Genomic DNA, 230,686 nt, shown 5'->3' on the forward strand with positions numbered 1-230,686 from the left:
TCTGACTGTTTGTTTTTTTATGGAAAGGTAAGAAAGTATAGCTTTTTTTAACAAGTACAGATGTCTAGCTTCAGCGCCCAGCCCCTCGAGGTCATAAGCCAATCACTTCGGAAGGCAAAAAGCGCCTTCTGTCAGCGCTTGTCTTATGCTTGTCGGGGCTGACCAGGGCGCTTACGCTTTTCTAATGCGGACTCTTTTAAGGGCTATCAGCCTTAAACTTTCTTTAATTTAAAAGGGCTGATCATCAAAAGTGATAGCACAATCATCATGAAAATAAAAAGTACCGGCGCCATATATGGGATTGCGAGGAAGCTTAATGTAGCCAGGCAGCCGGCTGCAGTGATAGGGAGTCCCGTGAAATATCCATTGCTTTCCGTTATATTGAATTTTGCAAGACGAAACGCCCCGCAGCCAATATAGAAAACGGTAAAAAAAGTCCCAGGTGCGCCAAATTCAAACAGAATGCCCTGATAAATCAGTAAAGCTGGCGCAACACCGAATGAAATAATATCACTCATTGAATCAAGCTGTTTACCGAGCTCTGATTCACAATTGAATCTTCTGGCGACCATACCATCAAAACGGTCGGCAAGAGCAGCAAGAAATATAAGCAGCAGGCTTAAATTCAATTGGCCGTTTATTCCTGCGATTATAGCAAATCCGCCGAGGGATAAATTAAAAAGGGTTATTACATTCGCTGTCTGAGCTTTAAGCTTCTTAATGGTTTGATCCAGTACATCAGATAAAAACAATTCTCTTTTCACCCCTTTTAGGACTGGATATGAATTTTCTTAACATTTATTATATAATAATATTTTATCCTCTTCGTTTTATGCAAGGGGGGAAATGGATTATTTTCGTGCAGGTTTAAATGGTATAGCCCTTCCGCTAAAATAATATTCAATGATGGACCTTCCGCAGTTCAGTGCGGGAAAGCTTGCCTATAATCGTAATTAAAACCGCTGCACTATAATAAGGAGGAAATTCATTGCTTCAGCCATTTTACCGAATTTTGATTGAACTTACGAATGGAAGACTTATGTCGGGGACTCTGAAAAGATTTGCCCAGTCAAAGTGGAGCCGTCCGTTAATAGCTCCGTTCAGCAAGTTCTACAATATAAAAGTTGAAGAAATTGAAGGAAACCTGACACAATTCGGAACACTTCACGATTTGTTTACCAGAAGGCTAAAAGAAGGCATGCGAATCGTCAGTGAAGATGCACTGTCTGTAGTAAGTCCTGTAGATGGGGTTTTAGAGGATAGTGGTGAAATACTGGAAGAAAAGCATATTATAGTGAAAGGAAAAGTGTATTCAATCGAAGAAATGCTCGGTGATCATGACATTTTACGGAAATATATTGGCGGCACATATATGGTTCTATATTTAAGCCCAAGCCATTATCACCGGATACATGCTCCTGTTTCAGGAAAAGTTACGAAGCGCTGGCTGCTTGGCCGCAAATCCTATCCTGTAAACAAGCTTGGAATGAAGTATGGCCGTGCCCCGTTATCAAAAAACTACCGGGTGCTGACAGAAATAAATCATGGCAATGGCCATATCGCTGTTGTAAAAGTTGGAGCCATGTTTGTCAATTCAATCATTTTGACAGACGAATCGGATGAAACAATTAAAGGAAAGGAAATGGCCTATTTCAGCTTTGGTTCTACAGTAGTGCTGCTATATGAAAAAAATACATTTGCAGCTGCTAACGAACGCCGGCTTCCTTCAGAAGTAAAGGTAGGAGAGGTTTTAGGGTACATAATCGATGACCGGGTAAACTAGGGAAATAATTGCTGCGAGGGAATGGAAATGAGGAGGACCAAAAACGCCATATTTTCTCCAAGCAAAAAGCCCTGGATTTCCAGGGCTATAACAGTTAAGAGGATACTTTAATTATATGTGTCAAGGAACGTCTATGGATTTCTGTTTCAATTAGGCGGATGAATTCTTTGCTCAATTTCAAGTTTCGTGCTTTGAAATAGGATTCAATTAATAGTTCGTCTGAGAGTTTATTCATAGGAGCAGCCCTTAAGGCAATTCACCTCCGTTTTATTTACTTGCAGGAATAAAAATAAAATTATCTGCATAAAATGGTATGTTCGTGATGTACTCTTACTTTATCAGAAATAAACTTAGAGAACAACCGTTCTGTTATCCACAAGTATTGGTGGATAAGTTGTGGTTAAATTGTTTATAACTTATTACTTTATACTTCTATCAATGCGTATAGTGTGCATAAGTTTATCCACAGTAGAATGGTTAATCAATTATTGTCGAAAATTATTTAAATTAACACTGTTTTTATGCTGATTTTTCATCTTTCTTTTGAAAGGAGAAGAAAAATTCGTTATGATTGAAACGGTAAATTCATGAAAAATATAGAGGTGCAGCCACTGTGTTAAAAAAATTTTTGCCAAGTCAACATGTGAAAAGCATTTTTGATATAACGCCGGAAAGCTTAAAAAAGCAGGGAATAAAGGGCATAATCACCGATTTGGATAATACCCTTGTTGAATGGGATAGGCCAAGTGCAACACCTCAGCTGATTAAATGGTTTGATGAAATGCGTGAACATGGCATTTTAGTGACGATCGTATCAAATAATATTGAGAGAAGAGTAAAATCCTTTGCAGATCCTTTACAGATTCCGTTTATTTTTCAGGCGAGAAAGCCGATGGGAAAGGCATTCCGAAAAGCGCTCAGGGATATGGGATTGAAGAAAAGTGAGGTAGTGGTTATCGGGGATCAGCTATTGACCGATGTACTCGGGGGAAACCTGAATGGGTTTCATACGATTCTTGTGGTGCCCGTTGCCCAAACGGATGGCTTCATAACAAAGTTCAACCGTAAAATTGAACGTAAAATTCTCAACTGGTTCAGACGTAAAGGAAAGTTAGATTGGGAGGACAAAAATTGAACGAACAACAAGACATTATATGTATTGGATGTGGCGTTTCGGTTCAGACTGAACGTCCAAACGACCTCGGGTATGCTCCGAAATCTTCTTTGGAAAAAGAGCAAATCATTTGCCAGCGCTGCTTCAGGCTGAAGCATTATAACGAAGTCCAGGATGTATCTTTAACAGACGATGATTTTTTGAAAATTTTAAATGAAGTCGGCAGGCAGGATGCGCTAATTGTTAAGATTGTCGACATTTTCGACTTTAATGGCAGCTGGCTGCCTGGACTCCACCGTTTTGTGGGCGGAAATGAAGTATTATTAATAGGAAATAAAGTGGATCTTTTGCCGAAATCGGTCAAACATAATAAGCTTGTAAACTGGATGAAGGATTCTGCAAGGGAGCTGGGCTTAAAACCGATAGATGTTTTATTGGTGAGCGCTTCAAAAGGAACATATGTCCAGGAAGCGGCACAATTAATCGATGAATACCGCCGCGGCAAAGATGTGTATGTAGTAGGCTGCACAAATGTTGGTAAGTCCACCTTTATCAACAGGCTGATAAAAGAAGTAAGCGGAGAGGGAGATATTATTACTACCTCACATTTTCCAGGTACGACACTTGATATGATCGAAATTCCTCTTGACGATGATAAAGCCTTAATAGACACTCCTGGAATCATTAACCATCATCAAATGGCCCATTTTGTGGACAAGCGGGATCTGAAAGTTATTACACCAAAGAAAGAAATAAAGCCGAAGATTTATCAGCTCAATGAAGGGCAAACACTATTCTTTGGCGGGCTTGCCCGGTTCGATTATATTTCGGGCGGCCGCAAGTCATTTACTTGCTATATTTCAAATGAGCTTGAAATTCACCGTACAAAGCTGGAAAACGCTGAAGAATTATACAAAAATCATGCTGGAGGCATGCTGGCTCCACCAAGGCCTGAGCAGCTTGGGGAATTTCCCGAATTGCAGCCGCATGAATTTTCGATAAAAGACGGAAAAATGGATGTTGTCTTTTCTGGGCTGGGCTGGGTAACCATTAACGAGCCTGGAGTAAAAGTGGTGGCTCATGTGCCAAAAGGTGTTAATGTACTATTGAGAAAATCATTAATTTAATCCGGGTGGGGTATATGAAAAAGATATACGGAGTCATGGGTGATCCAATCAAGCATTCGATGAGTCCTGACATTCATAATGACGCTTTTGCAAGAAACGGTATTGACGCCTGCTACCACCACTTCCATGTAAAAGCCGAACAGCTTGACGAAGCTGTGAAGGGCATGAAAGCCATCGGGGTAGCAGGGTTTAATGTTACGGTGCCGCATAAAACGGCCATATTGCCATTATTGGATGAAGTCGATGAGATGGCGCACGCAATGGGTGCTGTTAATACCGTTAAAAACGTTAATGGGCGATATATAGGGTATAATACAGATGGGGCAGGATTTGTAACAGCATTAAAGGAGAGGTTTAGAGGGGAATTAGCTTCCCTTAAAACCTTAATGGTTGGTGCTGGCGGGGCAGCCCGGGGCATTTACTACGCTCTCTCCCGGGAAGGGGCGGCCAATATTGATATTTGTAACCGAACCCTTGAAAATGCTAAACGCTTAATAGAAGATTGCCCTTACCGTAATGAATCCAAAGCTCTTTCTATTCAAGAGGCGGAACAAAGGGTGCGGAGTTATGATTTGATTATCCAGACCACATCAATCGGCATGAGCCCGGATGTGAATTCAGTCCCATTGAACCTGGATCTGATAAGTGAACATGCATTTGTGAGTGATATCATATATAATCCGCTGGAAACAAAGCTGATGAAAACAGCAAGAGAGAAGGGTGCTGCAGTTCAAAACGGTGTAGATATGTTTGTATGCCAGGCTGCACTTGCCTTCGAGATTTGGACTGGAGTTTTTCCTGACACCGGCAAAATGAGAGAAATTGTATTGGACAAACTAGGAGGAAGCTAATGTTAACAGGTAAGCAAAAAAGATTTTTACGATCCAAGGCGCATCATCTCAACCCGATTTTCCAGGTTGGAAAAGGCGGGGTCAATGAGAACATGATCAAGCAGGTAGCTGATGCATTGGAAGCAAGGGAACTGATGAAAATCAGTGTGCTGCAAAATTGCGAGGACGACCGTGACACAGTTGCCGGGGAGCTCTCAAAGGGAGCAAGGGCGGAAGTTGTCCAAGTTATCGGGAACACAATTGTTTTATATAAGGAGTCACGCGAAAATAAACAAATCCAGCTTCCATAAGGGGTACTAGCCATGAAAAAAGCTGCGATACTTGGGGGTACCTTCAGTCCTCCACATTTAGGTCATCTATTGATTGCAAATGAAGTTCTTTATGCGTTAGACCTTGATGAAGTGAGATTTATGCCAAATCATATTCCGCCTCACAAAGTTCAGCCATTGGGTGTATCCGACAAAGATAGGGTCAGGATGCTGGAACTGTCGATTGAAGGAAACAGCTGCTTTTCAATTGAAGGGGTGGAACTGGAGCGGGAGGGGCCGTCCTATACTTATGATACGGTAAGGATCCTTCAAGAAATGGAACCTGATACAGAGTTTTATTTTATTATCGGGGCAGACATGATTGAATATCTTCCCAAGTGGCACCGGATTGATGAGCTGATGAATCTCATCCAATTTGTTGGGGTGAAACGGCCTCAATATAAAGAAGAGACAGATTACCCAATTATAATGGTGGAAAGCCCGCAGCTTTTGTTATCCTCTTCGCTGATTCGGCAGAGGATTGAGGATGGCATTACGATAAAATATTTAGTCGATGATAAAGTAAGACGGTATATTGAGGAGAATAAGTTGTATGGATCGAGATGAGGCATTAAGACTCACCAAAGCACAAATGACTGAGCATCGGTACCAGCACACCCTTGGTGTTATGGAAACCGCTGTAAGCCTTGCCGGCAAATATGGTGCAGATCAGAAAAAAGCTGAATTGGCAGCTATCTTTCATGACTATGCTAAGTTCCGCCCAAAGGATGAGATGAAGGAAATCATCCGGAGGGAAGGTATGAAACCTGATCTGCTAGACCATAATCCTGAATTATGGCACGCGCCGGTGGGGGCGTTTCTTGTCCGCAAAGAAGCGGGAATCAGCGATCAGGAAATTCTCGATGCCATCGCTTACCACACTTCAGGCAGGGTTGATATGCCACTTCTGGATAAAATTATTTTCCTTGCCGACTATATTGAACCGGGAAGGAATTTCCCCGGTGTGGACGGGGTTAGGGAAACTGCAAAGAATAGTCTGGAAGCTGCCGTTATTATGGCGCTCCGCAATACAATTCTATTCCTGATGAAGAAAAATCAGCCCGTATATCCGGAAACTTTTTACGCATACAATGATCTTATAATGAAAACTAAGGAGCAGATGCAATGAATGAACGCGAACTACTAGTCACAGCCGCAAAAGCTGCAGATGATAAAAGAGCAGAAGATATGATTGTCCTGAACATGAAAGGAATTTCGCTGGTGGCTGATTATTTCCTGATTTGCCATGGCAATTCTGATAAGCAGGTACAAGCGATTGCAAGGGAAATGAAGGACAAAGCAGAGGAAAATGGTTACGATGTAAATCGAATGGAAGGCTTTGATGAAGCCAAATGGGTCCTCGTGGATATGGGTGATGTGGTTGCTCATGTATTTCATCGCGATGAAAGAGGCTATTACAATCTTGAACGCTTATGGGGCGATGCTCCAATTGAAAATGTGGAAAGCGAAATTCAGTAATGGCATACGATAGATTCGCCTATGTCTACGACGAATTGATGAAGGAAGCCCCTTATGATAAGTGGCTTTCTTTATTGCTTTCAAGAATGGCTGCTTACCAAGTCCGGGGTAATGAGATTCTTGACCTTGCCTGCGGTACTGGGGAATTCACTATAGAACTTGCCCGGCATGGTTTTTCCGTAAAAGGAGTCGATCTGTCAGCAGATATGCTTTCAGTGGCCCAGGAAAAGGCGATACGGCACGGTTTTAGCATTCCCTTCTTTCAGCAGAATATGGCTGAACTTCAAGGGTTAGGTGAAAGTGATTGTGTAACCATCTTTTGCGACTCCTTGAATTACCTGCAGGATGAAAGCGATATAATAGAAACATTTTTCAAGGTGCATCAGCAGCTTAAAGAAAATGGTCTGTTTATGTTTGATGTGCATTCCATACACAAAATGGAAAACATTTTTAAAGATAATACATTTACATTAAATGAAGAAGAAGTAGCTTATATTTGGAATTCCTATGGCGGAGAAAAGCCATTTAGTGTGGAACATGAGCTTACCTTCTTTGTTCATGATGAAGTCACGGGACTATATGAGCGTTTTGATGAAGTGCATTATCAGCGTACCTATCATGTGGAAGTATATGAAAAATGGCTTAAAGAGTCTGGCTTTGAAGTACTGGAAGTTTTGTCTGATCTTGAAGAAGAACCAGTTCATAGCAATACTGAAAGGGTTTTATTTGTTGCCCGGAAAATAACTCTGTAACGTTGGGAAGTCCTGTTCATTACCGTGTAATGCCCAGAATAACCTGGGGAAGGCGGAACGGAATCCTCCATCTCTAAGGGGACTTCTGAATATTATGATTGTCATAAGAAAATCCGCTTGGCTTCAAGCGGATTTTTTGAAAAATAAGCAGGAAAATGAAAAGATACACCGAATTATTTAAATGCACCAAATTGTTTTTCTACCTTCACGATTTCCTCCAGAAATTTCTCATGCGTTGCCTGAAATAGCTTCTCGAACATTTCTTCTGTTTCCGCTGATTCCATCACTTTTATTCCCTCACCTGTAATACCGCCCTTAACACAAACTTTTTCCTGTAAAGCCGGAAGTGTATAAACACCTTTTTTTAGCAAATCGCCTAGCCCTATCAGCATAGATTCGGTAAGCAGTGTAGCTGTTTTCCTATCAATTGGCGTAGCTTTGCATGCGGCATCAATAAAAGACTGTGCGAGAAAACTGAAAAATGCTGGTCCGCAGCTGACTATATCTGAGGCTGCTCTCGTAATATTATTTTCTATAGAAACAGGTGTAGATATCTTGCCTGCAAGCTGATGCAGCTTTTCCTGCCAGTTTTGTGAACAGCCATCCCCGAAGGTAAGCAGGGTAACGCCTGATAGTGCTCGATTTGTAATGCTTGGAATAAATCTTGCACAAGAACAAGGCATCTGCGACTCCAGCTGCTTTACAGATATCGGGCTGGTGATTGACACAATACAATTGCCCGAATGGATAAAAGGCTTTATATCTATAAGTACATTTAAGAAATCCCCAGGTTTTACACAAATAAATAATAAATCCGCATGCTGGGCTGCTTCCGCGGCCGTGGCCGTCACGGTAATCTCGGGATATGTCTCTTGAAGCCTGACTGCCTTTGAGAGGGTCCGGTTCGTAACAGTCAGGCAATCAGGTGATACTGCTTCAGCTGCAATAAGTGCCTCTATTAGGATCGTTCCCATATTTCCTGTTCCAATCACACCGATTTTCAATTTTTCCACCCCTTCCAAGGCTGTACTCTTTAGCACAAGCCAAAATTCCAACCATTAATATATCTCCCCTAGTTAAAAACCTATGATGTGCAGTTCGTTATTATGACTTTTCAATTACAAGGAGTGTGTACTTTTATGAGCTTTGCCGTGAAAAATAAAAAAGTTTTGATAGGAATCTTGGCAGTCTTGCTCCTGTTTGCTGGTTTTTATTTTTATCAAGGGAAGGAAGAGCCGAAAGGAGAGCTGCCAGAAGAGGATTTCCCATTGACGGCCCAGCCGGCTGAGGAAGAGGGAAAAACAGGAGCAAATAATAAAGAGGAAATCCCTGCAGTCATTAAAGTAGATGTAAAAGGAGCGGTCCATTCCCCGGGTGTTTATACGGCAGCTGCTGGAGATAGGGTAATCGACCTGATAGCTGATGCAGGCAATTTTACAGCAAAGGCGGATAAGGACAAGGTAAATCTTGCCCAGTCTGTTGTAGACCAAATGGTGATTTATGTACCTGAGACAGGGGAGCAAATACCCCAGGTTACTGCTATTCCTGAGGGATCAGCTGAAACGGTAAAAGGTGCCGGTCCGGCCTCAGGAAAGGAAAAGGTCAATCTGAATACTGCTGAACTGGCGGATCTGGAAACCCTGCCCGGAATCGGCCCTGCAAAGGCAGCGGTAATCATAGAATACCGGAACCAAACCGGATTTAAAACGATTGAGGACCTTAAAAATATTTCTGGCATTGGAGATAAGACCTTTGAGAAATTGAAGGATTTCATAATCGTTCAGTAGCCTGCCATAAGTAATTCTACACAAATATAGTAATTGCTTGTAAAATACAGTCATACCAATTCGAACTTAAAAGGAGCAGATTATGGAAAGAATAAGCTGGAATCAATATTTTATGGCCCAAAGCCATATCCTTGCACTTAGAAGCACTTGTACAAGGCTTGCGGTTGGCGCCACGATTGTAAGGGATAAACGTATAATAGCCGGTGGATATAATGGCTCTATTGCCGGTGATGAGCACTGTATTGATAACGGCTGTTATGTGGTTGAAAATCACTGTATCCGTACAATTCACGCTGAGATGAATGCGATTTTGCAGTGTGCCAAGTTTGGAGTTCCTACCGAAGGAGCAGAAATCTATGTAACCCATTTTCCTTGCCTTCAATGCTGTAAATCTTTGATACAGGCCGGTATCAAAAAAGTATTTTATGCATGCGATTATAAAAACCACCCGTACGCTGTGGATTTATTTAAAAAGGCAGGGGTTCAAACTGAGAAGGTCGAATCCGAGCCCATCATGGTTGAGGCAAACGGTAAGGAAAAGCTGCAGTTTGTCAGAGACCTGATCGGAGAATTAAAAAATAACGACGGAGAACCAGAAAAAATTCAGGCGCTGCAAGAGAAGGCTGAAATGCTTTTTGGCTTGAAGCTGTCCTAGGTCTAAAAGAATGAATATTCAATTGCTGCTTATAGCCGTTTCGGCATTACTAGGCGTCACGGCTTTTTACTTATTTAACTGGAGAATCTTTGCCTGCATTATATTATACTATTGCTATTTGCATTACCGCTGCAGACAGCCACACCGGCTTATTCAATTATTTGTGATTCTGCTTTTCTTCGTTGTTGCTGCCATTTCAAACACCGCACATAAAACCTCTCTTACCGGGAATGAACAATATTTCAAGATTCAATTCTCTGATATCCCGGATTTCAACGGCAACTTGCTAAGCGCTCAAGTAAAGATTTCTAATGGAGAAAACCTTCAGCTTCGGTATAAGATTTCGGCAGAGTCTGAATTATTAAGATTAAAGTCCATTATTAAACCGGGAGTGTCATGCCGGATTCAAGCTTCGCTGACACATCCTGAACCTAACCGAAATGAAAATGGCTTTAATTATATGGAATTTTTAGCCTCTCAAAACATCTCCTGGATCCTGCTTCCAAGCAAAATAGATACCGGAAGCTGTGCTGAAATAGGTAAAAGTCTATTGTTATCCATTAAGCTTTATCGAATGGCAGGGATACAATATATAGATAATCACTTTCCTGATGCTTCAAAAGGGTTTGTTTCTGCACTTATTTTTGGGGACCGCAGGGGCATAAACGAGGAGGATATAGCTGCTTATCAAAGGCTTGGCCTTGTCCATTTGCTTGCCATATCTGGACTTCATATAGCAGCCCTAACCGGCTTTGTTTACTATTTGGGAATAAGATTCGGAATAACAAAAGAAAATATGAAGCTTGCTCTGTTGATTGTCCTGCCGGTATATGGGGTTTTGGCTGGGGGGAGCTCTTCTGTGCTAAGGTCAGTATATATGGCAATGGGCTATTTCGCCTTGTCATTTTTTAGAATAAAGCTGTCCGCATTAGGCTCCATTTGTGCCATATTTCTTCTCCTGCTTTTAATCAATCCTCTGCACCTGTTCAACGTAGGCTTTCAGCTTTCATTCGCCGTAGTCTTCTCGCTCGCTATGTCAAAGGATCTTCTTAAACGCTGTAAAAATAGGCTGATAGAAATGTTATTGATTAGTGTTGTATGCCAGCTGGGAGCTGTCCCTATTTTACTGTTTCATTTTTATGAGATATCGGTTCTCGGCATTCTATTGAACATCATTTTTGTACCTCTTTATTCATACCTTCTGCTTCCTCTTTCAATCCTTTCTTTTTTTGCATCTTTTTCTTTTCATAAACTAGCTGCTTTGCTGGTGGTGATTTTGGACAAAGTTTTTACGGTGTGCAATAAATTTGCACTGGCAGCGGAAAATATTCCTTTTGCTTATCTTACATTCGGCAAGCCATCCTTTGCTTTGCTGGTGTGCCTATCAGCCGCACTTATTTACTTCTTTACCGTATGGGATGCTTTTTCATATCGAAAGAGCTGGAGGCCTATGTTAGCTGCTGGAATACTACTTTTAGCGCAATATCATTTTAATGTACTTAATCCATACGGAGAAATTGTATTTATTGATGTTGGACAAGGTGATTCCATACTTATTAAGCTGCCTTTTGGAAAAGGGAATTACTTGATTGATACCGGTGGTCAAATATCCTTTCATCAGGAGAAATGGAAGAAGAGGCGAACTAGCTTTGATACCGGTGAGGATATTGTTGTGCCGCTGCTTAAAAGCAAAGGAATCCGCCAGCTGGATAAGCTGATTTTAACGCATCCGGATGCAGACCATGCCGCAGGTGCTGCAGGAATAATAAAAGGGCTTAAAGTTAAACAGATTATGATTGGCGAAGGAAGTGCAGGAGAGTTTATTGACAAAGGATTGCTGCAAGCCAATTTGGTTAAGAATATTCCTGTGGTTTTTGTGAAAAGAGGTAACAGCTGGAAGTCAGGCGAGTCGGCTTTTTATGTTTTAAATCCTTATAACAAGGCAAGCGATACAAATGAATCTTCCATTGTCTTGCTGGTAAAAGCCGGATCGCTGAATTGGCTTTTTACGGGTGATGCCGGAATTGAAACAGAAGAAGAACTGATAGCGGCTTTTCCTCAACTGAAAACAGATGTGATAAAAGCAGGGCATCATGGCAGTAAAACATCTTCTTCGGAAGAATTCATTGATACAATTAGTCCAAGAGCAGCCGTCATCTCTGCAGGGAAGAAAAACCGTTATGGACACCCGCATAAGGAGGTATTAGATAGACTGCGTTCAGAAGGAACAGTCATTCTGAGGACAGATATGAATGGAGAAATAAAGTACAGGTTTACTGATAGACGATCAGGAACCTTTTCTACAGTGCTGCCATAGTATGTAAGCATCAAGATAATAGCGAAGAAAGGTGAGACCTTAAGCAGCTCTTCAGCTAATCGCTGCCCCCTTTTGAGGCATCACTTTCTTTCCCTGTCTGAAAGATATGCAAAAAAACCGCCCCTGGGGGCAGTCTCTCCGCTGTGAAGCCAGTTTAAGCACTGTCAAGCAAATGCTGGCTTGTAAGACCTATGTATGGCTCTAATTAGGATCCAATGAATTGGATGACAGTAGCAATGATAAACATCGTTGCAAAGAAGCCAAAAGAAACAATAAATCCTACTCCAGAGTCAATTGCGTCATTACCCTTATATTGTACGGATTTTTCAAAATCGTTCACTTCTACCCCTCCTATTTCTTTATTAGTATAAGCGATTACATTAAAAAAATCTATAGTTGACGTCTATCGCAGAGACAGGAATAGTACAGATTTTTGAACATTTACAGGTGTACAGTTATGATTCATACCATGCCCTTTGCAAGGATGCTTCGTCAGCAGCAAATCTCATTAAATAAAGCGATTCCTTAATAATGGACTATGTACAATGGCCTTTTTCGCAGAAGGGATAATATTTACAGTTCCCCTGTCCAATATTGCAACCGCTTTTCTGTTTCCTATACTGACAAGAGTTGTCACAAATACTTTGGATTTGCAAGCGCAAAATATATGTACAAAGAGGCGGTACCCACAACCGCACTCCCCGCTGCGAAGTAAGTAACCCGGGCCTTGCTTTGACAGCGTTCATATAGATCGGGAATTGGCAAAAAAATTGCCAGTTCCCTTTTATAACTTGTCAAATAGTCCAGGCAACTATACCATTAAGTAAAGAAATACATAAGATTGAGGCGAAGAAAGTGGTATTGGATGTCTGGAAAAGTATCCGCAAAAAACAATTTGCGCCAGTATACTTATTATATGGAACGGAAGCTTTTTTAATAAATGAAACTAAACAGCTCCTGCTCGAGCATGTGCTTCAAGAGGAGGAGCTGGATTTTAACCTGTCTGCGATTGACATGGAGGAAACTCCGGTAGATATAGCACTTGAAGAGGTAGAAACTCTCCCGTTTATGGGGGAAAAGCGGTTAGTCTTTCTCCAAAATGCGGCTTTTCTTACTTCTGAAAAGCAGAAACAAAAAGTTGACCACAATGTTAAGAAACTTGAGGAGTATTTGGCTAATCCGGCACCCTATTCTATAGTTGTAATAACTGCGCCATATGAAAAGCTGGATGAACGAAAAAAAATCACGAAGGAATTGAAACGGAAAGCTGTTGTGGTGGAAGCAAAAAAGCTGAATGATCAGGAGTTAAAGGTATGGATCAGGGAACGGGCTGCCGCTTCGCATGTTCAGATAGATGAAGATGCAATTGATTTAATGATTGGAATGGCCGGTACTAATTTAATGCTTCTGACTAATGAGATTGATAAAATTGCCCTTTATGCAGAGGAAAGCAAGCGGATAACAACGGATATCATTGAAAAGCTAGTGGCAAAATCGTTTGAACAAAATGTTTTTACATTGGTTGATAAGGTACTGCAGCGTAATGTTGCAGAGTCGATCCGAATATATCATGAATTGTTAAGGCAAAATGAGGAGCCGATAAAGATTCTGGGATTGATGGCAAGCCAGGTCCGGACATTATATCAAGTAAAGGAATTTATCAGGCTGGGATACGGACAGCAAAAAATTGCAGCAGCTTTAAAAATTCATCCCTACCGTGTGAAATTGGCCAGCGAAAAAGCGGGAAAATTTAACGAACAGGAATTACTAGGCCTGATTCATGATTTTGCCGAAGCAGATTATCGCATGAAAACAGGACAGGCAGACAAAGCGATTACACTTGAATTGCTGCTGTTAAAATTTAATCGTGCCCAATAGTTTTAGACAAGTAAGCCCCTGCTGAATTTCTGGCAGGGGCTTACTTATTTTAATTTCTCAGCGTATTTTGGCTTAATCCGAAGAATTTCCGCTTAATTTCCGATGTTATTACACCAAACTTATACTGACAAACCTGAAATATTTTAATAAAACGAAAAAACGATCCTAAAAGGATCGTTGAGTCATTCATTAAGCGTTTAAAGAGTTAAGCTGTTTCGTTAAACGTGATTTTTTACGGGCTGCCGCATTTTTGTGGATTAATCCTTTAGATGCAGCTTTGTCTAACTTTTTAGCAGCTGTTAAAAGAGCTTCTTTTGCAGCAGCTGGATCGTTGCTAGCTAGTGTAGCTTCAACGTTTTTCACAGCAGTACGCATTGAAGATTTAACAGTTGCGTTGTGAGCGCGGTGCTCGTCGCTTGTTTTAACGCGTTTAATAGCAGATTTAATGTTTGGCATGCCGTTCACCTCCTACCAAGAAATCGAGAATATATAAACTCGATTTTCAATTCCATACCAAATGGCAACATAGGATATTTTATCAGACTGTATCAAAGAAAGCAATACTTGAAATGAGAATCAGTAAACTATCTACATTTATACGCCATTACATGTTATTGTATCAAATTCGTGAATAAGAAAAAAGAAAAATCATCAGAATGATATGGAAGGGTTAGAAATTCTGCCAATTGGCGAGCCTTATAAAGGGCAGGATTACTAGTCTGAGCGGGTGCGTAATGATGATTAAAGAGTTTAAAAAACTGATTTCTAATGCGGGATTAAAGCAGTTAGTTTTATTACATATACGTAAAATTATATTTTTCGATCCTTAAAAAATAGAATGAACCGGAGGCTACTATGAACAAGAAATTGGATTTAAGCAGCTATTCAATTCGGACTGACCTGGCTATCGAGGCTAGTGAAATGGCATTAGCGGAAAAAAGTGTTTCTTCAGGAAAAAATATATCCAACATCGAGGGAGTAATTATAAAAGAAAAAGAGATTGATGATATTAAGGTTTCACTTGTAGAGGTGACTGGCAAAGGTGCCGAGGCGATCGGAAAAAAAGGGGGAAGCTACCTTACGATTGAAGTCCAAGGCATCAGGCAGCAGGATACGGAAACGCAAAGAAAGACAGAAAAAATTTTCGCAAATGAACTGTCCTATTATTTTAAAAAGCTGAAAATATCAAAAACAGCTAGCTGTCTGGTAGTGGGACTTGGAAACTGGAATGTGACCCCCGACGCATTAGGTCCGGGAGTTGTGGAAAATCTGGTGATCACCCGGCATTTATTTGAACTGCAGCCTGAGAGTGTGGAAGAAGGATATCGCCCTGTAAGCGCCATTGCTCCGGGTGTCATGGGAATAACCGGAATTGAAACCAGCGATACAATAATGGGCGTGATAAATAAAACAAAGCCTGACTTTGTTATCGCCATAGACGCGCTTGCTGCGAGATCCATTGAGAGAGTAAATTCAACCATTCAGATTTCGGATACCGGTATCCACCCAGGTTCAGGGGTTGGCAATAAACGAAAAGAACTGAGCGAAGAAACGCTTGGGATACCGGTAATCGCAATCGGAGTACCTACAGTTGTAGATGCAGTATCGATTACCAGTGATACAATCGACTTTATTTTAAAGCATTTCGGAAAAGAGATGAGAGAAGGTAACAGACCTTCCCGCGCTCTTGCGCCAGCCGGTTTCAATTTTGGCAAAAAGAAAAAGCTGACAGAAGAGGATTTGCCGGAGCCGGAACAGCGGCAGACTTTTCTTGGAATTGTCGGTACACTGCCTGATGAAGAGAAACGCCAGCTGATCCATGAGGTACTTTCTCCACTCGGCCATAATTTAATGGTAACGCCAAAGGAAGTCGATGTATTTATCGAAGACATGGCCAATTTGATAGCAAATGGATTGAATGCTGCCTTGCATGAGGCCATCAATCAGGATAATACCGGCTACTATACCAGATAGAAGTAAACTTCACGTTCTACTTTTTCTAGCAAAGTCATAGAAATTAATAGACGAGCTTAGGAAAGGGTGGAAATATGAGGAGAAACCGAAATGCTGGAATCGTTGCTGTAGTCCGTGGCTCTACTATCATAAAAGGATTGCTATCAATTTTTATACTCCTTCTCTTTATTTTTTCAGTAAGTGGCATTATGACATCATTAAAGCCGGAATACCGGATTGCCTCCCAGTCAGTCAATACGGTGGCAAATCAATTTTCAGGCAAGGTTTTATTTTCATTGCTGGCAAATGAAAATCACCATTTTTTTCAGGCACTGCCGGAGGGGAAGAATTCACCTGATATTTCCGGAAAAATGCTGAAGCTTTCAGCAAATATTTCGCTGGATGATCCGCGAAGCCTGCTAGGCAGGGAGCTTCCCGGTTTTTCCATCTTTGATAGTGAAATTCTTGTAGCGGGTGAAGGGACAAACTATACCAATATGCCGTATGAGTCTGCTCCGCCTGTTGATGTATTGAAAGCTGAGCGGGAGGCGGCACTTCAAAACCTTGAACAGTTAGAAGAACCGCAAAAGACTGAACAGCCAGTACCTGCCCCGGCGAATTCGACCAATGGAAGAAAGGTTGTCCATATTTACCATTCACACAACCGAGAATCCTTTTTGCCTTATTTAAAGGGAGTAACTGATCCAAATCGCGCTTCCCACTCTAAGGTGAATATTACACGCCTAGGTGACAGGCTTGCAGCGGATCTTATGGAAAGAGGCATTGGTGCTTCTGTTGACAAAACCGACATTCAGGGCAACTTAAATAAAAAAGGCCTAAAGTACTCTAAGTCATATCAAGAGTCCAGGGGCCTTGTACAGGCAGCTATGGCAGCTAATAAGGATCTTGATTACTTTATTGACATCCACCGTGACTCACATCGAAAGGATAAGACGACAATCAAAATAAATGGCAGGACTTATGCAAAAATAGCCTTTGTCATAGGAGGAAAGAATGCGCAGTACCAAAAGAATTTCGCCCTTGCAAAGAAGCTTCATACTGCTATTGAAAACAAATATCCTGGCCTTTCAAGAGGGATTATAAAACATAACAAAACCGGCTATAACAGCGTCTACAATCAGGATTTATCCGAAAAAGCAATGCTCGTGGAAGTTGGCGGCGTAGATAATACGTTTGAAGAAATGTATGTAACCCTGGATGCCTTTGCTGAAGTGTTCAGTGAATATTATTGGGATGCCAAGGCAGTATCGGCCCCGGCAGCAGGAAAAGAAGCTCAGTAAGGAAGGAGAATACCCGACTATGATTCGTTTCTATTTAAAATGCCTTTTATTAATGGCTATGCTGTTTTTGGCAGTAATTTTCGGAATGCAGCATGCGAATCAGGGTATGAAAAAAATGAAAGGGTATAATGATCCTTCCTTAAACAGTGCCTTCACAGTAGAGGAATCCAGCCAAGGCGAAATGCAAGCTTCTTTTCTCGGACAAAAAGTGACTTCGCATGATCTTGAAGAAAAAAAGAAGAGCCTTGAGGAAATGAAGGCTTATAACTTCTTTTCTGATATAGGTAAAAAACTTTCGAATGCCGTTACCGGCGGAATCCGTAAAATGCTGGATATGATGGATTCCTAATTAATTAAAGCATGTCTTAGCCTTTGCTAATTTTACAGCAAAGGTTTTTATCTTTAGCGGGGGCTTTAAAGACAGAATCGTGGAATCTGGATTTTAATTGAATCTTGGATTCTCTACTGATATAATCAAAAATAGTGTATTTGTGGACTAGTAGGAGTGAACGTTATGAATAGAGAAGAGAAACTGAACAGGCAGTCAAGAATTCGTAACTTTTCCATTATCGCTCATATTGACCATGGGAAATCTACGCTGGCGGATCGTATCCTTGAAAAAACGAACGCCCTGGCCCAGCGTGAAATGAAGAGCCAGCTCCTGGATTCCATGGATCTTGAACGCGAACGTGGTATTACGATTAAATTGAATGCTGTTCAATTGAAATATAAAGCTAAAGATGGAGAAGAGTACATTTTCCATCTGATTGATACACCGGGACATGTCGATTTCACCTATGAAGTATCAAGGAGTCTTGCGGCGTGTGAGGGTGCTATCCTTGTTGTCGATGCGGCCCAGGGAATTGAAGCACAAACACTCGCCAACGTGTATCTTGCGCTTGACAATAACCTCGAAATCCTTCCGATAATCAATAAGATTGATTTGCCTAGTGCAGATCCTGAGAGGGTCAGAAACGAAATCGAAGAAGTGATCGGACTTGATGCGTCTGAAGCTGTATTGGCTTCTGCCAAGGCAGGAATAGGTATTGAAGAGATCCTTGAACAGGTTGTCGAATTGGTGCCTCCGCCTGAGGGCGACCCTGATGCACCTTTAAAGGCGCTGATTTTTGACTCGCTTTATGATGCATACCGCGGTGTGGTTGCTTATATACGCGTAGTTGAAGGTTCAGTCAAGCCTGGGGATAAGATTAAGATGATGGCTACCGGAAAAGAATTCGAAGTAATCGAGGTTGGAGTTTTTAACCCGAAAACGGTATTATGTGATGAATTAACCGTCGGTGATGTTGGATTCCTGACAGCCGCGATTAAAAATGTCGGCGATACCCGTGTGGGTGATACGATAACAAACGCAAAAAATGGTGCTACAGAAGCTCTGCCTGGTTACCGAAAGCTTAACCCGATGGTATATTGCGGACTGTATCCAATTGATGCTTCTAAATTTAACGATCTTCGTGATGCCCTTGAGAAGCTGGAGCTTAATGATTCCGCGCTTCAGTTTGAGCCTGAAACTTCCCAGGCCCTTGGGTTTGGCTTCCGCTGCGGATTCCTTGGATTGCTTCATATGGAAATTATTCAGGAACGGATTGAACGTGAATTTAAAATCGACCTGATCACTACGGCTCCAAGTGTTATATACGATGTAATTTTAACGGATGGCTCTGCAGTAAAGGTGGACAATCCGTCGAACATGCCTGACCCGCAAAAAATTGACCGTATTGAAGAACCTTATGTTAAAGCTACCATGATGGCTCCCAATGAGTTCGTTGGAGCGATTATGGAACTTTGCCAGGAAAAGCGCGGTATCTTTATTGATATGCAGTATATGGATGAAACGCGGGTAAGCATTGTATATGAAATTCCGCTGTCCGAAATTGTATATGATTTCTTTGACCAGCTAAAATCCAATACAAAAGGATATGCTTCCTTTGATTACGAGCTGATTGGCTATAAGGAATCAAAACTTGTTAAGATGGATATCCTCCTTAACGCTGAAACGGTTGATGCTCTGAGTTTCATCGTCCACCGCGATTTCGCTTATGAACGCGGAAAGGTAATTGTTGAAAAGCTGAAGAAATTAATACCGCGCCAGCAATTTGAAGTGCCAATCCAGGCAGCGATCGGACAGAAAATCATTGCCAGATCCACGATCAGTGCAATGCGCAAAAACGTTCTTGCCAAATGCTATGGCGGAGATATCTCCCGTAAACGTAAACTTCTTGAAAAGCAAAAAGAAGGTAAAAAACGCATGAAGCAGGTTGGTTCCGTTGAAGTGCCCCAGGAAGCTTTTATGGCAGTACTTAAAATGGACGACACAACACCTAAAAAATAAATTTTCAAAGAGGTTAGAAGGATTCAAATCCCCATCTAGCCTCTTTTTCTATACGTTAAAGGACGTGAGATGCATGATTAAAAGCGCCTATATTCATATCCCGTTTTGTGAACACATTTGCCATTATTGTGATTTTAATAAGGTTTACCTGCACGGACAGCCAGTGGAGGAGTACCTTTCCATGTTAAAAAAGGAATTTCAATTATCACTGAGGGAATATCCGGTGGACAGTCTAAAAACCATTTTTGTCGGTGGCGGAACGCCCACTTCCCTGGACGAAAAGCAGCTTTCTTTTTTTGTTGACTCTATTCAGAATGAATTGCCCTATGACCGCAATGCTGTAGAGTTCACGTTTGAGGCTAATCCGGGAGACCTGTCGGAAGAAAAATTAGCCATTCTGCATCAGGCAGGTGTTAATCGGCTCAGCTTTGGCGTCCAGAGCTTTAATGAGGAACTGCTCAAAAAAATTGGCCGGACCCACAGGGTAGAAGATATTTATGCTTCGATTGAAAAAGCAAAAAAGGTAGGGTTCCAAAATATCAGTATTGATTTAATATACGGGCTTCCGGGGCAGACAATGGAAGATTTTGAGGATACTCTGGCTAAAGCACTGGAACTTGAATTGGAGCATTACTCCAGTTATTCGTTAATCGTTGAGCCAAAAACTGTTTTTTATAATTTGATGCAAAAGGGGAGGCTGTCATTGCCACCTCAGGAAATCGAAGCAAGAATGTATGAACGTGTAATGGATGAGATGGTGAAGCACGGCTATATTCAGTACGAAATCAGTAATTATGCAAAGCCTGGTTATGAAAGCAAGCATAATTTGACATATTGGAATAACGAGGAATACTTCGGATTTGGAGCGGGGGCGCACGGGTATACAGGCGGAAAGCGAAAAGCCAATTACGGACCGCTCAAAAAATACATCTCTCCTCTTCAGGAGGGCCGCTTGCCTTTAATAGAGACTCACGAAGTTTCAAAGCAAGAAAAGATGGAAGAAGAAATGTTTTTAGGATTAAGGAAAATGGAAGGTGTAAGTTCAACCAGCTTTAAAGAAAAATTCGGATCTCCGCTTTCCGACATTTTTGGACAACAGCTTATAGAACTACAGAAAAGGGGCCTGCTTGAGGAAAGGTCTGGGACATATTTGCTTACCCGTAACGGCAAGCTTCTAGGGAATGAAGTTTTCCAATCCTTTATCGCTGTTTAAAACACTCTTACTTTTGGAGTTAAACCGTTGACATCATTGGCCGCATTTGTTAATTTATTATTAGTATTAGCACTCGATAACAAAGAGTGCTAACAGGGGTGATACTACATGTTAACTGAGCGTCAATTACTAATATTGCAGGTCATTATTGATGACTTTATTAGATTTGCACAGCCGGTTGGTTCAAGAAGCCTGTCGAAAAAAGAAGAAATCACCTTTAGTTCTGCCACGATACGCAACGAAATGGCAGACTTGGAAGAGCTTGGATTTATTGAAAAAACCCATACCTCTTCCGGAAGGGTTCCCTCTGAAAAAGGATACAGGTACTATGTCGACCATTTGCTGTCTCCCCAGGCACTAAAACAGAACGACTTACAGCTTGTAAAATCCATTTTTGCTGAAAGGATTTATGAACTGGAAAAACTTGTGCAAAAGTCGGCGAAGATACTTTCTGAATTGACGAATTACACAGCCATTGCATTAGGTCCTAAAGTAAAGGACAATAAATTGCGCAAGATACAAATTGTTCCTTTAAACAAGGAAACGGCTATTGCAATTATTGTTACCGATACGGGCCACGTGCAAAATAAGATGATTCAGCTTCCGGCTTCTTTTGATGTAAACGAGCTCGAAAAAATGGCTAATATTTTGAATGAACGGCTTGCCGGTGTTCCGTTAACTGATCTAAAAGATAAAATATATAAAGAAGTCGCTACACTTTTGGGACAGCATATCCGCAATTATGATGTGATAACCGCCTCACTGGCAGAATCATTAAATAATTTTTCAAGAAATGAAAAGCTGTTTTACGGCGGTAAAACAAACATGCTAAGCCAGCCGGAATTTCATGATATTGATAAGGTTCGGTCCCTGCTCTCGGTTATCGAACATGAGCCGGATATGTACAAAATGATGAGGCAAAACCCAGCCGGTATTACTGTCAAAATAGGCAGGGAAAACAATAATTCCGCACTGGAAGATTGCAGCTTCATTACTGCCACATACTCAATCGGCTTGGAACAGGTAGGGACCATTGCCATTCTTGGACCGACCAGGATGGAGTATTCAAGAGTCATCTCACTGCTTGATATGTTTTCTCATGATTTAACAGCACTTCTCACAAGGCTGTATCAAAATAAGTAGCACTGGCAATATTGGTAGGGTGATGGAAGCATTGCTTTCCATCCTCTTTTCATGGCATTTCTCGTGTTCAAATCAATTATATATATGGCTGCACCATTGATTTCTGCCATTTGGCAGTTTATTGGTCCAGCAGAATTACCGCTTTTCTTTTAGGGAGGTGAAAATAGTGACAGAAGAACAAAAGAATGAAAGAAATGAAAGCATGCAGGCTGAAGAAACAGAGGCAAATGCAGAAACTACTTTTGCTGAAGAGGCTCCGGTAAACGGAGAAGGCGAATCCGTTGAACAATCCCAGGAAGAAACCGGGGATGCTGTCGCGAAGATTTCAGAACTGGAAGAAAAATTAGCAGAGATGGAAAATCGCTACCTGCGTTTACATGCTGACTTTGAAAACTCAAGGCGCCGTGCAAAATTGGATTTGGAAGCGGCACAAAAATATAGAGCTCAGGGCCTCGCCGGCGATCTGCTGCAGGCACTCGATAACTTTGAAAGAGCTACAAAGATAGAGGCTGAGAACGAGCAAACGAAAACCTTGCTGCAAGGCATGGACATGGTTTATAAAAGTATTTTAGAAGCGCTGAAAAAGGAAGGCGTGGAACCGATCGAAGCGGTTGGGAAAGAATTTGATCCGCATTTGCATCAGGCAGTTATGCAGGTTGAGGATCAGAACTTCGCTTCCAATTCGGTAGTGGAAGAATTCCAAAAAGGTTATATGCTGAAAGACAGAGTCCTTCGCCCGGCGATGGTAAAAGTGAATCAGTGAGCACCTACATATAATTAGGAGGGAAATCATACAATGAGCAAGATTATTGGTATCGACTTGGGAACAACAAACTCTTGTGTATCTATTCTTGAAGGCGGGGAGCCAAAGGTTATTCCAAACCCGGAAGGCAACCGTACAACTCCTTCTGTTGTAGCTTTTAAAAATGGCGAACGCCAGGTTGGGGAAGTAGCGAAGCGCCAGGCAATCACAAATCCTAATACTATTATTTCTATCAAGCGCCATATGGGTACTGGCCATAAGGTAGAAGTTGAAGGAAAAGAATATTCACCTCAGGAAGTTTCAGCCATTATCCTTCAGCACTTAAAATCATATGCTGAAGAATATCTTGGCGAAAAAGTTACAAAAGCGGTAATTACAGTACCTGCCTACTTTAATGATGCTGAGCGCCAGGCAACAAAGGATGCAGGACAAATTGCAGGTTTGGAAGTTGAACGTATCATCAACGAACCGACAGCTGCAGCTCTTGCTTACGGTCTTGACAAAACAGAAGAAGACCAGACGATCCTTGTATTTGACCTTGGAGGCGGTACTTTTGACGTATCAATCATGGAACTTGGAGACGGTGTTTTTGAAGTAAAAGCTACAGCCGGTGACAACAGATTGGGCGGGGACGACTTTGACCAAGTAATTATTGACTATCTTGTAGCAGAATTCAAAAAAGAAAATGGCATTGATCTTGGAAAAGATAAAATGGCGCTTCAGCGTTTGAAGGATGCAGCGGAAAAGGCGAAGAAAGACCTTTCAGGTGTAACTTCTACACAAATTTCTTTACCGTTCATCACAGCTGGGGAAGCTGGTCCGCTTCACCTTGATGTAACATTAACGCGTGCTAAATTTGATGAGATTTCTGCCGGCCTTGTTGAACGCACAATGGGTCCTACTCGCCAGGCTCTTAAAGATGCAGGACTATCTCCTTCAGAGATTGATAAAGTAATCTTAGTCGGCGGATCAACTCGTATTCCGGCTGTTCAGGAAGCGATTCGCAAGGAAATTGGCCAGGAGCCTCATAAAGGTGTTAACCCTGATGAAGTAGTTGCAATGGGTGCAGCAATTCAGGGCGGAGTTTTAACAGGAGACGTTAAAGATGTTGTTCTTTTGGATGTAACTCCACTATCTTTAGGTATTGAAACTATGGGCGGCGTATTCACAAAGCTGATTGACCGGAATACTACAATCCCAACAAGCAAATCTCAAGTATTTTCAACAGCTGCTGACAGCCAGACAGCGGTGGATATCCATGTTCTTCAAGGGGAACGCCCAATGGCTGCGGACAATAAAACACTTGGCCGCTTCCAGTTGTCAGACATTCCGCCAGCACCGCGCGGAATTCCGCAAATTGAGGTTTCCTTCGATATCGATAAAAACGGTATTGTAAGTGTTCGTGCAAAAGATCTTGGCACAAACAAAGAACAGGCAATCACGATCAAATCTTCTTCAGGCCTTTCAGATGAAGAAGTAGAACGCATGGTACGTGAAGCAGAAGAAAACGCTGAAGCTGACAAACAGCGCAAAGAAGAAGTAGAACTGCGCAATGAAGCTGATCAGCTTGTATTCTCTACTGAAAAAACGCTTAAAGATCTTGAAGGCAAAGTGGATGAAGCAGAAGTTGCCAAAGCTAATGAGGCAAAAGATGCTTTAAAGGCTGCCATCGAGAAAAACGATCTTGCTGAGATCCGCGAAAAGAAAGATGCCCTTCAGGAAATCGTGACTAACCTGACAATGAAGCTTTACGAAGAAGCTCAAAAAGCTCAGCAGGCAGCACAGGGCGGGGCAGAAGGTTCTGCAGAAAAGAAAGACGATAACGTAGTTGATGCAGAATTTACAGAAGTAAATGACGACAAATAAATAGTAAGCATGCAGATGACCCGGAATCACTATGCTTTCCGCGTATCTAAAAAGGAGTCAAAGCCAGGGTTTCTTGGCTTTGGCTTTTTTTAAGGGATTGGAAATTAGTATCTGGAAGTTTCCTGCATTTTATGGTTTTATGCTTATAAATTAAGCTGAAAATGAAGTGCCCTTTCCGAGCATGATGCAGGCTTGGAAAAGCTTTTCTTATTGCACTTCGACTTGTAAAAGTGATAAAATTGTCTTTATGTGAAACGGATCGGGAGTGAAGAAACCATGAGTAAACGCGATTATTATGAAGTGCTTGGAGTTGCTAAAACTGCCTCAAAGGATGAAGTCAAGAAGGCATATCGAAAGCTCTCGAAGCAGTACCACCCTGATATCAACAAAGCACCGGATGCAGCAGATAAATTTAAGGAAATTAAAGAAGCTTATGAAGTGCTAAGTGATGATCAGAAGAAAGCGCACTATGACCAGTTTGGACATACAGATCCTAACCAGGGCTTCGGCGGCGGAGGAGACTTCGGCGGCTTTGGCGGCTTTGAAGATATTTTCAGCACCTTCTTCGGAGGAGGTGGAGGCGGCAGAAGGAGAGATCCGAATGCACCTCGCCAGGGAGCAGATCTTCAATATACAATGACCTTGAAATTTGAGGAAGCAGTTTTTGGGAAAGAAACAGAAATTGAAATACCCCGTGAAGAAAATTGTGACACCTGTGATGGATCAGGGGCCAAGCCAGGAACAAAGTCTGAAACATGTTCTCACTGTCATGGTTCAGGCCAGCTGAATGTAGAGCAAAACACTCCGTTTGGAAGAATTGTCAACAGACGTGTTTGTCACCATTGTAATGGAACAGGAAAATACATTCCTAACAAATGCTCCACTTGCGGAGGGACTGGCAAGGTTAAGAAACGCCGGAAAATCTCTGTTAAAATACCAGCCGGTATCGATGATGGACAGCAGCTTCGGGTATCAGGCCAGGGTGAACCAGGAATAAACGGCGGCCCTTCAGGTGATTTATATGTTGTATTCCGGGTACGCGATCATGAATTTTTCGAGCGTGAAGGAGACGATATTTATTGTGAGATGCCGGTTACTTTTGCACAGGCAGCACTTGGAGATGAAATTGAAGTGCCTACCCTGCATGGCAAAGTAAAGCTTAAGGTTCCAGCAGGTACACAAACAGGGACCCGGTTCCGCCTGAAAGGAAAGGGCGTTTCGAACGTTCGCGGTTATGGTCAGGGAGATCAGCATATTGTGATTCTGGTTGTAACTCCAACGAATATTTCAGATAAACAAAAGCAGCTTCTTAGGGAATTTGCCGACATTAGCGGTCAGGCTGCGCCAAATGAGCAGGAAGAAAGCTTTTTCTCTAAAGTAAAACGAGCTTTTAAAGGTGACTAAAAGGAGCTGTCAGCGATGAAATGGTCTGAAATTGCCATCCATACAACAAACGAGGCGGTTGAACCGGTATCAAACATCCTGCATGAGGCAGGGGCCAGCGGGGTTGTTATCGAAGATCCAAGCGATTTGATTAAAGAGCGGGAAAATGTCTTTGGTGAAATCTATAATCTTAACCCGGCTGATTATCCTGACGAAGGTGTTATCATTAAGGCCTATTTGCCAGTCAATAGCTTCCTTGGCGAAACAGTTGAAGGAATTAAGGAAGCTATCAACACTTTGCTTATATATGATATTGACCTTGGCCGGAATGCAGTTTCCATTAGTGAAGTGCATGAGGAAGAATGGGCTACAGCCTGGAAAAAATACTACAATCCTGTAAAAATTTCCGAAAGATTTACAATCGTTCCTACCTGGGAGAATTACGAGCCTGTAAGCAGCGATGAACTGATTATCGAGCTTGATCCCGGCATGGCTTTCGGAACCGGTACGCATCCAACTACAGTTATGTGCATCCAGGCCCTGGAAAGGACCGTCAAGCCCGGGGATTCAGTTGTGGATATCGGGACTGGTTCAGGTGTCCTGAGTATCGCTGCTGCCCTTTTAGAGGCCGAAAAAGTCCATGCACTTGATCTTGATGAGGTGGCTGTTGCATCCGCAAAACTGAATGTGAAGCTGAATAAAGTTCAGCATTTGGTCTTAGTTACTCAAAACAATCTTCTGGATGGCATAGATGACACCGTTGATGTAGCAGTAGCCAATATCCTTGCAGAAGTAATCATCCGTTTTACAGATGATGTTGCCAAAGCAGTTAAGCCAGGCGGTTATTTCATTGCCTCCGGAATCATCCAGCAAAAGAAACAGGATGTGAAGGAAGCCATTGAAGCATCCGGATTCACTATTGAAGAAACGGTGTTAATGGAAGACTGGGTAGCAATCATTGCAAAAAGAAACCTATAGTATTTTAGGCGCCGATGAGTTCCACAAAGTTTAGCTAAGTGGCCGGCGCCATTTTTAAAAAAATGAGTAAGCAGGTGTAAATGTGCAGCGTTACTTTTTATCAGATGATGGTTTAAATGGAGCAGAGGTTAAGGTATCTGGTGAGGACTTTCATCATATTGTCCGTGTTATGCGCATGAGTGAAGGGGATCGGATCATCTGTGTTGCCAGGGATGGAAGGACGGCGCTTACCGAAATCACAGAAGTTTCCAATGAAATGATAAGGGGAACCGTTATAGAATGGTATTTTGAAGAGAAGGAACTGCCTGTTAAAGTGGCCATCGCGAGCGGTCTGCCTAAAGGGGATAAATTGGAGTATATAATTCAAAAAGGGACAGAGCTTGGCGCCCATGAGTTTATCCCTTTTATTGCGGCTCGTTCAGTAGTAAAGTGGGACAGCAAAAAGTCTGTAAAAAAGACGGAGCGTCTCCAGAAGATTGCCAAAGAGGCGGCAGAACAGTCGCATCGCAATACCCTTCCTTCCGTCAATGAACCTATGTCACTGAAAGAATTAATTGCTGCTTCGGCTGCTTATGATTATAAACTTGCTGCTTTTGAAGAATCGGCAAAACAGGGGGAATCATCCGTTCTTGCTGCAGTTCTAAAAAATGCCGAGCCTGGGCAGTCAATCTTATTTGTTTTCGGACCAGAAGGCGGGCTTGCTTCTGGGGAAGTGGATCAGCTAATCCAAGCTGGATTCTCTCCTTGCGGGCTAGGCCCGAGAATACTACGGACTGAAACAGCTCCGCTTTATGCGCTTGCAGCTGTTTCCTACCAATTAGAATTAACGAGGTGATGACAATGGCAACTGTAGCTTTTCATACGTTAGGCTGTAAAGTAAATCATTACGAAACAGAAGCCATTTGGCAGCTTTTCAAAGCAGATGGCTACGAGCGTGCTGATTTCGAATCAACTGCAGATGTTTATGTAATAAATACATGTACTGTTACAAATACCGGGGATAAGAAAAGCCGCCAGGTAATCCGTCGTGCCGTCCGCAAAAATCCGGATGCCGTCATTGCGGTTACTGGATGCTACGCTCAAACTTCCCCAGCAGAGATTATGGCTATTCCTGGAGTTGACATCGTTGTCGGCACACAGGACCGTACGAAGATGCTGGGTTATATTGAACAATTTAAACAAGAGCGTCAGCCAATCAATGGCGTTGGAAATATTATGAAAACCCGTGTCTATGAAGAGCTTGATGTTCCTGCCTTCACGGATCGGACCCGGGCTTCTCTGAAAATTCAGGAAGGCTGCAATAATTTCTGCACATTCTGTATCATTCCATGGGCACGCGGCCTTATGCGTTCACGGGACCCTCAAGAGGTTATCCGCCAGGCACAGCAGCTTGTTGAGGCTGGCTATAAGGAGATCGTTTTGACAGGTATCCACACTGGAGGATACGGAGAGGATATGAAGGATTACAATCTTGCTATGCTTTTGCGTGAACTTGATGAAAAGGTAGCAGGCCTAAAGAGAATCCGGATTTCTTCCATTGAAGCGAGCCAGATTACTGACGAAGTTATCCAGGTGCTAAATGATTCAGACAAGATTGTAAGGCATCTTCACATTCCGCTTCAATCAGGCTCCAATACGGTCCTTAAGCGGATGAGACGGAAATATACTATGGAGTTCTTTGCAGAACGCCTGCAAAAGTTAAAACAAGCATTGCCAGGACTGGCTGTAACATCCGACGTAATCGTAGGGTTCCCGGGCGAGACGGAAGAAGAGTTCATGGAAACTTATAATTTTATTAAAGAGCACCAATTTTCAGAGCTTCATGTTTTTCCATATTCTAAACGTACAGGCACACCTGCTGCCAGAATGGAAGACCAGATTGATGAGGAAGTCAAAAATGACCGTGTCCATCGCCTGATCAGCCTATCTGACCAGCTTGCTAAGGAATACGCATCACGTTTCGAAAATGAAATCCTCGAAGTTATTCCAGAAGAACGCTTTAATGGGGATGAAGAAAGCAATCTTTATGTCGGATATACTGACAACTATTTAAAAGTTGTTTTCCCATCATCCGAAGAGAGGATCGGAAAGATTGTCAAAGTAAAAATTACTAAAGCTGGCTACCCTTACAACGAAGGCCAATTCGTACGCGTTGTCGAAGATGCCCCGTTAGAGGTACAAGCAATTTAATAACAAGCAATCTGCCTTTTTGGCAGATTGCTTTTTTGAATTGTGGATGGATAGTGATAAAAAAAGAAGAAACAGTTTTTCATGGAATTGTGCACCGCTTCAGGGAAAAAATTTTTACGGAAATACGGTAATTCACACGGTATTATATTTTTAATATATATTAAACCTATACTAAATGAGATACTAACCATTGTATCTGAAAGGCTTTTTTATGTTTTGTAGAGAAGTGCTCGTAAATTGTTGAGGGATTATGCTAATATACAGTTGTACGGACAACTTCAAATTGTACGAAGGAGATGTAATGATGGTACAAAATGTAGCAGGGATTATTGATCATACATTATTAAAGGCTGAGGCAACAAGCGACCAGATCAGAACTCTATGTGAGGAAGCTAAGGAATATCATTTTGCATCTGTTTGTGTCAACCCAACTTGGGTTAAATTGGCCGCTGAGCTATTACATGGTACTGATGTAAAGGTTTGTACAGTTATCGGATTCCCGTTAGGAGCCAATACACCTGAAACAAAAGCATTTGAGACAGCCAACGCAATTGAAAATGGAGCACAGGAAGTCGATATGGTCATCAATATCGGTGCTTTAAAAGAAAAAAATGATGAGCTTGTTGAAAGAGATATTCGTGCTGTAGTGGATGCTGCCAAGGGCAAGGCGCTCACAAAAGTTATTATTGAAACTTCCTTATTAACGGATGAAGAAAAAGAAAGGGCTTCCCAGCTTTCCGTAAAAGCGGGTACTGACTTTGTCAAAACTTCCACAGGTTTCTCAACAGGCGGCGCCACAGTTGAGGATGTTAAGTTAATGCGAAAGACTGTTGGCCCGGATATTGGAGTTAAAGCGTCAGGAGGAGTCCGTAACACGGAGGATGCCAGAAAAATTATAGAAGCCGGAGCAACACGGATTGGCGCCAGTGCCGGGGTAGCAATCATCAAAGGCCTTACTGCAGATTCTGATTACTGATTAACTGTGAAAACCCTGACAAGTGCAGGGTTTTTGCTTGTTTCATTTCTTCCCTCGGTGGACATACAAAATAAAACGGGCAAAGGCACCTGCAAACGGCAACGCTGCGAGTGAGGTCACTGCGTTAAACATAACGCTGGAATGTGCCAGCTGTACGTCAGGCTGCCCGGCAAGCATTGCGGCTATCCGGGCAAGATCATCGATAAAAGGGTAAAATAGCGCTACTCCTGCAATATTGAGCCAAATATGGGCATAGGCAGTGAAACGGGCTTCATCTCCAGATCCAATACTTGCGAGATAGCCAGTGATGCATGTCCCGATATTTGCCCCAAGCATAACTGCAATGGCAGCTGGAATAGTAAGCTCGCCACTTGCAAGAAAGCTCATCGCTATCCCTATCATCGCGCTGCTCGAGTGGATGATAGCTGTTATAATTAAACCTGTGAGCAGGGCGATTAGCATGTGGCTGTCCATTTTTCCAAGAAGCGTCTGTACGGCCGGGTATTCAGCAAGGGGTACAGCAAGTGATTTAAACCCGCCCATTGCAGCAAATATGGCGAACAACCCAATCAAGGAGAAGCCGATGCTCTTGTAAACTGCTTTAGGCATAAAGCAAAGCAGAGAGCCAAGGATCACGCCGGGAATGATATATTTTTCTACTGAAAAAGTCATGAATACCGCCGTAAAAGTTGTCCCGATATTAGAGCCCAGGATGACCCCGATTGTTTGCGGAAAAGTTATGACCCTTGCTGAAACCAGCCCGATAGTCATCACCATCACCGCGGAGCTGCTCTGCAGTAATCCTGTTATACCTATGCCGGCAATAAATCCCTTCCACGGTGAACCGATTACCTTTGCTAGTGCAGTTTTTAGCTTCTTGCCGGATAAATTGAATAATCCGATCCTGAGAAGAGACATTCCGCCCATGAATACCGCCAGAAACAATGAAAATAATAACAGTTCATACATATGCTTCACCTCTGTTCCATTCTATGGACAGGGTATGAAATACATGCTTTTTCATTAAAATTCCTTCAGCAGCTCCATAAAAATTTCCAGGATGGTTGTATGACAAATTACGATAGATAGTTGACCTTAAATAGTGCTTATATTATAATGGCTTAGTACATGTAAAATCATGTTGCACTAAGAGTTAGTGTGTTGTTTTCGGAGGGAGGGAAAGAGATGTCTAAAACCGTCGTTCGTAAAAACGAATCGCTTGAAGATGCTCTTCGTCGTTTCAAACGTACTGTATCTAAAGCAGGATCGCTTCAGGAAGCTAGGAAGCGTGAATTTTATGAAAAGCCAAGCGTAAAACGTAAGAAAAAGTCTGAAGCTGCTAGAAAACGTAAATTCTAAGAGTAGGTGGAAGTATGAGTCTTCTCGAGCGTTTAAATAATGATATGAAACAAGCGATGAGGAACAAGGAAAAGGACAAACTCTCTGTAATTCGTATGCTGAAAGCATCACTTCAAAACGAAGGGATTAAGCTTGGAAAGCAGGAGTTATCAGAAGAGGAAGAACTGACTATCCTTTCTCGCGAATTAAAACAACGCAAAGACTCCCTCCAAGAGTTTGAAAACGCAGGCCGTTCTGACCTCGTTGACAAAATCAGAACCGAAATCACTTACGTTGAGGCTTATATGCCAGAGCAACTTTCTGAGGAAGATCTTTCTTTAATTGTGAAACAAACGATTGATGATATAAATGCATCATCGAAAGCTGATATGGGAAGAGTTATGGCAGCTTTAATGCCCAAAGTTAGAGGCAAAGCTGACGGCTCTCTTGTTAACAAATTAGTACAACAACATTTATCTTAAACTCGCATCAAACCGCAGGCCTTGTGCCTGCGGTTTTTTGATGCATAAAAATCTATCTTGGACTTGATACCTCAAGAGAATAAGCGGAAATCAGCGCTACATATCCTCCCTAAGGGCCAGTTTCATTAACTGAACAGATTAGCATGGTTTTTTAATCTGGCCTGCTATCTCAAATAAAACATGAAACTTTTTTCATTTACATACGTATGTAACAGGTAAGCAATGATAGAAAAAAGGAAGGGAGGCGGAGTATGCGCAAATGTATTTTGTTCCTTTTCCTTGGCTTGGGGCTTATATCCTTTTTGCCGCAAATTTCGGCTAAGCAGCAGATGGTTTATGTCGTGCCTATTGAAGATACCGTCGAAAAAGGGTTAAATGCTTTTCTTTCACGGGCGATTAATACGGCAGAAGACGAAGGAGCCGACATGATTATTTTTGATGTGAATACACCGGGAGGCGCGGTGGAGGCAGCGGGCAAAATTGCAAAGTCCATATCAGGAACAAAGCTTCACACCGTTGCTTTTGTAAACAATCAGGCACTGTCTGCGGGAGCCTATATTTCTTTAAGCGCTGATGAAATATATATGGTGCCCGGTGCAACAATGGGTGCAGCAGCGGTGATTGATTCTTCCGGAAATGCGGCTGATAAAAAAGCACAGTCCTATTGGCTCGCTGCTATGAAAACGGCTGCTGAACAAAATGGGCGAGACCCAATTTATGCCCAGGCAATGGCAGATGAAGACATAGACCTTCCGGAATATGGAGCGGAAAAAGGAAGACTGCTGACGTTTACTGCCGAACTGGCGGAGAAAGCGGGCTACAGTGAAGGGACAGTGGCCGGCCGTTCAGAACTGTACAGCAAGCTGGGAATTGAGAACGCCGATATCCGGCAGCTTGACGAAAGCTTTGCTGAAAAGTTAGCACGTTTAATTACCCATCCTTTGGTTGTCCCGATCTTACTGACGCTGGCCAGCATTGGGCTAGTGATGGAGCTGTATACACCAGGTTTTGGTCTGCCAGGCTTTACCGGGCTGCTATCCCTGCTTCTATTCTTTTATGGACACATGGTGGCCGGCCTTGCAGGCTACGAGTCGCTGCTATTATTTGTAGCTGGAGTTATTCTAATCGTCCTGGAGGTTTTTGTTCCCGGCGGTCTTGTTGGTGTTTTGGGATTAGCTGGTGTAGTCGGGAGTCTTTTTTTGGCTTCGGACAATGTTTCACATATGGCTGCTTCACTGCTGATTGCTTGTGCTGCCGCCATCATTCTTTCGATTATATTAGTAAAGGTGTTTGGGAGAAAAATGAAATTTTTTAAAAAAATTATTCTTACTGACTCAACCAGCACGGAAAACGGATATATCTCAAACCGCAGCCGTGTGGAGCTAATTGGAAAGATAGGGCTGGCAGCTACCGATTTAAGGCCGTCCGGAACCGTTATCATTGAAGACGAAAGGATTGATGTCGTCACAGAAGGCAGCTTTATAACAAAGGGTACGGCCGTAAAAGTTATAATAACAGAAGGTTCAAGGATTGTCGTAAGGGAAGCAGGGCAATTAAAAGACTAATAGAAAACGGGTGAAATATATGGAATTGACTTCTGGAACAATATTGCTTTTATTGGTAATTGCAGCGGCGATTATCGTTCTCGCCATATTGCTGACGTTTGTACCGGTGATGCTCTGGATTTCTGCTTTGGCAGCAGGTGTACGGGTCAGCATTTTTACACTTATCGGGATGAGGCTCCGCCGGGTTATTCCAAATCGGGTCATTAATCCGCTTATCAAAGCCCATAAAGCGGGGCTTGGAGTTACGACCAATCAGCTAGAAAGCCATTATCTTGCGGGAGGTAACGTCGACAGGGTAGTAAATGCACTGATCGCTGCGCAAAGAGCTAATATCGATTTACCCTTTGAAAGAGGTGCAGCTATTGATCTTGCGGGACGTGATGTACTTGAGGCCGTGCAGATGAGCGTTAATCCAAAAGTTATTGAAACACCGTTTATTTCCGGTGTGGCTATGGATGGTATCGAGGTTAAGGCCAAGGCAAGAATAACAGTCCGGGCAAACATCGACCGCTTAGTCGGCGGTGCGGGTGAGGAAACAATTGTCGCTCGTGTCGGGGAAGGCATCGTATCAACAATCGGTTCAGCTGAAAATCATAAAAAAGTACTCGAAAATCCTGATATGATTTCCAGAACGGTCCTTACGAAGGGACTTGATTCAGGAACAGCTTTTGAAATTCTCTCGATCGATATAGCTGATGTAGATATCGGCAAAAATATCGGTGCACATCTGCAAACGGAACAGGCTGAGGCTGATAAAAAAATAGCGCAGGCAAAAGCGGAAGAGCGACGCGCCATGGCTGTAGCCCAGGAACAGGAAATGAAGGCACGTGTCGTCGAAATGAAGGCCAAGGTAGTAGAAGCGGAAGCGGAAGTGCCGCTTGCCATGTCTGAAGCCTTAAAGTCAGGCAATATTGGTGTATACGACTATATGAATATACAAAACATTTCGGCGGATACTGATATGCGTGATTCTATCGGTAAATTGTCAAAGGATCCGAAAGACGGAGATAAATAACCGGGGAAAATAAGGGCGTATTAAGTCATCATAAACTAGCTCTTCCGAAATGACGCAGAAGAGAGGAGGCCAGCAAATGGACACGATAATTGACTTTCTATTAAGCAATATTTTTGTGCTGCTCATTATTGCAGGCTTTATATCCTCAATTATTAAAAGGGCTAAAAAGGCTGTGAATGATCAGAATCGAAAGCCGGTTCGATTGCCCAAGGAAAGCAGTAAACCGCTGCCGGAACCGAAAGGCATGGCATCTTCAAAGCCTGAACCAGTGAACGCAGCATTAAATTATACAGCCATAAAAACTGAATTTCCAGCAGAAACAAAAGGTGAAACTTTAGAAGAATGGATTGCCGGCGCGTCCCTTCCACCCGAAAATACGCACCCTGAAGAAGAAAGCAGCTCTTTTCAAGGCAGCACCATTAATTTGGATAATAAAAGTATAATTGAGGGCATCATCCTCGCAGAAGTATTAGGGCCGCCCCGGGCTAAGAGGCCTGTTTTTGTAAGGAGATAATTGTATTTCTGCCAAGAATTAAATACCGTCAGGCAAGGAAAATGGTCTAGAACCCCCTTTCATTTCATACATTTGAGATGAAAGGGGGTTCTTTTTTATGGCGCGTAAATGGGGGCAGAAATTTAAACAGCTTATGGTGAAAACAATGGACCTTCCACAGGATGTCATGATGGACCTGCCGAGAATCACCATAATTGGACAGCTTCATATTTACATTGAAAATCACCGCGGACTGCTTGCATTTGCGGATAATGAAGTCAGGCTGATGCTGAAAAAGGGCCAGCTATTAATAAAGGGTGAGTCTTTTGTAATTAAAACGATACTTCCGGAGGAAATCATGCTGGAAGGAAAGATCGATAAAGTATTTTTTCTCGATGGATAAGTGTGAAGGAGGAGAACCGCCCGTGAAAAATCAATGGACAAACTTTTATACAGGGTTTGTTAAAGTCAAAGCAATGGGTATAGGAGGAGAACGGCTAATCAACGGGCTCCTCAAGCAAAAAATTTCTGTATGGGATGTAAAGCGCAGCGGTACGGATACCGTTTCATTTTGCATAGAACTGAAAGATATATCCAAACTGAGAGCGGTTGTCAGAAACAGCGACTGCAAGGTTTCCTTCATAGAAGGAAGGGGTATTCCATTTATAACAAAAAGGGCCTCGAAATACAGCGGCTTTTTAATAGGCCTGCTCTCCTTTTATATGCTCATCTTCATGCTTTCCAATATGGTTTGGGGTATTGAAATTAAGGGAGCAAATCCTGAGACGGAGCATGCAATCCGCAAAGAATTGGACAAGATTGGGGTTGAAGTCGGCAAGGTACAATTCTTGATCGATGATGTAGAAACAATCCAAAGAAAACTCTCAGATAATATAAAGGCTGTTACATGGATTGGAGTGGAGTTAAAAGGGACAACCTTCCATTTTCAGGTGGTAGAAAAAGAACAGCCAGAAGAGGCAGAGAAATTATCCCCGCGCAATCTGGTGGCCAGGAAAAAAGCCGTTATAGTAGGCATGTTTGTGGAAAAGGGACAAAAGCAGGTAGAAATAAGTGATTACGTCCATAAAGGCCAATTGCTAGTATCTGGAATCATTGGAAACGAAACAAATCAGCGTTTAGTAGCGGCCAAGGGCAAAGTCATGGGAGAGACATGGTATAAATCTACAGCCGAAGTTCCGTTAAAAACAAAATTTTCGGTGTTTAATGGGGACGAAACGGTGAAACATTATATAAATATAAGCGGTTTTTCCTTACCGGTCTGGGGTTTTAAGAATCCGCGATATAAACAGTATGAAGTTGACAGTACAACCAAGCCCTTTAGGTTTTGGAAATGGGAGCTGCCGATATCTTACCAGTCGGAAACATACCGCAGCAAAGAGGAAATTACCCGTGTATATACGAAAGCACAAGCCATGGCTGAGGCAAAAAAAATGGCCAAAAAGGATTTGGAAAAAAAGCTGCCTGAAGGTGCCGAGATTATCGGGGAAAAAATTTTGCATGCTGGAATGGACAATGGTAAAGTAAAACTATCGATTCATTACCAGGTTTTAGAAGATATCGCTGTCGGTATACCAATCATTCAAGGAGACTAACGGATGCCAGAAGATGCAAAAGTCGTAAAACTACAATTAGAATCGCCTAATGAAGCTATGGCATTATTAGGCATATCAGACTCAAACTTAAAAGTTCTGGAAGAAGAGCTTAATGTAAATGTTATTACCCGTGGTGAGGCGATAACCGTTTCCGGGGAAGAAGAAAATGCTGAAAAAGCGGAAAATATTATCAAGGCACTGCTTTCCGTAATTCGCAAAGGCATTAATATCAGCTCCCGCGATGTTATTTATGCAGCTGAACTTGCTAAAAAAGGGACACTTGAATATTTCCGCGATTTATATGACGAGGAAATTGCCAGGACGGCCAAGGGAAAAGTGATCCGGGTTAAGACCTTGGGCCAGAGGCATTATATTTCAGCTATGAAAAAGGCAGATTTAGTTTTTGGGATCGGGCCTGCCGGTACAGGAAAAACGTATCTGGCAGTAGTAATGGCCATCAATGCGTTAAAGAACGGCCAGGTGAAAAAAATCATTCTTACAAGGCCGGCGGTGGAAGCTGGCGAGAGCCTCGGATTCCTTCCGGGAGATCTGAAGGAAAAGGTTGATCCTTATTTAAGGCCATTGTATGATGCTCTTCATGACCTGCTGGGAACAGAACAAACCGAGAGAATGATTGAGCGGGGAACTATTGAGATCGCTCCGCTTGCTTACATGAGAGGCCGGACCCTTGATGATGCGTATGTCATCCTCGATGAAGCCCAAAACACAACTCAGGCTCAAATGAAAATGTTCCTGACACGGCTGGGCTTTGGATCGCGTATGGTCATCACGGGGGACCGCTCTCAGATTGACCTGCCTAAAGGGGTTAAATCCGGGCTGCTTACAGCAGAAGACTTACTAAAAAATGTTTCAGGCATGGCTTTCATTTATCTTGAACAAAGCGATGTAGTCCGGCATCCCCTTGTTGCGAAGATCATTGATGCATATGAAAAGGCTAATCAATAAGACTGAATAAAAAATCCTTGCTTTCAACACCGGCAAGGATTTTTTTAATAGCTGTCCGGCTATCCGCAGTAAATGAATGAGGACAAAGCTTTAATCCCAGGAACACAGGAACTTAGATTGATCATTAATTGCCTCCTGCCGTTTTCGCTTTTTTGGTTCCCTGTTTAACAAGGTAGGTGAAAGTTGTCTTAAAAACTGTTATCATTTTACATAGTGATACTTACATAGCAGGAAATTGCGGTAATAGCATGAAATTTTCCGGACAAGCAGAATTAAAGGCAATACACTTTTTAAAAAATGGGTTCTTTATAATTAGATTATTGTGCTGGTGTCGGCGTTTGACACAGGACGGAAGGCTGTAATGGTTTTTGATTACAGCCCTGCCAGGCCTTTTGTCAACGTTCCATTGTCAGGGTGCTTGAGCCTTTAACCGTTCTTTATTCATCAGGGTGCTTGCGCTTTTCGCAAGGAGGGGGAAGTTTGAATAAGTTAAATGCCTATTTAACGAAAGTGAAGGACTTGTTGGGAATTAAGGTTTTTCAAATTGTCCTTCTCCTGTTTCTGGGAGTTTTCTCATATGCTGTCATGTATTCTAATGTCAAGCCCGAAAAGGTGTCTGTCGAGCTGTTCAAACCTGCGGATCAAACGATTATCGCAGGAAAAACAGTAGAGGATACATTTAAAACGGAACAGGAAAAGAATGATATCGTCAAACAGGTTTCTGACGTTTATTCCGTAAAAAAAGAATATGCACAAAATAAGGTTGATTTGGTGGCATCCATTTTCGATTCCGCAATCGAGGTAAAAAGTGAAACAGCCCCGCCTCTTCAGGGGACAGGGAAACCCGAAAAACCGGAAGCCCCTCTTCCGATGGAGAAAAAGGTCCAGCTTCTTAAGGGAAAACTGACGGATGAGGTGAATAAAGACCTTCCAAACCAGGTATTCACCGCTTTGGTTGGAGCTTCAGAAAGCGATATTCAAATCGCTAAAGACTCGACAATTACAGTTGTAAATAACGTAATGAGCACTAGAATTCCCGCAGATGAAGTCGAGAATGCTAAAAAAAGGGCAGAAGAGGAACTGCGGTTTTCAAGTCTAAATTCAGAATTAAAAGCGGCTTCGATTGCTTTGGCCAGGTATGTAATCATCCAGAATGTTTTTTTTGACAGGGAAAAAACAGAGGAGCAGCGCCAGAAAGCTCTGGAAAGTGTAGAACCGGTTAAAATTCTGCAAGGGCAGATTATTGTTGTGGAAGGGCAGCTTGTGGACCGGGAAATCTACCGCAAACTTGAACTGACAGGAGTTTTGGGAGAGGATAACACGAGCCAGCCTTTTGTAGGTCTTGGAATCATCATTATTCTGACTGTTGCGGCTCTTTACTATTTTTTCAATTCAACGGAGGAAAGTAAGGATTTCAAAACAAATCATTTAATTATTTTTATAATTGTTTTTTTGGTAGCCTTGTCATTCATGAAAACAATCAGCCTTTTCTCGGGAAACAGGTATCCTAATCTCGGATATTTCTTTCCCGCAGCCATGGCCTCCATGCTCATTAAGAATCTTTTAAATGAACGGTATGCCGCAGCGGCTACCATTCTGCTTGCCGGGTTCGGAACGATTATTTTTAACGAAGGCAGTACGGGGATTCTGGATATTCCGATTGGACTTTATATCCTTTTCAGCGGTATGGCGGGCATTATCATTCTTACAAGCCGTAATTTTAAGTCGAGAATATTGTCTGCGGGGCTTGCCCTGTCACTTGTGAATTATGCTCTCATTCTTTCTTTGCTTTTCATTGCAGACGGACACTATTCAAAAATAGAGTTTTTGTACTATTTTGCAGCTGCACTTGTTTCGGGGCTGCTTTCTTCGATTCTGACCATTGGCCTGCTGCCATTCTTTGAAGCTGGCTTTGGCGTGCTGTCGACGATGAAGCTCATCGAACTTTCTAATCCTAACCATCCGCTTCTCAGAAAAATACTTACAGAAGCACCGGGAACTTACCATCACAGCATAATGGTTGCCAATCTTGCTGAATCAGCCTGTGAAGCAATTGGAGCTAATGGGCTGCTGGCAAGAGTAGGATGCTACTATCACGATATCGGGAAAACAAAACGTCCGCAGTTTTTTATTGAAAATCAAATGAATATTGATAATCCTCACGACCGTCTGCCTCCAGCCACAAGCAGGGATATTATTATTGCCCATGCAACAGACGGAGGGGAAATATTGCGGAAACATAAATTGCCAAAGGAAATTGTGGATATTGCCGAACAGCATCACGGAACGACACTGCTTAAGTATTTTTATCATAAAGCTTCCCAACTGGGAGAAGATGTTAAAGAAGAGGACTATCGTTACCCGGGTCCTAAAGCGCAAACGAAGGAAATTGCAGTGATTGGAATTGCAGACAGCGTGGAAGCGGCTGTCCGGTCAATGGCACAGCCGACCGCAGAAAAAATTGAAAGCCTCGTTGTCAGCATCATCAGCGACCGTCTGCATGATCACCAATTTAATGAATGCGATATAACTATGCGGGAGCTTCAAATTGTGAAAACATCGCTATGCGAAACATTAAATGGGATATTCCATTCCAGGATTGAATATCCTGAATTTCAAAAAACGGAACAGAAGGTGAAGGCATGATATTTGATATCGATTTTATTGATGAAACGAATGAGGTATCGGAACAAGAAACTTCCATGATTGAAAAGCTGCTCCAATTTGCTGCCGCCAGGGAAGGAATAGAGGAGGATTGCGAGCTTTCTGTTACTTTTACAGACAACAATCGGATCCGGCAAATTAATAAGGAATATCGGGACAAGGATGCAGCAACCGATGTCATTTCTTTTGCACTGGAGGAAATGGGTGAAGAGGAAGTGGGAATTGTCGGTGCTGATATGCCGCGGATGCTAGGAGACATTATCATATCTGTAGAGAGGACTAAGGAGCAGGCTGAAGAATATGGCCATAGCTTTGAACGGGAGCTAGGGTTTCTCGCCCTTCATGGTTTTCTGCATCTCCTAGGCTATGACCATATGGAGGAACAGGATGAAAAAGTAATGTTTACAAAACAAAAGGTTATTTTAACAGAGTATGGGCTTACAAGGGAACAGTAACCGCAAGCACTCATTGTTAAAAAGTTTTGGATTTGCTTTTTTTGGAATTTATACGGCTGCACGTACAGAAAGAAATGTTAAAATTCACTTAGGCATTTCAATAATTGCTTTGCTCTTTGGCTGGCAGCTGGGGATATCTCCGCTTGAATGGCTATTTGTATTAACTGCCATCGCTGGTACTGTCGCCTTGGAAATGGTTAATTCGGCTATTGAAAGAACAGTGGACTTGATTACGGCGGAGCGCCATCCATTGGCAAAGCAGGCAAAGGATATCGCAGCAGGAGCAGTATTGGTTTATAGTCTGTTTTCAGTCTTAGTTGGAGCAGTCATCTTTTTACCCAAGATATTTTAATGGTGTCTATACATATCGTGTTTATATTGTTAGAAAATTCTAACATTTATATTACATTTTGAAAAAAGCATATATAAGACAGGGATTTTCGAGGTAAAATAAAGAAAAATCCCTTTCTGAAAATAATTGATAAATGGAACGGCTTAGAAGGGAAGATCCGCAATGGAAATAGAAGCATTAATTCAAGAAGCTAACATAGCAAGGGATAAAGCCTATGTACCGTATTCAAAATTCAAGGTAGGGGCTGCACTGCTTACTGAGGACGGGAAGGTATACCATGGCTGTAATATTGAAAATGCTGCTTACAGCATGACTAATTGTGCAGAGAGGACAGCGCTTTTTAAGGCTTTATCGGAGGGTGACCGCAGGTTTACGATGATCGCCGTAGTTGCGGACACAGAAAGACCGGTTCCGCCATGCGGGGCATGCAGACAGGTAATTGCCGAATTGTGCCCAAAGGAAATGAAAGTTGTTTTAACCAACCTAAAAGGGGATATTAAAGAATTAACAGTTGATGAGCTGCTGCCAGGAGCATTTTCACCGGAGGATTTACATGACTAAACTATTTGATTCAGAAACGAACAATCATAAATCAGGTTTCATTTCAATTATTGGCAGGCCAAATGTAGGAAAAAGCACTTTCCTGAATAGGGTTATCGGCCAGAAAATTGCCATTATGAGCGATAAGCCACAGACTACACGCAACAAGATCCAGGGAGTATTAACGCTGGATGATTCACAAATGATCTTTATCGATACACCCGGTATCCATAAGCCAAAGCATAAACTGGGCGATTTTATGATGAAGGTCGCAACAAACACCCTGAGGGAAGTTGACTTAATCCTGTTTATGATCAATGCTCAGGAAGGAATTGGGCGCGGCGATGAATTCATAATTGAAAAGCTGAAGGGTGTCAAAACACCCGTATTCCTGGTAGTAAATAAGATTGACCAAGTCCATCCGGATGAACTTCTGCCATTAATTGAAACTTATAAGGATTTACATCCGTTTGAGTCGATTGTTCCGATTTCAGCTCTTGAAGGAAACAATGTAGAGACGCTGCTTGCACAAATTAAGGAGCATTTGCCGGAAGGACCACAGTTTTATCCTGCAGACCAGGTGACAGATCATCCCGAGCGGTTCATCATTTCTGAACTGATACGTGAAAAGGTCCTTCACCTAACGAGAGAAGAAATACCTCATAGCATTGCCGTCGTGATTGATACCATTAAAAAAATGGATAACAGTGAAACAATTAATGTAATGGCAACCATAATTGTAGAGCGTGATTCGCAAAAAGGAATCGTTATCGGCAAACAAGGGAAGCTGTTAAAGGAAGTGGGCCAGAGAGCAAGGCTAGATATCGAGAATCTGCTGGGTTCAAAGGTATTCCTCGAGTTATGGGTCAAGGTTCAAAAGGATTGGCGCAACCGGGCCACACATTTACGGGATTATGGTTTCAGGGAAGACGAGTATTGATAAATTATTAGTAAATTTTGCTTCACATCATTATTAAACGAACGGTCAAGCTAATCTTATGGCAGGAATTTAAAAATGCTAGTAAAACGGAAAGGTGGGCTTTATATGTTGGATTTTACCTGGAAAGTATTCAGTCAGACAGGTAATGTGGACACTTATCTGCTTTTTAAAGAGCTTGAAGTGGAAAGACACGAAAGACCCGAAAGAATGGAAGAAGAACTAGCAGAAATTGACTTTCCAGTCTCATAGTTAAACGGCTTGGGTAAATAAGCTGTTACGTCTTTCGCAACAGCAAATTGTTCCTTTGTCGCCAGTGAATAATTATGATGTGGGCCAGGTCAGTACCTATTTATAGGTATGCTCTAGCAGCATAGAAGATTCTGTAATCTGGCAATTATTATGGATTTGTCTTGTGTTCGCAAACAGGTGGTGGCCTATTTTGTTTCAAAAGTGTGAAGGCATTGTGATTCGCCGGACAAATTACGGAGAAAATAATAAAATAATTACTTTATATACCCGTGAGTGGGGTAAAACAGGAGTGATGGCAAGAGGGGCAAGTAAGCCAAACAGCAGGCTCTCGGCTGTCACTCAGCTTTTTTATTACGGGTATTTTCTCGTTCAGCCCTCAACTGGCCTGGGAACCCTTCAGCAAGGGGAAACAATCAACAGCCTTCGTTCTATAAGGGAGGATATTTTTGCGACCGCGTATGCCTCCTATATTATCGAATTGCTGGATAAAAGCGTGGAGGACAAGAAAGCGAACCCGTTCTTATTCGAACTCGTTCTCCAAACCCTTATGTACATAGATGAGGGGTACGACGCAGAAATTCTTAAATTCATTTTCGAGATGAAAATGCTCCCGGTGCTGGGATTGACACCGACTCTGGATCACTGTGCCAATTGCGGTAACACAGAAGGGGAATTTTCTTTTTCATTAAGAGAGGGCGGGTTTCTTTGCCACCGATGCTATGAAAAAGATCCTTACCGGATAAAAATTTCACCTGCTTCATTGAAGCTGCTGCGATTATTTTACTATTTCGATCTTACAAGGCTGGGAAACGTTTCAGTAAAGCAGGAAACGAAAAAAGAGCTGGAGCGCGTTATTGATACGTACTATGAAGAGTTTTCCGGCCTGCAGCTGAAATCAAAAAAATTCTTAAAGCAAATGGACAATTTAAAGGACTTGCTTTAATATTTTTCTAATTGCCAGCGTTAAGTCATAAAATGCCGCTGTCAGATTTCTATCGAGTTGAATTTGGTCTTATCAGTATTTGACATTCCGGAGCCACTCGGATAAAATCTATTCATAATATTTCGTTGCTTTGATGGAAAGGAGTACCTATAGCACTCTGTATTAGCGAACCTGGGATAGTGGGAGCCGGGGTATGGAAGCTTTAGGGAAGGCAGTCCGGAGCAATTATTCTGCAAAGTGCAGAAAAAAGAGGCCGATTTGTTCGGCAAGTAGGGTGGAACCGCGGGTAACTCTCGTCCCTATGCTAATCAGGCATAGGAACGGGAGTTTTTTGTTTTTTACATAAAACGGCGTGCCCGGACAGAAAAGCGCAAGCGCCCTGATGAAGCGCTGACAGAAGGTGCTTTTTGCCTTCCGAAGCGATTGGCTTAGACCAAGGGTGTAACGGTACTTGGTTACGCACTCGGGGGACTGGGTGCTGGGGCTAGACATCTGTACTTGTTAAAAAAGTATACTTTCTTATCTTAGAACTAAAATTTTTGGAGGTGCACGATGAATATTCAAAACATGATACTTACTTTGCAAAAGCATTGGTCAGACCAGGGCTGCATTTTAATGCAGGCCTATGATGTAGAAAAAGGTGCAGGAACGATGAGCCCCTACACATTCCTGCGGGCTATCGGGCCTGAACCGTGGAACGTAGCCTATGTAGAACCTTCAAGGCGACCGGCTGACGGACGTTATGGTGAAAATCCGAATCGCTTATATCAGCACCACCAGTTTCAGGTGATCATGAAGCCTTCGCCGGATAATATCCAGGAACTTTATTTGGATTCATTAAAGGCTTTAGGGATAAATCCGCTTGAGCACGACATCCGGTTTGTAGAAGACAACTGGGAAAACCCATCCCTTGGATGTGCAGGCCTTGGCTGGGAAGTATGGCTTGATGGGATGGAAATCACGCAATTTACCTATTTTCAGCAGGTAGGAGGATTAGAGTGCAAGCCGGTTTCTGTGGAAATCACTTATGGAATCGAGCGTCTGGCCTCGTATATTCAGGACAAAGAAAATGTGTTCGATTTGGAGTGGACAGAAGGTTTTACAGTCCGGGATATCTTCATGCAGCCGGAATATGAACATTCAAAATACACCTTTGAGACTTCTGATGCAGATATGCTGTTCCAGCTGTTTTCCATGTATGAAAAGGAAGCACAGCGCCAGATGGAAGAAGGTCTGGTTCATCCTGCTTATGATTATGTCCTGAAATGCTCTCACGTTTTTAACCTGCTAGATGCAAGAGGTGCCATTTCAGTTACCGAGCGTACGGGCTATATTGGCCGCTGCCGCAATATGGCACGAAAAATTGCCAGAACATTTTATGATGAAAGGGAAAAGCTAGGGTTCCCAATTCTGAAACAGAAGGGAGAATTCATCAATGAGTAAGCGTGATTTGCTGCTTGAAGTAGGACTCGAAGAATTGCCGGCACGCTTTGTTACGTCTTCAATGGAACAGCTTTCTGAAAGACTTCAGAAATGGCTGCAGGAAAAGGCGATTGAGTTTGGAAGCGTTGTTGCGTATTCCACACCGCGGAGGCTTGCAGTACTTATAAAGGATGTTTCAGAATCTCAAAAGGATATTAATGAGGAAGCTAAAGGGCCGGCGAAAAAAATTGCTCTTGATGCTGAAGGAAATTGGTCAAAAGCTGCTATTGGTTTTACCCGGGGACAGGGTGTGACTGTGGATGATATCTTCTTTAAAGAAATAGCTGGCGTTGAATATGTCCATGTGAAAAAATTCATAAAGGGCCAGCCAACGGCCAATCTTTTAAGCGAGCTTGGCCAAATTATTACATCAATGACTTTCCCGAAAAATATGAGATGGGCAAACCAGGAATTGCGTTTTGCCCGCCCTATTAAATGGATCGCTGCTTTATTTGGGGAAGAGGTTATTCCCTTTAGTGTGGCGGATGTGGAGAGCGAACGGAAAACAAAGGGGCACCGTTTCTTAGGAGAAGAGATTTCGCTTTCTAATGCTTCTTCATATGAATCCGAGCTTAAAAACCAACTTGTCATTGCTGATCCCTCAGCGAGAAAAGCGCTCATTCTCAAACAGCTGAAACAGCTTGAACATGAGAATAAATGGCAGATTCCCGTTGATGGAGATCTGCTGGAAGAGGTAACGAATCTAGTAGAATTCCCAACCGCTTTATTTGGCGGATTTGAACAGGAGTACCTGGAGCTTCCGGAAAAAGTCCTAATTACATCCATGAAAGAACATCAGCGCTATTTTCCTGTCAGGAACGCGTCAGGTGAATTGCTCCCTTACTTTGTAACTGTCAGAAATGGGGATTCGAAAAACATCGAGACCGTCTCTAAAGGAAATGAAAAAGTATTAAGGGCCCGTTTGGCTGATGCCTCTTTCTTTTATAATGAAGATCAAAAGATTGAAATTGAAGCTTCGCAAAAAAAGCTCGAATCCATTGTTTATCATGAAGAACTTGGAACATTGGCCGAAAAGGTTGGCCGTGTGAAACAGCTTGCCCTATCTCTTGCTGAGGCTTTAGGTGTAACTTCTGAGGAGAAAGAGCTTACAGCACGCGCTGCTGAAATCAGCAAATTTGACCTTGTAACAAACATGGTATACGAATTCCCTGAACTTCAAGGATATATGGGTGAACGGTATGCTCGTATTAAAGGAGAAAACGAGGCTGTTGCAGCAGCTATTAATGAGCATTATATGCCAAGGCATGCAGAGGATAACGTACCTCCGTCGCTGATCGGTGCTGTGCTTAGTGTTGCCGAGAAGATGGACACAATTGCCGCTTTCTTTTCGATCGGAATTATACCTTCTGGCTCCCAGGATCCATATGCGCTAAGAAGGCAAGCGAGCGGAATCGTAAATATTTTAACCGCAAAGAAATGGGAACTTACCGTTGAAGAAATCGTTGATATGGCGCTGGATTCTCTTCAAAAGGCTTCAAAAGGCTCAAGAGATGCTGCAGAAGTGAAGAGTGAAGTCCTGCAATTCTTAAAAGCGCGTGTGAAACACCTGCTGTCTGAAGAGGGAATTCGCTATGATATTGCAGACGCTGTTCTGGAAAATCAGCTTGATATCCTTTCTTCCCTTGTGGAACGGGCACAGGTACTTGAATCCCGAAAGGAGGACCCTGACTTTAAGGGGAATCTGGAAGCGTTAAGCAGGGTTATTAATCTGGCATCAAAGGCTGAAGATAATGGCCAAATCAATGAAGCAAATTTCGAAAATGACTCTGAACGGGCGTTGTACAATAAATTCCTGTCTGTTCGGGACAGCTACAGCTCACTCACAAGTGAGGCAGAAAAATTTGATAGTTTAGTGTCATTAAAGCCAGAGATTGAAGATTTCTTCGACAATACGATGGTAATGGCGGAAGACCCTGCATTAAGGGAGAACAGGCTGGCACTTCTAAAAACAATTAGCTTTTATATACGCCAGTTTGCAGAGATGAATAAAATCATTGCTTCATAATCCGGCTGAGAAACAACTTTTAAATTGTAAGACCTGCTTGAAACTTGGCAGGTCTTTGCATTTTGGCAAATATTCTCCGTTATTAAGGTTCCTTTATCTTTTCATTTGTAGAGGATAGTATATAATTTATATAAATAATCCATTAAGAGCGGCGGGCGGTGAGGAAAATAGAACTGAACAAAAGGCAGGAACGGATACTGCAAATCGTGAAGGAAAACGGCCCCATTACAGGAGAGCATATCGCAGACCAGCTGAATTTGACGCGTGCAACCCTGAGGCCCGATCTTGCTATTCTTACAATGGCCGGATATCTGGATGCAAGGCCGAGGGTGGGATATTTCTACACAGGAAAGACAACAACCCAGCTGTTGACCGACAATCTGAATAAACTGTATGTTAAAGATTTTCAATCTATACCTGTTGTCGTAGGTGAAAGTATTTCCGTCTATGATGCGATTGTTATGATGTTCCTGGAAGATGTTGGGACACTGTTTGTCGTCGACAAAGAATCGGTTTTAGTTGGAGTTCTGTCTAGGAAAGACCTGCTCCGGGCCAGCATAGGTAAGCAGGAGCTAAACACAGTTCCCGTTAACATTATTATGACAAGGATGCCTAATATCACAGTGTGCAAGAAAGATGACCTGCTGATAGATGTTGCCAAAAAATTGATTGAAAAGCAAATAGACGCGCTCCCGATCGTAAAAGAGACGGAGAGGGGTTTTGAGGTAACCGGGAGAATAACGAAAACCAATATCACCAAGGCTTTTCTGTCTCTTGCAGCCGATGATTTGTAGAAGGGGGATACTTAGTGAATTCGATTATATATGTTGTTTCAGACTCTGTCGGCGAAACTGCTGACCTTGTTGCGAAGGCCGCAATCAGCCAGTTTGCTGGCACAAATTTCACATTAAAACGCATTCCATATGTTGAGGACGAACAAATTATCGACGAAGTGATATCGCTTGCGAAGCTTAACCAGGCCATTATTGTTTATACACTTGTAAGGCCGGAAATCCGGGCTTATCTGCAGGATCAGGCCAGCAAGGAAGATGTTCTGGCGTACGATATTATTGGTCCGCTTATGGATATTCTGCAAAAAAAATCCAATTCAGATCCATTGAACGAGCCGGGCATGGTAAGGAAGCTGGACGAGGACTATTTCAAAAGAGTGGAAGCAATTGAATTTGCTGTCAAATACGATGATGGACGCGATCCGCGCGGAATTCTGCGGGCGGATATTGTCCTGGTTGGCGTTTCGAGGACATCCAAAACCCCGCTTTCCCAATATCTTGCCCATAAACGGTACAGGGTTGCCAATGTTCCTCTGGTGCCAGAGGTGGAGCCGCCGGAGGAGCTATTCCTCGTTTCACCTGAGAAATGCTTCGGTTTAAAGATCAGTCCGGAAAAATTAAACCATATTCGAAAAGAAAGGCTTAAGTCGCTGGGGCTGAACGATCATGCCATCTATGCGAATGTCGAGCGCATTAAGGAAGAATTAAAATACTTCGAAGGTATTGTTTCCCGGCTGAATTGCCCAATTATAGATGTGACGAATAAAGCAGTGGAAGAAACAGCTAATTCAATTATTAATATTATTCAAAACCGAAATTGATAGTCTATCTGGCCAAAGATTGATTGCGGGTGCTGGAGCTGATGAACGATGTGGCTTAAAAGCTGATGAGCTTTTGCCGAAGGGACTCACTCTGAACCCGCTATTTTATGTGGTAAATACCGGGTATTTTGTTACTGAACATTCACTATTCCTGCGGATCCATATTAAATTGCGGCCAGTAAAGTTTTTTATTAGAATTTTTGATACATGTATACTATAATAAAAAATTGTGATAAAAATAAATTCTCAAGGTTTAGACTTGACTAAATAGGAATAAACTATTAACGGTGAGTTGTCAAGGTTTCAAGTATAATATAATTCGACAAATCCTCCTCCGTAAAACATTTGTAAAGGAGAAAAAGGATAATTGAAAAAAGTGTAGAATTAAAAGATATGATAAAGAACCTTAAAGTTTTTGTGGATGCAGACGCCTGTCCTGTGAAAAAGGAAGTCATTGAATGTGCGGATGTGCACAAGCTTCCTGTTTGCTTTGTCGCTTCGATCAAAAATATGATGAATGAGCCGGCTGCTGGAGATTGGGTCCATGTTGATGCAGATAAAGAAGCTGCCGACTTATATATCATCAATGCATCTAAGCGAGGAGATATTGTTATCACTGCAGACATCGGTCTTGCGGCTACAGCACTTGCCAAAGGTGTTTATGCGCTTTCCCCCAGGGGAAAGGAATACAATGATGACAATATTCAGACGTTGCTGGATATGAGATTTTACTCCGCAAAGCTTAGAAGGCAAGGGAAGCATACTAAAGGGCCAAAACCCTTTACATCGGCTGACCGCCTTAGGTTTAAAGAATCCTTTGCGGAAATATTGTCGAACCTTGAAGGATTTTGCGATTGAAATCTAGAATTATGTTTATCACCGCGAAAAAAGGTGAGCGTATATGACTAATGCCCGGATTGATGATGAAACAATTAACCAGATTCGAGATGCTGTCGATATCGTCGATGTTATTGGTGAATATGTACAGTTAAAAAAACAAGGGCGAAATTACTTCGGCCTTTGTCCGTTTCACGGTGAAAGCACCCCTTCTTTTTCGGTATCACCCGACAAACAGATTTTTCATTGTTTTGGGTGCGGTGCAGGCGGAAATTCATTTACGTTCCTGATGGATATAGAAGGGTACAGTTTTCTTGAAGCCGCTAAAAACCTCGCGGAAAAAGGGAATATTACGCTGAATATTGAAATCGGATCTCAATCATCAAAGCCTGACCTTCCAGAAGGCGTAAAACAAATAATGGAGGCGCATGAGCTTCTTAAAAAGTTTTACCATCATCTGTTATTGAATACCAAGGAAGGACAGGATGCTTTAGAATATTTGCTGGACAGGGGATTCACCGAAGAAACGATTAAAAAATTCCAGATTGGATATTCCTTGGATTCCTGGGACTTTGTCTATAAGTTTCTGACCAAACGGGGATATTCCAGTGAAACTCTGGAGGATGCGGGCCTCATAATCATGAGGGAAAGAGACGGCACCTATTTCGACCGCTTCAGAAACCGCATCATGTTTCCGATTGCCGACCATCAGGGTAATACGATTGCTTTTTCAGGCAGAGCGATGGGGGACAATGAGCCTAAATATTTGAACAGCCCTGAAACAGCAATCTTTAATAAAAGCAAAATTTTATATAATTTTCATTCAGCAAGACCGCAAATCCGAAAAAAGGAACAGGTTGTGCTTTTTGAGGGTTTTGCAGATTGTATCTCCGCTGTAGCAGCTGGTGTTGACCAATCAGTTGCGACTATGGGAACATCTCTTACTCCACAGCATATTGAGCTGATAAAACGGAATACTTCCAGTGTTTTGATATGCTATGACTCTGATTCTGCAGGTATTACAGCTGCAGACAGGGCCTCAACAATGCTTCAGGAGGCCGGATTGTCGATTAAGGTAGCACTTATGCCGGATAACCTGGATCCCGATGATTATATAAAGAAATATGGGGCTAAGAGCTTTGTAACAGATGTCATCGGCGGGAGTTTAACTGCAACAGGATTCAGGCTTCAATTTTTGCGCCGGGGGAAAAACCTGAATCATGAAGGTGACCGCATTCAATATATTGAAGCGGCTCTGCGAGAAATATCCCGGCTGGGCAACGCGGTAGAAAGAGACCATTATCTCAGGCAGCTTTCTGCTGAATTCACGCTTTCACTCGATGCATTGGAACAGCAGCAGAGGCAGATCTTTTATGCTGAAAAAAAGAAAGGCCAAATGCCTGGTCCAAGCACGGTACAGCCACTGGTCAGGCTGCAATATGAACAAAAGCTGCGTCCTGTTTATCAGAACGCAGAAATTCAGCTGATTTTCCATATGCTAAAAAGCAGGGAAACCGCTCAAAAAGTCCAGGAGATGATGGGCACCACTACATTTAATGTGGATGACCATCAAGCTATTATTACGTATCTTTATGCTTTTTATGAGGACGGACACGAGCCTGATTCCAGTTTTTTTATGACTTATCTGCCCGATCCAAACCTGAGAAGGATTGTATCTGAAATAGAAATGCTGTCCATAAATGAGGAAGTTTCTGATAAGGAGCTATCCGATTGTTTAAAACAAGTGTTGAAATATGAAAAATTGTTAAAGATAAAAGAAAAAGATGAAGAAAGAAAAGAAGCGGAACGCCTTGGCGATACTATGAGGGCTTCACAAATCGGGATGGAAATCATTAAATTACGAAGGCAGTTATAAATAGGCAGGCAATGGTGTAAGTTTTGGAAGGAGGGGAACACATGGCTGATAAATCAGCGCGTTCCAAAGAGGTTGATAACGACTTGAATATAGATCAGGTAAAAGATCTATTAGTTGAGCAGGGTAAAAAGAGAGGTAATCTGACATTTGAAACAATCACTGAACGGATGGCCAGTTTTGAAATGGATTCCGATCAGATGGATGAGTTTTATGAGTATCTCAGTGATCAGGGAATTGATGTAGTAGCCAAAAGTGATCTGGAAGACGACGATGACGAGGATAATCCGGATATCCAGGAGCTCGAAAAAGAAGAGGAATTCGATTTGAATGACCTTAGCGTTCCTCCTGGGGTAAAGATTAATGATCCAGTCCGGATGTACCTTAAGGAAATCGGCCGGGTCGATCTGTTATCAGGCGAGGAAGAAATAAAGCTGGCTACCCGGATTGAGGAAGGCGATGAAGAAGCGAAACGCCGTCTTGCTGAAGCCAACCTTCGTCTGGTAGTCAGTATCGCAAAAAGATATGTAGGCCGCGGCATGCTATTCCTGGATCTAATCCAGGAAGGAAATATGGGCCTCATTAAAGCGGTTGAAAAATTTGATTACCGGAAGGGTTTTAAATTCAGTACGTATGCTACATGGTGGATTCGCCAGGCGATTACCCGCGCAATTGCTGATCAGGCACGGACAATCCGCATACCGGTGCATATGGTTGAGACCATCAATAAGTTAATCCGTGTCCAGCGCCAGCTTCTGCAGGATTTAGGCCGTGAACCTTCGCCTGAAGAAATTGCCGAAGATATGGATTTGACACCAGAAAAGGTCCGGGAAATTCTTAAAATCGCTCAGGAGCCTGTGTCTCTTGAAACACCAATTGGTGAGGAAGATGATTCCCATCTGGGAGACTTTATTGAAGATCAGGATGCAACTTCTCCTTCTGAACATGCTGCATATGAGCTACTAAAAGAGCAGCTCGAGGACGTCCTTGATACACTGACGGACCGTGAAGAAAATGTCCTGCGTCTGCGCTTTGGGCTGGATGATGGCCGCACCCGAACACTTGAAGAGGTCGGCAAGGTTTTTGGCGTAACCAGGGAACGGATTCGCCAAATTGAAGCAAAAGCGCTTCGTAAGCTTCGCCATCCTAGCCGGAGCAAAAGGCTTAAGGATTTTCTGGAATAAAATAAAGGCTTAGCTTTAAAACAGCTTGCTCCTTCTTGGACGGGCTGTTTTTTTTTGTTTGTAATGGCTGCTTTCGCATTTATTGTTGTTTCGTATCCAGACCATCCATTTTTTAAATACCCCTAAAAATGCATTAAAAGCAGCAAAGTTTACAAAAAGAACCATTGTAAATGATATAGAATTTCAACACCGAGATGTATTTCGCTGCTAAAGTCATATTCTATGCAAAATATTGAAAACCTTTTCCATTTTTCCGATATAATGAAGTGACGATATTATTTTTAGGAAGTGCGTCCATGAATGAAACACGGAAGAAAATAATCATCAATGAAATACTATACTGGAAAAAAGCCCGTATGCTCCCAGAGCAATACTGCGATTATCTGCTCGCTCTCTATAGTGAGGGAGAAGATTTTGATACAGAAAAAGAAGATGGAAATGGCAGATTTTTGCGGATGCTGCCGTATTTAGCAATTGCTTTTATTACAATTAGTGCCATATGTTTGACTAATTTTACTCAATTACCATTTAAATTGCAAATCGTCATTTCAACAGCTGCTGTGATCATTCTTTTAGGTTTTGCATTCTTATTTTCCAGAAGAAGACCCCTCTTGCAGGTATGCTTGATTGGGGCTTCTCTTATGCTTTTGGGTGTTACATTAGATATAGTAGAGGCATTTGCCCCTAGGAGCAACTCTGTCCTTTATATATCATTATTGGCAAATTGTCTGCTATGGTGGGGATCCGGAAGAAAATTATCTTTGCCTTATTTTACAATTGCAGGCATTCTTGGCACAGGGGTTATTTGTTTCTTTATGGCAAGACTGATTTTTGGTTTATGAAATTTGAAAGTTTTTCCAAAATAATAGAGAAAAATTTGTCTAAATTACGAATTTATTTTTTCGCTATCATTTTAGGTCTTTCCCTTATTAGTTTTTTACAGTAAAATATAAGTTGTTTGTATATAATTTATTTTGTAGACAGAAAAGGTTATACATAGGGGAGGTAAATCTATGAATCGCAATCCGATTATCCCATTCGTCCTAATTATGGCGTTAGGTATTGGTCTCATGTTCTTTCTTTCATTTAAAGGCTTAGGAGATTCCAAGGATCTTGTAGCTGAGCATGAAAACGGCGGAAAGAAAACAGAAGAAAAAACTGCATCTGCTGATCCAGAAGGACTGGTAAAGCAAAGCTGTGTAAGCTGCCACGGAGCAGATTTAAGCGGCAGTGTAGGTCCGGCATTAAAAGGTGTTGGCGACAGGAAATCACAGGATGAAATTAAGGAAATCATAAAGAACGGTACTGGCGGCGGAATGCCTGGCGGCTTAGTTCCTGATGACCAGATTGACGGCGTGGCTAAATATCTGGCCGAGCTTAAATAATCAGATTTTTTTTGAAACTATGGCAGTCCTTTGCATATGCAAAGGACTTTTTTTATACTAAGGGGAGTACTGGCCAAATTGTAATTAAGAGAGTGGAGATAAACATGAATCACGAACAATTATCAAAACGGTTGGAAAGAGTTGCTTCATACATACCTGCAGGAAGTGTACTTGCGGATATTGGATCCGACCACGCTTATTTGCCTTGCTACAGCATTTTGAACAATCAGGCTTCAAAGGCAATAGCCGGTGAAGTGAGCGATGGCCCATTTAATTCAGCGAGGCAGCAGGTACGGCAAACTGGCCTTGACCAATCCATTTCTGTCCGGAAGGGGGATGGGCTTGAAGTCCTGGCACCTGGGGAAGCAACCTGCGTCACCATTGCCGGCATGGGCGGAACTTTAATTGCTTCAATTTTAGAAAATGGAAAAGAGAAGCTTCGTTCTGTAGAAAGGCTAATTCTTCAGCCGAATGTTGGCGCTATAAATGTGCGTCTATGGCTTATGGAAAATAAATGGGAGCTTATAAATGAAGAAATACTGGAAGAAGACGGGAAAATCTATGAAATCATAATTGCTGAAAAAGGAGAGTCTCTGCAGCCATACCAGAAAGAAAAGGAAGCAGGTTTGCTTTTTGGTCCATTTCTGATGAAACAGAAAAATGAGGTATTCAGAAAAAAGTGGAGTATGGAGCAGGAACATTGGAGAAAAATACTTCAGCAGATAGAAGAAAGCGGCCAAGGAGATTCCGTACTGGAGAAGCGAAAAGAATTGGCTGCTAGAATTGCAATGGCAGAGGAGGCTTTAAAGGATTGAAAACGCCAAATGGATTTGAAATAATAGAGCTTTTTGAGCAATGGTCTCCTAAAGCGTTCTCGATGGAAGGTGACCCAATCGGACTGCAAATTGGAAGCCTTAATAAACCCATAACAAAAGTGATGACCGCTCTGGATGTTTTGGACGAAGTGGTAGATGAAGCAATTGAGAAAGGCGTACAGCTGATCATTGCCCATCATCCGCTGATTTTTAGGCCATTGAAAAATATCAATACCGATCAGTATAGCGGACGGATGATTGAAAAGCTGATTAAGCACGATATTGCCGTGTATGCGGCTCATACCAACCTTGACGTCGCCCGGGGCGGAGTTAATGATTTGCTTGCTGAGGCGCTTGGATTGGAAAGCACAAAGGTATTAATCCCAACATACAGCCAAACGATGAAAAAGTTAGCAGTTTTCTGTCCGGAGGATGTTCAGGATAGCATGCGGACGGCTTTAGGGGATGCAGGGGCAGGAATGATTGGCAATTATAGCAGCTGCTCCTTTACTTCAGAGGGAACTGGCCGCTTCCTCCCGGGGGAAAATAGCAATCCGGCGATTGGTAAGCAGGGTGTACTGGAAGAAGTAAAAGAAGTCAAAATTGAAGTTATCTATCCGGCTGAAAGAGAACGTAAAATTCTGTCAGCAATGTATAAGACGCATCCATATGAAGAGCCGGCCTTCGATATTATTTCACTAGATAATCAGGGAGAAAAGCTTGGACTCGGTCGCATCGGGAAGCTGAGGGAGAAGATGACACTCACAGAATTTGCCGGATTTGTGAAAACAGCGCTAGGCGTTCAGGGAGTCCGTGTTGTCGGTGACCCGGATGCGGCAATAATGAAAGTTGCCGTTCTTGGCGGAGATGGCAACAAATACATTACCCAGGCTAAATTCAGCGGAGCCGACGTTTATGTTACAGGTGATTTATACTATCATGTTGCCCATGATGCCATGGCACTGGGGCTCAATATTGTAGACCCTGGACATAATGTTGAAAAAGTCATGAAGCTTGGCGTTAAGAATAAAATGGAAAAATTATGCGGTGAGAAAGGCTTCAAAGTGGATTGGATTGCTTCAGAGGTTCACACAGATCCATTTACCTTCTTATAGTTAGGGGAGCCGTTCTTACATAATAGAGCTTGCTATACGAAAAATAAACGGATTAACAGCAAAAAACCTTGTCGGTTCTGAAGACAAGGTTTTTGCTGTTCATTATGTTAGACAATTTTGGGTAATCCTTAAGTCGGAAGTTACAGCGTTGCCAATTAAAAATTTATTGTTTTATCACATGGAAAGGATTTTTTGCCTGTTTTATAAGTTTGTTTTAACCTTTGGCAAAATCTTTTTGAGCGGCACTTTCCGTTCTCTGGCCCATGTAGTTTCATCTGCTGGATCATAGGCCTGAAGGAAGGAGACCACTTCCTTTGTAATAGGAGTAGGGGTTGATGCCCCTGATGTAACAGCAACCGTTTCGGCTCCTTTTAACCAATCAAGGTTAATTTCAGAGACATCGGCCACCCTATAAGCCTTTGTACCGGCAATTTCCTCTGATACCTGTGCCAGCCGGTTTGAATTATTGCTTTTAGGATCGCCAACCACTATTAAAACATCCGCCTCTCCAGCCTGCTGTGCGACAGCTTCCTGGCGCACCTGTGTAGCAAGGCAGATTTCTTTATGGACTTCGGCGTGAGGATATTTTTCTTTTACAATCTCCATGATATCAGCTACATCCCATTGACTCATGGTTGTCTGATTCGTTACGATTAGCCGCTCACTCTCTAGGTGAAGATTTTTTACATCCTGTGCTGTTTCTACCAGATGAACGATTTCAGGAGCCACTCCAACAGCCCCTTCGGGTTCCGGATGTCCTTTTTTGCCGATATAAATAATTTGATAGCCAAGTTCTTTTTTTTCTCGAATTAAATCATGTGTGGCCGTTACGTCCGGACAAGTTGCATCGATTGTAATCAATCCCTTTTCTGACGCAAGCTGGCGAACCTCGGGAGAAACCCCGTGAGCAGTAAAGATAACTGTACCGCCATTCACCTTTTCCAGGATCTCTTTTCGGTTTTTTCCGTCTAATGTTATGATGCCTTCCTCTTCAAAAGCATCTGTAACATGTTTATTGTGGACAATCATGCCCAATATATAAATAGGGCGCGGCAAGCTTTTATCCAAAGCTGCGTTTCGGGCTATGACCATTGCATCTACTACACCGTAACAGTAGCCGCGCGGCGAAATTTTAATAACATTCATTTTGCTTCCTCCTCGAAAAACGAAGCAGCCTGACTTTTTGGCATGCTGTTCTACCATACTATTATATAAGAGGAAGAGCGGGATTACAAAGGTTGCTATCTGCAGGATACCGCATAAATGAATAAAGGAGATTGGCTGCCGCAGTAAACTTTAAAAGAATAGTCTTGGTGCTGAATACTTTTTTTCATGGTTCTTTGCAGGTTTGGAAGATGTACTATCATTGAGCTTTATTTCTTCCTGATCAGAGTCATCATAGTCCTCTAGTTTTTCATCCTCCAGCTCGGTTGTGTGCAGGCTGTCTTTGTAGTCTTCGGATTCAGGATCTTCCACAGAGCCTGTGTCGGATTCCTTGAGCCCCTTATACAGCTTCCACAAGGCAGGGAAATTTTTCACAAGCGGACCGTATTGCTGGATCATCGGTCCAACTGATTCAGCTGCCTGCAGCACCTTTTGCGTATTGGATAAAAAAGAGTTTAGGCTACCCGGATTTTTCAGGCTAGCTAACAGCCCTCCGGTTTCAGGCTTTGAAGCAGTAGGCAAAGAAAACATCGATATAGGTTTAGGCTGAACGGGCTGGCCTTTGCCCAACAGCTTAGATAGAAGTCCGCCTCTTGCCTGCTGCTGTCCAAATGAGCGGCCCTGGTGCTGCTGATTAAACATCCCTTGCTGTGGGGGGACGCGGTTAAATAATCCTTGCTGAACCGCTCGCTGCTGGGAAGGACCACGGCTAAACATCCCTTGCTGAGCCAGGCGCTGCTGCTGAGGAATTTGGTTAAACATCCCTTGCCGGGCCGGTTGCTGTTGAAAAGGACCACGGAACCCTTGCTGAAACGGACGCTGCTGAGAAGGTGAGCTGCCATTCATCCCATGCGTGTAGGGCTGTTTTTGTTCAAAAAAACCTGAACTGTTACGGGAACCCTGCTGGGTTGATGGCCGATATCTAAATTCGTTGCCCGGGTGCTGATTTCTTTGCTGATACATTCTTTATCCCTCCTTTAAAAAAACATGGGTTTCGTCATAATAAAATATGCAAATATCATAAAAAGGTTTTATCTGCTTCCGCTATTTGTTATGGCACCCTATGTAGGGTATGATATAAGTGGTTTTCTGCAGAAAAAACAATTATAATAACTAGACATGTCTAAATAATGTGCGGACTTGAACTGCGATAAGGAGTAAATATATGACACAAAACCATTTTGAAAAATTTCAGCTGCAGCCCTATATAGCTGCTGCTGTTGAATCCCTCAAGTTTGACAGGCCAACTGAAATACAGGAGCGGGTGATTCCTTCCGCGCTTAAAGGGACAAGCCTTATCGGCCAATCCCAGACAGGGACAGGAAAAACACATGCATATTTGCTGCCGGTTATGAATAAGATTGATCCTTACAAAGAAGAGGTACAGGCTATTATTACTGCGCCAACAAGAGAGCTGGCGAATCAAATCTATCAGGAGGCTTTAAAAATTGCCGGCCACTTTCCTGAAGATGCCTCCATGCAGGTCCGTTTATATATTGGCGGGACCGATAAGCAAAGGACTGTAGATAAGCTCAAAACCCAGCCTCAGCTTGTTATTGGTACCCCTGGCCGGATCAAGGATTTAGTTGAAGAACAGGCGCTGCAGGTTTTTACAGCAGATATGCTTGTAGTTGATGAAGCTGATTTGATTCTTGATATGGGATTTATTGAAGATGTAGATAAGTTTGCGGTAAGGATGGCAGAAAAATTACAAATGCTTGTTTTCTCGGCAACCATTCCTGAAAAATTAAAGCCATTTCTAAAGAAATATATGGAAAATCCAAAGCATGTTCATGTAGCCCCTAAGCAGGCAGCGGCTGTAAATATTAAGCATGTTTTGATTCCCCGCCGTCACAGGGATAAAAATAGTTTATTGTACGATATTCTTATTCAATACAACCCATATATGGCTATTGTGTTTACAAATACGAAGAAAATGGCTGACCATGTCGCCAATTCTCTAATTGAAAAAGGGCTGCGGGTTGGCCGGATTCATGGAGATTTATCGCCTCGTGAACGCAAAAAAATGATGAAGCAGATCAATGAATTGGAATATCAATATATCGTTGCAACGGATTTGGCAGCAAGAGGAATTGATATTGAGGGCATCAGCCATGTTATCAATTATGAGCTTCCTTCTGATTTAGATTTCTATATCCACAGAACAGGCAGAACAGCGCGGGCTAACTTCTCAGGAATTGCAGCAACTATTTATGAGACCTCTGATGAAGATGCACTGAACAAGCTGGAGAAAATGGGAATCGAATTTGAAAATACAGATATCCAAAAAGGTGAATGGGTAAAGATAGAGGACAGAAATAAACGGTCAAAACGCAAAAAGCAGGAAACCGATTCAGATGCAACGGCTAGGCTAATCACAAAAAAACCTGCAAAAGTTAAGCCGGGCTATAAAAAGAAAATCCAAAGGGAAGTTGAAACCTATAAAAAACGCCAGCGCCGTCTAAATAAGAAGAAATAATTTTGGTGCGGAGTAAGGGAGAGGAGATGAAAAAATGGTAAAAATCGGATCGCATGTATCGATGAGCGGAAAGAAAATGCTTCTTGCCGCGAGCGAAGAGGCCGTTTCCTATGGTGCATCCACATTCATGATCTACACGGGTGCCCCTCAGAATACAAGGCGCAAAAAGATAGAGGATTTAAACATCGAAGCCGGCAGAAGGCATATGGAGATGCATGGAATTAAAGATATTGTTGTGCATGCACCATATATCATCAACATCGGAAATACAGTTAATGCTGATACATTTGATTTAGGTGTCAGATTTTTACGGACCGAAATCGAACGTACGGAAGCGATCGGAGCAACCCAGATTGTTCTTCATCCCGGGGCCCATGTAGGCGAGGGGACAGAAGCCGGAATCAAGAAGATTATTGAAGGGCTTAATGAAGTGCTGACCCCGGAACATAATGTCCAAATTGCGCTGGAAACGATGGCAGGGAAGGGATCAGAGTGCGGAAAAAACTTTGAAGAGCTGGCAATGATTATCGATGGAGTCAACTTAAGCGATAAACTTTCCGTGTGCTTTGATACTTGCCATACCCATGATGCGGGCTATAATATTGTTGAGGATTTTGATGGGGTACTAAATGAATTTGATAAAATTATAGGTATTGACCGTCTTCAGGTGCTTCATATTAATGACAGCAAAAATGCGATTGGGATGAGAAAGGACCGTCATGAAAATATCGGCTTTGGCCATATTGGCTTTAAAGCGCTTAATTATATCGTCCATCATCCGCAATTGACAGAGGTTCCAAAAATTCTTGAGACACCTTTCGTAGGGGAAGACAAGAAAAATAAAAAACCGCCTTATAAACGGGAAATTGAGAGTTTTATGAAACAGGAATTCGATGCAGACCTTCTGGATAAAATAATGGCAGATTAAAACCCGCTTTAGCCATTTTGCTCACGTTAAGTATTTAAAACAGGCCGGAATCATATTCCGGCCTGTTTTTCATGTATTGGTTAATGAAAGGAAGATACTTTCAATTTGGGCTGCGGTTTCATTTCCAAGGATTATAGAAACCTGTTTGATGACCCCATCCCTTTGTCTTTTATCGAATATATTAATATTTTTCCCATTAAGGATCTTGCTTATTTTTTCAGCCTGGCTATATTCTATTGAGATTCCGTACTGCCTCGCAATTTCCTTTAGCTCACCTGCCTGTATCCGGTTAAGCTTATGGTTAATCATCATTTCGTAAAGCTTCATTCTATCCCTCCTCTTTTTTAACATATGAGAAAGTTGCTTGGCCGTGAACTGAAACAATAAGAAATTGGGGAATGGAAAACTGCCAAGGCCGGTTTCTTTACAAAAAGGCAAAAATCACTTATAATTTTCGAAGTAAATCGGAATGATTCTTAAAAAAACTTCCTTGATGGAATTAACATTTGTTTCAATTGAAAAGGGTGATGAATTTGAAGGGTCCATCAAATCGTTTGATTATCAAGGTTGATAATCTTTCATATAAATACGAAAAAGACAATGTTCTAGAACATGTTTCAATGGAAATTCCTTATGGAGCATTTCTTGGCCTTGTAGGCCCTAATGGCTCCGGGAAATCAACATTGCTTAAGCTGCTGCTTGGGCTTCTCCGTCCGCAGCAGGGGGAAATCGAGTTATTTGGCACCGATATCCGCAGCTTTAAAGCTTGGGACAAAATCGGTTTTATTTCCCAAAAGGCAAACTCCTTTAATAGCGGTTTCCCTGCGACAGTTTTTGAGGTTGTTTCGTCCGGCTTAACAAAAAAAATTGGTTTGTTCAAATTTCTTCGCGCTGAACATCGGAAAAAAGTGATGACGGCATTGGACTCCGTGGACATGGCTTCTTTCGCCGGCAGGAATATCGGTGAACTTTCAGGAGGACAGCAGCAGCGGGTTTTCATCGCCAGGGCGCTTGTCAGCGATCCGGAGCTGCTCATTCTCGATGAACCAACCGTTGGTGTTGACGCCCAGCATGTCAGCCAATTTTATGAACTGCTTTATATGCTTAACAGGGAGCTGAACATTACACTCTTGATGGTCACGCATGACGTAGGCACTATTACGGATAAAATTACGCATGTTGCCTGTTTAAATAAGTTCTTGCATTTTCATGGCGATGCAGAAGAATATAGGGAAATGGATGATAACCAGCTTTCATCAATTTACGGACATGGCGTGCAATTAATTAGCCATAACCATTAAAATGTTACTGCTATAACTGCCATGATAGGAGATGTCATATGTTATCAGGTTTATTGCAATATGAATTTTTACAAAACGCGTTTCTGACAGGTATCATCATCGGAGTTCTTGCTCCGGTGCTTGGTGTTTTCGTTGTAGTGCGCAGAATGTCCCTGATTGCGGATGCCCTCAGCCATGTTACACTGGCTGGAATTGCTTTCTCGCTGCTGCTGGAAAAGACCTTCATAGTTATGGCTGGACTGAGTCCATTATATATGGGAATGCTGTTTTCTGTTGTCGGGTCGCTTTTCATTGAGCGGCTCCGGAGTGTTTATAAGCATTATCAAGAGCTTGCCATCCCTATTATTCTTTCTGGGGGAATCGGCCTTGGGGTGATCTTTATTTCCCTTGCAGACGGCTTCAATACAGACCTCTATGGATACCTTTTTGGAAGTGTGAGTGCCGTCAGCTCACTTGATTTACGGGTAATTGCCGGAATTAGCATAGCTGTTGTACTAACGGTTATTTTTCTTTATAAGGAATTATTTTTATTATCTTTTGATGAAGAGCATGCAAAGGCTTCAGGGATTCCTGCCAAGCTCATTCATTTTATTTTTATTATCATGGTGGCCCTTGTGATTGCGGCTTCCATGAGAATTGTCGGCATCCTGCTTGTTTCTTCGCTTATGACACTTCCTGTTGCTGCAAGTATCAGGATTGCGAAGGGCTTTAAGCAAACCATTGTTTTTTCGATTATTTTTGGAGAGATTTCAGTTATCGGCGGCCTGTTTTTATCTTATTATTTAGACCTTGCTCCAGGAGGAACCATTGTGGTAATCGCGGTAACCATTCTTATACTTTCGATTTTGGCCAAAAACGTCAGGACTCGGCTGACGTAACCGGGGTGATAGCATGAATGTAGGAACAGCAATGCTGTTGTTGAAGGAAAAGGGATTTAAGCATACTGGAAAACGAGAAGAAATGCTGCAGCTATTTTCTTCGAACAATAAATATTTAACCGCAAAAGAAGTGCTCGAGTTCATGAAAGAGGATTATCCAGGGTTAAGTTTCGATACAATTTACAGAAACCTCTCGCTTTTTGCAGAGATGGGTATTCTGGAGATGACGGAGCTATCAGGTGAAAAGCATTTCCGGTTTACCTGCAGCCATAAACAGCATCATCATCATTTTATTTGCATGGACTGCGGTACGACCAAGGAAATTGAAACGTGCCCGATGAACGAATTGAAGGAAAACCTTAAGGAATATGATATTTCGGGACATAAGTTTGAGATATACGGCAAATGTCCACAATGTCGTTAACTTTTAAGGAAAATAAAAAGGGTGATTCCAAAAAATCTTTGGAACACCCTTTTCATATGGAATAAGCCAGCAGATTGCCGGAAAAACTTTAAAGCTATATAGGATTTTTTACCCTGTTATTGTTGTAGTATGCAGCCAGCTGTCAACCCACTTTTTAGCTTCTTCCCAATCATTGACACGGATAACTCCATCCGGAATGGGATCCTGATTGTAGGGAGTATTAAATAAAATAACCGGGATACCGCATTCCTCAGCAATATCAACTGCGTTATCATGCTTATCCTCGAAAAAAATGTCAACTTTAAGTTTTTTTGCCGTTTCAACTTTATCGTGAGACCCAATTAGTTCAATGTGATGATACTTCAATTCATTCTCTGTAAACCATTTTTCGGTAATCGAATGCAATCGGCTGTTCCTGGCACTGATAAAAAATAAATCTGCAGCATTAACCCAGTGATGCAGCGCCTCTCTTGCTCCCTCCGCAACCTGTGATTCAGCGTAAATAGCTGATTCATTATCCAGGAACCATTTTGCAAAGGTCTCCTTTGGTACATTTACAAAAGGGGTAAAGTCATATTGAGTGATATCATTTAGTGTTAAATTGAGCTGGAATGCTTTATTTAGGTACGGAATAAATGTATCTGGCCGGGTTACGGTCCCATCAATATCAATGCCAAAACGTCTTTTCATGACAACAGCTCCTATATTTGCTCTCTTGTTTTTTAAATAAGTTTTTTAGAACTCCGCTGATTACCTAGGGTATTGGCACTGGTTTTCCATAGTTTTCAAGGGAACCTTTTGCTATTCAGTGTACCATAAAATGCAGTTTAAAAAGACAAAAAATGAACGGGCTCTCAAGTCCCAATCCAGTATTAGAACCATTTCCCAGAAAATTTTTACGTGAACTTACAAACAATATAAATGCTCCTATCATCGAAAGCGAGGGTTGTCTAATGGATGAAAAACGCAGCGAGTCGAATGATGGACTGAATTCAAAGTACAATAACCAGGGAGACAACGAAGGGAAAACTGCGAATGAACGCAGAAGGAAAAGCTATTACGAAGAAACTGCTGCTGAGTTTAGCGCCCCGGTAATGGGACGAAGAGCAGGCCGCGGAGAAGCTGCTGGGAACGAAGACAGAGAAGCTGGAAGAGCATTTGGATTATCCGCGTTGGCTTTATCGATCCTTGCGATGTTCATCCTTCCTCTGTTGTTTGGTGCCGCCGGAATTGTTTTAGGTTTCCTGGCAAGGCGCAGAGGAGCCGATTCCCTTGGAGCATGGGCAATTGGGCTTGGAATTGTTGCGATCGTAATTGGACTGATTATTGCCCCGTTTTTTTGATAAGAACTGAAAAAAGAAGAGCCGATTATTTTTCGGCTCTTCTCTTTTTCAGTTTATTACTGGACCTGTTCCAGTGCTTTTTTTGCAAAATATTCTTCTGCAATCTTATCTATTTCCTTCTTTAATTCCTCAACCATGGTCTCTTCTGGAACCTTGCGGACAATCTGGCCTTTGCGGAAAAGCAATCCTTCACCGCGGGCACCGGCAATACCGATATCAGCCTCCCTTGCTTCTCCGGGGCCGTTCACAGCACAGCCGAGTACTGCCACCTTTATCGGTGCTTTGATCGTCTGAATATATTCCTCTACCTCATTGGCGATGGAAATCAAGTCGATTTCGATTCTTCCGCAGGTCGGGCATGAAATCAGCGTCGCTGCATTTGAAGACAGACCAAACGATTTTAACAGCTCGCGTGCTACCTTCACTTCTTCAACTGGATCGGCACTTAGTGAGATACGAAGCGTATTTCCGATTCCTTTGCTGAGTATTGCTCCAAGTCCTGCAGCGCTTTTAACTGTTCCCGCAAATAGTGTGCCTGACTCTGTGATGCCAAGGTGCAGCGGATAATCAAAGGCTTTTGCTGCCTTTTCATATGCCTCAATAGCGAGGTTAACGTCAGAAGCCTTCATTGATACGATAATATCGTGAAAATCAAGGTCTTCTAGAATTTTAATATGGTGAAGGGCGCTTTCTACCATTCCGTCAGCAGTTGGGTAACCGTACTTTTCCAGGATTTTTCTCTCCAGGGAACCTGCGTTAACTCCAATACGGATCGGAATCCCTTTTTCTTTTGCAGCCTTAACGACTGCCTCTACCTTTTCCCGGCGTCCAATGTTGCCCGGATTTATCCGAATTTTATCCGCTCCGCCCTCTATAGCTTTAAGAGCAAGTTTGTAATCGAAATGGATGTCGACCACAAGAGGGATATTAATCCGTTTCTTGATTTCAGGAATTGCATTAGCAGCGCGTTCGTCCGGACATGCAACACGGACAATCTGGCATCCTGCTTCCTCCAGGCGTTTGATTTCAGCAACCGTTGCTTCCACATCATGTGTCTTTGTAGTGCACATGCTTTGGATAACTAATTCATTATTTCCGCCGATAGTCAGGTTTCCTACCTTAACCGGCCTTGTTTTCGTGCGATGTATAATTTCACTCAAGCGGGATTCTCTCCTTTAGGAAAAAAACAATTTAGTTTCAGTTATTCATGTATTACAAAAATATTGTATCAATCATACGGAAAGGTGACAAGAAATGAATATCTTCCATACCTAACGGCCCTGACCAAAGACAGTATTCTTCCTTGCCCTATATAATACACTATGCTTTACATAGGTCTCCCTCAAAAAGGCTATGGTGTCACACCAAATTTATATAAAAATGAATAACCTTAACGATAGCTAGGCACCTTGTACGTACTTCCGCTTTTCATATCCTCAGGCTTTAGGCCCCCGTTTAATGACTGAAAATCCTTAATAATAGTTTGTATATCAATTGACGAACCATTCTTGTCTTTTTCAACTAATGATAAAAGTGTATCTCCCGGCTGGACCTTTACTTCTTTGTAGGAGATCTCCTCATGCTGGCCAGCCTTTGAAGTTTTTGTATTCACTGCTTCAATTGCGGCCGTTTCAGTGGCTGCACCTGGCAGAGTGCCTTTTGTAATATCGATATAAATAATATATGAAATAAAAACGATGGTGAGTAACAGTGCGAGCCTCTTCATAAGATCCTCTCCTGTGGCTTGTCTTTAATCTATTTATATGAAGTGGCACACTGAATATGCCGAAAAACCGGCAATCTTCTAAAAAATTTTTCTAAAATTGAATATAGCTGGATTTCTGACAAAACAAAAAGCCTTGCGCAGCGGTTATAGTCGCACAAGGCTTTTTCAAAAAAAGCGATTTAGTCGTTTCTCTGCTGCGGAGTTTCCTTGATCGCCAGGAAGAGCACGAGGAGGGCCGCAAACCAGTCAACAAGATGTCCGCCCCTGACTGGGGTATTAAGGGATCCCATAATTGTAAAAAAGACTGTAGGGAGGGTAATGCTGTATGCGGTCATTTTCCATATCATACCGTAAGGCAGGTTTCTCCCAAGAAGGGTTTTCACTAACATTCCAAAGAATGCAAGCAATGTAACTTCAATGAATTGAACAGCAGCCGAAATCCCAAAAAGAACAAGCAGGAAGATTGGTACGATAATAACAAGCATGCTGTTAAAGGAATCAAGCATTTCCGCTAATGTTTTATTGGTTATCTCCATACCATTTAACATGGAGTAGGGATAGGACTGAAGACCTCCGGGACCATAGAACACAAATTCAGTTCTCAAAAGCCCAATACCGCTGGTGGACTTAGCTTGAATATCTTCCTTTGACACTTTTCCCGTGTCATCTACAAAGATAGTAAGGCCATCCTTTGTAATAATGGCAGGTTCCTCACTCTGTGAATCAAGTATACCTTCTTTTATTTCAAAAGCTGGCATCTCAGTTGTCACTTTCTCCCGTATGGTTTCTGCACCTTCCGTCAAAGCTGTGGTAAAATGATAGGCAGATGGAAGAATGGCAATCAATGTCAGGAAAAATATATACAAGACTGTCTTGCCCATCCCTTGAAAACGGAAACCTGCGATATCTTTTGGAGAATAGAGGCTTCTTAAAAATTGCTTGAAAATATTCATGCACAACAGCACCTTTAATTAAAAATACTTTACCATGTTTCATTTTATCGCTCAATCATTTATAAAACAATATGAAAGGAAGATTACAGGATGGAAACGATCTACTGGGTAATTATATCTGTTGTATTCCTTGTTGGTTTCGCAGGATTGGTTTTTCCAATAATTCCAAGCGTTTTATTCATTATTGGCGGGATGCTGCTGTATGGTGTCCTTTTCACTTTCGAGCCATTTAACTGGCTTTTCTGGTCAGTGCAGATAATCTTTGTTCTTTTGCTATTTGCTGCAGATTATGTAGCAAATATGATCGGGGTGAAAAAGCACGGGGGATCGAAAGCGGCTATCTGGGGAAGCACGGTCGGCATACTTGTCGGCCCGTTTATCATTCCGGTGGTCGGACTCCTAATCGGACCCTTTGTGGGAGCAATATTAGCGGAACTGATCGTTCATAAAAAGGATTTTAACACCTCAGTAAAAATAGGTCTTGGTTCGGTTTTAGGATTTATAAGCAGTGTCGCTGCAAAAGCGTTTATCCAGCTTCTTATGGTCGGCTATTTTCTGTTAGAGGTTTTCTGATAAGTCGGTTGTATAAAGGCTAAATATGTATATAATAGAGAAATGAAATAAAACTAATGTTTTCTAGGGTTCCGCGGCTTATTGCCGGTCTGGTCCGAGAGAGAACTCACAGCCGTTTATGCTGTGCCACGGAAGGATAAAAGCCTGGGAGATTATGACTCTCCGAGGCTTTTTTTTGGCGGCGCAATACGTTAAAAGGCTGTACAATTCCATTTGCTGGTAAGGAGTATGCTAACCTAATAAGGGGGATTACATTGAATCTGGATTGGTTAAAGGTGTTAATCGCTGCTGTTTTTGAAGTTTGCTGGGTAATAGGCTTAAAGTATGCCGATGATATTCTGACCTGGACTGGCACAATCATCTCAATTGCCATTAGTTTTTATGGTCTAATTATGGCTGGGCGAAAACTGCCAGTCGGAACGGTGTACGCTGTTTTTACAGGGCTCGGTACGGCTGGAACCGTAATAATGGAGATTCTTTTGTTTGGAGAATCCTTTAAACTCGATAAAATTCTTCTGATTGGGTTGTTATTGGCTGGTGTGGCTGGTTTAAAAATGGTGACAGAAGCAAAGGAAGGGGAGGAAGCTTAATGGCCTGGCTTTATCTAGTTATTGCCGGGCTTTGTGAAATGTCTGGAGTAATCATGATTAATAAATTCCATAAGGATAGAAATTGGCAGTCGCTTGCTTTATTAATATCAGGTTTCGGTGCAAGCTTTCTGTTTCTTTCCCTGGCAATGAAGACTTTGCCGATGGCGACCGCGTATGCTATCTGGACGGGAATTGGAGCCTGTGGGGGAGCGTTCTTAGGAATGTACTTCTATGGCGAATCGAAGGATTGGAAGCGGCTGCTTTTCATCTTTATGGTGCTCGTGGCTGCGATCGGATTAAAGCTAATTGAATAATCTTTACATCAAACAATGATAATTGCATACAATAGGTTGGTGAAAAAGAGACATTTAATAAGCATAAAATTTGAATCATTTACTAACTTTTGTTAATCTAAAAACAACAGACTGCTGCTGTAATCGTTTTCTGCTGAATATGAATCACCTGCAGTCCTGAAAACTTTTTGTACATAGGGAGGATTTTTAAAATGGCATTTGAACTTCCACAGCTTCCATACGCATATGATGCGTTAGAACCGAACATTGACAAAGAAACAATGAACATTCACCACACAAAGCATCACAACACGTATGTAACAAACCTTAACAACGCGTTGCAAGGAAACGAAGAGCTTCTTAGCAAAACTGTTGAAGAAGTTATTTCAAACCTAGATGCTGTTCCGGAATCTGTACGTACTGCAGTGCGTAACAATGGCGGCGGACACGCTAACCACACTCTTTTCTGGCAAATTCTTTCTCCAAATGGCGGAGGAGAGCCAACAGGTGAATTAGCTGATGCAATTACTTCTAAATTCGGCAGCTTTGAAAACTTCAAGGAAGAGTTTGCGAAAGCTGCAACAACTCGTTTCGGCTCTGGCTGGGCTTGGCTTGCTGTAAACAATGGTGAGCTTGAAGTAACAAGCACTCCAAACCAGGACTCTCCATTAATGGAAGGCAAAACACCAATCCTGGGCCTTGATGTTTGGGAGCATGCTTACTACCTGAAATTCCAAAACCGCCGTCCAGAATACATCAGCACATTCTGGAATGTTGTTAATTGGGATGAAGTTTCCAAGCGTTTCAGCTCTGCAAAATAATTATCACTAAATTTACTTAAAACCTGTCCTGAATTTAGGGCAGGTTTTTTTGCTGTGACAAGTAAGTATCCACAAGTAGGTAATCTGAACCAATCATACTGTTTTTACATAATTGCCATTGTTTATTCAAAAACTATCTCAGACGTTAAAGGAGAGGTAAACAATGCGCATATTTAAAAAGTGGACTGGGGAATCAGAAGTAAAGAAAAATTTATACCTGCTGCTAATCATTGGTGGATTGTATAGCTTGAGCGTCGCTTTATCCAGTACCTTTGTGAATGTTTACTTATGGAAACAGTCTGGGAGGTTCCTTGACATCGGCATTTTTAATTTATCGATAGTGGTCCTTCAGCCGCTCACATTCATCCTGGCAGGCCGCCTTGCTAAAAAGGTGGATCGGATTATTGTACTGAGGCTAGGGGTTATATTTCTTTCTTTATTTTATATGTGCGTGCTGGCAGTGGGTTCACAGGCGGAGGATTATCTTATCCTTTTAGGCAGTCTTCTGGGAATTGGATATGGATTCTATTGGCTTGCCTTTAATGTTCTGACATTTGAAATTACCGAACCTGATACCAGGGATTATTTCAACGGTTTTATGGGAATTCTCTCATCTTCAGGAGGGATGATCGGTCCCGTTCTGGCCGGCTTTATCATTTCAAGATTTGCGAAATACACTGGGTATTCCATTGTATTTGGACTATCCCTTTCTCTTTTTATGATTGCGGTACTTCTGAGCCTTTCGATTCGAAGAAGGCCGGCGGAAGGGAAGTATTCATTTGGGCGCATCTGGCAGGAACGCAGGAATGATTTGAATTGGCGGCTTATTACATATGCAAACTTTTTTCAAGGTCTTAGAGAGGGAACGTTTTCATTTATTATTTCCGTGTTCGTTTTCTTGTCGACTGGCAGTGAAATGGCTCTGGGCAAATTCGGGCTGATTAATTCAGGCATTTCGTTTATTGCGTATTATTGTGCCTCGAAATTTATCAAGCCTGCCATGAAAAAGAAGTCGATACTTATTGGGGGCCTGTTGCTTTATGCATCCGTGTTTTTAATTGTTCACGAACCCACTTATCTAAAACTGCTGATGTATGCAGCGGTAATTGCGATTGCTTATCCTGTATTGCTTGTCCCCTACGTTTCTCTTACATTTGACACCATAGGCAGTGCTTGGAAGGCTGCTGAAATGCGCGTGGAGTATATTGTCGTCAGGGAAGTGTTCACTAATATGGGCAGAGTAATATCTGTACTATCCTTTATACTGGCTATAACCCTATTTAACGAAAAAATTAGCATACCTGTTCTATTGCTGATTTTAGGAGCGGGCCATTCCTGTATTTACTTCTTTGTCAGGAAGATTCAGCTGCCATCAGCTAAAGCCAATTAAAGATGTTATGTTGATGTGGTGGAACCTGTCTGGTAAACAGACGGGTTTTTTTAAAGGCAAGAAAGTATTTAATAAGTACAGATGTCTAGCTTCAGCGCCCAGCAACTTTTTTTCCGCAGGAAAATAAACAGACGCACAGGACAAGGAAAGCTTCGTCAGCGACACATCGCACGAAACAAAGCGGCAGCTTTGTGAGGACGTGCCGACGTTCCTTTTGTCAGGGCGCTTGCACTTTTCTAATTCCATCATTTACCTATAAGAAAGAATGAAATTTCTAAGAGTTTTGTTATACTCTGTACTAGAAAAATCGCTTTGCATTCTATAGAATAATGAAAGAGGAAGATGTTTTTATTTTAATAAAGGATGTGTGGCTTAGTTTTGCAAAAAAAGAAGAAAAAAAAGACGCATGTTCCTGTAAGGTTGAATTTGCTGTTTTTTGTGGTGTTTCTATTATTTTCAGTTTTAGTATTAAGGCTTGGTGTAGTCCAGATCGTTTATGGGGAAGACTATCGCCGTGAAATAGAAAGAACAGAAGATATAACTGTTAACAATCCGGTTCCGCGCGGGAAAATGTTTGAACGAAACGGGAAAATTATCGTTGATAACGTTCCGCTTGATGCGATTACCTATACAAGGTATCAAGGGACTAAAGCAAAAGAAATGCTCGAGACAGCCGAAAAGCTGGCAAAATTCATCGAGAAGGATACAGAAAAAATCACGGAACGGGATAAACAGGATTTTTGGATTTTAAAGAATCCTAAGCGTGCCGAAGCGAAAATTACGAAAAAAGAATTGAATATGGTAGCCCAAGAGAAGCTAACTCAAAAAGACCTTTATAAACTCCAAAGAGACCGGATAACGGAAGCGGAGTTAAATGAATTTTCACCCCAGGAGCTTGAGGTGCTGGCCATTTTCAGGGAGTTAAACAGCAGTAAGGCTCTAACCCCTAAAATAATAAAAAATAAAAATGTAACACGGGAAGAATTTGCGGTCGTAAGCGAGCATCTTGAAGAATTGCCCGGAATTGATATCACGACCGATTGGGACCGGAAGTATACCTTTGGCGAGACCTTAAAATCTGTACTTGGAAAGGTATCTACTTCTGAGGAAGGACTTCCAAATGAACAGCTTGATTATTTCCTTGCACGGGATTACAGCCGTAATGATCGGGTAGGCAAGAGTTATATTGAAATGCAGTATGAAGATGTACTCCATGGCCAAAAGGCAAAAGTGAAAAACAGGACTGATAAAGCCGGAAACATCATTGAGTCCATCCCAATATCGGATGGGGAGCGCGGAAAGGATATTGTCCTCACGGTTGATATGGATCTTCAGCTGGCTGTAGAGGATATTATCGAAAAGCAATTGAAACAGAAAAAAGCGCAGGGCAATACTGGTTTTCTTGAATATGCCTATGTGACAATGATGAATCCGACTACTGGCGAAATTCTCGCAATGGCTGGAAAAAGATATCATAAGGACGAAAACGGAAAATGGGTAATGGAAGACAATGCCCTTGGTAATTTAGCTTCTTCTTATACAGTTGGCTCAACCGTTAAGGGAGCAACTGTATTAACCGGTTACAAAACAGGAGCGACTAAGCCTGGACAAATCCGGTGGGATAGAACACTAAGTATTAAAGGTACCCCAGATAAAGGTTCTTATAAAGATTTGGGAAGTATTAGTGATACCGAGGCACTAAAGCTGTCATCAAACGTATACATGTTCCTTACTGCTATCGATATTGCACAATCCCGATATGTTGCAGGCCAGCCCTTGCGTATACCTAGGCCGAGGCTTGAAAAAACTTATTCAATTATGCGTAATTCCTTCAGCCAGTTTGGGCTTGGAACAAGAACTGGAATAGACCTTCCAAATGAAATGGCAGGATTTAAAGGGCCGGTTGACGGAGGTAAGCTGCTTGACTTAGCCATAGGACAATATGACACATACACGCCGCTTCAGCTTGCACAATATGTTTCAACCATTGCAAATGGAGGAAATAGAATGAAGCCGCATATCGTTAAGGAAATACGCCAGCCAATCGATGATAAGGATACATTAGGTCCAGTCATCCAGGAAATGCCCCCTGTTGTATTAAATCGCCTGGATATGAAGCAAGAATGGATTAAACGAGTACAGACAGGCTTCAAAAGGGTTACCCAGGAAAAGGGCGGTACTGCCAATAGATGGTTTGGAGATAAGCCTTACAGTCCTGCTGGAAAAACAGGAACGGCTGAATCATTTTATGATGGTCCAAAGCGTAAGAATTATGAGGAGCCTCCGGAAACGATTAATTTGAGTTTCGTGGCCTATGCTCCATCAGATGCACCTGAAGTTGCCTTATCTGTTGTAGTCCCTTGGGCTTATCAAGGAAAACCGGCTCATAATATGAACAAGGAAATAGGAGCAGCTGCTATGGATGCATACTTTAATCTAAAAAAGCAGCGGGCGCAGCAGCAGCAAAGCACTCAATCTACAGAAGAAACAGTAAAAGGTCCTGACTCCGTATTGAAGGTAAAAGTGGAAAACGAGAGTACAACAGCTGGCGAAGGATCACAAAACTATTAAAAACCTGCTAAACAGCTTGCCATAAATAAAGCGGCTGCGGCTGAATACATGCTCAATAGGGACGTCCCTTAAGTCAAATACTGACTTAAGGGACGTCCTTTTTTTTGTTAAGAACTTTGTATCGAGTACAATAATCAGCCAATTTTTTCACTAAGAATGAATGATATTTACAATTTCTCCATTCATATTTACATAACCTTTACACTCCATTAAAACCACTTTAAAAGTTCCACAGTATCCTTAGTCTTGTAGGACAAACAAAAACCACAAAATTTCGTAGGGGGAATTAAGGGTATGAAAAGCTTTAGAAAATTAAGTCTGCTTATGTTAATAGCAGCGGTTATGGTATTCACAGCCGCTTGCGGAGGCGGAAATAAAGATGAAGCAAATGGAAACAATGATAATAAAAATGCTGAAGAAACAGCTGAATTAGAAGGCAGTGTAGTAATTGACGGTTCTGGTACTGTATTTCCATTTATGGCTAAAATGGCTGAAAATTATATGACTAATGAACAGGAAGGCGTTTCTGTTGAGGTTAGCCGTGCGGGTACATCTGCCGGGTTCAAAAAATTCCTGGCAAAAGACGGCACTGACTTTAATGATGCTTCCCGTCAAATAAAAGACGAAGAAAAAGCAGAAGCTGAAAAGCTTGGAATTGAAGTCCAGGAAATGAAGGTAGCTTTGGATGGTTTGACTTTTGTCATCAACAAAGACAATGACTGGGCTAAAGAACTGACTCAACAAGAAATCATCGACATTTTCCTAGCTGAAAAAGGAAAGAAAAAATGGTCTGATGTTCGCCCGGACTTCCCGGCAGAAGAAATCAAAACATATGGTCCTAACGAAAACCACGGAACTTATGAGTTCATGTTTGAAAACATTCTTGAAGAAAAACCAATGGTTGAAGGAATCAATTTACAGCAGGATTACTCTACTCTTGTTGATCTAGTATCCAAAGACAAAAACGCTATCGCATTCTTCGGCTATGGTTACTATGAAAGCAATAAAGATAAGCTCGCTGCAGTAAAGGTAGACTTCGGAAAAGGTCCGGTTGAGCCAACACTTGATACAATCGCAGAAGACGGGGATTATGCTCCATTCACTCGTCCAGTATTCACATACCTGAACACAAATCATGCAAAAGATAAGCCGGAAGTATTGGATTATGCGATCTATACTATGGAAAACGCACAAGACGTAGCGAAGGAAACTGGCTTTGCCCCATTATCGGATGAAGACAAGCAATCATCCCTCGACGCTTTAAAAGGACTGAAGTAAGCCTTTAAAAAGCAAGCGGGTTGAATTCCTGGAAGATGAGAAGTGTGCCTTCTCATCTTCTTATGCTTGTGATTTAAGGTTTCTCTAATTCTCCCTTGGATTATAAATTGGATGAAAGGGGTTTTTATTTTGGCAAAAGCGGCAGCTGAAGACAAAAATAAGCTAAATATCCGCAAAATGATTGAAGAAAAGAAAAGTTCAACTAGTATCAGTAATTATACTGAAAAATTTATACCTGGCATATTGTTTGCTATTGCAGCTATTTCTGTTTTAACGACTATCGGTATTGTGGCGACTTTATTAACTGAAACTATTATGTTCTTTAAACAGGTTCCCTTATTAGACTTCTTTACAGGCACTAAGTTAAAACCTTTAGGAGACGATGCTGTCTTTGGTGTACTGCCATTGCTGACAGGCACCTTAATTTCCACTGCAATTGCGATGCTGGTTGCTATTCCAATTGGGGTAATGACAGCTGTTTTCCTAAGTGAATATGCTTCTGAAAAATTGAGGCGGACACTTAAACCGATTCTGGAAATTCTCGCGGGAATACCAACGATTGTTTATGGCTTTTTCGCTTTTACATTTGTTACACCATTATTAAGATCCTTTATTCCGGGCTTAGAACCTACGAATATCCTTAGCCCTGGTATCGTAATGGGCATCATGATTATTCCGATGGTTGCTTCTTTATCAGAGGATGCAATGAGCGCTGTCCCTAACGCTATGCGCGAGGGAGCATTGGCACTTGGTGCAACAAAACTTGAGGTTGCCTGGAAAGTGGTTATTCCAGCGGCTATGTCGGGTATTATCGCCTCATTTGTACTGGGGATTTCACGTGCGATTGGGGAAACAATGATTGTAACGATTGCAAGCGGAAGTTCGAAAAACTTCACATTCGATATAACTCAGTCCATGCAGACCATGACAGCCTATATTGTGGAAGTAACTGGCGGGGAGGCCGCTGCAGGGACTACATTATATTACAGCTTGTATGCTGTTGCCATGACATTATTTGTCTTCACATTAGTAATGAACCTAGTCGCCCAATATATTTCGCGCAAATTCAGGGAGGAATACTAATATGAAATATGTTGACGCCCAGCAGGTGCAAAAGAGAATGGGTTCCAGACTGTTGGCAAACAATTTTGCAAAGGGGTTATTCCTATCTGCCACATTATTTGGGCTCGTTGTATTAGTCATTCTTATATACAGGGTTGTTTCCCAGAGCATTGGCTGGATAGATTCTGATTTTCTCATGAATAAGCTATCTACCGCCCCTGAAAGAGCAGGCATTATGGGTGCCATCATGGGAACTTTATGGCTAATGCTCGTAGTGGCCCCGGTCACAATGGTCTTAGGAGTAGGAACTGCTATTTATTTGGAGGAATACGCAAAAAAAGGCAGGCTCCAATCATTTATCCAAACGAATATTTCAAATTTGGCAGGTGTTCCTTCTGTTGTATTTGGTATTCTTGGTCTCACTGTTTTTGTAAGGACAATGGATTTAGGGTCCGTTGTTCTGGCGGGCGGATTGACGATGGCGTTATTGGTTCTGCCTGTTGTTGTTGTCGCAAGCCAGGAAGCGATTCGGGCTGTACCCCAATTTTTAAGAGAGGCATCTTATGGAATGGGAGCGACCAAATGGCAAACGATAAAAAATGTTGTGCTGCCTGCTTCTATACCTGGAATTTTGACCGGAGTTATCTTAGCCCTTTCCCGGGCAATTGGTGAAACGGCACCGCTTGTTGTAATTGGTATACCGGCATTGCTTATCCCACTTCCGGATGGAATCCTTGACAGATTTACTATATTGCCTGTGCAAATATACTATTGGACTATAGATTCGGCGCTAGTAGCTGAATATGCTAATCTGGCGGCAGCGACAATTGTAATTCTCTTAATTGTTTTATTTTTGATGAACTCGATTGCAATTATCATTAGAAATAAATTTCAAAAAAGATATTAGTCCAGGAGGCTATTAATATGATGGCAACATTTGCCCGCGAGAAGAAAATTGCTGAAATCCATTCAAAAAGAGAGGTTTCCGAGATGGCAAAGGCTTCTAAGAATATCGTTTACAATACAAAAGACCTTAACCTTTGGTATGGGGAAGGCCATGCCTTAAAAAATATTAATCTGGCAATTCGTGAAAATGAAGTAACAGCAATCATTGGACCATCCGGCTGCGGTAAATCAACCTACATTAAAACACTGAACAGAATGGTAGAAATGGTTCCTTCAGTTCGAATTTCCGGTGAGATTTTGTACAGAGAAAGAAATATACTGGACAAGAATTTCAGGGTTGAAGATTTAAGAACCCGTGTGGGGATGGTATTCCAAAAACCAAACCCATTCCCTAAGTCCATTTACGACAACATTGCGTACGGTCCTAAGATCCATGGTATTCGAAGCAAAAAGGTTCTAGATGAGATTGTCGAGAAAAGTCTTCGCGGAGCAGCGATTTGGGATGAAGTAAAGGATCGGCTTAACGAAAATGCCTATGGTCTTTCCGGCGGACAGCAGCAGCGAATTTGTATTGCCCGATGTCTCGCTATTGAGCCGGATGTAATCCTAATGGACGAACCAACTTCAGCTCTCGATCCCATTTCTACATTAAAGGTAGAAGAACTTGTCCAGGAATTAAAAAAAGATTTTAGCATTATCATCGTGACTCATAATATGCAGCAGGCAGCCCGTATTTCTGACAAAACGGCATTCTTCTTAAATGGAGAAGTTATTGAATATAAGGATACGGATATCATCTTCTCAACTCCAACTGATAAGAGAACGGAAGACTATATTACAGGGCGCTTCGGATAAGCCGGAAAGGAAGAAACGGTCATGGTAGTACGCGAAAAGTTCGAATCGGAGCTAAAACAGCTAAAGGATATGGTAATCGAGTTAGGGGAATTGGCAAAGCAATCGCTGGAGGAATCTTTCTCGGCTTTAGAAAACCAGGATCTTGAAAAAGCATTAGAGGTAATTGAGGATGATAACAAAGCAGACTTGCTGGAAAATGAAATCAATGAGCAAGCGATCCTGCTGATTGCCAAGCAGCAGCCTGTTGCCATTGATCTTCGGCGCATCATTGCAGCGATAAAGATTGCTTCCGATATCGAAAGAATGGCTGATTTTGGAGTAAATGTCGCCAAATCAACCATTCGGATCGGCAACCAGCCATTTATTACCCCGATTACTCATTTAAAAGATATGCAGATAATAACTCTGGAAATGATCGAGCTGTCCCTAAAAGCATTCGAAACAGAGGATGTCCTGCTCGCCCGAAAAATTGCGGAAATGGATGACAAGGTAGATGATTTATACGGTGAAAGCATTCGAGACCTGCTTCAGCTGACAAGCACCAATCTCCAGCAGGTAACCCAGCTTTCCTTTATTGCCAGATATTTGGAACGAACAGCTGACCATGCGACAAATATTGCAGAAAGCATCTACTATTTAGTCCGTGGAAGACAGCTTGATTTAAATGAATAGCAAAAGTAAAAGCAGCCTGAAGGGCTGCTTTTTACTGTTAAAGGAAGATTATTTCCTTGCAATTGTGTTGGCAAGCTGTGCTACAGACATATTTGAAGTGACGACAAATTCCCCGACCTGAATTCTGGAGTGTAGATTATTTTCCGCCAGGTATTCCTCAAAAGGTTTCCCGTTTTCTAAGATTCCTTGGCTGACCAAAATGTCAGAGATATCGTCAGGAGTCATCCCGGACTCGATTGTAATTGTGTAGGTTCTTGCCGATTTCCCAGCTTCAGCAGCCTCTTCCTTAGTTTTATCTTCTTTATTGTTAGTCTTGCTTTCACTCTTGTTAGCATCAGGCTGGCTTTCCGGAACTACCGCTTTTATTTCTTCCTGTTTTACTTCCCTTTTCTGATCTTGCTGTGCCGATTGCTTCGTTTGTACCTTTGCATATGAATTTTCAGGTTTGCCAGTTCCAGCATTCTGGTCTGCCTTTTTGCTGACTGTAAATCCATGTTCAGTGAGCAATTCTTTAGCTTCAGTAACAGTAGGTTCTGAATCAGAAGGCACGAAGTAACGCACTCCCGCCAGGCAGGCAACTGAAAGGATAATACCAGCTGAAAATGCTCTCAATGAAGATCGGTTCATGATGTGAACCCCCGCGATTGTTGATCTTCGATAACCATCAGTATTTCATTCATAGAAAGAGCGGATTGCTTTTCAATCTGTTCCAAAGGTAGCCCCTGCTGGTAGAGGGATAGTACCTGGCTTTTCAAAATCTCATTAATGGCCGGTTTTTTTGCGGAAACAGGTGCCGCAGCTGGTCTAAAACCTTTCCCATTACCGGTAGGCACATCCTGGATAAGCAATTCTTCCTCAAGTACTTTTATTTTTCTTTTTAACTGATATATATCCTGCATATGATTGAGCGTCATTTGCTCCATTTCTTCTTCTAGCTTTGTAATGCGGTCTTTTTTGAAGAAAGAAAATAATAGCAAAATTACCGCAAATACGAGTAAACATATTATTGCAAAATCCATTATTTCACCTCAAAGATTTGATTATATCTCTATTCTACACATTTTTTTGCCGAGTGGATTAATTTTGCTGGGCATTCTGTCTCCAATAATAAAAATATCGGGAATAATGTCAGGTTTTCCCTGGGATTATTGTCGAAAAACAACATAACAAAGCTAAACCATGTCTGAAAGGGTGTAATGAAAATTTTTTTTCTTTGCCGCTTCTGGATTTGCAAAAAGTCGACAAATTGTGTTTATTGTTCGTCTAACCTATAAATGCTACGATTAATTTACATAAATCAGGAATATTATGCAGCTTGAGTACATATAGATAGTAAGTTTTTGAGGGTGGGGTGATACCGTTGATAGATAAAATTATGCTTTTGCGGAATGAAGGACTTTCCTTCAGGAAAATTGCAGAAAGGCTGGACACGACAGTTGGAAAGGTCCAGTATCAATGGACGAAATATCAGAAGGAAGAAGAATCGGTTCGAGTGAATAAAAGAAAATCTAAACCTATTACTGTGAAAAAAGATCTAATTCCTATGCAGGCTTCGCCAGCCGGCAAGAACGTGAAAAAAACAGATAATAATATGAGAAATAGAAATGCTATGTCAGCTGCAAAGGACAGGCTTACAGTCATCCTGCTGAGCAGTGATAGTGCCTTGGCTACTTGGAATCTTTCTTCTGCAACATTGAAAGCAGGGGAGATTTTTTGGAAATACGCGGGCTTTTACCAGCTAGCTATTAGAATGCAGGATATTACCGGCATCCATTACAGCGGGAATAATGCCCATTACTCTGTCGACCTTATCACGCCTAAGCGCGATACTTATATGCAAATAAGCGGCCTAAAGCCCAACAGATCTTATTTAGCGGAAATGGGAATGCTGTTTGAGAACGGCACTTTTGTTCCGCTAATGAAATCTTTTCCATTGCAAATGCCCCGATTGGACACCGCTCAATGCGGTTATCTGGCGCCAGATGTAGAAAGATGGAAGCACGGTAAGGACCAGAAGCCTAATTGGATTGAACATGTAAGCACGTATTCCTATTATGAAAGGGATCGGAAATAGGAGGGAAAACAATGCAATTAGTAATCAACGGGCACATACCGTTTATTGAGATGAATTGTTTAGCGGCAGAAGAGAAAAACAGAGTATATAGTATTGTTGAAAAGCAATTTTCCTTCTTATTTACTCTCCTAGAAAAGATTCCTGACGGAAAAAGCCTTTATCTCTCATTATCAGGATTAACAATTCAGATGCTTGCTGATGCAGATTTCCAGACGGGCTGGCAGGATTGGTTAACGAGCCAGAAGAAGGCTTCAGACAGCTTCGTGAAACATGAAACAGGTATTATTGCGCGATTAAAGGCAGAAAGCATCCGGGGGAAGATTATCCTGCTGGCATCCTCCCTCTCAGGATTTCCCCTGACTGCCATTCAGTCTGCAGCAGCTGTCTCGATGCAAATTACACAATCTGTTAAGCTTTTTCAGGATTATTTTGGTACCGTACCTATCGGATTTTGGCTTCCAGCTAACGCTTTTTTGCCTGGAATCGATAAGGTCCTTCATGAAAAAGGGTTCCGGTATACCTTTATTGATCAAAAGGGGCTTCAATTAAGTGACCCTATTACAGATAGTGATGCAACGATTTATAGTCCGCATGGAATGATAATTCTTCCTGCTAAAAAGATACAGTGCTTAAACGAGCTTCAGCAAATCGAGCATGCTCCTGATAATATGGCAGCAGTTATTGGTCTTGATCAGCTTCAGGATTCAGCGGAGGGGGCCTTCTTTCCTCAGACTTTCTTCAGCCTTTCAAATGAAACGATAGCAGACAATATTAAGAGAAAACAGGAGCAATTGCCGACAGCCCATCTATCATTTTCCTACTCAGGAATGTTTGAGGGTGAATCTCTTTTTTTAGACAGGGATATAGCCCGCTTAAAGGCTGCAAGCGATATGGAAGGTGTTATTGAATCTGCATTCTATCAGCATTCACAGTATCCTTCTGCCAGTGGTGAAAGGCTAATAGCTGCCATGCTGCGCATGTGGGCCTATTACCTGGCTGGCATCAGCGAAACTGCTCAAGCTATGTGGGCAAAAAGATTTGCGGACTATTCCGAGGTCTTTGAGCAGCAATGGAAGCTTCAGGCCAGAATGTTCTATGGGGGTGAATCAGCCGCTTGCCCCCCCGACATGAATAAAGGTATCAGGAAGGACAAACGCCGGCTGAAAATTTTTATGCTATCCTGGGAGTTCCCCCCTAATATAGTTGGTGGCCTTTCCAGGCATGTTCATGGACTTGCACAGGCAATGGCGGAGAACGGGCACGAAATTCATGTAATTACCACTCAGGCGGAGGGACTCATAGAGTATCAGTTGGCTGAAGGCATCCATATACATGGTGTAATTCCGCCTGCTGGCCAGGGAGAAGAGTTTTTGCCTTGGATTGGCGGCTTAAATATCGCTATGGCTGCTAAAATTAGGACCCTTTGTGAAAGCGGGAGCCTTCCCGACCTTATACATGCCCATGATTGGCTGGTAGCAGCGGCAGCCATTACGTCGAAAGAGCTTTTTAATATTCCACTGATTTCGACTATACATGCAACAGAGCATGGACGGAATAATGGCATCCATACTAAGCTGCAGCAATCAATCCATCTTCTTGAAGAGGAGATGATTTCCAGCAGTGATAAAATTGTTGTTTGCAGTGAATTTATGAAACAGGAGCTTCAGGATATTTTTACTGCCCCTCCTGAAAAAATCAGCATCATTCCAAATGGAGTTAATGTAGACTCTGTTATGGCGGGATTTACTGAAAAGGCTGGCGGCAAAGCAAGCAGCGGCAAGCGGACTACTGTATTTTCCTGGGGAAGGCTTGTTCCGGAAAAAGGGTATGATACTCTGATTCAGGCTGCTTGTGAGCTTAAAAAGCAGGGAAAGGAAATTTCTTTCATTGTGGCAGGCAGAGGACCGCTTCTAGATTATTACCGAAATATGGCGGATAAATCTGGACTCGGCGATGAGTTTACTTTTATTGGATTTGTAAACGATGAAATTAGAAATGCGATGTTACAGGATAGTGATATAGCCGTTTTTCCGAGTATTTATGAGCCTTTTGGCATCGTGGCACTAGAAGCAATGGCGTCAGGGAAACCAACCATCGTTTCGGAAACAGGCGGACTGAAAGCTATCGTTCGACATGGTTACAGCGGTTTGCTGGCAAAACCAGGGTGCAGCCTGGACTTGGCTGAAAAAATCAGCTATATCGCAGAAAATCCCAAAGCGGCTGCGGAAATGGCCAGCTCTGGAAAAGAAGTGGCACAGAGACTCTTTAGCTGGGAAAGGGTCAGTACGGAAACAGAAAGAATATTTCAGGAGCTTTTGCTTCACAACCACATAAAGAGGGGGGAAAATGATGCATATTCAATCAGCCTCTAGGCAGTATAGCCAAACCGGCTTGGATACGAACTCATATGCGTGGCGGGCGGGATTATGGACAGAAGGAAAATTCAGTTGGTTAATAGAAGGGAAGCACAATGGTATCTTCAGTGAAAAATTTAAAGTGGATCAGCTTTCTTCAAATACTGAAAAGGTTGCCTTTTGGAGGCTGAGTATACCGAGTTTTTCACGTTCATACAGCCTTCACAAGCTATTCTTTGAATACACTGGTGATTGTGGTTCTAATGCTACCGCTTTTTATAGCCCAAGCGAGCAGGCAATACTACATTCTTCAAAGGGGACAGTCACTCTGCTGGGAGGAATTATGGAAGGAAAGGGTTTATCGCAATATAGTATCAGGCAAAAGGGAAAGGACACTCTTTTTAAATCAATGCTTGACGGAACCTTGAATTTTTCACCGCTAGGGAAAGGAAATATCGTCAGTACTTTTTCCTTGGAGGCGCAGTTAGCTCCGGGTGAAGATGCCGATGCAATCGCATGGATGATTGTCACCCAATGCAAAGACGAGGCTGTTACGATAAATACTCTATTGAAGAATCGAGTACATGCCATTTTCCATTAAGGACGGCCAGTTCTAAGAACCTATAATTAGCAGTTTTTCGCACGAATGGTTGTATTTTTTAAATCCCGGAAAAACAGACTAGCTTTTCATATTGAAAAGTGCTATTATAGAAAAGTCCTACATGGAGAAGCCATTATGTTTGGAGGGAAATACACATGCGCGTTAATATTACATTGGCTTGCACTGAGTGCGGAGAACGTAATTATATTTCTAAGAAAAATAAACGTAACAATCCAGATCGTCTTGAGCTTAAGAAATACTGCCCAAGAGATAAACGCAACACAACACATCGCGAAACTAAGTAAGCAGCAGGATACTTCCTGTTGCTTTTTTTGTATATTTGAAAACTGACTAATCATGGTGCTTATACTCTTTTACATATGCAAGTTTTTGCTGCCTGAATGAAATACAGGTCTGGGAGGAATATAATTTGAACAAGGCTAAAAAAGTTCTGCGTAATGAAATGAAGCGTTCGTTAGCTGAAATTTCTGAAGAAGAATATTCAGCTTTATCACAGAGTATTGCGGATAGACTCTTTTTGGTCCCGGAATGGTCCGCTGCAAAAACGGTCGGAATCACTATTTCTGCACCGCCCGAAGTCGGAACTTCCCTTATCATACAAAGGGCTTGGGAGGAAGGAAAAACCGTCGCAGTGCCAAAATGCGAGCCAAATAACCGGACGCTTGACTTTAGGGAAATCACCGATTTTAATCAGCTCGAAATCGTATATTTTGGGCTTAAGGAGCCAAACCCATTAAAGACTAAAAGCTATCAGAGGGAAGCTATTAGCCTGATGGTCGTTCCAGGACTTGCATTTACAGCTGATGGGCACCGTCTTGGTTTCGGGGGAGGATACTATGACAGGTATTTGCCTCAATACAGGGGGCCAAAAATCTCCCTGGCATTCGATCAGCAGATAATACCCTGTCTGCCGCATGAAACTCATGATGTAAGAGTAGATAAAATTATTACTCCAACAAGGACCGTTTTTTGCCATGGAAATTGAGCTGGCTTATTTAGCCCTCATTGCGTCTGTTGCAATGGCTGGCTTTCTTATTAAGTCCCTTTCTTTTTCGGGTGCAATCGCAGCAGGTGCAGTCGGATATTGCGTAGCACTTGCATTTGGAGTGAAGGGATTGCTTATTTTGGGCGCTTTTTTTGCCAGTTCAAGCTTTTGGTCAAAGTACAAGGCTGCGAAGAAAGAAAAGATTGAAGATAAGCTGGAGAAAGGGGGCGCACGCGACTGGATACAAGTTGCTGCCAACGGAGGAGCAGCCGCTGCCGCCTCTTTACTATACCTAGTATATGATCATGAAATCATGCTTTTAGTTTTTCTTGCCAGCATCGCTGCAGCAAATTCGGATACCTGGGCTTCTGAGATTGGTGTACTAAGCAAACGCCCGCCTGTATTTATCCGTACATTCAAGGAGGCGGAAAAAGGGACTTCAGGAGCCGTTTCAGCTGCAGGGACAGCTGCCGCACTGGCAGGATCCTTACTAATAGCTCTCCTTGGCAGCATTCTGTTCAGCAAAGGCTTGGCATGGTTCATTACGGTTGCTGCTATTGGTTTTACAGGAAACTTAGCAGACACCTTGCTAGGAGCGTTTATTCAGGCAGAATACAGGTGTCCAAGGTGCCGCCTGAAAACTGAAAAGAAAGTGCATTGCGGCACAGATACCGTTTTAATAAAAGGCTGGGCGCATTTCAATAATGATGTGGTCAATGGGTTATCTACCTTTTTTGCAGCAGCAGGAAGCCTGCTGGCTGGCTATGTGCTTTTTTAAGAAATGGCATGTTGTTTATTTTTTTCTATTTTGTGAAAAGGGATATTGGTTTATTATTATGCAGTTCCTGTAACCTTTCTTAACCGGCAAAATACATTCAATTAAAAATAAAATTGGAAGGCGGTTGTATGATGAGTAAAAAAGTAAACCGGGTAGTTGTGGTAGGTACAGGGTTTGTGGGAAGCAGCTATGCTTTTGCGCTGCTAAACCAGGGAATCACCGAGGAACTCGTACTGCTTGATCTGAATAAAGAAAAATCGGAGGGCGATGCAATGGATTTGAACCACGGGCTTCCTTTTGCTCCTTCGCCTACAAAAATTTGGTCCGGTGAGTATTCTGACTGCAAGGATGCCGATCTTATCGTTCTGACGGCCGGTGCAAACCAAAAACCGGGTGAAACAAGGCTTGATCTTGTTGAGAAGAACATGAAGATTTTTAAGGGTATTGTGGGCCAGGTGATGGATTCTGGTTTTGATGGAATTTTCCTTGTTGCAACAAACCCGGTGGACATACTTACATACGCCGCCTGGAAATTTTCCGGACTGCCGAAGGAAAGGGTCATAGGTTCAGGAACGATTTTGGACACTGCCCGATTCCGTTTTCTGCTTGGCGAATATTTTCAAGTCGATCCGCGCAATGTCCATGCTTATATCATAGGCGAGCATGGGGACACTGAGCTGCCTGTTTGGAGCCACGCGGATATTGGCGGAAAACACATTCAGGATTTCCTTAATAGCGGGAAATACAGCCAGGAGGATCTGAATAACATCTTTAGTAATGTACGGGACGCTGCCTACCATATCATTCAGCGGAAGGGAGCGACATTTTACGGTATTGCCATGGGCCTCATTCGAATTACAAAGGCAATTCTTCATGATGAAAACTCCATCCTGACAGTATCCGCCCACCTTGACGGGGAATATGGCAACGGTGATGTATACATAGGAGTTCCTGCCATTGTGAACAGAAGCGGCATCCGTGAAGTGCTGGAGCTTAATTTAAGTGAATTTGAACAAGAACTATTCACTCAGTCTGCCACGATTTTAAAGAATACTACAAAACCTGTTTTAGACCGTTTGATATAAAAGACCTTTAGCGGGATAAATTCCTCCGCGGAAAACCAAACTAATGGAGACACCGGGTCCTTAGGTGTTATGGCCCTCGCTCCCATTTTTAGTGAGCAGGGATTGATCTGCCTTTGTGCGGAAAATCAGCGAGTTCTGGCTTTGGCAGAACCGCTTAGCGGGGAGGAATAGACTATGCGTACGTTTTGGAGATTAATCGTAATTGCTGGGGCATCAGCTGCTGCCATACGGTACAGGTACCGGCTAATGAATGTGGTCTTAAGCAACAGCATGCTTAGAAAATTTGTTGTTTCAAAGTCGCTGAATGTTCCGCAGCTTCGCGATAAAATGATGCAGAGTATGTTCAGGCCGTAAGACGTTTTTCCTGAAGGACGGCAGCTATATTAAGCCCTTCAGCAAGCTATAAAGTACGAAGGGGGTATGCAGTTCACTGTATGCTCCCTTTTCCTTTTATTTTTTGATATTCTCGTCTATAGTGTATTCTAAATGAATAAGGAATAACAAAAGGATACTCGGAAAGTAGGGAATGGCTTGGGATATAAAGAGGATTACCTGTTTTGGACATTGGCAAAGCAGCTATCTGATGCTTATGAATACCGCATGATTACCCTGTCCGACGACCAGCAAGAAATCTGGCTTGAAAATGAATCAGAGAAGGAGTATCCCGTCATCAGGCTAATGAGATATGATCTGGATTGGGGAAGCTGGCTAAAACGGGATATGGACAGGACAGTGCTAAATGCAGAGCGGATCAGAAAGGAATTGTATAAGTCTTCCTTGAAGGTGCTGAACATATATGTTTCTGCATTTGTCCCGGTAGATGAATATACTAGTAATCTGAACCAGCCAACAGGGAATCGAAAGATTGAGATCCGCCCACTTATATTGGAAACAGCTCACTTTGCGGAAAATAAGGAGAAGCTCGATGCCCTCCTTAAAAAGCCGCTTCAATTGGAGCTATCAGAAAACGAAACCTTGGACGAAGACCAAGTAGCTTACATAAAACATTCGGTCATTTCTTCCAATATTCAACGGGCCAAACAGGATCAAGAGGTGTTTTTGCGCAGTAAGCCATTTTTTACTTACGTTTTTATTGGCATTCAAATACTGATGTTCCTTTTGCTTGAAATGAATGGCGGGAGCAAAAATATGAATACGCTTGTAGAATTTGGGGCGAAGTATTCCCCTAATATCCTGCAGGGAGAGTGGTGGCGATTCTTAAGCCCCATTGTACTTCATATTGGTGTTCTTCATTTATTGATGAATACCCTTGCCCTCTATTATTTGGGGGCTGACGTAGAAAGGATTTATGGAAATACCCGATTTCTGTTAATTTATCTATTTGCTGGATTTGCAGGTACGCTTGGCAGCTTTTTGTTCAGTCCAAATATTTCTGCTGGAGCAAGCGGTGCCATTTTTGGCTGTTTCGGGGCGCTGCTGTTTTTTGGCTTGAACCATCGAAAAATATTTTTCAAAACGATAGGGATGAATATAATCGTTTTGATTATCATTAACCTTGCCTTTGGATTCTCTATGGAAGGTATAGATAATGCAGGTCATATCGGCGGTTTAATTGGAGGATTCTTGGCCTCCGGCGCGGTGGGGCTGCCAGGGAAAAAGGCATTTGGCAGGCAATTTCTATTCCTTGCGGCCACGGCAGCGGTAACATATTTTCTGCTGCAGTGGGGCTTTAGTGAGCAGGGAGCAAAACCTGCGGCAAATGATCAGGCGATAGCCGCCATTGCCAGTTCTTATATTAAGGAAGGCAAAGAAGATAAAGCCCTCGAAGTTCTGAACGAATCCGTTGAGAACGGGCAGGCTGGTCCGGAAACTTATTTTATTCTTGGCACAGTGCAGCTGACAAAGGGCAACTTGCCGGAAGCAGAGGCCTTTTTATCCAAGGCAGTGGAACAAAACCCTGAATTCCACCAAGCCCATTATCAGCTTGCTATTGTGTACATTAACCTGCAAAATGCCAGTGCCGCTAAAGAGCATGCGAGCAAAGCTGTGCAGCTGCAGCCGGACGAAAAGATATATATTGAATTATTGGATAAAATGAACGAAATGCGCTAAAGCCTTTGGCGAAGAAGCGACGGCGTGCCGTCTGCCGCCGTTATCAATACAATCAGCTCGCCTTTTGGCTTTGATACCAAAAGGAGGGGGATGGTACTTCCTGCGGGATCAATAGACGAGCCATCCTCTTTTTTTATACCAAGAACATAATTTTTATAAAGTCCCTCCCACAGTTTACCGATTATTTCATCCTGCTTTTGTTTAGGATAACCTTCAAGCAATTCATCCTGATTGAACGCCAGCTCTGTCAATGGGAGCATCCTGTATTCATCCCGGTTGATTGAAAACTTCTTTATCGCCGCTTCCCACGCTCTGCTGGAAACTGCAGCACCAGCTAAATCCAGCGTTTGTTTCCAGTCCTTTTGCTCATCGGAAAGCGGCTGTTTAAAATGCTGTAATTTTGAAAAAGCAGATTGTACAACATATAAGGTGCTGCTGCTCATTTCTTGTGCACTCAAATAGGATTCGGGCTCTTTCTGCAGCTCGGCATAATGGAAGGTTATCCCCTTCAGCAAGCTGCTGTCTGCCAGAGTTACTTCCCGGTTTTGTTCAAGCTTATCAGTGTTTTGTTTCCAGTCCTTTAAAATTCCAGCAAGTCGGCTGTTTACGTAAAGCAATGACACATCCTGGCGCAAATATGCCTTTTCGCTTAATTGGGATGAAGCCTTCCAATCAATTGTGAATTTGTTGGGGCTTGTATCTCTTGGTACAAGTGCGGTTGATGCTGACTCAAAGGATACATTGCGGTCAAGCGGAAAAAATATAATTGTTTCTTCGGCCTGTTTCGCAGTGCTGTAGTAGACAATGACCCAAATTGTTAGAGCAGCCAGAATCATTGTAGAAATGTGCTTTTTATTCATAAATATTCCTCCGGATCTGTCATATCAGCTAAAATATATGCCGAGAGAAGGACAAGTATGAAAAACAACAATGAATGAACTAGTAAAAGGACTTTATGGTTCTTTAACTTGTCGGTTCAAATTTCATCCTATATAATTTTGTAATGAAAACAATGGCTGTAACGGTGTAAATGTGACTTAACAAAGATTACACGTAAACCGGCCTAAAATGAGGGAACTTATGAAAACGATTTATGATGTGCAGCAATTCCTGAAAAAGTTTGGAACAATTATCTATATTGGAGATCGTGTTGCCGACCTTGAGCTAATGGAAGCTGAAGTAAGGGAACTGTATAGCTCCCAATTAATCGAAACAAGGGATTTTCAAATGGCAATGCTGCTATTACGGCAGCAAATACAGATTGAAAAAGAAAAGAGCAGGTAAAACTGCCTTAAAAAGGTGAGTATGCATAATGGATAAGTGGCTGATGGGCGTTGATTTAGGCGGGACTACTATTAAGCTGGCTTTTATCAGCATGTATGGAGAAATCAAGCATAAATGGGAAATACCAACTGATATAAGCAGCAAAGGAAAGAATATTACTACTGATATTGCAAAAGCAATAGACAGCAAGCTTGAAGAATTAGGGCAGCCAAAGTCGAAGTTGCTTGGTATAGGCATGGGAGCGCCCGGACCCGTAAACGGCTCAAATGGTATGATTTTTGAAGCAGTCAATCTTGGTTGGGAAAACTATCCCTTAAAGGATCTGCTGGAGGTTGAGACGTCTTTGCCTGCTGTGGTTGAAAATGATGCAAATATTGCTGCTCTTGGTGAAATGTGGAAGGGAGCTGGCAATGGAGCAAAAGATTTAGTTTGCGTTACGCTTGGAACAGGAGTAGGCGGAGGAGTAATTGCCAATGGAGAACTAGTACAGGGGATTTCCGGGGCTGCCGGGGAAATTGGCCACATTACTTCAGAAATTAACAATGGCTATCCCTGCAACTGCGGAAAAACCGGCTGCCTGGAAACCATCGCATCCGCAACTGGGATTGTCCGCCTAATGAATGAGGCGTTAAAAGGCTTTGACGGCACAACGGAACTGCCTGAAACATTTACCTCAAAGGATATTTTTGAATATGCAAGCAAGGGTGACAAGCTGTGCCTGACAGTTATTGATCAGGTCGCCAAATATCTTGGGCTGGCTTTGGCCAATTTGGCAAATGCTCTTAATCCTGAAAAGATTGTTATAGGCGGCGGCGTTTCCAAAGCAGGTGATACGCTGCTGAAACCTTTAAGAGAGCAATTTCAGAAATTTGCTTTTCCAAGGGTTGCTAAATCTACAAAGCTCGATATCGCGACCCTCGGCAATGATGCAGGTATAATTGGGGCAGCATGGCTTGTGAAGAATACTCTGGCAGAATAATATATTTTTGAAATATCAGGAGCTTTCCGCCGGGCCGGGGAGCTCCTGATTAATTTTTAGACTATTCTGGCTTCGGTTTTTTCTGAAACTTATTTCGGTTTCATTCGTCTAATTAGGTGGGTAGTAGAATATCAATGAAATTATCATTCTATCAGAGCAGTGTGAATGGCAATTTGCATTTTGGTAAAATTAATATTAAGATTAAATAGTGTTTTTTTTGCCTGCATTCACTTTCTGTATAATGGATAGTAATACCTATGGTGCGGACTCATATAAAAAACGATTTTTGGAAAAGCTTACAGGGGAGGATGCCGAATGAGGAGATTTTTCACCTTGAAAAGTGTGCCGTTTTTATTGCTGGCTACACTCTTTTTATGGATAAAAACCTATATCGCCTATAAGACTAGCTTTGACATTGACATTGAAAACTGGACACAGGAGATTATCCTGTTTATTAATCCTTTAAGCTTCATATTGTTCATTCTTGGAGTTAGCCTGTTCTTAAAGGAAAAGAACCGTAACCGCTATATCCTTATCACAAGCTTCATAATAACGGCGGTTTTGTTCGCGAACCTCGTTTTCTATAGGTTCTTTAATGACTTTTTAACTATTCCAGTGCTGTTCCAGACCAGCAATATGAGTGATCTGGGGGGCAGCGTTACCGAGCTGATATCTGTAACAGATCTTTTTTATTTTATAGATATCCTGCTGCTTGCAATTTTATTGAAAGTTAAGCCGGATTTTATATCGTTTACCCGTTCAGGGAAACTTGACCGGAGAGCCTACTTCTTAGTTGCAGTTGCAATTTCTTTCCTAAATCTTGGCCTTGCAGAAACGGAGCGGCCACAGCTTTTGACGAGAACCTTCGACAGGGAAATACTCGTAAAAAATATTGGTACCTACAACTATCATTTATATGATGTGTTTTTGCAGTCCAAATCCTCTGCCCAGCGTGCAATGGCTGATGGCAGTGAGCTTGCGGATATCGAAAACTATGTGCGGGCTAATTATAAAAAGCCGAATGATGAACTGTTTGGCGCAGCAAAGGGTAAAAACTTAATTGTTGTTTCCATGGAATCAACCCAAAACTTTGTAATCAACCGGAAGATAAACGGCCAGGAGGTTACTCCTTTCCTAAATAAATTTATTAAGGAAAGCTATTATTTCGATAATTTCTATCATCAAACCGGACAGGGCAAAACCTCGGATTCCGAATTCCTGCTGGAAAATTCCTTATATCCGCTTGGCAGAGGTGCTGTGTTTTTTACCCATTCACAAAACGAATATAAAGCTTTGCCGGAAATACTGGGGGAAAAGGGATATTTCACATCCGTCCTCCATGCTAATAATAAAAGCTTCTGGAATCGCGATATTATGTACAAGTCTTTGGGCTATGAGCGTTTCTATGACAACAATGACTTTATTGAAACAGAGGAAAACTCGGTTAACTGGGGTATGAAGGACAAAGAATTTTTTAAGCAGTCCATACAGCATTTAACTGAAATGCCTCAGCCGTTTTATGCGAAATTCATTACGCTGACAAATCACTTTCCGTTCACTCTTGCAGAAGAGGACAGGTCAATTGATGAATATACATCAGATTCCAAGACTCTGAACCGCTATTTTCCAACAGTCCGCTACACAGATGAAGCGCTTGAGCAATTTATCAATGACTTAAAGGAAAAAGGTTTGTATGACGATTCAGTTATTGTAATTTATGGTGACCATTATGGGATTTCTGAGAACCACAATGGAGCAATGGGCCAATTACTGGGCAAGGAAATTACGCCATTCGATTCAACTCAGCTTCAGCGTGTTCCATTAATTGTCCATATACCCGGACAAGAAGGAAAAACAATTTCCAGGGTTTCCGGTCAAATCGATTTGAAGCCAACGATTCTCCATCTTTTGGGCGTTGAGACGAAGGATAATATTGAATTTGGGGCAGATCTGCTCTCTAAAGAGAAGATGGACTTTACCGTACTGCGGGATGGCAGCTTCATTACTAAGGATTATGTTTATACTAGAGATACCTGTTATAATAAAGCCACTGGAGAACCGATTGAGGACACAGCCTGTGAGCCTTATATGGAAAAAGCCAAGCAGGAGCTTGAGTATTCAGACAAAATTATCTACGGGGATCTGCTCCGTTTTTATGACAATGATAAATCAAATGACAATAAGAAATCCTCAGCTGCTAATACAAAATAGCGGATCAAACCCTGCCGTCCTAAATGGCAGGGTTTTTCTATGGAAAAATAAAAAAATTGTACGCGCAATAAGCCGGATTTTTGCTTTATAATAGGGTTACAAAAAAATATTAAGGAAAGGGGAGAGCGGGGATTTTCAAAATTATAAAAATGCCCTTTTTAATATTGCAAGGCACAAACGGAAAAGCATTATTAGGCAGCGGCAGAATTATAGCTTTCCTCCTCTTCCTGTTTGTGCTGCTGGCTGGCTGTGAAACAGAGAACAAGAAGATGACTGGCGAAATTGGCGTGCAAAAAGCCAATTCAAAGAATGAAAGTCAAGAATTAATTGAACCGGTAAAGCTAAAGAGTGCTGTATTTGACAGATTTATCGGGTGGACCAGTAACACTACGGCTATTTTTATTACAAAAGAAACAGAAAATCATTCCTTCGAAGTAAGGGAATATGACATATGGAATGGAAAAGAGAACGTGCTGTATTCCAAGAAGAACCCAATAATCACGGTTAGCATCAGTCCTCGCAAGTCCTTTTTACTTATTCATACTTCATCTTCACCTGAAAAGGCTGATATCGAAATTATTTCCCGGGACGGACATTCTCTATATGGTGCTTCTATCTCTTCAAGTGAAATCTCCTTTGAATGGAATATGAACGACGAAGAAAAACTGTTAGTTACAAGTTTTTTTGAAGATTGGACGTTTACGAATTACTTATTGAATGCTAAGCAGAAAACGATTGTACCGATCAATATTCCCAAGCCTTTTGCCCAATGGTCAGGTCCTGATGAATTCCTGTTTATGGATATAAATAAAAATCAGCAGCATATGGAAGGCAAACTTTTGAAGAAAAAACTTTACGGGAATGAAGTTCATGAGGTTGTGAAAAGCATCATTCAATATAGAAAACTGAATAAAAATTTGATGATCATACAGCTGGATCAAGATAAAACTAGCCTGGAGTATAAATTAATTGGTGATAGCGGAAACACTCAACTCTTATTTCAAAAACCGTTGACTTGGAATAATGATGAACCGATCATACCATATTGGGAAATTGTTGAAAAAAAGAGGACACTTTTAACCTTTCTGTCTGGTGATAGCGGAGAAGAACTGACTAACTTGGTTAGTTTCGACTGGAATAGCAAACAGCAGACTGTAATAGTTGAAAACGCAGAAAATGCACCTCTGCAATGTAACCCGGATGGCAACTTGTGTTTATACGGATATCAGCTAGAGAAAATCATTGATTTGCATGCAAAAAAGGTATTTGATATGGTGGAAGCAAGAAAGGATGGGTAAAATATGGCGATAGCAGATGTAACCGTTATTCCGGTTGGAACAGAAGGGCCAAGTGTGAGTGAATATGTGGCAGACATACACAGAATCCTGGAAAAGTACAGCGAAAAAGGCGTTATTCGTTTTCAGCTTACTCCTATGAACACGATTATAGAGGGTGACCTGGCAAATCTGTTTGAAGTGATCCAGGAAATCCATGAATCGCCCTTTTCTAAAGGCATTTCCCGCGTTGCGACCTCTATTCGGATTGATGACAGAAGGGATAAGCAATCAACGATGGAAGGAAAGCTAAAGGCTGTTGAGGCCAGGCTTGGAACTAAAGGTGCATTATAGGAAGAGTCACAAAATCGAAGAAAAACCTTGTCCATTGGCAAGTTTCTTCTTTAAGGTAAGAAAGTATAACAAGTATAGATATCTGCTCCAGCGCCCAACAACTTTTTTTCAGAAGGAAAATAAAGCCCCGACGCACAGGATAAGGAAAGCTGCGGCAGCGATACTTCACACGAAACAAAAGCGTATAGCTTTGTGAGAACGTACTAGTGCCGACGTCGCCACAGGACGAAGGTTGTTCAACACTGGCGCACATAATCGTTCTTCCTTCACCAGGGCGCTTGCGCTTTTCTAATGGGAAAAAGACTTAGCTGTCCCTAGAAGCGACTTTTTTGCATAAAATAATGCCCCTCGGATAATTAAATCCCGAGGGGCCGACCATGTCTTTTTTGTCTCACTTAGTGAGCAACCGGATATCCATGGTTAAGAATTGTCATGATTGTAAACCAGCCAAAGACTGCTGCAGATCCAGCAGCGAAGAACAAACCAAGGAAATTCTTGTTCTTTAAGCTACTTAGTGTAGCAAATACTGCAAGGATTGTTACAAGACTAAGAATGATCATTAATCCCATTGTTATGCCCCCTTATTATGTAGTCATTACTCATTGGCGTAGCTAGTCCTGAAAATAAAGCGTTCTCTTTCTTATGTAAAGATGATTGCACTCGGTTTTATTTTAATATTTTTTCTAATATTTGTCGAGATTTAAAAATGACACTTCTATGTCATATGCTCTGCATAAGCCCAGAATTAGTTCAGTTTGTGAGCTTTCAGCAAAGAAAAACTCTTGACCATCTAAAATACAGGAGGCTATCAGGAATTCATCCATCTCCAGCAATGCCATCTCGGTGTCTTCTTTTGCGCGATCAATAAAACAGAACGCAGTTAAACTTTCTTTGAATAAAAAAGTAAAACCATCTGCCTCAAATCCATAATCCGTAAACAATGCTTCTTTTTTCATTTTTGCAAATTTTAAAAGGGAATGGATTCCTGAAAATGACTGGGCTGCCATTGAAATCTGCTTGCAAATATCTGACTCATTCCGGTCAGATATGATCATAAAATTACGATAAACAGCGGAAGAATCTGTATATTCCCGAAGCAAATCAAAAAGTTCCGGGAATTCGCTTGCTGTATGTTTGAGTTCTACAGCATAAACGGTCTGCATATGAAACACTCCTAACTAGTATCCCTTAAAAGTTTACCGCATTTAGTGTAAAATAAATAGAAAAAGATGGTTGGAGATGAAAAGGATGAAATGGTACCAGCTGCCGTTAGGGCCCTTACAAACAAATTGCTATATCCTCTCAAACGAAATAGGAGAATGCATCATTTTTGATCCGGGTGAAGAAGCAAGCCGGCTAATAGAATATATATATACAAAGAAATATAAACCGCTGGCTGTCCTGTTGACCCATGCCCATTTCGATCATATCGGCGCCCTTGATGCAGTAAGGGAGAAATTTGATATTCCAGCCTACATTCATGTGAACGAAGCGAAGTGGCTTGCTGATCCTGCCCTGAACGGGTCGGGCTTTTTCAGAATGGAACCCTTAATGAGAATGAAACCAGCTGAGCACATTATCAAAGACGAGAAGGAACTTACAATCGGAAGCTTCCGTTTTCAGGTGCTATTTACACCAGGGCATTCACCGGGCAGTGTTTCTTATTATGTGGAAGAGGATGGCTATGTCTTTTCCGGAGATGTGTTATTTAAAGACAGTATTGGCAGGACAGATCTAACTGGGGGAAATCACGATCAGCTGTTAAAAAGCATTCACAGCCAGCTGCTAACCCTGCCTGAGAATACAATAGTGATGCCGGGTCACGGACCAGTTACCACTCTAATCGATGAAATGGAAGGCAATCCATTCTTAAACGGTTTCAGCTAAATCAGGATAATAGGAATGAAAATAGGAGGACCCTTCTCGTAAAGAGAAGGGTCTTCCTAGGGGATGTTCTATTCATATAATGGGAGGGGATATAGTTAAGCTACTATATTTGTAATATATTAGAAAATTTCCACTGTGTCAATAGTGAAAATTGAAAATTGGGAGATTTTATGAAGAATTTTATTATTAACATGCTGAACACCAAAGAAAACCGCGCTATAACTTATGCTGACTATATCTCATCGGCTCTGTATACCCCCGGAAAAGGGTATTATATGAACGAAAAGCAAAAGATTGGAAAGGGCGGTGATTTTTATACCGTCAGCAATCTTTCTGACGTATTTGGGCGGTCACTGGCGAGATGGTTTGTCCATTTAATGAAAGATGGACATTTGCCTCCAGCAATCTATGAAATTGGCGGAGGAAATGGCCGTCTTGCTGAAGCAGTATTGTCTCATATCAAAAGGATTGACCCAGAAATTTATCATATCCTAATCTATCACATGATTGAAACAAGCCCATACCATCAAATGCTCCAAAAAGAAAGATTAAAGGAGCATCCGAAATCTGTATTCTTCTCTGGACTTGATCAGATTGAAAGCATTTCCGGTATTATTTTTTCAAACGAATTATTCGATGCATTCCCGGTACACGTGATTGAAAGCCAAGAGGGGCAGATTTTTGAAGTAATGATTACCTGTCAGGATGGAGAGCTGATTGAAGACTTGGCTCCGCTCAAAAACGAAGACATAATGGCATACCTTAAATATCAGAATGTTAAGCTGAAAAATGGGCAAAGATATGAAGTTCCGCTGCAAATGGTTTCCTATCTTAAGGAAATGGCCGGTAAGCTTGATAGAGGGGTACTCATAACATTTGATTATGGGTACACAAATGATGAATGGCAGCACCCGATACATAAAGCAGGAAGCCTGCGTGGGTATTATAAGCACCAATTAATAGATAATGTTCTGCAAAACCCGGGAGAAATGGATATTACTACACATATTCATTTTGATGCCCTAATCAAGTATGGCACCGCTTTTGGACTTAAAAACGAGGGATTGATGGAGCAAAATCAGTTCTTATTAAAAACTGGGATTTTAAATGAGCTGAAGGAGCATTATGATCCTGATCCGTTCTCGGAAACAAGCAAACGGAACAGGGCGATCCGCAGTTTAATTATGCCGGGCGGGATCAGCTCGCATTTCAGGACTCTTATACAGGCAAAAAATATATCTGACAGCATAGGATTGTTTTCAGATGAATTGAATGCCCCTTTTACAATCTAAGCCAGCCGGTTTTCCCAATAGTATGCATAAAAAAAGCTGACCCCCGAGAGGTCAGCTTCTTATGTATTGGTACCGCTTTAATTCGGCGTAAAGATCAATGTCCGCCGGTAACGCCAGGAATCATCATAAAAGTGCTCCAATATGTGAATCCGGCAAAGAAAACTGTAAGATATGCTCCGAAAACGTAAATATACATCCGTTCAGACAGCCTTAAATAACTTAATAGAATAAAAAATCCTGTTTGGCCAAAGAAAATTAGAGATGTTGTATACATATCGCCAAGGTAAAACATTACAGCAAAAATACCTGTCCAAAATCCAAGAACTCTGTACATGCGCTCCATCTGAATCCCTCCTTTTCCCATCTTGTTCATCACTAAATTATTATAAATTAGAAGGTCTTACCGTGTAAAGCTAAGATTGTTGCTACTTTGTGACGAATGCCTGGTATGAGCATGAATCACAGCCGGCAGTCATTGTTTCCTTTTCCACCAATTCGACTGAATCAAACAGCGACTGGAACATGCCTTGCAAGAAAGCGTGGTGCATATCACAAACTGCTTCTGCATCATGGTAAGCGATCTCCTTAAATGGGCAATTAAAGATCTGGAAGTAGATTTTTGTATTTTCTTCATTAGGCTGAAATTCCGGGTAAAGGCCTGCCATAGATGCTGCTTCCTTTAGAATAACCAGCTTTTGATCAAACGTTAGATCGGTCACAAGAGTTCCTGAGCTTAGATGCTGTTCAACCAGTTCCTGACCGAACTTCCTGCCGGTTTGGAATAAAGCCTTTTTGCCTTCTTCTCCTAATGTAAGCATAGATTCAATAGCAATGCGGGCAAGCAACTGATAGTCTCGATATGGAAAGTGAAGCTGGATCACATCGTTAGAAAGCCGGTACAATCTGCTTGGACGGCCGCCTTTACCGGTCTTTTTTGTTTCGGATGTCAGCATGTTCACATCTTCAAGCTTGGAAAGGTGCAGTCTTGCAACGTTAGGGTGGATCGTAAAGGAATCAGCGATCTCCTGGACTGTCACTTCCTGATGGCGTTTTGTTATATATTGATAGATATAATAGCGGGTCGGATCTGATAAAACGCTGGTTATTTTTAATGTTTGTTCCATCCTCTTCACCTCGGGCACAGAATAATTAATTCCATTATAATACAGTCCTAAAAACATTGGAATGATGATAACAGCAGTAAACAGCGTGTTTAGAAAAAGTTCACATTTAAAAGTAATTTATAGTGCAAAGTGGTATACAATAATTGTGCAAAATATATACAAAGTATATAAATTTTTAAAAATATTAAAAATTTGTGAACGAATCGGATGAAACTATAATTTTTCGTTTTTTTTGTTAGAAAAAAGAGATTTATATAAGAGCGGGAAAGGGAAGTAACGGGCATGTCATGCGCTTTTTGAAGATATTCCATAAGGTTAATAGCCGCATGTGTATAAAATTTTATTTTTTTGAAGGAATTTTGCCATTTGCTGTCGAAATGAGTTGGGTAAGAATAGGAGGTGAAGTATTGATTGGAATCGATTGAACAAATTGCTGAGAAAATCCTCATTCAGGCCTTGGATGCTGCTGCTACAGATATCCATATCCTCCCCCGGAAAGGTGAACCGCTCGTCCAATTCCGTATAGGCGATAAGCTAACCCCGCAAAAACTATTAAACAAACATGAATCAGAACGGCTTATATCCCATTTCAAATTCCTTGCCTCAATGGACATCGGTGAGAAAAGGAGACCTCAAAACGGTGCAATTACGCTGTCCGCTAATGGAAAACAAGTAGGATTAAGGCTGTCCACGCTTCCTGCTTCTCCATCTGAAAGCCTCGTCATCCGCCTGATTCCCCAGCACAATATTCTACCGCTGCAGCAGCTCTCACTTTTTCCAGCATATGCCCGCAAGCTGATGGCCCTGTTGAAACATTCCCACGGTATGATAATATTTACCGGGCCGACCGGAAGCGGCAAGACCACCACTTTATATTCCCTGCTCCATCATGCCCGGGAATTGATAAATCGGAATGTCATTACCCTGGAAGACCCCATCGAAAATGAATCGGATAAAATGCTCCAGGTGCAAATTAATGAAAAAGCCGGGATTACCTATTCCGTCGGCCTTAAAGCCGTTCTGAGGCATGATCCGGATATCATAATGGTAGGTGAAATCCGGGATGCCGAGACGGCAAAAATTGCTGTTCGTGCTGCAATGACAGGACATTTAATTTTAACAACGATGCATACAAGAAATGCAAAGGGAGCGGTCTACCGTCTTTTGGAGTTCGGGGTAAGCTGGCTCGAAATAGAACAGACACTGATTGCTGTAACTGCCCAAAGACTGCTGGAACTAAACTGTCCTCATTGCGGGAATGAATGCACCGGTATATGTACCATGAAACATAATAAGCGGGCGAGCGTTTATGAATTACTGCATGGAAAGGACTTAGCAAATACACTCCTTGAAGTCCAGGGCGTAAGGGAAAAGAGCACATACCGGCAGCTGAAAAATGAAATCGGAAAGGCTGTGGCTTTGGGCTATGTAAAATCCAAGGAGTACGAACGGTGGGTGAATGCTAATGAAGAAGAAACCTAAATGGAATGTCAAAAGCCAGGGTCAATTTTTGCTGGATCTTGGCGAACTTCTTGATCAAGGCTATCCATTGCTGCACGCCCTCCAATTCATTGGACTGCAGCTGCCGCCTAAAAAGGAGTTCGTTATTACGGAGGCAATTGTTCTGCTAAGGAGCGGAGAGCCTCTCCATAAAGTTCTCCATACCATCGGGTTTCACCCCCAGCTGATCAGCTTTATTTTCTATGCCGAGCAATACGGCAATCTTGCGTATGCTTTAAAGGAAGGCGGTACTTTTTGGAGCCGAAGAAGTTCAGAATTGGAAAAAATGAAGAAGCTGCTGCTTTATCCAATGTTTCTGATTGTATTTGTCGGGAACGTGTTTTTTATCCTTCAGAAAATGCTCCTGCCAAAATTCGAAACATTATTCCAATCCATGGATGCTGAGACAAGCATCTTCCTCCGGTTAATCAGTGCAGCTTCTGCGGTTCTCCCTTACCTCCCAGCTGTTTTCCTGCTCCTGTTTTTTCTCTTTTATATGCTCAAAACCTGCTGGTTCAGCAAGCTTTCCTCTCTTAAACAACGTTTAATCCTTTTGAACATCCCAGTTGCCGGTGCATTTATCAGGCTCTATGATACTCATTTTTTTTCAAGCCAGTTCAGTGGCCTTCTCTCAGGCGGTCTATCGATTAATGAAAGCATCTCTTTATTTGCACAAAATTCCCGGCAGCCCTTTTATCAGGAGCTCTGTTTAGAAATTAGAAGCGAATTGGCAGAGGGAAGAGCCCTGGAAGACATTTTCCGTTCTCTTCCTTATTTCGAAAAGCATATCAGCGTAATCGTTGCAAACGGGCAAAAGTACGGCAGGCTTGACAAGGAACTTATGCATTACAGCAGATACCTTTTAAAGGGGCTGGAAGAGCGGACATCCGCGGGACTGAGGATTATCCAGCCTATCCTCTTTTCAGCTGTTGGCCTGCTGATTGTATCTATTTATCTGGCAGTATTAATGCCAATGTTTTCATTGCTAAATGAACTGTAAGGAGGATATATTTTGAACCAAAAGGGTTTTACTTTAATTGAAATGCTAGTCGTGCTGCTAGTAATATCGATTCTGCTAATTATCACTGTGCCGAATATAACAAAGCACCAATCAACTATTCAGGATAAGGGGTGTGCCGCGTTTATCAAGATGGTTCAAGCGCAGGTACAGGCTTATCAGATTGATAAAAATGTGTTGCCTGCCAGCGTTGACCAGTTGAAAACTGGAGGTTATCTCAAAGAAACATCCTGCCCGAACGGAGATCCTATTGCAATAAGTGCTGAAGGGGAGGTTACTCTTGCCGCAGCTCCATAGATTAATCCCATATCAGGGCAAAGGGCAAAAGGGTTTTACACTTTCAGAGATATTAATTGTTCTGTCGATTTTCATAATGTTATTCACGCTTAGCAGCAGCCTGTATCCCCATTTCATCAGGGAATATAGACTAAAGCTATTTCTTAATCAGCTCAGCACAGACCTTTTATATGCCCATCAGTACGCAATTTCACACCAAGTCCATGTTTCCGTGATCATTGATAAAAATACCCGGAGATATTTAGTCCAATCCTACTTGGATGGTACCTTACTGCAGCGTGACATACCGAAGGGCATCAATATTAAAAGGGGCACCCTTGATTTTATTGTCTATTTTACATCGACAGGCAGTGTAAGCCAGTCCGGAACATGGATAATTTATGATGAACGTTCCACATATAATATGATACTGAACTTTGGACAAGGGAGATTCCGGTTTGAGAAGGTCTGAGGGATATATTTATGTAGAAATGCTGGCAGGATTTTTCGTATGTTGTTTTATTGGTTTTTCGCTCCTCCCGATGTTCACTGCTATCAATTCTGCACGAAAAAATGCAGAATTGGATACTAAAGCTGCCCATCTGCTATATAAACAGCTGGAGGCGTATATGGAGGGAGAAACATTACCATTAACAAATGAGCTTGACAGCGGAACATTCGATATAACATGGAGCATGCCTTCTGACTATCCAGGATTTATGGAAGGATGTCTGAAATATGAATCATTTGAAGGGAAAAGCAGGACGATTTGTGATCTTGCGAAAAGATAGCGGATTCACTTTAATTGAGATGTTATTTTCCCTAGTCATTTTGTGTTTTATCGCTTCATTCGCACTGCAAATGTTTACCATGGCTCAAAAATGGCTGCCGGATGCCCGCAGCCTAAATCCCCTGGAGTGGGAAGTCTTTCTAAACCAGACAAAAAAGGAAGTACGAAGGTCAAATAGCATGAACGTGGTAAATAATACTCTTCAGCTGGGGCATGGGAGTGACATAATAACAATTGAAAAATATCAGGATAAATTGAGACGCAGGCTTAATGGAACAGGACATGACCCAATGCTCCAGAATATCGCTGCTGTTAAATTTATTGAACACACTTCTGCCGTGGAAATTTTGGTTACTGATAAGAAGGGCAAGGTTTATCAATGTACGTTAAGGCCTTATATGAGCGGGGGAGGGAGGCGGTGAATAATCAGCGAGGTTCTGTTTTTCCGCTAGTAATTATATTGGCATCAGTATTTTTGCTGATGGTTATCTCTGCTGCTGAAATTTATGTATCAGAAAAGAAGTTTCAACAGGAAACCAGGGAAAAATTAATGCTTGATCATTTAATACGGCTGGCAGCGGAGGAATTGTTAACAGAATTAGAGAATGCTGAGGGAGCAGTGATGTATGATGGGATCTATTTTTATCCGAAGGGAGATGTCTACTATCAAGTAAGTAAATTGAATGAAGAGGAGCTCCTTATAGTCTTATTTGGATCTACGATTGGCAATCGTAAAGTAGAAGTGAAGTTTCGCTACAGCCTTCCGGCACAAAAGATGATAGAATGGATAGAAAAATAGCGCATGCACGGAGGGTGGCACTATGAGGGCAATTTATATAACTGGCTTTATGGGTTCAGGGAAAACAACTGTGGGAAAGCATTTGAGTGAGATGCTGAACCTTCCGGTTTTTGATACGGATGAGCAAGTGGAAAGTAATGAAAGAATGAGTATTTCCGAGATTTTTTCACATAAAGGGGAGCTGGCATTCAGGCAGCTGGAATCGGACATGCTCCGTAAACTTCCGACTGCGGATTGTGTCATTACTACTGGCGGCGGGATCATTCTTAGGAGAGAGAACAGGGTATGGATGAGGGAAAACGGCTATTATGTGTATCTCTTTTGCGAACCGGAGGAGGTTTTGCATAGACTCGCCGATGATGAAACCCGGCCGTTAATTAGCGGTGAGAAGAAAAAAGATCTGCTGCCCCTATTCTCATCACGGAAGGCGTTATATGAAGAAGCGGAGTATCATATCGATACAACAGGGAAAAGCATTGAAGCGATAGCTGCTGAAATTCTAGGAAGTATAAAAACAGCCTGAAGAGGATATACTGCATATGGGTGGTAAAAGTGAAGACAAATGATTATGTAAAATACATGACACAGCAAGTCGTTAAACAAATGGCTGTGCCCAAAGAAGACCGAAGGCAGCATCGTCTGCAAAGGAAGCTTGAAAAACAGCCTTTTTCAAGCAAATGGTTCGGAGTCATCCCGCTTGCTATAAAAATGCTGTTCCAAAGAAAAAAGAATCGCTTATAAGAAAATCTAAAGCGCCCTGGAGCTAGACATCTGTAAAAGAGCCTGCTGATAATTGGGACTGACCTCGTAGAATGAGAGAAATAAAAACACCTTTAAGTTGAAAGACGGGTATGGAATACCTAAAAGCAACTTGGAGGTGTTTTTCTATGAGTGCAACTTATCGAGCTTCACTGTGAACCATTTCAATTCTCATGCCGTTTCATTAATAGGCAGCTCATTTATATATCTTACTTAGCCTTTTGCTTTAATGAACTAGATTTATTTATGCTTTCTTGAGAGATTACATATTGGTTTTTACCGGCATCCATTCCAACAATGAAGAGAAGAATAGTTACAGCAATCAGTATAAGTAAAGGGATAGTCCAACTGTGGGTAATATCATGGATAAAGCCGAAAAGAGTCGGAAAAATTGCCGCAATTATATACCCTACTGATTGAGCCATTCCTGATAACTCTGCTGCTTGATTTGCGTTATATGTACGAAGGGTAAAAAACATCGTAGCCAAGCCAAATGCAGCCCCAATGGCAAAACCCAAAAGTATAGCATATAACGGTGCTAACAATGTAATTCCACTAAGAAGACCAAAGCAGCCAAGGAGTAAACAGATCACAACGAAACCGACAAGACTCCGTTGGTTTGAACTGCGGCCAGCCAAAATGGGCACTATGAATGTTGCTGGCAGGCTGGCGAATTGTGCTAACGATAGAAGCCACCCTGCAGCTGTTTGGCTCATCCCTTGCTGATGAAGAATGGTAGGAAACCAGGCGAAAATGGAATAAGTGATCGATGATTGCAACCCCATGAAAAAAGCTACTTTCCAGGCTAGGCCCGAGTGCCATAAAGTATTCTCTTGTTTTGGAGAATTCGATGGCCGATGATGAACACGCAGCTGAGGGATCCAGAATAAAATGGACAGAATAGATAAGAAAACCCAGAACACAAGGGCATTACGCCATCCATAACCGAACCCTTGGGTAAGAGTAATACTTATACCTGAGGCAATCGCTGCCCATAGATTCAAAGAAACGGAGTATGTACCTGTCATGAGACCTACTTTGTTTGGAAATTCGCGTTTGATCAAGCCTGGTAAAAGCACATTACAAACTGCAATAGCTATGCCTAGCAAGGCTGTACCGATAAACAGGGTATTGATAAACGGCACAGAACGCAAAAGAATCCCTGTTGCTAACAAAAGCAAAGCTCCAAACAATGTGTACTCTATACCAAAACGCCGTGCAATTTTTGGGGCAAGAATGGAAAAAAAGGCAAACGCTAGCAATGGTAATGTAGTTAATAAACCCGCTGACGTATTGGAAATTCCTGTATCTTGCCGAATCGTTTCAATAATAGGCCCTACACTTGTAATAGGTGCCCTAAGATTAGCGCCCGCAAAAATGATTCCCAGGATGAGTACCCAAATTCCAAACTTGGTAGAATCATTTGTATGTGATATATCTTCCTTTGAAAGCATGTTAATCCTCCTTTAGCATTCGAATGTTCGGTAAATTGGAAAAAACTCCTTGATGGCAGTGGTTTTTTTGTAATTCTTATATCATTCTATAAAAATACCCTTCAGACCTTGTTCTGAAGGGATTTTTTTCTTGTAACCCAGATTCAATATGTATATTTGAACTTATATGTATTCAATGAATGGAATATTCCTGGCAGATGTGTTTCCAAGGCTGGGTATCAATTGCTGTTTTTGCAAAAAGACACTCCTACTTCTTTATGTCCTGGAAAACTTCTATTTCTTTACAAAAATTAAGGAAGGAATACACCAATGGGGAGGTTTCATTTTTTCTCCAAGCCACAATGGTTTCTGCACTAGGTGTAGAGTTATCAAACATTCGGTATACGACACCTTTATTGTATAAAAATTGAGTGGAATAAGGAACTAATGCAATCCCAATTTCAGATGCAGCAAGTGCAATTGCTGTTTGCATTTCAGGAGCTTCATAAACGATGTTAGGACTAAATCCGGCATCGTAACATAGCTTCATAATTGCATCATAAAATTTAGGTCCCACAATGTTTCGTGGATATAGAATAATAGGCTTGTCTTTTAAAGAAGAGAGAGGTAATGGGTCACCCAGTTCCAGTAGAGGGTGGCCTTCCGGGAGTGCGGCGACCCAAGGTTCACGCCGGATCGTTTCAAAATTAAGTATATCATTGGTAGTTGGGGGACGCATGATTCCAATATCAATCTTTCCCTTACTTAATTGTTCAATTTGGACTGGTGTATGCATTTGTAAAAGGGTAATGTCGACTTTTGGAAATCGTTTACGATATCCTTTCATTAATGGAATAATGTCATAATTTGCTGAACCTACGAAAGCCATTACGAGGCTTCCAGTTTCGCCACGGTGAGCCCACCGCGCGATGTTTTGGGCATGATCTAGCTGGGATAGTAATTTTCTGGATTCTTCCAGGAACAATGTTCCAGCTATTGTTAACTCCACATTGCGGTTGTTGCGTTTAAACAGAGGAACACCCAGTTCTTTTTCTAGGTTCTTTATCTGGATACTTAAAGGCGGTTGTGCCATATGCAGCCGCTTAGCAGCTCTGCCAAAATGCAATTCCTCTGCAACAGCAATAAAATATCTCAGATACCTTAACTCCATTTAGAATCCCCTTCTCTTTTTTTTTATAATATCTCACAAGTATTATTTTATAGTCAAATAGATATTTGAAACACAATTAAAATATTAATAAAATTGTGGAAGATACACTTTTTCACCTAAATAAATGCTCATAAACCATTTATTTGGAAGGTTATTCCAATTTGTAAGCGCTTTAATAAGTGGGCATGCGAAAAAATACATAATAGGAGGGAAAAAAATGGATTATGCTCCTCGTTTTGATATGGTTCGTGTCATAAATGACGACGGAAGTATTGTAAAAGGGCAATCGGTAGATTTAGATGATGAAGAATTATTGGATCTTTACAGAAAAATGCTATTTTCAAGAATTCTAGATGAAAAAGTCTTTCGATTACAGCGCCAGGGGAGAATTGGGACGTATCCGCCATTTAGGGGCCAGGAGGCTGCACAAGTGGGTAGTGCAACCGTCCTTGAACAATCCGATTGGATGTTTCCTTATGGAAGAGATCTATGTGCCACTTTGATGTTTGGAAAGGAAATTGTCACTGCACTTTTATATTTTGCCGGTCATTATAACGGAGGAACCGTAAAAGAAGGAGTCAATATATTTCCTTATGGTATCATGATTCCTCCTCAAATCCCTCAGGCTGTCGGTGCCGCTTGGGCATTCAGGCTTCGAAATGAGAAAAATATTGCTTTAACTTACTTTGGGGATGGAGCAACGTCAAAGGGTGACTTTCATGAGGGATTAAATATCGCCTCGGTTTTTAAAGCACCTGTAGTCTTTTTTTGCCAAAATAATCAATGGTCTATCAGTGTCCCTTTTTCAAAACAAACGGCTACACCTACAATTGCACAAAAATCAATAGCTTATGGCATGCCGGGGGTTCTGGTCGATGGCAATGATATTCTTGCTGTCCGCAAAGTTACGCAAGAAGCAATTGAACATGCAAGGAGCGGAAAAGGGCCAACATTAATTGAAGCATTGACTTACCGTGTACAGCCCCATACCACAGCAGATGATCCTACGCGTTACCAGGATTTAACGATAGTGGAGGAATGGAAAACACGCGATCCTTTGGAAAGATACCAGAAGTTTTTAGAAACAAGAGGTATTTGGGAGAAGTTTGAATTAGAGAGGGAACTGGAAGAGATCAATGAAGAGATTTCAAAAGCAGTCGAAGAGTTTGAAAAAACCCCAAAAACAAAACTTGAGGACATATTTGAAAGGGTCTACACAGAGATGACAGAGGATCTTCGCAAACAGAAAGATGAAGTAATAAACTTTAGTAATACAGCGGGGAGGTAGGGTTTTATGGCACGAAAATCAATGATTCAAGCAATCAATGAAGCCATTTCTCTTGCGATGGAAAACGATCCCACCGTTTTGGCCATGGGGCAGGATGTAGGCAGGAATGGCGGTGTGTTCAGGGCAACGGACAATCTGCAAAAAAAATTCGGTGAAAACAGGGTCATTGACACGCCTTTAGCAGAGTCTGGGATTGTCGGTGCTTCAATTGGGCTTGCAGCGAATGGGTTCAAGCCGATTGTAGAAATTCAGTTTATGGGTTTTATGTATTCAACTATGGACCAGGTTTGTTCACAATTATCCCGCAGCCGTATGCGGACAGGAGGAAGCTTTTCTACTCCAATAGTTATAAGAGGACCATTTGGAGGTGGAGTCAAAGCGCTGGAATTGCATAGTGACAGTATGGAATCCTTCTTCGCCCATACACCTGGATTGAAAGTTGTCATTCCCAGCAATCCCTATGATGCAAAAGGATTGTTACTTTCCGCCATTGATGATCCAGATCCGGTTATTTTTTTAGAGCCCATGCATCTTTATCGTTCTGTACAAATGGAAGTTCCCGAAGAAGCTTATCGTGTTCCCCTTGGGAAAGCAAATATTGTAAGAGAGGGTGAAGACATTACTTTAATCAGCTGGGGAGCTCCGGTAGTGACTGCGAATAAAGTGGCTGAACATTGTGAAGAAAAATTGGGAGTATCCATCGAAGTAGTGGATCTGCGAAGTCTGGTCCCTTTTGATTATGAAACAGTAATGAATTCCGTAAGAAAAACAGGCAGAGTCATCATTACACATGAAGCGGTTAGGACGAATGGCTTTGGAGCAGAAGTCGCTACAAGAATAATGGAGGAAGCTTTCCTATACTTGCAATGCCCGATCAAGCGGGTGACTGGATATGATACTCCTTATCCTTTTACTCAAGTGGAAGAGGAGTGGTTGCCAAATAAGGACCGTTTAATAAGAGCCGTTCAAGAAGTAATGGATTATTAAACAAGGCAATTAAACGGAAGGAGGAAAAAATCATGGTGTATGAATTTAAGTTTCCTGATGTGGGAGAGGGTATTGCTGAGGGAGAAATTGTTAGGTGGCACATTAAACCGAAAGATGTTATTAAAGAGGATCAATTAATTGTAGAAGTGCAAACCGATAAAGCAGTGGTGGAGATTTCCTCACCCGTGGGAGGAAAGGTAGCAAATCTTCATTACGGCGAAGGTGAAAGTTTAGAAGTGGGTTCAGTCATGGTATCCATCGAAACAAGTAATCATGATGAAAAACCTTCAAATAGCGAAATTTCTGCCGAATTAAATCAAGCTGAAAAACCGCAGAAATTAACTGAGACTGCGGCTCCTGCTCAGACAATCCCCAAAGAGGGCGGTTATAAGGGGAAACACCTTCCATTAGCCGTACCTTCAGTGAGAAAATTAGCTCGGGAATTAAAGGCTGACCTTACGTTGATTACGGGAACGGGAAGAGGCGGCCGAATCACTGAACAAGATGTTAGAGCATTTGTGGAAAATTCTCAAAATGAAGATGAGATAAAGCCAGCAGTTGTCAGTGAACCTATTCAGCCTGCTTGGAAATCAAATGATGAAAGAGATGAAAGAGTACCTTTACGGGGAATACGGAAACAAATTGCCCAGAATATGATGAAGTCCACTTCATTAGCAGCCCTTAGTACAGTATTAGATGATGCAAATATATCAGAACTTATTTCCCTGAAGAAGAAAATGTCAGAGAAGGCAGCAGCCAGAGGGGCTAAGTTAACATATCTGCCTTTCATAATCAAAGCAGTTGTTACTGCACTGCAGGATTTTCCATATTTAAATTCCACCATTGATACGGAAGCTCAGGAAATAGTCCTTAAAAAGAGATTAAACATAGGTATTGCAGTGGATACACCAGGCGGCCTCATGGTGCCTGTAATCAAGCATGCGAATACAAAAAGCATTATTCAACTAGCTAAGGAGATCACTGCCCTCACTGAAAAAGCACGAAATAATCAACTGAAATTGGGAGATATGCAAGATGGAACATTCACCATCTCCAACATTGGTGCAACAAAATCTGTAAAGTACGGAACCCCAATTGTTAATTATCCGGAGGTAGCAATTTTAGGCATTAATAAAATCCAAAAGAAACCGGTCGTTGTGGATGATCAGATTGTCATTGGTGATGTAGTGGGTATAGGATTGGCTTTCGATCATCAAGTGATCGATGGGGTGATGGCTGCTAATTTCTTGCAAAGAGTCATTGACTATTTAGAACAGCCGGATCTTTTTCTTCTAGAAATATAAAGGGTAAGGGGTGATGGAACGTGGTAGTAGGAGATATCACTATAGGGACACAGGTAGTTGTTATTGGCGGAGGGCCTGGTGGATACGTAGCAGCGATTCGTGCTGCCCAACTAGGGAAGGAAGTGACCCTTGTTGAGAAAGAAGATTTAGGGGGAGTTTGCCTGAATCGGGGGTGTATCCCATCTAAAGCGATTATTCATGCTTCCAACAAGGTTCACAGCATTAAACAGTCAGATGTTTTTGGGCTTGAAATAAGTGACTGGTCCTTCAATATGGAGAAGTTAATCGGCTGGAAACAATCCATTGTCAGCAAGTTAACCAATGGTGTGCAAGCATTACTTGACGCAAATAATATAAAGAGAGTTAAGGGTCATGCAATGTTTATTAGCAAAAACAAGATAGAAGTGAGTTCTGAATACAGCCGGGATGTTTTTGAATTTGATAATGCTATTGTTGCAACTGGCAGCCGTCCTGCGGAAATTCCCGGACTGGAATTTGATGGGGACTTCGTAATCAGTTCCACTGAAGCGTTGAATCTTACGAGTGTTCCAAAAGAATTGATTGTTCTTGGAGGTGGATATATCGGTTTAGAGTTGGGTACTGCATTTGTCAAACTAGGTGCTCGAGTAACGATAATAGAAATGCAGGATCAACTTTTGTCAGGATACAGCCGTGATTTGGTACAACCTGTTTACAGAAAACTCAAACAATTAGGGGTAGAAGTGTTAACTGATACTGAGCTCCTGGGATATGAAAGAAAAAATAACAATATAAGCATCAAGATAAAAACGCAACAGGGAGAGCGTTTTATCGAAGCTGACAAACTTTTAGTTACGGTTGGCAGAAGGCCAAATACGCATCAGTTGGGTTTGGAACAGGCCGGTGTAGACCTGGACGAAAAAGGGTTTATTATCAACGATTCCCAATGCCGTACAAGCAATCCAGATATATTTGCCATCGGAGATGTTGCTGGAAACCCTATGCTTGCCCATAAAGCCTCAAAAGAGGGGACCATCGCTGCAGAAGTAATTTCCGGTATGCCGAGCGAAATGGATGTATATGCAATGCCTGCTGTCATTTTTACAGACCCGGAGATCGCGACGGTTGGCCTTACTGCAGAATCAGCAAAAGCTGAAGGATTTGATATCAAAACAGGTAAGTTTCCATTTGGTGTCAATGGAAGGGCTTTATCAACAAATCAGACAGAAGGTTTTGTACAAGTTGTTGCTGAACAAAATACGAGCAGAGTGTTGGGCATTCAAATAGTAGGTCCAGAGGCATCTACTTTAATAGGTGAAGCTGCACTAGCGATTGAACTTGGAGCAAATGTGAAAGATATTGTATTGACTGTTCATCCTCACCCTACATTAGAAGAGGCTCTGATGGAGGCTGCTGCAAGTGTCCTTGGTGAAGCAATCCACACCATAAACGGAAAGTGATCTTTTAAGAATATCAAGTTTTAAACCCAATTGAATCTATATTGAGAGGAGCAATTACTACATGGAAAACGGACAAAGGAAGAAAAAAGCAGGACTCTGGTACACTCTTTTGCTCATCCCTTTTATTGCCTTGTTATGGCCTCCATTCTACTCCTATGCAGAACCGTCAATCGGTGGGTTACCTTTCTTTTACTGGTACCAATTTCTATGGGTAGGCCTTACCGCAGTTTTGACATGGATCGTATACGTGGCTACAAGAGAGAATTAATTGTCCATAATGACTTATTTTAAAAAGATATTAATAGAAAAGGAGATTTCCTATGAACTGGACTGCATTTTCTGTTTTCCTATTATTCTTTGCCTTTGTAACTGTTCTCGGTTTTGTCTCAGCAAAATGGCGCCGGGGAGATATGGATTTAATTGATGAATGGGGTTTGGCAGGCAGGCGGTTTGGTACAGTTGTTACGTGGTTTCTACTAGGCGGAGATCTCTATTCGGCCTATACGATTATCGCTGTGCCTGCGGCAGTATATGCCGTTGGGGCTAGTGGGTTCTTTGCGATTCCTTATGCAATAATTATGTTCCCTTTTTTCTTCATGGTCATGCCCAGACTTTGGTCTGTAGCTAAAAAACATGGCTATATTACTGCCTCCGACTTTGTAAAAGACCGATATGGCAGTGGTTTCTTAGCATTGGTCATTGCAATTACCGGAATTTTGGCGACTATGCCCTTTCTTGCGCTTCAGCTTGTAGGTATGCAGGCAGTTCTTGATGCTATGGGTCTTACCGGAAAAATGCCATTAACAATTGCATTTCTAATTCTAGCGGTCTATACGTATAACAGCGGCCTTCGGGCACCTGCATCAATCGCAATCGTTAAAGACTTAATGCTATGGGTTACGATCATTGCTGCAGTCATTTGCATTCTTTTCGCCTTTGATGGGGGGATTGCACAAATATTTAGTGCAGCGGAAGCTAAATTATCTACTAATAATCCACCGGGTTCACTTATCTTACAACCGGAAAGATTTGTTGCTTATGCTACCCTTGCGCTAGGATCAGCGATGGCTCTATTTCTATATCCACACTCTCTAACCGCAATTTTCAGTTCTACAAGCCGGAATGCCCTCAAGAAAAATGCGGCATTATTGCCAGCATACACAATTATACTCGGAATTTTAGCATTACTTGGTTTTGTGGCGATAGCCCTAAACGTGCAAGCAAAAACGTCCAGCGAAGTTATCCCGCAGCTCTTCCTAAGATTGTTCCCTGATTGGTTCTCTGGTTTTGCATTTGCTGCAATCGCCATAGGGGCATTGGTGCCTGCAGCGATAATGTCCATTGCTGCAGCAAACTTATTCACGCGGAATATATACCGCGAATATATCAACAAGAACTGTACACCGAAGCAGGAGACGAATATGGCAAAGCTGATATCTCTTTTGGTCAAAATGGGAGCACTGTTCTTCGTTGTACTCATGAGCAAACAGGACGCTATTAATTTGCAGCTTCTGGGCGGTATTTGGATTCTGCAAATATTGCCGGCTGTGGTTATTGGGCTATACACAAACTGGTTTCACCGATGGGGCCTTCTAGTGGGCTGGTTATGTGGTATGGGCTTGGGTACATACATGGCAATATCGCAGAATTTAGGAAATCTTTACCCTTTACAAATAGGCGGACAAACGGTTTTGGGATATGCGGGCTTCTATGCGCTCATCGTTAATATCTCTGTTTCAGCTGCTGTCACAGTTGTTATCCGTGCCGTGGGTATGAAAGCCGGTGTAGACAAAACCTCTGTTGAAGACTTTGAGGTTCTATAAAGGAGTATTTATTATTCCAGGACCCTGTTGAATAAATCTTAATCTATGTAAGTGAGCTCTTTGTGTAAGATATACCTTAAGTAAATTTATTTCCATTATACTACAATAAATTTACTCTTTCGACAAAGATAAATTGAAAGTTTGATATCATTTTACTTTTCTTTTATGAGATTGATGAAGAATTCTGTTCTTCATTAATCTTTTTTTGTGGTTCAAACAGTTGGGGCTGCGGAAATTCTGAATCCTGCAAAAATTTTTAAATCCAGGTCCTACAATTGTGTCGAGGGAAGCAAAACAACTAGGCATAAAGATTCCATTAATGTTCACAAATCAAACTTCCTCAAATTAGCTGGGGATGGAGCAGAAGGAAATCTGCTAGCGGCACAAAAGATATTAGTCGCGGAATCCTTATCAGAGGATGATCCTCAGCGCAAATTCGTTCAGGAGTTTGTTGCAGAATTTAATAAGAAGTATGACTCCGACCCTGATGCTTTTGCAGGATACGCAGTAGATGGTATTAATATTCTTGCAAAAGCACTGGAAAAGACTGATGGCAGTGCTGAGAATCTTTCTAAGGCGGTTGAAGAGGTTAAATATGCAGGAGTCACTGGAGCTTTAATTTTTCAAAAGAATACCAAAATGGTATTGTAAAGGATGATAGGGTGCTCGTTAAAGTAGTGAAACGGCTGTAGGAAGCGTTCTTTGTCCCATGGGTCGGAGCTGGGCGCTGGAGCTAGACATCTGTAAATGAGCCTGCTGATCAAATGTTCAGCAGGCTTTTCATGTTAAATAAATAATAACAGGCTAAGAGCCATGACGGCCATTCCGCCGATTAGTCCGTAGATCGATGTATGGGCTTCATCGTATTTCTGGGCAGCAGGCAAAAGTTCATCCAGCGAGATAAACACCATGATTCCGGCTACAGCAGCAAAAATCATTCCGAACATCACATCATTTAAATAAGGCATTAAAATGAGATAAGCGACAAATGCCCCAATTGGCTCTGACAATCCTGACAGAAAGGAAAGCTTAAACGCTTTTTTCTTATCCCCCGTGGCAAAGTAAACCGGTACTGAAACAGCGATCCCCTCAGGGATGTTGTGAATCGCAATTGCAAATGCTATGGCAATCCCCAGTGCAGGATCCTGTAAAGCGGAAGTAAAGGTGGCAATTCCTTCGGGAAAATTGTGAATGCCGATAGCAAGGGCTGTAAAGGTCCCCATCTTTAATAATGCTGGATCCTGGGCAGCGTTTTGAGGGGTGCTCATGTCCTCTACTTTCTTTAACTCATGGGGATTCCCCTGCTTTGGAATCAATTTATCGATCATGGCAATTAAAAACATTCCGCCAAAGAAGCCTCCAACTGTCAGCCAATTACCTGCGACTATCCCCATAGCTCCAACAAGTGCATCCTTCGCTTTTACAAAGATCTCAATCATTGAAACATAGATCATTACGCCTGCTGAAAATCCAAGAGCCAGTGATAAAAATTTCGTATTTGTTGTAGAAGTGAAAAATGCCAGAATGCTACCTATCCCAGTGGCCAAACCTGCAAGCAACGTAAGACCGAAAGCCAGTAATAAATTTTCATCCATTATATCTGCTCCTTATTTATTGATTTACTATGTTATATGCTGCCGATTAATAAATGTTTCCTTTGAGCAACATTTTACACCTGTGGAAACTAAAATGGCAACACTAACAACTCGGGGGTAAGGGAAAATAGGTTATACAATTCATATTTTTAGCTTTATTTATAGAAAGGCATGGTAATAAAGGATATTCTCCAAGGCAAGCACTTTAAACTTCAAAACAAATACCCCGGTCATTCAACATGACAGGGGTGCTCGTCTCTATCCTCAAACAGGCTGTTCACTTAAATAAAACAAGCCGCCATTGATGATTGAAATTACGATTTTTGGTTCATATTGGGCCCTTAATGCTTCCTTTTCTGTATAATAGGTTTCGCTTTTTTCTTCCATTTCTTCGTAAAAGTGTTCGAGCAATACAAGATCTGTTTCCCAGCGTTTGACAGCCTCTTCAGCCCAAATATGATCATCCCCTTCAAAGGTTTTCCTAATATACGTATCCAGCCGGGAAATCGCGCTCTTTGGCATGATTAGCGGTGAAAGGGTGAAGGAAAAGTCAGGTATCTTTGGAGTCACATTTAAGGTTAAAACATAATCATGGAACCCTTCGACAATAGCCCCGGAAATCATATTAAGGCCTAGTGACATAAACACATCCCTTTTTAAGTCGCATTGGTATGATATTTTAACGTTCAAACCCAGCCAGGGATAGAGCGGGATTTGTTCCAATGTACGGCTCGCCTTGTCTTCATAAAGACGGATGTAGCTCGCAAGGCTTTTAGTGGATTCAAATACTTTATGCAGCCTTGGTGACCCAAAATGGATCATTTCTCCTTTTACTTCATCAGGAACGTCAGCAGGATTGGTGATAAGTGTCAGTTTAGCCGGGTTAGGCTCTCCGCCTGTTTTTTCAATATAATGCCAGTAAAAGGGCCGGTTCATAAGGGCTTTGTCCATCTCTGAAGTTAATTGTACCGTCAAATACCCCGGCCTGTTCTCCATGACTTCACATTGATTGGATGAAAAATAGGTAAGCAGAAAATCATGTATTTCCTGTTGCTGCACGCTGTTCACCAACCTTCATATCCTGTGCGAACTGGATTAGTGAAGACAAATTGTCCATTTTGATCTTCATTTCTCCTTCGGTTCGGGAATGGCCGACGACATCAATTAAATATTCCTCGATATTCCCTATATCCAGCTTTGTTAAAATATCGTCCAATTCGCCAACCACTTTTTCAAATAAATTGATTTTTTCATATAAGAGCTTAAGGATATGCTCCTCGACCGTATCTCTAGTGGCAAAGTTATATATCATTACATCCTTCTCCTGCCCGAGCCGGTGAACACGGCCGATCCTTTGCTCGAGCCTCATTGGGTTCCAAGGCAAATCAAAATTGATGAGATGATTACAGAATTGGAGGTTGATACCTTCACCGCCGGCTTCTGTCGCAATCAGTACCTGGATGTTGCCCTGAAACAGATCTTTCATCCAATCTTTTTTACCTCTTTTAAACCCGCCTCGAAAAGGCACGGATGTGATGCCATTTTGCTTTAAATACCACTGTAAATACGTTTGCGTGGCTCTGTATTCCGTGAAGATAATTACTTTATCATTGATCTTTTGAATAAGCTCAAGCGTTTTCTCTGCTTTCGTGTTCCTCTCTACCGCGTTGACAAGGCTGATTAAATGCTGCAGCTTATCATCAAACTCCTGTGTAGGATTTTCTGCTTTTTCATACATGTTTTTTAATGTGAAAAACACAGCATCCCGGCTGCTGCAAGCTTCCCTTTGGAGCGTCATAGAAGAAAATCCTGCACCAACCGCATCCTCCGAATAGGGCCGGTATGCAGAAACTGCATCATATAAAACCCGCTCAGAAGGAGAAAAATCAATAATTATGGTTTCCACATGCCGTTTCGTCCACTCTATGCCTGTATCTGCCCTGCGATTACGGATCATAACTGTATTGACCAGTTCCTTTAAATGTTTATCATCAATAACGTTCCGGCCTTTGCCTTTAAACTTTTCCGAAAATAGAGCAGCGTTTCCTAAATGTCCTGGCTTTAGCAGTGATACCAGATGAAAGATTTCATCGACTCTGTTTTGAATAGGTGTAGCTGTTAAAAGCAAGCAGAACTTCTTTTTCAGGCATTGGACAAATTCATAGTTTTTTGTTTTATTATTTTTTAGCTTGTGTGCTTCATCAATGATAACGAAATCATATTCCTGTTCGAATATTATGCTGCGGTGCGGCTCCCGTTTAGCTGTATCAATGGAAGACACGATTACATCATATGCTTCCCAGCCATAGCTTTTCTTCTGGGCAACCGCGGGAATGAAAAACTTTGAATTCATTTCGAATGTCCACTGAGTTACAAGGGAGGCGGGCACAAGAATTAAGACTTTTTTTACTAGTCCTCGTATCATATATTCTTTTAAAATCAAGCCTGCTTCAATGGTCTTTCCAAGGCCTACCTCATCGGCCAGGATCGCTTTGCCGTTCATATTTTCAACGACTTGTCTGGCTGCTTCCAGCTGGTGAGGCAGCGGCTTGAGCCCTGACAGGTATTTTGGTGCCTGAAGTCCTCCAAATTCAGGGATGACCAGCTGCTTTTCAACGTGGACAGCAAGTTTATAAAGTTCCCAATTGCCCCAGGGACCGTCATTTTCCACTTTACTTAAAAATCCGTCTCCCCAGGATGGGTCAGAATGGACTGATATTTTCATAAAAAGATCCTCCTTTCCATAATTTCAAACGGTATTTTTTATTAAAGGCGTGTGAAAAACAATTCAAAACACGAACATTCTGCTGTTCAGAAGCATGTTTGTAAAGTTTTTAAGTAAAAAAATGATTGCAGGGAAAACCTTGTTAATGGTAGGATGATAGTAGATTTCAAAGTTTTCTAATTTGCATAATTAATTTCTAAAAACCGTATGTTGTTACTTAGTTTGTTATAGTATGGCCAATTTATAGCCAAATATAAGCGAATGAAGGCAAGGGGAGAGACTGCGTAGAAGCAGCGCCGAAGGAGCAAGCCGTAATGGGCGAATCTCTCAGGCAAAAGAACTCTTGCTGGACGCAACTCTGGAGAGCGCCTATTTTATTAAACAGGCCACCAAAGGGGAAAGCCTTTTTCACTTGATAAGAAAGTAAAACTTTTTTATCAGGTACAGATGTCTAGCTCCAGCGCCCGGACCCGACGCACAGGACAAGGAACGCTTCGGCAGCGACTCATCGCACGAAACAAAGCGGCAGCTTTGTGAGGAGGTGCTAGTGCCGGCGTCGCCACAGGACGTGGGGATTTAAGCCGGCCTTGAGTGTTGGGCGTTTGTGCTTTTCATGAAAAAGGTAAACTTTCAGGTTTCAGGACAGAGACGTTGCCCAAATCCAAGGAGCATCTCTGTCTTTTTTTGCGTCTTTTTAGGGAAAAAGAGGGAGATGCGGACTCGGTGTTTCGTGTTGCACTTCAACAGGGAACAGTTCCATTTGAAAGCAGAAGCAAGATTTAAAGGAGGTACTTTCATTTGTCAGATTTAAAAAGAACACCATTATTTGAGGTTTATAAAGAGTATGGTGCCAAAACAATTGATTTCGGCGGCTGGGAACTTCCTGTCCAGTTTTCAGGGATTAAGGAAGAGCATGATGCTGTTAGAACAAAGGCCGGTTTATTCGATGTTTCCCATATGGGAGAGATTGAAGTAAAAGGAGCTGAAAGCATCGCCTACCTTCAACGGATGCTTACCAATGATATTCTTAAACTTGAAGCAGGCGGAGCTCAGTATACCGTTATGTGCTATGAAAATGGCGGCACGGTTGATGATCTGATTGTTTACAAAAAGGGTGAAGGAGATTATCTGCTGGTTGTAAATGCGGCAAATATCGAAAAAGACTTCAATTGGCTCCGGGCAAATATTATCGAGAACGTAGAGCTTAATAATGTGTCTGAACAGTATGCCCAGCTTGCGCTTCAAGGCCCATCTGCACAAAAGGTGCTTCAGAAATTAACAAAAAATACTGACTTAAGTAAAATTGGCTTCTTTAAATTTAAGGAAAATGTTGATTTAAATGGAGTTTCTGCCCTTGTTTCACGAACAGGCTATACGGGAGAAGACGGTTTTGAGATTTACTGCAGCAGTGAAGATGCCACTGAACTCTGGAAGAGAATCCTGGAAGCAGGCAAAGAGGATGGTGTCCAGCCGATTGGCCTGGGCGCACGAGATACATTGAGGTTTGAAGCGAATCTTGCTCTATATGGCCAAGAGCTTTCAGCTGACATAACTCCGATTGAAGCGGGCATTGGATTTGCAGTAAAAACGGATAAAATGGCCGATTTTTTTGGCAAGGCAATCCTTGCTGAGCAAAAAGAAAAAGGGGCTCCGCGAAAGCTCGTAGGCATTGAAATGATTGATCGCGGAATACCTCGTCATGGCTATCCTGTATATGCAGGTGAGGAACTGATCGGTGAGGTTACAACAGGGACTCAATCTCCTACTCTAAAGAAAAATGTCGGCTTGGTCCTTTTAAGGAAGGAATTCAGTGAAATTGGCACTGAGGTCGAGGTGGAAATACGCTCAAAACGTGTAAAAGCAAAAGTGGCTGCAACGCCTTTTTATAAAAAACCAAGAAAATAAAGGATAACAAGAGGGGAATGGGACGCCAGATGAAACATCGCTATTTACCGATGACTGAACAGGACAGCAAGGAAATGCTAACAGCAATCGGTGTTAATGCTGTAGATGAACTGTTTAATGATATTCCTGAGAGTGTACGCTTTAAGGGCGAATATAAAATAAAGCCGGCTAAATCCGAAACAGCTTTAATGAAGGAAATGACTGGTCTTGCAGCAAAAAATGCTGATCTTAAGCAATATTCATCTTTCCTGGGAGCTGGGGTGTATGACCATTATGCACCAGTTATTGTAGATCATGTAATTTCTCGTTCTGAATTTTATACAGCATACACACCATATCAGCCGGAAATTTCTCAGGGGGAGCTTCAGGCAATCTTTGAATTTCAGACAATGATTTGCGAGCTTACCGGTATGGATGTCGCTAACTCCTCTATGTATGATGGCGGTACCGCACTTGCTGAGGCAGCCATGCTCAGCTCCGGACAAACGCGCCGTAAGAAAATCCTTGTTTCCGCAGCGGTGCATCCTGAGTCCCGCGATGTATTAAAGACATATGCAAAAGGCCAATACGTCGAAGTAGCGGAGATTCCTCATAAAGACGGGGTTACCGATCTTGCTGCTTTAACGGAAATGATTTCGGATGATATTGCAGGTGTAATTGTGCAATATCCAAACTTCTTTGGCCGCATTGAGCCGCTCAAGGAAATTGAAGAAGCCGTGCATGCCCATAAGGCGATGTTTATTGTTTCAAGCAACCCGCTTGCACTTGGTGCACTGACACCTCCTGGAAAATTGGGTGCTGATATTGTTGTCGGAGATGCCCAGCCTTTTGGAATTCCAGCAGCATTTGGGGGACCGCACTGCGGATATTTTGCAGTAACGAATAAGCTTGTACGCAAGGTTCCCGGCCGATTGGTTGGACAGACGGTTGACGAAAATGGCAAGCGCGGCTTCGTTCTGACACTGCAAGCCCGTGAGCAGCATATCCGACGTGATAAGGCAACGTCCAATATTTGTTCAAATCAAGCCTTAAATGCATTGGCAGCTTCCGTTGCAATGACTGCACTTGGTAAAAAGGGCACAAAACAAATGGCAGTGCAAAATATCCAGAAGGCCCATTATGCGAAGCAAGCCCTTAAAGGAAAGGGGATTGAAGTTGTTTTTGAAGGACCTTCTTTTAACGAGTTTGTTATCAAGCTAAATAAACCCTACAGGGAAGTTAATGAAAAGCTGTTCAAAAAGAATATCATTGGCGGGTATGATCTTGGCCGTTCTTATCCAGAGCTTGCGGACCATATGCTGATTGCCGTAACAGAACTTAGAACAAAAGAAGAAATTGATGCATTAGCAACTGAATTGGGGGATGGCCATGAATAAGCAAGATCAACCGTTAATCTTTGAACAGACCACACCGGGCCGCATCGGATTCAGCCTGCCCGAGATGGATGTTGATACCCCTGCGCTGGAGGAGATTCTTCCATCTGATTATATTCGTTCAGAAGAAGCAGAACTGCCTGAGGTATCCGAACTTGATATCATGCGTCATTACACAGCCCTATCCAACCGTAACCATGGTGTTGATTCCGGCTTCTATCCGCTTGGATCATGTACGATGAAATATAATCCAAAGATCAACGAAAATGTTGCCCGTTTTAACGGATTTGCTCATATCCATCCGCTGCAGGACGAGTCAACTGTTCAGGGAGCCCTTGAACTGATGTATGATTTGCAGGAACATCTGATAGAAATCACCGGCATGGATGAAGTGACGCTTCAACCGGCTGCTGGTGCCCATGGGGAATGGACTGGATTGATGATGATTCGGGCCTTCCATGAAGCCAATGGGGATGCTGCGAGAACAAAAGTTATTGTTCCGGATTCAGCTCACGGAACCAACCCTGCATCTGCAACGGTTGCAGGCTTAGAGACAATCACAGTTAAGTCGAATGAAAACGGCTTGGTTGACCTGGAGGATTTAAAGCGGGTCGTAGGAGCAGATACAGCAGCACTTATGTTGACAAACCCGAATACACTGGGGCTATTTGAAGAAAATATCCTGGAAATGGCGAAGATCGTCCATGAAGCAGGCGGAAAGCTTTATTATGACGGTGCGAACTTAAATGCTGTTCTATCAAAAGCACGTCCGGGTGACATGGGCTTTGATGTTGTGCATTTAAATCTTCATAAAACCTTTACAGGCCCGCATGGCGGCGGCGGACCGGGTTCAGGTCCAGTCGGAGTGAAGGCTGATTTGATTCCATTCCTGCCAAAGCCGATTGTTACCAAGAAGGACGGAATATTCACCCTTGATTATGACAGGCCGCAATCAATCGGCAGAGTAAAGCCGTTTTATGGAAACTTTGGTATAAATGTCAGGGCCTATACGTATATCCGTTCAATGGGTCCGGATGGTCTAAAGGCAGTGACCGAGTATGCAGTAATGAACGCTAACTACATGATGAGAAAGCTTGCGCCGTACTATGACCTGCCATTTGACAGGCACTGCAAGCATGAATTTGTACTAAGCGGTAAGCGCCAGAAAAAACTCGGCGTCCGTACACTGGATATTGCCAAGCGACTGCTGGACTTTGGCTACCATCCGCCAACCATCTATTTCCCGTTAAACGTGGAAGAGTGTATAATGATTGAACCTACCGAGACTGAGTCGAAGGAAACGCTTGATGCATTCATTGATGCAATGATCCAGATTGCGAAAGAAGCGGAAGAGAATCCTGAAATCGTTCAGGAGGCTCCGCATACAACCGTTATCAAACGCCTTGACGAAACACTTGCGGCAAGAAAACCGGTATTGCGCTACCAAAAAGAAAATTAATCGTATGAAACAGGGCTGGCCGAAATTTGGGCCAGCCCTGTTTTTAGCTTTGGAAATTATAAGAAGGTAAAAGATGTGGACAACTAAGTAGTGTTTCATTCTCTAGCTCTATCTAATAAAATGACAAAAAAGTGGGTTAAGAATCTAATTGATTTTCAATAATAGATAAATTATGAATTAGCAACAAAATTAATAAAAAATAAAGCCTTTTTTTTGTTGATGAGCAACATTGATATTAGTAAATAATTTTTATAATATTAGAAATATACAGAAAATAATAAAAATGAGGTGAAACTTTGAAAGCAATCGATATGCATGTTCATCCAATGACACATGAAGCATTAGTGTCGGGGGGGGAGTATTTTGATGCTGGAAAAAAATACTTCGGAAGAGAACATAAAGTAATTTCATATGATGAAACAGCTGAGATGTATCGAAAATTGGATATGATGGCTGTTCTCTTAGCAACTGATTTTAGGACGAATCAAGGGTTACCTCCTGTTAGTAATGATCATGTTGCCGAAGCTGTAAAAAACTACCCGGATGTCTTTTTAGGTTTTGGCAGTGTCGACCCATGGATGGGGAAAATCGCTGTTCAAGAAGTTGAAAGGGCTGTAAAAGAACTTGGTTTAATTGGAATAAAATTCCAGCAAGCTTGTCAAGCTTTTTACCCGAATGATAGGCGTTTCTACGAAATTTATGAAATGTGTCAATCGTTACAGATCCCTGTTCTATTTCATATGGGAACAACGGGGATAGGGGCCGGTACACCTGGGGGCATGGGAGTGCGACTAAAGTATACCCGTCCCATCTATATTGATGATGTAGCTGCTGATTTTCCAGAATTAAAGATTATTGGAGCACATCCTGGCTGGCCATGGCATGAAGAATTATTGGCAATTGCTGTTCATAAGTCGAATGTATATATTGATTTATCCGGGTGGGCTCCTAAATACATCCCTCCTATCGTAATTCAATATGCTAATTCAGTATTGCAAGATAAGGTATTATTCGGCTCTGACTGGCCGATGCTGACTCCGGAGAGATGGATGAAAGAATTTGAAAGTCTGGACATTAAAGAAGAAGTAAAACCAAAAATATATCTTGAAAATGCCAAAAGGCTTTTTAATCTCTCTAGTAGAATAGAAGCATTAAAATAATCAAGAAAGAAAATGAAAGCGCTTTAATTCAAGGGATAGGAGGTCGCATTTTGCTTTTGACAAAAGAATGCTGGAACCCAGAGATTGAAACTTTAAACTATGACCAAATAAGAGAATTGCAGTTTAAAAACCTTAAAAAGCAATTATATTATTGCTTTGCAACTTCACCATTTTATAAAGATAAATTCAAAATGGCGGGTGCAGAGCCGGGCGACATTAAAACAATGGATGATTTCCGTAATTTACCCATATTCTATGGAAAAGAGGATGATAGAAAGAGTCAAGAAAAATCTCGTGAGCTATTTGGACATCCCTTTGGATTACAGCTCTGCGCTGACCCTCAAAAGGTGGTGGCAGCGAATGCGACGTCCGGTACCACTGGTAATCCAACGTTTTATGCTTTTACCGAAAATGATATTAAAGTGCAAAATGAAGCATTTGCAAGAGGGTATTGGCGGGCTGGAATCCGACCCGGAGATCGGGTTCTTATGGCATCGGGACTGTCCATGTGGTTAGGAGGTACCTCCGTGATGCGAGGTTTACAGGGAATGGGTGCTTGTCCAATTCCTGTCGGGGCCGAAGCTGGTGCGGAGCGACTGTTAACGTTTGCAAGCTTGTCATATCCCTCCGCAATGGTAGCGACACCATCAATTGCTACATACTTGATTGATAAGGCACCGTCCATAATTGGCAAAGAGGTTGGGGAATTAGGGATTAAACGCATCGTTGTCCTGGGTGAACCAGGTGCAAGCATTCCAGAAGTACGCCAGCGAATTGAAAGTGCCTGGAGGGCTAAACTTTATGACGGCGCTTCTGGGATTTGGGGCCTTCATAGTGTGTCTTGCAGTAGTCCAGCATATGAGGGGCTCCATGCCTATTGTGAAGACAAGATTTTGTTGTGGGATATTGTGGACCCTGTAAGTAAGAAGCCATTGAAAATTGAAAATGGGGCAATAGGAGAACAAATTATCACGGCATTGGATTGGCAAGCATCACCAGCGTTAAGGTATGCGTTTGGAGATATCATTCAAATTTTTACAGAACCATGCCCACATTGCGGATTTTCATGGATTCGCTGGCGAATCATCGGCAGGACAGATGATGTGTTAAATGTTAAAGGTGTAAAGCTTTATCCTGTGGCCTTAAAGGAAGTGCTGGAAACTTTCATTCCACGCATCTCGGGGGAATTCAGGATTGTTTTGAATGAAAAACCACCAAGAGTTACACCTCCCTTAAACGTGAAAATGGAGTATGGGCATCATGTTGATAAAAATCAATTATCAGCCTTGAAGAATGAGATAGAAGATGCTTGCGCACGCAAATTAAGTGTGCGGCCTGATATTTCACTAGTGCCACCTGGATCATTGCCAAAGGATCCATCTAAGAAAACGAAATATATTGAAAAGAACTATTAATATAAAAAAGAAAGGTGAGTGAAGCTAACATGAATTTTACTATCGATATTGATACAGGCGGTACATTTACCGATGGGTTTTTTACCTACGGCAGTAAGTATAAAAAGATAAAAGTGGATACGACTCCTCATGACTTAACGGTTTGTTTTAAGAACTGTATACAAGAAGGAGCCAGAGCTTTTGAAGTTTCCTCAACAGAATTACTAAGAGGTACGTCCGTGCTTCGGTATAACACAACAGTAGGCACGAATGCACTTATTCAAAGAACTGGAAGTAAAATCGGTCTTCTGGTTACTAAAGGAGCCGAAGATAACTTATATGATACAAAGAATAACCGCGTATTAAACTTTTTAGTCGAAAAAGAGATGGTAAGGGGATTAGATGAAGAGATTAATAGTAAGGGCGAGGTAGTGAAAGACCTAAACAAAGAAAATGTTCAACAAGCCGTGAAAAACTTGCTCGAAACAGGGGCGCGAATCATCGTCGTAAGTTTGCGGAATTCATATCACAACAATGTACATGAGAAACAAATAAAGAAGTGGATTCATCAGGATTTTCCAAACCATTATTTAGGATCAAATCCTATCTTTATAGGAAGTGAATTCAGTCATTCTCGAATTGATTCGGTGAGGACGAATTCCACTGTGGTAAATGCATACCTTCATAAGGATATGGTTCGATACCTTTATAAAGCAGAAGATGACATCCGGGATAAAGGAATTAGGCACCCTCTTTTAATAGGGCATTCATCAGGAGGTGCTGCACGGGTTGCCAAAACTCGAGCGCTGGATACCTTCAATTCCGGCCCAGTTGCAGGAATGTTGGGCAGCCAATTTGTTGGGAACAAGTTATATAAATTGAAGAATGTCATTACGATTGATGTAGGTGGAACAAGTACGGATTTAGGTCTGATCATTGATGGTTCTATTCCTTATGTAGAAACACCTTCTGTTCATGGATTACCGGTTGATATTCCATTACTTAAGGTAGAAACAATAGGGGCAGGCGGAGGGACAACGTCCCAACTCGTGGATGGTGCCTTAAAGGTCGGCCCAAATAGTGCTGGAGCAGTTCCTGGACCAGCGTGCTACGGACTCGGCGGTGAGCTGCCAACTACTACGGATGCATTTGTGAGTATCGGTGTTATTGATCCCGAATACTTTCTAGGGGGTACCAAGCAATTAGATAAGGAAAAAGCGGATGAAGCCATTAACAATTTAGCGATCAAATTAAATTCCAATATACCGGAAACAGCGCAAAATATTTTAAATACACTCATAAATCAAATATCCAAAGAAATTAAAAAGTTGATTCAGCCTAAAGGTATTGAAGCAGAGGAATGCACCATGTTTTCATTTGGTGGAGCAGGAGGCCTGCTAAGTGCCAAGGTGGCTGACCAATTAGGCATTAAAAAAATAGTAACATTCCCCTTTAGTTCTGTATTTTCTGCTTTCGGCTCCTCGACATTAGACATTAAACATATTTACGAAAACGTTTACACAATGAGATTGAATTCATACGATGAACAGGAAATTCAGCAATTATCGGCTATTCTGCAAAATATGAAAAAGCAGGCACTTCGAGATATGAGAGGAGAGGGTTTTGAAGAAGGCGAAGTCTCCTTTCAAATTGAATGGAAGGTATGGAATCAATCCAAACAGGAGCAGGTGGCCATCAATACCGTCCTCCCGCAATTGGATGATATTTGCGAAGTCAAAAGGATTGTGTCCAGAATCGCGGCACAGTCAGAAAATGGAGAGGTTGAAGGTCTACGCGTCAAAAGTAATGCTTCTGTGCCGCACTTTGAATTTAAAACTTATGAGCTATCAAACCTGCCACTTGATATAAGAGCAGTAAAAACATCCCGGGATATCTACTGGAATCATGAATACGTTAACACAAACATTTATGAAAGAAACCTGCTAGTTCCGGGTAACTGCGTTTTGGGACCTGCAGTGGTTGAAAGCAATGACTCCACTTACTTAGTTCCAACTGATTGGTCTTATCGCATTGATGAGTTTAATAATGGTATTTTAGAAAAACAATAATTCTATGAATAGAAGGGAGATATAAGTATGTCCAAGGTTCAAATTACTGAATACTTAGATATCGAGCTTGAAAAACGCATTTGGTGTTGCCGCAAGTGTACTGGAGAACTGATTTCCGCAGACGAAAGCTATAAGAAAGGCTGCTTGGTCTACAGCCGTGATCCTAGAACAATATATAACACTATGATTGAAGGTGAATTAAATTTTGCTCCAGACCCAGAATGGCAATTAATCGTGGAGTTTTATTGCCCGCATTGCGGCATTATGGTGGAAAACGAATTCCTTCCACCTGGGCATCCAATCACCCATGATATTGATTTGGATGTTGACGCACTCATTCATACTGAAATCTCTAAAAGGGAGCGAGTCTAGATGAAAAGTATTGATATTGACATTGGCGGCACTTTTACTGATTGCTATGTTCATTGGGAAGGAAAAACAGTATTAAAGAAGGCGCCGACTACTCCATATGACTTATCTGTAGGGTTAATTCAAACATTAAAAGAAACAAGTGCAGAATTAAATGTCCCATTCGAGGAACTCATACCGCAGGTGGAAAGGTTCCGCTATTCAACGACTGTTGCCATGAATCGCTTGATTGAGAGGAAAGGCCCTAAATTAGGATTGATCACAACAGAAGGATTTGAAGATGTTATTTTTGTAGGGAAAGCTTCTCAGTGGCAGGACGGCATGACTTTAAAGTATCGCCGGAATTTAGCCCAGGCCAGGAAGCCCCAGTCTTTAATAAAGAGACATCATACGGTTGGAATAAAGGAAAGAATTGATTCGTTTGGACAAATTTTAAGGCCGCTAGACGAAGATGATGTTCGCGAGAAACTCCAATATTTAGTCGATCAAGGCGTACGCGGCTTTGTGGTGACTTGTTTATTTTCCTATTTGAATCCGGTACATGAGCGAAGAATCAAAGAAATTATTGAAGAAGAATACCCAGACTATTATTTAGGAGCCATGCCCGTTTTTCTTTCCTCTGAAATTCATCCAAAAAGGGATGAGTATACACGTTCCAATACAACGATCTTAAATGGTTATTTGCATCAGTTAATAAATGAAGAAGTAGGAAAAATCCGTGATGAATTGATCAAGAATGTATACAGGGGCTCGATTCTGATGGTTCATAATACCGGAGGAATGGCGGAATCCATTCGAACATCGGCCGTACAAACGTTTAACGGAGGCCCGGTTGCAGGATTGATGGGAGGGGCACATTTTTCTAAGCAATATGGATTGAAGAATGCAGTAGTAGCTGATATGGGAGGAACCAGCTTTGACATTGGAGTGATCGCTGGGGGAAGCACCCGCTCCTATCAAAATAACCCAGTAATTGATAGGTTCCTTGTTGATTTGCCTATATTGGATTCTAAATCTATCGGTGCGGGCGGCGGCTCTATTGCTAAGATCAATTATGATTTTGGTAAACGGTTGGAAGTCGGCCCGGAAAGCGCTGGCTCGATGCCAGGGCCTGTTTGTTATAACCAGGGTGGTAATGAACCTACGGTCACAGACGCGGATTTAGTATTAGGATACATTAATCCTGATTATTTCCATGGCGGTAAAAAGAAACTAAATTACCGTAAGGCATACCGGGCCATCAAGCAGAATATCGCTGACCCGCTTAATATCTCTACCGAAGAGGCTGCCTTGTTAATAAAAAAAGTGGTTGATGCCAATATGGGCAACGAAATCCGAAAGGAGACCGTTTTAAAAGGACTGAATCCGAAAGATTTTGCATTATTTGCAATTGGCGGTGGTGGCCCTATGCATGCTACCGGATTATCTGATGTAGCGGGGATCAAAAAGATTATGACATTTCCATTTTCATCAGTGTTTTGTGCGTACTCATCGTCAACCATGGATATCATGCACATTTATGAATATTCCAAAAAGATTCCACTGATTGAACCGAATTCTAAAAAGTATTTCACTGATTACGAAGCTTTTAATTCAGTTGTGAACCAATTAAAAGAAAAAGCGATCCGAGACATTGTCGGGGAAGGATTCAGTGAAGAACAAATCGTCTTCCAATTAGAGCTCGACATGAAATATGGGGGCCAATTGAACATACTACGTGCATCATCACCGCTGCTTTCCATTGAATCCCCTGCTGATATAACAGAAATTTATAACCGTTTTGAAAAAGAATATAGTGAGGCCTATAGTGCAATGGGAACCTATCCAGAGGGCGGTGTTGACATTGAAAACTTCGTATTGAAGGCCGTTATACCCCAGAAAGCAGAGGACTTAAAAACATATGAGTTTGTTTCTGAAGATCCGAATGCGGCTTTGAAGGAATTGCGCGATGCTTATTGGGAAGTTGATGGCGGCAAAGGAATCATGCTGAAAACTCCTGTCTATGATTATAGATTATTGCAGTGCGGAAACAAGATTAAAGGGCCAGCCATCATCGAAAGTGTTGATACAACCTATGTCATCTCCATTGGCTGGACATATGTTTTGGACCAATACCTAAATGGAATCATTGAAAAGGAGGGTTAATATGATAGATTTCGATATCATCAGCCATTTTAAGCCTGAGAAGCCTACTGAGCAAGAAATAAAAGGGATGGAATTACTTAAAACGGGAGATTTTGAGATTTATAGCTCGAAATTAAATACGATATGTGAAGAAGCAGCGGCTGTTTTTGTCCGCCTAGGAGTAACCGGTATGCTCCATGCCGGTGATATGATGGTGGGCCTCTATACTGCGAAAGGGGATTTAGTTACAGGTTCCACGGGTACGTATTTACATTCCATTACAGGGCAAATCCCAATTAAATATATCTTAAGATATTGGAAGGATAATCCTACTGTTGGAATTAACGAAGGCGACATCTTTTACTGTAACGATGCCAACTTAGGTGGAATTCATAATCCCGATCAGTTTGCCATAATGCCAGTTTTTTTCAAAGGCGAAATTATTGCTTGGTCCGTAGCGGGTGCACATCAGCCTGAAACAGGCGCAACGGAGCCGGGGGGCGAGCCATTGCTTGCGAAAAATAGGTTTTATGAGGGGATGAAACTTATCCCAATTAAAATCGGTGAAAATTATCAGTTAAAAGAAGATTTGCTGGAAATGATGGCAAATATGGTAAGAACGCGCAGAATGCAAATCATTGATACCCGTGCGAGAGCCACTGGGTGTGACCGAATTAGAATACGCTTACAGGAATTCGCTGAAGAAGTCGGAACCGATTTCATTCAGGGGCTGTTCCGGAAAATGATCGATACAGCGGAAGAAGGAGCAAGAAAGAGGATTGCTGCCTTAAAGGATGGAACCTACCGTCATGCATATTTTATGGATAGTATTGGCCATACAGAAAGCTTATTAAGAGTTTGTTTAACGTTAACAAAAAAAGATGATCGTCTTACTTTTGATTTTGAAGGTACGTCTCCAGAGCATGATGGATGTTTCCATGGCTTATTGCATATTGCGATGGCACATGCAGCCATTTATCTATTTGGCTATGCATTCCATGATTTCCCGTTATCGTCAGGTATTTTTGCACCGATGGAATTTAAGGCTCCTGAGGGCTGTTTCCTAAATTCCGGGGAAAATGCAGCCATCTCGAACGCTCCCGTTACAAACAGTTCTGTCATGCATACCGTCCATGTCTGCATGACAAAGCTATTGTTTGCGAGTGGTTTGAAGGATTTAGCGACCGTTCCTCCTGGAAACGCCGGCGGTGCTTATAACTATGCCGGAAAGAACCAATGGGGCGTTCCATTTGCAGATATCGCCGGGTACCCATTAAATTCTGAAGGCGGCGGAGCATCCTATATGGATGATGGTGTTGATTCTTTCGGGTTTCCTTGGTGTGCCTGGGGGAAGGCACCTGATGCAGAAGATATTGAAAATGAAAATCCCTTCTTCCATCTTTTCCAAAAGCATATGAAGGATCACTGTGGTCATGGTAAGTATCGTGGAGGACTTGGAACTGTTTCAGCATGGGTTGTCCATCATGTTCCTTCCGTCGTTTTTCTATCTCGTACAAGGGGCTTTCGGATCACTCCAGGTACCGCCTTGTTTGGTGGATACCCAAATATGTCTCCTCCAGGAATTCAAGTCACAAATACTAATCTAAAACAGTTGATGAAAAAGAAAAATACCGACATACCTTCAAACTTATGGGAATTAATTCAGGATAGAAAAATTGAAGGAGAGTATGGGGTTGAAAGTAATACCCGCCCTCCGCGTGTATTATCAGACGGTGACATCTTTATTGCCTCCAGCTGGGGTGGAGGGGGCTATGGTGATGCTTTAGAACGATCTCCAGAGTCTGTTATGAAGGATGTACAGAATGAATCCATTTCGCACTGGGTGGCTCAAAATGTATATAAGGTTGTTTATGATCAAGATACTTTGATTGTGGATGAAGAGGCAACGGAATTAAAACGGAATCAAGAAATGATGGAGCGTTTGACGCGAGGAAAGCGTTATGACGACTTTGTTGCTGAATGGAGCCAGTTAAAGCCGGATGAATCAATTCTCCAAAACTATGGGTCATGGCCAGATGCCAAGAAGGTACGAGAAATTCAAAGAGTGTAAATAAGTTAGTGAGGCAAGGTGACGGATGTTACCTTGTCCCATTTTATGCAACAAGAAAAATTTTATAAGCAGAGGTGAGACAAGATTGAATCAAAAACAAGCGTTTCATCAGTTGTTGGAGTCAAAACAGACTGGTAAATGCATTTTCTTACCAACTATTGATCGTTTTGCTGCTGTAATACAGAATAAAGACCCTGATAACATCTATCATGATCCCAATACACTAAGTACAGGTTTAATGCAAGTACAGCGTCTTCTAGGTTTAGATGGTTTTGTTGTTGAAATTCCATTACAAGAATTTCATTCTGCTTATAAGGATGTTCCGCCAACCAATTGGGAGGCTAAGGTCCTGTGTCAATCTGAAATCATTACGAATTTATTGGACGTTGTCGACAGAATTAAGGTATTAAATCAAACAGTGCCGATTATTATTAAAATAACTGGTCCCCTAGCAATGTATGAATCGCTCTATCACAGTGAAACTTCTTCAGATATATCCACTATCATTGATGATGTAGAAATTATTGGAGAAGTTATAAGCGAGGTGATCAACGAGTTTAGCAAGCGGCAAATTGATGCAATTATCATTAAAGATCGTTGCTCAGGGGCTTTCAATCAAGAATGTAATGATCATGACGGACTTAATGAAGTACTACACTCTTTTCTTGAGTTGACTCAAAACATTACCTCATTCTATCAGTGCAAGGTTATCTACTCTTATTCAAAATGGGAACACTGGTTAAAAGAAATAGTGGTTGAAGGATTGGTTTTACCTTTACAAAGTATTGATTCAGCTGTAGAAGAAGGGGTTTCATTTGTGCTGGGAGCTGAAATTGATTTATCAACTTGGATCAATAACCAAGGAGAATTTTCTAGTGAGATCCCGGACATTGTCGAATCCGCAAATTTCATATTCACTGAATCTTCAATTCCTGAAAAGATAAATGTGGTAAGTTTTCAAAAGTGGCTCGAGCAACTAAAATCTTAAACTTTAGGAAAAAATTGTTCAAAAGTCTTCATTAAATAAGAAGATTTTTGAATTTTTTTAATTGTTTAAAAATAACTAAGTATTATAAAATAAAAAGAAAAGGAGTGTTTTCATGCAAGATTTTCAACCTTTAAATGAAAATCAAAAAATACTGCTGACTGAAATAGCTGAAAATATCTTTTCTCCTAATAATAGAGAAGATTTGTTTAACTTAATTCCCTATTGGGGCACCAAACTGGCACGCGGCTCTGCTGCTCTTTTATATATATATGACAATAGTCTTAATCAGTATATCATGCAAGGTACATATGGATTAGATAAAAAACAATCTTCAGATGTTATTAATTTTTTTGAATCCTATTTCAAAAGCGCTTTACCCGTGGATAAGAAAAAAATTAAACAAGCGTATACTGCTACTTTTCTACAGCATCTTTATTATCTGTTTCCACTAACAGGAAGCTTAAATAATAGTGGTATCATTGTGATTCAGGCTAACGGAAAAGAATTTAATGATGTGCAGATGAATTTGCTGGAATCCTTTATTCAAACCGTTTCCATAGCTATTGAGAATTCTCGACTATATCTTCAAATTCAGCGGAAATCGGAAAGTATTACCATAATGAATATATTACATAGATTAGTCAGAAACGGATCTTTTCAAGAAGTGTCAACAGAAATAGTAAAAAGTATCGGCAGACTTTTTAATGCCCAGATGGCCGGGATATTGCTGTATGATTCTGAAAAGAATCAACTCGTGTTACAAAAGCCTGCTTTCGGCGTGTGGGATGACAAAATTATTGAAAAATATCGAGTTTCTTTAGAGGAAGGTGGTAATGCCGTTTCCGTTTTCTTAAGTGGTATTCCTACCATTACAAAAAATGCCCAAGCTGATTCCCGCTACTTACCCAAATATGTACGAATATTCAATGAACCTAAATCTGTTATGACGGTTCCGTTGATTGTTGATGAAAGGCGGATAGGAGTTTTACATGCAATGTCTGAGAAGGAAGCAGTGTTTTCTCAAGACGACCTTTCATTATTTATGGATCTTTCAAATTATCTAGGTGTTATTGTGGATGAAGGCCTCAATTTTGAAGGGAATGAAAGTTCAACTATTCAAAAAATCCAGGTTGAGAAATATTTTTCACGTCATTTGGTTCAAGGGATGGTATATGGTCATGAACGCGACCTACACTATATTAAAGAAAAGGGGCATTTGCTAAAAATCCCGGTAGAACCCCCTCTAATCGTAATCAATGTGGGAATGCTAATAAATGAAGATTGGCTTGATTTTACTTTATTCGAACAAACTGAAGAAATTGAGAGAATTGTGAAAAATCTGATTCCGATTTCGGGAATAACTATTGAACAGTCAAATATCACAATCATCTGTCATTTTGACTCGATTAAGAAGATAAAAGATATTGCTGCAAGTTTAGATAAAGCATTACAAACGTTCTTTAAACGAAAGGCAAAGAATTTTAGGGATAGAGCAGATAATAGTAAGATTATCATTGGAATGGGTTCACCAGTTCTAAAGCTAGTCGATGTAAAAGATTCATTCCAGCAAGCGAAAAAGGTATTAAAAATTCTGACCCAGCTGCCAAATTTAGAGAGAATCGGCTTCTATCCAGAATTGGGATTGTGGTCTCTGCTTGCAGAGGTATCAATGCAAAAAGAAGTGGTACAAATGTATGTCAGTAATTATATGAAGGATTTTAATAGTTTGAAAAACGCTGAAGAAATAAAAAAAACATTAAAAGTTTATTTGTCAAATGAGGGACACCTTAAAAATACAGCATCTAAACTTTATATTCACCCCAATTCTTTAAAATACCGGATTCAAAAAATAGAGGAAATTTTGAATTTGGATCTTGGCCATCCTGAAACACGCTTAAACCTGAATATTGCATTACGTCTAGAACACCTTTTAAATGAAGTTCATCCTTGAAAAAACAGTCATATTAAAATCCAATAGCAGTATAGTAGTCAGAATTGGACAAACTAGGAAGGGGAGCAACAGAATTGCTCCCTTTAATAATTCGATTCGAATGATCCTGTCAATGCCACTACGTCTGCCTTGGCAGGAAAACATGCCTAAAAAACCGATTAATGTTTTGTTTCTGTAATAAAAGAAGTTATTATTTTCTCCGGAAGGCCTGTCAAATAAAAAAGGGAAATTAAGCGGCAGCTCCATTTTAATGTGGTCATGCTGATTGCAGATCTGCACAAGCTGGTAAATTTCTTCCACCTCAGCATGGCTGCATGAATCTTTTATGTAAAGACCCTCTCTTGGCTCCTTATTATTCGTGTCCAATGCTATTTGCTCCATTCTAACTTAGATAAAAGAAGACCCGGTATCTGCAGCGAAGCCAGATCCCGGGTTTATCTTTTTTTATGTGGAAAATAACAAAATGATCTGATCTGGCTCCTAATAGTAGTGCGTAAACCCTTCTCTGTGGAAACCAAGCCGTCTCAACTTAGCAGCAGTCTGATTCGCTTTATATGGGAAAAGCATTTTCGCTTTTCTATTTAGCTTTAATTTTTCCAGTCCATTGCTTAAAGCCGCCTTTAAGCTGGGATAGGTCCTTATAGCCTTTCCGGCTTAGCATTTGAGCTGCCTGCCCGCTGCGAAGTCCGCTCTGGCAGTATAAATAGACAGGCTTGTCCGGACGGATTTCTCTAATTCGGGTTTTAATTTGTGATAACGGGATATTTCTGGCACCAAGAATATGACCAGCATCAAATTCATTTGGTTCGCGGACATCTATCAATTGAGCCTTCCGGTATCCGGCTACAAAGTCCTCCTGGGACAGCGTTTTAACAACCTTGCGCTGATGCAGCCAATTATATACGGCATAAGCGATAATAGCAGCTAGGATAATCAATAAGTATAACAAAGTAACAAACCCCTTTCTCAGGTAAACACTAAGCAATATTCATTATATAATTGAAATAAACGGGAATCAAAGAATTTTTGTTATATGATGAAAAAAGCAGTTTGCTTTTTATTATGTAAAGCATTTGATAAACTAGGCAAGTATTATTTCAGGGTAAAGAGGGTTTGATATGGAAAAAGAGGTTTGGGCATTTATTGATTCAGGAAATTGTTCTCCTGCTTTTAACATGGCTTTGGATGAGGCACTGCTAAATTGGCATAGCGCCGGGGAAATTCCTCCGGTCATCCGGTTCTACGGGTGGCAGCCCGCTACTCTTTCAATCGGGTATTTTCAGAAGGCTGAAAAGGAAATAGATCTCGAAAAAGTTAAAGGTCTAGGGCTGGGATTTGTCAGAAGGCCCACAGGAGGGCGTGCAGTCCTTCATGAACATGAACTTACATACAGCGTCATCGTTACCGAAGAACATCCAGACATGCCGAAAAATGTGACAGAAGCCTATCGGGTGATATCGAAAGGAATCCTTGAAGGCTTCCGTAATTTGGGTTTTGATGCCCATTTTGCTGTTCCAAAAACGGAGGAGGAGCGGAACGCGCTTAAGGAGCCAAGATCCTCTGTATGTTTTGACGCCCCAAGCTGGTATGAATTGGTTGTCGAGAACAGGAAAGTTGCCGGCAGCGCGCAAACCAGACAAAAGGGCGTCATTCTCCAGCATGGATCGATTTTGCTTGATCTTGAAGAGGAAAAGCTTTTTAGCTTATTTCGTTTTTCAAGTGACAGGGTAAAAGAAAGAATGATGAAAAATTTCAAAAATAAAGCCGTCGCTATAAATGATCTTTCTGAACGAAGCGTAACAATAGAAGAAGCTAAGATGGCCTTTGAAACAGGATTTGCAGAAGGGCTGAACATTGAGCTTGCACCCTATACGCTAAGTCCGGAGCAGCTTAGTGAGGTCCAGCGACTTGCTGAGACGAAATATGAAACGGATGAATGGAATTATATGCGTTAACAAAACTTTTACCACAAAAAGGACTCGTCTTCGTTGAGTTCTTTATTTTTTTATAAAGCAAGCAAATTTTTTTTCTTTTTGTTAGGGGAAGTCTCAGTGAATGTGTATGCCTGCCAAGCGATTGAGATACCTTGCAAAAAATCAACTTCTGAAATCCTTTAAATTTGTTGAAAAAAGTGTTTAAATCGTCAATATTCTCTTTTTTTCGCACTTTATTAAGCTCTTTTTAATTTGACAAAGTTTGATAAAAACCAACAAACATACAATATGTAGTGGTGTCGAAAATATTTGAAACACCATATATTGATTTTTGGGTTTATCATATGATACTGTATGGGTACTGTAATGTTAAATTAATTATTATTCGATACATAGACAACTACAGCTTAGATGAAAATTTGTTAAAGGGAGAGTCTGCTAATGTCTGTTGTACTAAAACAAAATATGAAGGCCAATATCGAGAGATTAAATAAGGATATTGCCTTATTCCCGCAAGTTCACCCGATCACCCCTGATATGAACACTACTCATAAGGGAGTATCGCGGCTGGTCATGATCGACCGTTATTCTTTTAAGGATACGGAGAAGATCACGCTGACCAATGGTGATTTTGTCGTCCTGACGATCAAAGAAGACCCGAAGTTCCCGGCACGCGGAACAGGTTTTATCGTCAGTATTGATTGGGAGAAAAAGAAGGCTAAGGTTCTTGTGGACGATGAATATCGCGGAGCTTTGGACAAGCCCGAGGAAGTTGAATCAGGCATTGTAGACCGGCCCATCGAAGTAATCGAAAAACCGCTTGAAATCTATTATGAGCAAATTGCCAAACGAAACGCAACCGGCCTTGCTTCTGTGGAAACTACTGATGAGAAACGCAAGGAATGGTTCGAGAAATTTTATCAGGAGCTTGTCGGCATGAATTTTGTACCTGCAGGCCGGGTACTCTACGGAGCGGGCTCTGATACAGAAGTAACTTTCTTTAACTGCTACGTAATGCCGTTTGTTCAAGATTCTCGTGAAGGCATTTCCGAGCACCGTAAACAGGTCATGGAGATCATGAGCCGGGGCGGCGGTGTCGGTACGAACGGCTCAACACTCCGTCCGCGCAATACCCTTGCTAAGGGCGTAAATGGTAAGTCATCAGGATCAGTATCCTGGCTTGATGATATTGCAAAGCTTACGCATCTTGTTGAGCAGGGCGGGTCCCGCAGAGGCGCGCAGATGATTATGCTGGCGGACTGGCATCCGGACATTATTGAATTCATCATTTCTAAGATGCAAAATCCAAGGATTCTTCGTTACTTAATGGAGAATACCAATGATGAAACGATCAAGAAATATGCTAATGAAAAGTTGAAGTTTACTCCGTTTACTGAGCAGGAAACAGCGATGTATCAGGGAATCATCAACTATAAAAATATTCCAGGCCAAGGCGGCTTTAACGATAAAATCATCAAAGATGCAGAAACTAAGTTGGCTGCTGGCGGAACATACAGTGTCCATAATTCTGAATTCCTTACAGGTGCCAATATCTCAGTCTGTCTTACAAAGGAATTTATGGACGCGGTAGAAAACGACGGTGTATATGAATTGCGTTTCCCTGATGTTGAAAAATATGACCAAGAGGAAATGAAAGTATACAACGAAGAATGGCACAATGTCGGCGACGTACGCGAATGGGAAAAACTCGGCCATAAAGTGCGAGTCTACCGTACCATCCAGGCGAAAGAACTTTGGAATTTAATCAATATTTGTGCAACCTACTCCGCTGAGCCAGGCATTTTCTTCATCGACAATGCGAACGAAATGACGAACGCAAAAGCGTATGGCCAGCAGGTAGTGGCTACAAATCCCTGTGGAGAACAACCACTCGCTCCTTACTCAGTCTGTAACCTTGCAGCTGTAAACCTTGCAAAAATGGCGGACAAAGAGAATAAAACAGTAGATTTTGAAAAATTAAAGCGTACCGTTGAAGTAGGTGTGCGCATGCAGGATAACGTAATTGATGCAACACCATACTTTCTTGAAGAAAATAAAAAGCAAGCTTTAGGCGAACGCCGTGTGGGCCTTGGAGTAATGGGTCTGCATGACTTGCTGATTTATTGTGAAACAGAATACGGCTCTGAAGCAGGAAATGAGCTTGTTGATAAGGTTTTTGAAACGATTGCCGTTACTGCTTACCGGGCTTCCATTGAGCTCGCGAAAGAAAAAGGCAGCTTCCCGTTCCTTACAGGATCGACCGAAGCGGAAACAAATGGTCTTCGCAGCCGTTTTACCGAGACTGGATTCATGAAAAAAATGCCGCAGGATATTAAAGATGGAATCAGTGAATATGGAATCCGTAACTCTCATCTGTTGACGGTTGCTCCCACGGGCTCAACTGGGACCATGGCAGCAGTCTCCACAGGGTTAGAGCCATACTTCTCCTTTACTTACTTCAGAAGCGGCCGGCTTGGCAAGTTTATTGAGGTGAAGGCAGATATTGTACAAGAATATTTGGAGTGCAACCCTGGAACAGATCCAGACCAGCTGCCAAAATGGTTTGTTTCGGCAATGGAGCTGGCTCCGGAAGCACATGCCGATGTTCAGTGCATCATCCAGCGCTGGATTGATAGCTCGATCAGCAAAACGGTAAACGCGCCAAAAGGATATACCGTGGAGCAGGTAGAGAAAGTGTACGAGCGCTTATATAAAGGGGGCGCAAAAGGCGGAACTGTTTATGTGGATGGCAGCCGTGACAGCCAGGTCCTCACATTAAAAGCAGAGGAAAACAGCTTTGAAGAGCATGACGAGATTCAAGCACAGCCTGCTGAGAAAAAGAAAGTGGTTTTAGTGGATACAATCAACGAATTGCGTTCAACAAACGTAACAATCGGCTCTGAAGTAGGAGATACATGTCCGGTATGCCGTAAAGGTGAGGTAAAAGAAATGGGAGGCTGCAATACGTGCACAAATTGCGGTGCCCAATTAAAATGCGGACTTTAATTTGGTGACAACAAATCCCTTCCATTTGGAAGGGATTTTTCATTCCATAGATAGCTTTTCAATTTTCATTATAACTCCCAAGCAGATATGTAATTTTTATATAGATAAATTGTCAGCGTATGGACAAAATAAAGCCATGATTTATACACAAGGATGAGGTGGCAGTTGGTGAAAGAGAATGGAGAAGAAACAACAGTCAGCCGCTGGTGCCTGGTCAGCATGGCATCCATACCGCTTGTAATGACTCTTGGCAATTCGATGCTTATACCTGTGCTGCCAATTTTTGAAAGAAAGGTTGGCATCACTTCCTTTCAGTCAAGTTTAATTATTACAAGCTATTCGATTGCATCGATTTTTTTGATTCCGGTAGCAGGTTATTTATCGGACAGACTGGGCCGCAAGAAAATTATATTGCCCAGTTTAATCCTCGCCTTAATCGGGGGCCTGATCGCAGGGTATGCATCGTGGAAACTTGAAAATCCTTTCACTTGGATCATTATAGGCCGGATTTTACAAGGTGTTGGCGCCTCTGGCGCGGCCCCCATTATTCTCCCGCTTGTTGGTGACTTGTACAAAGATGATGATGAAAAAACAAGCTCCTGTCTTGGGATTATCGAAACTTCAAATACTTTTGGCAAGGTCCTTAGCCCGATTCTCGGTTCGGTGTTTGCCGCCTTTCTCTGGTTTTTACCGTTCTTTTCTATCTCTATTTTTAGCTTAGTATCGATTTTGCTTGTATTTTTCTTTATCAAAGTTCCAAAAGATGAAGAAGAAGAGCCGCAGAAAATTAAAGAGTTTTTAAAGAAAACAAAGAAACTATTTAAAAAAGAAGGCAAGTGGCTGTACACTGTCTTTCTACTGGGCTGCTTTGCAATGCTCATTTTATTTGCGGTACTTTTCTTTCTCTCCGACATCCTGGAAAAACTGCATGATTTAAAAGGCATCAAAAAAGGTTTTGTCCTTGCCATTCCGTTGTTCTTCCTTTGCCTTTCGTCTTTTATCACGGGAATGAAGATTAAAGGGAACAAAAAAGTGATGAAAATGATTGTGATTGTCTCTTTAATTATCATGGGTGTATTCATACTTTTCGTTGCTCAGAACACTGAGAATTTAGTGTTTTTGCTGGGGATTGTCACAATGATTGGAATTGCCATTGGAGCTATGCTCCCTACACTTGATGCGCTTATTACTGAGAATATTGAAAAAGAAGAGCGAGGAACGATTTCCTCTTTTTATAGTTCAGCAAGGTTCATAGGGGTAGCGGCTGGTCCGCCGCTTATGTCTTTAGCTATCAGTGATTACTTAAGCATTAGTTTTATTGGTGCGGCAGTAGTCGGTGCTATCTTAATTTTCATGGTGATGAAACTGATAAGCGGCAGCAATAAGAAAACAAAGCAAGCTTAAACAAAAAATGAAAACTCTGCCAGCTGCCAGGCAGAGTTTTCATTTTATAAATTATCGTTTTGCTGCCGAATTTCCTCGCCGCCAATTATACTATTGGCGATTTCCTGGTCCTCGTGCCCATCAACTGAATCTCCGGGAATATGCTTCAAGTTTGGAAAATTCCCGCCTGTCTGAACTGTCAGCACTTCCTCTTTCGGTGCATGGCTCAAATATTGCTTTGTGTTTTGGGTCTCTTTCATAATCACTGCTCCTTTAAGGGATCATCCAGCCAAATTAACTTTCTCTTAAATATAGGATAACCGGGTATTTCCAATATATCCGTATTCCTTTTTGAAATGCTTCGATACCGGCTGCCTATCAAGACCATATGATAAATAATTTCCAGATATTTTGTCTCATCAAACTAATCTTTTAACGAAAAAATAAAAATAGCCGACTTGGCAAATAAACAAAGATTGTGGTGAGCAGTATGGACCCTTTTATTCCGCAGCTGGTGTATATAGAACCTAAAGCACTTGAATATCCGCTGGGACGGGAACTGAAGGAAAAGTTTGAAGCCATGGGGATTGAAATACGGGAAACAACTTCCCATAATCAGATCAGAAACCTGCCAGGTGAAAATGATTTTCAGAAATACAGGGTGGCTAAGTCAACCTTGGTTGTGGGCATTCGGAAGACTTTAAAGTTTGATACTTCTAAACCATCTGCAGAGTACGCCATTCCGCTGGCAACTGGCTGCATGGGCCATTGCCATTATTGTTATTTGCAGACTACGCTTGGAAGCAAACCATATATCCGGACATATGTGAATCTTGAAGAGATATTTGAACAAGCCGAAAAGTATATGGAGGAACGGAAACCAGAAGTGACAAGATTTGAAGCAGCCTGTACCTCAGATATTGTTGGTATCGACCACTTGACCCACTCTTTGAAAAGGACGATAGAATTTATTGGCCGTACAGAATTTGGAAGACTCCGTTTTGTAACAAAATTCCATCATGTCGATCACTTATTGGATGCAGTCCATAACGGCAAAACAAGATTCCGATTCAGCGTCAACTCCCGATATGTAATTAAAAATTTCGAACCGGGAACCTCCAGCTTTGACGAAAGGCTTGAGGCCGCACGGAAGGTAGCAAAAGCGGGGTATCCCCTTGGTTTTATCGTAGCGCCCATATATCTGCATGACGGCTGGAAGGAAGGTTATCTTGAGTTATTTGAAAGACTCAGCAATGCTCTGGAAGGTTTGGAGCTGTCCAACCTTACATTTGAACTGATCCAGCATCGATTTACTGCTCCGGCAAAAAAAGTCATTCAGAAGAACTACCCTAAATCCAAACTCGAGCTCGACGAAAGCAAAAGGAAATATAAATGGGGCCGGTATGGAATCGGCAAATATGTTTACCAGACAGAGGAAGCGAAAGAAATGGAAACGGTCATGAGGAATTATGTCTCGCGGTTTTTTCCTGAAGCAGAGGTGCAATACTTTACCTAAGCCGCTAAGTGCTGCTTTTTGATTAAAATTCCCACACAAAAGAAAAACCGCACTTTAAAACAAAGCACGGTTTTTCCTTTTGCCCTTTTTGCCTTCGATAACGGTCAATTGGGCTTCGGATTTTCTTCTATTTCTTAGTTTACTGGAAGTTTTGGCCATTGAAAAGCTTGCAACGTTATCACGTTTCCCTTTGGAAGCACTTTCCCGCCCCTTTTGCCGATGCTTTGATTGCCTGGCAGCCTTAGAGAATGAACGTTGCTCCTTATTGTTAGGTTTATCCTTTGTTAATCGTTTATATAGAGCATAAACAATTCCCGCGACAACTGCCATAATTAAGAGACTTCTTAAAAAGCCCGCTGGATCATGGAACATCCGGCTTATTAACCCAATGGCACCTAACGCGATGATGCCATAAACAATATATGAGAATGAACGATTCAACAAAGTCACCTCCTTAAGAGCATCATGAGCAATTTTCAAGGTTTTTAAACTTTTAAAAAGAAAAAATTATTTGAATTCGGAATCACTGTCTATTGTTATTTTCTTACACTATATCCTCTGTTTTTAAACCTTGTTCACTGCTTTTTTCTAAACGGAGCAGTTCATTAAAGGATGAAATTGCCACTTCCACCTGGTCATCACTTGGTTCCTTTGTTGTCAGAAGCTGAAGCCATAAACCCGGATAGCCGAGGTAACGCAAAACGGGAACATCCCTGAGTTTGTTCGTCAGCTGAAGAACTTCAAATGAAATACCAAGTACAACTGGAATCAAGGCTAACCGATTCAATATCCTTGCCCAAAGTGGATCTGTCGGTACCAGTGTGTATACAAAAACACCTACAATAACTGTGAAGAGCATAAAGCTGCTGCCGCACCGATAGTGAAGCCGGGATTGGGACTGGACATTTTCCACTGTTAGTTCTTTTTGATTTTCAAATGCATTGATTACTTTATGTTCAGCCCCGTGATATTGAAAGACCCTTTTAATTAAAGGTGTCATCGAAACCGCGTAAATGTAAATCAATAGAAGAAGCAATTTGAAAAGTCCTTCAATCAAAATTTGACCAAAGTCGCCTGAGATAACCGGCCGAGTTAGCTCTGCCAGAAAAACAGGGATAAGCGTGAAGGCGAATTTGCCAAAAAGGAAAGATATAACACCGATTGCTGCAACACCCAATACCATGGCTATTTTCGATGGTTCTTCTTTTTTAACAGTTTCATCATCCGCCGGATCTACATCAAACCGTTCCGATGAAAAATTCAAATGCTTTGAGCCTGTCGCACTAGCTTCTATAATTGCTACAATTCCGCGCAAAAACGGAATTTTTTTAAGTTTTGAAGCCAATGGATGGCTTTTCCGGGGCAGCCTGAAGAAGTCTATTGTGGAATCTTTCCTGCGGATCGCAGTTACGGTATGCCGTTTTCCGCCAAACATAACACCCTCTACAACTGCCTGGCCTCCGTATACCTGTTTATTTTGCTGAGACATTTCACACCAACCTATGCTGTAAATTTACACTGCAGGTATTGAAAAACTGCACTGGATTAATTTCTATTTTACCGAAAAAAAGAAAAAACCTCCAGAATAGTTTCGCTTTGGGGCAAGAAATCAGCAATGTTAATAATATATTCCATTTTGTATTCGGACATACTAGAAACGGAGGTGATGACGGTGTCACAGCACCAGAATGAAAACAATAATGAAATCGTGATAGGATCGTTTCTTATGATGGTGGTTATCACAGGCTTTGCTGGAGGGATAATTTGGGGATTTATTGCTCAGGCAGCCTATTTCTTTAACTTTATGGATATTAGCCCAAAGTTTATTCTAACCTCGTGGAACGGAGCAAAATGGGTATACGGCTGGCTTGGAGTGGTAATTTCCGTCTTGCTGCTTAGCCTGTTTTCTATTGTTGCCGCTCTTATATATTATGCCTTAATGAAGCGGATAAAAAGCGTGATTGGCGGGGTGATCTATGGATTAATAATTTGGGCCATTACTGTAATTGTATTTCCGCCTGTCTTTCCTGACATGCCAGCACTAACCAAAATGAACAGCATTTCAATTATCACGAGTATATGTATTTACATAATTTACGGGGTTTTCATCGGATATTCCATTTCATTCGAGTATTTTGAACGCGAAAGGATAAAAGGACTGGAAGTAACCGAATAGAAATAACAGTAATCCGCTCTGTGAAAAAGTAGTAAGCCAAATTTGAATTGTGGTAGAATGTCCATATTGGACATTCTTTTTCCATTCGGGCTGAATGTTTAAGAGAGCTACTAATTAAAGCGGGTGGAAAGATGAAATTTTTGCTGATAAACGGACCCAATTTAAACAGGCTGGGTAAAAGAGAACCGGAGCATTATGGAACCGCTACACTTGCTGATCTTGAAGCGGAGCTGGCTGAAACTGCCCGGGCATCAGGGGCGGAGCTTGATTGCTTCCAATCCAATCATGAGGGCAGCCTGATTGATGAGCTGCACAGGGGAGCGGATGAAGGAATTGATGGAGCAATCCTGAACGCGGGAGCCTATACCCATTACAGCTATGCCTTGCGTGATGCAATTGCAAGCGTTAATTACCCGGTTATTGAAGTCCATATTTCAAATATCCATGCACGTGAAAGCTTTCGGGAGATATCGGTCATTGCTCCTGTGGCTAAGGGGCAGATTGCAGGGCTTGGATTTGATGGATACCACCTTGCCCTAACGGCATTAATAAAGATGGTAAAGGGGAGAAATTAGATGGAGAAACTGGAGAAATTGCGTTCTGTGTTAGAAAAATACGATATAGACGGACTTTTAATTACAAGTACATATAATCGCCGGCATATCGCAAATTTCACCGGATCTGCAGGCGTTGTGCTTATATCGGCTTCTGAAGCGAAATTTATTACGGATTTCCGCTATGTTGAGCAGGCCGCCAAGCAGGCACTTGGCTTCGAAATAGTCCAGCATAAGGCATCAATCATTGAAGAAGTTGCCCAGCAGGCTAAAAGCATGGGAATGAGCAGGCTTGGATTCGAACAGGAGCATATGACCTTTTCTACCTTTAAGGCGTATGAAGAAGCATTCGACGGGGAGCTTGTGCCAACTTCTGGCGCAGTGGAGAAATTACGCTTGATAAAGACACCTTCAGAGATTAAGATATTAAAGGATGCTGCAGAGATTGCCGATGCGGCGTTTAAACACATTGTCAGCTACATACGACCCGGTTTAACAGAGCTGGAGGTATCCAACGAGCTTGAATTCTTTATGAGGAAGCAGGGAGCCACATCCTCATCCTTTGATATTATCGTTGCTTCGGGCCACCGTTCAGCATTGCCGCATGGAGTGGCATCGGATAAAATCATTGAAGCCGGTGATTTTGTGACGCTTGATTACGGAGCCTATTATAATGGGTATGTTTCTGATATTACCCGTACATTGGCGGTTGGCGAGCCAAGTGAAGAATTGAAGAAAATTTATGACATTGTCCTCGAGGCACAGCTTCGCGGAATGGCTGGAATTAAGCCAGGCATGACCGGAAGGGAAGCCGACGCATTGACCCGAAATCTTATTGAAGAAAAAGGCTATGGTCAATATTTCGGACATTCTACCGGACATGGAATCGGCCTTGAAGTCCATGAAGGTCCTGCGTTATCTGTAAAATCAGATACGATCCTTGAACCAGGGATGGTTGTCACGGTAGAACCTGGTATTTATATACCGGGCGTAGGCGGAGTCCGTATTGAGGATGATACACTCATTACGGATAGCGGCAACGAATCACTGACCCATTCGACTAAAGAATTGATAATTTTGTAATAGAAGCAGGAGGAAAAATAAATGATTTCAGTTAACGATTTTCGTACAGGGTTAACAGTTGAAGTGGATAATGGAATTTGGCAGGTTCTCGAATTCCAGCACGTAAAACCGGGGAAAGGTGCGGCATTCGTCCGTTCCAAACTTCGTAACCTAAGAACTGGTGCTATCCAGGAAAAAACGTTCCGTGCAGGTGAAAAAGTAAGTAAGGCTCATATTGAAAACCGCAAAATGCAATATCTATATGCAAGCGGTGACAACCATGTATTCATGGATTCTGAATCTTATGAGCAAATCGAGCTTCCTTCAAACCAAATCGAGCGTGAGCTAAAGTTCCTTAAGGAAAACATGGAAGTATACATCATGACGTTCCAAAGCGAAACGCTTGGAGTTGAACTGCCTAACACAGTTGTTCTGGAAGTAACTGAAACAGAACCGGGCATCAAAGGTGACACAGCGTCAGGCGGAACAAAGCCTGCTACTTTGGAAACAGGGTTGACTGTCCAGGTACCATTCTTCATCAACCAGGGAGATAAATTGATTATTAACACAACAGAAGCATCATACGTGTCTCGTGCGTAAGCTGAGACAGTTGACGAGTTTAATTTTTTTGAAATAAAGCTGATTCAACATGCCGTTTTTTGCGGTTTTGTTGAGTCAGCTTTTTTGTTGTATATTCCTTCATACCTCAAATTTCTTCCCTTATAAACAATCATGATAAACAACCATCCTGTTTTCTTACATCAGTCATTAATTTCAGCAATTTTATATAGAGTCTTTTTTTTAAAAACGGTTTCTCATCGGTGTATGAGATGGGGTGCATAAATGGGTCTTTGTCGTTTTATCTCCTCAAAATTTTTTTCTGGGTCAACTTTACCTAACTCCAAAAATCATTAACACGATTGTTTGGAATGAATGGTCATAAAGTGTATAGGCAGGCATACATTTTAAGTAGTGGACAAGAGTATTTTAGGGGGATATATCATGAAAAAAATTCTTTCCATGCTGCCAGGCAGAATCGCAGAGCAGATAATGCTGATTCCTCCAGACACCGCTGGCACGATAGAAGAAATAAGGATTCGGATTGGCAGGCCGCTTGAAGTGATTGCGGCAGGCAGGGTTTTATTTTTTCCGTATGCGGTGAATGAGGATGACGCGCAGCAGCTACTGAACCAATTGAGCCAATTTTCCCTTTATATGCTGGAGGAGGAATTGAAACGGGGATATATTACAGTCTCTGGGGGACATCGGGTAGGACTCGCTGGAAAGGTTATTCTTGAGAATGGGGCAGTAAAGGCAATACGCGATGTTTCCTCGTTTAACATCCGCATTGCGCGCCAGAAAATTGGGGCCTCAGAAAAGCTGGTTAGTCTGGTTTATCAAAAGCAATGGTTAAATACCCTGATTATCGGCCCGCCACAGACCGGAAAAACAACGCTTTTACGGGATCTGGCGAGATTGATTTCAAGCGGAAGCGACAAAGATAATATCTCTCCAAGAAAGGTTGGAATTGTAGACGAGCGCTCGGAAATTGCCGGCTGCATAAAGGGAATTCCCCAGCTTGAACTGGGACCCAGAGTTGATGTGCTGGATGGGTGCCCAAAAGCTGAGGGGATGATGATGCTGATTCGCTCTATGAGTCCGGAAATAATAGTAGTGGATGAAATCGGCAGACCAGAGGATGCAGCAGCAGTGCTTGAAGCGGTTAACGCGGGGATTAAACTAATGATCACCGCACATGGAACAAGCCTTGAGGAAATAAGGAGGCGTCCAAACATGAAGCATATACTGGATCAGAATATTTTTGAACGATTTATAGAACTGAAACGTGAAGACTTGCCCGGAAAAATAGCGACCGTTCTCGATGGGACAGGCAATAGGATTCTCCAGGAGGCAGGTGGAATCCGTTCATGCTAAAGCTAATTGGAGCCCTCTTGATTTTGATGGCAACCACTTGGGCTGGAATTGAAGCAGCAAAGAATCTCAGCAGAAGAACAAGGCAGCTCAGGCAGTTGAGAGCTGCCCTCCAGTCATTGGAATCAGAAATTATGTATGGGCAGACTCCGCTGAGGGAAGCCGCCTTAAAGCTGGCAAAACAGCATCCAAAACCACTTTCCCTTCTGTTTGAATTATTCGCTGCCAAGCTTACTGACGGGGGAACAACAGTTAAAAATGCCTGGGATGAAAGCCTGGGGGAGAATTGGAAATCTCTCTCGCTTAAGCAGGGGGAATTTGAAATACTGTCCCAGTTCGGGGAAACGCTAGGCCAGCATGATAGATACCACCAGCAGCAGAAAATTCTTCTTACAATGTCCCAACTGGAGCGGGAAGAGCAGGATGCGGCAGAACGCCAGGGGAAATACGAAAAAATGTTTAAAAGCCTGGGATTTCTATCAGGATTGCTATTAATAATTTTGCTGATATAAGCAGTAGGAGGAATAAAGGATGGGCATTGAGGTGGACGTGATTTTTAAAATTGCGGGCGTCGGAATTGTAGTGGCATTCCTGCATACGATACTGGACCAGGTTGGGAAAAAGGAATATGCGCAATGGGTAACGCTTTTTGGCTTTATTTATATTCTTTTTATGGTTGCTTCAATAGTAGAAGACCTTTTCCAAAAAATTAAATCAGTTTTCCTGTTCCAGGGTTAAGGGGGTACTTGCCATCGAAATCTTAAAAATTGTCGGCATCGCGCTGGTGGCAACCTTTCTTGCATTGATAGTCAAAGAGCAAAAGCCTAATTTTGCATTTCTGCTGATTGTATTTACGGGATGCTCTATTTTTCTTTTCCTTGCTGATAAAATCTATGAAATTATCACGATGATTGAGAAGATTGCAGCAAATGCAAATGTAAATATGGTCTATCTTGAAACGATACTGAAAATCATCGGAATCGCTTATATTGCGGAATTTGCTTCACAAATTACAAAAGATGCAGGCCAGGGGGCAATCGCATCAAAAATTGAACTGGCAGGCAAAGTGCTGATTCTGGCAATGGCAATACCGATCTTGACGGTCATCATTGAAACAATTATTAAGCTAATTCCCAGTTAATTTGTCCTAATCCAGTTAGCTCCAGTGAGGTGATAATATGAAGCAGCAAACCCTGTCCTTAATTCTATTAATAGTTCTCTTATTTTTTGGCACCTCAGATATTGTACTGGCTTCAGAAACAAAAGCGGTAAGTGAAACGTTACCACAGACCGAAATGATAAAATCTCAGATAGATAAGCTGGGAGTAGAAGAACTTAGGGATTACTGGGATAAAGTTACAATAGAATATGGCGGATTTTTGCCAGAAAGCCAGAAAGGCAGTCTCTATGACTTTCTAAGCGGTGAAAAACAATTCTCGCTAAAGGAATGGTTCAAGGGTATTGGAAAATTTATTTTCTATGAACTCATTGCTGGCGGTAAGCTTCTCGGGTCGCTGATCCTGCTCACAGTGCTAAGTATGTTTTTACAGTCACTGCAAAATGCCTTTGAACAAAGCTCAATAAGTAAAGTAGCATATGCGATCGTGTTTATGGTTTTAATCATACTGGCATTGAATAGCTTTCATGTTGCGATCACATACACAAAAGAAACGATAGATTTAATGATTGCCTTTTTGATGTCACTCATACCGCTTTTGCTGGCCTTAATTGCGACATCCGGAGGGCTGGTTTCAGCCGCATTTTTTCATCCGGTTTTACTCTTTCTGATGAACACTTCAGGCCTGCTGATCCAATTTGTCGTCCTTCCGCTTTTATTCCTTTCCGTGTTGCTCAGCATTGTCAGCACTTTGAGCGACCAATATAAAGTTACTCAGCTTGCCCAGCTCCTAAGAAATTGGGGCATTGGATTGCTGGGAATCTTTATGACAGTCTTTCTCGGTGTCGTCTCCGTTCAGGGGTCATCAACAGCAGTGGCAGATGGGATTACGATCAGGACGGCAAAATTTATTACAGGAAACTTTGTGCCAGTCATTGGGAGAATGTTTACCGATGCGGCTGATACGGTAATCAGCGCATCCGTTCTATTGAAAAATACGGTTGGCGTCGCAGGAGTTGTCATCCTGCTGCTGATTACCATTTTTCCGGCCATTAAGATTTTAACGCTTGCATTTATCTATAAATTTGCGGGAGCACTCCTGCAGCCCCTTGGCGGAGGCCCGGTCATCAAATGTCTGGATATTATCAGCAAAAACATAATCTATGTATTCGCAGCTCTTGCGATTGTTTCACTTATGTTTTTTCTATGCATAACAGTTATAATTGCGGCCGGTAATATCACGCTGATGGTGCGCTAGGAGGAAACAGGAATGGAGTTTTTAACAGGCTGGATCACGAATATTATTATATTTGTTCTATTAGCGACCGTCATTGACATGCTCTTGCCTACCTCTTCCATGCAAAAATACGCGAAAATGGTTATCGGGCTTTTATTGATTGCTACAATTCTGACACCGATTCTCCGTTTATTTACAGCTGATTTTGAGAAGATCATGGCTGAGACTGTCCGATCTTTTAATAGTCCAGAAGAAAAAAATACAGAAAATTTGATGGAAATGAAGAAAAAAGAAATACAAGCCTCACAGCGTGCATATATTTTAGAACAAATGGCTGCCGGGCTAAAGGCGGGCGTGGAAGAGGAGTTGATGGAAGATTACGAGATGGCGATAGAATCAATCGATGTAACAGTCAAAAATGATGAACAGCCGCAAATCCCGGAGGATCTGCAAGGTATAACGGTATCGCTGACACAGGCAGAGAACAGGGATGATGAAGTGGCGGCAGTAGCAAAGGTTGTAGTAGATACGAGCAGTCCTCTTCCAGAATCAAACGTGAATCTTAAGGATGTAAAAGAGTTCCTTGCAGCCCAATGGGCAGTAGATGAGGAAATGATAGAAATTGCCGCGGAGAGGAGGGGCAGAGAATAATGAAAAATGAAAAGGGGCCGCTTTCCTGGCTGGCTAAATTGCGAGGCGGCCAAAATGGGGAAGCTGACAAGAAAAAAAAAACCTCCATGTACTCTTATGCTCTCATTGTTATGGTCGCCGGCCTGGGAATTATGATGGTAAGCAATGTCGTAGGGGACAGGCAGGATGACCAGTCAGCCGGAGTCATCCCTGCAGTAGCTGAAACTGCAGGAGAAACAGAGGATGTGCCTGCATTTGGAAAAAAAAATGCTTCTGCAGGCAACTCGATAAAAGATTATGAAAGAAATCTTGAGAATGAGCTGAAAGACGCACTTGAAGCAATAAATGGTGTGGATGATGTCAGCGTAATTATAAATGTTGATGCTTCAGAAAAAAAGGTTTACGAGAAAAATAAAGTCACACAAAAACAAGTAACAGATGAAACTGATCAGGATGGCGGAAAACGTGTTGTGGAAGATTCCTCGACTGATGAGCAGCTAGTAATAATCCGTTCAGGTGAAAAGGAAGTTCCGCTCGTTCTGGAAACCAAAAAGCCAAAAATCAGAGGTGTACTGGTTGTTGCCAAGGGAGCAGGGAATATACAAGTGAAAAAATGGATTATTGAATCGGTGCAGCGTTCTCTGGATGTTCCAACCCACCGGATCGCTGTAATGCCTAAAAAATAAGGGGGAAATGTAAAATGTTATTAAAAAAGCAAACAGTTTGGTTATTGACAATGCTAAGTCTGGTAGTCGTATTATCGGTATACTATTTGACCACACCGGAGCCGAACCCAACCAATATGGCAGCAACCGGCGAAAAAGAGGACAAACAGCAGGAAACGGTAAAAGAAAATCCAGTTACAACTGAAGAAAAGGGAACAGATAAGGCTGACGGAACTGCATCCAAAACTATCACAACTACTGCTGATGATGAAGCTTTTGAGGCAATGCGCCTTGAGATTGAAGACGAGCGCAGCAGGCTTAGAGAAGAGCTTACAGATGTAATGGCGAATACAGATCTTCCTGCTGAAGAACGCAATAAAGCGCACGAATCAATTAAACAGCTATCTGATGTATCCGTAAAGGAAGGAATGCTGGAATCCTTGATTGTTTCCATGGATTACAATGCCGCGCTTGTTAAAATTGACGGCGATGATGTAAATGTCACAGTAAAATCTGATAAAAAGCTTAGCAATGCTGCTGTTGTTGATATCATCAACCTTGTAAGCAAGGAATTAGACGACACATTGAATGTTGCGGTGGACTTTAACGTTTCAGAGAAGTAAAAGTTTGCCTGGCACTGAAAAACCATCTGGAACTGTCCAGATGGTTTTTTGCTGATTAATGATTATTGAGTTCATTTTGATTCGTCCTCGTAAAGCTTCATTAAGCGGGAAAGTGATTCGCTCGCCTCAGAAATGGAATGGACAAGGTGGGAATTCTGATCAGTCTGGTGCTGGACACTGGCGGCAAGCTCTTCGAGCGCGGCGCTCGCTTCTTGTATTACTGAACTGAATTCGCTTACTGACCGTTCTATTCCTTTGGAAGAATCCTCAATGGACTGAATATGGCCATGATAATGTTCTATTTGCTGCTTCAAGGAAAGCACTGTTTCTGAAATAGTTCCAAACGCTTTTTTTGAATCGTTTGCAAGACTAAGGTTCTTATCCATAGCGTTTGTTGCTGAAACTATCTTTAAGCTTGTCTCCTGAGTCTCCGATTTGACAGCACCAAGGTTTTGGGAGATCTGCTTAGCGGTCTGATTTGTCAGATCAGCCAGCTTCCTGACTTCCTCCGCCACAACTGCAAAACCTTTTCCGCTCTCTCCGGCCCGGGCTGCCTCGATTGACGCATTGAGCGCCAGCAGATTTGTTTGCCCTGCAATCTGCTGGATTACATTTACAAAGCCGACTACTTCATCAACATCTTCAGACAAGGAGGTCATTTTAGAAATAATCTCTTTAAAATCCTTTGAAAAAACAGCAATTGCATTTTCAAGGCTGCTAATCAGCAAATTTCCATTGGCTGAAAGTGTCTCCGCCTGGTCAGCCTCTTTGAGGAGCGCTTTCGAAAGAGCTGTAATTTCTGAACCCATCCTGTTTGTTTCCTCGAGTGATTGATTAATATCTGATACAGTGTTTGCATGTACCTCAATTCCTGCAGAAAGTTCCCCAATCGAATGGGCCATCTCCAGCGATGCCTGATGATTATCAAGACTCAAACGGTCAACTGAAGTCATCATTTGCGTGATCACTGATGTATTTTCTTCGAGCGACTTTTTAGTATTTCTGTCTTTTTTCAAAAGTTCTTCAGTCTTCAGTTGGACTTCAGCAATTTGGCTCGACATTCTTTTTGAAATATTTAATTGAAAAGTCAGCAAAATAGTAACAAGCATATGCAATAAAAATACCGTAACGAAATTTTTCGTTTCCAATCCTAATGCTGAGTGATTAAGCACCGTAAATGCCGTAATAATGCAAAGCCCGAGGAAAGACCCAAGCCAGAGAATGGTCCGATTCATATATATGGCTGTCAGTGCCAGGATAAAATAAACAAGGAAGTAGGCTGTTGGTGACACGCTATTTTCCATGATGATAAAAATGACAACGGAAACGATCACTGTGGCTATATAAGGTATAAACGAAATAAAACGGTTCGTATAATGAAGCACGGCAATAGCGAGCACTCCGGTACCGCCGCCAAGAATGATCGATAAAATAACGCCCATGTCCTTCTTCATGAGAATGTCGACAACGGCTGCCAAAACAACAGAGACGAAAGCTGCCTTCATTACCAAGCTGTTTTTTCGCCTTAGATCCTCCAGTATTAGATGTTTCATCATATCCAATTAACATCCCGCCTTAATATTCTAGATCAATACTCATGGTTATTATGTATTAGGTAATTCGCTGTAAAAAAATATTTTCCTCTAAAAGGTTCACATTTTTTTCATATTTTCCCATCATTTGTTTTCCTGAATAGGCTAAATGTCTTTTTCGTGAGACTAATGGCAGGGGTTTTACTGCTGTTTAAACTGCGTTAAAATAAAACCGGGTCTGAATTGAAAGCGTTTTATTTAATAGAAAGTGTTATGATATTGAATTTAGGCAAGATGTTATCGTATGATATTAGTAGCTAGTCTTAAGAAAAGGGAAGCACGGTTTATTCGCGCTTTACTAACATATGATTAAGTCTGCAAGAAACCATTCTTATATTAAACATGAACAAGGGGTGCCAGAATGTTAAAGGTGCAGGAAATCCGAGAACTTATCAAACTAGTTGACCAATCAAGCATTAATGAGTTTACGTATGAGCATGAAGGTACGAAGATCGAGATGAAAAAGCCAGGCAGCGGCCAGCCTGTGAGTCCGGTTTATCAAGCCGTTCCGGTTCAAGCTGCTGAAACGGTTCAGGCTCCAGTCCAGACAAAAGCTGCAGCCATTGAAGCGCCTGCTGCTGTAGAGACTGCTGAAGCTGCCAAACAAGAAAGTGCTAACGAAAACTTACATAAAATTATTTCTCCAATGGTAGGTACCTTCTATCAATCTTCTTCACCAGAAAGCGATGCGTATGTACAGGTAGGCTCAAAAGTGAATAAAGAGTCGGTTGTCTGTATCGTGGAAGCGATGAAGCTGTTTAATGAAATTGAAGCAGAAGTTAATGGAGAAATCGCAGAAATTCTTGTCAAGGACGGTCAATTAGTGGAATATGGCCAGCCGCTATTTTTAGTTAGACCCGAATAAGGAGCTGTAGACATATGATAAAAAAGCTACTGATTGCCAACAGAGGAGAAATTGCGGTACGGGTAATTCGTGCCTGCAAGGAAATGGGAATAGAAACGGTCGCCGTCTTTTCCGAAGCGGACAGAGAAGCTCTGCATGTTCAGCTTGCTGATGAGGCGATTTGTATTGGACCAACTTCCTCGAAGGACAGTTATCTAAATTTCACCAACATTATAAGTGCTGCAAAGCTTACCGGAACAGATGCCATCCATCCCGGTTATGGATTTTTAGCAGAAAACTCTGATTTTGCTGAGCTTTGCAGGGATTGCAGCATCACATTTGTTGGCCCGTCTCCGGAAGCCATTTCTAAAATGGGAACAAAGGATGTGGCGAGGGAAACGATGCGCAAAGCTGGAGTCCCGATTGTACCCGGTTCCAAGGGAATCGTGAAAGATCAGGATGACGCGCTCGCTATTGCGGATGACATCGGTTACCCCGTTATTCTAAAAGCAACGGCAGGCGGCGGAGGAAAAGGGATCCGCATTGCCAAAACACAAGAAGAACTGATTAAGGGACTGCAGATCACCCAGCAGGAAGCCATGACTGCTTTTGGTAATCCAGGAGTGTATATTGAGAAATATATTGAAGATTTCCGTCATGTGGAGATCCAGGTCATGGCCGATAATCATGGCAACGCCATTCACCTGGGGGAAAGGGATTGCTCGATCCAGCGCCGCCTTCAAAAGCTGCTCGAAGAAACGCCTTCCCCAGCGCTTGACAGTGAAACAAGGGACGAGATGGGAGAAGCTGCCGTAAAAGCGGCTCTCGCAGTAGATTACTCAGGTGCCGGAACAGTCGAATTCATTTATGATTATAATAACCGCAAGTTTTATTTCATGGAAATGAACACCCGGATTCAAGTAGAGCATCCTGTTACAGAAATGGTAACGGGCGTGGACCTGATCAAAGAGCAAATCCGCGTTGCCAGCGGCAGCAGGCTTTCACTCTCCCAGGAGGATGTTACATTTAACGGCTGGGCAATGGAATGCAGGATAAATGCAGAAAATCCTGAAAAGAATTTTATGCCGTCACCGGGCAAGATCCAAATGTACTTGCCTCCTGGAGGCTACGGTGTCAGGATTGATTCGGCAGCATATCCGGGGTATTCAATTCCGCCCTATTATGATTCCATGATTGCCAAAGTGATCACCTACGGGGCAACTCGCGAAGAAGCGATCGAAAAAATGAAACGGGCACTTAGCGAATTTATTATTGAAGGAATCCACACTACCATACCGTTCCATTTGAAGCTGCTTGCTCATGAAAAGTTTGTCGAGGGTGAATTTAATACCAAATTCCTTGAAATATATGATGTAATGAATTCATAATGAAGGGGAAACAGGAGGTGCTCTTAATGAGTGAAAATCAAATGTTAGAGATGAATGAGAATAACAGCGGTTTGGGAAAAGTGGAAATTGCTCCGGAAGTTATTGAAGTAATTGCCGGAATTGCTGCAGGGGAAGTTGAAGGCGTGGCTCAAATGCGCGGCAGCTTTGCATCCGGAGTTGTCGAACGCCTAGGGAAGAAAAACCATGGAAAAGGCGTTAAGGTAGAATTAACGGAAACCAGCATAAAGGTTGATGTTTATTGTGTTATGAAATTTGGTGTATCTATTCCAAAGGTAGCACAGGAGGTTCAGGATAATATCCGCCAGACCTTGCTGAACATGACAGCCTTAGAAGCAGATGAAGTAAATATCCATGTTGTGGGTGTTCATTTCGAAAACGGCAAACAAGAAGTGGAGATCGAACAGGAGGTATAAATGCCCTGTTGCTCTAGAATCATTTTTGGAAAAGTTCTATAAAAGCCTCTGTTCTCGCAATTGGCGGACAGAGGTTTTTCTTTTGGCGGAAAAGGAAAGTATAGTAATGAGGGATATTTTCGAAGTGTAAGAATACAAATAACATTTAATAACACGTAATTATAATTGAATTTTACAAAAATAAACTTAAAAACTTAATATTCATATAAGATATACCTAAAATGTTCGTTTTATGCTATTATCTTCATATGAATTGGAAGGAGCCGGAATATGAAAAGAAGAACAGCACGTGAAAAAGCTCTACAGGCATTATTTCAAATGGACATCGGAAAGGCTGAGATGGGGGATGCCATGGACAGCGTTTTGGACGGTCAAGCCAGAGACGAATATTTTGAGTTTTTAGTGCAGGGAACTGAGGGAAATAAAGAACAAATTGATACTATTCTTAGTGATAACCTTGAAAATTGGAAGCTTGATCGGTTAGGCAATATAGATCGTAACCTTCTTCGTTTATCCGTTTTTGAAATGATGAACAACCAAGACGTTCCCGTAAATGTGGTCATGGACGAAGCAATTGAAATTGCCAAGGTATTCGGTGATGATCAATCAAGCAAATTCATCAATGCGGTACTTTCAAAGGTTAAAGACAAACTAGATAAATAAAACATGATATGGGAGGAAGTTGAGAATGGCAGCAAAAATTATTGATGGGTCTGAAATTGCTCGTAAGGTTAGAACTGAGATCGCGGCAGAAGTGGCTGAGCTTAAGGGGAAAAATATTATACCTGGACTTGCAGTAGTACTGGTTGGCGATAACCAGGCGTCCCAAACATATGTGAAAATGAAGCAAAAAGCTTGTGAGGAGCTCGGAATGCATTCCCTCCTGGAAAAATATCCATCCTCACTTTCACAGCAAGAGCTGCTTGAAAAAATTGCCGAACTAAATGAAGATTCCGCCATTCATGGTATTTTGGTTCAGCTTCCATTACCTAATCATATTGATGAAAAAGCTATAATTGAAGCGATTTCTCCTGAAAAAGATGTCGACGGCTTCCACCCAGTCAGCATTGGACGGTTAATGACAGGGCAGGATACGTTCTATCCTTGTACTCCATATGGAGTTATGGTAATGCTTGACCATATCGGCTATGAAATTGAAGGAAAGCATGTCGTGGTCGTAGGCAGGAGCAATATTGTAGGAAAGCCGGCCGGACAATTATTTTTGAATAAAAACGCAACGGTTACTTATTGTCATTCCAAGACTAAAGATTTAAAACAGTTTACGAAACAAGCAGACATCCTGGTTGCTGCGGTCGGCCGTAATGATACCATTCGGGCGGAGCATGTGAAAGAAGGGGCCGTGGTGATAGACGTGGGCATGAACCGGGATGCAGAAGGAAAGCTATGCGGTGATGTTTCGTTTGAAGAGGTGAAGCAGATTGCTTCCTATATTACTCCTGTCCCAAAAGGAGTCGGCCCGATGACTATCACTATGCTTATGTTTAACACGTTAAAGGCAGCAAAAATAGCGGCCGAAAATAGCATGAAGCATTAAAAAGTTAACAAATCATTTAAACAAAGCCGTATCCTTGTTTATAATAACAGGGGACGGCTTTTTTTATAAAGATAAGGATAACTTTTTAAACTAGTAAAGATGTCTAGCTCCAGCGTCCAGCCCATCGAGTGTTGTAACCAAGTGCCGTTACAATCTTGGTCATAAGCCAATCGCTTCCGAAGGCAAAAAGCGCCTTCTGTCAGCGCTTGTCTTATGCTTGTCGGGGCTAACCCGGGCGCTGGCGCTTTTCACCAAAGGAGCTTTTTATGAACGAACAGAAATATCTGACTGTTACTGCTTTAACCAGATATATAAAACGGAAGTTTGATGCTGATCCGCACTTAAGGGATATATATATAAAAGGAGAAATATCCAACTTTAAGCAGCACTCTAGCGGCCATATGTATTTTACCCTCAAAGACGAGCGGGCGAGAATACTTGCTGTTATGTTCGCCGCAAATACTTCATCCCTTAAATTCAAACCCCAAAATGGCATGAAGGTCCTTGTCAGAGGGGACATAACGGTTTATGAACAGAGCGGCCAGTATCAGATGTATGTTAAGCAAATGACAACAGATGGCATTGGTGACTTATATATTGCATTCGAGCAGCTGAAGAGCAGGCTTGAACAAGAAGGGCTGTTTTCACCGCTGCATAAGCAAAGGATTCCAAAGTACCCGGCTGCTGTAGGGGTTATTACCTCGCCGACGGGAGCGGCATTGCGTGACATACTTACGACGATTAAACGGAGGTATCCCGTTGCCAAGGTGATCATTTACCCTGCGCTGGTTCAAGGAACAGCAGCTTCTGCATCTGTTGCCAAAGCTATTACAGCAGCAAACCGCCGGCAGGAAACAGATGTATTGATCGTCGGAAGGGGAGGGGGATCGATCGAAGAGCTATGGGCTTTTAACGAAGAAGCAGTAGCGAGATCTATTTTTGAATCTAAAATTCCAATCATCTCAGCAGTCGGCCATGAAACAGATTATACAATAGCCGATTTCGCTGCAGATTTAAGGGCTCCGACCCCGACAGGTGCCGCTGAGCTCGCCGTTCCTCATTTAAATGAACTGATGGAACGTCTGCAAAACAGAAAAAACAGGCTAACAAGGTCAGTAAGGGAAAATGCAAATACAGAGGCTGCCAGACTCGCCCAATTAGAGAGGTCATATGCCTTTCGCTATCCGCGCCAAATGTACGAGCAAAAGCTTGAACAGCTTGACAGAGCTATGGAAAGGCTCAAGCGGGAAAGCAAGCGATTCTTTATCAATAAAAGTGATCTGCTCCAGCGCCGGGTTGCAGAACTAAAAAAACAGCATCCAAAACAGCGCATTCAGGATGCTGAATCTGCGCTAAACAGACAGGAAAAAAGCATTAGAAGGCAAATGGAACGTATTTTTACTGAGAAAGCAAAAAGCCTGACATATGCAGTCGCCACCCTGGATGCCCTCAGCCCGCTAAAAATAATGGAACGGGGATACAGCCTGACCTTTACAGAAAATGAAGAATTGGTGAAAAGCACTGAACAGGTTAAGACAGGAGATATCATTACGGTAACATTGCGAGATGGGAAAATTAAAGCAGAAGTTAAAGACAAGAGGGAGAGTGCAGATCATGAGTGAAGAAAAGGAGTTATCTTTTGAACAGGCAATGGACAGACTTGAGCAAATTGTAGAAAAATTGGAGGACGGAGATGTTCCTCTAGAGGAAGCTATTGTGTATTACAAGCAGGGGATGGACTTATCAAGGCTTTGCCACCAGAAGCTTAAAACGGTTGAGGAGCAGCTTACGGAAATTTTGCGGGAGGATGGAGAGCTGGAGGGCTTCATCGTGCAAGAGGAGGAATAGAGATGAGTTTTCAGGCCTTTTCTGAAAAATATAAAAGAGCCCTCGAACTAGATATGCAATCCCGTATTGACAGGCTGGATGCACCTGGCACGTTAAAGGAATCGATGCTTTATTCGCTGGAAGCTGGCGGGAAAAGAATTAGGCCAATTTTGGTATTTGCCGTAATGGAGGCTTTTAAAAAAGATCCTGCCAAGGGAGTATCCGTTGCTGCCGCCATTGAGATGGTCCATACATATTCGCTGATCCATGATGACCTGCCCAGCATGGACGATGATGATCTGCGGAGAGGTAAGCCGACAAACCATAAAGTGTTTGGAGAAGCAACCGCTATCCTCGCTGGGGATGCCCTTTTGACTTACAGTTTTCAGGCTATCACTGAAATGGATATAGAAGAAGTCACTCCACAGATACAGCTAGAGCTAATTAAGCTTCTATCCAGTTCGGCAGGGGCTGAAGGCATGGTTGGCGGCCAAATGGCCGACATAGAGGGAGAAGGTAAACATTTGGCTCTTGAAGATCTCGAGTATATACACAGCAATAAAACAGGCAAACTCCTGTCTGCGAGCATAATATCAGGGGCAATTCTTGCAGGTGCATCCGAAGAGCAGAAAAAACATCTCTTAGAATTTTCAAGGCATTTAGGCCTTGCCTTCCAAATTCGTGATGATATTTTGGATATTGAAGGTTCTCAGGAGAAAATAGGAAAGCCGGTTGGGAGCGATACGGCAAATTCAAAAAGTACCTATCCGTCATTGCTATCAATGGATGGAGCAAAGGAAAAACTGCGGTCTCATATTGAACTTGCCCGGCTGTCTCTTGCAAAAACCGGCATTAATACAGAATTGCTCGAAGAAGTGACCGAGATGATTGCTGCAAGGGACCATTGACCATAAATATTAGAGTTTGTTTAGGAAAGTGTTTTATGCTATAGTGAGGTAAAATTGATGATCAAACCGCCAATAGTGCCCAGCCGTTACCACACTGTGTTAGCGGCTGTTTTTTAGCAGGCGGTTGCGGTGGCGCCTAAACAGTGGGCCCTGAAACAATCAGAAAGAAAGCGAGTGATCCTATTTGGATCTTCTATCAATACAAGACCCGACTTTTTTAAAACATTTAAATAATGACCAACTTGAAGAGCTGAGCAGTGAAATCAGGCAATTCCTGATTGAAAAATTATCTGTAACCGGAGGACATATTGGCCCCAATCTTGGAGTGGTAGAACTTACGGTTGCATTGCATAAGGAATTTAACAGTCCCGTTGATAAAATTATCTGGGATGTCGGCCATCAATCGTATGTCCATAAGATTCTGACCGGACGGGCTGGCGAGTTTGATACGCTCCGTAAATATCAGGGGTTATGCGGCTTCCCGAAGCGGTCCGAAAGTGAGCACGATGTCTGGGAAACCGGTCATAGCTCTACTTCCCTGTCAGCAGCAATGGGAATGGCGATTGCAAGGGATCTGAAAAAAGAAGAAAGCTATATTCTGCCGGTTATCGGAGATGGAGCGCTTACGGGTGGTATGGCCCTTGAAGCGTTAAATCATATTGGCCATGAGAAAAAAGATATAATCGTCATCCTGAATGATAATGAAATGTCAATTGCCCCCAATGTAGGTGCACTGCACAACGTCCTGGGCAGGCTGCGGACAGCAGGCAAATACAACTGGGTGAAGGATGAGCTTGAGTATTTGCTGAAGAAAGTTCCGGCTGTTGGAGGAAAGCTGGCTTCAACTGCTGAGCGGGTAAAGGACAGTTTAAAATATTTGTTCGTTTCCGGAATGTTTTTTGAAGAGCTTGGGTTTACATATCTTGGCCCGGTTGATGGACATAATTATGAAGCTTTATTTGAAAACCTGCGTTATGCCAAAAAAACCTCGGGACCTGTCCTGCTTCATGTAATTACAAAAAAAGGAAAAGGCTATAATCCTGCCGAGAGTGATAAAATTGGTACTTGGCATGGTACGGGCCCTTATAAAATCGAGACTGGTGATTTTGTTAAGCCAGGGAACACGCCACCGGCCTGGAGCAAGCTGGTCAGTGAAACAGTCCGGGAGATTGCACGGGAGGATGAGAGAGTCGTCGCGATTACCCCAGCAATGCCGGTTGGTTCCAAGCTCGAAGGATTTGCCAGTGAATTTCCTGAACGAATGTATGATGTTGGAATAGCCGAGCAGCATGCGGCGACAGTGGCTGCAGGATTAGCGACGCAAAATATGAAACCGTTCCTTGCTATTTACTCTACATTCCTGCAAAGAGCATATGACCAAATGGTCCATGATATCACTCGTCAGAACCTCAATGTATTCATTGGAATTGATCGTGCCGGATTGGTAGGGGCAGACGGAGAAACCCACCAGGGAGTTTTCGACATTGCGTTCCTGCGGCATTTGCCTAATATGGTTCTAATGATGCCAAAGGATGAAAATGAAGGCCGCAATATGGTATACACTGCCTTAAAGTACGATGATGGTCCAATTGCCATGCGGTTCCCGCGCGGAGAAGGCCTCGGCGTTCCGATTGATGAACAGTTTACACGTCTCCCAATTGGTTCATGGGAAGTTTTGAGGGACGGAAAGGATGCTGCTATTCTTACATTTGGAACAACAATTCCAATGGCAATGGAAGCTGCTGAAATTCTTAGCAGCCAGGGGGTTTCCGTCCAAGTTATCAATGCACGTTTCATAAAACCTTTGGATGAAACGCTGCTGAAAGAATTATTTAAGCTGAAAATGCCAATTTTAACGATAGAAGAAGCCGTCTTGCAGGGCGGATTTGGCAGTGCTGTCCTTGAATATGCAAATGAGAGCGGGTACCATGATGCAGTTATCGACAGAATGGGTATCCCTGACAGATATATAGAGCATGGCTCTGTAAATAAACTGCTGGAAGAGATTGGTTTAACAGTAGAAAACACGGTTAAAAGAATCAATTTGATTACACCAAAAAAGCAAAAAAGGGCATGACAACATGAAGGTAAAAAAAGAAAGACTCGATGTATTGCTCGTGGAGCAAGGATTAGCAGAAACCAGAGAAAAAGCAAAACGGTATATAATGGCAGGCCAGATATACGGAAACGAAGTAAGGCTTGATAAGCCTGGGGAAAAGATTCCTGTCGATACCGCCCTCACTATTAAAGGAAAAGTGATGCCCTATGTTTCAAGGGGCGGACTCAAGCTGGAAAAAGCATTGAAAACCTTTGATCTTCAAATGGAAGGTAAAATTCTTCTTGACATTGGGGCGTCAACAGGCGGCTTTACGGATTGCGCTCTCCAGAATGGAGCTAAGATGTCTTATGCACTGGATGTTGGCTATAACCAGCTTGCCTGGAAGCTGCGCCAGGATGAAAGAGTGAAAGTAATGGAGCGGACTAATTTCCGCTATGTTACACCTGCTGACCTTGGCGGAGAGATGCCAAATTTTGCAAGCATAGATGTATCATTTATCTCTTTAACCCTAATTTTGCCAGTCCTTAAAACACTGCTTGTTTCGGGTAGTGATGTTGTAGCACTAGTAAAGCCGCAATTTGAAGCAGGCAAGGAACAGGTTGGAAAAAAGGGTATAGTGCGGGAACCAAAAATCCATAAGGAAGTGCTTAGCAAAATCATCAGCTTTGCCCAAGGTGAAGGGTATGATATAAAAGATGCTTCTTTTTCTCCAATTAAAGGAGGAGAAGGGAACATTGAATTTTTGCTGCACTTATTATGGTCAGGCCAAAAGGAAACTGGGGATATCTTTCTAAAACAATCAGTTGAAGAAATTGTAAAAGATGCCCATGAACAGCTAAAGCAAGCTAAAATTGAAGAATAACTATGAAAACCCCGCCAACCCTTGCTCCCTGTTGGCGGGGTTTATTTCCTTTCATACCCTAAAAGTGAACATCAGAATCTCGGGACAGTCACTTGATTATTTTCAGAAGCCTCTAATAAACCAGGTGAAATAAAGGAAAAGTAAACAAAAAGGCGAATACTGTAATATATAGACGTTATTTGAAGAAAAAAATTGTACTATTTCTTTAAATCAGCTACGATTATTTTTGAATACGGCAACTGGCTATACAGTACTATTTATTTTTAATGAGGTGCTTTTAGGATGAATAAAGGACAACGGCATATTAAAATCAGGGAAATTATCGCAAATAATGATATAGATACGCAGGATGAACTGGTAGATGAATTAAGGAACGCTGGTTTTAATGTAACACAAGCCACCGTATCGAGGGATATTAAGGAACTCCACCTCGTTAAAGTACCTCTTATGGACGGAAGATACAAATACAGTCTCCCTGCGGATCAGCGGTTTAATCCACTGCAAAAATTAAGGCGTATATTGGTGGACGCATTTGTCCGGATTGATTCAGCGAGCCATTTGCTTGTTATGAAAACACTTCCGGGAAATGCTCAAGCTATCGGCGCTCTTATAGATAACCTTGACTGGGACGAAATAATGGGTACAATTTGCGGAGATGATACTTGTCTGATTATTTGCCGAACCCCGGAAGATACAGAGAAAATAACAAACAGATTTTTAGAAATGCTCTAATAAGGCGGGTGAACGAGATTTGTTAATGGAATTATCGATTAGAAATTTTGCCATTATAGAAGCCCTTTCGATTTCTTTTGAAAAGGGCTTAACTGTATTAACTGGCGAAACCGGTGCAGGAAAGTCCATAATAATTGATGCAATCCATCTGCTCGTTGGCGGCCGCGGATCTTCAGAGTTTGTCCGCCATGGCGAGTCCAAAGCAGAATTAGAAGGCCTGTTCCAAATTGAAGATGAGAACCATCCTATTATGGCCAAGGCGGCAGAATTCGGTATAGAAATAAGCGATGGAATGATTGTGCTGCGAAGGGATCTGTCGGCTGCGGGGAAAAGTGTTTGCCGTGTGAATGGAAAATTGGTCACAATCGCAGGGCTGAGGGAAATTGGCAGCACATTGATTGATATTCATGGCCAGCATGAGCATCAGGAGTTAATGGACAGCAGTCTCCATCTGCCCCTTCTTGATCAATTCGGAGGGGAAAAGTTGGCTGCCTCCCTCGCTGAATACCAGCTGCTTTACAAAGACTATGATTCAGCTTTGAAGCAGCTTAATAAGCTGAGCCAGGACGAAAAACAAATGGCTCATAGGCTCGACTTGATCCAGTTTCAGTTCGATGAAATCCAGAAGGCAGATTTAAAGCTGAAGGAAGATGAAGAGCTCGGGGAAGAACGCAAGAAAATCAATAATTTCGAAAAAATTTATGAATCTCTGCAAACAAGTTATGAGGCACTTCGGGGCGAGCAGCGTGGCCTTGATTGGCTATCGGTTGCCATGAACAACCTGGAAGATGCAGCAAGCATAGATGATTCCTTGAAAAATACGGCAGATACTGTTTCTAACAGCTATTATATCCTTGAAGACATTTTATCAACGATTAGCGAGCAGCTGGAAAACCTCGAATATGACCCGGTCCGGCTAGATTGGATTGAAAGCCGCCTTAATGAAATAAATCAGCTAAAAAGAAAGTACGGAAATACAATAGAAGAAATAGTTGAATATGGGGCAAAGATTGAAGAAGAAATCGAAACCCTTCAAAACAGGGAAACACATATTGCGAAGCTGCAAACACAGGTTAAATCGATTAAGGACGACCTTCTTGTGGAAGCGAAAAATCTATCACAGCTTAGGATGAAAGCAGCGAAACAGCTGACGAAGCTCATCCATCAGGAATTGAAAGAACTTTATATGGAAAAAACGATTTTTGAAGTCCATTTTCATAAAACTGGCCAGGATTATTCCGAGTTCAGGGGCCAGGAAATCCTTAAGAACGGACTGGATGAACTTGAATTTTATATATCCACTAATCCAGGGGAGCCTCTTAAACCTCTTTCAAAAATTGCCTCAGGTGGAGAGCTTTCCCGAATAATGCTTGCTTTGAAAAATATCTTTTCGAAGCATCAGGGAATTACTTCTATTATTTTTGATGAGGTCGATACAGGTGTAAGCGGCAGGGTGGCCCAGGCGATAGCTGAGAAAATTCACAGAGTCGCGGTTCATTCTCAGGTTCTGTGCATCTCCCATCTTCCTCAGGTGGCTGCAATGGCAGATACCCACTTGTTTATTGCCAAGGAAATTAAAGGCGGAAGAACGAAAACAAGTGTAACACCATTAAATGAACAAGAAAAAATAGATGAAATAGGCCGGATGATTTCAGGGGTGGAAATCACTGATCTAACTAAGCAGCATGCAAACGAGCTGCTGCTGCAGGCAAAGCAATTGAAAAAACTTTCCGCCAGTTAAAGGAGTCTTGTGCAAAGATAAATTTTCCAGCTGTTTTCGGTTTTTTCTATTTACATGATATAGTTTACTCATTCATTGAAATGCTATCCAAAAACGGATAGCTTTTATTTTGTCTCCGGGTTATAAATGGCTGTTGTGAGGGCTAAATTAAACATGTAGCCATTAGCGAAAGCAAAGAAGCGAGGAGAGGTGAATGGATTGAAGTTTGTATGGTTAAACAGAATCATCGGTGGAATTCTCCTTGTTTCGCTATTACTAGCAGGTTTTTACCAGCCGCTACGTGAATACCTGTCCATCCCGCGAACAATTGTCCTTTTTGAAGGTGAAACATATAACATTCCTAAAGCGCTTCCTGTAAATGCAACGGTTACAGCAGAAAAAAATGTAACTGTTAATGAACAAAGCGATTCCATTACTTTAGGGGCTGAGCACCCTGGAACAAATGAGCTGCTTCTGGATTTTGCAGGTCTTCCAATCAAAAAAGTTGATGTGGAAGTGATCAAGAACTTTAAAGTAATACCCGGAGGACAATCCATTGGCGTGAAACTGAACACGCTTGGTGTACTTGTTGTTGGCCATCATTTGGTAAAAACAGCGGAAGGAAAAAAGTCACCGGGAGAAATTTCCCATATCCAGGTCGGGGATATTATAACCGAAATCAACGGAAAGAAAATTGAAAAAATGTCAGATGTTTCACAATTAGTAAAACAGTCGGGAGAGGACAGCAAACCTCTTCGGCTGGTCATTAATCGGGAAAATAAACTAATTAAAACATCGCTGGTTCCTTTAAAAGATAAAGATGAAGGCGTATATAAGCTCGGGTTGTATATCCGGGACTCAGCAGCCGGCATCGGGACTATGACGTTCTACCATCCTGATACAAAGAAATACGGTGCTTTAGGCCACGTTATTTCGGATATGGATACGAAAAAACCAATTGTTGTGAAAGATGGGGAGGTTGTCCGCTCTACGGTCACATCGATTGATAAAGGCAGTAATGGTGATCCGGGGGAAAAGCTGGCCAGTTTTTCATCTGACCGGTCAGTAATCGGAAACATCGCAAAAAATAGTCCTTTCGGTATTTTTGGAAAACTAAAACAGCAAATTCCCAATGGCATTATGGATAAACCGCTGCCAATAACCTTATCTCATGAAGTCAAGGAAGGACCTGCTCAGATATTAACGGTATTGGACGGGTCAACAGTTCAACCGTTTGATATCGAGATCGTCAGTACAATTCCTCAAAAATTCCCTGCAACAAAAGGAATGGTACTAAAAGTAACAGATCCAGAACTTCTTGAGAAAACAGGAGGAATTGTCCAAGGGATGAGCGGCAGCCCGATTATTCAAGATGGAAAACTAATAGGTGCAGTTACTCATGTATTTGTAAATGACCCCGCTAGCGGCTATGGAGTGCACATCGAATGGATGCTGAATGAAGCAGGTATTGATATTTATGATAAGACAAATACAGCTGAAGCCAGCTGATTGGAAATAAACACCCTTTTTTACCTAACCTTGCCTCTCTAATGGCAGGGTTTTTTCATAAGTCTTTATTAATAATGGCAAAAACCAAAGAGATTATTCGACAAACTTTTGGTGTTTGTAAAAAAACAGTCGAAAACATGAGAAAAAGAGAGTAAAATAGAGCGTTAGGGTTATTTTTGATAAAAAAACAAAAATTAAAAGGATTTTGGTTCCCATTGTCGAAAGGTTACCTTACAATATAATTTATAATATTTGGAAAGAAACATGAATTGTTCTTGAGGAGGAACCAAGGGTGACAAAAATAAAAGTGTGTGTCGTGGATGATAATAGAGAACTCGTGGGGTTATTAGGAGAATACATTTCTTCCCAGGATGATATGGAAGTGGTAGGTGTAGCGCACAATGGCCAGGATTGCTTAACCCTGCTGGAGAATGTCAACCCTGACATCTTGCTGCTCGATATTATTATGCCCCATCTGGATGGGCTGGCTGTACTTGAAAAGCTTCGTGAGTCACAAAAAGCTTCCATGCCTAATGTCATTATGCTTACTGCCTTTGGCCAGGAGGATTTAACAAAAAAGGCTGTTGATTTAGGGGCATCATATTTTATTTTAAAACCATTTGACATGGAAAACCTTACAAGCCATATCCGTCAGGTCAGCGGAAAAACAAGCACCTTTACTAAAAAGGCTTCTTCCTTTTCTTTCAGAAGCACCCCTGATAATAAGCCAAAAAATCTTGATGCCAGCATAACAAGCATTATCCATGAAATTGGCGTACCTGCTCACATAAAGGGCTATCTATACTTAAGAGAGGCTATCTCCATGGTTTACAACGACATAGAGCTCCTTGGTTCCATTACGAAAGTTTTATACCCGGATATTGCAAAGAAATACAATACAACCGCCAGCCGAGTTGAACGTGCGATTCGACATGCTATCGAAGTAGCTTGGAGCAGGGGGAATATTGAATCGATCTCATCACTTTTTGGATATACCGTTAGTATGTCAAAAGCAAAGCCGACGAACTCCGAATTCATCGCCATGGTTGCTGACAAGCTTCGTCTTGAACATAAGGCTTCTTGAAACGGTTAGGGGTACGACACCATGGCTGCCGTGCCAAATTTATTTCATTCCTTGGACCAATGAGTTAATTCATTGGTCTTTTCTTATGGGGAAATATCGCTATTGTTTGTTTAGTATATAAATTTGTCAAAAATTTAAAATGATATACAAGAAAAATTGACAATTTGGGAAATTTTTCACAAAGTGAAATTGTTTTATTTTATACTAGAAGGTAAGGCTTATGCATTTTTTTCGGCGGATAAGATAGATAAAATTATATTTTTTTTAATATAAATCCGCTTTCCATCCGCATTAAGCAGAACACAGACTAAGTGCGCCAGTGCTGTAACTTACCTTGTTACAACATTTTTCCTGGAACAACGTCTGTGTGACCCACATCCTCACCAAGCTATCGCTTTGTTTCGTGCGAGGTATCGCTGCAGAAGCTTTCCTTGTCCTGTGGGCCTCAACTAAGTCTGAATCATCGCCTTTTAAAGTCTTACCAATCGGCGAGTTTTCTAATTGGAAGGATAGATATCGATGGAAATAGTGAGTAATGAGTTCCTTATACTTGAGGAGGAAAATGGATCTGTTTTTGCGACAGTAACAAAAAAAGGTTTTCCTCTTCTTATGATCAATCAGCTGCTTTCCGGCTTTCCCCGGGTAAACCTTAATAAGTTTATGGTGCTAAAGGAAGCGATTGAAACTGCTTCCGGGGAAAAGGTTGAGGTCGGTTTGGTTAAGGCTGAAGTGGAGTGTATTCTTTCCAAGGACCTTATGACTGCTAAAATTCGGTTAAACTGCTTGCAAGAAGATTTAGCCGGTAACAACGATAAATACGTGTCTAATATTCTTGATTTGCTGCATTATCACAACGTCCGCGAAGGAATTAAGGTGCAGATATTGCATAGCGGTCTGGAAGCAGGGAAAGAAATAATTATCGCTACAGGCACTGAGCCAATTAATGGTGAGGATGCAGCGGTGATTTATTTTAAAAGATCTGATAGAAAGCCAAAAATCATGGAAGACGGAAAAGCTAATTATTATGAGATGAATTTTATAGATGAAGTAAAAAAGGGTGACTGGCTGGGAGAGAAAATCCCCCCTAAAGATGGAAAGCCTGGCAAGACGGTTACAGGAGACTTTATCCTTCCTAAACCAGGGAAAAATAAAAAGCTTTTTTATGATCATAAAACAATTGGCGAGTATGAGGAAGATGGAAAAACTGTCCTGCGCGCACTCATCGATGGTGTAGTTGAATTCCAAAGCGGCAAAATCGTAGTCGGTGATCATTTAGTTATTGATGGTGATGTTGGCATCGAAACCGGAAATGTTGATTTCATTGGCAGCATCACGGTTAAGGGAACGGTTATGGACGGATTTACGGTTACCGCAACAAAGGATATTTCCATCATGAGCGAGCTGGGAATAAGCGGGATTAACCGGCTGGAATCAAAGACAGGCGATATCTTTATAAAGGGCGGAATTTTTGGGAAGGGGCAGTCCATCGTTACAGCTGCAAGAAATATTTATCTAAAGCATGCCAATGAGTGCACTTTAGAAGCTGGAGAAAACATTCATATCGGCTTTTATTCCCTTGGATCTGTTTTAAGGGCGAAGAACATTATTGCAGATGGAACAAAAGGGAAGCTCATTGGCGGAGTTATTGAAGCCCGCAGCAAAGTGACTGCCGGAATAATCGGAAACAAAATGGAACGGAAAACGGTTATCCAGGTCGCCGGCTTTAATCGGGAAAAACTGAAAGCCGAGCTGGATGAAATGCTAATGGAATATAAGCAAAAGGTGATGGAGGTTGAAAAGCTTAAACGGAAGCTCGAAGTATATGACAGCTTTATTGGTCAGCTTAATTCATCCCAAAATCAGCAATTTGAAGAAACAAGAGACTATTTTGATGCTTTGATGCATAGCATCTTCACATTTGAAGAAAAGCGTAAATCCATTATGGAAATGCTTGAGACGAAAGGGGAAGGCGAAGTCTTTATCGGCCAAATTGCATTTCCGGATACACAGCTTGAAATTAAGCATCTAAGGAAAAAACTGAATTCGGCGACAAAAGGCACTTTCTATGCAGAAAATAATAATTTGCACTACGAGTAGGCTGGATCCTCTGTATTTATTGACGGAAAGAAGAGACCTGGCAAACGATTCAAAACCCTGAATCGGTGGAGGCTGTTGTTTCCCATAATTATAATTAAGGGGAGATCACCTTTTGACAAAAAAATGCAGAATGAAAGGGTGTGCAGAATGAAGATTTTTGGCCATAGAGGAGCGGCGGGTACCTATCCGGAAAATACTATGATTTCTTTTGAAGAGGCCCGGAGCGCCGGGGCTGATGGAATTGAGATAGATGTTCAGCTATCAAAGGATGGGGAAGTTGTAATCATTCATGATGAGTCGCTGGACCGCACAACCAATGGAAGCGGTTACGTAAAGGATAAGCAGCTAAAAGAACTTCAAAAGCTGGATGCAAGCCATAAATTCAGCCATATATATGGAGAGACAGAGATCCCGGCATTACAGGAGCTTGTTGACTGGCTAAAAGGAAATAATCTTTTTTGTAATATAGAACTTAAAAACGGCAAGTTTCATTATCCGGGTTTAGAAGAAAAAGTGATTAAGCTTGTAAGAGAAGCAGAACTTCAGGATCGGATCATACTTTCTTCCTTTAATCACTACAGTATCGTAAAGTGCAAAAAAATTGCAGAAGAAATAGAAATTGCTCCGCTATACCGGGACGGCTTGTTCACGCCGTGGACGTATGCACGGTCACTGGGGGCAGGTGCTATTCACCCAAGTATAAAAGCTGCACCTAATGAAATCATTCGTGAATCTATAAAAGCGGGAATTGCAGTCCGTCCTTATACAGTAAACGATGATAAAGAGATAAAAAACCTGCTGAATATCGGATGCAGTGCAATTATTACAGATTTTCCGGCAAAGGCTGTTCTAATTCGGGACCAATTCTATAAACAATAAAAAAGAATGGATAAAGAAGGGCTATTACAGATATTCAGTCTAACTCGCAAATAATTGTTGCCAACTCGGACGTGATATCCAATTTGGCTGGTGTCACTGCGGGAGACACAGAGGAAGTAGCTGCGGCTGCCGAAGAGCAAATGGCAGCCATGGAAGAAATCAATTCATCCTCATATATTCTGGGCAAAATGGCCGAAACACTTGGATCTGAAATATACCAGTTTAAGTTAAAATAGGACAGGCTGATAGTCAATTTAGAACGTTTCAAATAAAAAAGCACCAGGGCTGCCAGATGCAAACTCTTAATGAGTGTGCATGGACAGCGCCGGTGCTTTTTCAGGTTTACATTTCATATCGATTCTTATAAAAGCAGAGCAATAATACGCTGTGTCACAGAGTAAACCCCTTGCAAACTCTGTCTTTTCAAAGTTACATTTCGTACGAACAGCAACTGCAGGTTTAGATAATCAAATTCAATTTCTTGGGGTTTACTCTGCTGTTTATCATTCTTTTTCCAGCTCACGCCGATTATTTAAACCTATCTTGCACTTTTTGCTTTTTACGGTCACGATGAAGTACAAAACCGGCGATGAATCCTATCCCGCCGACAGTTAAAATTAGTCCTGACAACAATTGCAGCCATAAAAGAGTAAACGGCGGCTGTAAAATTCCAAATACCATATCTCGCATTAACTTTATTCCATAGGCAGCCAAAGCCCCGGGAACAAAGAGTATAAAAAACGCAATCAGCCGTTTCATATGATTGAAATCCCTTCCGGTTAAGACATATACATATGAAATAATAAGTCAAATCCCTTATTTGTCAAGAAGTGCAACCCGCAAAAATTTGTCACCTTTTCTAAATACGATTACAATATAAAATAAAGAATGAAATATTTTGCAGTGATAGTTTGAAAAAAATTGCAATAAGAAAAGCAAAAGCATCTGCATAGGAGGGCTTTTCATGCAAAAGGTAATGATTGTCGGAGCCGGAAAAGGCGGAACAGCAATTTTACAAATATTGCTCGAAACAGATATTTTATCAGTTGCAGCAGTTATTGACGTTGATAAGAACGCGCCGGGCATTCAATTGGCATCGTGCCGCGGTATCCTGACTGCCACAGATTGGACTGTTCTGCTTGATGATACATACGATCTGGTAATTGATGTTACCGGAAGCAAGGATGTTTTTCTAAAACTTCGGGCAGCAGCCGGAAAAAAGACCGCCCTGATTCCCGGATCAGTCGCTTTCATCATCGCAAAGCTTCTTGAGGAAAAGGAAGCGCTCATTGGCAGACTCCAGGCTGAATCAGTAAAATGGGATTTAATCTTTAATTCAACTGATGATGGAATGATCGTTGTAGACGATCAGGAGAAGATAATATTTTTTAATAAAAGTGCGGAGCGGATGACTGGGTTCAAGAAAGCAGAAGCGATTGGCAAGAACATAAAAAAGGTGATCGTGACCAGCAGGCTTCCGCATGTTATGAGAAAGAAGCGGATTGAGGCAAACCAGGAACAGGTGCTGGCAAATGGGATGAAGATCATTACGACCAGGATTCCTATGCTTGGCGAACACGGAGAGGTATACGGAGCTTTTGCTGTGTTTAAGGATATTACCCAGGTTGTAGATCTGGCCGAGGAAATTACTAATTTGAAGGAAATACAAACGATGCTCCAGGCAATCATTCAATCAAGTGATGACGCGATATCCGTTGTTGATGAATTGGGGCATGGAATTTTGATAAATCCTGCTTATACCAGAATCACCGGGCTGACTGAAGAGGAGGTAATCGGGAAGCCTGCAACCACTGATATCTATGAAGGCGAAAGCATGCATATGCAGGTACTGCAAACAAGAAGGCCTGTGCGCGGGACGAATATGCGGGTTGGCCCGGCCAAACGGGAGGTTATCGTCAACGTGGCGCCAATCATAGTGGACGGAAGGCTTAAGGGCAGCGTTGGCGTTATTCATGATATGTCAGAAATTCAGCAATTGAATCAGGAGCTTAACCGGGCGAGGCAGATTATCCGCACGCTTGAAGCCAAATACTCTTTTGAAGATATTATCGGGATTTCAGACGAAATGGCTCTTGCGATTGACCAGGCAAGGCTAAGTGCGAAAACTCCTGCAACTGTACTGCTCCGCGGCGAATCTGGCACTGGAAAAGAATTGTTCGCCCACGCTATCCATAACCACAGTGACAGGAAGTTTAATAAGTTTGTCAGGGTGAATTGTGCGGCCCTTTCTGAATCACTGCTTGAAAGCGAGCTGTTCGGATATGAAGAAGGAGCCTTTTCAGGGGCAAAGCGTGGCGGAAAACGAGGATTGTTTGAAGAAGCGAACAATGGCAGCATTTTTCTTGATGAAATCGGCGAACTTACCCCAAGCACCCAAGCCAAGCTATTAAGGGTGCTCCAGGAAAACGAAATACTTCGTGTTGGCGGGACAAAGGCATTGCCAATCAATGTAAGAGTAATAGCAGCCACCAATGTCAATCTGGAAAAGGCCATCGTCAGCGGGTCCTTCCGCGAAGATTTATACTTTCGGTTAAACAGGATGCCAATACATATATCACCTCTTCGAAAAAGAAGGGAAGACATACCTGCCCTTTCAGAGCATCTCATCCAAAAGCTTAACCAGGAATATGGCCGAAATATTGAGGGGATAACCACAGTGGCATTACAAAAATTAATGATGTACCAATGGCCTGGGAATGTCCGGGAACTTGAAAACATTCTTGGAAGGTCAATTATTTTTATGAAGCTTTCGGAAACAATGATTGATGATAAGCATCTTCCAGAGTTCCTTCAGGATAATGAACAGGAAGTGGAAAGCGGAAAGAATCAGCCAGTAAATAAAAACGGGTCAGGAGGGAAATCGCTTTCCCTGATGATGGACAATTATGAGCGGTCCATTATCAAACAAACCATGGAGGAGCATAAAGGCAATAAAACGGCCGCATCTCGTTCATTGGGAATTTCTGTTCGGAATCTATATTATAAACTAGAAAAATACAATCTTGAACAAATTGGCATGCAATAATTTGCACATGTGCGCAAAATTTTGCAGGATGTATAAATGTAAACGCTTTACATAATGCTTTATTAACTTGGCATGCAACTTGCAAGTAGTATATATATGACTTCCGTGTCATACAGAAGGGAATGTACCGGATGAAATTACAGACACTTGTGGATAAAGCTTCCCAATGTAATGGAAAAACGGTGGCAGTTGCTGCTGCAGAGGATTATGGAGTTATACAGTCGATAGTAGAAGCTGTAAATAAAGAAATAGCCTCATTTTTATTGTTTGGGAATAAGGAACGGATTGTGGAACTGCTAGAAAGTGCCGAATTAGGCCTTTCCACCCATCATAACATAAAAATCATCCATTCTAGCTCTGCCTCTCTTTCCGCGGAACAGGCGGTTCGTGCCGTCAAGCGTAACGAGGCGAATGTCTTGATGAAAGGGAACATTCCGACTGCTCAGCTGTTAAAAGCAGTACTGAATAAAGAATATGGTATGAGGACAGGGAATATTCTCTCCCACACTGCCGTTTTTGAGGTTCCGGGGTTTAAAAAATTCATGTTAATCACTGATTCGGGAATAAATATTAGCCCTGATCTGGAACAAAAACGGCAAATTATCCAAAACTCGGTTAGGGTAGCACGTTCTATTGGCATCGAAATGCCAAAAGTGGCCCCTCTTGCTGCTGTTGAGGCGGTAAACCCGGCTATGCAGGCGACATTGGATGCTGCCGCCCTTACTGTTATGAATGCCAGAGGGCAGATCACCGATTGTATTGTTGACGGGCCGCTGGCACTCGACAACGCCGTTTCTGCTGCTGCTGCTGAGCACAAGGGGATATCGGGAAGCGTTGCAGGGCAAGCAGATATCTTACTTGTGCCCTCAATCGAAACCGGAAATATTCTATACAAATCTTTCGTTTATTTTGCTAAGGCAAAGGTCGGAGGAATTATTGCGGGAGCAAGTGCTCCGATTGTATTAACTTCACGGTCGGATTCAGCGGAAAACAAGCTATATTCATTGGCACTAGCTGTCTGCTTTGTCCAGGAAAGCTAACAAAAACCAGAAAAGTGATTCTTACAAACAATATAGAGGAGGAAAATTTCATGGAAATTTTCAAAAATCTTGAACAATATGATTACGAACAGATTGTGTTTTGTCAGGATAAGCAATCAGGACTAAAAGCGATAATCGCAATTCACGATACTACATTAGGCCCTGCTTTAGGCGGAACCCGTATGTGGACGTATGCCTCTGAAGAAGCTGCTATTGAAGATGCACTTCGCCTTTCGAGGGGAATGACCTATAAAAATGCTGCAGCAGGGTTGAATCTTGGCGGAGGAAAAACTGTCATTATCGGAGATCCGCGCAAGGATAAAAACGAAGAAATGTTCAGGGCATTCGGGCGTTATATCCAAGGGCTGAACGGGCGTTACATTACAGCAGAGGATGTCGGTACAACTGTTGCTGACATGGATTTAATCCACGAAGAAACAGATTACGTTACAGGTATTTCACCTGCATTTGGATCATCAGGAAATCCGTCTCCTGTAACTGCATTCGGAGTATATCGCGGAATGAAGGCTGCTGCGAAGGAAGCTTTCGGCACCGATTCACTAGAAGGAAAGGTTGTTGCAGTTCAGGGTGTCGGCAATGTGGCATACAACCTCTGCCGCCATCTGCATGAGGAAGGCGCTAAGCTAATCGTCACTGATATCAATAAGGAATCCGTTCAGCGTGCAGTTGAAGAATTTGGAGCGAAGGCTGTGGACCCGGATGAAATTTATGGAGTTGAATGCGATATTTATGCTCCTTGTGCCCTTGGCGCTGTTATCAATGACGAAACCATTCCTCAAATCAAAGCTAAAGTTATTGCAGGGGCCGCTAACAACCAGCTGAAGGACACAAAACATGGTGATATCATTCATGAATTAGGAATTGTTTACGCTCCGGACTATGTTATTAATGCCGGTGGGGTTATTAATGTAGCTGATGAATTATATGGGTATAACAGTGAGCGTGCATTGAAGAAAGTGGAGGGCGTCTACAATAATATTGAAAAGGTAATTTCGATTGCAAAGCGTGATGGCATTCCAACCTATAAAGCTGCAGACAGAATGGCAGAAGAAAGAATTGAACGGATGAGAAATTCCCGAAGCCAATTTTTGCTGAATGAAAGGCATATCTTAAACAGACGCCGCTAAACCGCTTCAACAAGAGAATTTTAAATTGGAGGTTTAGAAGCGTGCAAGTAATAAAACATCGGGTACTTGTCATCAATCCGGGTTCTACATCTACCAAAATCGGAGTTTTTGAGAATGAAAGGCCCATATTGGAGAAAACTATCAGGCATGACTCCGCAGTCATTAGCCAGTATGAAAACATCATTGACCAGTATGATTTCAGAAAAAAAACAATCCTTGAAACGCTGGAAATAGAAGGAATCAACATATCAAAGTTTGCGGCAGTCTGCGGCCGCGGCGGCCTGCTGCGGCCGATAGAAGGCGGAACGTATTTCGTTAATGCAACCATGCTTAATGACCTTAAAATCGGCTACAGCGGGCAGCATGCATCAAACCTTGGCGGAATTCTCGCCTATGAAATTGCAAGCGGCTTAAATATTCCTGCTTTTATAGTAGATCCTGTTGTAGTCGATGAACTTGAACCGGTAGCTAGAGTTTCCGGTTTTTCCTTAATAGAAAGAAACAGCATATTCCATGCCCTGAACCAAAAAGCCGTTGCGCGAAAAGTTGCAAGGGATATGAGGCGGAAATATAATGAACTTCAATTAATCGTTGTGCATCTGGGTGGCGGTATAACTGTTGGGGTACACAAAAATGGAAGGGTCATCGACGTAAACAACGGCTTGCACGGCGATGGTCCTTTCAGCCCGGAACGTGCCGGCACAGTGCCGGCGGGCGATTTAGTAAAGCTTTGTTTTTCCGGGGATTATTACCGCGAAGAAATCATGAAAAAGCTTGTAGGGCAAGGGGGACTTGTCGGGTATCTGGGCACAAATGATGCTTTAAAGGTTGAAAAAATGATTGATAGCGGAAATGAAAAGGCAAAGCTTGTCTATTCTGCTATGGCATATCAAGTGGCAAAGGAAATTGGTGCTGCCAGTGCAGTACTTTCCGGAAAGGCAGACGCGATTATCCTGACTGGCGGCCTTGCATATGGCAAAAGCTTTGTAAGTGAAATTTCTTCACGGATTGACTGGATTGCAGATGTGATCGTCCATCCAGGGGAAAATGAGTTAGAAGCTCTTGCAGAAGGAGCATTACGGGTTCTTCGCGGCGAAGAAGAAGCGAAGCATTACCTGATGTCTTAATAGGGAGGTTTATTATGGCTGAGGAATTTGATTTAGTTATAGTTGGCGGGGGGACTGGCGGTTATGTAGCTGCTATACGCGCTGCACAGCTGGGCTTGAAAACAGCGATCGTTGAAAAAGGAAAGCTCGGCGGCACTTGCCTTCACAGAGGCTGTATTCCTTCCAAGGCTTTATTAAGAAGTGCAGAGGTTTTCAGCACAGCAAAAAAAAGCGAGGAATTCGGAGTGCTGACCGGTGAAGTCAGCCTTGATTTTGGCAAGGTGCAGCAGAGGAAGGCAAGTATAGTTGAATCCCTGCATAAAGGTGTGCAGCATTTAATGAAGCAGGGTAAAATCGAGGTGTATCAAGGTACAGGCCGGATCTTGGGCCCTTCCATCTTTTCCCCAATGCCCGGAACGATATCAGTTGAAATGAATAATGGTTCGGACAATGAGATGCTCATCCCGAAAAATGTTATCATTGCCACTGGATCTAGACCAAGGACTCTTCCCGGTCTAGAAATAGATGGGCAGCAAGTATTGACTTCAGATGAAGCGCTCCAGCTTGAAAAACTGCCGCAGTCGATCATCATCGTAGGCGGTGGTGTTATCGGAATTGAATGGGCATCCATGCTTAACGATTTTGGAGTTGATGTAACGGTTATTGAATATGCTGACAGAATCATCCCGACCGAGGACCAGGAAATCTCCAAGGAAATGCAGCGTCTGCTGAAGAAGCGAGGCGTCAAAATTTTTACGGGGGCAAAAGTGCTTCCTGATACCTTAGAAAAAGGTGAACTGGTAACGATTGCTGCCGAAGTAAAAGGACAAACGAAAGAATTTTCCGCAGAAAAAATCCTTGTATCAGTAGGCAGACAGGCAAATACTGAAGGAATTGGACTGGAAAATACAGATATTCAAATTGAAAAGGGCTATATCCAAACTAATCAATTTTACCAGACAAAGGAATCACATATATATGGAATCGGGGATTGCATCGGCGGGCTCCAGCTTGCTCATGTTGCTTCCCGCGAAGGGATAACAGCTGTAGAACATATTGCAGGCAATAAACCGGAATCCATTGATTATTCCCTCGTTTCGAAATGTATCTATTCTTCCCCGGAAGCGGCCAGTGTCGGCCTCACCGAGTCGGAAGCTAAAGAAAAGGGCTATTCTGTAAAAATAGGCAAGTTTTCGTTCAGAGCCATTGGAAAAGCGCTGGTGTTTGGCGAATCAGACGGCTTTGTAAAGATTGTTGCAGATGAAAAAACGAACGACATACTGGGTGTACATATGATTGGGCCGCATGTGACAGATATGATATCGGAAGCCGGCCTTGCCAGGGTCCTTGATGCAACACCATGGGAAGTAGCTAAAACAATTCATCCGCACCCGACCCTTTCCGAGGCAATTGGAGAGGCAGCTCTGGCGGTAGATGGCCTTGCCATTCATTCATAATAAGAAGATTATTTCATTTTGATAGGAAAATTGGGGCATTAAGAAGAAAACTTTATTAAAATGTTCTGTGTCTAGGTCGAGCGTCTAGCCCCGACACACAGGACGTGGCGGTTTTAGCCGGGCCTCGAGTGTTGTAACCAAGTGCCGTTACAACCTTGGTCATAAGCCAATCGCTTCTGAAGGCAAACAGCGCCTTCTGTCAGCGCTTGTCATATGCTTGTCATATGCTTGTCGGGGCTGGACAAGACGCTTCCTGAATTAATCAAATTAAGAGAAGATTAATTTTTAAAAATGTATTATGTCTAGCTCCAGCGTCTAGCCCCTCGAGGTCATAAGCCAATCGCTTCTGAAGGCAAACAGCGCCTTCTGCCAGCGCTTGTCTTATGCTTGTCGGGGCTGAACAAGACGCTTCCGCTTTTCTAAAAAGGAGGAATAAAAATGGCCGAAAATCGTCATAAAGCATTGGGACTCAGTGATGAGACCGTATTGGAAATGTATGAAACGATGCTGATGTCACGCCGGGTTGATGAGCGGATGTGGCTGCTGAACCGTTCAGGTAAAATACCATTTGTTATTTCATGCCAGGGCCAGGAGGCTGCACAGGTTGGAGCAGCGTTTGGGCTTGATCGTGAGAAGGACTACGTATTACCTTACTATCGCGATGTTGGAGTCGTTCTGACTTTTGGAATGACTGCTCGGGATCTTATGTTATCCGGCTTTGCAAAAGCGGAGGATCCTAACTCAGGAGGCCGCCAAATGCCAGGTCACTTTGGTCAGAAGAAGAACAGAATCGTAACTGGTTCTTCTCCGGTAACAACCCAGGTTCCCCATGCAGTAGGTGTTGCCCTTGCCGGCAAGATGGAAGGTAAAGATCTTGTCACATTCGTAACGTTTGGAGAAGGTTCCTCAAACCAGGGAGACTTCCATGAAGGGGCTAATTTTGCCGGAGTTCATAAGCTGCCAGTTATCTTTATGTGTGAAAACAATAAATATGCTATTTCAGTGCCAATTGAAAAACAGCTTGCTTGCGAAAATGTATCAGACAGGGCGATTGGCTATGGTATGCCTGGAATCACAGTTGATGGGAATGATCCACTGGAGGTTTATGCTGCCGTTAAGGAAGCGGCAGACCGGGGAAGGCGCGGCGAGGGCCCGACGCTGATCGAGGCAGTTTCCTACCGTCTGACTCCTCACTCAAGCGATGATGATGACCGCAGCTACCGTGCGCCGGATGAAGTTGCTGAAGCAAAGACAAAGGATCCTATTATTACATTCGGAGCTTATTTAAAAGAGACCGGCGTAATGGATGATGACATTGAAAAAGCAATACATGATAAAGTTATGAAAATTGTAAACGAAGCAACGGATTACGCCGAGAATGCACCATATGCAGACGGCGAAAGTGCAATGAAATATGTTTATGAAGAGAAGTAAGGGGGAATTCAGATGCCGGTAATTTCGTATATTGATGCTGTAACGATGGCTATGCGCGAAGAAATGGAAAGAGATTCCCGAGTATTTGTAGTCGGAGAAGATGTTGGAAAAAAGGGCGGCGTTTTTAAAGCAACCCAAGGTCTTTATGATCAGTTTGGCGAACAGCGGGTGATTGACGCCCCTCTGGCTGAATCAGCTATAGCCGGTGTCGGGATTGGTGCTGCCATGTATGGGATGAGGCCGATTGCTGAAATGCAGTTCGCTGATTTTATCATGCCTGCAGTAAACCAGATTATTTCAGAAGCTGCCAGGGTCCGTTACCGGTCAAACAATGATTGGACCTGCCCGATTGTTATCCGTGCTCCATATGGCGGCGGCATCCATGGTGCTTTATACCATTCCCAATCTGTAGAGGCTGTATTTGCCAATCAGCCTGGCTTGAAAATTGTAATGCCTTCCACTCCTTATGATGTAAAAGGGCTGCTGAAAGCTGCCATTCGTGATGAGGACCCAGTACTTTTCTTTGAACATAAACGTGCATATCGTTTAATTAAGGGTGAGGTACCTGCAGATGACTATGTCCTTCCTATAGGAAAAGCAGACGTGAAGCGGGAAGGCGAGGATATTACTGTTATTACATATGGCCTTTGTGTCCATTTTGCTCTTCAGGCTGCCGAAAAGCTTGCAAGTGATGGCATTTCTGTCCATATTCTTGATTTACGTACTGTATATCCGCTGGACAAAGAGTCGATCATGGAAGCAGCATCTAAGACAGGGAAGGTACTCCTGATCACGGAGGATAACAAGGAAGGCAGCATTATCAGTGAGGTTTCAGCTATCATTGCCGAAAACTGCCTTTTTGACCTTGACGCTCCAATCATGCGACTTGCCGGTCCAGATGTGCCTGCAATGCCTTATGCACCGACAATGGAAAAATATTTTATGGTCAATCCAGATAAAGTTGAAAAAGCGATGCGCGAGCTGGCTGAGTATTAGGCCCAGCATCGGCAAAAGGAGGTTTAGGCTTTGGCAATCGAACAAATGAAAATGCCCCAGCTAGGGGAAAGTGTTACAGAAGGAACCATCAGTAAATGGCTTGTCTCCCCTGGGGACCATGTAAATAAATATGATCCAATCGCAGAAGTAATGACTGATAAAGTAAACGCAGAGGTCCCATCTTCTTTTACGGGAATCATTAAAGAATTAGTGGCTAGTGAAGGTGAAACGCTGGCAGTTGGAGAGGTTATCTGTGTGATTGAGGTATCCGGCGGAACTGCTGAGGGTACTGGAAGCAAAGAGACTATTGCTGTACAAGAAACAGTAAAAGAAATCACTCCGGATCCTGCTGCCCAGGCAGTTTCAGGTACAGAGTTCGGTAAAGTCCGTTACTCTCCTGCAGTACTTAAAATTTCCCAAGAGCACGGAATTGACCTGACTCAGATTAGCGGGACTGGAAAAGAAGGCAGGATCACTCGTAAAGACCTGTTAAATGTAATTGAGTCTGGAAACATACCGAAACCAGGAATGGCCGCATCATCAATTTTACAGGCTGCTGCACCTCAAGAGCAAAAACAAGAACAAGTTAGGCAGCCGTCTGCTTCGGCAGATGACGTAAAGAAACCGGAAACTGCCCCTGTTCAGCCGTCTGCGGGTGACATTGAAATCCCTGTCTCTGCAGTCCGTAAGGCAATTGCTGCCAATATGCTTCGCAGCAAGCATGAAGCACCGCATGCCTGGACAATGATTGAAGTGGATGCTACAAACCTGGTCGCATACCGTGATTCCTTAAAAAAGGAATTTAAACAAAAAGAAGGTTATAACCTTACTTATTTCGCTTTCTTTGTAAAGGCAGTCGCACAGGCATTAAAAGAATTCCCGCAGATCAATTCCATGTGGGCAGGGGATAAAATTATTCAGAAGAAGGATATAAATATCTCTATTGCTGTTGCCACAGAAGATGCCTTATTCGTGCCAGTAATCAAGAATGCGGATGAGAAAACAATTAAAGGAATCGCCCGGGAAATTAACGAACTTGCTTCTAAGGTGAGAAGCGGAAAACTAAAATCCGACGAAATGCAGGGCGGAACATTTACAGTAAACAATACAGGTTCATTCGGCTCTGTGCAGTCTATGGGTATCATAAACTATCCGCAGGCAGCGATTCTGCAAGTTGAGTCAATCGTGAAGCGGCCTGTAATTATAAATGGAATGATCGCAGTCAGGGATATGGTTAATTTATGCATGTCATTGGATCACCGGGTATTGGATGGTCTGGTTTGCGGACGTTTCCTCGCTAGGATAAAAGAGATTATTGAGGGTATGTCTAAAGATAATACCTCGATCTATTAAAGAGTATGGCACAAAAAAAAAGGGAAACGAGGGCATTAAGCAACTTTTTGTAATGACATTCGTTTCTGCCGATAAATGAATTATTTTATGGATAATCCACCATTAGCGGAACTGGCTCAAGGGTGGATTATTTTTTCTTTGGAAAAGGGATGGACTCTAAGCATTTTGTTTGGCATAAGAAAAATGATGCGTAAAAAATTAGGAATTTGTATCGTTTCACTTCGCTCACGCCGCATTTATTGTGTTCGCAGGGGGTCACTTCTTATTTCTATTTCGGAGAAAACACGTGATTGTTTTCTGCGCTTAAGAAAAGACAGTTCTGCATTGCAGGAAACTCGGCTATTCAATAGAATATAAGTAACAATGAAAAGCAGGAGGGGGGAAGCTTTCTAATAGAATACTGAGCGAGCGTTTGATCTGCCTTTTTTTTGGCAAAGGAAATGTTGTAGCCAGTATAAAAGAAAGCGATTACAAAATGGAGGAAGTAAAAAATTCAGCTTTTCCGGTTCCTTCCTACGAGGAATGGAAAGAGCTGGCAGAAGCCAGTCTGAAAGGTAAAAGTTTTGATAGCTTAATTACCCGTACATATGAAGAAATCGATCTCCAGCCTATTTATACTGCTGAGAGTTTAAAAGCATCTGGCAAACATGAGGAATTTCCCGGAGTTTTTCCGTTCACCCGAGGCATAAATCATACCGGATATAAGGAAATACCTTGGCAGGTGTGCCAGTTTGTTTCTGGAAAAACCTCTGAACAGATTAATGAAAATATGAAAAAGTCATTTTTACGGGGGCAAGATGCCATTGCTGTGGATGCTGCTGCGTTGCTGGAATTGGATGCAGCTTCTTTAGCGGTGGTATTAAACGGCATTAATACAGAAGATACTCCATTTTATTTAGATCTTCAAGGCTGCCAGCTGCCATTTCTAGCTATTCTTCAAGACTATTGCAGTACGTTCGGAATAAATTCTGCCAGCCTTTCCGGGGTAATTGCAGAGGACCCTATTTCTGAATGGAGCCAAGAAGGAAAAATCCCCGCTGATATTGAAGGATATTTTACCCGATGGTTTGAAGGACTTAAGAAGGCAAAAGAAGTGTTTCCTCAAATGAAAACTTTGCTTGTTAAAGGTTCCGCTTTTCATAATGGTGGTGCAACTGCTGTCCAGGAACTCGCTTACGCTCTTGCAGCTGCTGTCCAATACTTGCAGGAAGGCTTGAAGAATGGCCTTGACCCAGGGATAATTGCTGAAAAAATAGTCTTTTCATTTGGCATTGATTCAAATTACTTTATGAATATTGCTAAGATAAGAGCTGCGAGAAGGCTTTGGGCGTACCTTGCTGACGCTTATGAGGCTTCCAGGGAATCATTTAAAATGCATATTCATGCCGAAACCTCAAGCTTGACTGAAACCATATATGATCAGCATGTAAATATATTACGTTCTGCCAATCAGGCTTTTGCGGCTGTGGTTGGCGGTGTGCAATATTTAACTGTCCGCCCTTTTGATGCGGCTGCTGGTGCAGAAGAGGAATTAGCAGCACGGCTAGCAGGGAACGTCCAGCTAATATTGAAGGAAGAAACTCTTATTACTGCAGTAGCGGACCCTGCTGGAGGCTCGTGGTATGTGGAAGCGTTAACTGACGAGCTTACAGAAAAAGCATGGGACAAATTTTTACAGATTGACCAGGAGGGCGGAATCCTTCAGCTTCTCAAGGTAGGTTTCATCCAGGAGGAGATACGTGAGGTATTCAGCAGAAAACAGCAAGATGCCGCAACAAGGAAAACTAGTATTGTCGGTACAAACGTTTATGCTAATAATGCTGAGGAGAAAATATTGTCTCAACAGAAGAAGCTCCCGCCAACAGGAACAGCGGCTGCAGCAAGTTCAATGCCTGATTGGGATCAATTGATTGAAGTATTTTCATCTGCACCACTTCAAGATTATAGAAGTATAATAGAACAAGTATTTCCAGCAGAACGTATTCAGCAACTTAAGGCGGTCAGAATTTCCTCCCAATACGAATTTGTACGCATCCGCTTGGAAATGTACAAACAATCACATGGACAGCGGCTTCAGGTTGGTCTGATTAACCTAAAGGATATTAAATCCTTTAAACCGAGAGCAGATTTTATTAGCGGGTTCTTTGCTTCAGGAGGAATCGAAGTGATCCAAAGCGAAGGCTGCCAATCAATACATGAAGTAGAACAATTTGTTGAAAACTCAGGGATCAGCCACTATTGCCTATGCGGAAGCGATACGGATTATTGGGAATTCGCGGAAGAAATAGTTTCAAAATTAACACAGCGTTTCGGCACTTTAGAATTGTATCTGGCAGGAAAGCAGCCAGAGGAGCAGGCGAATAAGCTCCGAGAGGCTGGGCTTAATGACTTCATCCATGCTAGAACAAATGCCATCACTTTTCTGGAGAAAATGCTGCAATCTGAAGGGGTGAAAGGACTGTGAAAAAACCTGATTTTCAAAAAATAAAGCCGAGTAAAGCAAAGCCGGTAACTCAAGAAGAATGGAAGCAGCAGGCCGAACAGGCAGCTGCAGCCAAAATCGAAGATCTTTTATATGAAACAAATGAAAATATCAGCCTGAAACCTGTATATACCCATGCAGATGGCAGCCATGAACATAATCAAGGGCTGCCAGGCATAGCTCCATTTACAAGGGGACCTTATCCGGCTATGTATGTAAACCGTCCCTGGACAGTAAGGCAATATGCGGGATTCTCTACAGCTGAGGAATCAAACGCCTTTTACCGCAGAAATCTTGCAATGGGGCAGAAGGGTCTATCAGTTGCCTTTGACCTTGCAACTCATCGGGGCTATGATTCAGACCATCCCCGTGTGGTTGGTGATGTTGGGAAAGCGGGAGTGGCCATCGATTCGATCCTGGATATGAAGCGGCTTTTTCAGGATATTCCCCTTGATAAAATGTCTGTATCAATGACGATGAACGGGGCAGTGCTTCCAATCATGGCCTTCTTTATCGTCACAGCAGAAGAACAGGGGGTAACCCAGGATCAGCTTTCAGGAACTATCCAAAATGATATATTAAAAGAATACATGGTTAGAAACACTTATATTTATCCGCCAGACATGTCGATGAAAATCATTGCGGATATCTTTGAATATACTTCGAAATATATGCCTAAATTTAATAGCATCAGTATTTCGGGTTATCATATGCAGGAAGCAGGGGCCCCAGCAGATATCGAATTGGCTTATACACTGGCTGATGGTGTTGAATATGTCCGGACTGGATTGAAGGCCGGCATAGATGTTGACAAGTTTGCTCCGCGATTGTCGTTTTTCTGGGCAGTTGGGATGAATTATTTTATGGAAGTAGCTAAAATGAGGGCCGGACGCTTTCTTTGGTCAAAACTAATGAAACAATTTGAACCGAAGAGCACGAAATCCATGGCTTTAAGAACTCATTCCCAGACTTCCGGGTGGAGCCTTTCAGAGCAGGATCCTTTTAATAATGTTGTCAGGACTCTGCTGGAGGCTCATGCGGCAGCGCTGGGGCATACTCAGTCGCTGCATACGAATGCGCTTGATGAAGCAATCGCTCTGCCAACGGATTTTTCGGCAAGGATTGCAAGAAACACTCAGCTTTATCTTCAGGAGGAAACGAATATCACCAAGGTGATCGACCCTTGGGGCGGTTCTTACTATGTGGAGGCACTTACAAATGAATTAATTAATCGCGCCTGGACTCACATCGAGGAAATTGAAGGTCTCGGAGGTATGGCAAAGGCAATTGAGACAGGTCTTCCTAAAATGCGGATCGAAGAAGCTGCAGCTAAACGCCAGGCCCAAATTGATTCAGGCAGCGAGACGATTGTTGGTGTGAACAAATACCGGCTAGAAAAGGAAGATCCGATTGAGATTCTGGAAATAGATAATTCTGCTGTCCGGGAGAGCCAGCTCAATAAGCTGAAGGAATTAAAAGCTGGCCGTGATCCACAAAGGGTAACGGAAGCTTTGGAGGCCATAACTGCCTCGGCCACAACCGGTGAGGGGAACCTGCTGGAGCTTGCTGTCAATGCGGCTAGGGCGAGGGCAACACTCGGGGAAATATCAGATGCTGTTGAAAAAGCGGCAGGCCGCCATAAAGCAACCATTCGTTCCATTAGCGGAGTTTACAGTTCTTCTTACACAGAAACGGCAGAAATAGATGAAGTGAAAAAAATGGCGGAAGAATTTCTTGAAAATGAAGGCCGCCGTCCAAGGATTCTGATGGCGAAAATGGGGCAGGACGGCCATGACAGAGGAGCTAAGGTTGTATCTACTGCCTATGCCGATTTGGGCTTTGACGTCGATATCGGTCCTCTGTTCCAGACACCGGAAGAAACGGCACGCCAGGCAGTGGAAAATGATGTCCATGTTGTCGGAATGAGTTCGCTTGCGGGAGGCCATAAAACTTTGCTGCCGCAGCTCATTGAAGAACTGCGCAAGCTGGGCCGCGAGGATATAGCAGTCATTGTGGGCGGTGTCGTTCCGGTTCAGGATTATGAATATCTGATCAGCAATGGGGCGGCTGCTATTTTTGGCCCTGGAACAGTCATTCCAAAATCCGCTAAAATTATCATTAAAGAAATCTATAAGCGCCTTGGATATGAGGAAGTGTCAGTTTAATGAGAGGCAATAAAAAGCCTGAATGGGCATCCGGCGGGCAGGAAAAGGGATTCGCATCTATTATAAGGCCTGGACTCGGCCAAGAAGTACCTAGTCACGTTAAGCAGGAAAGCGGCAGGTTCATTAAAAAAAATGAATCTGATACTGACATTGCCAAGCTGCGTGAAGGGCTGATGAATGGGGAGCGTGCCATGCTCGCACGGGCCATTACATTGGTGGAGAGCAATGCTCCCCGGCATTTTGGCCAGGCTCAATCGCTGCTTCAATCCATTTTAAATAACACCGGAAAATCAGTCAGGATTGGGATTTCCGGTGTGCCAGGTGCCGGAAAAAGCACATTTATTGAAGCTTTTGGTACCTTTTTATGCAGCCTTGGCTTTAAAGTAGCCGTGCTGGCAATAGACCCAAGCTCCTCTTTAGGCGGAGGCAGTATTTTAGGTGATAAAACCCGGATGGAGGAGCTGTCTAAAAACCCGCTCGCGTTTATCAGACCTTCCCCATCAGAAGGAACTCTTGGAGGGGTCCATAGGAAAACCAGAGAAACAATGCTCCTTTGTGAAGCTGCCGGTTTTGATGTCATTATTATAGAGACGGTGGGAGTAGGACAAAGCGAAGCAATCGTCCGGGGAATGGTCGACTTTTTTATGCTGCTGGTCCTTACGGGGGCCGGGGATGAACTGCAGGGAATGAAGAAGGGAATCCTCGAGCTTGCAGATGCCATTGTCGTAAACAAGGCAGATGGCAATAATAAGCTTCTGGCAATGAAAACGAAACAGGAATACAACCAGATTCTTCATTTTCTTCAGCCTGCTACTAATGGCTGGTCTTCAAGGGCCCATACATGTTCTGCAATCACTGGAGAAGGCATTGATATGATCTGGAATACCATTCAGAAATTCAGGACGATGACAAATGAAACAGGGGCCCTCCAGCTTCGCCGGAGGCTGCAGCAAAAGGAATGGATGCATAGTCTCATTGAGGAACAGCTCCAAAAGATGTTTTACCGTAATAGTAACGTTAAGCTGCTTCTGCCTGACTTGGAAAATAAGGTAATGTCCGGAACAGAGACGGTTTCCAACGCGGTGTCTGCAGTATTTGAAGTGTTTTTTGAAAGCGTTCGAAAAGATATTTAAAGGACTGGAAGATTCTGATTTTCAAGTTGACAACGTTAGCGGGAATTATAAAACTTGAATGAGCCGCTATCTTGCGGCCGGTCATTTCGATGAGGTATGATATAAAAATACAAAAGAAAAAGGATAGCAATACTGCTATCCAAGTCTAGGGAGTTAGGGGTATGGATCTTGATGTATTTATATCATACCCTGTGCTTAAGAAGATTAAACTTCCCTTTGCGATTTCTTTTATGCAGGCATTAGCTTGTGATATGATGAAATGGATTATATAAATGAAAGGGGTATCAGCATGAACATGGATTTTAATTTTCTAATGAATGATGTTGTCCGCCAGGCGCGCCAGGAAATTACCGCGGCCGGCTATACAGAGTTAAAAACTCCCGAAGAAGTAGAAGAGGCGTTTGCCAAAAAAGGAACTACACTTGTAATGATCAATTCAGTATGCGGCTGTGCAGGAGGAATTGCCCGTCCTGCTGCGGCCCATTCTATGCATTATGATAAGCGCCCTGACAACCTGGTAACAGTGTTTGCCGGACAGGATAAGGATGCGACAGAAAAGGCTCGCAGTTATTTTGAAGGGTATCCGCCATCATCTCCATCTTTTGCATTGCTAAAAGATGGAAAATTCATCACAATGGTGGAAAGGCATGAAATCGAAGGTCATGAGCCAATGAGTGTTATCAATAAACTTCAGACTTATTTTGACCAATATTGTGACGAAATCTAAAAACCTGCTTATTTGCAGGTTACCTTAAAGCCTGTGCCTTGAATGCGGCAAGGCTTTTTTCTTTTGGAAAATGGGCGGAGCTGCTCATAAGAACTAATTAAATTAAAATGTAAAATTACTTAGGAATTTATATCGCTTAACTTCGCTCCCCCCCCCTTTTTTTTATTCTGTTAGCATGTGCTAACTGCTTATTCTTATCTCCACACACTGGCTGGATCTTAAACTCAAGATTTTTTTAGAAATAGTGTTCAGGCTAAACAAAAATCGCTGAATGGCGAGGCTATCAAAACAAATGTGGAATAAGTCTGAATATTATTATGCGAAAATAGTATAATTTGATTCTATAATTCTACAAATTATTTTTATAAAATATATTGCATAATTATTAGTGTGTGTTAAAATACAATTTGTCGCATGGTTATTCAATTGCTTGTTTGTTGAAATTTGCAGAAATATCTTTCATAATGAAGTAGACAATATTCAGAAAATTATTGGAGGAAAATAATAATGAAAAAGTGGCTATCAATCCTTTTAACTAGTATTTTGCTTGCTGGAATCTTAGCAGCATGCGGTACATCAGAAAAAGAAGAAGCAACAAATGGAGGAGAAGGCGAAAAGAAAGTCCTGACAATGGGAACTTCTGCTGACTATCCGCCATTTGAATATGTAGAAACAGCAAAAAGCGATGAGGTTATTGGGTTTGATGTGGATCTGGCAAAAGCGATCGCAGGTAAACTTGGGTATGAAGTAAAAGTTAAAGATATCGATTTCGGCGGCTTAATTCCTGCCATTGAAGCTAAACAGGTTGACTTCGTACTCTCTGGTATGACGCCGACGGAAGAGCGTAAAAAGTCCGTTGACTTCAGCGATATCTACTATACAGCACACCACATGTTCGTAACAAAGAAAGATAGCGGCATCGAAAAGCCTGAAGATTTAAAAGGGAAGACTGTCGGAGTTCAAATGGCTTCCATTCAGGAAGGTCTGGCAAAGGATATGGTTGAAAAGAGCAAGATCGACCTGAAAATTGAAAACCGAAACCGCATCCCTGAAATATTCCAGGAATTGAATGCAGGCAGGTTCGATGCTGCTATTATTGAAGATACTGTAGCAAAAGGCTATTTAAAAGAAAACAAAGACCTTGCAGGCCATGTTATTGATGAAGGCAGCGAAGAAGCAGGATCTGCTATCGCATTTGCAAAAGGAAGCAAATTAACAGAAGACTTTAATAAAGAATTGAATGCAATGAAAGAAAATGGCGAACTGGAAAAACTAGTACTTAAATGGTTCGGCGGCGAAAAATAATAGGAAAAAAGCGTTCAGATAGGCGTTCCTTTCTGAACGTTTTTTCCGCTATATGAATTTATGAGAGGGCTGAAAACATGAATCTTGAATTTGGACGCATTGTTGATTCGCTTCCATATATCCTTGAGGGTATCCCCATTACGCTGAAAGTTGTTGCGGCTGCAGCACTTCTTGGTTTTTCATTGGGAATTATTCTAGCATTATTTAAAATTACGCACATAAAACAGTTAAACTGGGTTGCGGATGCATATACGTCAATATTCCGCGGTACACCGCTTGTCCTTCAGCTTATGCTGATCTATTACGGGTCTCCGCAAATATTCGGCATTCAAATAGAGGCTTTTACTGCTGCATTTCTATCATTCGGCCTAAATTCTGCGGCTTATATTTCCGAGGTCATTCGAGCTGGAATTCTAGCAATTGATAAAGGTCAAAATGAAGCAGCTATGGCTCTTGGAGTGCCATATGCACGTTCTATGTGGGATATCATCCTGCCGCAGGCAATGAAAAATATCCTCCCTGCACTCGTAAATGAATTTATTACTTTAACAAAAGAATCTGCTATCGTAACTGTAATAGGCCTTACTGATATTATGCGCCGTTCCTATATTGTTGGTGGTGAAACTTATAAGTTCTTTGAGCCAATTTTATTTGCGGGCCTCATTTACTACATCATGGTCATGGTGCTTACCCTGCTTGGCAAAGCAATTGAAAGGAGAATGAGACGCAGTGATTAAAATAGATAATCTTCATAAATCATTTGGGAAGCTGGAGGTTTTAAAGGGTATCAGCACTTCTATTAAAGAAGGAGAAGTAGTGGCCATTATCGGTCCTTCAGGTTCAGGGAAATCTACCTTTCTCAGGTGCTTGAACCTGCTTGAAAAGCCTTCAGACGGAAGAATTTTGATCAAGGATCAGGATATTACGGACAAAAAAACAAATATTATGAAGATCCGCCAGAGCGTTGGCATGGTGTTTCAGCATTTTCATTTGTTTCCGCATAAAACGGTTCTGGAAAATCTGACTTATGCACCAATCAAGGTTAAAGGGCTATCTAAGGCGGAAGCCGAGAAGCAGGCTTTGGAGCTGCTTGGCAAGGTAGGTCTTACCGAAAAAGCAAAGGAATATCCAAACCGGCTTTCAGGCGGCCAGAAACAGCGTGTAGCAATCGCTCGGGCACTTGCAATGAATCCCGAGGTAATTCTGTTTGACGAGCCGACGTCGGCATTGGACCCCGAAATGGTAAAAGAGGTACTCGAAGTTATGAAATCTCTTGCCCATACCGGGATCACCATGGCCATCGTTACCCACGAAATGGGATTTGCACGCGAAGTAGCAGACAGAGTGCTGTTTTTAGATGAAGGAAACCTTGTTGAGGATACATCCCCATCAGAATTCTTTACTATGCCAAAAAGCAAGCGGGCCAAAGAGTTTTTGGAAAAAATGCTATAATTGATGCTTCACTTTAAAACGGGCTGATCGCTAAAATAGTGATCAGTTCTTTTTTTATGATATTTTCAGCTCCAGGAAGCTGGCGCATGTCTTTTGAAATTAGAAAAATTGCCCGAAAACGTTTAAAATATATTCATTATATAAGATGGAGGCTGCTGTTTTGTTTAAAATTGGCTATAGAACGATTAAAACTGCAATTGGGACGGCGGCTGCGATTACGATCGCACAATGGTGTGGACTCGATAGCTTTCCTTCAGCAGGCATCATTGCCATTCTTTGCATCCAGGTTACAAAAAAGCAGTCTTTAAGGGCTTCCTGGAACCGTTTTGCTGCCTGCATGATTGCAATGGCCTTTTCGGCTATATTCTTTGAGGGAATCAGCTTCCATCCAGCAGTGATCGGATTCCTGATGCTTTTGTTCATACCATTCACTGTTGCAGTGGGTGTCAAGGACGGCATTGTTACTAGCAGCGTCATCATTCTGCATTTTTATTCAGCGGGAAAAGTTACGCTAGGATTATTTATCAATGAAACTGCTCTAATTACGATAGGAATTGGCGTTGCCCTGATAATGAACTTATATATGCCAAGCGTTGAAATTGAACTTAGCCGTTTTCAGGAGGAAATTGAGGATAAGTTCGAGATTATTTTAAAAGAAATTGTAGTCTATTTAAAAACGGGTGAGAGCAATTGGGGCGGCAAGGAAATCACAGAGGCAAGCGGACTGATTTCTGAGGCAAAGTTACTGGCGATCCGAGATGTGGAAAATCGCTTTCTCGGGAATGAAGATGATTATTATCATTATTTTAAAATGAGGGAAAAGCAATTTGAAATTCTGGAGCGGATACTGCCGCTGGTTACTTCGATACCGTCGATCGTGAAACAGAGCGCCATGATTGCCAATTTTCTTGAAGAGATAAGCAACAATGTTCACCCTCAAAATACCGCTTACATTTATTTAGAGCAGCTTAGTGAAATGAAACTGGAATTTGAAAGCATGGATCTGCCAAAAACACGCGAAGAATTTGAATCAAGGGCTGCACTCTTACAGCTTATGAAAGAGATTGAGGAGTACTTGAATATCAAGAATTCCTCAAAGCAATTTCCGGCCTCAAGAGAAAGAATGAAAAGGAAAGCTGGTGTGAAAACTAAGCAAAAAGCTTAGGAGAGGGATTTTTTTATGATTCTGCATCTGCTGCTTTCGCTCGCCATGCTTTCACCTATATGGCCGTTTGATCTTGACAGGAATCCTGCTCCGGGAGATCCTTTTATCATTGTTAACAAGGCTTCCAATCAGCTAGCTTATATCGATGATAATAAATTACAGTTTGTTGTTCCGGCCGGCACGGGAATAAGCGATGATCTTACGCCTGAAGGGCTATTTACAGTTAAAGTTAAAGCGGTAAACCCATATTACCGCAAAAAGGATATTACGGGCGGAGAACTGCGCAACCCGCTTGGGACACGCTGGATCGGATTTGATGCGAAAGGAACCGACGGGAGGATTTACGGTATACATGGAACAAATCAGCCTTGGACAGTGGGCAAGTATGTTTCACAGGGCTGTATCCGTCTGAAAAAAGAGGATGTAGAGAGGCTTTATCCTTTAGTGCCGATCGGTACCAAAATCCTTATAGCCTCTACTTCGAAAAGCTTCCTTCAATTGGGGAAGGAAAATGGGACTATTAGATAGTTATCCGTAATTATCTTTCAAATAAGAAAAGTCTATGTCTGTTGAACATATTCATTGCAAAAAGACCTTGCTAATCGGCAAGGTCTTTTATATAAAAGCGTTTATTAATCTAAAACAGGAATGCAACGCCAGAAAGAAGGCTGGTAAGCAGCATGGAAATAAGCATGATATATACAACTATTTTTCTAATATTTCTATTTCTCATCAGTCTCTCCCCTTACACAGAGCTTTAGAATTAGTTCTATTTTAACGCGGGAACCCTTAAAAAGACAAGAAGCAACTCAATCAAAATTGGATAAAGAAAGGAAGGAATTTAGAGGTTTTTGAAGAATTAATATGTATTACGAGCGATGGAGGATAGGCAATGGTCACAAAAATTGATCATATCGGTATTGCGGTAAAGTCGCTCGATGAAGCGCTGGAACTTTATACCGGTATATTTAACATGGAGCTAGAAGGAATGGAAACAGTAGAGAGCCAAGGTGTCCGGGTTGCTTTTTTATCTGCGGGAAATATTAGGCTTGAATTATTGGAAGCTCTTCACAACTCTAGCCCTATTGCGAAATTTATCGAAAAACGCGGTGAAGGGATTCACCATATCGCTCTTGGTGTTACCGATATCGGGGAGCGGATAAAGGAAGTAAAGGAAAAGGGAATCACTATGATTAACGATACCGCCAAAACAGGGGCACACGGTGCAATGGTGGCGTTCATCCACCCTAAATCAACCGGTGGAGTATTATATGAGTTTTGTGAAAAACCAGACCAAGAGGGGGAGCATCAATGACTGACATCTATGAAAAAATTAATGAGCTATATGACCGCAGAAGGGAAGTAGAATTGGGCGGAGGCGATGAACGGATTGAAAAACAGCATGAAAAGGGCAAGCTGACGGCACGTGAACGTATAGACCTGCTGGTAGATCCCGGAACATTTGTTGAGCTGAATCCGTTTATTCAGCACCGTTCTCACGATTTCGGCCTGGATGCTGTAAAAGGTCCCGGTGATGGTGTAGTAACAGGTTATGGGAAGGTAAATGGGAGGGATATCTATTTATTTTCCCAGGACTTTACCGTTTTTGGAGGGGCGCTTGGCGAGATGCATGCAAAAAAAATCGCCAATGTCATGGATTTGGCCGCAAAAAATGGTGCACCATTTATTGGCTTAAACGATTCCGGCGGAGCGCGGATTCAGGAAGGCGTAGTATCACTTGACGGATATGGGCACATTTTTTACCGGAATGCGATTTATTCAGGTGTAATCCCGCAAATATCTGTTATCATGGGCCCCTGTGCTGGCGGGGCAGTGTATTCACCGGCGATTACCGATTTTGTTTTCATGGTTGAAAAAACAAGCCAGATGTTTATAACGGGGCCAAAGGTAATTGAAACAGTTACGGGGGAGAAAATCAGCTCTGAGGATCTAGGCGGGGCAGATGTACATAATAGCATTAGCGGGAACGCTCATTTCCAAGCGCAATCAGAGGAAGATGTAATCATGATGGTGAGAAATCTTCTTAGCTATCTGCCGCAAAATAATGAGGAGAAGCCGCCAAGGAACGACAAAGATTCCGAGGATGATTACAGGGCAAACCTCACCGATCTCATACCCTTTGATGCTATCCGACCATATGATGTCCGTACAGTTATAGCAGAGGTGGTTGATTCCGGATCATTCATGGAGGTTCAAAAGGATTTTGCGCGAAATCTTGTAATCGGACTGGCCAGGATAAAAGGGGAAGTAGTTGGCCTTGTGTGCAATCAGCCAAAGTTTATGGCGGGCGGACTCGATATCGACTCGTCTGATAAGGCGGCGAGATTCATCCGTTTCTGCGATTCCTTTAATATTCCGATTATCACATTTGAAGATGTAACAGGGTTTTTTCCAGGGGTTAAACAGGAGCATGGAGGTATCATCCGGCATGGTGCTAAGATTCTTTACGCATACTCAGAGGCCACTGTTCCAAAGCTTACCGTAATACTGCGCAAAGCATACGGCGGTGCCTACGTTGCATTAAATAGCAAGTCGATCGGTGCAGATCTTGTCTTTGCCTGGCCAAATGCGGAGATTGCCGTAATGGGACCGCAGGGGGCAGCAAATATTATATTTGCGCGGGAAATCCAAAACAGTGAGAATCCGGAACAGACACGGGCACAGAAGATTGAGGAGTACCGTGAGAAATTTGCAAATCCATATGTAGCGGCAAGCCAGGGAATGGTTGATGATGTAATTGACCCTCGTGAAACTCGAATCAAAATCATTCAGGCATTGGAGATGCTTCGGAATAAAAAAGAAACTCGACCTTATAAGAAACACGGGAACATTCCTTTATAATAAAAGGAATTGTTTAACGGGCGAAATGGATTGGCAGCAGAGCTCCTTTGTCTTATTAAAACGGACAGTATTATCTACCATACACGAAATTCTGGGCAGAGGAATTTCCCCATGGAGGATGCTGCCCGTTTCTTTTTTTATCTGCGCAAAAAGGCGGAACTGCAAAAATAGAGTTATGACCTGGCATATCATCGTTATTTTCCTCTGAAAACTGGCGCTGTAATGCACTGGGTTATATTGCAAGCCTATACCTAAAGAAATTTATAAAGCTGTGCTTCTTTAGTTATGGGATCGATAAACATATTTGCCGCGACTCTATTTTAAGGAGTATACTTAAAAGTGAGCATACATATGGAGGTTTGTAGAAATGATCAATCAAGAAAGATTATTAAATGAATTTTTGGAATTGGTCCAAATTGATTCCGAAACGAAGTTTGAGGCTGAAATTTGTAAAGTGCTGAAGGAAAAGTTCTCTTCACTTGGTGTTGACGTTTTTGAAGATGACACAACAGCACAGACTGGTCATGGTGCAGGCAACCTGGTTTGCACACTCAATGGAACAAAAGAAGGCGTAGACACCATATATTTCACTTCACACATGGACACAGTTGTTCCCGGAAAAGGAATTAAGCCAGAATTAAAAGACGGATACATTATTACGGATGGAACAACTATCCTTGGGGCTGATGATAAAGCAGGACTGGCAGTAATGCTTGAAACGATCCGTGTTTTAAAAGAGCAAAACATTGCACACGGAACAATTCAGTTCATTATTACTGTTGGTGAGGAATCAGGATTGGTTGGTGTAAAAGCGCTTGATCGGTCATTGGTGAAGGCTGCTTACGGTTATGCGCTTGACAGTGACGGTAAAGTAGGAAATATTGTGGTAGCGGCTCCGACCCAGGCAAAAGTTACCGCTACAATATACGGCAAAACAGCTCATGCAGGAGTTGCTCCTGAAAAAGGAATTTCTGCCATTACATTAGCAGCTAAAGCCATCTCCAGAATGCCGCTTGGCCGTATCGATGAAGAGACAACTGCTAATATCGGACGTTTCCAGGGCGGAACCCAGACAAACATTGTCTGTGATTATGTGGAAATTTTGGCTGAGGCCCGTTCACTTGTTCCTGAAAAAATGGAGCAGCAAGTAGAGAAGATGAAGGAAGCGTTCCAATCAGCTGCTGAAGAAATGGGCGGCCGTGCGGAAGTGGATGTGAAAATCATGTACCCTGGATTTAAATTTGCTGCTGGAGACCATGTGGTTGAAGTGGCAAGAAAAGCTGCGGAAAAAATCGGCCGTCCTTGTGAACTTCAGCAAAGCGGTGGCGGAAGTGATGCTAATGTTATTGCCGGTTTCGGAGTTCCAACAGTCAATCTGGCAGTCGGGTATGAAGATATCCATACCACAAACGAAAAAATGCCAGTGGAAGAACTTGTAAAGCTGAGCGAAATGGTAGTTGAAATTATTAAAGAAGTATCAGGGGAGTAATTAGGGGAATCTTTCTATTCATATAATGAAAATGAGTGGTTTGTTCAGCTGCATACCTTAATGCAAGGAGGCAGTTTATGAGCGAAATAATGAAGGTTGTTGTTTTTTCTACAGGGAGTGAGGAGTATGCACTCCCGATTGACTCTGTACTTTCAATCGAGAAACCTGCCGCGGTAACACCCATTCCTCATTTTCCAAACCATGTTGAAGGAATGGTAAAGATAAGGGATCAATTAATTCCGCTCGTTTCATTGGAAAAAGTCCTTTATCCCGCCAGACCAGCTGATTTCCAAACGGAAAACAAATGGATTATTCTTAAAACAGATAAGCTATCTGTAGGGATTATTGTAAAAGACGCTAAAGAAATCCTTGAAATTGATGCAGGCCTAATTAAGCAATTGGGCTTGCTTGCCTATCATAAAACATCGTTTTTTATCGGTGTGGCCAATCTGGGCAGCCGGCTTATTACAATCATAGATCCGGATAAGCTGATCAATTCGCTTGAAGGAATAAGAGAGTTACGGGAGTATATGGAATTGGCGGACCGGCAGAATTGATTGAAAAGATAGAGCGAACCCCCTGTCATGTATAAAGGTGACGGGGGTATTCGTGTGTAATGACCGCCTCTATTAAGTATATTTATGTGATTATGCTACAATATGGAGCAAAGGCCAAAAAGGGAGTGGCAGGCGTGAAGGCGATGTATCCAAAGAACGGAAGGGTTATCCTTCACGTCGATATGAACAGTTTTTATGCTTCTGTAGAAATGGCCTATGATAATGAATTAAAAGGTAAACCGCTGGCAATTGCCGGCAATGTGGAGGAGCGGCGCGGCATTATTGTAACCTGCAGCTATGAAGCAAGGAAATTTGGCGTTAAGACGACTATGCCAATTTGGGAAGCGAAAAAGATTTGCCCGCAGCTTATTATCAGGAAACCCAATTTTGAGAGATACCGCAAAGCTTCAATTGCTATTTTTGATCTGCTGAGGCAATATACCGAACTTGTTGAGCCCGTGTCGATTGATGAAGGTTATTTAGATATAACCGAAAGCGGTACCCTCGGATCACCGCTGGAAATCGCGAAAGATATCCAGCTACGTATAATGGAAACGATGGATTTGCCGTGCAGTATCGGAGTTGCACCAAATAAATTCCTTGCAAAAACAGCTTCGGACATGAAGAAGCCAATGGGTATCACAGTTCTAAGAAAGCGCGATGTCCCGGCAAAGCTTTGGCCGCTCCCAGTCGGAGAGATGCACGGAATCGGAAAAAAGACTGAACAAAAACTGAACAGCGTAGATATTATCACAATTGGCCACCTTGCTGCAGCAAGTGACGTTACCCTTAGAAATCTTCTTGGCATCAATGGGGCAAAGCTGAAGGAGAGGGCAAACGGCCAAGATAGAAGGCCCGTAGATCCTGAGGCGATCTTTGATTACAAAAGCGTCGGCAATTCCACGACACTGCCGCATGACAGCACCAATCAAAAAGAACTGATTGGTATTCTCGACAAGCTTTCAGAAAAAGTAGCCCTCCGCTTAAAGAATAAAATGCTTGTTGGCCAAAAAATCGGAGTAACGATCCGTTATAAAGACCGGAATACCATAACCAGGAGCCGCAAAACGGATAATCCTTTTTTTGAGAAAGCAGATATTCATGCATTAGCTATAGAGCTATTCAAAAAAAATTGGAATGGTGAAGGTGTCAGGCTGTTAGGAGTTACGGCATTCGATGTGCTGGACAAAGATGCAGCCTTTAAGCAGCTTGATTTGTTTTCCTATCACCAGGATGCAGAAAAGGAACCTCTATATGAAGCCATGAAGAAGCTCCAGAATAAATACGGCAGCAGCATCATTAAAAAGGGATCCGTTCCTGCAGCAGAGGAAAAGCCTTCGGTCGGAACAGATACTTCCTTCAACAAGGATTTATTTGATAATTTTCGATTAAAGGATTCAAAACAGTAATTTTTTGCGATTCATATTTTTGTTTACGTGCAAAATAAGAGAAGCTATGCCTGAGAGTTGCATGCCTGCCCGAAAATTGCTAAATTTAAATGGTTCTAAAAACAAATAACTACTTGATTAACAGAAGGGACGTTCAAATATGTCAAAGCAGCAAATCGGTGTCATTGGACTGGCCGTTATGGGGAAAAACCTTGCTTTTAACATTGAAAGCAGAGGATATTCCATTTCTGTATATAACCGTTCTCGCGAGAAGACGGATGAAATGATGAAGGAAGCTGAAGGAAAGAACGTTTTACCTACATACACTATGGAAGAGTTTGTAGCATCCCTGGAAAAACCGCGGAAGGTATTGCTGATGGTAAAAGCCGGAGGCCCTACAGACGCTACTATTGAACAATTAAAACCGCTTCTTGAAGAGGGCGACATTGTTATCGATGGCGGAAATACATTCTTTAAGGATACACAGCGGCGCAATGAAGAATTGAGCAGTCTTGGCCTTAATTTTATTGGAACAGGCGTTTCAGGCGGAGAAGAAGGAGCATTAACTGGCCCTTCCATTATGCCGGGCGGACAAAAAGAGGCGTATGAATTGGTAGCGCCAATTTTAAAAGACATTTCTGCGAAAGTAAACGGTGAGCCTTGCTGTACATACATCGGGCCAAATGGTGCCGGCCATTATGTTAAGATGGTTCACAACGGAATTGAATATGGAGATATGCAGCTTATTTCAGAATCGTACTTCTTGCTGAAGAACCTGCTTGGCCTTTCAGCGGAAGAACTTCATGAAGTTTTCTCTGAGTGGAATAAAGGGGAGCTGGACAGCTACCTGATTGAAATTACAGCTGATATCTTTAAAAAATATGATGATGAAACCGGCAAGCCAATGGTCGATGTAATCTTGGACAAAGCCGGACAGAAGGGTACAGGCAAATGGACAAGCCAGAGCGCTCTTGACCTTGGTGTGTCACTTCCTGTTATTACAGAATCCGTATTTGCCCGATTTATTTCTGCAATTAAAGAAGAGCGCGTGGCAGCAAGCAAGGTGCTTAGCGGACCTGAAGCAAAGCCATTCTCAGGAGATAAAAAGGCGTTTATTGAAAGTATCCGCCGTGCCCTTTACATGAGCAAAATCGTATCCTATGCCCAAGGCTTTGCCCAAATGAAGGCAGCATCAGATGAATATAATTGGGATCTGCAATATGGGGAGATCGCAATGATCTTCCGTGGCGGCTGTATTATTCGCGCCCAGTTCCTGCAAAAGATCAAGGATGCATACGACAAGGAGCCGAACCTGAACAATCTGCTGCTTGATGAGTACTTTAAAGGCATCGTGGAAAGCTATCAATCCTCACTGCGTGAAGTGATTTCAGCAGCAGTTGCCAATGGTATCCCGGTGCCATGTTTTGCAGCGGCTCTTGCATACTTTGATAGCTACAGAACGGAAACGCTGCCTGCCAACCTTATTCAGGCTCAGCGCGACTATTTCGGAGCACACACATATGAGCGCAATGACAAATCAGGCGTATTCCATACTGAATGGATGAAGTAATTCGGGGGCCGGTGCGCTGCTATGCCGCGTGCCGGATCACCAGTACTTTCCATTGTGTTTGGACACATTTTGATGTAATATAGTAATACAAGCTGCGCTGTTCGTGGTTATAATAAAGTTTTAACCTTTAAGCTGTAACAGGGAGTTTTATTTTCAAAACTGTAATGACAAGCCTCTGTCTATATGACTTGGAGGACAGGCAGGACGTTTTGAGCGAACACCCACTTTGAGGAGTGGTGGTTTAAAACTTTCTTATGGATTACGGCAAACGCGGCTCTAATTAAATGGCAGCAACTTCCATTTGATTTTTATCAGCATTTGAGATAATATAATATTACAAGCTGCATTGTTCGTATTGATAATAAAGTTTTAACCTTTAAGCTGTAATAGGGAGTTTTATGATTGAAACCGGAATGACAAGCCTCTGTCTATACGACAAGGAGGACAGGCAGGAGCGTTTCTGCGAACACCCACTTTGAGGAGTGGTGGTTTAAAACTTTCTTAGACGAAATACGGCAAATGCGGCTACATACCTATACAATATCAAACCAGTTTCCAATCGGGGGCTGGTTTTTTGTGATTTAATAAATTGGCTATGTTAAAGCTCATTGTTGATCTTGCCACTCTGTTGATGTCTAGCGGCAGCTCCCAGTTTGGAAAAATAAAATATTATCCGGGTTATTGAATGGTATACCGTACAACTTTTCCCGGTTTTCAATAGGAAAAACCAATCATTCAAATACATTCTTCAATTTCTAGAAAAATCATTGAGTTTCCTTAATAATAAAAGAATGAACTAAAAAATCGGTAAAGGAGTTTACCATGAACCAGCATGATTTTACGCGAGGCAACCTATGGGAGCAAATGGTCAGGTTCTCAACACCGATTCTGTTGACAAATCTGCTGCAGGTTTCCTACCAGTTTATAGACAGCCTTTGGGTCGGCAATCTCCTTGGCGCAAACGCGCTTGGAGCTGTGTCAGTTTCAGGCACAGTCATTTTCACGATATTATCGTTTATTATCGGGGTAAATAATGCGGCCTTAACGATACTATCCCAGCAGAAGGGGAAAGCAGACCGTCAAGGCCTTACAAATTACCTTAATGCTTTCGTTGTTATTCTCACCATTCTCTCCCTTTTGCTCGGGGTATTAGGCTATATATTTTCAGAATGGATCCTTGTATTTCTTGGCACCCCGGAAGCGATGATTTCCAGTGCTGAAGTATTTCTGAAAATTAACTTTGTCGGGATCATTTTCTTGTTTGGATATAATTTTATCGCCACCATTCTCCGATCCATTGGAGACAGTAAAACACCATTAACATTTGTTTTTTTATCAGTTGTATTAAACACTTTTCTGGTTCCGTTATTTATAATCTATTTTGGCATGGGAATCGAAGGTGCCGCCCTTGCGACTATAATTTCACAGGGTGTGGCATTCCTGTTCGGATTGTCATTGGTCATCAGAAGAAAAATTGTTCCGTTCTCTGTTCCGTATTTGCCGAAAAAAGAGGAAGCAGCATTAATATTTAAGCTGGGCATTCCCGCTGGCCTGCAGATGACGGTTATTTCGGCCGGTGTCATGGCAATTATGAGTGTCGTGAATTCCTTTGGTGCAGATGTTGTGGCTGGTTTCGGAGCCGCCCAGCGTATCGACAGCCTGATTATGCTCCCTGCAATGGCTCTAAGTACGGCAGTCAACAGCATGGCAGGCCAGAACATTGGGGCAGGCCGCTGGGATAGGGTTCATAAGATTGCCGTTTACGGGGTCCTCTACAATTTATCGATTATGGTTGCAGTAGCTGTCGTAATTTTTCTTTTTTCTGAGCTGGGAATTGGGCTTTTCATTCAGGAACAGGAAGCCCGTGAATTTGGAGGGCAATATTTGCGGATCGTTGCATTTTTTTATCCGTTTCTTGGCATTAATTTTATCCTGAACGGGATTGTCCGCGGATCGGGAGCGATGTTCCAGGTCCTTATATTAAACATCATCTCCTTCTGGATTTTACGTTATCCTTTAACATATCTTTTTTCTTTGAACCTTGGTGAGGCTGGAATTGGACTGGGTATGGGCACTGCTTTTGTGATTGGGAGCTTAACCTCCTATCTATATTACCGCTATGGTAAATGGAAGAAGGAGATACTGCCTGGGAAAGAATAGTACATTCGCTTTGTCGGCCCGAACTTTGGAATGGAATAGGTCCAGGTTCGGGAGACTGCTGAACAAATTGCTATTATGTGAAGGGACAAACTGGATCGTTTATAAAAGCCTAAAGTTTATTCCTCTTTTTTTAATAATAGGCTGATGCTCTTTAATGTGTGAAGTCTAGCGGTAAGTATAAATAAGTCCTCGTAGTTCCGTTCAATATATTCGTCAATAATGTCCAGCCCTTTTCTAAACCTCTCAACTAATAAATAAGTATACTTTTCATTCCAGCTAAACTGATTTATTCTCTGAAGTTCATCAGCCAGTATTTGAAGCTTAAACTCTTCAACAAGAAGTATGACTTGATACAATTTATCCAAATTTAATATAAAGCTGCTTTTATTCCTATGACTTTTATAAACAAATTGTACAAATCCAATTATATTCTCAGCCAAAAGATTCGCAATTTGCATTTCGAAATTCATATCACCATCTCCTCTGTCTCGCAAAAACCAATACATTACTTAGGAAAGTGTATGATTTGGGCTTACTTTTTAACACTTTTAAAGTATAGAATGATAGAACCTGTCAAACTTCAGGGAACTAACCTTCTTAGCTACTCAAAAGCGACACTGGAAGATTTCATGAACATAGAGAAAACCTTGTAGATTTGGAAGCAGCGATTAACGAAAATAAAAATGTAATTGGCTGGTTTCTTAAATTAGATCGGATTATTAGAATTTGCATTATGCCAGGAGTGAACAGGATGAGCAGTTTTCGTCTTTACATAAGGCAGCTTGATGTAATCGATATGAAGGGTTACTAGAATTTAGAACAGAAACCAGGGGATTTTTCCAGCAATTTGAGCCTGTTCGGCAAGATACTCATTTTACATGATTGAGCAGGAAAAAGACATTCCAAACAGCAAAGAGATGGCCGAATAGGATCTCTTCTGCACGTTTGGAAATTTCTTTGAATAATGAAAGTGATTGGACGGATCTCGTTAACCGTCGTTTCGCGGGGTCCTTTCCAGAATGCCAATCTTGGCTACTATCTTGACAAACCACATAATGGCAGGGGATACAGCACAGAGGCTGTTCAATTATGCCTGCATTTTGCATTTAGGGAATGCCGGCTGCATCGTGTGCAGGCAGGTGTTATGCCAATTAATAACCCTTCAATGCGTGTACTGGAAAAAAACGGTATCCGACAGGAAGGGCTTGCAAAAAGGTATCTCAAATTGAATGATGATGTTTGGGCAGACCATAATATTTACGCAATTACAGCTGAAGATTACCACGTTAAAACATCCTGAAAAATCCTGTGACTGCGGTTTATCTCATCCCAAAAGAGGTATATGTATAGCATATGGAAGTTATTTCTAAATTTCCTGATGCGTATACATATGATATCCAGCAATTACTAAAGAGCCGCAATTGGGAGGGAATGCAGGATGAAAAACATTGTCTTGATAGCAGCCGGATTTTTGTTACTGCTGGCTGCCGTTGAAACCGGTGTAACGGTTTGGCTGAAAAAATATTTTTCAGATGATAATAAAAAGCAGAGGCGGTTTTTCTTAGCTATTTCTGTTTGGTTTAAAAAGTATTTTTCCAAAGAAAATGAAAAATTCAGCAGTGTTTTTAGCCTGCTAAAAGAAAGGCTTGCTAAACGTAAGGCTTCGTAATTTGGCAGGAGTGTTTAATATAAAAGGGAAGGGCTGGATATAAACAGCTCTTCCCTTTTCTAAAACTATTAAATACACGTACAGATGTCCAGCTTCAGCGCCCAGCCCCTCGAGGTCATAAGCCAATCACTTCGGAAGGCAAAGAGCGCCTTCTGTCAGTGCTTGTCTTATGCTTGTCGGGGCTAACCGGGCGCTTGCGCTTTTCTATGATGTCTAGCTCCAGCGCCCAGCCACGACGCACAGGACAAGGAACGCTACGCAGCGATACATCGCACGAAACAAAGCGACAGCTTTGTGAGGACGTGAGTCAGAACGGCGTTGCCACAGGACGTAGCGATCTTAGCCGTTCTTCCACTTAACCAGGGCACTTGCGCTTTTCTAATCAGCATGGATCAAGATTATCAACAGGCCACCAGAAGTTTCCGTCCTTCGCCAGCAATTCGTCGGAACAATCTGGGCCAGTAGACCCTGAAGCATAATTTGGGAATGTAGGGTCTGTTTCTTTTTCCCACACTTCTGAAATGCTGTCGACAAACTTCCAAGAAAGCGCAACTTCATCCCAATGTGTGAAATTGGTGGCATCGCCGCGCATGCTGTCATAAAGAAGTTTTTCATATGCCTCCGGCGTGTTCATTCTGTCTACGCTCTTATTGGCAAAGTCCAGCTTAACAGTGGTTGTTTTCATACTTGTCCCCGATTTCTTTGCGTTTAGCATGAGCGTAACGCCTTCCTCGGGCTGAATGTGGATAACAAGCAGATTTGGATTCAAATGTTCTTCTGTTTTGTAATACAAGTTCATCGGGATATCCTTGAATTGGACAACAATTTTGGTTGATTTTGCATTCATCCGCTTACCCGTTCTGATGTAAAATGGCACCCCTGCCCAGCGGAAGTTATCGATCATCAGTTTTCCTGCAACAAAAGTTTCCGTGTTGGATTGAGAGTCCACCATTGGCTCCTCACGGTAAGCTGGGACCTCTTGTCCTCCGATGTTTCCTCTTCCATACTGGCCTCGGACGAAATACTGGTTTACTTCATCCTTTTTCATCCAGCGCAATGATCGCAGTGCCCGTACCTTTTCACTGCGGATCTCTTCGGTATTCAAGCGGATTGGCGGCTCCATCGCCAGCAGCGCAACCATTTGAAGCATATGGTTTTGGACCATATCCCTTAAAGCTCCGCTTGTTTCGTAGTAGCGGCCGCGTTCCTCCACACCCAATACTTCACTTGAGGTAACCTGAATGTTGGAAATATAGCGGCTGTTCCAAAGCGGCTCAAAAAGTGCATTTGCAAAGCGAATGACCTCTATATTCTGCACCATTTCTTTGCCAAGATAATGGTCTATCCGGTAGATTTCATCCTCTGAGAAGGCCGTGCGGATCTGCTCATTAAGCTCCTGAGCGGACTCAAAGCTATGCCCAAACGGTTTTTCGATTACAAGGCGTTTATAACCATTCGTGTCTGTCAAACCTTCAGATTTGATATGCTCTGCAATTGTCCCGAAAAACTCAGGTGCCATCGCCAGATAAAAGACTCGGTTGCCTTCTAGTTCATATTGCTGATCCAGATTTTCCGCGATATCCTTAAGCTCTATATATGATGTAGAATTCGCAACGTCGTGGGAGTGATAATAAAAGTGAGAGATGAATTCATCAATATTTTCACTTTCCTTTGCAAATGTCAAAACGGAATCCTTTACATTTTGCTGGAACTCTTCATTTGTTAAAGGCCTTCTTGCAACTCCGACAACAGCAAAGCGGCTTGAAATCTTTCCCTTTTTAAACAACCGGTATATGGAAGGAAAAAGCTTCCGCTTAGCTAAATCCCCAGTAGCACCGAATATCATAATTAATGCGGTTGGTGTTTGTTTCTCGCTCACAGTCAGAACCTCACTTTATGTACTTTTGGATAACTTCCTTTTTATTTTTTAATAAAGACCCGTACAAATATATAATTGTAATGATTGTCCTGAATTAAATCAATTCTTACGACTGCCATTCCCTAGTTATTCTTTTTCAAAACGATTGCATATATGCTAATTATAAAAGATTCTTGATTAGAAACTGGTGGGGCAGTTTCTAAGAAATTGAAAAAGCACAGAAGAGGCGGTTTATGCTATAGTAAACAATCATACATATGCAACGGAGGTAACATTGTGGATTTTGTATTTCTAGGGACCGGGGCGGGGGTGCCTGCAAAAGCAAGAAATGTATCTTCGATCGCTCTGCAGCTGTTGGAGGAAAGAGGGGCGGTATGGCTATTCGATTGCGGGGAAGCGACCCAGCATCAAATCCTGAAAACCCCTGTTAAGCCTCGCCGTATTGAAAAAATATTTATCACCCATCTTCATGGCGACCATATATTTGGGCTTCCCGGTTTGCTTGGCAGCCGTTCCTTCCAGGGAGGCACGGAGAAATTAACCATCTATGGGCCAAAAGGGATTAAAGAATACGTCTCTGTTTCTCTTAGGCTTAGCGGCACTCATCTGCAGTATCCGTTAAGGGTCGTGGAAATCGAGAAGGGTACTGTTTTTGAGGATAGTCAGTTTTTGGTCACGGCACTTCCCTTGGAGCATGGTTTGCCCTGTTTTGGCTACAGAATTGTTGAGAAGGACCGCCCTGGAAGCCTGATGGTGGACAACCTGCAAAAAGAAGGCATTCCTCCTGGCCCGCTATACCGCCGGCTGAAAAATGGAGAGACCATAGAGCTGGAAGATGGCCGCACCATTGATGGGCGTGATTATATCGGAGAGCCTCAAAAAGGAAGGATTATCACAATCCTTGGTGATACCAGGAAATGTGAGAATGCTGTGAAGCTGGCTCAGGATGCAGATTATCTTGTTCATGAAGCAACTTTAGCAAAAGATGAAGAAGCAATGGCTCATGCCCATTTCCATTCCACCACTGCACAGGCTGCCGGTATTGCTGCTAAAGCGAATGCTAAGCACTTGATATTAACACATATCAGTTCTCGCTATTTACGTGATGAAGCTGCCATGCTGCAAGCAGAGGCAGCAGAGATATTCCCTAATAGCATTGTGGCGGAAGATTTGATGAGCATTAAGGTTCCACTTTATTTTGAACAGCAGGTGAAAGGATGAAAACCTTATACATGATTAGGCATGCAAAGGCGGAGGGGCAGCCGCCCAAGTCGCATTTAACCAATGAAGGCGTAAAACAGGCACAAGTCCTTGCGGAATTTTTTCTAGATAAAAAAGTAGACAGGATTTTCTCAAGTCCATTTGTCCGAGCTGTTGACACTGCGTGCCCGCTGTCTATTTTAAAGGGGGTAGCAATCGAGCAGGATTGGAGATTGTCGGAGCGTTTTATGAGCGCCTCTGATATGGATAATTGGCAGGAACTCTTAAAAAGGACCTTCGACGATCTTGATTTGCTCTTTGACGGGGGAGAAACCAACCGGGATGGCATGAAAAGAGCCTCAGAATTTTTAAACGATATTCTTTTTCTGGAGTCTGAGGATATTGTAATTGTGTCCCATGGCAATTTAATAACACTTCTGCTCAGGCTGTTTGATGAATCATACGGATTCGAAACATTAATGAAGTTAAGCAACCCTGATGTTTTCCAAGTACTGATTTCGGATGGAAATCATGAAGTAACAAGGATATGGGAAGATTAGTTTATCGGGTAAAAAGAAAAATCCGGGCTGAGAGTGACCAGTCCGGATTTTTTTGGCAGTTTTTAGCTGGCTTAAACAGGGTATATTTTTCGCTTGATCAGATAGTGTTTTAGCTTAATTTAATCAATTTCGCGCAATTTATGATCTATAGCTTAAATCAGCCCGGATTTGGCTTAATAGCCATCCCGGCAGCTGCCGATCAAAAAGTTTCTCCACTATGCCATACATCAATAAAGGTAACTGAATAATCTCCTGTTCCTCTCTTACAGCCAGCCTCGTTTATATTGGACAGGAGGCTCGATTTCCACGCCGAGTTCTTTGGCTGCAGTCCTAGGCCAGTACGGGTCTCTCAGCAGCTCCCTGGCAAGGAAAATCAAATCAGCCCGGTCATTTTGCAAAATCTCTTCTGCATGTAAAGGGGAAGTGATGAGTCCGACAGCACCGGTTGGTATATCTGCACCTTGCCTGATCGTTTCGCTGAATGGAACCTGGTAGCCTGGGTAGGCGCTGATACGGGCAGGCACAACGGCTCCTGAGCTGACATCGATCAAATCTACGCCATCTCTTTTCATCCATTCAGCCATTTGGACATAAGCCTCTGCCGTCATGCCTTCTTCCTGGTAATCAAAAGCGGAAACCCTGACAAATAATGGACCATCCCACACTTCTTTAACCGCTTCAATCACTTCTTTGAGGAAACGGTACCGGTTTTCAGCGGAACCGCCGTATTCATCTTCCCGTTTGTTGCTGAGGGGGGAAAGAAATTCATTAATCAGATATCCATGTGCGCCATGGAGTTCCATTACGTCGTATCCCGCCGTTTTTGCCCGCATGGCTGCTGAACGGAAGGCAGCCACTGTTTCTGAAATATCATCTTTTGTCATTTCTTTTGGTGTTTTTCTATTTTCGTCAAACGGAATGGCAGAAGGAGCGATAATTTCCCCTTCAAGCACGGCTTTTCGGCCTGCATGGGCAATCTGGATCCCAGTTTTAGCACCTTGTTCTTTGATCATGGCCACGAGCTTTGAAAGGCCTTCTATATGCTCATCGCTCCATATTCCAAGATCTTGCGGTGAAATCCTCCCTTGGGGTGTAACGGCAGTAGCTTCCTGAATGATTAAGCCTACTTGGCCGACTGCACGGGAGGTATAGTGTGCCAGATGCCAATTTTGCACCTTTCCATCTTCTTCATAGCATGAATACATACACATAGGTGACATTACGATACGGTTTTTAAGCGTGACATCTTTAATTGTATAGTCTGTAAAGAGCATTGATTTCATCTATGCCATCTCCTTGATTTATGGATTGATAACATAAATAGTATAGCAATCGTGGAGATTTCCTCCAAAGCTTCCGCCTCCGGGCATTAACTGCTGATTCCCTTAACCTCTGGCTTTGCAGTATTGATTTCCCCTTTTAATTGATTTCCAAGATTATTAGCCTGTTCAGTAGCTTTTACAATACATGCAATAAGGGCTTCTTTTACATGGTGGGTTTCCAGTACTTTTATCCCAGCCTCCGTTGTTCCTCCTGGGGATGTTACTTCACGCCGAAGTGCTTCAGGAGTTTTTGCAGACTGGCTAAGCATGTCGGCTGCTCCGATAATCGTTTGGATAATCAATTGTTTGGCCGTTTCTTTTTCCAAGCCGATTTCCTCTGCTGATTTCTCCATAGCTTCCGCCAAATAATAGATGTAGGCAGGACCGCTGCCGGAAAGCCCTGTGACGGCATTTAGCTGTTCTTCCTTCACCACAGCTGTGAGACCAATCGTTTCAAACATTTCCTGTGCCTTATTAAGATGGGCTTTCTCAGCATATTCATTTACCGCAAGCGCGGTAGCCGACTTCCCAACCGCTGCGGAAGTATTTGGCATCGCCCTAATGATTGGCAGTTTTTTCCCCGCCAATGCCTCCAGGCTTTGCACATCAACACCGGCAGCAACAGAAACAAGGAGCATGCCCTCTCTTAAATAAGTTCCAGCCGCAGTCATGGCTGCCGCTACATCCTTTGGCTTTACTGCAAGAACAACTATATCCGCTCCTTTGATAGTTTTTTCTAGATTGGATGATGCTGTTATGCCATATAGATTGCTTAAATAAGAAAGCCTGTTTTGATCGCTCCGGTTTGTTACGAAAATCTGGCTTCTGCCAACAAGGCCTTTGGCGATGATTCCGGACAGCATAGCTTCTGCCATTGATCCGCCGCCTATGAACGCAATTTTTTTCATAAAGATTTCCTCCTGTTAGCCTGTGATTTTATTAGGGTGAAGAGTTTCTGTTCTTAATTATGGAATAGAAAAACAAAGCTCCGATTGGCGGCCTATTAAAAGGCGATTACTGAGATATTAGCTCAAATGCTGCTGGGAAGTTATATTTTAATAACCTAAATTGTATTCTTTCCAATCCGTTAAAATAAAAAGGCTGATTTCGCATAGATTTACTGCTTTTAGTATCTGAACACCCTCTTGTTTAGGGGCTTCGAGGAACTTTCTGCAGGCTTTGAAAAGCATTGCCTTACATGCCCAGAAAAAACCAAATAAAAAAGACCTTTCATCCTGATAAAGGACGAAAGGTCTAGCTTCCGTGGTACCACCTTTGTTCATCTCCGCAAAATAGCTCCTGAAGATGCGCTTGAATCCTGTAACGTGGGATATACGTCAGGTTGGCCTGACGGCTCATAAGGTAGGTTCAATGAAACAGGGGGCATGTGAAACCTTTCAGCCGGCGGGCTTCACTCTCTTTTGCCATCTTTCATTTACTGGTCTTAGTCATAGCCTATCTTTTAATTTTAATTGTGATTATGAAGGAAGGACAATGCCTATGTCAACCCTCTTTTTTGCGGTGAAGCAAAAAAAATCCCCATTAAATTATGTGAAAATAATGACAATTTATTTCGCAGCAGGTAAAATGGTAATACATGAAAAAGAATGGCTTTAGATTTTGACTTGAAGCGGATGAGAGAGTACATTTAATACGTTTTACAGCAGCTAGCCAGGCTTCAGCAGACTTTTTTACAAGGAATGGCATCAGTCGTTCTCACAATGATAATAGAAAAGTATTTTATAAATATAATTTTTTAAGGTGGCGCGAAAATGACAGAATGGCAAAAGGGAATTGCTAAAATTTCCATCCCAACCCCTTTTCCGGTTGGAGATGTAAATGTTTTTCTCATAAAGGGAGATAGGCTTACTCTGGTGGATACAGGTGTGAAAACAACTGAAGGACGTTATGCACTGGAGGAAGGGGTAAAGAAACTTGGCTATAAATTGGAGGATATTGAACAGGTAATTGTCACACATCACCATCCTGACCATGTCGGGGGTGCCGATTTTTTTGGATTGGATGTTCCGTTAATCGGCCATCCAAATAATCAGAGGTGGCTGGAGCTATCAGAGAGCTTTATTACGCAGCTAGATGAGTTCTTCCTGAATTTCGGAAGAAAGGCTGGTGTTCCGATTGAGATGAAACATCATGTGAAAAAGTTCCGAGGGACACTAAAATACAACTGTGAACGGACGCTTACAAATATGATCACCGATGGAGAAGAGCTGCCAGGACTGCCAGGATGGAAGGCTGTCGAAACACTTGGTCATGCACAAAGCCATCTCTCGTTCTACCGTGAGCAGGATGGAGCAATGATTGGCGGAGACTTTTTGCTTGCGAAAATTTCACCCAACCCATTGATAGAGCCTCCGCTTCAGCCAGGTGAAAATCGCCCAATGCCTCAGCTGCAATTCAATTCTTCACTAAGGAATTTGATCAGCATGCCAGTTTCGAAGGTGTACGCCGGGCATGGTGATGAGATAGAAAATGTGAAAGAACTTGCCGATTTGCGGCTCAAGCGGCAGCATGATCGATCCATGCAGGTAAAACAAATGATCCGGAATAAACCTTCTACGGCTTTTGAATTGTGCACCCTTCTATTCCCAAAGGTCTTCATGAGGGAACCTGGGCTGACTCTTTCGGAAACTGTGGCCCAGCTTGACTATTTGCTTGATTTGGGAGAAATTAAGGAAGAAGAATCAACCCAGGGCAATATTTACTGCGTGAGCTAATATAGAGGTGACGCGTTTGATGAATTTAAAGGGAAAGTGCATTGTTATTACCGGAGCTTCCGGAGGGATCGGCAAAGAGATAGCTGAAAAGGCTGCTGACAAAGGAGCATGTGTCGTGCTGCTTGCGAGAAGTATTGATAAATTGGAAACGATTAAGCTTGAACTAAACTCCAAATATGGAAATTCGGCGTTTGCCTACCAGCTGGATGTAGCAGATCCTGGCCAAATCCAATCTGTATTTTCTGAAATTTTTGCAGCTGTGGGAGAAATAGATATCCTTGTAAATAATGCAGGTTTTGGCTTGTTCAGTCACGCACATGAGGCTGATCTTCAGGTGACGAAAGCGATGTTTGACGTTAACGTAATTGGCCTCATTGGATGTACGCAAATGGTTTTGCCATCGATGATTAAACGAAAATCTGGACATATCATTAACGTTGCATCACAGGCTGGTAAGATTGCCACCCCAAAATCAAGTGTTTATTCCGCAACAAAATTTGCGGTTCTGGGCTATTCTAATAGCCTGAGGCTTGAGCTTTCAGAACATAACGTCTACGTGACTACTGTGAATCCGGGCCCTATCGAGACCAATTTTTTCAATATAGCTGATGAACAAGGTACCTATGTTAAAAGCATGAAACGGTTTATGCTGAAACCGGACTTTGTTGCCGGTAAAGTGGTGGATGCAATGATGACTAATAAGCGGGAAATCAACCTGCCGGGCTGGATGAATCTCGGCGGCATATTTTATACTCTATTTCCAAGGACATTCGAAGCACTAGGCCAAAAGGCATTCTTTAAAAAGTAGATATGATTCTTCTTTAGTACTGAAACGAAAAACATATGAAATCCGTCTCTTAAGTCAGAGGTGAAAGGCTATGAAACGATCAGCCATCTTTTTGTTTCCTTTGATACTATGCGCAGTCCTCCTTGGATGTTCAAAAGATGCCTCAGAAGGTCCCCGGGATATTGGCAAGGGGGCAGCGGGCTTTCTAACCGATATAAAAGGCAATCGATTGCTGATCGGCGAAACGATATATAGTGTGACGGAACAGACCAGGATTCAAACGGATGCCGGAAAAAAGATGCATCTGGAAGATTTAAAAATGGGAATCAAAATCAAGCCCTGGCATGCAGGAAGGGTCAAAGAATCTTATCCGATGCAAGCCGAAGCCCGGCTTTTAATGGTGTTAACGGATGAGACTGGCAGCAGGGAGGCCGAAATTGTTCGAAAGGCGATAAAAGCAGTCCAAAAAAGTGAAAATGAGCGCTTTATTATCCGGAATGTGGAGCATCTGGCCGACCAGAGTGTCTATAAGCTGGAAATGATGAGCCGCTCCGTACTGGACACATCTTTCATGATAACTGTTGAGGAAGGGACATACGAGGTTTTTTATCAGTGACAGAGTTCAATAATGTCTAACCATAACCTGGCTGCTCGCCGGGTTTTTTTGCTTGGAATTCAAAGGTAACATTTCAAGGGAGATATGCCATTTGGAACCTGGCGCTAAGGATTCACCTTTCATTTCTTTAGCCCATTTTAGCCGCCTCCATTATAAAAAATTTTTTTAGAGCAGACTTTTTCTCACTTCATTATGTCTAATTAATATAGAAACAGTTAGGGGGAGGAACCGCTTGGAGGAGCAGCTTGTGACAAGGGCAGTTGGCGGGGATGATGAGGCGTTTTTAGCTTTGATTCACAGCCATAAAATACAATTATACAGAATGGCGCTTGTTTATTTGAAGAACGAAAATGATGCCCTGGAAGCGATTCAGGAGGTTACCTTTCGAGCCTACCATTCGATTGGAAAACTACGGGAACCTGCCTATTTTTCATCCTGGCTGATCAGAATTATGCTGAATTATTGCAATGATACTAGAAGAAATGCAGGCAGATTTATTTTTGATGAACAAATCCTGCTCGCCCAGAAATTTACCGCTGATTATTCCCTTATTGAGCTTGAGGACGCTATGTTCCGGCTCGCTAGCAGCCAACGGGATATTATCATTCTGAAATATTTCCAGGATCTGAAAATCAGAGATATTGCTTTTATCATGCAATGTCCTGAAAGTACGGCTAAGACAAGGCTGTATAAAGCGCTGAAAATGCTAAGAAGCAAACTGGAAGAGAAGGGAGAGCCCGGCCATGTTTGAAAAGGAAGAGAAGAAGCTGCAAAGCTTAAGGGAAAACTATCAATCTGCGCCTATTCCCGAGCGGATTGACCTGGCGATTGAAAATGGACTGCAGAGGGCAAAACAAGCACCGCCGAAAAAGAAAAGATATTGGCCAATACTTACTGCGGCCGCTGCTATTTTAATGACTGTTTTGTTTGGCTCAATCCGTGTGTCACCCGTATTTGCAAATTTTGTATCCGCATTGCCCGGTATGGAAGCCGTTGTTGAATTGATTCGTGATGATAAAGGTTTGTTGTCGGCTGTTGAGAACGATTACATGCAAGAGGTTAATGCTTCTGATGAACATGGAGGCTTAAAGATTACTGTCGATTCAGTAATTGTAGATGAACAGGGAATGGCAGTCTTTTTTACAGTGAATACCAGCAAAGATCATATGCCTGTCAACATTGATAATCTTTCCTTGAAAACCGCAAACGGCAGGGATTTGCATCCGTCCTCTTCGGTCGACAGCTTTCAGGAGAGTTTTCAATCTGGGAAACCAGCCTCATCGAAAATGGAATTTTTCTTTAATGAACCGCTAAAAGAAGAAAAACTAGTGCTGGACTTTACTGTTTATGAGCCCTCCTTCGGCCGGACAAAGGGCCAACCGAACCGGTTCACTTTCCTGCTGAACATTGATAAGGATGCCTATCAAAATCAAAAAACAGAGTATATGTTAAACAAAACCGTGTCTGTGGCCGGACAAAAAATTACGGTTAAGGAGGTTACTGTTTATCCGCTCCGTACAGCCGTTCGTTTACAGTTTGCTCCCGATAATATTAAAAAGCTGTTTTATTTTGAGGACATTAGGCTGGTAGATGGCACCGGGGAACCGTGGAGCACGATCGCCAACGGAATTACTGCCACTCATCCCAGGGAGGACGAACAAATTGTCTATTTACAGAGCAATTATTTTCAGAAGCCTAAGGAGCTTTACTTAGCGTTTAGTAAAATCCGTGCTATTGATAAAAATGATTCAGTGGTCAAAATCGATCCGCAAACTGGGACACAGCTTGCGGGGCCGAAGGATGGGAAGCTCAAGCTTCATAAAGTGACCGAAAATGAGTTTATTTTTCATATGAAAAATAACCGTAAAATGCAATTCTTCCCTTTTAACGAGGTGCTGAATTCGAAGGGGGAGGATATTGCATCCGGCAGTTCCGGCTCCTGGCAAACTTCCGATAATATCCAGGAAATCACAGTGTCTTATGATCGCAAAAAGCTAGTCCCGGGCCCGGTTTCGCTAAAACTGACAGACTATCCTGCTGTGCTGGAAGAAGAAGTAAAGATTAAAATTAAATAATCTCTTAATAAAAAGGCTGATCGGGGAAGCCCCGAATCAGCCTTTTGCTTATTTCACGGTTGTGGTCTGAAGCATCTCAATTATATATGGGGTGATGCCTTCCGATTCTTCTTTGTTGGCAAAGTGGATGGTGAATTTCACTAGCTTGCCATTTACTCGTTTTACAACAACATTTTGAGAAGCTTTGCTGCCTGAAGCATGCAGGTAAAATTCAGCATTGCGATAGAAGGGATGGTAGTTTTGGTTTTTTATTTCTATCACTTTGCCTGTGGACTTCAAATACTCGGCCGCGTTTTTCTTTACCGCCGATATATTGGCCTTCGCATCCAGCACTTCTATCCGGGCAAAATACGTTCCATCCTTTTTATATTGAAGAATGTATTTGCCAGGTTCCTCTTTGCCAAATGAATATCCGCTTTTTACTTTAAGGGAAACCGCTGCTTTGGATGCATCATAGGATGAGCCTGCCGGTTTTGCGGCTTTGGTCAAAAATAGCTTCTGTCCCGGAGTAATTCTATCAGTTTTTAGGTTGTTGATCTTTTTTAGTTCACTGACACTCATTCCGTTTGAACGGGCAATATTGTACAGCGTGTCACCTTTTTTCACTGTTATTATTGTTCCAATCTTTAACGTTTTGCCCGCTATGATCAGATTTGAACCCAGATTATTGAATTCTCTTAATGCTGTTACGGTGGTATTGTAGCGTTTCGCTATATTGTATAAAGTATCGCCCTTCTGGATTATATGAACATTTGCTGTATTTGCATAGGCACCCTGCGAAAACCCGAGCATTGATGCAAGCCCAATTGTTAATACTGTCATCTTTATTGCTTTCTTCCCCATCCTAATCCCTCCGATTTGCTTTCTGTCAGTCATGTATTTGACGAATCTTTATCAAAACAGTTACAGATTCAGAAGATAATTTTTAAAATGGGCTCTTTGACATATTTTTGTATAACAACTTCTCTTCTTTCCTGTTTATTGCATTTCCATATCTGGAGGATGCAGGAGAAGAGGGTTAATTGTTGAATTTTGCATTAAAATTCCCATTGAATACGAACGTGTATTCGTATAATATTATGGGTATAATAAATACGAACATATATTCTTGAAAGAAGTAGGGGGGACATAATGGTGGATTATAGCGCTATGCCGAACCATCGGATTCTATGCGTTGATATGAAAAGCTTTTATGCCAGCTGCTCTGCCGTTATGGAGGGGCTTGATCCTCTGGAATGCTATTTAGCGGTTGTCGGAAATTTAGACCGGCCCGGAAGTGTTGTGCTTGCAGCATCCCCAAGAATGAAAAAGGAGTTCGGAATCAAGACAGGATCCCGGAAATTTGAAATCCCCAATGATCCGCGGATTAAAATAGTTGATCCTGCCATGTCTACCTATCTGAGAATTTCGACGGAAATCACCCGCCTGTTTCATCGCTATGTCCCAAAGGAAGCGATCCATACTTACAGTGTGGACGAAAGCTTCCTTAAAATTGACGGTGCGACTTCACTGTGGGGCGATGCCTGGACGGTTGCGCGGAAAATTAAAGATGAAATCGAGCGGGAGTTTCAGCTGCCATGTGCAGTTGGAATTGGACCGAATATGCTCCTGGCAAAGCTGTGCCTTGATCTTGAGGCAAAAAAGAAGGGAATTGCGGAGTGGACATATGAGGATGTACCAAAAAAGCTTTGGCCTCTCTCACCGCTTAGCCAAATATGGGGGATCGGGAAAAGAGTACAGCGGACATTGAACGGCATGGGGATTTTTACGGTAGGCCAGCTTGCAAACCATGGCCTTGAGCAGCTGGAGGCTAAGTTTGGAGTGATGGGAAACCAGCTTTACTACCATGCTTGGGGGATTGACCTTTCAGATATTGGCGCTCCAATTATGGAAGGGCAGGTCAGTTTTGGAAAAAGCCAAATTCTTCTTCGTGATTATAAAGACGAAAAGGAAGTAAAAAACGTAATTTTGGAAATGTGCGAGGAGGTGGCAAGGAGGGCAAGGTCGCATTATAAGGCAGGCAGAACGATAAGCCTCGGAATTGGATACAGCCATGAGGAATTCGGAGGCGGCTTCCTGCGTTCACGTTCGATCACTGAACCGACAAATGTGACGATGGAACTGTACAGGGTGTGTCTGGAGCTGTTCCATGAAAATTATGTTCCGAAAACAGTAAGGCAAATTTCAATCTCGCTGTCCAATATAGAGGATGACAACGAAATGCAGCTAACATTGTTTGATCCCTCGGCCTGGAAAAAAAGGAAGCTTGGCTATACCGTTGACCGCATCAGAGGCAAGTTTGGCTCGAAATCACTGCTGCGTGCTGTCTCGTATACAGCAGCGGGAACCGCGGTCATCAGAAGCGGCCTTGTCGGCGGGCATAAATCATAACGCAAAGAATATGAAACTCTAGCCAAGGGAGGCTTTATCATGATACGGGATCGGGGACGAATCAAATGGACGTCCATGATGCTCCCGGAGCACGTGAAAATGCTCAGGGAGTGGGCACATGAGGACACCTATGAACAGCGCAGGGAACTGGATGAGCAAAAGCTCGAAGAAATGAATATGGCTATAGGGGAAGCGATGGAGACGGGAGCGGCAGTTGCTATAACCCATTATCAGAATCGGCGGCATTGCCTTTTGATCGGCCGCATACATTATTATAACGAAACCAAACAGCAGCTTCATGTGGTTGACCATTTTAATGAGCCGCATTATATTGGACTTTCGGACATTGCGGATGTCAGATGCGCAGAGTGATTGAAACTGGCCAAAGAAAGTCTGGCAGCATAGGTACATAAGGGGGGCCTGCTGTCTATGAAGCCATTTTACGAACTGGCACAAAGTGTGAAGTTTGACGGTAAAGGAATGCTGCTCTACAAGGATTCCCGTTTACAGTTTATTGGCAGGGGAAGAAGCGCCTATGTTTTTCGAATTGGATCAACGTATCTTGCAATGAAGGTATTTCTGCCGCACCGCACCAAGGAAGCGAAGGAAGAGGCGGAGATATACAGGATTTTGCAGAATCACCCTTCTTATCCTGAACTGCACGGAGCGGGAGAAAATTACCTTGTGATTGATTACATCAAAGGGACGACAATCTATCAATGCCTGCATACAGGTATTGATATAAGAGATGAACATGTCCAGCAGGTTGACAGTGCGCTTGAATCAGCAAGAAGGAAGGGACTTAACCCGTCTGACATTCATCTGCACAACATTATTCTTATAAACGGCCAAAGGATTAAGGTAATTGATGTTGCAAGATACAGGCAGCAAAAGGAATGCAGCCAATGGGAAGATATTAAAAAAGCATATACGAGATATTACAGGCTTAAGTATTTTCCTAAAAAAATTCCTCGCTTCGTTCTAAATATGATTGCTGCTTCCTATAAAAGAAATCTGCTTGGGCCGCTGATTGGATTTTGAGGAAGCTTTATGTCCACAGGCAAAAAATAATCCACCAGAGTTGCCGGCTCCGGTGGACTTTTATCGGCCGCAGCCAATTCTCTAGTGAGAAGCAGCTGGGCCAGACCGTTGGTGTTACCAGCACCAGACGGTCTTTTTTAATATATGTAGTTCCGAATTTTATATACACTGCAAAGCTGTTTGGGAAAATTCAGCTGTGTTCTATTCCTGTCCTTCAGGCTTAGGTGCTCTTACCCGCGATTCAAACTTGCCCTTATGGGAAGCATCGCAATATGGCATATTTGCTGACAAGCCGCAGCGGCAAAGCGAGAAGGCAGGCTTTGCAGGAAATACATTTCCTTCTGCATCGATGAGTTCAACATCACCAGTGATCCGATACGAACCGTTATCGTTAACTTTTATTGTAACCTTTGACATAATGATCATCCTTTTCACAATTTTGTCACATCTTCTTCTATCCTAACTGGAAGCCGAATCTTTTTCAAACTTTTTTAAATCCTGATAAAATAAGCATATGCAAACACGAAGGGGTTATTAACCATGAAAATAGAATGGACAGAATCGGCAGAAAAAGCAATCCGGGAAAAAACAGGAGTCAAATCGGGGCTGATGAAGCTGAAATATGATACAGATGGCTGCGGCTGTGTTGTGAGCGGCGTCACGGCATTGTGGCTTGTCAGCACTCTTGATGAAGATGACGAACGAATTGAAACCAACAACGGGCCCATATATATTGAAAAATCAAAGGCAATCTTTTTGGATGATGTGATGAAAATAGATTTTGTTCCGGAAGTAAACAGCTTTCAATTGAAAAGCCCGAATCAAATCTTGAATCCGAGGATGAGTTTTTACGATCGTACGCAATGAAGAGGGTACACTTTAACTTAAATTAGTCTAAACATGAAGCAGAAACCAATGAAGGTGGCTGCTTCTTTTTTATTATGGCTATGTTTAAGCTCAAGTGTTGATTTTGCCACTATGTTGATGTCTAGCTGCAGCGCCCAGCCCCTCGAGTGTTGTAACCAAGAGCCGTTACAACCTTTTGTTGCGATAAAGTACCTTCGCAACCCTGGTCATAAGCCAATAATTTTTGTTTCCTTCTACGACCAAAGTTGTAGAAGGAATCCAACCTTTTTTCCGACGTGCTTTGATGATTTTCGCCATACAATTATGATGTCAAGATCATCATTTAAACAATTTAAAACAAGTAGAAAGGGGTTTATAAAATGGAAAACAAAGTAGTTATGATTACAGGAGCTTCAAAGGGGCTTGGCAAAGCCTTGACGATGGCTTTTGCGAAAGACGGCGCAAGATTGGCTATTTGTGCAAGAGGCGAACAAGAACTGATCCAGGTCAAAAAGGAGGCAGAGGCGTTTGGAGCAGAGGTTTTGGCCATAACGGCAGATGTGTCGATTTCCCGTGATGTGGAAACATTTGTAGCACTGACGGAGGAAGCATACGGGAAAATCGATGTCCTGATCAATAATGCTTCTACAGTAGGGCCGAGTCCGATGCCACTCCTGCTGGATTTTCCGGAAGAAGATTATATGGAGGTTCTCAGAATTAATGCCGTCAGCCCGTTTCTCGTAACAAGGCGGGTTATTGCCGGAATGCTGCAAAGAAATAGCGGTTCAATCATCAATGTAACCTCAGAAGCCGGAAATACCGGATATGCTGGATGGGGGGCTTATGGGATTTCTAAATTCGCGGTAGAAGGGCTGACTGAGACATGGGCCGATGAAGTGAGCGAAACTAATGTAAGGGTAAATATGGTTGACCCGGGTGAAATGGATACAGAAATGCATAGGCTGGCTGTTCCGGATTGCGACTATGAGCTGGCCAATCCTGAGGATGTAGTTGATGTATTTTTGTTCCTTGCTTCAGAGGAATCATCCGCCATCAATGGTAAACGATTCGAAGCGCAGGAATTCGGAAAAGAGGTGCAGCACAGTGGCAGCATCTAACATGGCTTTTCAGCTTCCCTCCAGTTTGAATGCTGTGATGCCTCCTGAGAGGCGGGGCATCCGCAGGGACCGTGTCAGGATGATGGTATTGGACCGCCAGTCAGGCGCTACGCGGCATGACGAGTTTTATCATATTGACCGTTATTTAAAACGCGGTGATTTAATTGTTTTGAATAACAGCAGAACTGTCCCGGCAAGACTGACAGCAGATCTTCTTAGAATGAATTCACTGATTGCATCTGCAGCGGAAGTAAGGCTGGCCCGGCGCCGCAGCGAATCCGTCTGGGAGGTGTGGATTGTTACAGAAAAAGCAAAAATTGGGGATAAACTATATTTCTCCGAGAGCCTTTATGGCACCATCATAGAAGAAAAAGAGAATTCCCCGATTCACATTGTTGAATTTTCAAAGACTGGAATTGAATTGTATTTCGAGATTTATTCGCTTGGAGAACCTGTACGCTATGAGTATATCGATCACCCTTGGGCTTTGGATTACTATCAAACTGTTTTTGCGTCGATTCCCGGATCAGTGGAAATGCCTTCGGCGGGAAGAGCATTCAGCTGGGAGCTTTTATTCAAGTTGCAGAAGAAGGGGATAAAAATAGCTTATCTGCAGCTGCATACAGGGTTGAGCTATCTGTTGGACGATGAAATGGAAAGCAGGCCTGAGGATAACTATGAAGAATATAATATTCCCGCTGAAACGATGGAAGCGATTTTAAAAACAAGAGCTTCAGGCGGACGCGTCATTGCCGCAGGTACCACAGTTGTCCGGGCGGTTGAATCTGCAGTATGCCGGACAGCCTCTGCTGGAGTAACCAATTTGTATATAGATTCCAGCCATAAATTAGCATTGGTGGATGGAATCATTACTGGGCTGCACGAACCGGAAGCAAGTCATCTTGATATGCTGTCGGCCTTTGTCCCGGAAGATAAGCTGCTGAAAGCCTATCAAGTTGCGATAGAACAGTGTTATTTATGGCATGAATTTGGCGATGTGAATTTGATTGTTTAGAAGGGAGTTTGGAGGAAATGCAGCTTCACCATGTTGCCCTGGAGGTAAAAGATTTAGAGAAGTCGGTGGATTTTTATACGAACAGCTTAGGCTTTAAAGTAGACACCAGCCTTGTTTGGTCGGGCCAAAAAATCAGCTTTCTGGCGCTCGGCGATTTCCGTCTTGAACTTATTGAGCAGACAGATGAAGGAGAAATTTCAGACCGGTCGCATATATGCTTTAAGGTTGATGCCATCGAACCGATCGTAAGCCGTCTGGGTGAATCAGCTGTTGACGAAGGTCCTTATATGCTTGAAAATGGCTGGAGAATCATCTTTTGCAAGGGGACGGACGGGGAAATATTAGAGTTTTTAGAGGAAGCGTAAATGGGGAAGTTTGAAATGTATATAAAAAAGTAGAGAGAAGGGGGACAAACATACGTCCGTCTTCTCTCTAGTATCCTATCCTTGGACAGGCAAAACATATTCTTCAAGGAAATCATCAATTACCTTCTCATACTCCTGAGGGTTTTCGTTATATGACTGGGCATGTGAACCTTTCTCAGCGATATACAGCTTTTTCGGGCCTTCTTTTTCCTCGAATAGCCGATTTGTCATCTCTGCAGGGATAAAATCATCGTCCTGGCTGTGAATGAACAGGACCGGGCTTTTAATATTTTTGATAGAGTGCAATGGAGCAACATCGTCTATCCTCCATCCAGCACGCAGCTTCAGGAACCGGTCAGCAATCGGCAGGACCATCCAGGAAGGAAGCGGCGGTACCTCTGCCTTTAGCCGATGAACAAGCTGCCCGCGGAAATCTGAAAAAGGACAGTCAGCGATATAAAAGCTGGCCCCATCCTCAACCATCCCCCCATACAGCAGAGCAGTTGCGGCACCCATCGATTCACCGTGGATGCCAAGGATAATGTCAGAGCCTTTTTGCCTTTTTAATTCTTTAATGACTGACTGCAGATCGAACTTTTCATAGTAGCCGTATGAGCTGGTTGTTCCGCCTGACTTACCGTGGCGGCGATGGTCGTAAATAACAGCATTAAAGCCGCGCTTTAAAAAGATATTCATATATTTAACTGAATTAAACCGATTTTCGGTAACGCCATGGCAAATGATAACCCACTTATTTGCAGCGTGCGGTTCCACGAATTCGCAATGCAAATCATAGCCGAATGAAGAAGGTACTGTTACATCTGTTTTCGGCAATGCTTCATATTCCTTAAGATTCAGCCGCTTCGCTGAAATTTCCCTCTGATGAATGAGCTGTTCTTCCTTCTTTTTCATATACATCACACGGTTTGTAAAATATAGTCCGATGCCAATAACGTAGGTGAATATCCCAAGCGTGAAAATAAGAAACTTTTTCATCGAGCGCGCGCCTCCGAGGTTTTTTCTTTATTTTACCATGTGCCTGCTACCGATAATAGTTTTCCAAAAAGGCTTTCATATCACTATTTATTTCTGCGAGAGTTTCACTGTTTGAAAAATGCCCGCAGTTATAGAGATTGCATACTGGAAGATGTGGAAATATTTCAGATGCCCGCTGGGTAAGCTTCTCACCCGGAAAGAAGACATCTTCCTTGCATCCAATTACCATTGTTGGAGCCGCATAATTCTCAAGGTCAGCTTTATTGGCTATTTTGGGCATTTCCTTCTCCAATTTTACGCTGCGGAAAATTTCGCCGATAATAGCAGCATCAAGGGGCTTCATACTGTTAAGGGACATGGCATCCGTAATCTTTTTCAGATGCTTTGCTGAGCCATTCCATTTATAAAGCAAGAGGGGAATCAATATTCGCTTGATCATCTCTCTCTTGGAATTCAAAACTATTCCTGCAGGAGCGAATAAAAGGGAACAGGCAATTCTTTCAGGAATATGGGCCGCAAGAAGAAGAATGATTCCGCCGCCATGGGAAGGTCCCGCAAAAGCTGCAGACTCAATTTGGTAATAGTCCATTAAATCGGAAATCCAAAGCGCAAAGCTTTCGTCCTTAGCAGATGTACGATTCTCACTGCTAAGCCCTGGATGGCCAATTGTGTCAGGCGAGTATACTCTATATGTATCTAACAATGATGAAAACCATGATAAAGTCATCGGATTTATGCAATTGCCTCCTTGCAGAATAAACAAAGGTTTCCCATCCTTAGGACCGGTAACTAAAACATGGGTCCTGCCGAACGTTGTTTCAACAAAATCTCTTTCAAATGGTATTTTTAATGATTTAGTGTAGGTCTCGTAATATTCAGCTAGCCTGCTTTTTCCCTCTTCCGTTTTATAAATAGTGCCCATGCATATTTCCCCCAAAATTTTTTTGTATAAAAAAGAACGATTGTTCATTATTACTGCGGAAATAAAACCCATCGACTAAGGATGAGTTTTATTCAGTCTTCAGATATTCTCCAATAAAAGTACAATCTAAAGATTTCCATTGTTAGGCTTTTGATATCTTCCGGATCTTCGTACTCTCTGACAATTTGCATTAAACCTTCAAGAAAACTGGTTGACGCGGAATTTGCTATACGTATGTCGAACGGAGCGGCAGGAAATTTATGATTATATATAGATATATACATAAGAAATAGCTGGCTAATCGCATGCTTCCAATCCTCTTTAAATCTCGCGGCAGGAGTACCGTCGCTTCCGTCATATAAAATGAGGAGCAGTTTCCTGTTTTCAATCAAAAGGCTGATAAATGGGCCATTCAAAATCTGCAAAGCATCTTTCAAATCAACAGAACCTCCCGGGTGCTTGACGGGAAGAGCAAAAAGAAGTTCAATATCCCCGGCCAAAGGCTTGGTGATGCTTTCAAACAGGGATTCCTTATTTTTATAATAGCGATAAAGATTACCTGTAGAGACATTGGCGTTTTGTGCAATGTTCCGTATAGAAGCCCTTGCAAAGCCTTTTTCAAAGAATTCGTCTACGGCTGCGTTCATGATTGCCAGCTGCTTTTCTTTTTTTAAAATTTGCATGCTTTTCTTAATCCTCAATAATGAATTGATGTTCATTATTAATGTAGCAAATAGAACTCATAAAGTCAAAACCGTTTAGGATTCATGAGTTTTAACTCCCAGTCTATGCATGGAAATAAGCGGTATGAAAGAGCTAAACCAAAAACTTCCTAAGAGATTTTCATTTTAATTTATTTACTTTTTTTTACCCCAAAAAATCGATGCAGTTCCGCCCCTTTTCCACACAAAAAAGCGATTCGGTAAAGTGAGAATCGCTTTTATCATGTCCTATTCCTTCTCTGGAAGAATTACTTCCTTGATTTCCTTTGATTTATCATCCATCCGGTAGAGGTGGTTATCTTTCCTATTCGGCCACTTTTTATCAGCAATAAAGTACAGGCTGCCATTGGATCCGAATCGCGGACGTCCGACAAAATTTCCAAAATGGGTAAGCTGGTGCTCTTTCTTTGAATTAAGATGATAAGAAAAAAGTTCATATTTAAATGTCTTTCCTTCATACGGATTGCTGATGGATTGGTAGATTAATTCATTTCCGGAAGGGGAGAGCACTAGCTCGGTAATATCAATTTCTTTATCCGGGTCGGTTACAACGTTCAATTTCTTAGGATCATCAAGTGCTATTTCAAACACCCTCTGCTTCGTTTCAAAAGTTTCCTCGGGCGTGCTGGCATCCATGTCATCATCCATCTGAATAAAAACGGATTTTCCATCCGGTGAAACGTTAAGAGAGGTCATCGAGTATTTTTTAAGGCTGGTGCGCTGAACAGTTTCTTTTTCTTCCAGTTTGTATTCAAATACATCAAGATCATGGGTCCGTTTACTGGCAATCGGCGAGTAATTCCCAAAGGTGCCTGCTCCTAGGAAAAATAAAGAATCGCTGACAGGGGAGAAGTCTAACTCAGTTACCATATGCTCCGACTTGAATAGCTCTGTGACCTGCTTAGTACGGAGGTCGAGCAGATGGACGGTGCTTGCCAAATCCTTTTCAAGATTTTTATTGGCAGTAATAAAAGCCAACTTTGTACCGTCATTTGAAAAACTCGGATCGATAATAGATTTGCTATTGTCAAATTCTATTGCTTTTTCGTTAATATCCAGCTTATTGTTGAAGATGTATAAACCAGGCTTTCCTCTTTTATAAGAAACGAAGGCAATCGTGTCCTGCGTGGATACATCATACTGGTCAGCAAGGCCCTCCTGTTTTTCCTGTTCTGTCTTTTCGAACTTGAAGCCCATGACTGTCAGTACCGCTGTAAGGGTGAGTACCAGTCCGCCAAAAATGAACAAATAATTTTTCCTCATCGTTGCACCTCCTAGTACATCAGCTTTGGCAAGAATACCACCAGCAATATCCCGGCAATAAATAGCATTGGGACAATGGCCAAACCGTATGCCAAACGTTTATTTTTTTTCAATGCTTTTACTTGGGCAATATAAAGGCCGATCCAAATCACCGCCGGTATACAGAACGCCAGCATGATTGGCGAAAATCCGCCGATCATGATCAGGCCGCCGCCCACCATAAAAAGTGTTGCCCCAATAATAAAAATTCCTGCTGTAATGTTTAACGCGTGAATAATTTTTGTATCCTTGTTCAAGGCCTTGCTGTTTCCAAAGTTATTCAAGGTAGTAAGGTAGAGCAGCGACAGATCCAGCAGGATGACCAATCCTGCGGCAATCGGCAGTATGGAAAGGTCCAGCCCATCTGAAAGCATCCCGCCGTATAAATAAACCAGTGCATGGAGCATCAATATGCTATTGATCCACCGTTTCCGGTTTAGATGGACGCTTTTATTGGCGGCTAAATAAAAAATGAAGGAGCTTGATGCCATCGAAACCGCCATCCACATAATGAAGGCATTGCCCTCCCAAAACAGCTGGAGGCAATAAGCTGCCACTGTGTACAGAATGGAGGTCAGGGAAAGGGTAAACATCAGTTCTTTGCGGTATGGAAACATCGCCTGCTGTATCTGGCTGCCAATTTCTCCTTCATTGCCGAACAGATCCATGGCTTTTTTTTCCGCTTCCTCTTTACTTAATCCTTCCTCGATTAATTGGTCACGGGACATTTTCAGATGAATAAGCAGTTCTTCATATAAATCTTCCTTTTCTTCTTTTGAACAATCTGTATGCCGCACAATGTTTTCAACAAAGCGTTCGAGTCCGGATTTCATGAAAATCCCTCCGAACTTTTTCTGATTAGGTTCTCCATAAGCTGAAAGTCCTTGCGCTTTTGTGCCAATTCGGTGATCCCGGTTTCAGTAATCTTATAATATTTCCGCCTGCCTGCATCCGTTTCACTCCAATATGACTCAATAGTCTGCTTTCGCTCCAGGCGTTTAAGCGCAGGGTATAGAGTTCCTTCGCTCATTTCGTAACGCTCATCACTCAGCTGTTTTAAAATTTTAGTAATCTCATATCCGTATAAATCCTTTTGGGAAATCAGCGAAAGCAGCAGAAGGTCAATACTGCCTTTCATCATTTCTTTATCCATTTGAGTTCCCTCCATTGTTAATATATGGTTATTGTAATACGAGGTACATCGTATTGCAAGGGATAAATTATTATAGGAGGGGAAAACGAAACCTTGTTGTGGATCACTCAGGTTAAATTGGTTAAAGCAGTTATGAAAAAAGGAATTTGAAGGGTTTTTCAAGAAGTACATATAATTGGAAAATATAAGAGTGAAATTGGAAAATGAAGATTATAATGATCGAACCTATAAAAGTAAAAAAGAATTTAGGGTGAAAAATTTACATCCATTTTAGTATCCAGCCGCAGGGGTTTGGACTCCCTGCTCGTTTGAAAGGAGGGTTAATAGTCTAGCCGCGAGCCGTGTTATAATAAAAGGGTAAGGGAGGTTACATAATGAAGAAAAAGAGGCAAAACCAAGATAGAGTAAGCAATAAACCACAAACCAATGGCGCCCTCACACTGGGGGACATGGTTAATCAGGAAATACTCGCTAAGCTGAAAAACACAAAAAATGAGCTTTCTTTGGCAGAAAAGAAAAGACATGAAGAAGAGGAAGCAAAGAGAGCGTTTGAACGCAAACAGAAAGAAAAAAATAAATCATTTGAAGAGCTGCTGAACGAAAGCAGCACTGACTGGCGGAACTTTAAATAGAAAAAAATAACGCTTTTCCTTTGCGGGAAAAGCGTTATTTAGAAGGAAAGAATAATACTTATTTTTCAAGGGTTATAAATTTTTAAATTTAAATAAACTGTTAAAAAGGAACCGGACAAAAAGAATAAAATTTGCCCAAAAATAGTGTTTGGAGTAATGAAATTAAGTATTTCCAGCATTCTTTTTCTCACCGCCCTAATGTTTTAAGTTAACATAAATTTTGTATCGTGTTACGATATAATTAATTATATCGTATTAAGATATTTCCATCAATAGGAAAGAAGGTAACACTTTTGGATTCTTTGTTATCAAAAGAGGTTTATGTGTATTTGGGTGAGTTTCGATATCAAATAAGGAAATTTCAGAATTTCAGTGACAAAGCTGCCAGGGACAACGGACTTACTTCCCAGCAGCATCAGCTGCTTTTAGCCATCATGGGTTACCCGGGCAGGGATTTTGTTACGACGGGTGAGCTCGCTGAGCGTATGCAAATTACGAATCATGCCTGTGTTGGGCTGATTGACAGATGTGAACATTTAGAGCTAGTTTCAAGAAGGCAAAATCCGGAAGATGGGCGCAGTGTACTGATAGAAGTTACTGAAAAGGGAAGAAAAATTCTGGAACGGCTGTCAGAAATTCATCTAGATGAAATAAGGCGGATTGAAATATTTAAAAAAATAATATAGCTGGGAATGGCCGGCTGACATACGAAATTTTTTATGATCTGGAATCTCTTTTTCTATTCTTTTTTTTTGTTAGTTACACTTTCCTAAGGCTGTATTTCTCTAGTGATTTGAAATAGATAATTAGTTTCTTTGATTTTAGTTTTAATTGTATCAATTATCGGAATTCCTACATTTACTTGTTGCCACCCAAAAGAGTTTAAGATGTTGTCATAGGAATTAGCCGGCTGGCAGGAATCCTGCTGGAGATTGTCGAAAATAAACTTGTAATCGTCAAAATGCTGTTTCAGGCTTTGATTACCATACTTATGAAATGGTAATTAAGCCTGCAAAAGCAGTCAGACCCTGAGGTGATACCCTGGAATTGCTAGTTAATCAGATAGAAAACTTCTTGTTTGGAAAGGAATCGAAAGCAAAATGAGATTAAAGGATAAAGTAGCCATAATTACAGGCGGTGCAAACGGAATAGGGTATGCGGCCGCGCGCGTTTTTTTAAAGGAAGGAGCGTCGGTGGCCATCGCCGATTTTAATGAAAAATCAGGTATAGAGAACGTAAATAGTCTAAAGGAACAGGGCTATCAAGCTGAATATTTCCAGGTAAACGTCGCTGACCGCAGCAGTGTAGATAGCATGGTGGAATCTGTATTGGCCCGATTTGGCAGGATAGATATTCTGATCAATAACGCAGGCATCACCCGGGATTCCATGTTAACCAAAATGAGCACTGAAGATTTTCAAAGGGTTATCGATGTTAATTTGACAGGCGTATTTCACTGCACTCAGGCTGTCGTTCCTGCAATGGTTAAGCAAGGATACGGCAAAATCATCAGTAC

Annotated in this window: 235 protein-coding genes, 2 other RNA genes and 2 riboswitches (1 of these 239 cut by a window edge); of the genes, 190 read left to right on the forward strand and 47 right to left on the reverse strand. The window is 42.2% G+C overall.

All coding sequences use genetic code 11. The annotated features are described in order from the left end of the window. Positions 1–212 precede the first annotated feature (212 nt). Entirely contained in the window at positions 213–752 is a 540-nt protein-coding gene (gene pssA, locus CVD28_RS22730; RefSeq protein WP_101596987.1) for a CDP-diacylglycerol--serine O-phosphatidyltransferase, read from the reverse strand. Between the two features lie 236 nt (positions 753–988). Between pssA and CVD28_RS22735 the strand changes: the two genes are divergently transcribed. Then, complete coding sequence (locus tag CVD28_RS22735; protein ID WP_101596988.1) at positions 989–1,783, forward strand: phosphatidylserine decarboxylase; 795 nt, start codon at positions 989–991, stop codon at positions 1,781–1,783. A 94-nt stretch (positions 1,784–1,877) separates the two neighbouring features. Here the strand turns inward: CVD28_RS22735 and CVD28_RS22740 are convergent, their stop codons facing one another. Beyond that, the gene (locus CVD28_RS22740; protein ID WP_101596989.1) at positions 1,878–2,018 is read right to left on the reverse strand and encodes a sporulation histidine kinase inhibitor Sda; all 141 of its coding nucleotides are present in this window, start codon (positions 2,016–2,018) and stop codon (positions 1,878–1,880) included. 378 nt (positions 2,019–2,396) lie between these two features. On the opposite strand from CVD28_RS22740, the gene CVD28_RS22745 reads away from it, so the two are divergent. From CVD28_RS22745 to CVD28_RS22780, 8 genes are read left to right on the forward strand one after another with little or no spacing between them, the layout of a single operon-like run. Continuing rightward, positions 2,397–2,918, forward strand: a complete 522-nt coding sequence (locus CVD28_RS22745) for a YqeG family HAD IIIA-type phosphatase (RefSeq protein ID WP_101596990.1) — start codon at positions 2,397–2,399, stop codon at positions 2,916–2,918. After that, positions 2,915–4,024 carry a ribosome biogenesis GTPase YqeH gene (yqeH, locus tag CVD28_RS22750; RefSeq protein ID WP_101596991.1) on the forward strand — a complete coding sequence of 370 codons (1,110 nt, stop codon included), beginning with the start codon at positions 2,915–2,917 and terminating at the stop codon, positions 4,022–4,024. Before CVD28_RS22745 ends, yqeH begins: the two co-directional genes overlap by 4 nt. Before the next feature lie 14 nt (positions 4,025–4,038). Then, positions 4,039–4,875: a shikimate dehydrogenase gene (gene aroE, locus CVD28_RS22755; RefSeq protein ID WP_101596992.1), complete on the forward strand. Its 837-nt coding sequence runs from the start codon at positions 4,039–4,041 to the stop codon at positions 4,873–4,875. Beyond that, positions 4,875–5,165 (forward strand): ribosome assembly RNA-binding protein YhbY, encoded by a 291-nt coding sequence (gene yhbY / locus CVD28_RS22760; protein WP_101596993.1) that lies wholly within the window; start codon positions 4,875–4,877, stop codon positions 5,163–5,165. Before aroE ends, yhbY begins: the two co-directional genes overlap by 1 nt. 12 nt (positions 5,166–5,177) lie before the next feature. After that, positions 5,178–5,750 (forward strand): nicotinate-nucleotide adenylyltransferase, encoded by a 573-nt coding sequence (locus CVD28_RS22765; RefSeq protein WP_101596994.1) that lies wholly within the window; start codon positions 5,178–5,180, stop codon positions 5,748–5,750. Beyond that, the gene (yqeK, locus tag CVD28_RS22770; RefSeq protein ID WP_101596995.1) at positions 5,737–6,312 is read left to right on the forward strand and encodes a bis(5'-nucleosyl)-tetraphosphatase (symmetrical) YqeK; all 576 of its coding nucleotides are present in this window, start codon (positions 5,737–5,739) and stop codon (positions 6,310–6,312) included. The genes CVD28_RS22765 and yqeK overlap by 14 nt, the downstream gene beginning before the upstream one ends. Continuing rightward, entirely contained in the window at positions 6,309–6,662 is a 354-nt protein-coding gene (rsfS, locus tag CVD28_RS22775; protein WP_101596996.1) for a ribosome silencing factor, read from the forward strand. Before yqeK ends, rsfS begins: the two co-directional genes overlap by 4 nt. Further along, entirely contained in the window at positions 6,662–7,414 is a 753-nt protein-coding gene (locus CVD28_RS22780; RefSeq protein ID WP_101596997.1) for a class I SAM-dependent DNA methyltransferase, read from the forward strand. The genes rsfS and CVD28_RS22780 overlap by 1 nt, the downstream gene beginning before the upstream one ends. 173 nt (positions 7,415–7,587) lie before the next feature. Here the strand turns inward: CVD28_RS22780 and comER are convergent, their stop codons facing one another. Beyond that, complete coding sequence (gene comER / locus CVD28_RS22785) at positions 7,588–8,469, reverse strand: late competence protein ComER (RefSeq protein ID WP_257985959.1); 882 nt, start codon at positions 8,467–8,469, stop codon at positions 7,588–7,590. 84 nt (positions 8,470–8,553) lie between these two features. Between comER and CVD28_RS22790 the strand changes: the two genes are divergently transcribed. From CVD28_RS22790 to CVD28_RS22800, 3 genes are all read left to right on the forward strand, one after another. Next, positions 8,554–9,201 (forward strand): helix-hairpin-helix domain-containing protein, encoded by a 648-nt coding sequence (locus CVD28_RS22790; RefSeq protein WP_101596998.1) that lies wholly within the window; start codon positions 8,554–8,556, stop codon positions 9,199–9,201. An 82-nt stretch (positions 9,202–9,283) separates the two neighbouring features. Further along, the gene (locus CVD28_RS22795; protein WP_101596999.1) at positions 9,284–9,856 is read left to right on the forward strand and encodes a ComE operon protein 2; all 573 of its coding nucleotides are present in this window, start codon (positions 9,284–9,286) and stop codon (positions 9,854–9,856) included. A 10-nt stretch (positions 9,857–9,866) separates the two neighbouring features. Next, positions 9,867–12,173, forward strand: a complete 2,307-nt coding sequence (locus CVD28_RS22800) for a DNA internalization-related competence protein ComEC/Rec2 (RefSeq protein ID WP_101597000.1) — start codon at positions 9,867–9,869, stop codon at positions 12,171–12,173. Between the two features lie 205 nt (positions 12,174–12,378). Here the strand turns inward: CVD28_RS22800 and CVD28_RS22805 are convergent, their stop codons facing one another. Next, positions 12,379–12,513, reverse strand: a complete 135-nt coding sequence (locus tag CVD28_RS22805) for a YqzM family protein (RefSeq protein WP_101597001.1) — start codon at positions 12,511–12,513, stop codon at positions 12,379–12,381. 515 nt (positions 12,514–13,028) lie between these two features. On the opposite strand from CVD28_RS22805, the gene holA reads away from it, so the two are divergent. Beyond that, positions 13,029–14,051, forward strand: a complete 1,023-nt coding sequence (holA, locus tag CVD28_RS22810; protein WP_101597002.1) for a DNA polymerase III subunit delta — start codon at positions 13,029–13,031, stop codon at positions 14,049–14,051. A 189-nt stretch (positions 14,052–14,240) separates the two neighbouring features. Here holA and rpsT read toward each other — a convergent pair whose 3' ends face one another. Further along, positions 14,241–14,507 carry a 30S ribosomal protein S20 gene (gene rpsT / locus CVD28_RS22815; RefSeq protein WP_101597003.1) on the reverse strand — a complete coding sequence of 89 codons (267 nt, stop codon included), beginning with the start codon at positions 14,505–14,507 and terminating at the stop codon, positions 14,241–14,243. 399 nt (positions 14,508–14,906) lie between these two features. On the opposite strand from rpsT, the gene gpr reads away from it, so the two are divergent. The 13 genes from gpr (at position 14,907) to deoC (ending at position 30,167) form a co-directional block, all read left to right on the forward strand. Continuing rightward, positions 14,907–16,025 (forward strand): GPR endopeptidase, encoded by a 1,119-nt coding sequence (gene gpr, locus CVD28_RS22820; protein WP_101597004.1) that lies wholly within the window; start codon positions 14,907–14,909, stop codon positions 16,023–16,025. Between the two features lie 74 nt (positions 16,026–16,099). Then, positions 16,100–17,305 carry a stage II sporulation protein P gene (spoIIP, locus tag CVD28_RS22825; RefSeq protein WP_101597005.1) on the forward strand — a complete coding sequence of 402 codons (1,206 nt, stop codon included), beginning with the start codon at positions 16,100–16,102 and terminating at the stop codon, positions 17,303–17,305. Between the two features lie 19 nt (positions 17,306–17,324). Beyond that, positions 17,325–17,654 carry a YqxA family protein gene (locus tag CVD28_RS22830; protein ID WP_101597006.1) on the forward strand — a complete coding sequence of 110 codons (330 nt, stop codon included), beginning with the start codon at positions 17,325–17,327 and terminating at the stop codon, positions 17,652–17,654. Positions 17,655–17,819: 165 nt separating this feature from the next. After that, positions 17,820–19,655 (forward strand): translation elongation factor 4, encoded by a 1,836-nt coding sequence (gene lepA / locus CVD28_RS22835; RefSeq protein WP_101597007.1) that lies wholly within the window; start codon positions 17,820–17,822, stop codon positions 19,653–19,655. Positions 19,656–19,728: 73 nt separating this feature from the next. Further along, complete coding sequence (gene hemW, locus CVD28_RS22840) at positions 19,729–20,868, forward strand: radical SAM family heme chaperone HemW (RefSeq protein ID WP_101597008.1); 1,140 nt, start codon at positions 19,729–19,731, stop codon at positions 20,866–20,868. Positions 20,869–20,976: 108 nt separating this feature from the next. Then, complete coding sequence (gene hrcA, locus CVD28_RS22845) at positions 20,977–22,011, forward strand: heat-inducible transcriptional repressor HrcA (protein ID WP_101597009.1); 1,035 nt, start codon at positions 20,977–20,979, stop codon at positions 22,009–22,011. A 166-nt stretch (positions 22,012–22,177) separates the two neighbouring features. Beyond that, positions 22,178–22,774, forward strand: a complete 597-nt coding sequence (gene grpE, locus CVD28_RS22850) for a nucleotide exchange factor GrpE (protein WP_257985960.1) — start codon at positions 22,178–22,180, stop codon at positions 22,772–22,774. Between the two features lie 33 nt (positions 22,775–22,807). Further along, positions 22,808–24,640, forward strand: a complete 1,833-nt coding sequence (gene dnaK, locus CVD28_RS22855) for a molecular chaperone DnaK (protein ID WP_101597010.1) — start codon at positions 22,808–22,810, stop codon at positions 24,638–24,640. A gap of 276 nt (positions 24,641–24,916) precedes the next feature. Then, entirely contained in the window at positions 24,917–26,044 is a 1,128-nt protein-coding gene (dnaJ, locus tag CVD28_RS22860; RefSeq protein WP_101597011.1) for a molecular chaperone DnaJ, read from the forward strand. Between the two features lie 15 nt (positions 26,045–26,059). Next, a complete protein-coding gene (gene prmA, locus CVD28_RS22865) occupies positions 26,060–27,001 on the forward strand; it encodes a 50S ribosomal protein L11 methyltransferase (protein ID WP_101597012.1) in 942 nt (313 codons plus the stop codon). 82 nt (positions 27,002–27,083) lie between these two features. Then, the gene (locus tag CVD28_RS22870) at positions 27,084–27,836 is read left to right on the forward strand and encodes a 16S rRNA (uracil(1498)-N(3))-methyltransferase (protein WP_101597013.1); all 753 of its coding nucleotides are present in this window, start codon (positions 27,084–27,086) and stop codon (positions 27,834–27,836) included. 5 nt (positions 27,837–27,841) lie between these two features. Then, positions 27,842–29,191 (forward strand): tRNA (N(6)-L-threonylcarbamoyladenosine(37)-C(2))-methylthiotransferase MtaB, encoded by a 1,350-nt coding sequence (gene mtaB, locus CVD28_RS22875; RefSeq protein ID WP_101597014.1) that lies wholly within the window; start codon positions 27,842–27,844, stop codon positions 29,189–29,191. 304 nt (positions 29,192–29,495) lie between these two features. Then, on the forward strand, positions 29,496–30,167 hold the full coding sequence (gene deoC / locus CVD28_RS22880; protein WP_101597015.1) for a deoxyribose-phosphate aldolase: 672 nt from the start codon (positions 29,496–29,498) through the stop codon (positions 30,165–30,167). Between the two features lie 42 nt (positions 30,168–30,209). Here deoC and CVD28_RS22885 read toward each other — a convergent pair whose 3' ends face one another. After that, positions 30,210–31,136, reverse strand: a complete 927-nt coding sequence (locus CVD28_RS22885; RefSeq protein ID WP_101597016.1) for a Na/Pi symporter — start codon at positions 31,134–31,136, stop codon at positions 30,210–30,212. Between the two features lie 216 nt (positions 31,137–31,352). On the opposite strand from CVD28_RS22885, the gene rpsU reads away from it, so the two are divergent. From rpsU to CVD28_RS23015, 26 genes are all read left to right on the forward strand, one after another. Beyond that, on the forward strand, positions 31,353–31,526 hold the full coding sequence (rpsU, locus tag CVD28_RS22890) for a 30S ribosomal protein S21 (protein ID WP_028391853.1): 174 nt from the start codon (positions 31,353–31,355) through the stop codon (positions 31,524–31,526). Positions 31,527–31,540: 14 nt separating this feature from the next. Next, positions 31,541–31,987, forward strand: a complete 447-nt coding sequence (locus CVD28_RS22895) for a GatB/YqeY domain-containing protein (RefSeq protein WP_101597017.1) — start codon at positions 31,541–31,543, stop codon at positions 31,985–31,987. Positions 31,988–32,238: 251 nt separating this feature from the next. Then, the gene (locus CVD28_RS22900) at positions 32,239–33,552 is read left to right on the forward strand and encodes an NfeD family protein (RefSeq protein ID WP_101597018.1); all 1,314 of its coding nucleotides are present in this window, start codon (positions 32,239–32,241) and stop codon (positions 33,550–33,552) included. Between the two features lie 19 nt (positions 33,553–33,571). Further along, on the forward strand, positions 33,572–34,567 hold the full coding sequence (gene floA / locus CVD28_RS22905; protein WP_374702563.1) for a flotillin-like protein FloA: 996 nt from the start codon (positions 33,572–33,574) through the stop codon (positions 34,565–34,567). Between the two features lie 76 nt (positions 34,568–34,643). After that, positions 34,644–35,081, forward strand: coding sequence for a hypothetical protein (locus CVD28_RS22910; protein ID WP_101597019.1), 438 nt, complete (start codon positions 34,644–34,646; stop codon positions 35,079–35,081). Positions 35,082–35,178: 97 nt separating this feature from the next. After that, positions 35,179–35,463: a sporulation protein YqfC gene (gene yqfC / locus CVD28_RS22915; RefSeq protein ID WP_101597020.1), complete on the forward strand. Its 285-nt coding sequence runs from the start codon at positions 35,179–35,181 to the stop codon at positions 35,461–35,463. 22 nt (positions 35,464–35,485) lie between these two features. Continuing rightward, positions 35,486–36,673, forward strand: a complete 1,188-nt coding sequence (gene yqfD, locus CVD28_RS22920; RefSeq protein ID WP_101597021.1) for a sporulation protein YqfD — start codon at positions 35,486–35,488, stop codon at positions 36,671–36,673. Positions 36,674–36,676: 3 nt separating this feature from the next. Next, positions 36,677–37,639, forward strand: a complete 963-nt coding sequence (locus CVD28_RS22925) for a PhoH family protein (protein WP_101597022.1) — start codon at positions 36,677–36,679, stop codon at positions 37,637–37,639. 480 nt (positions 37,640–38,119) lie between these two features. Continuing rightward, entirely contained in the window at positions 38,120–40,285 is a 2,166-nt protein-coding gene (locus CVD28_RS22930) for an HD family phosphohydrolase (protein WP_374702564.1), read from the forward strand. Then, positions 40,282–40,758 carry an rRNA maturation RNase YbeY gene (ybeY, locus tag CVD28_RS22935; protein WP_101597023.1) on the forward strand — a complete coding sequence of 159 codons (477 nt, stop codon included), beginning with the start codon at positions 40,282–40,284 and terminating at the stop codon, positions 40,756–40,758. Before CVD28_RS22930 ends, ybeY begins: the two co-directional genes overlap by 4 nt. Beyond that, on the forward strand, positions 40,736–41,110 hold the full coding sequence (locus CVD28_RS22940; RefSeq protein WP_101597024.1) for a diacylglycerol kinase family protein: 375 nt from the start codon (positions 40,736–40,738) through the stop codon (positions 41,108–41,110). The genes ybeY and CVD28_RS22940 overlap by 23 nt, the downstream gene beginning before the upstream one ends. A gap of 162 nt (positions 41,111–41,272) precedes the next feature. After that, positions 41,273–41,671: a cytidine deaminase gene (locus CVD28_RS22945; protein ID WP_101597025.1), complete on the forward strand. Its 399-nt coding sequence runs from the start codon at positions 41,273–41,275 to the stop codon at positions 41,669–41,671. Continuing rightward, on the forward strand, positions 41,664–42,590 hold the full coding sequence (gene era / locus CVD28_RS22950; RefSeq protein ID WP_101597026.1) for a GTPase Era: 927 nt from the start codon (positions 41,664–41,666) through the stop codon (positions 42,588–42,590). Before CVD28_RS22945 ends, era begins: the two co-directional genes overlap by 8 nt. Before the next feature lie 105 nt (positions 42,591–42,695). Then, positions 42,696–42,839: a YqzL family protein gene (locus tag CVD28_RS22955; protein WP_101597027.1), complete on the forward strand. Its 144-nt coding sequence runs from the start codon at positions 42,696–42,698 to the stop codon at positions 42,837–42,839. Between the two features lie 190 nt (positions 42,840–43,029). Beyond that, on the forward strand, positions 43,030–43,782 hold the full coding sequence (gene recO / locus CVD28_RS22960; RefSeq protein ID WP_101597028.1) for a DNA repair protein RecO: 753 nt from the start codon (positions 43,030–43,032) through the stop codon (positions 43,780–43,782). A gap of 552 nt (positions 43,783–44,334) precedes the next feature. Then, positions 44,335–45,225, forward strand: coding sequence for a glycine--tRNA ligase subunit alpha (glyQ, locus tag CVD28_RS22965; protein ID WP_101597029.1), 891 nt, complete (start codon positions 44,335–44,337; stop codon positions 45,223–45,225). Continuing rightward, a complete protein-coding gene (gene glyS / locus CVD28_RS22970) occupies positions 45,218–47,290 on the forward strand; it encodes a glycine--tRNA ligase subunit beta (protein ID WP_101597030.1) in 2,073 nt (690 codons plus the stop codon). Before glyQ ends, glyS begins: the two co-directional genes overlap by 8 nt. A gap of 158 nt (positions 47,291–47,448) precedes the next feature. Then, complete coding sequence (locus tag CVD28_RS22975; RefSeq protein ID WP_101597031.1) at positions 47,449–48,084, forward strand: helix-turn-helix transcriptional regulator; 636 nt, start codon at positions 47,449–47,451, stop codon at positions 48,082–48,084. A 14-nt stretch (positions 48,085–48,098) separates the two neighbouring features. Continuing rightward, the gene (locus CVD28_RS22980; protein ID WP_101597032.1) at positions 48,099–48,902 is read left to right on the forward strand and encodes a pyruvate, water dikinase regulatory protein; all 804 of its coding nucleotides are present in this window, start codon (positions 48,099–48,101) and stop codon (positions 48,900–48,902) included. Between the two features lie 393 nt (positions 48,903–49,295). Further along, positions 49,296–49,760, forward strand: coding sequence for a YaiI/YqxD family protein (locus tag CVD28_RS22985; RefSeq protein WP_101597033.1), 465 nt, complete (start codon positions 49,296–49,298; stop codon positions 49,758–49,760). A 43-nt stretch (positions 49,761–49,803) separates the two neighbouring features. Then, positions 49,804–51,615 carry a DNA primase gene (dnaG, locus tag CVD28_RS22990; protein ID WP_101597034.1) on the forward strand — a complete coding sequence of 604 codons (1,812 nt, stop codon included), beginning with the start codon at positions 49,804–49,806 and terminating at the stop codon, positions 51,613–51,615. Positions 51,616–51,656: 41 nt separating this feature from the next. Beyond that, positions 51,657–52,796 (forward strand): RNA polymerase sigma factor RpoD, encoded by a 1,140-nt coding sequence (rpoD, locus tag CVD28_RS22995; RefSeq protein ID WP_101597035.1) that lies wholly within the window; start codon positions 51,657–51,659, stop codon positions 52,794–52,796. Positions 52,797–53,092: 296 nt separating this feature from the next. Beyond that, a complete protein-coding gene (locus CVD28_RS23000) occupies positions 53,093–53,638 on the forward strand; it encodes a hypothetical protein (RefSeq protein WP_101597036.1) in 546 nt (181 codons plus the stop codon). Between the two features lie 171 nt (positions 53,639–53,809). After that, positions 53,810–54,181, forward strand: coding sequence for a cytochrome c550 (gene cccA / locus CVD28_RS23005; protein WP_101597037.1), 372 nt, complete (start codon positions 53,810–53,812; stop codon positions 54,179–54,181). Between the two features lie 104 nt (positions 54,182–54,285). Continuing rightward, positions 54,286–54,996 carry a tRNA (adenine(22)-N(1))-methyltransferase gene (locus CVD28_RS23010; RefSeq protein WP_101597038.1) on the forward strand — a complete coding sequence of 237 codons (711 nt, stop codon included), beginning with the start codon at positions 54,286–54,288 and terminating at the stop codon, positions 54,994–54,996. After that, on the forward strand, positions 54,993–56,111 hold the full coding sequence (locus tag CVD28_RS23015; RefSeq protein ID WP_101597039.1) for a Nif3-like dinuclear metal center hexameric protein: 1,119 nt from the start codon (positions 54,993–54,995) through the stop codon (positions 56,109–56,111). The genes CVD28_RS23010 and CVD28_RS23015 overlap by 4 nt, the downstream gene beginning before the upstream one ends. A 201-nt stretch (positions 56,112–56,312) precedes the next feature. Here CVD28_RS23015 and CVD28_RS23020 read toward each other — a convergent pair whose 3' ends face one another. Next, positions 56,313–57,257 carry a 4-hydroxy-3-methylbut-2-enyl diphosphate reductase gene (locus tag CVD28_RS23020; RefSeq protein ID WP_101597040.1) on the reverse strand — a complete coding sequence of 315 codons (945 nt, stop codon included), beginning with the start codon at positions 57,255–57,257 and terminating at the stop codon, positions 56,313–56,315. Positions 57,258–57,407: 150 nt separating this feature from the next. Next, positions 57,408–58,238 (reverse strand): YqfQ family protein, encoded by an 831-nt coding sequence (locus CVD28_RS23025; RefSeq protein WP_257985961.1) that lies wholly within the window; start codon positions 58,236–58,238, stop codon positions 57,408–57,410. 202 nt (positions 58,239–58,440) lie between these two features. On the opposite strand from CVD28_RS23025, the gene CVD28_RS23030 reads away from it, so the two are divergent. Continuing rightward, the gene (locus tag CVD28_RS23030; protein ID WP_101597041.1) at positions 58,441–59,754 is read left to right on the forward strand and encodes a DEAD/DEAH box helicase; all 1,314 of its coding nucleotides are present in this window, start codon (positions 58,441–58,443) and stop codon (positions 59,752–59,754) included. A 34-nt stretch (positions 59,755–59,788) separates the two neighbouring features. Continuing rightward, complete coding sequence (locus CVD28_RS23035) at positions 59,789–60,682, forward strand: deoxyribonuclease IV (RefSeq protein WP_101597042.1); 894 nt, start codon at positions 59,789–59,791, stop codon at positions 60,680–60,682. A gap of 69 nt (positions 60,683–60,751) precedes the next feature. Here the strand turns inward: CVD28_RS23035 and CVD28_RS23040 are convergent, their stop codons facing one another. Beyond that, positions 60,752–61,009, reverse strand: a complete 258-nt coding sequence (locus CVD28_RS23040) for a DUF2624 family protein (protein WP_180954283.1) — start codon at positions 61,007–61,009, stop codon at positions 60,752–60,754. 200 nt (positions 61,010–61,209) lie between these two features. Between CVD28_RS23040 and CVD28_RS23045 the strand changes: the two genes are divergently transcribed. The 3 genes from CVD28_RS23045 to CVD28_RS23055 are packed head-to-tail and all read left to right on the forward strand — an operon-like array spanning position 61,210 to position 63,285. Further along, on the forward strand, positions 61,210–61,983 hold the full coding sequence (locus CVD28_RS23045) for a metal ABC transporter ATP-binding protein (RefSeq protein WP_101597242.1): 774 nt from the start codon (positions 61,210–61,212) through the stop codon (positions 61,981–61,983). Positions 61,984–62,021: 38 nt separating this feature from the next. Further along, positions 62,022–62,861, forward strand: coding sequence for a metal ABC transporter permease (locus tag CVD28_RS23050; protein ID WP_101597044.1), 840 nt, complete (start codon positions 62,022–62,024; stop codon positions 62,859–62,861). A 13-nt stretch (positions 62,862–62,874) separates the two neighbouring features. Beyond that, positions 62,875–63,285 carry a Fur family transcriptional regulator gene (locus tag CVD28_RS23055; RefSeq protein ID WP_101597045.1) on the forward strand — a complete coding sequence of 137 codons (411 nt, stop codon included), beginning with the start codon at positions 62,875–62,877 and terminating at the stop codon, positions 63,283–63,285. 108 nt (positions 63,286–63,393) lie between these two features. On the opposite strand, the gene CVD28_RS23060 is transcribed toward CVD28_RS23055, so the two are convergent. Beyond that, entirely contained in the window at positions 63,394–63,975 is a 582-nt protein-coding gene (locus CVD28_RS23060; RefSeq protein WP_101597046.1) for a 5' nucleotidase, NT5C type, read from the reverse strand. A gap of 263 nt (positions 63,976–64,238) precedes the next feature. On the opposite strand from CVD28_RS23060, the gene CVD28_RS23065 reads away from it, so the two are divergent. Continuing rightward, positions 64,239–64,628, forward strand: a complete 390-nt coding sequence (locus CVD28_RS23065; RefSeq protein ID WP_101597047.1) for a hypothetical protein — start codon at positions 64,239–64,241, stop codon at positions 64,626–64,628. A 56-nt stretch (positions 64,629–64,684) separates the two neighbouring features. On the opposite strand, the gene ispG is transcribed toward CVD28_RS23065, so the two are convergent. From ispG to CVD28_RS23080, 3 genes are all read right to left on the reverse strand, one after another. Continuing rightward, positions 64,685–65,779, reverse strand: a complete 1,095-nt coding sequence (gene ispG / locus CVD28_RS23070) for a flavodoxin-dependent (E)-4-hydroxy-3-methylbut-2-enyl-diphosphate synthase (protein WP_180954296.1) — start codon at positions 65,777–65,779, stop codon at positions 64,685–64,687. 239 nt (positions 65,780–66,018) lie between these two features. Then, on the reverse strand, positions 66,019–66,354 hold the full coding sequence (locus tag CVD28_RS23075; RefSeq protein WP_101597049.1) for a hypothetical protein: 336 nt from the start codon (positions 66,352–66,354) through the stop codon (positions 66,019–66,021). A gap of 179 nt (positions 66,355–66,533) precedes the next feature. Beyond that, the gene (locus CVD28_RS23080; protein ID WP_101597050.1) at positions 66,534–67,307 is read right to left on the reverse strand and encodes a DUF1189 domain-containing protein; all 774 of its coding nucleotides are present in this window, start codon (positions 67,305–67,307) and stop codon (positions 66,534–66,536) included. Positions 67,308–67,397: 90 nt separating this feature from the next. On the opposite strand from CVD28_RS23080, the gene CVD28_RS23085 reads away from it, so the two are divergent. The 11 genes from CVD28_RS23085 to phoU all read left to right on the forward strand — a co-directional run bounded on the left by CVD28_RS23085 (position 67,398) and on the right by phoU (position 78,318). Beyond that, positions 67,398–67,880 (forward strand): DUF456 domain-containing protein, encoded by a 483-nt coding sequence (locus CVD28_RS23085; protein WP_101597051.1) that lies wholly within the window; start codon positions 67,398–67,400, stop codon positions 67,878–67,880. 52 nt (positions 67,881–67,932) lie between these two features. Next, positions 67,933–68,033, forward strand: a riboswitch (guanidine-I (ykkC/yxkD leader). A 101-nt stretch (positions 68,034–68,134) separates the two neighbouring features. After that, positions 68,135–68,470, forward strand: coding sequence for a DMT family transporter (locus tag CVD28_RS23090; protein ID WP_101597052.1), 336 nt, complete (start codon positions 68,135–68,137; stop codon positions 68,468–68,470). After that, positions 68,470–68,784 carry a DMT family transporter gene (locus tag CVD28_RS23095; RefSeq protein ID WP_101597053.1) on the forward strand — a complete coding sequence of 105 codons (315 nt, stop codon included), beginning with the start codon at positions 68,470–68,472 and terminating at the stop codon, positions 68,782–68,784. The genes CVD28_RS23090 and CVD28_RS23095 overlap by 1 nt, the downstream gene beginning before the upstream one ends. A 191-nt stretch (positions 68,785–68,975) precedes the next feature. Beyond that, positions 68,976–69,584, forward strand: coding sequence for a superoxide dismutase (locus tag CVD28_RS23100; RefSeq protein WP_101597054.1), 609 nt, complete (start codon positions 68,976–68,978; stop codon positions 69,582–69,584). Between the two features lie 163 nt (positions 69,585–69,747). Continuing rightward, a complete protein-coding gene (locus CVD28_RS23105) occupies positions 69,748–70,974 on the forward strand; it encodes an MFS transporter (protein ID WP_101597055.1) in 1,227 nt (408 codons plus the stop codon). Between the two features lie 363 nt (positions 70,975–71,337). After that, entirely contained in the window at positions 71,338–73,545 is a 2,208-nt protein-coding gene (locus tag CVD28_RS23110) for a peptidoglycan D,D-transpeptidase FtsI family protein (RefSeq protein ID WP_180954284.1), read from the forward strand. Positions 73,546–73,839: 294 nt separating this feature from the next. Further along, positions 73,840–74,823 carry a PstS family phosphate ABC transporter substrate-binding protein gene (locus CVD28_RS23115; protein ID WP_101597056.1) on the forward strand — a complete coding sequence of 328 codons (984 nt, stop codon included), beginning with the start codon at positions 73,840–73,842 and terminating at the stop codon, positions 74,821–74,823. Between the two features lie 177 nt (positions 74,824–75,000). Beyond that, entirely contained in the window at positions 75,001–75,906 is a 906-nt protein-coding gene (gene pstC / locus CVD28_RS23120; RefSeq protein WP_374702567.1) for a phosphate ABC transporter permease subunit PstC, read from the forward strand. A 1-nt stretch (position 75,907) separates the two neighbouring features. Then, positions 75,908–76,792 carry a phosphate ABC transporter permease PstA gene (pstA, locus tag CVD28_RS23125; protein WP_101597058.1) on the forward strand — a complete coding sequence of 295 codons (885 nt, stop codon included), beginning with the start codon at positions 75,908–75,910 and terminating at the stop codon, positions 76,790–76,792. A gap of 17 nt (positions 76,793–76,809) precedes the next feature. Next, positions 76,810–77,646: a phosphate ABC transporter ATP-binding protein PstB gene (gene pstB / locus CVD28_RS23130; protein ID WP_101597059.1), complete on the forward strand. Its 837-nt coding sequence runs from the start codon at positions 76,810–76,812 to the stop codon at positions 77,644–77,646. A 21-nt stretch (positions 77,647–77,667) separates the two neighbouring features. Beyond that, positions 77,668–78,318, forward strand: coding sequence for a phosphate signaling complex protein PhoU (phoU, locus tag CVD28_RS23135; protein WP_101597060.1), 651 nt, complete (start codon positions 77,668–77,670; stop codon positions 78,316–78,318). A 48-nt stretch (positions 78,319–78,366) separates the two neighbouring features. Here the strand turns inward: phoU and CVD28_RS23140 are convergent, their stop codons facing one another. Both CVD28_RS23140 and CVD28_RS23145 read right to left on the reverse strand, forming a co-directional pair. Further along, complete coding sequence (locus tag CVD28_RS23140) at positions 78,367–78,945, reverse strand: hypothetical protein (protein WP_101597061.1); 579 nt, start codon at positions 78,943–78,945, stop codon at positions 78,367–78,369. Beyond that, positions 78,942–79,337 (reverse strand): hypothetical protein, encoded by a 396-nt coding sequence (locus CVD28_RS23145; protein WP_101597062.1) that lies wholly within the window; start codon positions 79,335–79,337, stop codon positions 78,942–78,944. Before CVD28_RS23145 ends, CVD28_RS23140 begins: the two co-directional genes overlap by 4 nt. A 341-nt stretch (positions 79,338–79,678) precedes the next feature. On the opposite strand from CVD28_RS23145, the gene CVD28_RS23150 reads away from it, so the two are divergent. The 9 genes from CVD28_RS23150 (at position 79,679) to CVD28_RS23190 (ending at position 88,289) form a co-directional block, all read left to right on the forward strand. Further along, positions 79,679–80,392 (forward strand): DUF4912 domain-containing protein, encoded by a 714-nt coding sequence (locus tag CVD28_RS23150; protein WP_101597063.1) that lies wholly within the window; start codon positions 79,679–79,681, stop codon positions 80,390–80,392. Positions 80,393–80,403: 11 nt separating this feature from the next. Beyond that, on the forward strand, positions 80,404–82,764 hold the full coding sequence (locus tag CVD28_RS23155; RefSeq protein ID WP_101597064.1) for a glycosyltransferase family 4 protein: 2,361 nt from the start codon (positions 80,404–80,406) through the stop codon (positions 82,762–82,764). Next, positions 82,742–83,347, forward strand: a complete 606-nt coding sequence (locus CVD28_RS23160) for a hypothetical protein (RefSeq protein ID WP_101597065.1) — start codon at positions 82,742–82,744, stop codon at positions 83,345–83,347. Before CVD28_RS23155 ends, CVD28_RS23160 begins: the two co-directional genes overlap by 23 nt. A gap of 155 nt (positions 83,348–83,502) precedes the next feature. Beyond that, positions 83,503–83,652, forward strand: a complete 150-nt coding sequence (gene rpmG / locus CVD28_RS23165) for a 50S ribosomal protein L33 (RefSeq protein WP_101597066.1) — start codon at positions 83,503–83,505, stop codon at positions 83,650–83,652. 125 nt (positions 83,653–83,777) lie between these two features. Then, positions 83,778–84,353 carry a 5-formyltetrahydrofolate cyclo-ligase gene (locus CVD28_RS23170; RefSeq protein WP_101597067.1) on the forward strand — a complete coding sequence of 192 codons (576 nt, stop codon included), beginning with the start codon at positions 83,778–83,780 and terminating at the stop codon, positions 84,351–84,353. Further along, positions 84,343–85,131, forward strand: coding sequence for a DUF92 domain-containing protein (locus CVD28_RS23175; protein WP_101597068.1), 789 nt, complete (start codon positions 84,343–84,345; stop codon positions 85,129–85,131). The genes CVD28_RS23170 and CVD28_RS23175 overlap by 11 nt, the downstream gene beginning before the upstream one ends. A 131-nt stretch (positions 85,132–85,262) precedes the next feature. Next, the gene (locus CVD28_RS23180) at positions 85,263–86,216 is read left to right on the forward strand and encodes an L-lactate dehydrogenase (protein ID WP_101597069.1); all 954 of its coding nucleotides are present in this window, start codon (positions 85,263–85,265) and stop codon (positions 86,214–86,216) included. A 174-nt stretch (positions 86,217–86,390) separates the two neighbouring features. Beyond that, positions 86,391–86,570 (forward strand): hypothetical protein, encoded by a 180-nt coding sequence (locus tag CVD28_RS23185; protein ID WP_101597070.1) that lies wholly within the window; start codon positions 86,391–86,393, stop codon positions 86,568–86,570. Between the two features lie 177 nt (positions 86,571–86,747). Then, positions 86,748–88,289 (forward strand): rhomboid family protein, encoded by a 1,542-nt coding sequence (locus tag CVD28_RS23190; protein ID WP_101597071.1) that lies wholly within the window; start codon positions 86,748–86,750, stop codon positions 88,287–88,289. Here CVD28_RS23190 and CVD28_RS23195 read toward each other — a convergent pair. After that, positions 88,286–89,149 carry a hypothetical protein gene (locus CVD28_RS23195; protein WP_101597072.1) on the reverse strand — a complete coding sequence of 288 codons (864 nt, stop codon included), beginning with the start codon at positions 89,147–89,149 and terminating at the stop codon, positions 88,286–88,288. The genes CVD28_RS23190 and CVD28_RS23195 overlap by 4 nt on opposite strands. A 220-nt stretch (positions 89,150–89,369) precedes the next feature. Here CVD28_RS23195 and CVD28_RS23200 point away from each other — a divergent pair, with 220 nt between their 5' ends. From CVD28_RS23200 to CVD28_RS23220, 5 genes are all read left to right on the forward strand, one after another. Continuing rightward, the gene (locus CVD28_RS23200) at positions 89,370–89,573 is read left to right on the forward strand and encodes a YqgQ family protein (RefSeq protein WP_101597073.1); all 204 of its coding nucleotides are present in this window, start codon (positions 89,370–89,372) and stop codon (positions 89,571–89,573) included. Positions 89,574–89,598: 25 nt separating this feature from the next. Beyond that, positions 89,599–90,552 carry an ROK family glucokinase gene (locus CVD28_RS23205; protein WP_101597074.1) on the forward strand — a complete coding sequence of 318 codons (954 nt, stop codon included), beginning with the start codon at positions 89,599–89,601 and terminating at the stop codon, positions 90,550–90,552. Between the two features lie 315 nt (positions 90,553–90,867). Then, the gene (locus tag CVD28_RS23210) at positions 90,868–92,763 is read left to right on the forward strand and encodes an LTA synthase family protein (protein WP_101597075.1); all 1,896 of its coding nucleotides are present in this window, start codon (positions 90,868–90,870) and stop codon (positions 92,761–92,763) included. Positions 92,764–93,032: 269 nt separating this feature from the next. Further along, on the forward strand, positions 93,033–94,061 hold the full coding sequence (locus CVD28_RS23215) for a hypothetical protein (RefSeq protein ID WP_142384815.1): 1,029 nt from the start codon (positions 93,033–93,035) through the stop codon (positions 94,059–94,061). A gap of 3 nt (positions 94,062–94,064) precedes the next feature. Then, positions 94,065–94,391 (forward strand): MTH1187 family thiamine-binding protein, encoded by a 327-nt coding sequence (locus CVD28_RS23220; protein WP_101597077.1) that lies wholly within the window; start codon positions 94,065–94,067, stop codon positions 94,389–94,391. Between the two features lie 395 nt (positions 94,392–94,786). Here the strand turns inward: CVD28_RS23220 and CVD28_RS23225 are convergent, their stop codons facing one another. After that, positions 94,787–94,960 carry a DUF2759 domain-containing protein gene (locus CVD28_RS23225; RefSeq protein ID WP_101597078.1) on the reverse strand — a complete coding sequence of 58 codons (174 nt, stop codon included), beginning with the start codon at positions 94,958–94,960 and terminating at the stop codon, positions 94,787–94,789. 114 nt (positions 94,961–95,074) lie between these two features. After that, on the reverse strand, positions 95,075–95,554 hold the full coding sequence (locus tag CVD28_RS23230; protein ID WP_101597079.1) for a hypothetical protein: 480 nt from the start codon (positions 95,552–95,554) through the stop codon (positions 95,075–95,077). Between the two features lie 85 nt (positions 95,555–95,639). On the opposite strand from CVD28_RS23230, the gene CVD28_RS23235 reads away from it, so the two are divergent. Both CVD28_RS23235 and CVD28_RS23240 read left to right on the forward strand, forming a co-directional pair. Further along, positions 95,640–96,278, forward strand: coding sequence for an MBL fold metallo-hydrolase (locus tag CVD28_RS23235; RefSeq protein WP_101597080.1), 639 nt, complete (start codon positions 95,640–95,642; stop codon positions 96,276–96,278). 170 nt (positions 96,279–96,448) lie between these two features. Then, the gene (locus tag CVD28_RS23240; RefSeq protein WP_101597081.1) at positions 96,449–97,570 is read left to right on the forward strand and encodes a class I SAM-dependent methyltransferase; all 1,122 of its coding nucleotides are present in this window, start codon (positions 96,449–96,451) and stop codon (positions 97,568–97,570) included. Positions 97,571–97,664: 94 nt separating this feature from the next. On the opposite strand, the gene CVD28_RS23245 is transcribed toward CVD28_RS23240, so the two are convergent. Both CVD28_RS23245 and CVD28_RS23250 read right to left on the reverse strand, forming a co-directional pair. Then, complete coding sequence (locus CVD28_RS23245; RefSeq protein ID WP_101597082.1) at positions 97,665–97,913, reverse strand: DUF2626 domain-containing protein; 249 nt, start codon at positions 97,911–97,913, stop codon at positions 97,665–97,667. A gap of 82 nt (positions 97,914–97,995) precedes the next feature. Continuing rightward, a complete protein-coding gene (locus CVD28_RS23250; RefSeq protein ID WP_101597083.1) occupies positions 97,996–98,694 on the reverse strand; it encodes a helix-turn-helix transcriptional regulator in 699 nt (232 codons plus the stop codon). 411 nt (positions 98,695–99,105) lie between these two features. On the opposite strand from CVD28_RS23250, the gene comGA reads away from it, so the two are divergent. Genes comGA through CVD28_RS23295 form a run of 9 tightly spaced genes read left to right on the forward strand, consistent with a single transcriptional unit; the run spans position 99,106 to position 103,818 of the window. Further along, entirely contained in the window at positions 99,106–100,176 is a 1,071-nt protein-coding gene (gene comGA, locus CVD28_RS23255) for a competence type IV pilus ATPase ComGA (RefSeq protein ID WP_101597084.1), read from the forward strand. Then, a complete protein-coding gene (comGB, locus tag CVD28_RS23260) occupies positions 100,160–101,194 on the forward strand; it encodes a competence type IV pilus assembly protein ComGB (protein ID WP_180954286.1) in 1,035 nt (344 codons plus the stop codon). Before comGA ends, comGB begins: the two co-directional genes overlap by 17 nt. Positions 101,195–101,206: 12 nt before the next feature. Further along, positions 101,207–101,509: a competence type IV pilus major pilin ComGC gene (gene comGC, locus CVD28_RS23265; RefSeq protein ID WP_101597086.1), complete on the forward strand. Its 303-nt coding sequence runs from the start codon at positions 101,207–101,209 to the stop codon at positions 101,507–101,509. Continuing rightward, positions 101,493–101,960: a competence type IV pilus minor pilin ComGD gene (comGD, locus tag CVD28_RS23270; RefSeq protein WP_101597087.1), complete on the forward strand. Its 468-nt coding sequence runs from the start codon at positions 101,493–101,495 to the stop codon at positions 101,958–101,960. The genes comGC and comGD overlap by 17 nt, the downstream gene beginning before the upstream one ends. Beyond that, the gene (locus tag CVD28_RS23275) at positions 101,947–102,279 is read left to right on the forward strand and encodes a hypothetical protein (RefSeq protein WP_101597088.1); all 333 of its coding nucleotides are present in this window, start codon (positions 101,947–101,949) and stop codon (positions 102,277–102,279) included. The genes comGD and CVD28_RS23275 overlap by 14 nt, the downstream gene beginning before the upstream one ends. Next, complete coding sequence (comGF, locus tag CVD28_RS23280) at positions 102,227–102,700, forward strand: competence type IV pilus minor pilin ComGF (protein WP_142384822.1); 474 nt, start codon at positions 102,227–102,229, stop codon at positions 102,698–102,700. The genes CVD28_RS23275 and comGF overlap by 53 nt, the downstream gene beginning before the upstream one ends. Further along, positions 102,697–103,077, forward strand: coding sequence for a competence type IV pilus minor pilin ComGG (gene comGG / locus CVD28_RS23285; protein WP_180954287.1), 381 nt, complete (start codon positions 102,697–102,699; stop codon positions 103,075–103,077). The genes comGF and comGG overlap by 4 nt, the downstream gene beginning before the upstream one ends. Before the next feature lie 22 nt (positions 103,078–103,099). Continuing rightward, positions 103,100–103,600, forward strand: coding sequence for a shikimate kinase (locus CVD28_RS23290; protein ID WP_101597090.1), 501 nt, complete (start codon positions 103,100–103,102; stop codon positions 103,598–103,600). A 29-nt stretch (positions 103,601–103,629) separates the two neighbouring features. After that, positions 103,630–103,818: a YqzE family protein gene (locus CVD28_RS23295; RefSeq protein WP_101597091.1), complete on the forward strand. Its 189-nt coding sequence runs from the start codon at positions 103,630–103,632 to the stop codon at positions 103,816–103,818. Between the two features lie 227 nt (positions 103,819–104,045). Here the strand turns inward: CVD28_RS23295 and CVD28_RS23300 are convergent, their stop codons facing one another. Together CVD28_RS23300 and CVD28_RS23305 are read right to left on the reverse strand one after the other, a co-directional pair. Then, on the reverse strand, positions 104,046–105,290 hold the full coding sequence (locus tag CVD28_RS23300) for a CynX/NimT family MFS transporter (protein ID WP_101597092.1): 1,245 nt from the start codon (positions 105,288–105,290) through the stop codon (positions 104,046–104,048). Positions 105,291–105,537: 247 nt separating this feature from the next. Next, positions 105,538–106,440 carry a LysR substrate-binding domain-containing protein gene (locus tag CVD28_RS23305; RefSeq protein WP_101597093.1) on the reverse strand — a complete coding sequence of 301 codons (903 nt, stop codon included), beginning with the start codon at positions 106,438–106,440 and terminating at the stop codon, positions 105,538–105,540. 217 nt (positions 106,441–106,657) lie between these two features. Here CVD28_RS23305 and pdhA point away from each other — a divergent pair, with 217 nt between their 5' ends. The 7 genes from pdhA (at position 106,658) to CVD28_RS23340 (ending at position 113,932) form a co-directional block, all read left to right on the forward strand. Further along, positions 106,658–107,728: a pyruvate dehydrogenase (acetyl-transferring) E1 component subunit alpha gene (pdhA, locus tag CVD28_RS23310; RefSeq protein ID WP_101597094.1), complete on the forward strand. Its 1,071-nt coding sequence runs from the start codon at positions 106,658–106,660 to the stop codon at positions 107,726–107,728. Between the two features lie 6 nt (positions 107,729–107,734). After that, positions 107,735–108,715, forward strand: a complete 981-nt coding sequence (locus CVD28_RS23315; protein ID WP_101597095.1) for an alpha-ketoacid dehydrogenase subunit beta — start codon at positions 107,735–107,737, stop codon at positions 108,713–108,715. Positions 108,716–108,747: 32 nt separating this feature from the next. Next, on the forward strand, positions 108,748–110,019 hold the full coding sequence (locus CVD28_RS23320) for a dihydrolipoamide acetyltransferase family protein (RefSeq protein ID WP_101597096.1): 1,272 nt from the start codon (positions 108,748–108,750) through the stop codon (positions 110,017–110,019). Positions 110,020–110,039: 20 nt separating this feature from the next. After that, positions 110,040–111,458: a dihydrolipoyl dehydrogenase gene (gene lpdA / locus CVD28_RS23325; RefSeq protein WP_101597097.1), complete on the forward strand. Its 1,419-nt coding sequence runs from the start codon at positions 110,040–110,042 to the stop codon at positions 111,456–111,458. Between the two features lie 61 nt (positions 111,459–111,519). Beyond that, on the forward strand, positions 111,520–111,726 hold the full coding sequence (locus tag CVD28_RS29400; protein WP_101597098.1) for a DUF3311 domain-containing protein: 207 nt from the start codon (positions 111,520–111,522) through the stop codon (positions 111,724–111,726). Between the two features lie 52 nt (positions 111,727–111,778). Next, positions 111,779–113,281 carry a monocarboxylate uptake permease MctP gene (gene mctP, locus CVD28_RS23335; RefSeq protein ID WP_101597099.1) on the forward strand — a complete coding sequence of 501 codons (1,503 nt, stop codon included), beginning with the start codon at positions 111,779–111,781 and terminating at the stop codon, positions 113,279–113,281. A 207-nt stretch (positions 113,282–113,488) separates the two neighbouring features. Further along, entirely contained in the window at positions 113,489–113,932 is a 444-nt protein-coding gene (locus CVD28_RS23340) for an ABC transporter substrate-binding protein (RefSeq protein ID WP_101597100.1), read from the forward strand. Positions 113,933–114,066: 134 nt separating this feature from the next. Here the strand turns inward: CVD28_RS23340 and zupT are convergent, their stop codons facing one another. The 3 genes from zupT to CVD28_RS23355 form a co-directional block, all read right to left on the reverse strand. Next, positions 114,067–114,876: a zinc transporter ZupT gene (gene zupT / locus CVD28_RS23345; RefSeq protein ID WP_101597101.1), complete on the reverse strand. Its 810-nt coding sequence runs from the start codon at positions 114,874–114,876 to the stop codon at positions 114,067–114,069. 264 nt (positions 114,877–115,140) lie between these two features. Beyond that, positions 115,141–115,935 (reverse strand): YqhG family protein, encoded by a 795-nt coding sequence (locus CVD28_RS23350; RefSeq protein ID WP_101597102.1) that lies wholly within the window; start codon positions 115,933–115,935, stop codon positions 115,141–115,143. Next, positions 115,913–117,601: a DEAD/DEAH box helicase gene (locus tag CVD28_RS23355; RefSeq protein ID WP_101597103.1), complete on the reverse strand. Its 1,689-nt coding sequence runs from the start codon at positions 117,599–117,601 to the stop codon at positions 115,913–115,915. Before CVD28_RS23355 ends, CVD28_RS23350 begins: the two co-directional genes overlap by 23 nt. Positions 117,602–117,862: 261 nt before the next feature. Further along, positions 117,863–117,954, forward strand: a riboswitch (glycine riboswitch). Between the two features lie 445 nt (positions 117,955–118,399). Between CVD28_RS23355 and gcvT the strand changes: the two genes are divergently transcribed. From gcvT to CVD28_RS23410, 11 genes are all read left to right on the forward strand, one after another. Continuing rightward, on the forward strand, positions 118,400–119,506 hold the full coding sequence (gcvT, locus tag CVD28_RS23360; RefSeq protein WP_101597104.1) for a glycine cleavage system aminomethyltransferase GcvT: 1,107 nt from the start codon (positions 118,400–118,402) through the stop codon (positions 119,504–119,506). Between the two features lie 29 nt (positions 119,507–119,535). Further along, positions 119,536–120,882 (forward strand): aminomethyl-transferring glycine dehydrogenase subunit GcvPA, encoded by a 1,347-nt coding sequence (gcvPA, locus tag CVD28_RS23365; RefSeq protein ID WP_101597105.1) that lies wholly within the window; start codon positions 119,536–119,538, stop codon positions 120,880–120,882. Beyond that, positions 120,875–122,338 carry an aminomethyl-transferring glycine dehydrogenase subunit GcvPB gene (gene gcvPB / locus CVD28_RS23370; protein ID WP_101597106.1) on the forward strand — a complete coding sequence of 488 codons (1,464 nt, stop codon included), beginning with the start codon at positions 120,875–120,877 and terminating at the stop codon, positions 122,336–122,338. The genes gcvPA and gcvPB overlap by 8 nt, the downstream gene beginning before the upstream one ends. A gap of 296 nt (positions 122,339–122,634) precedes the next feature. Next, on the forward strand, positions 122,635–123,498 hold the full coding sequence (locus CVD28_RS23375; RefSeq protein WP_219621207.1) for an amidohydrolase family protein: 864 nt from the start codon (positions 122,635–122,637) through the stop codon (positions 123,496–123,498). A 50-nt stretch (positions 123,499–123,548) separates the two neighbouring features. After that, positions 123,549–124,913, forward strand: a complete 1,365-nt coding sequence (locus tag CVD28_RS23380; RefSeq protein WP_101597107.1) for a phenylacetate--CoA ligase family protein — start codon at positions 123,549–123,551, stop codon at positions 124,911–124,913. A 29-nt stretch (positions 124,914–124,942) separates the two neighbouring features. Then, positions 124,943–126,961: a hydantoinase/oxoprolinase family protein gene (locus CVD28_RS23385; RefSeq protein WP_101597108.1), complete on the forward strand. Its 2,019-nt coding sequence runs from the start codon at positions 124,943–124,945 to the stop codon at positions 126,959–126,961. 27 nt (positions 126,962–126,988) lie between these two features. Then, a complete protein-coding gene (locus tag CVD28_RS23390; RefSeq protein ID WP_101597109.1) occupies positions 126,989–127,333 on the forward strand; it encodes an acetone carboxylase subunit gamma in 345 nt (114 codons plus the stop codon). Beyond that, complete coding sequence (locus CVD28_RS23395; protein ID WP_101597110.1) at positions 127,334–129,475, forward strand: hydantoinase/oxoprolinase family protein; 2,142 nt, start codon at positions 127,334–127,336, stop codon at positions 129,473–129,475. A gap of 1 nt (position 129,476) precedes the next feature. After that, positions 129,477–131,525 (forward strand): hydantoinase B/oxoprolinase family protein, encoded by a 2,049-nt coding sequence (locus tag CVD28_RS23400; RefSeq protein WP_180954288.1) that lies wholly within the window; start codon positions 129,477–129,479, stop codon positions 131,523–131,525. An 85-nt stretch (positions 131,526–131,610) separates the two neighbouring features. Beyond that, the gene (locus CVD28_RS23405; protein WP_101597112.1) at positions 131,611–132,513 is read left to right on the forward strand and encodes a hypothetical protein; all 903 of its coding nucleotides are present in this window, start codon (positions 131,611–131,613) and stop codon (positions 132,511–132,513) included. A 112-nt stretch (positions 132,514–132,625) separates the two neighbouring features. After that, the gene (locus tag CVD28_RS23410) at positions 132,626–134,464 is read left to right on the forward strand and encodes a helix-turn-helix domain-containing protein (protein ID WP_101597113.1); all 1,839 of its coding nucleotides are present in this window, start codon (positions 132,626–132,628) and stop codon (positions 134,462–134,464) included. On the opposite strand, the gene CVD28_RS23415 is transcribed toward CVD28_RS23410, so the two are convergent. Together CVD28_RS23415 and CVD28_RS23420 are read right to left on the reverse strand one after the other, a co-directional pair. Continuing rightward, entirely contained in the window at positions 134,444–134,830 is a 387-nt protein-coding gene (locus CVD28_RS23415; protein ID WP_101597114.1) for a hypothetical protein, read from the reverse strand. The genes CVD28_RS23410 and CVD28_RS23415 overlap by 21 nt on opposite strands. A gap of 211 nt (positions 134,831–135,041) precedes the next feature. Beyond that, positions 135,042–135,413: a rhodanese-like domain-containing protein gene (locus CVD28_RS23420; RefSeq protein WP_101597115.1), complete on the reverse strand. Its 372-nt coding sequence runs from the start codon at positions 135,411–135,413 to the stop codon at positions 135,042–135,044. Between the two features lie 169 nt (positions 135,414–135,582). Here CVD28_RS23420 and CVD28_RS23425 point away from each other — a divergent pair, with 169 nt between their 5' ends. The 3 genes from CVD28_RS23425 to CVD28_RS23435 all read left to right on the forward strand — a co-directional run bounded on the left by CVD28_RS23425 (position 135,583) and on the right by CVD28_RS23435 (position 140,808). Then, positions 135,583–136,419 carry a lipoate--protein ligase family protein gene (locus CVD28_RS23425; protein WP_101597116.1) on the forward strand — a complete coding sequence of 279 codons (837 nt, stop codon included), beginning with the start codon at positions 135,583–135,585 and terminating at the stop codon, positions 136,417–136,419. Positions 136,420–136,839: 420 nt separating this feature from the next. After that, positions 136,840–139,404 carry a vitamin B12-dependent ribonucleotide reductase gene (locus tag CVD28_RS23430; protein WP_101597117.1) on the forward strand — a complete coding sequence of 855 codons (2,565 nt, stop codon included), beginning with the start codon at positions 136,840–136,842 and terminating at the stop codon, positions 139,402–139,404. 219 nt (positions 139,405–139,623) lie between these two features. Beyond that, a complete protein-coding gene (locus CVD28_RS23435) occupies positions 139,624–140,808 on the forward strand; it encodes an MFS transporter (RefSeq protein ID WP_101597246.1) in 1,185 nt (394 codons plus the stop codon). Positions 140,809–140,852: 44 nt separating this feature from the next. Here the strand turns inward: CVD28_RS23435 and CVD28_RS23440 are convergent, their stop codons facing one another. Next, a complete protein-coding gene (locus CVD28_RS23440) occupies positions 140,853–141,047 on the reverse strand; it encodes a hypothetical protein (protein WP_101597118.1) in 195 nt (64 codons plus the stop codon). A 230-nt stretch (positions 141,048–141,277) separates the two neighbouring features. On the opposite strand from CVD28_RS23440, the gene splB reads away from it, so the two are divergent. After that, positions 141,278–142,303, forward strand: coding sequence for a spore photoproduct lyase (gene splB, locus CVD28_RS23445; RefSeq protein WP_101597119.1), 1,026 nt, complete (start codon positions 141,278–141,280; stop codon positions 142,301–142,303). Positions 142,304–142,357: 54 nt separating this feature from the next. Here the strand turns inward: splB and CVD28_RS23450 are convergent, their stop codons facing one another. Together CVD28_RS23450 and CVD28_RS23455 are read right to left on the reverse strand one after the other, a co-directional pair. Beyond that, complete coding sequence (locus tag CVD28_RS23450; RefSeq protein WP_101597120.1) at positions 142,358–142,744, reverse strand: SA1362 family protein; 387 nt, start codon at positions 142,742–142,744, stop codon at positions 142,358–142,360. A gap of 103 nt (positions 142,745–142,847) precedes the next feature. Continuing rightward, positions 142,848–143,792 (reverse strand): DUF1385 domain-containing protein, encoded by a 945-nt coding sequence (locus CVD28_RS23455; protein WP_101597121.1) that lies wholly within the window; start codon positions 143,790–143,792, stop codon positions 142,848–142,850. A 183-nt stretch (positions 143,793–143,975) separates the two neighbouring features. Between CVD28_RS23455 and CVD28_RS23460 the strand changes: the two genes are divergently transcribed. The 12 genes from CVD28_RS23460 (at position 143,976) to CVD28_RS23515 (ending at position 152,299) form a co-directional block, all read left to right on the forward strand. After that, positions 143,976–144,479, forward strand: a complete 504-nt coding sequence (locus CVD28_RS23460) for a YqhR family membrane protein (protein WP_180954289.1) — start codon at positions 143,976–143,978, stop codon at positions 144,477–144,479. A 131-nt stretch (positions 144,480–144,610) separates the two neighbouring features. Continuing rightward, positions 144,611–145,054, forward strand: coding sequence for a type II 3-dehydroquinate dehydratase (gene aroQ, locus CVD28_RS23465; RefSeq protein WP_101597123.1), 444 nt, complete (start codon positions 144,611–144,613; stop codon positions 145,052–145,054). Then, positions 145,055–146,116 carry a M24 family metallopeptidase gene (locus tag CVD28_RS23470; protein ID WP_101597124.1) on the forward strand — a complete coding sequence of 354 codons (1,062 nt, stop codon included), beginning with the start codon at positions 145,055–145,057 and terminating at the stop codon, positions 146,114–146,116. 21 nt (positions 146,117–146,137) lie between these two features. Next, the gene (gene efp, locus CVD28_RS23475; RefSeq protein ID WP_101597125.1) at positions 146,138–146,695 is read left to right on the forward strand and encodes an elongation factor P; all 558 of its coding nucleotides are present in this window, start codon (positions 146,138–146,140) and stop codon (positions 146,693–146,695) included. Between the two features lie 402 nt (positions 146,696–147,097). Further along, complete coding sequence (spoIIIAA, locus tag CVD28_RS23480; protein ID WP_101597126.1) at positions 147,098–148,030, forward strand: stage III sporulation protein AA; 933 nt, start codon at positions 147,098–147,100, stop codon at positions 148,028–148,030. Further along, positions 148,024–148,539: a stage III sporulation protein SpoIIIAB gene (spoIIIAB, locus tag CVD28_RS23485; protein ID WP_101597127.1), complete on the forward strand. Its 516-nt coding sequence runs from the start codon at positions 148,024–148,026 to the stop codon at positions 148,537–148,539. The genes spoIIIAA and spoIIIAB overlap by 7 nt, the downstream gene beginning before the upstream one ends. A 19-nt stretch (positions 148,540–148,558) precedes the next feature. Next, positions 148,559–148,765, forward strand: coding sequence for a stage III sporulation protein AC (gene spoIIIAC, locus CVD28_RS23490; RefSeq protein ID WP_101597128.1), 207 nt, complete (start codon positions 148,559–148,561; stop codon positions 148,763–148,765). 13 nt (positions 148,766–148,778) lie between these two features. Next, positions 148,779–149,168 carry a stage III sporulation protein AD gene (spoIIIAD, locus tag CVD28_RS23495; protein WP_257985969.1) on the forward strand — a complete coding sequence of 130 codons (390 nt, stop codon included), beginning with the start codon at positions 148,779–148,781 and terminating at the stop codon, positions 149,166–149,168. 37 nt (positions 149,169–149,205) lie between these two features. After that, positions 149,206–150,402 carry a stage III sporulation protein AE gene (spoIIIAE, locus tag CVD28_RS23500; protein ID WP_101597130.1) on the forward strand — a complete coding sequence of 399 codons (1,197 nt, stop codon included), beginning with the start codon at positions 149,206–149,208 and terminating at the stop codon, positions 150,400–150,402. Between the two features lie 12 nt (positions 150,403–150,414). Continuing rightward, positions 150,415–151,032 carry a stage III sporulation protein AF gene (spoIIIAF, locus tag CVD28_RS23505; RefSeq protein ID WP_101597131.1) on the forward strand — a complete coding sequence of 206 codons (618 nt, stop codon included), beginning with the start codon at positions 150,415–150,417 and terminating at the stop codon, positions 151,030–151,032. After that, entirely contained in the window at positions 151,032–151,697 is a 666-nt protein-coding gene (gene spoIIIAG / locus CVD28_RS23510; protein ID WP_101597132.1) for a stage III sporulation protein AG, read from the forward strand. The genes spoIIIAF and spoIIIAG overlap by 1 nt, the downstream gene beginning before the upstream one ends. 14 nt (positions 151,698–151,711) lie before the next feature. Further along, entirely contained in the window at positions 151,712–152,299 is a 588-nt protein-coding gene (locus CVD28_RS23515) for a SpoIIIAH-like family protein (protein ID WP_101597133.1), read from the forward strand. A gap of 71 nt (positions 152,300–152,370) precedes the next feature. Here CVD28_RS23515 and CVD28_RS23520 read toward each other — a convergent pair whose 3' ends face one another. Beyond that, the gene (locus CVD28_RS23520) at positions 152,371–153,855 is read right to left on the reverse strand and encodes a methyl-accepting chemotaxis protein (RefSeq protein ID WP_142384817.1); all 1,485 of its coding nucleotides are present in this window, start codon (positions 153,853–153,855) and stop codon (positions 152,371–152,373) included. A 397-nt stretch (positions 153,856–154,252) separates the two neighbouring features. Here CVD28_RS23520 and accB point away from each other — a divergent pair, with 397 nt between their 5' ends. The 17 genes from accB to CVD28_RS28320 all read left to right on the forward strand — a co-directional run bounded on the left by accB (position 154,253) and on the right by CVD28_RS28320 (position 172,025). Continuing rightward, complete coding sequence (gene accB / locus CVD28_RS23525; protein ID WP_101597135.1) at positions 154,253–154,756, forward strand: acetyl-CoA carboxylase biotin carboxyl carrier protein; 504 nt, start codon at positions 154,253–154,255, stop codon at positions 154,754–154,756. Positions 154,757–154,770: 14 nt separating this feature from the next. Then, entirely contained in the window at positions 154,771–156,123 is a 1,353-nt protein-coding gene (accC, locus tag CVD28_RS23530; protein ID WP_101597136.1) for an acetyl-CoA carboxylase biotin carboxylase subunit, read from the forward strand. A 26-nt stretch (positions 156,124–156,149) separates the two neighbouring features. Further along, positions 156,150–156,557 carry an Asp23/Gls24 family envelope stress response protein gene (locus CVD28_RS23535; protein WP_101597137.1) on the forward strand — a complete coding sequence of 136 codons (408 nt, stop codon included), beginning with the start codon at positions 156,150–156,152 and terminating at the stop codon, positions 156,555–156,557. Positions 156,558–156,827: 270 nt separating this feature from the next. Then, on the forward strand, positions 156,828–157,220 hold the full coding sequence (gene nusB, locus CVD28_RS23540; RefSeq protein WP_101597138.1) for a transcription antitermination factor NusB: 393 nt from the start codon (positions 156,828–156,830) through the stop codon (positions 157,218–157,220). Positions 157,221–157,245: 25 nt separating this feature from the next. Further along, positions 157,246–158,112: a bifunctional methylenetetrahydrofolate dehydrogenase/methenyltetrahydrofolate cyclohydrolase FolD gene (folD, locus tag CVD28_RS23545; protein WP_101597139.1), complete on the forward strand. Its 867-nt coding sequence runs from the start codon at positions 157,246–157,248 to the stop codon at positions 158,110–158,112. A gap of 266 nt (positions 158,113–158,378) precedes the next feature. Continuing rightward, entirely contained in the window at positions 158,379–159,734 is a 1,356-nt protein-coding gene (gene xseA / locus CVD28_RS23550; protein ID WP_101597140.1) for an exodeoxyribonuclease VII large subunit, read from the forward strand. Further along, complete coding sequence (locus CVD28_RS23555) at positions 159,727–159,960, forward strand: exodeoxyribonuclease VII small subunit (RefSeq protein WP_101597141.1); 234 nt, start codon at positions 159,727–159,729, stop codon at positions 159,958–159,960. Before xseA ends, CVD28_RS23555 begins: the two co-directional genes overlap by 8 nt. Continuing rightward, the gene (locus CVD28_RS23560) at positions 159,957–160,847 is read left to right on the forward strand and encodes a polyprenyl synthetase family protein (protein WP_374702568.1); all 891 of its coding nucleotides are present in this window, start codon (positions 159,957–159,959) and stop codon (positions 160,845–160,847) included. The genes CVD28_RS23555 and CVD28_RS23560 overlap by 4 nt, the downstream gene beginning before the upstream one ends. 184 nt (positions 160,848–161,031) lie before the next feature. After that, complete coding sequence (gene dxs, locus CVD28_RS23565; protein WP_101597143.1) at positions 161,032–162,924, forward strand: 1-deoxy-D-xylulose-5-phosphate synthase; 1,893 nt, start codon at positions 161,032–161,034, stop codon at positions 162,922–162,924. A 4-nt stretch (positions 162,925–162,928) separates the two neighbouring features. Beyond that, positions 162,929–163,768 carry a TlyA family RNA methyltransferase gene (locus CVD28_RS23570; RefSeq protein ID WP_101597144.1) on the forward strand — a complete coding sequence of 280 codons (840 nt, stop codon included), beginning with the start codon at positions 162,929–162,931 and terminating at the stop codon, positions 163,766–163,768. A 282-nt stretch (positions 163,769–164,050) separates the two neighbouring features. Further along, positions 164,051–164,500: a transcriptional regulator AhrC/ArgR gene (ahrC, locus tag CVD28_RS23575; RefSeq protein WP_101597145.1), complete on the forward strand. Its 450-nt coding sequence runs from the start codon at positions 164,051–164,053 to the stop codon at positions 164,498–164,500. Between the two features lie 19 nt (positions 164,501–164,519). Then, positions 164,520–166,241, forward strand: coding sequence for a DNA repair protein RecN (recN, locus tag CVD28_RS23580; protein WP_101597146.1), 1,722 nt, complete (start codon positions 164,520–164,522; stop codon positions 166,239–166,241). A gap of 198 nt (positions 166,242–166,439) precedes the next feature. Further along, positions 166,440–167,729, forward strand: a complete 1,290-nt coding sequence (gene spoIVB / locus CVD28_RS23585) for a SpoIVB peptidase (protein WP_101597147.1) — start codon at positions 166,440–166,442, stop codon at positions 167,727–167,729. 292 nt (positions 167,730–168,021) lie between these two features. Next, positions 168,022–168,813, forward strand: a complete 792-nt coding sequence (gene spo0A, locus CVD28_RS23590) for a sporulation transcription factor Spo0A (protein ID WP_101597148.1) — start codon at positions 168,022–168,024, stop codon at positions 168,811–168,813. Between the two features lie 519 nt (positions 168,814–169,332). Further along, a complete protein-coding gene (locus tag CVD28_RS23595) occupies positions 169,333–170,910 on the forward strand; it encodes a DUF342 domain-containing protein (protein ID WP_257985962.1) in 1,578 nt (525 codons plus the stop codon). A gap of 147 nt (positions 170,911–171,057) precedes the next feature. After that, positions 171,058–171,789, forward strand: coding sequence for a glycerophosphodiester phosphodiesterase (locus CVD28_RS23600; RefSeq protein ID WP_257985963.1), 732 nt, complete (start codon positions 171,058–171,060; stop codon positions 171,787–171,789). 83 nt (positions 171,790–171,872) lie between these two features. Beyond that, positions 171,873–172,025, forward strand: a complete 153-nt coding sequence (locus tag CVD28_RS28320; protein WP_180954290.1) for a hypothetical protein — start codon at positions 171,873–171,875, stop codon at positions 172,023–172,025. A gap of 292 nt (positions 172,026–172,317) precedes the next feature. Here CVD28_RS28320 and CVD28_RS23605 read toward each other — a convergent pair whose 3' ends face one another. Beyond that, positions 172,318–172,548, reverse strand: coding sequence for a DUF2627 domain-containing protein (locus CVD28_RS23605; RefSeq protein WP_101597150.1), 231 nt, complete (start codon positions 172,546–172,548; stop codon positions 172,318–172,320). 205 nt (positions 172,549–172,753) lie between these two features. Between CVD28_RS23605 and CVD28_RS23610 the strand changes: the two genes are divergently transcribed. From CVD28_RS23610 to CVD28_RS23690, 17 genes are all read left to right on the forward strand, one after another. Further along, positions 172,754–174,835: a sigma 54-interacting transcriptional regulator gene (locus CVD28_RS23610; RefSeq protein ID WP_101597151.1), complete on the forward strand. Its 2,082-nt coding sequence runs from the start codon at positions 172,754–172,756 to the stop codon at positions 174,833–174,835. Between the two features lie 131 nt (positions 174,836–174,966). Next, on the forward strand, positions 174,967–175,875 hold the full coding sequence (yqiS, locus tag CVD28_RS23615) for a phosphate butyryltransferase (protein WP_101597152.1): 909 nt from the start codon (positions 174,967–174,969) through the stop codon (positions 175,873–175,875). Between the two features lie 50 nt (positions 175,876–175,925). Next, positions 175,926–177,023 carry a branched-chain amino acid dehydrogenase gene (gene bcd, locus CVD28_RS23620; RefSeq protein ID WP_101597153.1) on the forward strand — a complete coding sequence of 366 codons (1,098 nt, stop codon included), beginning with the start codon at positions 175,926–175,928 and terminating at the stop codon, positions 177,021–177,023. 41 nt (positions 177,024–177,064) lie between these two features. Next, positions 177,065–178,150 (forward strand): butyrate kinase, encoded by a 1,086-nt coding sequence (buk, locus tag CVD28_RS23625; protein ID WP_101597154.1) that lies wholly within the window; start codon positions 177,065–177,067, stop codon positions 178,148–178,150. A gap of 14 nt (positions 178,151–178,164) precedes the next feature. Continuing rightward, positions 178,165–179,586 carry a dihydrolipoyl dehydrogenase gene (gene lpdA / locus CVD28_RS23630; RefSeq protein ID WP_101597155.1) on the forward strand — a complete coding sequence of 474 codons (1,422 nt, stop codon included), beginning with the start codon at positions 178,165–178,167 and terminating at the stop codon, positions 179,584–179,586. Positions 179,587–180,024: 438 nt separating this feature from the next. Beyond that, entirely contained in the window at positions 180,025–181,020 is a 996-nt protein-coding gene (locus CVD28_RS23635; RefSeq protein WP_101597156.1) for a thiamine pyrophosphate-dependent dehydrogenase E1 component subunit alpha, read from the forward strand. A gap of 12 nt (positions 181,021–181,032) precedes the next feature. Continuing rightward, positions 181,033–182,016, forward strand: a complete 984-nt coding sequence (locus CVD28_RS23640) for an alpha-ketoacid dehydrogenase subunit beta (RefSeq protein WP_101597157.1) — start codon at positions 181,033–181,035, stop codon at positions 182,014–182,016. Between the two features lie 30 nt (positions 182,017–182,046). Then, the gene (locus CVD28_RS23645) at positions 182,047–183,369 is read left to right on the forward strand and encodes a dihydrolipoamide acetyltransferase family protein (RefSeq protein ID WP_101597158.1); all 1,323 of its coding nucleotides are present in this window, start codon (positions 182,047–182,049) and stop codon (positions 183,367–183,369) included. 475 nt (positions 183,370–183,844) lie between these two features. Further along, positions 183,845–185,833 (forward strand): methylmalonyl-CoA mutase family protein, encoded by a 1,989-nt coding sequence (locus CVD28_RS23650; RefSeq protein WP_142384818.1) that lies wholly within the window; start codon positions 183,845–183,847, stop codon positions 185,831–185,833. Continuing rightward, positions 185,830–188,016 (forward strand): methylmalonyl-CoA mutase, encoded by a 2,187-nt coding sequence (gene scpA / locus CVD28_RS23655; RefSeq protein WP_101597160.1) that lies wholly within the window; start codon positions 185,830–185,832, stop codon positions 188,014–188,016. The genes CVD28_RS23650 and scpA overlap by 4 nt, the downstream gene beginning before the upstream one ends. Then, a complete protein-coding gene (meaB, locus tag CVD28_RS23660; RefSeq protein WP_101597161.1) occupies positions 188,016–189,149 on the forward strand; it encodes a methylmalonyl Co-A mutase-associated GTPase MeaB in 1,134 nt (377 codons plus the stop codon). The genes scpA and meaB overlap by 1 nt, the downstream gene beginning before the upstream one ends. A 289-nt stretch (positions 189,150–189,438) precedes the next feature. Then, positions 189,439–189,876: a BrxA/BrxB family bacilliredoxin gene (locus CVD28_RS23665; RefSeq protein ID WP_101597162.1), complete on the forward strand. Its 438-nt coding sequence runs from the start codon at positions 189,439–189,441 to the stop codon at positions 189,874–189,876. 507 nt (positions 189,877–190,383) lie between these two features. After that, positions 190,384–191,181, forward strand: a complete 798-nt coding sequence (locus CVD28_RS23670) for a transporter substrate-binding domain-containing protein (protein ID WP_101597163.1) — start codon at positions 190,384–190,386, stop codon at positions 191,179–191,181. Between the two features lie 77 nt (positions 191,182–191,258). Then, positions 191,259–191,918, forward strand: coding sequence for an amino acid ABC transporter permease (locus tag CVD28_RS23675; RefSeq protein ID WP_101597164.1), 660 nt, complete (start codon positions 191,259–191,261; stop codon positions 191,916–191,918). Beyond that, positions 191,911–192,633 carry an amino acid ABC transporter ATP-binding protein gene (locus CVD28_RS23680; RefSeq protein WP_101597165.1) on the forward strand — a complete coding sequence of 241 codons (723 nt, stop codon included), beginning with the start codon at positions 191,911–191,913 and terminating at the stop codon, positions 192,631–192,633. The genes CVD28_RS23675 and CVD28_RS23680 overlap by 8 nt, the downstream gene beginning before the upstream one ends. Positions 192,634–192,793: 160 nt before the next feature. Next, positions 192,794–193,798, forward strand: a complete 1,005-nt coding sequence (locus CVD28_RS23685; protein WP_101597166.1) for an aromatic acid exporter family protein — start codon at positions 192,794–192,796, stop codon at positions 193,796–193,798. Positions 193,799–193,813: 15 nt separating this feature from the next. Beyond that, a complete protein-coding gene (locus CVD28_RS23690) occupies positions 193,814–194,326 on the forward strand; it encodes a L,D-transpeptidase (RefSeq protein WP_101597167.1) in 513 nt (170 codons plus the stop codon). Positions 194,327–194,435: 109 nt separating this feature from the next. On the opposite strand, the gene prli42 is transcribed toward CVD28_RS23690, so the two are convergent. Continuing rightward, complete coding sequence (gene prli42, locus CVD28_RS28325; protein ID WP_180954291.1) at positions 194,436–194,531, reverse strand: stressosome-associated protein Prli42; 96 nt, start codon at positions 194,529–194,531, stop codon at positions 194,436–194,438. 159 nt (positions 194,532–194,690) lie between these two features. Here prli42 and mce point away from each other — a divergent pair, with 159 nt between their 5' ends. From mce to CVD28_RS23740, 9 genes are all read left to right on the forward strand, one after another. Next, the gene (gene mce, locus CVD28_RS23695) at positions 194,691–195,113 is read left to right on the forward strand and encodes a methylmalonyl-CoA epimerase (protein ID WP_101597168.1); all 423 of its coding nucleotides are present in this window, start codon (positions 194,691–194,693) and stop codon (positions 195,111–195,113) included. Continuing rightward, positions 195,110–196,660 carry an acyl-CoA carboxylase subunit beta gene (locus CVD28_RS23700; protein ID WP_101597169.1) on the forward strand — a complete coding sequence of 517 codons (1,551 nt, stop codon included), beginning with the start codon at positions 195,110–195,112 and terminating at the stop codon, positions 196,658–196,660. The genes mce and CVD28_RS23700 overlap by 4 nt, the downstream gene beginning before the upstream one ends. Before the next feature lie 367 nt (positions 196,661–197,027). Continuing rightward, positions 197,028–198,149: a tripeptidase T gene (locus tag CVD28_RS23710; RefSeq protein ID WP_101597171.1), complete on the forward strand. Its 1,122-nt coding sequence runs from the start codon at positions 197,028–197,030 to the stop codon at positions 198,147–198,149. 77 nt (positions 198,150–198,226) lie between these two features. After that, positions 198,227–198,706: a chemotaxis protein CheW gene (locus tag CVD28_RS23715; protein ID WP_101597172.1), complete on the forward strand. Its 480-nt coding sequence runs from the start codon at positions 198,227–198,229 to the stop codon at positions 198,704–198,706. Between the two features lie 134 nt (positions 198,707–198,840). Next, on the forward strand, positions 198,841–200,115 hold the full coding sequence (locus tag CVD28_RS23720; RefSeq protein ID WP_101597248.1) for a DNA polymerase IV: 1,275 nt from the start codon (positions 198,841–198,843) through the stop codon (positions 200,113–200,115). A gap of 139 nt (positions 200,116–200,254) precedes the next feature. After that, complete coding sequence (gndA, locus tag CVD28_RS23725) at positions 200,255–201,664, forward strand: NADP-dependent phosphogluconate dehydrogenase (protein WP_101597173.1); 1,410 nt, start codon at positions 200,255–200,257, stop codon at positions 201,662–201,664. Positions 201,665–201,750: 86 nt separating this feature from the next. Continuing rightward, positions 201,751–201,945, forward strand: a non-coding RNA gene (ssrS, locus tag CVD28_RS23730) — 6S RNA. A 54-nt stretch (positions 201,946–201,999) separates the two neighbouring features. Beyond that, a non-coding RNA gene (ssrS, locus tag CVD28_RS23735) (6S RNA) lies at positions 202,000–202,196 on the forward strand. Between the two features lie 290 nt (positions 202,197–202,486). Then, positions 202,487–203,824, forward strand: a complete 1,338-nt coding sequence (locus CVD28_RS23740) for an MATE family efflux transporter (RefSeq protein WP_101597174.1) — start codon at positions 202,487–202,489, stop codon at positions 203,822–203,824. A 116-nt stretch (positions 203,825–203,940) separates the two neighbouring features. On the opposite strand, the gene CVD28_RS23745 is transcribed toward CVD28_RS23740, so the two are convergent. After that, positions 203,941–204,294 carry a hypothetical protein gene (locus CVD28_RS23745; protein ID WP_101597175.1) on the reverse strand — a complete coding sequence of 118 codons (354 nt, stop codon included), beginning with the start codon at positions 204,292–204,294 and terminating at the stop codon, positions 203,941–203,943. Between the two features lie 494 nt (positions 204,295–204,788). On the opposite strand from CVD28_RS23745, the gene CVD28_RS23750 reads away from it, so the two are divergent. Then, positions 204,789–205,124 carry a GNAT family N-acetyltransferase gene (locus CVD28_RS23750; protein ID WP_101597176.1) on the forward strand — a complete coding sequence of 112 codons (336 nt, stop codon included), beginning with the start codon at positions 204,789–204,791 and terminating at the stop codon, positions 205,122–205,124. Between the two features lie 138 nt (positions 205,125–205,262). After that, on the forward strand, positions 205,263–205,493 hold the full coding sequence (locus tag CVD28_RS23755; RefSeq protein ID WP_101597177.1) for a hypothetical protein: 231 nt from the start codon (positions 205,263–205,265) through the stop codon (positions 205,491–205,493). 382 nt (positions 205,494–205,875) lie between these two features. Here the strand turns inward: CVD28_RS23755 and zwf are convergent, their stop codons facing one another. Then, complete coding sequence (gene zwf / locus CVD28_RS23760) at positions 205,876–207,339, reverse strand: glucose-6-phosphate dehydrogenase (RefSeq protein WP_219621208.1); 1,464 nt, start codon at positions 207,337–207,339, stop codon at positions 205,876–205,878. Between the two features lie 309 nt (positions 207,340–207,648). Here zwf and rnz point away from each other — a divergent pair, with 309 nt between their 5' ends. Then, positions 207,649–208,593: a ribonuclease Z gene (rnz, locus tag CVD28_RS23765; RefSeq protein ID WP_101597179.1), complete on the forward strand. Its 945-nt coding sequence runs from the start codon at positions 207,649–207,651 to the stop codon at positions 208,591–208,593. Beyond that, complete coding sequence (locus tag CVD28_RS23770) at positions 208,590–209,132, forward strand: histidine phosphatase family protein (protein WP_101597180.1); 543 nt, start codon at positions 208,590–208,592, stop codon at positions 209,130–209,132. The genes rnz and CVD28_RS23770 overlap by 4 nt, the downstream gene beginning before the upstream one ends. A gap of 263 nt (positions 209,133–209,395) precedes the next feature. Here CVD28_RS23770 and namA read toward each other — a convergent pair whose 3' ends face one another. From namA to CVD28_RS23785, 3 genes are all read right to left on the reverse strand, one after another. Next, positions 209,396–210,415 carry an NADPH dehydrogenase NamA gene (gene namA, locus CVD28_RS23775; protein ID WP_101597181.1) on the reverse strand — a complete coding sequence of 340 codons (1,020 nt, stop codon included), beginning with the start codon at positions 210,413–210,415 and terminating at the stop codon, positions 209,396–209,398. 86 nt (positions 210,416–210,501) lie between these two features. Then, positions 210,502–211,362: a pyrroline-5-carboxylate reductase gene (gene proC / locus CVD28_RS23780; RefSeq protein ID WP_101597182.1), complete on the reverse strand. Its 861-nt coding sequence runs from the start codon at positions 211,360–211,362 to the stop codon at positions 210,502–210,504. A gap of 147 nt (positions 211,363–211,509) precedes the next feature. Then, a complete protein-coding gene (locus tag CVD28_RS23785; protein ID WP_101597183.1) occupies positions 211,510–211,737 on the reverse strand; it encodes a hypothetical protein in 228 nt (75 codons plus the stop codon). Positions 211,738–212,226: 489 nt separating this feature from the next. Here CVD28_RS23785 and CVD28_RS23790 point away from each other — a divergent pair, with 489 nt between their 5' ends. The 5 genes from CVD28_RS23790 to CVD28_RS23810 all read left to right on the forward strand — a co-directional run bounded on the left by CVD28_RS23790 (position 212,227) and on the right by CVD28_RS23810 (position 216,667). After that, positions 212,227–213,189, forward strand: coding sequence for an MBL fold metallo-hydrolase (locus CVD28_RS23790; protein WP_101597184.1), 963 nt, complete (start codon positions 212,227–212,229; stop codon positions 213,187–213,189). A gap of 19 nt (positions 213,190–213,208) precedes the next feature. Continuing rightward, entirely contained in the window at positions 213,209–213,997 is a 789-nt protein-coding gene (locus CVD28_RS23795) for an SDR family NAD(P)-dependent oxidoreductase (RefSeq protein WP_101597185.1), read from the forward strand. Positions 213,998–214,067: 70 nt separating this feature from the next. After that, positions 214,068–214,592 carry a hypothetical protein gene (locus CVD28_RS23800; RefSeq protein ID WP_101597186.1) on the forward strand — a complete coding sequence of 175 codons (525 nt, stop codon included), beginning with the start codon at positions 214,068–214,070 and terminating at the stop codon, positions 214,590–214,592. A gap of 232 nt (positions 214,593–214,824) precedes the next feature. After that, positions 214,825–215,343 (forward strand): RNA polymerase sigma factor, encoded by a 519-nt coding sequence (locus tag CVD28_RS23805; RefSeq protein ID WP_257985964.1) that lies wholly within the window; start codon positions 214,825–214,827, stop codon positions 215,341–215,343. After that, positions 215,336–216,667 (forward strand): DUF4179 domain-containing protein, encoded by a 1,332-nt coding sequence (locus CVD28_RS23810; RefSeq protein ID WP_101597187.1) that lies wholly within the window; start codon positions 215,336–215,338, stop codon positions 216,665–216,667. The genes CVD28_RS23805 and CVD28_RS23810 overlap by 8 nt, the downstream gene beginning before the upstream one ends. 48 nt (positions 216,668–216,715) lie before the next feature. Here CVD28_RS23810 and CVD28_RS23815 read toward each other — a convergent pair whose 3' ends face one another. Then, the gene (locus CVD28_RS23815; RefSeq protein ID WP_180954292.1) at positions 216,716–217,510 is read right to left on the reverse strand and encodes a LysM peptidoglycan-binding domain-containing protein; all 795 of its coding nucleotides are present in this window, start codon (positions 217,508–217,510) and stop codon (positions 216,716–216,718) included. 288 nt (positions 217,511–217,798) lie between these two features. Here CVD28_RS23815 and CVD28_RS23820 point away from each other — a divergent pair, with 288 nt between their 5' ends. From CVD28_RS23820 to CVD28_RS23830, 3 genes are read left to right on the forward strand one after another with little or no spacing between them, the layout of a single operon-like run. Continuing rightward, positions 217,799–219,058, forward strand: coding sequence for a Y-family DNA polymerase (locus tag CVD28_RS23820; RefSeq protein WP_101597189.1), 1,260 nt, complete (start codon positions 217,799–217,801; stop codon positions 219,056–219,058). 39 nt (positions 219,059–219,097) lie between these two features. Then, positions 219,098–219,430: a YolD-like family protein gene (locus CVD28_RS23825; protein ID WP_101597190.1), complete on the forward strand. Its 333-nt coding sequence runs from the start codon at positions 219,098–219,100 to the stop codon at positions 219,428–219,430. A 57-nt stretch (positions 219,431–219,487) separates the two neighbouring features. Then, positions 219,488–220,099, forward strand: a complete 612-nt coding sequence (locus CVD28_RS23830; RefSeq protein ID WP_101597191.1) for a serine/threonine protein kinase — start codon at positions 219,488–219,490, stop codon at positions 220,097–220,099. 201 nt (positions 220,100–220,300) lie between these two features. On the opposite strand, the gene CVD28_RS23835 is transcribed toward CVD28_RS23830, so the two are convergent. Then, complete coding sequence (locus CVD28_RS23835) at positions 220,301–220,516, reverse strand: CDGSH iron-sulfur domain-containing protein (RefSeq protein WP_101597192.1); 216 nt, start codon at positions 220,514–220,516, stop codon at positions 220,301–220,303. A 123-nt stretch (positions 220,517–220,639) separates the two neighbouring features. On the opposite strand from CVD28_RS23835, the gene CVD28_RS23840 reads away from it, so the two are divergent. The 4 genes from CVD28_RS23840 (at position 220,640) to CVD28_RS23855 (ending at position 223,443) form a co-directional block, all read left to right on the forward strand. Beyond that, a complete protein-coding gene (locus CVD28_RS23840) occupies positions 220,640–220,966 on the forward strand; it encodes an iron-sulfur cluster biosynthesis family protein (RefSeq protein WP_101597193.1) in 327 nt (108 codons plus the stop codon). Between the two features lie 359 nt (positions 220,967–221,325). Continuing rightward, positions 221,326–222,063, forward strand: a complete 738-nt coding sequence (locus CVD28_RS23845) for an SDR family NAD(P)-dependent oxidoreductase (protein WP_101597194.1) — start codon at positions 221,326–221,328, stop codon at positions 222,061–222,063. Next, a complete protein-coding gene (locus CVD28_RS23850) occupies positions 222,050–223,078 on the forward strand; it encodes an S-adenosylmethionine:tRNA ribosyltransferase-isomerase (protein ID WP_257985965.1) in 1,029 nt (342 codons plus the stop codon). Before CVD28_RS23845 ends, CVD28_RS23850 begins: the two co-directional genes overlap by 14 nt. A 17-nt stretch (positions 223,079–223,095) precedes the next feature. Then, the gene (locus CVD28_RS23855; protein WP_101597195.1) at positions 223,096–223,443 is read left to right on the forward strand and encodes a VOC family protein; all 348 of its coding nucleotides are present in this window, start codon (positions 223,096–223,098) and stop codon (positions 223,441–223,443) included. A gap of 75 nt (positions 223,444–223,518) precedes the next feature. Here CVD28_RS23855 and CVD28_RS23860 read toward each other — a convergent pair whose 3' ends face one another. The 6 genes from CVD28_RS23860 to CVD28_RS23885 all read right to left on the reverse strand — a co-directional run bounded on the left by CVD28_RS23860 (position 223,519) and on the right by CVD28_RS23885 (position 228,538). Then, a complete protein-coding gene (locus CVD28_RS23860) occupies positions 223,519–224,439 on the reverse strand; it encodes an alpha/beta hydrolase (protein ID WP_101597196.1) in 921 nt (306 codons plus the stop codon). Between the two features lie 46 nt (positions 224,440–224,485). Further along, on the reverse strand, positions 224,486–225,361 hold the full coding sequence (locus tag CVD28_RS23865) for an alpha/beta fold hydrolase (RefSeq protein WP_101597197.1): 876 nt from the start codon (positions 225,359–225,361) through the stop codon (positions 224,486–224,488). Positions 225,362–225,453: 92 nt separating this feature from the next. Further along, positions 225,454–226,044 (reverse strand): TetR/AcrR family transcriptional regulator, encoded by a 591-nt coding sequence (locus CVD28_RS23870; protein ID WP_180954293.1) that lies wholly within the window; start codon positions 226,042–226,044, stop codon positions 225,454–225,456. 267 nt (positions 226,045–226,311) lie between these two features. Next, positions 226,312–227,346, reverse strand: a complete 1,035-nt coding sequence (locus CVD28_RS23875; RefSeq protein ID WP_101597199.1) for a PD40 domain-containing protein — start codon at positions 227,344–227,346, stop codon at positions 226,312–226,314. An 11-nt stretch (positions 227,347–227,357) separates the two neighbouring features. Next, complete coding sequence (locus CVD28_RS23880; protein ID WP_101597200.1) at positions 227,358–228,218, reverse strand: permease prefix domain 1-containing protein; 861 nt, start codon at positions 228,216–228,218, stop codon at positions 227,358–227,360. Next, a complete protein-coding gene (locus CVD28_RS23885; RefSeq protein WP_101597201.1) occupies positions 228,215–228,538 on the reverse strand; it encodes a PadR family transcriptional regulator in 324 nt (107 codons plus the stop codon). Before CVD28_RS23885 ends, CVD28_RS23880 begins: the two co-directional genes overlap by 4 nt. Before the next feature lie 374 nt (positions 228,539–228,912). Between CVD28_RS23885 and CVD28_RS23890 the strand changes: the two genes are divergently transcribed. Beyond that, a complete protein-coding gene (locus tag CVD28_RS23890; RefSeq protein WP_180954294.1) occupies positions 228,913–229,170 on the forward strand; it encodes a YqkE family protein in 258 nt (85 codons plus the stop codon). Positions 229,171–229,463: 293 nt separating this feature from the next. After that, positions 229,464–229,856: a MarR family winged helix-turn-helix transcriptional regulator gene (locus CVD28_RS23895; RefSeq protein WP_101597203.1), complete on the forward strand. Its 393-nt coding sequence runs from the start codon at positions 229,464–229,466 to the stop codon at positions 229,854–229,856. 83 nt (positions 229,857–229,939) lie between these two features. Here CVD28_RS23895 and CVD28_RS29405 read toward each other — a convergent pair whose 3' ends face one another. Further along, on the reverse strand, positions 229,940–230,143 hold the full coding sequence (locus CVD28_RS29405) for a DUF4865 family protein (protein WP_180954298.1): 204 nt from the start codon (positions 230,141–230,143) through the stop codon (positions 229,940–229,942). Between the two features lie 127 nt (positions 230,144–230,270). On the opposite strand from CVD28_RS29405, the gene fabG reads away from it, so the two are divergent. Continuing rightward, positions 230,271–230,686, forward strand: partial view of a 3-oxoacyl-ACP reductase FabG gene (fabG, locus tag CVD28_RS23900; RefSeq protein WP_101597204.1) — the 5' portion only. 325 nt of this gene lie beyond the right edge of the window; the window shows 416 of its 741 coding nt (coding positions 1–416); the start codon lies at positions 230,271–230,273; its stop codon lies beyond the right edge, outside the window.

The sequence above is a fragment of the Bacillus sp. M6-12 genome (assembly GCF_002860285.1).
GTDB lineage: Bacteria > Bacillota > Bacilli > Bacillales > DSM-1321 > Peribacillus.

Excerpts from the sequence above, each read along its gene's own strand:
- CVD28_RS22740 (WP_101596989.1), bottom strand. The coding sequence starts at position 2,018 with ATGAATAAACTCTCAGACGAACTATTAATTGAATCCTATTTCAAAGCA.
- aroE (WP_101596992.1), top strand. The coding sequence starts at position 4,039 with ATGAAAAAGATATACGGAGTCATGGGTGATCCAATCAAGCATTCGATG.
- yhbY (WP_101596993.1), top strand. The coding sequence starts at position 4,875 with ATGTTAACAGGTAAGCAAAAAAGATTTTTACGATCCAAGGCGCATCAT.
- CVD28_RS22765 (WP_101596994.1), top strand. The coding sequence starts at position 5,178 with ATGAAAAAAGCTGCGATACTTGGGGGTACCTTCAGTCCTCCACATTTA.
- yqeK (WP_101596995.1), top strand. The coding sequence starts at position 5,737 with ATGGATCGAGATGAGGCATTAAGACTCACCAAAGCACAAATGACTGAG.
- rsfS (WP_101596996.1), top strand. The coding sequence starts at position 6,309 with ATGAATGAACGCGAACTACTAGTCACAGCCGCAAAAGCTGCAGATGAT.
- CVD28_RS22780 (WP_101596997.1), top strand. The coding sequence starts at position 6,662 with ATGGCATACGATAGATTCGCCTATGTCTACGACGAATTGATGAAGGAA.
- CVD28_RS22790 (WP_101596998.1), top strand. The coding sequence starts at position 8,554 with ATGAGCTTTGCCGTGAAAAATAAAAAAGTTTTGATAGGAATCTTGGCA.
- CVD28_RS22795 (WP_101596999.1), top strand. The coding sequence starts at position 9,284 with ATGGAAAGAATAAGCTGGAATCAATATTTTATGGCCCAAAGCCATATC.
- CVD28_RS22800 (WP_101597000.1), top strand. The coding sequence starts at position 9,867 with ATGAATATTCAATTGCTGCTTATAGCCGTTTCGGCATTACTAGGCGTC.
- rpsT (WP_101597003.1), bottom strand. The coding sequence starts at position 14,507 with ATGCCAAACATTAAATCTGCTATTAAACGCGTTAAAACAAGCGACGAG.
- gpr (WP_101597004.1), top strand. The coding sequence starts at position 14,907 with ATGAACAAGAAATTGGATTTAAGCAGCTATTCAATTCGGACTGACCTG.
- spoIIP (WP_101597005.1), top strand. The coding sequence starts at position 16,100 with ATGAGGAGAAACCGAAATGCTGGAATCGTTGCTGTAGTCCGTGGCTCT.
- CVD28_RS22830 (WP_101597006.1), top strand. The coding sequence starts at position 17,325 with ATGATTCGTTTCTATTTAAAATGCCTTTTATTAATGGCTATGCTGTTT.
- lepA (WP_101597007.1), top strand. The coding sequence starts at position 17,820 with ATGAATAGAGAAGAGAAACTGAACAGGCAGTCAAGAATTCGTAACTTT.
- hemW (WP_101597008.1), top strand. The coding sequence starts at position 19,729 with ATGATTAAAAGCGCCTATATTCATATCCCGTTTTGTGAACACATTTGC.
- hrcA (WP_101597009.1), top strand. The coding sequence starts at position 20,977 with ATGTTAACTGAGCGTCAATTACTAATATTGCAGGTCATTATTGATGAC.
- dnaK (WP_101597010.1), top strand. The coding sequence starts at position 22,808 with ATGAGCAAGATTATTGGTATCGACTTGGGAACAACAAACTCTTGTGTA.
- dnaJ (WP_101597011.1), top strand. The coding sequence starts at position 24,917 with ATGAGTAAACGCGATTATTATGAAGTGCTTGGAGTTGCTAAAACTGCC.
- prmA (WP_101597012.1), top strand. The coding sequence starts at position 26,060 with ATGAAATGGTCTGAAATTGCCATCCATACAACAAACGAGGCGGTTGAA.
- mtaB (WP_101597014.1), top strand. The coding sequence starts at position 27,842 with ATGGCAACTGTAGCTTTTCATACGTTAGGCTGTAAAGTAAATCATTAC.
- deoC (WP_101597015.1), top strand. The coding sequence starts at position 29,496 with ATGGTACAAAATGTAGCAGGGATTATTGATCATACATTATTAAAGGCT.
- CVD28_RS22885 (WP_101597016.1), bottom strand. The coding sequence starts at position 31,136 with ATGTATGAACTGTTATTATTTTCATTGTTTCTGGCGGTATTCATGGGC.
- rpsU (WP_028391853.1), top strand. The coding sequence starts at position 31,353 with ATGTCTAAAACCGTCGTTCGTAAAAACGAATCGCTTGAAGATGCTCTT.
- CVD28_RS22895 (WP_101597017.1), top strand. The coding sequence starts at position 31,541 with ATGAGTCTTCTCGAGCGTTTAAATAATGATATGAAACAAGCGATGAGG.
- CVD28_RS22900 (WP_101597018.1), top strand. The coding sequence starts at position 32,239 with ATGCGCAAATGTATTTTGTTCCTTTTCCTTGGCTTGGGGCTTATATCC.
- floA (WP_374702563.1), top strand. The coding sequence starts at position 33,572 with ATGGAATTGACTTCTGGAACAATATTGCTTTTATTGGTAATTGCAGCG.
- CVD28_RS22910 (WP_101597019.1), top strand. The coding sequence starts at position 34,644 with ATGGACACGATAATTGACTTTCTATTAAGCAATATTTTTGTGCTGCTC.
- yqfC (WP_101597020.1), top strand. The coding sequence starts at position 35,179 with ATGGCGCGTAAATGGGGGCAGAAATTTAAACAGCTTATGGTGAAAACA.
- CVD28_RS22925 (WP_101597022.1), top strand. The coding sequence starts at position 36,677 with ATGCCAGAAGATGCAAAAGTCGTAAAACTACAATTAGAATCGCCTAAT.
- ybeY (WP_101597023.1), top strand. The coding sequence starts at position 40,282 with ATGATATTTGATATCGATTTTATTGATGAAACGAATGAGGTATCGGAA.
- CVD28_RS22940 (WP_101597024.1), top strand. The coding sequence starts at position 40,736 with ATGGGCTTACAAGGGAACAGTAACCGCAAGCACTCATTGTTAAAAAGT.
- CVD28_RS22945 (WP_101597025.1), top strand. The coding sequence starts at position 41,273 with ATGGAAATAGAAGCATTAATTCAAGAAGCTAACATAGCAAGGGATAAA.
- era (WP_101597026.1), top strand. The coding sequence starts at position 41,664 with ATGACTAAACTATTTGATTCAGAAACGAACAATCATAAATCAGGTTTC.
- CVD28_RS22955 (WP_101597027.1), top strand. The coding sequence starts at position 42,696 with ATGTTGGATTTTACCTGGAAAGTATTCAGTCAGACAGGTAATGTGGAC.
- glyQ (WP_101597029.1), top strand. The coding sequence starts at position 44,335 with ATGAATATTCAAAACATGATACTTACTTTGCAAAAGCATTGGTCAGAC.
- glyS (WP_101597030.1), top strand. The coding sequence starts at position 45,218 with ATGAGTAAGCGTGATTTGCTGCTTGAAGTAGGACTCGAAGAATTGCCG.
- CVD28_RS22985 (WP_101597033.1), top strand. The coding sequence starts at position 49,296 with ATGATAAAGAACCTTAAAGTTTTTGTGGATGCAGACGCCTGTCCTGTG.
- dnaG (WP_101597034.1), top strand. The coding sequence starts at position 49,804 with ATGACTAATGCCCGGATTGATGATGAAACAATTAACCAGATTCGAGAT.
- rpoD (WP_101597035.1), top strand. The coding sequence starts at position 51,657 with ATGGCTGATAAATCAGCGCGTTCCAAAGAGGTTGATAACGACTTGAAT.
- CVD28_RS23000 (WP_101597036.1), top strand. The coding sequence starts at position 53,093 with ATGAATGAAACACGGAAGAAAATAATCATCAATGAAATACTATACTGG.
- cccA (WP_101597037.1), top strand. The coding sequence starts at position 53,810 with ATGAATCGCAATCCGATTATCCCATTCGTCCTAATTATGGCGTTAGGT.
- CVD28_RS23010 (WP_101597038.1), top strand. The coding sequence starts at position 54,286 with ATGAATCACGAACAATTATCAAAACGGTTGGAAAGAGTTGCTTCATAC.
- CVD28_RS23020 (WP_101597040.1), bottom strand. The coding sequence starts at position 57,257 with ATGAATGTTATTAAAATTTCGCCGCGCGGCTACTGTTACGGTGTAGTA.
- CVD28_RS23025 (WP_257985961.1), bottom strand. The coding sequence starts at position 58,238 with ATGTATCAGCAAAGAAATCAGCACCCGGGCAACGAATTTAGATATCGG.
- CVD28_RS23030 (WP_101597041.1), top strand. The coding sequence starts at position 58,441 with ATGACACAAAACCATTTTGAAAAATTTCAGCTGCAGCCCTATATAGCT.
- CVD28_RS23035 (WP_101597042.1), top strand. The coding sequence starts at position 59,789 with ATGGTAAAAATCGGATCGCATGTATCGATGAGCGGAAAGAAAATGCTT.
- CVD28_RS23040 (WP_180954283.1), bottom strand. The coding sequence starts at position 61,009 with ATGAAGCTTTACGAAATGATGATTAACCATAAGCTTAACCGGATACAG.
- CVD28_RS23045 (WP_101597242.1), top strand. The coding sequence starts at position 61,210 with ATGAATTTGAAGGGTCCATCAAATCGTTTGATTATCAAGGTTGATAAT.
- CVD28_RS23050 (WP_101597044.1), top strand. The coding sequence starts at position 62,022 with ATGTTATCAGGTTTATTGCAATATGAATTTTTACAAAACGCGTTTCTG.
- CVD28_RS23055 (WP_101597045.1), top strand. The coding sequence starts at position 62,875 with ATGAATGTAGGAACAGCAATGCTGTTGTTGAAGGAAAAGGGATTTAAG.
- CVD28_RS23060 (WP_101597046.1), bottom strand. The coding sequence starts at position 63,975 with ATGAAAAGACGTTTTGGCATTGATATTGATGGGACCGTAACCCGGCCA.
- CVD28_RS23065 (WP_101597047.1), top strand. The coding sequence starts at position 64,239 with ATGGATGAAAAACGCAGCGAGTCGAATGATGGACTGAATTCAAAGTAC.
- CVD28_RS23075 (WP_101597049.1), bottom strand. The coding sequence starts at position 66,354 with ATGAAGAGGCTCGCACTGTTACTCACCATCGTTTTTATTTCATATATT.
- CVD28_RS23080 (WP_101597050.1), bottom strand. The coding sequence starts at position 67,307 with ATGAATATTTTCAAGCAATTTTTAAGAAGCCTCTATTCTCCAAAAGAT.
- CVD28_RS23085 (WP_101597051.1), top strand. The coding sequence starts at position 67,398 with ATGGAAACGATCTACTGGGTAATTATATCTGTTGTATTCCTTGTTGGT.
- CVD28_RS23095 (WP_101597053.1), top strand. The coding sequence starts at position 68,470 with ATGGCCTGGCTTTATCTAGTTATTGCCGGGCTTTGTGAAATGTCTGGA.
- CVD28_RS23100 (WP_101597054.1), top strand. The coding sequence starts at position 68,976 with ATGGCATTTGAACTTCCACAGCTTCCATACGCATATGATGCGTTAGAA.
- CVD28_RS23105 (WP_101597055.1), top strand. The coding sequence starts at position 69,748 with ATGCGCATATTTAAAAAGTGGACTGGGGAATCAGAAGTAAAGAAAAAT.
- CVD28_RS23110 (WP_180954284.1), top strand. The coding sequence starts at position 71,338 with ATGTGTGGCTTAGTTTTGCAAAAAAAGAAGAAAAAAAAGACGCATGTT.
- CVD28_RS23115 (WP_101597056.1), top strand. The coding sequence starts at position 73,840 with ATGAAAAGCTTTAGAAAATTAAGTCTGCTTATGTTAATAGCAGCGGTT.
- pstC (WP_374702567.1), top strand. The coding sequence starts at position 75,001 with ATGATTGAAGAAAAGAAAAGTTCAACTAGTATCAGTAATTATACTGAA.
- pstA (WP_101597058.1), top strand. The coding sequence starts at position 75,908 with ATGAAATATGTTGACGCCCAGCAGGTGCAAAAGAGAATGGGTTCCAGA.
- pstB (WP_101597059.1), top strand. The coding sequence starts at position 76,810 with ATGATGGCAACATTTGCCCGCGAGAAGAAAATTGCTGAAATCCATTCA.
- phoU (WP_101597060.1), top strand. The coding sequence starts at position 77,668 with ATGGTAGTACGCGAAAAGTTCGAATCGGAGCTAAAACAGCTAAAGGAT.
- CVD28_RS23140 (WP_101597061.1), bottom strand. The coding sequence starts at position 78,945 with ATGAACCGATCTTCATTGAGAGCATTTTCAGCTGGTATTATCCTTTCA.
- CVD28_RS23145 (WP_101597062.1), bottom strand. The coding sequence starts at position 79,337 with ATGGATTTTGCAATAATATGTTTACTCGTATTTGCGGTAATTTTGCTA.
- CVD28_RS23155 (WP_101597064.1), top strand. The coding sequence starts at position 80,404 with ATGCAATTAGTAATCAACGGGCACATACCGTTTATTGAGATGAATTGT.
- CVD28_RS23160 (WP_101597065.1), top strand. The coding sequence starts at position 82,742 with ATGCATATTCAATCAGCCTCTAGGCAGTATAGCCAAACCGGCTTGGAT.
- rpmG (WP_101597066.1), top strand. The coding sequence starts at position 83,503 with ATGCGCGTTAATATTACATTGGCTTGCACTGAGTGCGGAGAACGTAAT.
- CVD28_RS23175 (WP_101597068.1), top strand. The coding sequence starts at position 84,343 with ATGGAAATTGAGCTGGCTTATTTAGCCCTCATTGCGTCTGTTGCAATG.
- CVD28_RS23180 (WP_101597069.1), top strand. The coding sequence starts at position 85,263 with ATGAGTAAAAAAGTAAACCGGGTAGTTGTGGTAGGTACAGGGTTTGTG.
- CVD28_RS23185 (WP_101597070.1), top strand. The coding sequence starts at position 86,391 with ATGCGTACGTTTTGGAGATTAATCGTAATTGCTGGGGCATCAGCTGCT.
- CVD28_RS23195 (WP_101597072.1), bottom strand. The coding sequence starts at position 89,149 with ATGAATAAAAAGCACATTTCTACAATGATTCTGGCTGCTCTAACAATT.
- CVD28_RS23200 (WP_101597073.1), top strand. The coding sequence starts at position 89,370 with ATGAAAACGATTTATGATGTGCAGCAATTCCTGAAAAAGTTTGGAACA.
- CVD28_RS23210 (WP_101597075.1), top strand. The coding sequence starts at position 90,868 with ATGAGGAGATTTTTCACCTTGAAAAGTGTGCCGTTTTTATTGCTGGCT.
- CVD28_RS23215 (WP_142384815.1), top strand. The coding sequence starts at position 93,033 with ATGACTGGCGAAATTGGCGTGCAAAAAGCCAATTCAAAGAATGAAAGT.
- CVD28_RS23220 (WP_101597077.1), top strand. The coding sequence starts at position 94,065 with ATGGCGATAGCAGATGTAACCGTTATTCCGGTTGGAACAGAAGGGCCA.
- CVD28_RS23225 (WP_101597078.1), bottom strand. The coding sequence starts at position 94,960 with ATGGGATTAATGATCATTCTTAGTCTTGTAACAATCCTTGCAGTATTT.
- CVD28_RS23230 (WP_101597079.1), bottom strand. The coding sequence starts at position 95,554 with ATGCAGACCGTTTATGCTGTAGAACTCAAACATACAGCAAGCGAATTC.
- CVD28_RS23235 (WP_101597080.1), top strand. The coding sequence starts at position 95,640 with ATGAAATGGTACCAGCTGCCGTTAGGGCCCTTACAAACAAATTGCTAT.
- CVD28_RS23240 (WP_101597081.1), top strand. The coding sequence starts at position 96,449 with ATGAAGAATTTTATTATTAACATGCTGAACACCAAAGAAAACCGCGCT.
- CVD28_RS23245 (WP_101597082.1), bottom strand. The coding sequence starts at position 97,913 with ATGGAGCGCATGTACAGAGTTCTTGGATTTTGGACAGGTATTTTTGCT.
- CVD28_RS23250 (WP_101597083.1), bottom strand. The coding sequence starts at position 98,694 with ATGGAACAAACATTAAAAATAACCAGCGTTTTATCAGATCCGACCCGC.
- comGB (WP_180954286.1), top strand. The coding sequence starts at position 100,160 with ATGAAGAAGAAACCTAAATGGAATGTCAAAAGCCAGGGTCAATTTTTG.
- comGF (WP_142384822.1), top strand. The coding sequence starts at position 102,227 with ATGAATCATTTGAAGGGAAAAGCAGGACGATTTGTGATCTTGCGAAAA.
- CVD28_RS23290 (WP_101597090.1), top strand. The coding sequence starts at position 103,100 with ATGAGGGCAATTTATATAACTGGCTTTATGGGTTCAGGGAAAACAACT.
- CVD28_RS23300 (WP_101597092.1), bottom strand. The coding sequence starts at position 105,290 with ATGCTTTCAAAGGAAGATATATCACATACAAATGATTCTACCAAGTTT.
- CVD28_RS23305 (WP_101597093.1), bottom strand. The coding sequence starts at position 106,440 with ATGGAGTTAAGGTATCTGAGATATTTTATTGCTGTTGCAGAGGAATTG.
- pdhA (WP_101597094.1), top strand. The coding sequence starts at position 106,658 with ATGGATTATGCTCCTCGTTTTGATATGGTTCGTGTCATAAATGACGAC.
- CVD28_RS23315 (WP_101597095.1), top strand. The coding sequence starts at position 107,735 with ATGGCACGAAAATCAATGATTCAAGCAATCAATGAAGCCATTTCTCTT.
- CVD28_RS23320 (WP_101597096.1), top strand. The coding sequence starts at position 108,748 with ATGGTGTATGAATTTAAGTTTCCTGATGTGGGAGAGGGTATTGCTGAG.
- CVD28_RS29400 (WP_101597098.1), top strand. The coding sequence starts at position 111,520 with ATGGAAAACGGACAAAGGAAGAAAAAAGCAGGACTCTGGTACACTCTT.
- mctP (WP_101597099.1), top strand. The coding sequence starts at position 111,779 with ATGAACTGGACTGCATTTTCTGTTTTCCTATTATTCTTTGCCTTTGTA.
- zupT (WP_101597101.1), bottom strand. The coding sequence starts at position 114,876 with ATGGATGAAAATTTATTACTGGCTTTCGGTCTTACGTTGCTTGCAGGT.
- CVD28_RS23355 (WP_101597103.1), bottom strand. The coding sequence starts at position 117,601 with ATGAAAATATCAGTCCATTCTGACCCATCCTGGGGAGACGGATTTTTA.
- gcvPA (WP_101597105.1), top strand. The coding sequence starts at position 119,536 with ATGAAACATCGCTATTTACCGATGACTGAACAGGACAGCAAGGAAATG.
- gcvPB (WP_101597106.1), top strand. The coding sequence starts at position 120,875 with ATGAATAAGCAAGATCAACCGTTAATCTTTGAACAGACCACACCGGGC.
- CVD28_RS23385 (WP_101597108.1), top strand. The coding sequence starts at position 124,943 with ATGAATTTTACTATCGATATTGATACAGGCGGTACATTTACCGATGGG.
- CVD28_RS23390 (WP_101597109.1), top strand. The coding sequence starts at position 126,989 with ATGTCCAAGGTTCAAATTACTGAATACTTAGATATCGAGCTTGAAAAA.
- CVD28_RS23395 (WP_101597110.1), top strand. The coding sequence starts at position 127,334 with ATGAAAAGTATTGATATTGACATTGGCGGCACTTTTACTGATTGCTAT.
- CVD28_RS23400 (WP_180954288.1), top strand. The coding sequence starts at position 129,477 with ATGATAGATTTCGATATCATCAGCCATTTTAAGCCTGAGAAGCCTACT.
- CVD28_RS23410 (WP_101597113.1), top strand. The coding sequence starts at position 132,626 with ATGCAAGATTTTCAACCTTTAAATGAAAATCAAAAAATACTGCTGACT.
- CVD28_RS23425 (WP_101597116.1), top strand. The coding sequence starts at position 135,583 with ATGGAAAAAGAGGTTTGGGCATTTATTGATTCAGGAAATTGTTCTCCT.
- CVD28_RS23430 (WP_101597117.1), top strand. The coding sequence starts at position 136,840 with ATGTCTGTTGTACTAAAACAAAATATGAAGGCCAATATCGAGAGATTA.
- CVD28_RS23435 (WP_101597246.1), top strand. The coding sequence starts at position 139,624 with ATGGCATCCATACCGCTTGTAATGACTCTTGGCAATTCGATGCTTATA.
- CVD28_RS23440 (WP_101597118.1), bottom strand. The coding sequence starts at position 141,047 with ATGAAAGAGACCCAAAACACAAAGCAATATTTGAGCCATGCACCGAAA.
- splB (WP_101597119.1), top strand. The coding sequence starts at position 141,278 with ATGGACCCTTTTATTCCGCAGCTGGTGTATATAGAACCTAAAGCACTT.
- CVD28_RS23455 (WP_101597121.1), bottom strand. The coding sequence starts at position 143,792 with ATGTCTCAGCAAAATAAACAGGTATACGGAGGCCAGGCAGTTGTAGAG.
- aroQ (WP_101597123.1), top strand. The coding sequence starts at position 144,611 with ATGAAATTTTTGCTGATAAACGGACCCAATTTAAACAGGCTGGGTAAA.
- CVD28_RS23470 (WP_101597124.1), top strand. The coding sequence starts at position 145,055 with ATGGAGAAACTGGAGAAATTGCGTTCTGTGTTAGAAAAATACGATATA.
- efp (WP_101597125.1), top strand. The coding sequence starts at position 146,138 with ATGATTTCAGTTAACGATTTTCGTACAGGGTTAACAGTTGAAGTGGAT.
- spoIIIAA (WP_101597126.1), top strand. The coding sequence starts at position 147,098 with ATGAAAAAAATTCTTTCCATGCTGCCAGGCAGAATCGCAGAGCAGATA.
- spoIIIAB (WP_101597127.1), top strand. The coding sequence starts at position 148,024 with ATGCTAAAGCTAATTGGAGCCCTCTTGATTTTGATGGCAACCACTTGG.
- spoIIIAC (WP_101597128.1), top strand. The coding sequence starts at position 148,559 with ATGGGCATTGAGGTGGACGTGATTTTTAAAATTGCGGGCGTCGGAATT.
- spoIIIAE (WP_101597130.1), top strand. The coding sequence starts at position 149,206 with ATGAAGCAGCAAACCCTGTCCTTAATTCTATTAATAGTTCTCTTATTT.
- spoIIIAF (WP_101597131.1), top strand. The coding sequence starts at position 150,415 with ATGGAGTTTTTAACAGGCTGGATCACGAATATTATTATATTTGTTCTA.
- spoIIIAG (WP_101597132.1), top strand. The coding sequence starts at position 151,032 with ATGAAAAATGAAAAGGGGCCGCTTTCCTGGCTGGCTAAATTGCGAGGC.
- CVD28_RS23515 (WP_101597133.1), top strand. The coding sequence starts at position 151,712 with ATGTTATTAAAAAAGCAAACAGTTTGGTTATTGACAATGCTAAGTCTG.
- CVD28_RS23520 (WP_142384817.1), bottom strand. The coding sequence starts at position 153,855 with ATGATGAAACATCTAATACTGGAGGATCTAAGGCGAAAAAACAGCTTG.
- accB (WP_101597135.1), top strand. The coding sequence starts at position 154,253 with ATGTTAAAGGTGCAGGAAATCCGAGAACTTATCAAACTAGTTGACCAA.
- accC (WP_101597136.1), top strand. The coding sequence starts at position 154,771 with ATGATAAAAAAGCTACTGATTGCCAACAGAGGAGAAATTGCGGTACGG.
- CVD28_RS23535 (WP_101597137.1), top strand. The coding sequence starts at position 156,150 with ATGAGTGAAAATCAAATGTTAGAGATGAATGAGAATAACAGCGGTTTG.
- nusB (WP_101597138.1), top strand. The coding sequence starts at position 156,828 with ATGAAAAGAAGAACAGCACGTGAAAAAGCTCTACAGGCATTATTTCAA.
- folD (WP_101597139.1), top strand. The coding sequence starts at position 157,246 with ATGGCAGCAAAAATTATTGATGGGTCTGAAATTGCTCGTAAGGTTAGA.
- xseA (WP_101597140.1), top strand. The coding sequence starts at position 158,379 with ATGAACGAACAGAAATATCTGACTGTTACTGCTTTAACCAGATATATA.
- CVD28_RS23555 (WP_101597141.1), top strand. The coding sequence starts at position 159,727 with ATGAGTGAAGAAAAGGAGTTATCTTTTGAACAGGCAATGGACAGACTT.
- CVD28_RS23570 (WP_101597144.1), top strand. The coding sequence starts at position 162,929 with ATGAAGGTAAAAAAAGAAAGACTCGATGTATTGCTCGTGGAGCAAGGA.
- ahrC (WP_101597145.1), top strand. The coding sequence starts at position 164,051 with ATGAATAAAGGACAACGGCATATTAAAATCAGGGAAATTATCGCAAAT.
- CVD28_RS23595 (WP_257985962.1), top strand. The coding sequence starts at position 169,333 with ATGGAAATAGTGAGTAATGAGTTCCTTATACTTGAGGAGGAAAATGGA.
- CVD28_RS23600 (WP_257985963.1), top strand. The coding sequence starts at position 171,058 with ATGAAGATTTTTGGCCATAGAGGAGCGGCGGGTACCTATCCGGAAAAT.
- CVD28_RS23605 (WP_101597150.1), bottom strand. The coding sequence starts at position 172,548 with ATGAAACGGCTGATTGCGTTTTTTATACTCTTTGTTCCCGGGGCTTTG.
- CVD28_RS23610 (WP_101597151.1), top strand. The coding sequence starts at position 172,754 with ATGCAAAAGGTAATGATTGTCGGAGCCGGAAAAGGCGGAACAGCAATT.
- yqiS (WP_101597152.1), top strand. The coding sequence starts at position 174,967 with ATGAAATTACAGACACTTGTGGATAAAGCTTCCCAATGTAATGGAAAA.
- bcd (WP_101597153.1), top strand. The coding sequence starts at position 175,926 with ATGGAAATTTTCAAAAATCTTGAACAATATGATTACGAACAGATTGTG.
- lpdA (WP_101597155.1), top strand. The coding sequence starts at position 178,165 with ATGGCTGAGGAATTTGATTTAGTTATAGTTGGCGGGGGGACTGGCGGT.
- CVD28_RS23635 (WP_101597156.1), top strand. The coding sequence starts at position 180,025 with ATGGCCGAAAATCGTCATAAAGCATTGGGACTCAGTGATGAGACCGTA.
- CVD28_RS23640 (WP_101597157.1), top strand. The coding sequence starts at position 181,033 with ATGCCGGTAATTTCGTATATTGATGCTGTAACGATGGCTATGCGCGAA.
- CVD28_RS23650 (WP_142384818.1), top strand. The coding sequence starts at position 183,845 with ATGGAGGAAGTAAAAAATTCAGCTTTTCCGGTTCCTTCCTACGAGGAA.
- meaB (WP_101597161.1), top strand. The coding sequence starts at position 188,016 with ATGAGAGGCAATAAAAAGCCTGAATGGGCATCCGGCGGGCAGGAAAAG.
- CVD28_RS23665 (WP_101597162.1), top strand. The coding sequence starts at position 189,439 with ATGAACATGGATTTTAATTTTCTAATGAATGATGTTGTCCGCCAGGCG.
- CVD28_RS23670 (WP_101597163.1), top strand. The coding sequence starts at position 190,384 with ATGAAAAAGTGGCTATCAATCCTTTTAACTAGTATTTTGCTTGCTGGA.
- CVD28_RS23675 (WP_101597164.1), top strand. The coding sequence starts at position 191,259 with ATGAATCTTGAATTTGGACGCATTGTTGATTCGCTTCCATATATCCTT.
- CVD28_RS23690 (WP_101597167.1), top strand. The coding sequence starts at position 193,814 with ATGATTCTGCATCTGCTGCTTTCGCTCGCCATGCTTTCACCTATATGG.
- prli42 (WP_180954291.1), bottom strand. The coding sequence starts at position 194,531 with ATGAGAAATAGAAATATTAGAAAAATAGTTGTATATATCATGCTTATT.
- mce (WP_101597168.1), top strand. The coding sequence starts at position 194,691 with ATGGTCACAAAAATTGATCATATCGGTATTGCGGTAAAGTCGCTCGAT.
- CVD28_RS23700 (WP_101597169.1), top strand. The coding sequence starts at position 195,110 with ATGACTGACATCTATGAAAAAATTAATGAGCTATATGACCGCAGAAGG.
- CVD28_RS23710 (WP_101597171.1), top strand. The coding sequence starts at position 197,028 with ATGATCAATCAAGAAAGATTATTAAATGAATTTTTGGAATTGGTCCAA.
- CVD28_RS23715 (WP_101597172.1), top strand. The coding sequence starts at position 198,227 with ATGAGCGAAATAATGAAGGTTGTTGTTTTTTCTACAGGGAGTGAGGAG.
- gndA (WP_101597173.1), top strand. The coding sequence starts at position 200,255 with ATGTCAAAGCAGCAAATCGGTGTCATTGGACTGGCCGTTATGGGGAAA.
- CVD28_RS23740 (WP_101597174.1), top strand. The coding sequence starts at position 202,487 with ATGAACCAGCATGATTTTACGCGAGGCAACCTATGGGAGCAAATGGTC.
- CVD28_RS23745 (WP_101597175.1), bottom strand. The coding sequence starts at position 204,294 with ATGAATTTCGAAATGCAAATTGCGAATCTTTTGGCTGAGAATATAATT.
- CVD28_RS23750 (WP_101597176.1), top strand. The coding sequence starts at position 204,789 with ATGAAAGTGATTGGACGGATCTCGTTAACCGTCGTTTCGCGGGGTCCT.
- CVD28_RS23755 (WP_101597177.1), top strand. The coding sequence starts at position 205,263 with ATGAAAAACATTGTCTTGATAGCAGCCGGATTTTTGTTACTGCTGGCT.
- zwf (WP_219621208.1), bottom strand. The coding sequence starts at position 207,339 with ATGATATTCGGTGCTACTGGGGATTTAGCTAAGCGGAAGCTTTTTCCT.
- CVD28_RS23770 (WP_101597180.1), top strand. The coding sequence starts at position 208,590 with ATGAAAACCTTATACATGATTAGGCATGCAAAGGCGGAGGGGCAGCCG.
- namA (WP_101597181.1), bottom strand. The coding sequence starts at position 210,415 with ATGAAATCAATGCTCTTTACAGACTATACAATTAAAGATGTCACGCTT.
- proC (WP_101597182.1), bottom strand. The coding sequence starts at position 211,362 with ATGAAAAAAATTGCGTTCATAGGCGGCGGATCAATGGCAGAAGCTATG.
- CVD28_RS23785 (WP_101597183.1), bottom strand. The coding sequence starts at position 211,737 with ATGAACAAAGGTGGTACCACGGAAGCTAGACCTTTCGTCCTTTATCAG.
- CVD28_RS23790 (WP_101597184.1), top strand. The coding sequence starts at position 212,227 with ATGACAGAATGGCAAAAGGGAATTGCTAAAATTTCCATCCCAACCCCT.
- CVD28_RS23795 (WP_101597185.1), top strand. The coding sequence starts at position 213,209 with ATGAATTTAAAGGGAAAGTGCATTGTTATTACCGGAGCTTCCGGAGGG.
- CVD28_RS23800 (WP_101597186.1), top strand. The coding sequence starts at position 214,068 with ATGAAACGATCAGCCATCTTTTTGTTTCCTTTGATACTATGCGCAGTC.
- CVD28_RS23810 (WP_101597187.1), top strand. The coding sequence starts at position 215,336 with ATGTTTGAAAAGGAAGAGAAGAAGCTGCAAAGCTTAAGGGAAAACTAT.
- CVD28_RS23815 (WP_180954292.1), bottom strand. The coding sequence starts at position 217,510 with ATGGGGAAGAAAGCAATAAAGATGACAGTATTAACAATTGGGCTTGCA.
- CVD28_RS23820 (WP_101597189.1), top strand. The coding sequence starts at position 217,799 with ATGGTGGATTATAGCGCTATGCCGAACCATCGGATTCTATGCGTTGAT.
- CVD28_RS23825 (WP_101597190.1), top strand. The coding sequence starts at position 219,098 with ATGATACGGGATCGGGGACGAATCAAATGGACGTCCATGATGCTCCCG.
- CVD28_RS23830 (WP_101597191.1), top strand. The coding sequence starts at position 219,488 with ATGAAGCCATTTTACGAACTGGCACAAAGTGTGAAGTTTGACGGTAAA.
- CVD28_RS23835 (WP_101597192.1), bottom strand. The coding sequence starts at position 220,516 with ATGTCAAAGGTTACAATAAAAGTTAACGATAACGGTTCGTATCGGATC.
- CVD28_RS23840 (WP_101597193.1), top strand. The coding sequence starts at position 220,640 with ATGAAAATAGAATGGACAGAATCGGCAGAAAAAGCAATCCGGGAAAAA.
- CVD28_RS23845 (WP_101597194.1), top strand. The coding sequence starts at position 221,326 with ATGGAAAACAAAGTAGTTATGATTACAGGAGCTTCAAAGGGGCTTGGC.
- CVD28_RS23855 (WP_101597195.1), top strand. The coding sequence starts at position 223,096 with ATGCAGCTTCACCATGTTGCCCTGGAGGTAAAAGATTTAGAGAAGTCG.
- CVD28_RS23860 (WP_101597196.1), bottom strand. The coding sequence starts at position 224,439 with ATGAAAAAGTTTCTTATTTTCACGCTTGGGATATTCACCTACGTTATT.
- CVD28_RS23865 (WP_101597197.1), bottom strand. The coding sequence starts at position 225,361 with ATGGGCACTATTTATAAAACGGAAGAGGGAAAAAGCAGGCTAGCTGAA.
- CVD28_RS23870 (WP_180954293.1), bottom strand. The coding sequence starts at position 226,044 with ATGCAAATTTTAAAAAAAGAAAAGCAGCTGGCAATCATGAACGCAGCC.
- CVD28_RS23875 (WP_101597199.1), bottom strand. The coding sequence starts at position 227,346 with ATGAGGAAAAATTATTTGTTCATTTTTGGCGGACTGGTACTCACCCTT.
- CVD28_RS23880 (WP_101597200.1), bottom strand. The coding sequence starts at position 228,218 with ATGAAATCCGGACTCGAACGCTTTGTTGAAAACATTGTGCGGCATACA.
- CVD28_RS23885 (WP_101597201.1), bottom strand. The coding sequence starts at position 228,538 with ATGGATAAAGAAATGATGAAAGGCAGTATTGACCTTCTGCTGCTTTCG.
- CVD28_RS23890 (WP_180954294.1), top strand. The coding sequence starts at position 228,913 with ATGAAGAAAAAGAGGCAAAACCAAGATAGAGTAAGCAATAAACCACAA.